At 45.3% G+C, this 230686-nt stretch carries 215 protein-coding genes, 1 tRNA gene and 2 pseudogenes; 88 read left to right on the plus strand and 130 right to left on the minus strand.

Annotated features, from left to right (window positions below; all coding sequences use genetic code 11):
- Positions 1-130 precede the first annotated feature (130 nt).
- The 5 genes from EYB58_RS11995 to EYB58_RS12015 all read right to left on the minus strand — a co-directional run bounded on the left by EYB58_RS11995 (position 131) and on the right by EYB58_RS12015 (position 3998).
- Complete coding sequence (locus EYB58_RS11995) at positions 131-793, minus strand: AAA family ATPase (RefSeq protein WP_131071983.1); 663 nt, start codon at positions 791-793, stop codon at positions 131-133.
- Positions 790-2457 carry an integrase gene (locus EYB58_RS12000; RefSeq protein WP_111953193.1) on the minus strand — a complete coding sequence of 556 codons (1668 nt, stop codon included), beginning with the start codon at positions 2455-2457 and terminating at the stop codon, positions 790-792. Before EYB58_RS12000 ends, EYB58_RS11995 begins: the two co-directional genes overlap by 4 nt.
- On the minus strand, positions 2450-3007 hold the full coding sequence (locus EYB58_RS12005; protein WP_111953191.1) for a DNA methylase: 558 nt from the start codon (positions 3005-3007) through the stop codon (positions 2450-2452). Before EYB58_RS12005 ends, EYB58_RS12000 begins: the two co-directional genes overlap by 8 nt.
- A gap of 2 nt (positions 3008-3009) precedes the next feature.
- Positions 3010-3366, minus strand: a complete 357-nt coding sequence (locus tag EYB58_RS12010; protein ID WP_111953189.1) for a CHC2 zinc finger domain-containing protein — start codon at positions 3364-3366, stop codon at positions 3010-3012.
- A 254-nt stretch (positions 3367-3620) separates the two neighbouring features.
- Positions 3621-3998, minus strand: a complete 378-nt coding sequence (locus EYB58_RS12015) for a hypothetical protein (RefSeq protein ID WP_111953187.1) — start codon at positions 3996-3998, stop codon at positions 3621-3623.
- A 211-nt stretch (positions 3999-4209) separates the two neighbouring features.
- Here EYB58_RS12015 and EYB58_RS12020 point away from each other — a divergent pair, with 211 nt between their 5' ends.
- The 9 genes from EYB58_RS12020 (at position 4210) to EYB58_RS12060 (ending at position 13768) form a co-directional block, all read left to right on the plus strand.
- Positions 4210-6216, plus strand: a complete 2007-nt coding sequence (locus EYB58_RS12020) for a glycosyltransferase family 4 protein (protein WP_278186206.1) — start codon at positions 4210-4212, stop codon at positions 6214-6216.
- Positions 6206-7432, plus strand: a complete 1227-nt coding sequence (locus EYB58_RS12025) for a glycosyltransferase (protein WP_163354459.1) — start codon at positions 6206-6208, stop codon at positions 7430-7432. The genes EYB58_RS12020 and EYB58_RS12025 overlap by 11 nt, the downstream gene beginning before the upstream one ends.
- 21 nt (positions 7433-7453) lie before the next feature.
- The gene (locus EYB58_RS12030; RefSeq protein WP_207309039.1) at positions 7454-8452 is read left to right on the plus strand and encodes a glycoside hydrolase family 130 protein; all 999 of its coding nucleotides are present in this window, start codon (positions 7454-7456) and stop codon (positions 8450-8452) included.
- A gap of 3 nt (positions 8453-8455) precedes the next feature.
- Positions 8456-9832 carry a glycosyltransferase gene (locus EYB58_RS12035; protein WP_111958242.1) on the plus strand — a complete coding sequence of 459 codons (1377 nt, stop codon included), beginning with the start codon at positions 8456-8458 and terminating at the stop codon, positions 9830-9832.
- A complete protein-coding gene (locus tag EYB58_RS12040) occupies positions 9795-10739 on the plus strand; it encodes a glycoside hydrolase family 130 protein (protein ID WP_207309040.1) in 945 nt (314 codons plus the stop codon). Before EYB58_RS12035 ends, EYB58_RS12040 begins: the two co-directional genes overlap by 38 nt.
- A 381-nt stretch (positions 10740-11120) precedes the next feature.
- Positions 11121-11390 (plus strand): co-chaperone GroES, encoded by a 270-nt coding sequence (locus tag EYB58_RS12045; protein ID WP_242637657.1) that lies wholly within the window; start codon positions 11121-11123, stop codon positions 11388-11390.
- A gap of 15 nt (positions 11391-11405) precedes the next feature.
- Positions 11406-11588 carry a hypothetical protein gene (locus EYB58_RS12050; protein ID WP_111958240.1) on the plus strand — a complete coding sequence of 61 codons (183 nt, stop codon included), beginning with the start codon at positions 11406-11408 and terminating at the stop codon, positions 11586-11588.
- 589 nt (positions 11589-12177) lie between these two features.
- On the plus strand, positions 12178-13032 hold the full coding sequence (locus EYB58_RS12055; protein ID WP_111958238.1) for a substrate-binding domain-containing protein: 855 nt from the start codon (positions 12178-12180) through the stop codon (positions 13030-13032).
- Complete coding sequence (locus EYB58_RS12060) at positions 13025-13768, plus strand: 4Fe-4S binding protein (protein ID WP_111958236.1); 744 nt, start codon at positions 13025-13027, stop codon at positions 13766-13768. The genes EYB58_RS12055 and EYB58_RS12060 overlap by 8 nt, the downstream gene beginning before the upstream one ends.
- Before the next feature lie 48 nt (positions 13769-13816).
- Here the strand turns inward: EYB58_RS12060 and EYB58_RS12065 are convergent, their stop codons facing one another.
- On the minus strand, positions 13817-14602 hold the full coding sequence (locus tag EYB58_RS12065; RefSeq protein WP_111958234.1) for an SMP-30/gluconolactonase/LRE family protein: 786 nt from the start codon (positions 14600-14602) through the stop codon (positions 13817-13819).
- A gap of 258 nt (positions 14603-14860) precedes the next feature.
- On the opposite strand from EYB58_RS12065, the gene EYB58_RS12070 reads away from it, so the two are divergent.
- The 6 genes from EYB58_RS12070 to EYB58_RS23960 all read left to right on the plus strand — a co-directional run bounded on the left by EYB58_RS12070 (position 14861) and on the right by EYB58_RS23960 (position 17016).
- A tRNA-Lys gene (locus EYB58_RS12070) sits at positions 14861-14936 on the plus strand.
- 110 nt (positions 14937-15046) lie between these two features.
- A complete protein-coding gene (locus EYB58_RS12075; protein ID WP_111958232.1) occupies positions 15047-15547 on the plus strand; it encodes a hypothetical protein in 501 nt (166 codons plus the stop codon).
- 4 nt (positions 15548-15551) lie between these two features.
- Entirely contained in the window at positions 15552-15734 is a 183-nt protein-coding gene (locus tag EYB58_RS12080; protein ID WP_111958230.1) for a YheU family protein, read from the plus strand.
- Between the two features lie 110 nt (positions 15735-15844).
- On the plus strand, positions 15845-16414 hold the full coding sequence (locus tag EYB58_RS12085; RefSeq protein WP_111958228.1) for a plasmid pRiA4b ORF-3 family protein: 570 nt from the start codon (positions 15845-15847) through the stop codon (positions 16412-16414).
- A gap of 133 nt (positions 16415-16547) precedes the next feature.
- The gene (locus EYB58_RS23955) at positions 16548-16763 is read left to right on the plus strand and encodes a cysteine hydrolase family protein (RefSeq protein WP_242637336.1); all 216 of its coding nucleotides are present in this window, start codon (positions 16548-16550) and stop codon (positions 16761-16763) included.
- Between the two features lie 19 nt (positions 16764-16782).
- The gene (locus EYB58_RS23960; protein WP_242637337.1) at positions 16783-17016 is read left to right on the plus strand and encodes an isochorismatase family protein; all 234 of its coding nucleotides are present in this window, start codon (positions 16783-16785) and stop codon (positions 17014-17016) included.
- On the opposite strand, the gene EYB58_RS12095 is transcribed toward EYB58_RS23960, so the two are convergent.
- The 4 genes from EYB58_RS12095 to EYB58_RS12115 form a co-directional block, all read right to left on the minus strand.
- Positions 17017-17247: a hypothetical protein gene (locus EYB58_RS12095; RefSeq protein ID WP_111958226.1), complete on the minus strand. Its 231-nt coding sequence runs from the start codon at positions 17245-17247 to the stop codon at positions 17017-17019. It lies immediately after the preceding gene.
- On the minus strand, positions 17247-18095 hold the full coding sequence (locus tag EYB58_RS12100; RefSeq protein ID WP_111958224.1) for an SIR2 family NAD-dependent protein deacylase: 849 nt from the start codon (positions 18093-18095) through the stop codon (positions 17247-17249). The genes EYB58_RS12095 and EYB58_RS12100 overlap by 1 nt, the downstream gene beginning before the upstream one ends.
- A gap of 186 nt (positions 18096-18281) precedes the next feature.
- Positions 18282-18773 (minus strand): GFA family protein, encoded by a 492-nt coding sequence (locus EYB58_RS12110; protein WP_111958220.1) that lies wholly within the window; start codon positions 18771-18773, stop codon positions 18282-18284.
- 77 nt (positions 18774-18850) lie between these two features.
- Positions 18851-19633 carry an alpha/beta hydrolase gene (locus EYB58_RS12115; RefSeq protein WP_111958248.1) on the minus strand — a complete coding sequence of 261 codons (783 nt, stop codon included), beginning with the start codon at positions 19631-19633 and terminating at the stop codon, positions 18851-18853.
- Between the two features lie 351 nt (positions 19634-19984).
- Between EYB58_RS12115 and EYB58_RS12120 the strand changes: the two genes are divergently transcribed.
- The 4 genes from EYB58_RS12120 to EYB58_RS12135 all read left to right on the plus strand — a co-directional run bounded on the left by EYB58_RS12120 (position 19985) and on the right by EYB58_RS12135 (position 27091).
- Complete coding sequence (locus EYB58_RS12120) at positions 19985-21694, plus strand: cache domain-containing protein (protein ID WP_111958218.1); 1710 nt, start codon at positions 19985-19987, stop codon at positions 21692-21694.
- A gap of 379 nt (positions 21695-22073) precedes the next feature.
- Positions 22074-22505, plus strand: coding sequence for a YebG family protein (locus EYB58_RS12125; protein ID WP_111958216.1), 432 nt, complete (start codon positions 22074-22076; stop codon positions 22503-22505).
- A 111-nt stretch (positions 22506-22616) separates the two neighbouring features.
- Positions 22617-23894, plus strand: coding sequence for an efflux RND transporter periplasmic adaptor subunit (locus EYB58_RS12130; protein ID WP_111958214.1), 1278 nt, complete (start codon positions 22617-22619; stop codon positions 23892-23894).
- On the plus strand, positions 23891-27091 hold the full coding sequence (locus EYB58_RS12135; RefSeq protein ID WP_111958212.1) for an efflux RND transporter permease subunit: 3201 nt from the start codon (positions 23891-23893) through the stop codon (positions 27089-27091). The genes EYB58_RS12130 and EYB58_RS12135 overlap by 4 nt, the downstream gene beginning before the upstream one ends.
- 143 nt (positions 27092-27234) lie before the next feature.
- On the opposite strand, the gene EYB58_RS12140 is transcribed toward EYB58_RS12135, so the two are convergent.
- Positions 27235-27642, minus strand: a complete 408-nt coding sequence (locus EYB58_RS12140; RefSeq protein WP_111958210.1) for a metal-dependent transcriptional regulator — start codon at positions 27640-27642, stop codon at positions 27235-27237.
- A gap of 220 nt (positions 27643-27862) precedes the next feature.
- On the opposite strand from EYB58_RS12140, the gene lon reads away from it, so the two are divergent.
- Positions 27863-30262 carry an endopeptidase La gene (gene lon, locus EYB58_RS12145; RefSeq protein WP_111958208.1) on the plus strand — a complete coding sequence of 800 codons (2400 nt, stop codon included), beginning with the start codon at positions 27863-27865 and terminating at the stop codon, positions 30260-30262.
- Positions 30263-30355: 93 nt separating this feature from the next.
- Here lon and EYB58_RS12150 read toward each other — a convergent pair whose 3' ends face one another.
- A complete protein-coding gene (locus EYB58_RS12150) occupies positions 30356-31327 on the minus strand; it encodes an adenosine kinase (protein WP_111958206.1) in 972 nt (323 codons plus the stop codon).
- 291 nt (positions 31328-31618) lie between these two features.
- Between EYB58_RS12150 and metK the strand changes: the two genes are divergently transcribed.
- Both metK and ahcY read left to right on the plus strand, forming a co-directional pair.
- Positions 31619-32791, plus strand: coding sequence for a methionine adenosyltransferase (metK, locus tag EYB58_RS12155; RefSeq protein WP_111958204.1), 1173 nt, complete (start codon positions 31619-31621; stop codon positions 32789-32791).
- Between the two features lie 112 nt (positions 32792-32903).
- On the plus strand, positions 32904-34346 hold the full coding sequence (gene ahcY / locus EYB58_RS12160) for an adenosylhomocysteinase (protein ID WP_111958202.1): 1443 nt from the start codon (positions 32904-32906) through the stop codon (positions 34344-34346).
- 498 nt (positions 34347-34844) lie between these two features.
- Here the strand turns inward: ahcY and EYB58_RS12165 are convergent, their stop codons facing one another.
- The 3 genes from EYB58_RS12165 to EYB58_RS12175 all read right to left on the minus strand — a co-directional run bounded on the left by EYB58_RS12165 (position 34845) and on the right by EYB58_RS12175 (position 37901).
- Complete coding sequence (locus tag EYB58_RS12165; protein ID WP_111958200.1) at positions 34845-35777, minus strand: hypothetical protein; 933 nt, start codon at positions 35775-35777, stop codon at positions 34845-34847.
- An 85-nt stretch (positions 35778-35862) separates the two neighbouring features.
- Positions 35863-37128: a radical SAM protein gene (locus EYB58_RS12170; RefSeq protein WP_111958198.1), complete on the minus strand. Its 1266-nt coding sequence runs from the start codon at positions 37126-37128 to the stop codon at positions 35863-35865.
- A 566-nt stretch (positions 37129-37694) separates the two neighbouring features.
- On the minus strand, positions 37695-37901 hold the full coding sequence (locus tag EYB58_RS12175; RefSeq protein WP_111958196.1) for a TOBE domain-containing protein: 207 nt from the start codon (positions 37899-37901) through the stop codon (positions 37695-37697).
- A gap of 398 nt (positions 37902-38299) precedes the next feature.
- Between EYB58_RS12175 and EYB58_RS12180 the strand changes: the two genes are divergently transcribed.
- The 10 genes from EYB58_RS12180 to EYB58_RS12225 all read left to right on the plus strand — a co-directional run bounded on the left by EYB58_RS12180 (position 38300) and on the right by EYB58_RS12225 (position 48170).
- The gene (locus tag EYB58_RS12180; RefSeq protein ID WP_207309041.1) at positions 38300-38620 is read left to right on the plus strand and encodes a hypothetical protein; all 321 of its coding nucleotides are present in this window, start codon (positions 38300-38302) and stop codon (positions 38618-38620) included.
- 44 nt (positions 38621-38664) lie between these two features.
- Positions 38665-38823, plus strand: a complete 159-nt coding sequence (locus EYB58_RS12185) for a TonB-dependent receptor (RefSeq protein ID WP_242637338.1) — start codon at positions 38665-38667, stop codon at positions 38821-38823.
- 639 nt (positions 38824-39462) lie between these two features.
- Positions 39463-40272 (plus strand): phosphatase PAP2 family protein, encoded by an 810-nt coding sequence (locus EYB58_RS12190; protein WP_242637339.1) that lies wholly within the window; start codon positions 39463-39465, stop codon positions 40270-40272.
- 91 nt (positions 40273-40363) lie between these two features.
- Entirely contained in the window at positions 40364-42319 is a 1956-nt protein-coding gene (locus tag EYB58_RS12195) for an LTA synthase family protein (protein WP_242637340.1), read from the plus strand.
- A 101-nt stretch (positions 42320-42420) separates the two neighbouring features.
- On the plus strand, positions 42421-42774 hold the full coding sequence (locus EYB58_RS12200) for a diacylglycerol kinase (RefSeq protein ID WP_111958190.1): 354 nt from the start codon (positions 42421-42423) through the stop codon (positions 42772-42774).
- Between the two features lie 66 nt (positions 42775-42840).
- Positions 42841-43518 carry a response regulator transcription factor gene (locus EYB58_RS12205; RefSeq protein WP_111958188.1) on the plus strand — a complete coding sequence of 226 codons (678 nt, stop codon included), beginning with the start codon at positions 42841-42843 and terminating at the stop codon, positions 43516-43518.
- A complete protein-coding gene (locus tag EYB58_RS12210) occupies positions 43515-44906 on the plus strand; it encodes a sensor histidine kinase (RefSeq protein ID WP_111958186.1) in 1392 nt (463 codons plus the stop codon). Before EYB58_RS12205 ends, EYB58_RS12210 begins: the two co-directional genes overlap by 4 nt.
- A gap of 238 nt (positions 44907-45144) precedes the next feature.
- Positions 45145-46293: an acyl-CoA dehydrogenase family protein gene (locus tag EYB58_RS12215; protein WP_111958184.1), complete on the plus strand. Its 1149-nt coding sequence runs from the start codon at positions 45145-45147 to the stop codon at positions 46291-46293.
- A 15-nt stretch (positions 46294-46308) separates the two neighbouring features.
- Positions 46309-47154, plus strand: a complete 846-nt coding sequence (locus EYB58_RS12220) for an electron transfer flavoprotein subunit beta/FixA family protein (protein WP_111958182.1) — start codon at positions 46309-46311, stop codon at positions 47152-47154.
- Between the two features lie 8 nt (positions 47155-47162).
- Entirely contained in the window at positions 47163-48170 is a 1008-nt protein-coding gene (locus EYB58_RS12225) for an electron transfer flavoprotein subunit alpha/FixB family protein (protein ID WP_242637341.1), read from the plus strand.
- A 141-nt stretch (positions 48171-48311) separates the two neighbouring features.
- Here the strand turns inward: EYB58_RS12225 and EYB58_RS12230 are convergent, their stop codons facing one another.
- Complete coding sequence (locus EYB58_RS12230; RefSeq protein WP_111958178.1) at positions 48312-49313, minus strand: integron integrase; 1002 nt, start codon at positions 49311-49313, stop codon at positions 48312-48314.
- A 213-nt stretch (positions 49314-49526) separates the two neighbouring features.
- Here EYB58_RS12230 and EYB58_RS12235 point away from each other — a divergent pair, with 213 nt between their 5' ends.
- From EYB58_RS12235 to EYB58_RS12290, 11 genes are all read left to right on the plus strand, one after another.
- Positions 49527-49820, plus strand: coding sequence for a type II toxin-antitoxin system RelE/ParE family toxin (locus tag EYB58_RS12235; protein ID WP_111958176.1), 294 nt, complete (start codon positions 49527-49529; stop codon positions 49818-49820).
- Complete coding sequence (locus tag EYB58_RS12240) at positions 49792-50151, plus strand: HigA family addiction module antitoxin (protein WP_111958174.1); 360 nt, start codon at positions 49792-49794, stop codon at positions 50149-50151. The genes EYB58_RS12235 and EYB58_RS12240 overlap by 29 nt, the downstream gene beginning before the upstream one ends.
- 297 nt (positions 50152-50448) lie before the next feature.
- The gene (locus EYB58_RS12245; protein ID WP_111958172.1) at positions 50449-51174 is read left to right on the plus strand and encodes a Cthe_2314 family HEPN domain-containing protein; all 726 of its coding nucleotides are present in this window, start codon (positions 50449-50451) and stop codon (positions 51172-51174) included.
- Positions 51175-51295: 121 nt separating this feature from the next.
- Complete coding sequence (locus tag EYB58_RS12250; protein ID WP_111958170.1) at positions 51296-51700, plus strand: hypothetical protein; 405 nt, start codon at positions 51296-51298, stop codon at positions 51698-51700.
- 1 nt (position 51701) lies between these two features.
- The gene (locus EYB58_RS12255) at positions 51702-52322 is read left to right on the plus strand and encodes a toll/interleukin-1 receptor domain-containing protein (protein WP_111958168.1); all 621 of its coding nucleotides are present in this window, start codon (positions 51702-51704) and stop codon (positions 52320-52322) included.
- Positions 52323-52409: 87 nt separating this feature from the next.
- Positions 52410-52643 (plus strand): addiction module protein, encoded by a 234-nt coding sequence (locus tag EYB58_RS12260; protein ID WP_111958166.1) that lies wholly within the window; start codon positions 52410-52412, stop codon positions 52641-52643.
- Entirely contained in the window at positions 52640-52927 is a 288-nt protein-coding gene (locus EYB58_RS12265; protein ID WP_111958164.1) for a type II toxin-antitoxin system RelE/ParE family toxin, read from the plus strand. The genes EYB58_RS12260 and EYB58_RS12265 overlap by 4 nt, the downstream gene beginning before the upstream one ends.
- Before the next feature lie 146 nt (positions 52928-53073).
- Positions 53074-53583 carry a rod shape-determining protein gene (locus tag EYB58_RS12270; protein WP_111958162.1) on the plus strand — a complete coding sequence of 170 codons (510 nt, stop codon included), beginning with the start codon at positions 53074-53076 and terminating at the stop codon, positions 53581-53583.
- A gap of 602 nt (positions 53584-54185) precedes the next feature.
- Positions 54186-54461 carry a type II toxin-antitoxin system RelE/ParE family toxin gene (locus tag EYB58_RS12280; protein WP_111958160.1) on the plus strand — a complete coding sequence of 92 codons (276 nt, stop codon included), beginning with the start codon at positions 54186-54188 and terminating at the stop codon, positions 54459-54461.
- A 12-nt stretch (positions 54462-54473) separates the two neighbouring features.
- Complete coding sequence (locus EYB58_RS12285; RefSeq protein WP_111958158.1) at positions 54474-54773, plus strand: HigA family addiction module antitoxin; 300 nt, start codon at positions 54474-54476, stop codon at positions 54771-54773.
- A 196-nt stretch (positions 54774-54969) separates the two neighbouring features.
- Positions 54970-55281: an IscA/HesB family protein gene (locus tag EYB58_RS12290; protein WP_111958156.1), complete on the plus strand. Its 312-nt coding sequence runs from the start codon at positions 54970-54972 to the stop codon at positions 55279-55281.
- A 341-nt stretch (positions 55282-55622) separates the two neighbouring features.
- On the opposite strand, the gene EYB58_RS12295 is transcribed toward EYB58_RS12290, so the two are convergent.
- Positions 55623-56189 carry a flavodoxin family protein gene (locus tag EYB58_RS12295; protein WP_111958154.1) on the minus strand — a complete coding sequence of 189 codons (567 nt, stop codon included), beginning with the start codon at positions 56187-56189 and terminating at the stop codon, positions 55623-55625.
- A gap of 249 nt (positions 56190-56438) precedes the next feature.
- Here EYB58_RS12295 and EYB58_RS12300 point away from each other — a divergent pair, with 249 nt between their 5' ends.
- The 3 genes from EYB58_RS12300 to EYB58_RS12310 are packed head-to-tail and all read left to right on the plus strand — an operon-like array spanning position 56439 to position 60171.
- Positions 56439-58139 (plus strand): 2-oxoacid:acceptor oxidoreductase subunit alpha, encoded by a 1701-nt coding sequence (locus EYB58_RS12300; RefSeq protein ID WP_111958152.1) that lies wholly within the window; start codon positions 56439-56441, stop codon positions 58137-58139.
- Positions 58139-58996, plus strand: a complete 858-nt coding sequence (locus EYB58_RS12305) for a thiamine pyrophosphate-dependent enzyme (RefSeq protein ID WP_111958150.1) — start codon at positions 58139-58141, stop codon at positions 58994-58996. Before EYB58_RS12300 ends, EYB58_RS12305 begins: the two co-directional genes overlap by 1 nt.
- Before the next feature lie 23 nt (positions 58997-59019).
- Positions 59020-60171: an alpha-hydroxy-acid oxidizing protein gene (locus EYB58_RS12310; RefSeq protein WP_111958148.1), complete on the plus strand. Its 1152-nt coding sequence runs from the start codon at positions 59020-59022 to the stop codon at positions 60169-60171.
- A gap of 531 nt (positions 60172-60702) precedes the next feature.
- Here EYB58_RS12310 and EYB58_RS12315 read toward each other — a convergent pair.
- The 5 genes from EYB58_RS12315 to EYB58_RS12335 all read right to left on the minus strand — a co-directional run bounded on the left by EYB58_RS12315 (position 60703) and on the right by EYB58_RS12335 (position 68786).
- A complete protein-coding gene (locus tag EYB58_RS12315) occupies positions 60703-62364 on the minus strand; it encodes a methyl-accepting chemotaxis protein (RefSeq protein ID WP_111958146.1) in 1662 nt (553 codons plus the stop codon).
- A 60-nt stretch (positions 62365-62424) separates the two neighbouring features.
- Complete coding sequence (locus EYB58_RS12320) at positions 62425-63648, minus strand: glycosyltransferase family 4 protein (RefSeq protein WP_111958144.1); 1224 nt, start codon at positions 63646-63648, stop codon at positions 62425-62427.
- A gap of 68 nt (positions 63649-63716) precedes the next feature.
- Complete coding sequence (locus tag EYB58_RS12325) at positions 63717-66440, minus strand: cache domain-containing protein (protein ID WP_111958142.1); 2724 nt, start codon at positions 66438-66440, stop codon at positions 63717-63719.
- Positions 66441-66519: 79 nt separating this feature from the next.
- A complete protein-coding gene (locus EYB58_RS12330) occupies positions 66520-68508 on the minus strand; it encodes a lytic transglycosylase domain-containing protein (protein ID WP_242637342.1) in 1989 nt (662 codons plus the stop codon).
- 95 nt (positions 68509-68603) lie between these two features.
- Positions 68604-68786, minus strand: coding sequence for a dual CXXC motif small (seleno)protein (locus tag EYB58_RS12335; RefSeq protein ID WP_111958140.1), 183 nt, complete (start codon positions 68784-68786; stop codon positions 68604-68606).
- Between the two features lie 111 nt (positions 68787-68897).
- Here EYB58_RS12335 and gpt point away from each other — a divergent pair, with 111 nt between their 5' ends.
- From gpt to EYB58_RS12365, 6 genes are all read left to right on the plus strand, one after another.
- Complete coding sequence (gpt, locus tag EYB58_RS12340; RefSeq protein WP_111958138.1) at positions 68898-69380, plus strand: xanthine phosphoribosyltransferase; 483 nt, start codon at positions 68898-68900, stop codon at positions 69378-69380.
- 510 nt (positions 69381-69890) lie between these two features.
- Positions 69891-70982, plus strand: a complete 1092-nt coding sequence (yedE, locus tag EYB58_RS12345; protein ID WP_111958136.1) for a YedE family putative selenium transporter — start codon at positions 69891-69893, stop codon at positions 70980-70982.
- 127 nt (positions 70983-71109) lie between these two features.
- Entirely contained in the window at positions 71110-71328 is a 219-nt protein-coding gene (locus EYB58_RS12350; RefSeq protein WP_111958134.1) for a sulfurtransferase TusA family protein, read from the plus strand.
- A 5-nt stretch (positions 71329-71333) separates the two neighbouring features.
- A complete protein-coding gene (locus tag EYB58_RS12355; protein ID WP_111958132.1) occupies positions 71334-71888 on the plus strand; it encodes a putative Se/S carrier protein in 555 nt (184 codons plus the stop codon).
- Positions 71879-72769 carry an NAD(P)H-hydrate dehydratase gene (locus EYB58_RS12360; RefSeq protein ID WP_111958130.1) on the plus strand — a complete coding sequence of 297 codons (891 nt, stop codon included), beginning with the start codon at positions 71879-71881 and terminating at the stop codon, positions 72767-72769. Before EYB58_RS12355 ends, EYB58_RS12360 begins: the two co-directional genes overlap by 10 nt.
- Positions 72770-72910: 141 nt before the next feature.
- Positions 72911-73168, plus strand: coding sequence for a hypothetical protein (locus EYB58_RS12365; protein WP_111958128.1), 258 nt, complete (start codon positions 72911-72913; stop codon positions 73166-73168).
- Positions 73169-73204: 36 nt separating this feature from the next.
- Here EYB58_RS12365 and EYB58_RS12370 read toward each other — a convergent pair whose 3' ends face one another.
- Entirely contained in the window at positions 73205-73603 is a 399-nt protein-coding gene (locus EYB58_RS12370) for an alpha/beta hydrolase (RefSeq protein WP_242637343.1), read from the minus strand.
- Positions 73604-73803: 200 nt separating this feature from the next.
- Here EYB58_RS12370 and EYB58_RS12375 point away from each other — a divergent pair, with 200 nt between their 5' ends.
- Positions 73804-75234, plus strand: coding sequence for a transposase (locus tag EYB58_RS12375; protein ID WP_170299865.1), 1431 nt, complete (start codon positions 73804-73806; stop codon positions 75232-75234).
- 33 nt (positions 75235-75267) lie between these two features.
- On the opposite strand, the gene EYB58_RS12380 is transcribed toward EYB58_RS12375, so the two are convergent.
- Positions 75268-75696: an alpha/beta hydrolase gene (locus EYB58_RS12380; protein WP_242637344.1), complete on the minus strand. Its 429-nt coding sequence runs from the start codon at positions 75694-75696 to the stop codon at positions 75268-75270.
- A gap of 39 nt (positions 75697-75735) precedes the next feature.
- A complete protein-coding gene (locus EYB58_RS12385; protein WP_111960865.1) occupies positions 75736-76230 on the minus strand; it encodes an asparaginase domain-containing protein in 495 nt (164 codons plus the stop codon).
- Positions 76231-76483: 253 nt separating this feature from the next.
- On the opposite strand from EYB58_RS12385, the gene EYB58_RS12390 reads away from it, so the two are divergent.
- The 8 genes from EYB58_RS12390 to EYB58_RS12425 all read left to right on the plus strand — a co-directional run bounded on the left by EYB58_RS12390 (position 76484) and on the right by EYB58_RS12425 (position 85702).
- Positions 76484-77914: a transposase gene (locus tag EYB58_RS12390; RefSeq protein WP_170299865.1), complete on the plus strand. Its 1431-nt coding sequence runs from the start codon at positions 76484-76486 to the stop codon at positions 77912-77914.
- Positions 77915-78117: 203 nt separating this feature from the next.
- Positions 78118-78585 (plus strand): Cys-tRNA(Pro) deacylase, encoded by a 468-nt coding sequence (ybaK, locus tag EYB58_RS12395; protein ID WP_111956683.1) that lies wholly within the window; start codon positions 78118-78120, stop codon positions 78583-78585.
- Between the two features lie 234 nt (positions 78586-78819).
- Entirely contained in the window at positions 78820-79941 is a 1122-nt protein-coding gene (locus tag EYB58_RS12400; RefSeq protein ID WP_111956820.1) for a chorismate-binding protein, read from the plus strand.
- Entirely contained in the window at positions 79938-81668 is a 1731-nt protein-coding gene (gene menD, locus EYB58_RS12405) for a 2-succinyl-5-enolpyruvyl-6-hydroxy-3-cyclohexene-1-carboxylic-acid synthase (RefSeq protein ID WP_165477766.1), read from the plus strand. The genes EYB58_RS12400 and menD overlap by 4 nt, the downstream gene beginning before the upstream one ends.
- 154 nt (positions 81669-81822) lie before the next feature.
- Positions 81823-82647: a 1,4-dihydroxy-2-naphthoyl-CoA synthase gene (gene menB, locus EYB58_RS12410; RefSeq protein WP_111956685.1), complete on the plus strand. Its 825-nt coding sequence runs from the start codon at positions 81823-81825 to the stop codon at positions 82645-82647.
- Positions 82648-82811: 164 nt separating this feature from the next.
- Positions 82812-83849 carry an o-succinylbenzoate synthase gene (locus tag EYB58_RS12415; protein ID WP_111956687.1) on the plus strand — a complete coding sequence of 346 codons (1038 nt, stop codon included), beginning with the start codon at positions 82812-82814 and terminating at the stop codon, positions 83847-83849.
- Positions 83850-83853: 4 nt separating this feature from the next.
- Positions 83854-84909 carry an AMP-binding protein gene (locus tag EYB58_RS12420; RefSeq protein ID WP_111956824.1) on the plus strand — a complete coding sequence of 352 codons (1056 nt, stop codon included), beginning with the start codon at positions 83854-83856 and terminating at the stop codon, positions 84907-84909.
- A 232-nt stretch (positions 84910-85141) separates the two neighbouring features.
- Positions 85142-85702: a GAF domain-containing protein gene (locus EYB58_RS12425; protein ID WP_111956689.1), complete on the plus strand. Its 561-nt coding sequence runs from the start codon at positions 85142-85144 to the stop codon at positions 85700-85702.
- Between the two features lie 38 nt (positions 85703-85740).
- On the opposite strand, the gene EYB58_RS12430 is transcribed toward EYB58_RS12425, so the two are convergent.
- Both EYB58_RS12430 and EYB58_RS12435 read right to left on the minus strand, forming a co-directional pair.
- On the minus strand, positions 85741-85995 hold the full coding sequence (locus tag EYB58_RS12430) for a hypothetical protein (protein ID WP_131072058.1): 255 nt from the start codon (positions 85993-85995) through the stop codon (positions 85741-85743).
- Positions 85996-86189: 194 nt separating this feature from the next.
- The gene (locus EYB58_RS12435; protein ID WP_111956691.1) at positions 86190-86576 is read right to left on the minus strand and encodes a hypothetical protein; all 387 of its coding nucleotides are present in this window, start codon (positions 86574-86576) and stop codon (positions 86190-86192) included.
- Between the two features lie 670 nt (positions 86577-87246).
- On the opposite strand from EYB58_RS12435, the gene EYB58_RS12440 reads away from it, so the two are divergent.
- From EYB58_RS12440 to EYB58_RS12465, 6 genes are all read left to right on the plus strand, one after another.
- The gene (locus tag EYB58_RS12440) at positions 87247-87558 is read left to right on the plus strand and encodes a hypothetical protein (RefSeq protein WP_111956693.1); all 312 of its coding nucleotides are present in this window, start codon (positions 87247-87249) and stop codon (positions 87556-87558) included.
- 86 nt (positions 87559-87644) lie between these two features.
- Complete coding sequence (iorA, locus tag EYB58_RS12445; protein ID WP_111956695.1) at positions 87645-89492, plus strand: indolepyruvate ferredoxin oxidoreductase subunit alpha; 1848 nt, start codon at positions 87645-87647, stop codon at positions 89490-89492.
- A 19-nt stretch (positions 89493-89511) separates the two neighbouring features.
- On the plus strand, positions 89512-90111 hold the full coding sequence (locus EYB58_RS12450) for an indolepyruvate oxidoreductase subunit beta (protein ID WP_111956697.1): 600 nt from the start codon (positions 89512-89514) through the stop codon (positions 90109-90111).
- A 68-nt stretch (positions 90112-90179) separates the two neighbouring features.
- Positions 90180-90641, plus strand: a complete 462-nt coding sequence (gene aroQ / locus EYB58_RS12455; protein WP_111956699.1) for a type II 3-dehydroquinate dehydratase — start codon at positions 90180-90182, stop codon at positions 90639-90641.
- A gap of 2 nt (positions 90642-90643) precedes the next feature.
- The gene (locus EYB58_RS12460) at positions 90644-91450 is read left to right on the plus strand and encodes a TatD family hydrolase (RefSeq protein ID WP_111956701.1); all 807 of its coding nucleotides are present in this window, start codon (positions 90644-90646) and stop codon (positions 91448-91450) included.
- The gene (locus EYB58_RS12465) at positions 91447-92220 is read left to right on the plus strand and encodes a tRNA threonylcarbamoyladenosine dehydratase (protein ID WP_111956703.1); all 774 of its coding nucleotides are present in this window, start codon (positions 91447-91449) and stop codon (positions 92218-92220) included. The genes EYB58_RS12460 and EYB58_RS12465 overlap by 4 nt, the downstream gene beginning before the upstream one ends.
- 560 nt (positions 92221-92780) lie before the next feature.
- Here the strand turns inward: EYB58_RS12465 and EYB58_RS12470 are convergent.
- Positions 92781-93221, minus strand: a complete 441-nt coding sequence (locus tag EYB58_RS12470) for a VOC family protein (RefSeq protein ID WP_111956705.1) — start codon at positions 93219-93221, stop codon at positions 92781-92783.
- A gap of 199 nt (positions 93222-93420) precedes the next feature.
- Between EYB58_RS12470 and bamJ the strand changes: the two genes are divergently transcribed.
- Together bamJ and EYB58_RS12480 are read left to right on the plus strand one after the other, a co-directional pair.
- The gene (gene bamJ, locus EYB58_RS12475) at positions 93421-94035 is read left to right on the plus strand and encodes a BamJ family beta-barrel-assembly machinery protein (protein ID WP_111956707.1); all 615 of its coding nucleotides are present in this window, start codon (positions 93421-93423) and stop codon (positions 94033-94035) included.
- A 564-nt stretch (positions 94036-94599) separates the two neighbouring features.
- Positions 94600-96111, plus strand: a complete 1512-nt coding sequence (locus tag EYB58_RS12480; protein WP_207309043.1) for an alpha-amylase — start codon at positions 94600-94602, stop codon at positions 96109-96111.
- 99 nt (positions 96112-96210) lie between these two features.
- Here the strand turns inward: EYB58_RS12480 and EYB58_RS12485 are convergent, their stop codons facing one another.
- Both EYB58_RS12485 and EYB58_RS12490 read right to left on the minus strand, forming a co-directional pair.
- Positions 96211-97902: a DEAD/DEAH box helicase gene (locus EYB58_RS12485; RefSeq protein ID WP_111956709.1), complete on the minus strand. Its 1692-nt coding sequence runs from the start codon at positions 97900-97902 to the stop codon at positions 96211-96213.
- Positions 97903-98176: 274 nt separating this feature from the next.
- Positions 98177-99562, minus strand: coding sequence for an aldehyde dehydrogenase family protein (locus EYB58_RS12490; RefSeq protein WP_207309044.1), 1386 nt, complete (start codon positions 99560-99562; stop codon positions 98177-98179).
- A 348-nt stretch (positions 99563-99910) separates the two neighbouring features.
- Between EYB58_RS12490 and dctP the strand changes: the two genes are divergently transcribed.
- The 4 genes from dctP (at position 99911) to EYB58_RS12510 (ending at position 104371) form a co-directional block, all read left to right on the plus strand.
- Complete coding sequence (gene dctP / locus EYB58_RS12495) at positions 99911-100963, plus strand: TRAP transporter substrate-binding protein DctP (RefSeq protein ID WP_111956711.1); 1053 nt, start codon at positions 99911-99913, stop codon at positions 100961-100963.
- Positions 100964-101008: 45 nt separating this feature from the next.
- Positions 101009-101509, plus strand: coding sequence for a TRAP transporter small permease subunit (locus EYB58_RS12500; protein ID WP_111956712.1), 501 nt, complete (start codon positions 101009-101011; stop codon positions 101507-101509).
- 24 nt (positions 101510-101533) lie between these two features.
- The gene (locus EYB58_RS12505) at positions 101534-102835 is read left to right on the plus strand and encodes a TRAP transporter large permease (RefSeq protein WP_111956714.1); all 1302 of its coding nucleotides are present in this window, start codon (positions 101534-101536) and stop codon (positions 102833-102835) included.
- A gap of 147 nt (positions 102836-102982) precedes the next feature.
- Positions 102983-104371, plus strand: coding sequence for an aspartate aminotransferase family protein (locus EYB58_RS12510; protein ID WP_170299830.1), 1389 nt, complete (start codon positions 102983-102985; stop codon positions 104369-104371).
- A 286-nt stretch (positions 104372-104657) separates the two neighbouring features.
- Here EYB58_RS12510 and ftsZ read toward each other — a convergent pair whose 3' ends face one another.
- The 25 genes from ftsZ to EYB58_RS12640 all read right to left on the minus strand — a co-directional run bounded on the left by ftsZ (position 104658) and on the right by EYB58_RS12640 (position 131763).
- Positions 104658-105971: a cell division protein FtsZ gene (ftsZ, locus tag EYB58_RS12515; protein ID WP_111956718.1), complete on the minus strand. Its 1314-nt coding sequence runs from the start codon at positions 105969-105971 to the stop codon at positions 104658-104660.
- Positions 105972-105990: 19 nt separating this feature from the next.
- Positions 105991-107217: a cell division protein FtsA gene (gene ftsA / locus EYB58_RS12520; RefSeq protein ID WP_111956720.1), complete on the minus strand. Its 1227-nt coding sequence runs from the start codon at positions 107215-107217 to the stop codon at positions 105991-105993.
- 1 nt (position 107218) lies between these two features.
- Positions 107219-108118, minus strand: a complete 900-nt coding sequence (locus tag EYB58_RS12525; RefSeq protein ID WP_111956722.1) for a cell division protein FtsQ/DivIB — start codon at positions 108116-108118, stop codon at positions 107219-107221.
- The gene (murB, locus tag EYB58_RS12530; RefSeq protein WP_111956724.1) at positions 108108-109046 is read right to left on the minus strand and encodes a UDP-N-acetylmuramate dehydrogenase; all 939 of its coding nucleotides are present in this window, start codon (positions 109044-109046) and stop codon (positions 108108-108110) included. Before murB ends, EYB58_RS12525 begins: the two co-directional genes overlap by 11 nt.
- A gap of 3 nt (positions 109047-109049) precedes the next feature.
- On the minus strand, positions 109050-110417 hold the full coding sequence (murC, locus tag EYB58_RS12535) for a UDP-N-acetylmuramate--L-alanine ligase (protein ID WP_111956726.1): 1368 nt from the start codon (positions 110415-110417) through the stop codon (positions 109050-109052).
- On the minus strand, positions 110404-111540 hold the full coding sequence (gene murG / locus EYB58_RS12540) for an undecaprenyldiphospho-muramoylpentapeptide beta-N-acetylglucosaminyltransferase (protein ID WP_111956728.1): 1137 nt from the start codon (positions 111538-111540) through the stop codon (positions 110404-110406). Before murG ends, murC begins: the two co-directional genes overlap by 14 nt.
- Positions 111527-112678, minus strand: a complete 1152-nt coding sequence (gene ftsW / locus EYB58_RS12545) for a putative lipid II flippase FtsW (protein WP_111956730.1) — start codon at positions 112676-112678, stop codon at positions 111527-111529. Before ftsW ends, murG begins: the two co-directional genes overlap by 14 nt.
- The gene (gene murD / locus EYB58_RS12550; protein ID WP_111956732.1) at positions 112671-114041 is read right to left on the minus strand and encodes a UDP-N-acetylmuramoyl-L-alanine--D-glutamate ligase; all 1371 of its coding nucleotides are present in this window, start codon (positions 114039-114041) and stop codon (positions 112671-112673) included. The genes ftsW and murD overlap by 8 nt, the downstream gene beginning before the upstream one ends.
- A gap of 1 nt (position 114042) precedes the next feature.
- Positions 114043-115122 carry a phospho-N-acetylmuramoyl-pentapeptide-transferase gene (gene mraY, locus EYB58_RS12555; protein WP_111956734.1) on the minus strand — a complete coding sequence of 360 codons (1080 nt, stop codon included), beginning with the start codon at positions 115120-115122 and terminating at the stop codon, positions 114043-114045.
- A 4-nt stretch (positions 115123-115126) separates the two neighbouring features.
- Positions 115127-118129, minus strand: a complete 3003-nt coding sequence (locus EYB58_RS12560; RefSeq protein ID WP_111956736.1) for a UDP-N-acetylmuramoyl-L-alanyl-D-glutamate--2,6-diaminopimelate ligase — start codon at positions 118127-118129, stop codon at positions 115127-115129.
- Positions 118116-119852, minus strand: a complete 1737-nt coding sequence (locus EYB58_RS12565) for a peptidoglycan D,D-transpeptidase FtsI family protein (RefSeq protein ID WP_111956738.1) — start codon at positions 119850-119852, stop codon at positions 118116-118118. The genes EYB58_RS12560 and EYB58_RS12565 overlap by 14 nt, the downstream gene beginning before the upstream one ends.
- On the minus strand, positions 119853-120164 hold the full coding sequence (locus EYB58_RS12570) for an FtsB/FtsL family cell division protein (RefSeq protein WP_111956740.1): 312 nt from the start codon (positions 120162-120164) through the stop codon (positions 119853-119855).
- Between the two features lie 106 nt (positions 120165-120270).
- Positions 120271-121209, minus strand: coding sequence for a 16S rRNA (cytosine(1402)-N(4))-methyltransferase RsmH (gene rsmH / locus EYB58_RS12575; RefSeq protein WP_111956742.1), 939 nt, complete (start codon positions 121207-121209; stop codon positions 120271-120273).
- A gap of 1 nt (position 121210) precedes the next feature.
- Entirely contained in the window at positions 121211-121651 is a 441-nt protein-coding gene (mraZ, locus tag EYB58_RS12580; protein ID WP_111956744.1) for a division/cell wall cluster transcriptional repressor MraZ, read from the minus strand.
- A gap of 264 nt (positions 121652-121915) precedes the next feature.
- Positions 121916-122635, minus strand: a complete 720-nt coding sequence (locus tag EYB58_RS12585) for a lysophospholipid acyltransferase family protein (RefSeq protein ID WP_111956746.1) — start codon at positions 122633-122635, stop codon at positions 121916-121918.
- Between the two features lie 3 nt (positions 122636-122638).
- On the minus strand, positions 122639-123634 hold the full coding sequence (locus EYB58_RS12590; RefSeq protein ID WP_111956748.1) for a DUF4340 domain-containing protein: 996 nt from the start codon (positions 123632-123634) through the stop codon (positions 122639-122641).
- Between the two features lie 109 nt (positions 123635-123743).
- The gene (locus tag EYB58_RS12595) at positions 123744-125927 is read right to left on the minus strand and encodes a Gldg family protein (protein WP_111956750.1); all 2184 of its coding nucleotides are present in this window, start codon (positions 125925-125927) and stop codon (positions 123744-123746) included.
- Between the two features lie 9 nt (positions 125928-125936).
- On the minus strand, positions 125937-126641 hold the full coding sequence (locus EYB58_RS12600) for an ABC transporter permease (RefSeq protein ID WP_111956752.1): 705 nt from the start codon (positions 126639-126641) through the stop codon (positions 125937-125939).
- Positions 126641-127585 (minus strand): ABC transporter ATP-binding protein, encoded by a 945-nt coding sequence (locus EYB58_RS12605; protein ID WP_111956754.1) that lies wholly within the window; start codon positions 127583-127585, stop codon positions 126641-126643. Before EYB58_RS12605 ends, EYB58_RS12600 begins: the two co-directional genes overlap by 1 nt.
- A 9-nt stretch (positions 127586-127594) precedes the next feature.
- On the minus strand, positions 127595-128170 hold the full coding sequence (locus EYB58_RS12610) for a hypothetical protein (RefSeq protein WP_111956756.1): 576 nt from the start codon (positions 128168-128170) through the stop codon (positions 127595-127597).
- 243 nt (positions 128171-128413) lie between these two features.
- Positions 128414-128734, minus strand: a complete 321-nt coding sequence (locus EYB58_RS12615) for a Txe/YoeB family addiction module toxin (RefSeq protein WP_111956758.1) — start codon at positions 128732-128734, stop codon at positions 128414-128416.
- Positions 128703-129050 (minus strand): type II toxin-antitoxin system Phd/YefM family antitoxin, encoded by a 348-nt coding sequence (locus EYB58_RS12620; protein ID WP_242637345.1) that lies wholly within the window; start codon positions 129048-129050, stop codon positions 128703-128705. The genes EYB58_RS12615 and EYB58_RS12620 overlap by 32 nt, the downstream gene beginning before the upstream one ends.
- 145 nt (positions 129051-129195) lie before the next feature.
- Positions 129196-129591, minus strand: coding sequence for a hypothetical protein (locus EYB58_RS12625; RefSeq protein WP_111956762.1), 396 nt, complete (start codon positions 129589-129591; stop codon positions 129196-129198).
- A 47-nt stretch (positions 129592-129638) separates the two neighbouring features.
- The gene (locus EYB58_RS12630; RefSeq protein WP_111956764.1) at positions 129639-130445 is read right to left on the minus strand and encodes a YdcF family protein; all 807 of its coding nucleotides are present in this window, start codon (positions 130443-130445) and stop codon (positions 129639-129641) included.
- A 577-nt stretch (positions 130446-131022) separates the two neighbouring features.
- Complete coding sequence (locus EYB58_RS12640) at positions 131023-131763, minus strand: PEP-CTERM/exosortase system-associated acyltransferase (RefSeq protein WP_111956766.1); 741 nt, start codon at positions 131761-131763, stop codon at positions 131023-131025.
- A 574-nt stretch (positions 131764-132337) separates the two neighbouring features.
- Here EYB58_RS12640 and EYB58_RS12645 point away from each other — a divergent pair.
- The 5 genes from EYB58_RS12645 (at position 132338) to EYB58_RS12665 (ending at position 137707) form a co-directional block, all read left to right on the plus strand.
- Positions 132338-133255 (plus strand): ThiF family adenylyltransferase, encoded by a 918-nt coding sequence (locus EYB58_RS12645; RefSeq protein WP_111956768.1) that lies wholly within the window; start codon positions 132338-132340, stop codon positions 133253-133255.
- A 132-nt stretch (positions 133256-133387) separates the two neighbouring features.
- Positions 133388-135562 (plus strand): efflux RND transporter permease subunit, encoded by a 2175-nt coding sequence (locus EYB58_RS12650; RefSeq protein ID WP_163354566.1) that lies wholly within the window; start codon positions 133388-133390, stop codon positions 135560-135562.
- A 50-nt stretch (positions 135563-135612) separates the two neighbouring features.
- Positions 135613-135828, plus strand: a complete 216-nt coding sequence (locus EYB58_RS12655) for a hypothetical protein (protein ID WP_111956772.1) — start codon at positions 135613-135615, stop codon at positions 135826-135828.
- Positions 135829-135967: 139 nt separating this feature from the next.
- On the plus strand, positions 135968-136156 hold the full coding sequence (locus EYB58_RS23215) for a hypothetical protein (RefSeq protein ID WP_163354564.1): 189 nt from the start codon (positions 135968-135970) through the stop codon (positions 136154-136156).
- 675 nt (positions 136157-136831) lie between these two features.
- Positions 136832-137707 carry a PEP-CTERM sorting domain-containing protein gene (locus EYB58_RS12665; RefSeq protein WP_111956776.1) on the plus strand — a complete coding sequence of 292 codons (876 nt, stop codon included), beginning with the start codon at positions 136832-136834 and terminating at the stop codon, positions 137705-137707.
- A gap of 160 nt (positions 137708-137867) precedes the next feature.
- Here EYB58_RS12665 and EYB58_RS23965 read toward each other — a convergent pair.
- From EYB58_RS23965 to EYB58_RS12690, 6 genes and pseudogenes are all read right to left on the minus strand, one after another.
- Positions 137868-138131 (minus strand): annotated as a pseudogene (locus tag EYB58_RS23965) (hypothetical protein); the annotation flags it as partial.
- Positions 138132-138551: 420 nt separating this feature from the next.
- Positions 138552-139847, minus strand: coding sequence for a hypothetical protein (locus EYB58_RS23970; RefSeq protein ID WP_211922914.1), 1296 nt, complete (start codon positions 139845-139847; stop codon positions 138552-138554).
- A complete protein-coding gene (locus tag EYB58_RS12675) occupies positions 139819-140049 on the minus strand; it encodes a hypothetical protein (protein WP_111956780.1) in 231 nt (76 codons plus the stop codon). The genes EYB58_RS23970 and EYB58_RS12675 overlap by 29 nt, the downstream gene beginning before the upstream one ends.
- A gap of 504 nt (positions 140050-140553) precedes the next feature.
- Positions 140554-141720: a DUF1302 family protein gene (locus EYB58_RS12680; protein ID WP_146617237.1), complete on the minus strand. Its 1167-nt coding sequence runs from the start codon at positions 141718-141720 to the stop codon at positions 140554-140556.
- A gap of 325 nt (positions 141721-142045) precedes the next feature.
- Positions 142046-142831: an outer membrane lipoprotein-sorting protein gene (locus EYB58_RS12685; RefSeq protein ID WP_111956786.1), complete on the minus strand. Its 786-nt coding sequence runs from the start codon at positions 142829-142831 to the stop codon at positions 142046-142048.
- Positions 142828-145116: a tetratricopeptide repeat protein gene (locus EYB58_RS12690; RefSeq protein WP_111956788.1), complete on the minus strand. Its 2289-nt coding sequence runs from the start codon at positions 145114-145116 to the stop codon at positions 142828-142830. Before EYB58_RS12690 ends, EYB58_RS12685 begins: the two co-directional genes overlap by 4 nt.
- A gap of 337 nt (positions 145117-145453) precedes the next feature.
- Here EYB58_RS12690 and EYB58_RS12695 point away from each other — a divergent pair, with 337 nt between their 5' ends.
- Complete coding sequence (locus EYB58_RS12695) at positions 145454-146101, plus strand: hypothetical protein (protein ID WP_131072059.1); 648 nt, start codon at positions 145454-145456, stop codon at positions 146099-146101.
- Positions 146098-148431 carry a tetratricopeptide repeat protein gene (locus EYB58_RS12700; protein WP_163354562.1) on the plus strand — a complete coding sequence of 778 codons (2334 nt, stop codon included), beginning with the start codon at positions 146098-146100 and terminating at the stop codon, positions 148429-148431. Before EYB58_RS12695 ends, EYB58_RS12700 begins: the two co-directional genes overlap by 4 nt.
- 142 nt (positions 148432-148573) lie before the next feature.
- Here EYB58_RS12700 and EYB58_RS12705 read toward each other — a convergent pair whose 3' ends face one another.
- The 6 genes from EYB58_RS12705 to EYB58_RS12730 all read right to left on the minus strand — a co-directional run bounded on the left by EYB58_RS12705 (position 148574) and on the right by EYB58_RS12730 (position 156151).
- Positions 148574-150559, minus strand: coding sequence for a patatin-like phospholipase family protein (locus EYB58_RS12705; RefSeq protein WP_111956794.1), 1986 nt, complete (start codon positions 150557-150559; stop codon positions 148574-148576).
- Positions 150560-150631: 72 nt separating this feature from the next.
- Positions 150632-150769, minus strand: a complete 138-nt coding sequence (locus EYB58_RS12710; protein WP_207309045.1) for a hypothetical protein — start codon at positions 150767-150769, stop codon at positions 150632-150634.
- 391 nt (positions 150770-151160) lie between these two features.
- Positions 151161-152354, minus strand: coding sequence for a right-handed parallel beta-helix repeat-containing protein (locus tag EYB58_RS12715; protein WP_131072060.1), 1194 nt, complete (start codon positions 152352-152354; stop codon positions 151161-151163).
- Between the two features lie 24 nt (positions 152355-152378).
- On the minus strand, positions 152379-153746 hold the full coding sequence (locus EYB58_RS12720; protein ID WP_111956798.1) for a right-handed parallel beta-helix repeat-containing protein: 1368 nt from the start codon (positions 153744-153746) through the stop codon (positions 152379-152381).
- The gene (locus EYB58_RS12725; protein WP_111956800.1) at positions 153743-154828 is read right to left on the minus strand and encodes a CapA family protein; all 1086 of its coding nucleotides are present in this window, start codon (positions 154826-154828) and stop codon (positions 153743-153745) included. Before EYB58_RS12725 ends, EYB58_RS12720 begins: the two co-directional genes overlap by 4 nt.
- A complete protein-coding gene (locus EYB58_RS12730; RefSeq protein WP_111956802.1) occupies positions 154829-156151 on the minus strand; it encodes a VanZ family protein in 1323 nt (440 codons plus the stop codon).
- 126 nt (positions 156152-156277) lie between these two features.
- Between EYB58_RS12730 and EYB58_RS12735 the strand changes: the two genes are divergently transcribed.
- Complete coding sequence (locus EYB58_RS12735) at positions 156278-157066, plus strand: M55 family metallopeptidase (RefSeq protein ID WP_111956804.1); 789 nt, start codon at positions 156278-156280, stop codon at positions 157064-157066.
- Here EYB58_RS12735 and EYB58_RS12740 read toward each other — a convergent pair.
- The 18 genes and pseudogenes from EYB58_RS12740 to EYB58_RS24735 all read right to left on the minus strand — a co-directional run bounded on the left by EYB58_RS12740 (position 157063) and on the right by EYB58_RS24735 (position 177559).
- Complete coding sequence (locus EYB58_RS12740; RefSeq protein WP_165477767.1) at positions 157063-158439, minus strand: phenylacetate--CoA ligase family protein; 1377 nt, start codon at positions 158437-158439, stop codon at positions 157063-157065. The genes EYB58_RS12735 and EYB58_RS12740 overlap by 4 nt on opposite strands.
- A 111-nt stretch (positions 158440-158550) precedes the next feature.
- Positions 158551-159555, minus strand: coding sequence for a polysaccharide deacetylase family protein (locus EYB58_RS12745; RefSeq protein WP_111956806.1), 1005 nt, complete (start codon positions 159553-159555; stop codon positions 158551-158553).
- A 99-nt stretch (positions 159556-159654) separates the two neighbouring features.
- Positions 159655-160023 (minus strand): GxxExxY protein, encoded by a 369-nt coding sequence (locus EYB58_RS12750; RefSeq protein ID WP_111956808.1) that lies wholly within the window; start codon positions 160021-160023, stop codon positions 159655-159657.
- A gap of 105 nt (positions 160024-160128) precedes the next feature.
- Positions 160129-160671, minus strand: a complete 543-nt coding sequence (locus tag EYB58_RS12755) for a hypothetical protein (RefSeq protein ID WP_111956810.1) — start codon at positions 160669-160671, stop codon at positions 160129-160131.
- Between the two features lie 251 nt (positions 160672-160922).
- Positions 160923-162188: an ATP-grasp domain-containing protein gene (locus EYB58_RS12760; RefSeq protein WP_111956812.1), complete on the minus strand. Its 1266-nt coding sequence runs from the start codon at positions 162186-162188 to the stop codon at positions 160923-160925.
- Between the two features lie 194 nt (positions 162189-162382).
- Positions 162383-163423, minus strand: a complete 1041-nt coding sequence (locus EYB58_RS12765) for a glycosyltransferase (RefSeq protein ID WP_242637346.1) — start codon at positions 163421-163423, stop codon at positions 162383-162385.
- A gap of 98 nt (positions 163424-163521) precedes the next feature.
- Positions 163522-164592: a glycosyltransferase gene (locus tag EYB58_RS12770; RefSeq protein WP_163354560.1), complete on the minus strand. Its 1071-nt coding sequence runs from the start codon at positions 164590-164592 to the stop codon at positions 163522-163524.
- 75 nt (positions 164593-164667) lie between these two features.
- On the minus strand, positions 164668-165624 hold the full coding sequence (locus EYB58_RS12775) for an O-antigen ligase family protein (protein WP_111956818.1): 957 nt from the start codon (positions 165622-165624) through the stop codon (positions 164668-164670).
- A 236-nt stretch (positions 165625-165860) separates the two neighbouring features.
- Complete coding sequence (locus EYB58_RS12780; RefSeq protein WP_111960849.1) at positions 165861-167222, minus strand: IS1380 family transposase; 1362 nt, start codon at positions 167220-167222, stop codon at positions 165861-165863.
- 91 nt (positions 167223-167313) lie between these two features.
- Positions 167314-167733, minus strand: coding sequence for a hypothetical protein (locus tag EYB58_RS12785; protein ID WP_207309046.1), 420 nt, complete (start codon positions 167731-167733; stop codon positions 167314-167316).
- Between the two features lie 121 nt (positions 167734-167854).
- A complete protein-coding gene (locus EYB58_RS12790) occupies positions 167855-168514 on the minus strand; it encodes a methyltransferase domain-containing protein (RefSeq protein ID WP_111960458.1) in 660 nt (219 codons plus the stop codon).
- 885 nt (positions 168515-169399) lie between these two features.
- Complete coding sequence (locus EYB58_RS12795; RefSeq protein ID WP_165477768.1) at positions 169400-170578, minus strand: glycosyltransferase family 4 protein; 1179 nt, start codon at positions 170576-170578, stop codon at positions 169400-169402.
- Positions 170579-170946: 368 nt separating this feature from the next.
- Entirely contained in the window at positions 170947-172095 is a 1149-nt protein-coding gene (locus EYB58_RS12800; protein WP_111960464.1) for a glycosyltransferase family 4 protein, read from the minus strand.
- Between the two features lie 346 nt (positions 172096-172441).
- Positions 172442-173401, minus strand: coding sequence for a hypothetical protein (locus tag EYB58_RS12805; RefSeq protein ID WP_131072061.1), 960 nt, complete (start codon positions 173399-173401; stop codon positions 172442-172444).
- Positions 173402-173417: 16 nt separating this feature from the next.
- A complete protein-coding gene (locus tag EYB58_RS12810; RefSeq protein ID WP_131072062.1) occupies positions 173418-173903 on the minus strand; it encodes a hypothetical protein in 486 nt (161 codons plus the stop codon).
- Between the two features lie 555 nt (positions 173904-174458).
- Positions 174459-174656: pseudogene (locus EYB58_RS23975) on the minus strand (IS4 family transposase); the annotation flags it as partial.
- A 174-nt stretch (positions 174657-174830) separates the two neighbouring features.
- Positions 174831-176360 carry a hypothetical protein gene (locus EYB58_RS12815; RefSeq protein ID WP_131072063.1) on the minus strand — a complete coding sequence of 510 codons (1530 nt, stop codon included), beginning with the start codon at positions 176358-176360 and terminating at the stop codon, positions 174831-174833.
- A 62-nt stretch (positions 176361-176422) separates the two neighbouring features.
- Positions 176423-177559 (minus strand): hypothetical protein, encoded by a 1137-nt coding sequence (locus EYB58_RS24735; protein WP_131072064.1) that lies wholly within the window; start codon positions 177557-177559, stop codon positions 176423-176425.
- Between the two features lie 621 nt (positions 177560-178180).
- On the opposite strand from EYB58_RS24735, the gene EYB58_RS24740 reads away from it, so the two are divergent.
- Positions 178181-178468 (plus strand): transposase, encoded by a 288-nt coding sequence (locus EYB58_RS24740; RefSeq protein WP_111960474.1) that lies wholly within the window; start codon positions 178181-178183, stop codon positions 178466-178468.
- Positions 178469-178913: 445 nt separating this feature from the next.
- Here EYB58_RS24740 and EYB58_RS12830 read toward each other — a convergent pair whose 3' ends face one another.
- Positions 178914-180317: an oligosaccharide flippase family protein gene (locus EYB58_RS12830; protein ID WP_242637347.1), complete on the minus strand. Its 1404-nt coding sequence runs from the start codon at positions 180315-180317 to the stop codon at positions 178914-178916.
- A 142-nt stretch (positions 180318-180459) separates the two neighbouring features.
- Positions 180460-180864 (minus strand): hypothetical protein, encoded by a 405-nt coding sequence (locus EYB58_RS12835; RefSeq protein WP_131072065.1) that lies wholly within the window; start codon positions 180862-180864, stop codon positions 180460-180462.
- A gap of 139 nt (positions 180865-181003) precedes the next feature.
- On the opposite strand from EYB58_RS12835, the gene EYB58_RS12840 reads away from it, so the two are divergent.
- Complete coding sequence (locus EYB58_RS12840) at positions 181004-182380, plus strand: IS4 family transposase (RefSeq protein ID WP_131072014.1); 1377 nt, start codon at positions 181004-181006, stop codon at positions 182378-182380.
- Here the strand turns inward: EYB58_RS12840 and EYB58_RS12845 are convergent.
- The 43 genes from EYB58_RS12845 to msrB all read right to left on the minus strand — a co-directional run bounded on the left by EYB58_RS12845 (position 182366) and on the right by msrB (position 222979).
- Positions 182366-183889 carry an asparagine synthetase B family protein gene (locus EYB58_RS12845; protein ID WP_111956999.1) on the minus strand — a complete coding sequence of 508 codons (1524 nt, stop codon included), beginning with the start codon at positions 183887-183889 and terminating at the stop codon, positions 182366-182368. The two genes, EYB58_RS12840 and EYB58_RS12845, sit on opposite strands and share 15 nt — an antisense overlap.
- 55 nt (positions 183890-183944) lie before the next feature.
- Positions 183945-184238, minus strand: a complete 294-nt coding sequence (locus EYB58_RS12850; protein WP_131072066.1) for a hypothetical protein — start codon at positions 184236-184238, stop codon at positions 183945-183947.
- A 335-nt stretch (positions 184239-184573) separates the two neighbouring features.
- Entirely contained in the window at positions 184574-185200 is a 627-nt protein-coding gene (locus tag EYB58_RS12855) for a tetratricopeptide repeat protein (protein WP_111957003.1), read from the minus strand.
- Positions 185201-186121: 921 nt separating this feature from the next.
- A complete protein-coding gene (locus EYB58_RS12860; protein WP_111957005.1) occupies positions 186122-188164 on the minus strand; it encodes a hypothetical protein in 2043 nt (680 codons plus the stop codon).
- A gap of 126 nt (positions 188165-188290) precedes the next feature.
- The gene (locus tag EYB58_RS12865) at positions 188291-188629 is read right to left on the minus strand and encodes a HEPN domain-containing protein (protein ID WP_163354418.1); all 339 of its coding nucleotides are present in this window, start codon (positions 188627-188629) and stop codon (positions 188291-188293) included.
- A 167-nt stretch (positions 188630-188796) separates the two neighbouring features.
- The gene (gene hepT / locus EYB58_RS12870) at positions 188797-189210 is read right to left on the minus strand and encodes a type VII toxin-antitoxin system HepT family RNase toxin (protein ID WP_111957009.1); all 414 of its coding nucleotides are present in this window, start codon (positions 189208-189210) and stop codon (positions 188797-188799) included.
- Positions 189210-189608 (minus strand): type VII toxin-antitoxin system MntA family adenylyltransferase antitoxin, encoded by a 399-nt coding sequence (gene mntA, locus EYB58_RS12875; RefSeq protein ID WP_111957011.1) that lies wholly within the window; start codon positions 189606-189608, stop codon positions 189210-189212. Before mntA ends, hepT begins: the two co-directional genes overlap by 1 nt.
- 85 nt (positions 189609-189693) lie before the next feature.
- The gene (locus EYB58_RS12880) at positions 189694-190272 is read right to left on the minus strand and encodes a Uma2 family endonuclease (protein ID WP_111957013.1); all 579 of its coding nucleotides are present in this window, start codon (positions 190270-190272) and stop codon (positions 189694-189696) included.
- A 121-nt stretch (positions 190273-190393) separates the two neighbouring features.
- Positions 190394-190777 carry a GxxExxY protein gene (locus tag EYB58_RS12885; protein WP_111957015.1) on the minus strand — a complete coding sequence of 128 codons (384 nt, stop codon included), beginning with the start codon at positions 190775-190777 and terminating at the stop codon, positions 190394-190396.
- Between the two features lie 71 nt (positions 190778-190848).
- Entirely contained in the window at positions 190849-191172 is a 324-nt protein-coding gene (locus EYB58_RS12890) for a nucleotidyltransferase domain-containing protein (protein WP_111957017.1), read from the minus strand.
- Positions 191162-191578: a nucleotidyltransferase substrate binding protein gene (locus EYB58_RS12895; protein ID WP_111957019.1), complete on the minus strand. Its 417-nt coding sequence runs from the start codon at positions 191576-191578 to the stop codon at positions 191162-191164. The genes EYB58_RS12890 and EYB58_RS12895 overlap by 11 nt, the downstream gene beginning before the upstream one ends.
- A 32-nt stretch (positions 191579-191610) precedes the next feature.
- A complete protein-coding gene (locus EYB58_RS12900) occupies positions 191611-191793 on the minus strand; it encodes a hypothetical protein (protein WP_111957021.1) in 183 nt (60 codons plus the stop codon).
- 2 nt (positions 191794-191795) lie between these two features.
- Positions 191796-192026 carry a nucleotidyltransferase substrate binding protein gene (locus EYB58_RS12905; RefSeq protein WP_111957023.1) on the minus strand — a complete coding sequence of 77 codons (231 nt, stop codon included), beginning with the start codon at positions 192024-192026 and terminating at the stop codon, positions 191796-191798.
- 73 nt (positions 192027-192099) lie between these two features.
- Entirely contained in the window at positions 192100-192366 is a 267-nt protein-coding gene (locus tag EYB58_RS24745; RefSeq protein WP_111957025.1) for a nucleotidyltransferase domain-containing protein, read from the minus strand.
- Entirely contained in the window at positions 192275-193441 is a 1167-nt protein-coding gene (locus EYB58_RS12915) for an RNA-binding domain-containing protein (protein ID WP_111957027.1), read from the minus strand. Before EYB58_RS12915 ends, EYB58_RS24745 begins: the two co-directional genes overlap by 92 nt.
- A 104-nt stretch (positions 193442-193545) precedes the next feature.
- The gene (locus tag EYB58_RS12920; protein ID WP_207309047.1) at positions 193546-193866 is read right to left on the minus strand and encodes a type II toxin-antitoxin system VapC family toxin; all 321 of its coding nucleotides are present in this window, start codon (positions 193864-193866) and stop codon (positions 193546-193548) included.
- A 63-nt stretch (positions 193867-193929) separates the two neighbouring features.
- Complete coding sequence (locus EYB58_RS12925; protein ID WP_111957029.1) at positions 193930-194160, minus strand: hypothetical protein; 231 nt, start codon at positions 194158-194160, stop codon at positions 193930-193932.
- Between the two features lie 188 nt (positions 194161-194348).
- Complete coding sequence (locus tag EYB58_RS12930) at positions 194349-195491, minus strand: glycosyltransferase (RefSeq protein WP_111957031.1); 1143 nt, start codon at positions 195489-195491, stop codon at positions 194349-194351.
- 19 nt (positions 195492-195510) lie between these two features.
- Positions 195511-196776 (minus strand): TIGR03087 family PEP-CTERM/XrtA system glycosyltransferase, encoded by a 1266-nt coding sequence (locus EYB58_RS12935; protein WP_111957033.1) that lies wholly within the window; start codon positions 196774-196776, stop codon positions 195511-195513.
- Positions 196773-197870 (minus strand): GNAT family N-acetyltransferase, encoded by a 1098-nt coding sequence (locus tag EYB58_RS12940; RefSeq protein ID WP_163354422.1) that lies wholly within the window; start codon positions 197868-197870, stop codon positions 196773-196775. Before EYB58_RS12940 ends, EYB58_RS12935 begins: the two co-directional genes overlap by 4 nt.
- Positions 197819-198910 (minus strand): non-hydrolyzing UDP-N-acetylglucosamine 2-epimerase, encoded by a 1092-nt coding sequence (gene wecB, locus EYB58_RS12945; RefSeq protein WP_111957037.1) that lies wholly within the window; start codon positions 198908-198910, stop codon positions 197819-197821. The genes EYB58_RS12940 and wecB overlap by 52 nt, the downstream gene beginning before the upstream one ends.
- 9 nt (positions 198911-198919) lie before the next feature.
- Entirely contained in the window at positions 198920-200209 is a 1290-nt protein-coding gene (locus EYB58_RS12950) for a nucleotide sugar dehydrogenase (RefSeq protein WP_111957039.1), read from the minus strand.
- A gap of 53 nt (positions 200210-200262) precedes the next feature.
- Positions 200263-201135, minus strand: coding sequence for an XrtA system polysaccharide deacetylase (locus EYB58_RS12955; protein ID WP_111957041.1), 873 nt, complete (start codon positions 201133-201135; stop codon positions 200263-200265).
- Positions 201101-201946 carry an exosortase/archaeosortase family protein gene (locus EYB58_RS12960; protein WP_111957140.1) on the minus strand — a complete coding sequence of 282 codons (846 nt, stop codon included), beginning with the start codon at positions 201944-201946 and terminating at the stop codon, positions 201101-201103. The genes EYB58_RS12955 and EYB58_RS12960 overlap by 35 nt, the downstream gene beginning before the upstream one ends.
- A gap of 4 nt (positions 201947-201950) precedes the next feature.
- Complete coding sequence (locus EYB58_RS12965) at positions 201951-202586, minus strand: exosortase C-terminal domain/associated protein EpsI (protein ID WP_111957043.1); 636 nt, start codon at positions 202584-202586, stop codon at positions 201951-201953.
- Positions 202587-202754: 168 nt separating this feature from the next.
- Positions 202755-204182 carry a porin family protein gene (locus tag EYB58_RS12970; protein WP_111957045.1) on the minus strand — a complete coding sequence of 476 codons (1428 nt, stop codon included), beginning with the start codon at positions 204180-204182 and terminating at the stop codon, positions 202755-202757.
- A gap of 35 nt (positions 204183-204217) precedes the next feature.
- Positions 204218-204817: a polysaccharide biosynthesis/export family protein gene (locus EYB58_RS12975; protein WP_111957047.1), complete on the minus strand. Its 600-nt coding sequence runs from the start codon at positions 204815-204817 to the stop codon at positions 204218-204220.
- 117 nt (positions 204818-204934) lie between these two features.
- Positions 204935-206326 (minus strand): TIGR03013 family XrtA/PEP-CTERM system glycosyltransferase, encoded by a 1392-nt coding sequence (locus EYB58_RS12980; RefSeq protein ID WP_111957049.1) that lies wholly within the window; start codon positions 206324-206326, stop codon positions 204935-204937.
- A gap of 4 nt (positions 206327-206330) precedes the next feature.
- Complete coding sequence (locus EYB58_RS23225; RefSeq protein ID WP_163354424.1) at positions 206331-206504, minus strand: hypothetical protein; 174 nt, start codon at positions 206502-206504, stop codon at positions 206331-206333.
- An 8-nt stretch (positions 206505-206512) separates the two neighbouring features.
- Positions 206513-207367, minus strand: a complete 855-nt coding sequence (locus tag EYB58_RS12985) for a polysaccharide biosynthesis tyrosine autokinase (protein ID WP_111957051.1) — start codon at positions 207365-207367, stop codon at positions 206513-206515.
- Positions 207368-207516: 149 nt separating this feature from the next.
- The gene (locus EYB58_RS23985) at positions 207517-208146 is read right to left on the minus strand and encodes a GNVR domain-containing protein (RefSeq protein WP_242637348.1); all 630 of its coding nucleotides are present in this window, start codon (positions 208144-208146) and stop codon (positions 207517-207519) included.
- A 43-nt stretch (positions 208147-208189) separates the two neighbouring features.
- Positions 208190-209137, minus strand: a complete 948-nt coding sequence (locus tag EYB58_RS23990) for a GumC family protein (protein ID WP_242637349.1) — start codon at positions 209135-209137, stop codon at positions 208190-208192.
- Between the two features lie 120 nt (positions 209138-209257).
- The gene (locus tag EYB58_RS12995; RefSeq protein WP_170299791.1) at positions 209258-210484 is read right to left on the minus strand and encodes a TIGR03790 family protein; all 1227 of its coding nucleotides are present in this window, start codon (positions 210482-210484) and stop codon (positions 209258-209260) included.
- On the minus strand, positions 210484-211521 hold the full coding sequence (locus tag EYB58_RS13000) for an SDR family oxidoreductase (RefSeq protein ID WP_111957055.1): 1038 nt from the start codon (positions 211519-211521) through the stop codon (positions 210484-210486). The genes EYB58_RS12995 and EYB58_RS13000 overlap by 1 nt, the downstream gene beginning before the upstream one ends.
- A gap of 46 nt (positions 211522-211567) precedes the next feature.
- The gene (locus EYB58_RS13005; RefSeq protein WP_242637350.1) at positions 211568-212287 is read right to left on the minus strand and encodes a CPBP family glutamic-type intramembrane protease; all 720 of its coding nucleotides are present in this window, start codon (positions 212285-212287) and stop codon (positions 211568-211570) included.
- A 112-nt stretch (positions 212288-212399) separates the two neighbouring features.
- Complete coding sequence (locus tag EYB58_RS13010; RefSeq protein ID WP_163354426.1) at positions 212400-213299, minus strand: PEP-CTERM sorting domain-containing protein; 900 nt, start codon at positions 213297-213299, stop codon at positions 212400-212402.
- A 420-nt stretch (positions 213300-213719) separates the two neighbouring features.
- Positions 213720-216080 (minus strand): tetratricopeptide repeat protein, encoded by a 2361-nt coding sequence (locus EYB58_RS13015; protein WP_111957059.1) that lies wholly within the window; start codon positions 216078-216080, stop codon positions 213720-213722.
- A gap of 57 nt (positions 216081-216137) precedes the next feature.
- Positions 216138-217685 carry an AAA family ATPase gene (locus EYB58_RS13020; RefSeq protein WP_111957061.1) on the minus strand — a complete coding sequence of 516 codons (1548 nt, stop codon included), beginning with the start codon at positions 217683-217685 and terminating at the stop codon, positions 216138-216140.
- Complete coding sequence (locus tag EYB58_RS13025) at positions 217686-218843, minus strand: coiled-coil domain-containing protein (RefSeq protein WP_111957063.1); 1158 nt, start codon at positions 218841-218843, stop codon at positions 217686-217688. It abuts the gene before it with no gap.
- 37 nt (positions 218844-218880) lie between these two features.
- Complete coding sequence (locus EYB58_RS13030; protein WP_111957065.1) at positions 218881-219210, minus strand: hypothetical protein; 330 nt, start codon at positions 219208-219210, stop codon at positions 218881-218883.
- A gap of 193 nt (positions 219211-219403) precedes the next feature.
- Complete coding sequence (locus EYB58_RS13035) at positions 219404-220873, minus strand: sensor histidine kinase (RefSeq protein ID WP_111957067.1); 1470 nt, start codon at positions 220871-220873, stop codon at positions 219404-219406.
- A 6-nt stretch (positions 220874-220879) separates the two neighbouring features.
- On the minus strand, positions 220880-221593 hold the full coding sequence (locus EYB58_RS13040; RefSeq protein ID WP_111957069.1) for a response regulator transcription factor: 714 nt from the start codon (positions 221591-221593) through the stop codon (positions 220880-220882).
- A gap of 153 nt (positions 221594-221746) precedes the next feature.
- A complete protein-coding gene (gene msrB / locus EYB58_RS13045) occupies positions 221747-222979 on the minus strand; it encodes a peptide-methionine (R)-S-oxide reductase MsrB (protein ID WP_111957071.1) in 1233 nt (410 codons plus the stop codon).
- 262 nt (positions 222980-223241) lie between these two features.
- Here msrB and EYB58_RS13050 point away from each other — a divergent pair, with 262 nt between their 5' ends.
- From EYB58_RS13050 to EYB58_RS13070, 5 genes are read left to right on the plus strand one after another with little or no spacing between them, the layout of a single operon-like run.
- Positions 223242-225389, plus strand: a complete 2148-nt coding sequence (locus EYB58_RS13050; RefSeq protein WP_111957073.1) for an FAD-dependent oxidoreductase — start codon at positions 223242-223244, stop codon at positions 225387-225389.
- Positions 225390-225442: 53 nt separating this feature from the next.
- The gene (locus tag EYB58_RS13055) at positions 225443-228544 is read left to right on the plus strand and encodes a DUF5714 domain-containing protein (RefSeq protein WP_163354428.1); all 3102 of its coding nucleotides are present in this window, start codon (positions 225443-225445) and stop codon (positions 228542-228544) included.
- 2 nt (positions 228545-228546) lie between these two features.
- On the plus strand, positions 228547-229215 hold the full coding sequence (locus EYB58_RS13060) for a TIGR04282 family arsenosugar biosynthesis glycosyltransferase (protein ID WP_111957076.1): 669 nt from the start codon (positions 228547-228549) through the stop codon (positions 229213-229215).
- Positions 229212-229970, plus strand: coding sequence for a DUF3047 domain-containing protein (locus EYB58_RS13065; RefSeq protein WP_242637351.1), 759 nt, complete (start codon positions 229212-229214; stop codon positions 229968-229970). Before EYB58_RS13060 ends, EYB58_RS13065 begins: the two co-directional genes overlap by 4 nt.
- The gene (locus EYB58_RS13070; RefSeq protein WP_111957078.1) at positions 229967-230665 is read left to right on the plus strand and encodes a TIGR04283 family arsenosugar biosynthesis glycosyltransferase; all 699 of its coding nucleotides are present in this window, start codon (positions 229967-229969) and stop codon (positions 230663-230665) included. The genes EYB58_RS13065 and EYB58_RS13070 overlap by 4 nt, the downstream gene beginning before the upstream one ends.
- Positions 230666-230686 lie beyond the last annotated feature (21 nt).

Below are 230686 nucleotides of genomic sequence, written 5' to 3' on the forward strand. Positions count from 1 at the left end.
GTGGTTTGGCGTTTTTCAAAAATGAATCAAACAGAAATCGGCGTCAAAACATATGAGGATAAAATACAGGCAGGCCAACCTCGGATTATACCAAGGATGGCCTGTTAATGCAGATAAGTTGTGGTAAGGATTATTGAGGAGGGAGATCTGATATAAATTCCAGGGCAAGATTAATATCAACAAATTGGTGGTTTAACTCCTTTGCCCTGTCCCGGCAGTCTGTACAGATTTCTTTAAATTTGCGCATATCGCCCTTAACGGACATATAAATCTGTTCAACGGCTTCCTGCTGGATATCTTTGTATTTTTCAATGAAGTCCTCGACCTCTATGGGATACAAAATCAGGGTTTTCAACCGGCTGAGTATATCAGGATGGTTCCGGCTCAAATAAGTTCTCACATTCGGAAGTCCTGCAAATACGATGGGAACCCCGGCATCAATAATCCGTTTAAGATATGGCCAAACCCGGGTGTCCAAGTCATTGGCCTCATCTATAATGATAAAACAATTGGAGAGATTACAGATCATTTTCAGGTACTGGGGAGTTCGGCGGTAGGTGGCGGTGGCCTCATAATTTAATTCCTTAAGTATCGCGGCCAGGGTTTCATGTATGTTGAACAGAGACTCAACCCATACAGCATGGAGCTTTTTGGGATGCAGCAATTTTAAAAACCGAGTTTTTCCTGCACCAAAATCACCCTCCATGAGCACGCTTTGGCCTCTGTAGATCCGGTTATAAGTGGCAGCCAAGTATGAGACCCTTCGTTTATCACTGATAAAATCCTCTTTCATGTTATGTCTCCATGGGATGCATAAATGGCTACATGGTTCGTATTTAACGATTTTTGGCAATCAAGCATAAATGCATTGAACAGGGCCTGATTTTTACGGTCATCCGGCTGGTTTATCTTTTTTGTGTAATCCGCGTACCTTGATTGATTATGATCAAGCACTTGTTCCGCCCGGGCCAGGGTGAGGCCCTTATGAAAAACGTCGACTAAAACAGGCCGGTCAACGGCCATATTGTGCTTTTCTAAAAGAGCGATAATGGTGTCAAGTTCATCAGGCGGCACAGGCGAAGGTTCTGGTGCCGGCGGTCTGTCAAACGGCTTTTTTGCAATGGCTTCGCCCAACAGTATACCGTCTTCACCCTGCTCAAAAATAAAAAGCTTGTCCTTGTATTTGGATATTTTCACCGGTGTGCTTTTATGTTTGCTGAACTTATCTGCACCACGGGTCACATAATAATCGCGCTTGTCATGGCGGATGGTCCTGGTTTTGGATACGGTGGCTTTGATTTTCCTGTAGCCGTATTTCATATATTCCTGAACCTGGTCCGGGGTAAAATTCAGGGTATCTGCCTGGTTTGATAAAAAATCATCAAATTTCTGTGCCGGCACCCAGGCACTGACCACCCCGTCTTCGGTAAAATAATGTTGTGTATGATTATGTTCGTTACGATATTCGCTGAGCATAGTGCTGCTCCTTAGTTCCTGAAGGCTTATATCAAGAAGGGTTACAGTAATTTTTTCCTTTCTTCCCCGCTTGAAGTCATATTCGGTAACGGTTTTCACAATCCTGTCCTCAAAGGCTTTGATAATACGTATTTCAAAATTGTGCAGGCTCCGGTGTGAAGATTCTAGATGTGCCTTATCTTTGGGTGAATACGCCTTTGAAAAATCCGGTGCCAAATAGAAGCCTTGCGGTGTAGAATGCTTCAGGTTAATGGCATTGATGGGGCGTTTTAGATTTAAAAATCCTTTTGCCTGGTCAGGTCTGATACCAATTTTTTGCAAAGGCAAAGGGGTACTCAACAAAAAACGGGTAAAAAGATCCACAGAGTTCAGGCTGCTTTCGGTAAAATAAAAGTCCAGAATAAACATTTTCCTGGAAGCGGTATCAAATATTTCAATTACCTGTGGTTTTTGCCAGTTACCGTGTTCATCTCTGATCCTTAAATATTGAAATTTACAGCCGTCAACCTGGATCAAAGCAAATACCGGCACCGACTTGAAGGCATGCATTACCGGGACCTGATCCTGCTTATCCTCTTTTTCCAGGTAAAATTTGAGATTTTCCCTTTTGACACATCGCCGAAGTGCCGGAAGACTGATGGTTCTGCCCAGCTCTTGTTCAAGCCAGTGATGATAATTTTTAATGGTTCTGGCTTTCCGGGTGATAAAAATGAATCCCTGGGATGAGGGGTCGCATGACGCCTTGACCATCTCAATAAACCGTCTTTTGGTTTGCTCATCTATTGCTCTGGGCCGTCCGCTGCACTTACGGCCTTCCATAATTCCTTTTTCAACCAGTAAAAGGGGCGCCGGGATAATTCCGGTTTTCTTGTACTGGTCCTTGTAATATTTTTTGGACCGTCTCTTGGTAGATCCGGTTTTATTCATGATTTTTTTGTGCAGCAGTAAATGAAAGCGGTCATCAATAGTCAGGTCATCCATTATCTGCCCCCTTTGATACAATCTTTTCGTATATGACCCGATGCCACAACAATGCTGCCTGGCGGGAGGTCTTCTGCCAATGATCATGCTGAGCCACACGGACCTGTTCAAGCATTGCCTTTACAACAGCCATGTATTCATGGGTAATTCGATCTGTCAGATCCGGTTTACTTACCGGAGCCGTTTTCTGGTCCTCAATAAATTTTTTGATATTTCGTGCGGTCAGTTCCATGCCACTGTTTATAATCGCCCTCCAGATACGGCGTTGTTCTATGGAATCCATTTGAGTAAGGGGGCGGATCTGGGATTCGTTGGCCGGCAGTTTGTCTCCAATTGGAGACAGGTTGTAAATTACTTCATAGGCTCGAATCAGCCGGTAAGCATGGGCTTTGCCCATATCCCACCGTGCCCTGGTATATGCCTCAAATGACTCAAACAGAGCCTGCTTGTACAAACGATTCTCACGAATTTCTTTCAAGGCTTGGCCGATTTTGTAAAAACATTCTTGATTTCGACCAATCAGGGTTTCAAGCTCAAGCAGCCGTTCCATACTCACTGCCCTCCCGGCATAGGCCTGCCGACCATAGCGGCAAGGGCCGTCAATTTTGCGGCCTGAACCTGGGGTACAGTATTTATTTGTTTCAAAAACAAGACACTATCCCTAAATCCATAGCCCTTGATTTTCATGACAAGGTCAATGGTATTAAAATTTTTTTCGCATCTGAAGCACCTGGCCAGGTTCGTGGCTGGATTTACAGCGGTTTGAAATTCATTGCACAAAGGGCATAGAAAACGAAAATAACCATCTCTAATCTTGGATAGAATCTGTAAATGGTCCCTGATCAACACATCTACAGGGATATTGTTTCTCAGTTCAAATAATTGCCGGGATGAAAATCTGTTTTTCACAAGACACCTCCTTATTTTTAAAATTTCAGGTGCTTTTTTATATCACCGGTTAGAGTCGCCTGTCAGTTGCCTCTTAAACTGAGATAGAGATTATTCTGTTGATATCTACTTGTATTATCAGTTGGTTATCCTCATGATGTCTCTTAGAATCAAAACTCGATTAGTCTGTTAATATCCCTTTATATTACAATGAGTTATTCCAATCATGTATCTTAAAATCTATACTCGATTAGTCGTTTATGCCAGAGGGTCTTTTATGGGAATCCCTGTATTTTTTCATTGTTATGGCTGATAACCTGGGTAACCAGATATTGAATGATAATTGCCGGCTTGATCCCGTATTCTGCTATAATGACTTCCATTGGCAAAACAGGTTTTGTCTGTTTTTGATATGAAAGCGAAGGAAGGTTCCCAGATGTTTGTTGCTCCTCAGCTTCTTCAAGTTTTTTTGCCAGATAATTGTTTTTGCAAACAGCTTTGTTTTTCCTGTTCCACTTTTCACATTGCCTTCGATGAAGCTCTTTTTGGCAAGCCGAACGACATGTTTTCTGCCGCCCTTTTTGTCTTACATCAGGGGTGAACCATTTCCGGCAAATAGAGCAAGGTCGTCTTCCACGTGAATTCTTTGCCATTATTTCTTCTCCAAAATTTGAATCAGGGAGATTATATGTACCAAATTTTGAAAGAAGCAGCGGCGAGGTCTATCGGCGGGATAGGCGGGGTATGATTTTTTATTTGATTGGCGGGATATAGCGGCGGGATATCTGCCCGTTACATTATTTCGTCATGAAACTGCGGGGTACGCGTTACACTTTTTGAATCTTACCAGACGGTGTTTATGTATTGGATCTGCTAAGAAATTTGCGTATGCCTGTTGTGACAACTTTGCACACTGTTCTTCAGTCACCTTCGGACGGTCAGTTTTCTGTTGTCAGACGCATCTCCCAGCTTTCCGATAGAGTGGTAGTAATGAGCCAACAGGCAAAACAGATAGTTAATGACGTGTATGATGTGTCAGAAGATAAAATTGCCGTGATACATCATGGTATCCCTGATGTACCCTTTGTTGACCCAAATTTTTATAAGGATCAGTACGGGGTTGAGGGCCGAAAGGTCATTCTGACATTTGGTCTGCTATCCCCTGGGAAGGGAATTGAAACCATGATTGATGCCCTTCCCTCTATCGTTGAACACCACCCCGAGGTTGTTTACATTGTTTTGGGTGCAACTCATCCCCATGTTAAAAAGGACCAGGGCGAGTCTTACCGTCTGTCCCTGCAGCGCCGAGCCAGGGATCTTGGGGTCAGTGAGCACCTGATTTTTTATAATCGATTTGTCGATTTTAAAGAGTTATGTGAATTCCTTGGTGCGGCGGACATTTATGTGACTCCCTACCTGAATAAGGAGCAGGTCGTATCCGGTACACTGGCTTATGCCCTGGGCAGCGGAAAAGCAACCATTTCCACCCCCTATTGGTATGCGGAAGAGATGCTTGCAGACGGTCGGGGAAGGCTGGTGCCTTTTAAAGATCCGGCCGCTATGGCCGAGCAGGTTATTGATCTTTTAAACAATGAAGTGGCGCGGCATGTCATGCGAAAGCGGGCATATACCTTCTGCCGGAAGATGATCTGGAAAGAGGTGGCTCGCAGGTATATCGGGTTGTTCGACGATGTGAAAGTAGAACGGGCACGCTCCCCCAGGCCGATATTTCGGGCCAAGACCATTAATGAAATACCCCGTGAGTTACCCCAGCTGAAGTTGGATCACATCATTCGTCTGTCAGATAATGTCGGTATCCTGCAGCACGCCAAATACATCGTTCCTGACCGATATCACGGTTATTGTACGGACGACAATGCCAGAGCATTGATCGCCGTTCTGATGGCCCAAGAAATGATTGTCAACAGTGATGTTGTCACCAATCTCGCCTGCACCTACATCAGTTTTTTGCACCACGCATTTAACGAGGAGACCGGGAGGTTTAGGAATTTTATGGGATATGACCGCAGCTGGCTGGAAGAGGTTGGTTCTGAAGACAGCCACGGACGGGCTGTCTGGGGATTGGGTGAAGCAGTAAATTTGGTGGAAGAGACAGACATTCGGGATGCGGCCCGAATAATCTTTGAAAAGGCGCTGCCTGCCATAACAACATTTACTTCTCCTAGAACCTGGTCCTTTGCTTTGGCAGGCATTCACGCGTATTTAGTTCGGTACAGTGGCGACACCGAGGTCCGACGCGTTCGGGAGATTTTGGCAGATCGGCTTTTCGATAAATACAGGCAAAATGCTTCTGATGAATGGCCGTGGATTGAGGATCGGCTCACCTACGCCAACGGCAAAATTGCCCAAGCCCTGATTCTTTCCGGCAGATGCTTGAATCGTGATGAAATGCTTCAAGCCGGACTCCGAAGCCTGAATTGGCTTATAAAGGTGCAGACTGACCCTAAAGGCCATTTTGTTCCAATTGGCAATAACGGCTGGTATTCCCGCGATGGGGTCAAGGCACGATTCGACCAGCAGCCCATTGAAGCGCTGGATATGATCGAAGCATGTCGTGAGGCATATGAGACTACCAACGAATTGAGTTGGATCTCACACGCCCAATGCTGCATGGAATGGTTTTTAGGGCGTAACGATTTAAACGCACCTTTGTACAATCATAAAACCGGCGGCTGCTGCGACGGGCTTAATATGGATGGGCCTAACCGTAATCAGGGCGCTGAGTCAACTTTGGTCTGCTTTTTGTCCATGCTCCACCTCAACCGAATGCGCAGCCGCCAGATTTCTGTGGAGAATCAATCAGAGAAAGCATTTATGGAATATGAGGAGACCGTTGCTCATGTCAATTAAGCCCATTGTGATGGTTAGTTCCTATCCGCCACGTTTATGCGGTATTGCCACTTTTTGTGAAGAAGCCAGGGAGTTTATCCAAAAGGCCAATCCGAATCGAGAAGTATTGGTGATCAGTCACACTGACGGCCAAGGAGAGGGTGTATTTCCCCTTATCGATATGACCCGGCGTGATTGGTGGTGGCCCGTGGCCAAAAAAATAGAAAAACTGGACCCGTACGTTGTGCATTTTGAACATGAGTACGGCCTTTATGAATATCACGACCCACGAGGCGTAGGTGATGGTAATGACGGATTTCTTGATCTGCTGGAGGCCATTGGAAATATACCTAACGTGGTTGAACCCCATACGGTTCATGGACGGCTCAGGGATTTTGAAGCGGATTTCATATATAAGCTGACCCAACGCAGCCATTTGGTGTTGTTCAAATGCCATTACCAGAAATGGCGGATAGATTGGAATTTCCAGAGCCGGGAGTGGGTAACCCCGAGGAACATCATGGTAGTGCCGCACGGGGCAAGGTCGGACAAGCGCTGGGGGATGCACGAAATACCTGCGCTGCGCAAGGAATTTGACTTGGATAAGATCGGGTTGGCTGAAAATGTGGTGGGTATGATCGGCTGGATTCAATCCAATAAACGCTGGGACATCCTGTTATCCATGTGGGAAGAAATCCACAATGAGATAAAAAAGCGTACCGGGCAGGAGTGGAGCCTGTTGGCTGCTGGTGCCATGCGAGACTTGAAGCACCGACAGGATTATGAGGATTGGAAATCGGATATCCAGGTATTGTCTGGTAAAGGGCTGGCCAATTACCATGAGTTTGTTCCACGCGGGGACGACTATTATAAAATGATGGCCATCTGTAACTTCATCGTACTGCCATCGACCGATGAAACTCAGTCAGGAACATTGGCGCGTATCATCGCCCTAAACAAACCTTTTATTACCACAGCACCCATGGAGGGCCTGACCGCCCAGACATTGGAAAGTGAAGGCGGATTACTTTTTACAAATAAAGAGATGCTGAAAAATAAGGTTATAAGCCTGGCTTGTGACCAACAACTGCGTTTCCAATTGGGGGAGAACTTGAAGCGATACCTCGATAATGTAGTGTGTTGGGAAGTGGTGGCGCGGCAGTACAATGAAGCCTACAAATTGGCTCGCAAGACGGCTTATACTGGCCAGCCGGTTGTTTTGGATTTGGAATTTTGACTTTTAATAGGGAAACATAAAATGAATCCGTTGGCTAGAGAAGAGGAAGAAATGAGCAGTGTTAAACTCAAGGAACTTTTTATAAGGAACGGTGCCAATCCCATCATCCAGGTAAAGGATCTTCCATACCAGGCCAATGCTGTTTTCAATGCAGCCGCAACGCAATGCGGTAATGACACTTTGCTGCTCATGCGTGTGGAAGACCGCCGAGGGCTATCCCACTTAACGGTTGCTCGCAGTCGGGACGGTATGACCAATTGGCGGATCGATTCCCGGCCGACCTTACTGGCGGACCCGAAAAATCACCCTGAAGAGATTTGGGGCATTGAAGATCCCAGGCTTTCTCGAATAGATGAACTGGATCTCTGGGTGGTGCTTTACACTGCCTATTCAAAAGGTGGTCCATTGGTCTCACTGGCGACTACTCAGGATTTTAAGAATTTTGAACGTAAGGGGGTCGTTATGCCCCCGGAAGATAAAGATGCCGCCCTTTTGCCTATAAAATTCAATGGACGTTGGGCCATGATCCACCGACCTGTACCTGGCATCCCCGGCGTTGGCGCACACATCTGGATATCCTTCAGCCCGGATATGAAGCACTGGGGAGATCATCAAATTATCCTGCCTGCCCGTAAGGGCGGCTGGTGGGACGCCAACAAGGTCGGTCTTTCACCGCCACCGCTTCGAACTGAAAAAGGCTGGCTGGTCCTCTATCACGGTGTCCGCAATACGGCCGGCGGATGTATTTATAGACTGGGCTTGGCGCTTTTGGATTTACAGGACCCGACCCGCCTGATAGCCAGGGGAGACGAATGGGTCTTTTCACCGGAAGATCCTTATGAAATTATTGGCGACGTGGATAAAGTGGTTTTCCCCTGCGGCTGGGTTGCTCAAGGAGATGATATCCGTCTGTATTACGGCTGCGCGGACAAATGCATCGCTCTGGCCACGGCGCGAATTTCGGAACTGCTCGACTGGCTTAAACAACACAAGCAACAGGAAAAAAGACGTTGGGGGTAGATTATGAAAATTGCAATGTTGTCACCCATTGCCTGGCGTACGCCACCGAACCACTACGGTCCGTGGGAGAGCGTGGTTTCACTTCTGACTGAGGGTCTTGTGGCCCGGGGTATTGATGTTACACTGTTCGCTACCGGAGATTCGCGAACCCGGGCCCGACTGCAGAGCGTATGCCCTCAAGGATATGAGGAAAATAATAGAATGCTTCCCAAAGTATGGGAATGTCTCCACATTTCCGAGGTATTTGAAAACGGGAACGCTTTTGACTTGATCCACAACCATTTTGACTACTTGCCGTTGACGTATTCCAGAATGACGTCAACACCGGTGTTGACCACCATCCACGGATTTTCATCGCCCGAAATCCTACCGGTATACAAGAAATACAACGGCAAGTGCTTTTATATTGCCATCAGCGAGGCAGACAAATCACCGGAGCTTGACTACACAGCCACTATCCATCACGGTATCGACTTTGAGAAGTTTTTCTTTAGGTCCGATCATGGGAAGTATTTGCTTTTTTTCGGTCGTATTCATCCGGATAAAGGCACTGCCGAATGCATTGAGGTTGCCCGTCGAACCGGCATGGATCTTGTGATTGCAGGCATTATACAGGATAAGGGCTATTTTGACAAAAAGGTTAAACCCCATTTGGATAACAGCCGCATCATCTATGTGGGCAGTGTTGGCCCTAAAAAGCGTAACATACTTCTGGGAGGTGCTTATGCCCTGCTCCATCCCATTAGGTTTGATGAACCGTTCGGCCTTTCTGTCGCGGAAGCCATGGCGTGCGGCACACCAGTCGTGGCTTTTTCAAGAGGAAGCATGCCTGAACTTGTCGTTCACGGTGAGACGGGATTTCTGACGACCGATATTGATGAGATGATCCGAACCTTAAAAAATGTCAAAGATATTGACCGTCGTAAATGCCGTCAACGTATCAAATCGCATTTCAGTGTAGATCGCATGGTTTCCGATTATATCCGGGTTTATAAAAGTATCGTTGAACAGACCCAGCGTGAAGACCACAGGCCCTGGGGTTTTTATGAGGTTTTAACTGATCAACCCGGTCTCAAGGTCAAACGAATTACTGTGTACCCTGGACAGCGCTTAAGCTATCAGCGTCACTTCAGACGTTCCGAGCATTGGTATATTATCAGCGGTACCGCAACAGTAACAAAAAACGGTAAAAAAATTGAGAGGGTCTCCGGTCAGGCATTTGATCTGCCGGTGGAAACATGGCATCGCGTCGAGAATTCTGGATCGGAGAATCTTGTATTCATTGAGGTACAGACCGGAGACTATTTGGGTGAAGATGATATTGAAAGATCGGAGGATGATTATGGCAGGATCAGACAGTTTGATCATTCAGCGTTATGAAAAAAATCCAATACTTACAAAATATGATGTGCCTTACCCAGTGGAAACCGTTCACAACGCCGGAGTGGTCAAGCACAACAACAATTATATTATGTTATTCAGGTCTCACTTACGCAACGGCCGCTCAATCATCGGAATAGCGGAAAGCAGGGACGGTGTGCGTTTTGTGGTCAGGCCTGAACCGTTCATCACACCGGCCAAAACCGAACCGTTTTCCGTTTACGAGGCCTATGGCGTAGAAGATCCGAGGATCTGTCCCATGGAAGATGGATATTGGATCACCTACTCGGTCTATTCCCAGCATGGAGTGCGGGTGGCTTTGGCCAAAACTGTGGATTTTGAACGCTTGGAACGAATTTCTCTAATCACCCAAGCGGATTACCGCAACGTGGTCATTTTTCCTGAAAAAATAAACGGCCGCTATGCCCGGCTTGATCGGCCCCATTCTGAAATTTCGCCCTGGTCTATTTGGATTTCCTATTCACCGGATTTGGTGCATTGGGGGGATGCCAAGGTTGTCATCAAGCCAATGGCCTATCACTGGGATGAAATGAAAGTTGGACCGGGTGCAACGCCCATCAAGACAAAAAAAGGATGGCTGAACATCTTTCACGGTGTCTTTAAAACCATGGATGGTGCCGTTTATCGGCTTGGCGTTGCGCTCCACGATATTCAGGACCCGTCAAGGGTACTGGGAGTGGCCGATGGTTGGATACTCCAACCCGAAGATTTTTGGGAGATCAGCGGCTATGTTCACAATGTGGTTTTCTGCTGCGGCGCGGTGGCTGAAGAGGATGGAATCGTAAGAATCTATTGGGGTGGTGCAGACTCGGTCATATGTTTGGGTACCGCATTGATTGATGATCTGGTGGAGTTATGTCTCTCCACCCCCCGTCCTGCCATATGAAGATAGGGTAGTAATGTTTACTGAAGCGCTAACGGTTTCTGGGATAAGAATTCCCCCTTGATGGTCGACGTGCGGTGTCAATGGTTTAATATACAATTCATTAATAAATTTTAGGAGGTAAGTTTCATGTTGACAAAAAATTTTATTAATACTCCGGCATGGGACTTTGGCGTTCCAGGGTCTTCTGCCGAGATTGAACGATTTTTGCAGGGGGTGGACCGTATGCTTGACGAATAGATGCCGTCTATGCGGAAAACAGAAATGGCTTCGACAGATGTGCCATTGCTCAACCTTTCTGAGCTCCGTGAACGCTATATTCTAAGAGCTTCAATCCCTGGTGCAAACGCCGAGGATTTGGATATCCGGGCAACGGCGAAAAGCATTTCCATATCAGGCGAGCGTCATATTCCAGAAGAGGAAAAGACAGACGGAGGGATTATTATCCCCGATACCGCCAAGGAAAAACCCCAGGAGGGTCGGGTCGTTGCTGTCGGACCCGGCGAATGGAATAATGACGGCGACCGTATGGCCCTGGAAGTAAAAGAAGGGGATCGCATCTTGTTCGGTAAGTATGCCGGCACCGAAATTAAAATTGATGGCGAAGAACACATTTTTATGCGTGAGGACGATATTTTAGGAATTTTGAAGTAAAAGGAGGAAAACACCATGCCAGCAAAAATAATTACCTACGGATCAACGGCCCGCGAGGCCATGCTTGAGGACATTGCGGTTCTAACCGGCGGGCAGGTGGTTTCCGAGGACATGGTTGGGCCTCATTGCGTTTTCAATGACATTCCCGCTTCCGCCTTGCTTTACCCGTTTGGCTGCCAAATGGGCATACCGCTGTAGCATGGCAAAGGTTTTATGGGCGGTTAGCCTTTGCAGTGTCTATAGATCAATTTCACCGGAACTGATTTTCAAGCTTGAAAAGGGGTGTCGTAAAGAATGTAGGGGCCTGGTTTCCTTTGGCAGCCCGGCGGTTACTTTGATTTTGTTTATGGACTTCTGGGATTAGTCCGTTTTTTACCGTCCCTGCCAGGGAACACATATTCATTGTCCGCTTTTATTTGCCCATACAGAACTGAACCTCCGTGTCTGTCAAATTTTGACAATGCGCTCTTTTTGTTTTTTTATATTAAAGTTCCAATAAGTTACTGAATTATTTTTATGCTTTGTTGTGGATTGAGCCTCGGTATTGATAGACTAAGTCAGCCCGTAGCTGTTATATAAAATTACAATGGCACTGCTGTTGTTGATTGCCATTTAATATTGGAAAAAGTGTCGTTCTTATATTACCCAACAGATCCTGTTGTTAATTGCTATGATTCAGTTTTGCAGTCAAGCTGGTGTACGACTGTTTGGAAAAATGATCTTGCACGGTGCTTGGCAAGCAATACAGGGCCGATGCTCGGGGGATACCCGGAAAGGAGTCGTATAAATGGAAAAGAACGGATTAAGTCGCCGTAGATTTTTAAAAACAGGGGGGCTTGCATTGGGAGCGGGGCTGGCTGCCGCGTCACCGGGGTTTTCGCAAACCTATGCCCAAGAATCCCTTCAAGTCTGGTCCTGCGGCGGCCTTGCCGAGGCCTTTCAACCGGCAAACCATGAATTTGAAAAACTCACCAAAGCCTCCATCGCTTATACCGGCGCCTTTGCCGGTGCTCTGGGAAAATCGCTGTTGACCGGGAGTGCCAGGACCGAGGTTTTTGGCCCGCGGGTTCTGGAACTGGCCAAAAAACTAAAGGCCCAGGGTAAGATGCTCTGGTTTAAGCCCCTGTGCTTTACACAATATGTGGTGGCTACCCCCAAGGGAAATCCTGCCGGAATAGAATCCATTAAGGATATGGGAAAAAGTGGTGTCAAAACCATCCTGGCGCCGGAGGCCTCTCCTCCAGGCGGCAAGGCCAGCATGATCATTTTAAAAAAAGCTGGGGTTGAAGACAAGGCAAGAGCCAATGCCGTGTTCGTGGGAGACTGCGTTCAGACAGCCGTCACCGATCTGGTCACGGGGAAAGCGGATGCCGCCGTAATTGAAAAGCGTATCATCCATCTGCCCCAGTTTAGGGGCAAGTTGGATACCCTGCCCATACCCGAGGCCTTTATCCCTCCGGCACCTGTTCCTTTTACCATTGGTGTAATGAAATGGGCCAAAAACAGGGCGCTTGCAGAAGCCTTTGTGGATTTTATTTTGTCGGACAAGGGACAGGTCTGGTTCCACCGGGCGGGATTTATCCCTGCCCAGACAGAAGAAGGTCAACGACTGACCAGAAAATATGGGGTGATGGATGTATAAGCAGTGGTTTGGCAACTGGAAACGGCGTCTGGTACAATTGGTCTCTTTAGGAATCATTGGTGAATGGTCTTTTTACGGCATTTTTCGCTGCCCCTTTGCCGTGCCTTACATTGGGTGCGGTAACTGCCCGGTGATCCAATGCCCGGGGCGAAATCTGTGGATGTGGGGATGGATACTGATGGGGCTTTCCGCTGTTTTGTTCGGTCGTGTCTTTTGCGGATGGATCTGTCCTGGCGGCCTGGTTTCTGAGATTCTGTCCATGGGCGCATTTTTTAAAAATAAAATCAACAGGATTGCATCGAACCTTTTTAGCGTCGGGAAGTACATCGTCCTGGCCCTTTCCCTGTATCTTTTTTTCGTGGCCAACAATCCCCGCTGGGCCATCCCTATACGGACCGGTGAATTTTTTAAATCCGTAGGCCTGACCTTTGAACATGCCGATCCCATCTGGATTTATAAAACAATGGCCATTTTGATCGCTTTGGGACTCAGTATATTTATTCCTATGTTTTGGTGCCGGTTTTTTTGCCCTACAGGCGGGGCTTTGGAGCTGCTGTCACGATTTTCCCTGTTTCGGTTTATAACGAATGAAAAGTGCACATCCTGCGATCGATGCCTCAAGATGTGTGCCATGGAAACACGACCCTCCGAGAGCAATTGTGTGCAATGCGGTGATTGCTTAGATACCTGTAAATTAGATGCCGTGGAGTGGCGGTCCAGGATCCGTTCAACCTGATGGTCCGCCCTGGTTGCCCGGGCTGTAGTCCTAGGAAACGGGCGATATTTATGCTGTATTATTTTTTTGATCAGAGTTATCCATAAGAACCAACGCCGGGGTATCCTTTTTAATTATTTGTATTTTTCCTTTCCAGTCACTTACAATGTACCGGCCATTACCCAATGGCTTGATGCCGTCGATACCGCCTTGATGGGCAATTTCCAGGGTGGCAGATTTGTTATGAACATCAAAGGTTACGATACCTTGCGCCGTTCCCACCTTAAGAGTGGTTCCCTCAATGAAAAGCCCGTTGGTTTTAGGATAGTCCAGAATCAGGAAGGAATCCAGTCGCCCTTGTTTTATGGAATGAATGGTCTGGGTTACCATGTCGGTTATGAAAACATTGCCATGGGTATCAATTGCAATATCATTTAAAAATTTAGCCCCCTGAACATTCCAGGTTTTGATAATGGTCCCGGTTGGAATCGAAATCTTGTGAACCTGGTCAATATCCGTCACGTAAAGCATGTCACCAAAGATGCCCATGCCTTTGGGAGCGTTCAGTCCCGTCACCCAGTTAAGGGTTTTGATGGATCCATCTATTCCGACTTTGGCAATGAATCCCTTGTTGTTCTTCAGGGTGGATTTGCCGCTGATATTGGAGACATAAACGATCTGGTGATTTTCATCGTAGAGCACTGATTCAGGAACCTCAAGTCCTTTGGGCGTTTCCCATAATTTGGTCAGTCTCGGCTGATTCCCTGTTTGGCTCTCCATCTTGTTCCCCTGGGCGGCACAGGCACAGATCCCAAAAAGCAATATTGTGAGAATTAAGCGTGCAATGCTTTTCATTTGATGGCTCCTTTTTCAATATGTTTTAAGAGATTTTTTTGAGTGATGAATCAGGATGGGTAACTTCAGAGAGAATCTGTATTACAGACTGGATGTCTTGAGTATTGAAATGCCGCCCCTGGGGGATCGCAACGGGACATCCCCCTTCTGGTGAGTCTTTTTTTATGTCATATACGGTTTTATCCCCATTAAGGTACATGATCAAAAAAATCATTGACAATAACGGCAGCCTTGGATAATATCCGGCTTTAATTTGATGGGCCATTAGCTCAATTGGCAGAGCAACTGACTCTTAATCAGTAGGTCCACCGTTCGACCCGGTGATGGCCCACCATCATAACAACTAGGCTTTCAGCGTTTTTCGTTGAAAGCTTTTTTGCGTTTTAAGAGCTTTCTATGTAAAATTACACACAATAATAATCTGATACCAAAGGGGAGTTTGTCATGAACAAAACATCATATGTATTTAAAGATGACGGAACCTATCCCAATAACATTCTCCCCTTGGTCTTGTTGAAACAGGCCATCCAATCGATGGAACCGATCTCCCCCTCCACCATTGAGAAAGTCTTCCATGAAAACAATTGGGTGAGTTCCTGGCGTAACGGTCTGTTTGGTTTTCACCATTATCACAGCACTGCTCATGAAGTACTGGGGATTTATTCTGGATGGGTGAAGGCGCAACTCGGCGGCCCGGACGGTAAAACTGTCATCGTTGAAGTTGGTGATGTTGTTATTATCCCTGCTGGTGTTGCCCATAAGAACATTGACCAGTCCCCGGATTTCAACGTGGTTGGCGCATATCCCATCGGCCAGGTTCCAGACATGAAATACGGCAAGCCCGGAGAACGGCCTAATGCAGACCAGAACATTCAAAATATTGACCGGCCTGAGTATGATCCAGTTTACGGGAAAGCCGGTCCGCTCATGGAACTTTGGAGTTGACCAAATGACCGCAGTAAAAATTCCCTATGAGCAACTGAGCACCGAGGCATTGCATGGCGTCATTGAACAATTTGTAACCAGGGATGGCACGGGCTATGGTGAAGTGGAGATCCCCCTGTATACCATAAATGGACACTTTCGTTTTTCTCGACGTGTTCGAGTTTCATATTTACATCCAGTTGATTGACTGATATTGGGATACTATTCTATATCCCATTTTTATAGCGGGATAACATTACAATCTGGGACTGTAACAGAAAAAAAATTACATAATAACTTGATATGGAGGCCATGGCTATGGTGAGAAAAAATAATAGAGATTCAAAATCATTGTACCAAATCAAAGTTACTTTGGTTGGAAGCAAACCCCCAATATGGAGAAGATTGATCGTTAAAGACAATATCCGTTTAGATCAATTGCATTCTGTCTTGCAGGTAGCAATGGGATGGTTTAATTACCATTTGCATCAATATAGAGTTGGAAGATCATATATTGGAATTCCAGACAAGGATACTGATTTTGATGTAACCGATGAGAGGATGGTTTACTTACAGGACATTATGTCCAATGTAAAAGACAATTTTATTTATGAATATGATTTTGGTGATGGTTGGGAGCATAAAATCGTTCTTGAGAAAATTCTTCCTTTGGATTCTTCTGAATCGCCTGTGGTTATTAAGGGAAAAAAAGCATGTCCTCCAGAGGACTGCGGTGGTATTTGGGGGTACTCCGATTTTTTGGCTGCAATTCAAGATCCGAAACATGAAGAGCATGAGGAAATGATGGAATGGGTTGGAGGGGAATTTGATCCTGATGAATTTAACATGAACTTTATTAACAAAAAACTTAATGATCTTAAATTTTAGCCATTCTTCATTATGGGTAGCCAATCGGAGTAGGACTCCCACCTCCAGGCATACGTGAGCACGTACCAAGGCGGTTCGACTGACCTTAGGAGTCAGTTTCCGGACAAATTTCAGCAGGCGATGCTCAAGGCCATTGATTCGTGGGCGAAAAATTGTCTACAAGGTGCGTCAACTCATTAAGTCCTCCAATGCTCTTGGCATTCCAATTCTGCTGACGGAACAGTACAAAAAAGGGATTGGCAAAACTCTACCTGAACTGCTCCAGGGAATTGATTCACCACAGGTTTTTCAGAAAGAGCACTTCAGTGCCTGCCTGGAAAAAAACTTTATTCCCACGGTTCAATCATAAAAAGATCGTGGTGGTCGGGATGGAAACCCATGAATGTGTCCTGCAAACCTGCTTGGATCTCATGAAGTCCGATTTCCAGGTACATCTGGTGGCAGATGCCGTGGCCTCCCGTGTAAATGAGAACCGAGATATCGCCAATGATCTGCTGAAACAGGCCGGTGCTGTGATCAGTTCCACCGAAATTGTTATTTTTCAATGGGCTTTACGGGCGAATACCGATGATTTTCGGAAAATTCTGCCTATTGTCAATTAGTCAATGAAAACCAGCGGTGGAGAGAGTTTGCTTCATGTCCGGATGGCAGGCCCCGGATGTTAAAAATAGTTTACTTTTAAAAAGTTTATCGAGGAATCGATGACCCACAATCTGTCTATTTATATGTCGTTTAGATTTAGACAGGCCATTCTTATGCAAGAGTACAAAATTATCGGCCTCTTTTTGAAAGCGCCTTTGTAAGTCGGCTTTTAGATAATCATCCTTATTCATCAGCACAAAATCCGGTTTATGCCTTCCCTGGCGCCAAGCGGCAGGCCGATTCCGCCTTGACCGACATGGTAATCCCTTGGGTTGATGCGTATCAAAGTTGAATTTAAGTTCCGGCCGGTTCGTTGGGATTTATATCTTACCGTAGGTACGGCAAGGCCTGCCCCCATTTCAATAATGGCCAACTTTGCATTGAAGCTGTTAAGCTTTTCAAGCCATTTCTGCAAACGTGCCCCTTGTTCACTGGTGCGGTGGGATATCCAGTTCCAGTCTCCAAACATTAAAATATTGGGGCGTGCCAGTCTTCCACAGTTTTTACATTTCGGCAACTCGCCTGTAGCCCTGAACGTTTCCATATCAACATTGACTTTTTCTTCCCCAATCGCCCATATGTCGCTGGAACATGGTCCGTTGCATTGAAGATGGTGGATAGAACCATGGCACTCTTCAATCAATGCATCATCAAAGCCGGCTCTTTGAAACTGCCCGTCAACATTCGAGGTGAATACAAAGTATCCGTACGGCTTGCGTCTTCCTAGATCAAGCAATTTTGAAAAGCCTTCGTGGGGGATTGTTTCACGATAAAGATTCAACCTGTGCCCATAAAACGCCCAGGCAACTTCAGGCTGTTTGTCAAACCAGACAGGGTCTGCCATTTCACTAAACGATTTACCCAGTTTCGCTATGGGCGGATAAGCTTTCCAGAAACCTGCATTTCCCCTGAAATCAGGCAAACCCGAATCGACGCCCATACCGGCACCGGCCGTTATAAAAAGTGCGTCTGCATCTTTAATTGCTTGGCAAGCCTGTTTGATATTTTTGTTTAGGTTGTCCATAAAATATACCGGCATTACCCGGCCTCATTTTCAATTCTAAGATCCGGCATCCGTTGAAAATGCCTTTCATTATTGATTACAAGCACCATATCCCGGCTTCCGGCATGGGCCACAATCATCATATCAAAGGTGCCGATGGTATTACCACAGGTTTTTAAGGCAGTCCCGGGTAATTTTTTATCGTTTCATCAATGAAACAGTTTACAGCAGCTCGGAATGATTTTTGTGCCCGGACCATTTGGGCAAATCATCATGAGGCTCGATAACCCTTGTACCATAGAAAAGATGGCAGGTCGGTTGGAATGACGCCGGCACATTGGCGGGGTGTCCAAAATCAAACAATGATGGAAAAGCGAGCCACATTCTGTGTCCCTCGTCGGCAATGGGGGTGCCACATTTGCCGCAGCGAACTTTACAGGGGAGAATGCGCTCTGGCTGGTTTTGTTCACTATTATAGAAAATTAGATTCTCCAAACCAGCGGTGAATCTTACATGGCGTTTGTGAAAAATTGCTGCCCACTGCATAGGGGCACCGTGTAGCCTCTGGCAAGTCGTGCAATGGCAAATTTTGGCATCCACTGGATCAGCACTCACCTCATATCGAACCGCGCCACAAAAGCATGAGGCTTGGTACTTGGCTACAAATTCTGTGTCTTCCAGGGAGGCGTAATCAGGTCCAAATTTGTTTTCCATTATCAATACCTGTTCTGTTTATCAAATTATCAAATTTATTTAAAACCGACATTCATGTATCGATCACGATTGGGCGTCTATATTCCGTCAGTTTTGGATTGTGTGTCTTTTAACCATTCCCAAACCCCCCCGGCAACATCCTCCCATCCAGGCTCACAAACCACCATGTGGGCGTGTTTATCAAAGCACTTGTAATCCTTTGGAAACGCGCCATATTTTTGAGCTACCTTTTTTACTCCCGCTGCTGGTGTAATGCGGTCTTTCTTACCAGCCACCACAAGGACAGGGCATTTTACCTTGGATTCGTCTACATAGGCTGCCTGCTGCCAAAATGCGATTTCTGTGGCAGCCTTTCCAGATTCGTGCACGCACTGGTCGTAATGCTTGTGCTGGTCATTTTCGCTCATAAGGTGCATCATTCCATACACGGAATTTTTAAACGGCAAGGAATGCGGTTTTTTCCAGAAACCCCATTTAAATAATATCGGCCAAAACGTTTTTATAACCGAAAAATTCAATGAAAAAATACCAGCGGGAGAGGCAGGCGTTAAAAGTACAAGCGCAGAAGCGACTCCCCGGGCGCCAAGTATTTGCGCCAGCAGGCCCCCCATGGAGTGGCCCACTATGATGGGTTTTGTATTGAATCCTTTTTTTTTAATGTAATCTTCAAGATCCTGGGCATAATGGATCAGACTGGTCGTTCCAAGCCGGGGATCAGGTTCGGCTTTTGGATCGACATTGTGGTAACGAAGATAGGGTGTGTGACATTTATATCCTTTTTCAGTGAAAAATTTTTTGTATTTTTCCCAATACCATCCCCCTCCCCACATCCCATGAATCATTACTATATTTTGTCTCATGGATATCCTCCGCTTTGATTTTTTAGAACCAAAATTAAAATAAATTAGAGAATATCCTTGCCCGGCCAAATCATGCAAGAAAAATATGGTGAATGATGAACCCATGAATTAACTTGCCGGCAGCAGATGGCGTGGTTGGTCTATATTCATCAATCTGAAACCTGTTTTCCGGATTTTAAAAACCCGGCCGTTGGAGACAAAAAAACAATCGGAGCCTTATTTCAGGATGTTCAGGAAGCGCTTCGGTTTTTCCTTGGGAACGATTGAGGTTTTTGTAGATTTATGGGAGTATGTTAAATTCTAAATTTAAGTAGTTATTTGGCTTTTAGTTTTTTGGGGAGGGCAGGTCGTATGCTGAAAAATGTAATACAGAATATATTCAAGACCACCTCCCGGCGAATTGCCGTGCCGGCACTTTTGACGATCATTCTTTATGTCATTGCCATGTTTATTCTCTTTCTTCCTCATATTGAACAAAGCTTTATCAGCAGGAAGAAGGAAATGATCCACGAGTTGACCGAAACGGTTTGGAGCCTGCTTGATAACTACCACGAACGCGAGCTGTCCGGCGAACTGACCCGCCCCGAGGCTCAACACCGAGCACTCCTCCGGATCGGTAACCTCCGGTACGGTCCTGAAAAAAAAGATTATTTCTGGATTACCGACATGGCGCCACGGTTTATTCTGCATCCGTATCGCCCGAATATTGTGAACAAAGACCTCAAGGATATTCGAGATCCAAGTATCAAAAGTCTTTATTTAAAATTTAACGAGATGGTTGCAAAGAAAGGCGCCGGGTTTGTTGATTATCAGTGGCAATGGAAAGACGACCCCAACAGAATTTCTCCCAAGCTGTCCTATATCAAAGGCTTTCAACCATGGGGCTGGATTGTGGGTACCGGTATGTATCTTGATGACATTTATGCGGAAATCAACGCCATACGCAATAATTTTATGGCTATTTCCACCGCTATCCTTGGCATCGCCCTGATGCTATCCATATATTCCATTCGCCAGTCCATGAAGGCCGACAATGAATTGATGCGAACCGCCATTGAACGCAAGAGACTGAACGAATCGCTCAAAGAAAGCAAAGAGCGCTTCCGGAGCCTTCTGGAAAACACCAGTGACTGGATATGGGAAAGCGATGAAAAGGGGCGGTATACTTATTCAAGCCCCAGGGTGGAAGAGTTGCTGGGTTTCTCCTCGGATGAAACAATGCACAAAACCATCATGGATTTCGTGCCCATCGATTTAAAAAATCTGTATCAGGAAACCTTCAAAAATCTGCTTGGCAGCCAAAAATCATTTAAAGGGTTTGAGACCACATGCCAGAAAAAAAACGGCCAGCATGTGGTTGTCGAAAACAATGCGGTGCCGGTTTTTTCAAAAAATGACGGGCTTTTGGGATACAGAGGGGTGACGCGGGACATCACAGACCGGAAAATGGCCATGGAAGAGCTTAAAAAGAGTCGAGACATCCTGCATGCAAACCTTGAGGAGACCGTGAAGTCATTGGCCCTTGCCGAAGAAAAACGTGATCCCTACACTGCCGGCCATCAGACACGGGTTGACCGATTGGCCTGTGCCATTGCACGAGAACTTGGACTTTCAGATCATCAGATTGAAGGACTGCACTTTGCTGCACTGCTACATGATATCGGCAAAATTGCCCTGCCGTCCGAATTTCTGTCCAAACCGACGCTTTTGTCCCATCAGGAGCATGAAATAATCAAATGCCATTCCAAAGTTGGGTATGATATTTTGAAAAACATTCATTTCCCATGGCCGGTTGCGGAAATCGTATACCAGCACCACGAATACCTTGACGGTTCGGGCTATCCCAGGAATCTGACCGATAAGGAAATTCTTCTTGAAGCGAAAATACTGACGGTTGCCGATATCGTTGAGGCCATATCATCCCACCGCCCCTACAGGCCGTCTCTTGGTATGGAAGCCGCACTGGAGGAGATACAGAACGGCCGGGGAATTCGATATCATGCACCTAGCGTGGACGCCTGCCTGAAGCTCATTAAAGATGAAAAAATGGATATTTCGTGATTGTTAGATTACCGAAATGCAAAAATTCACAAGCAGTCTGCTGCAACGTTACCCTAAGGACCGCAGATTAAATAACTTGAACGAAATAACGTGCCTTTTGGCCCATCTACTTCGTTGCATCAAAGGTCCAATAGGCCTGCTATTCAACCTTTAATGCGCCTTGTAGATGAACCAAAATTCGGCGTTATTTTTGCCCAACTTATTTAATCTGCGGTCCTAAGAGCTTGTTTATTTACTTTTTTATCATCAGGAACAGACAGCACAATGCTAAAGAACCAAATTGTAAAATAGCTTTACCCGGTGCTGTTTTTTTTATATTAAAGGTAGGTTAAATGAACCGCTTTCCTTTGTTAAAGAATTTTATTCTCAAGGAGAAAAAATGCCCGTAATTGTCCAATATATTGTTGTCAGGGATGGAGATGAAAAAATGACATTCGCGACAAAAAAAGAAGCAGACGCCTATGACAAGATGTTAGATATTGCCGACAATTTGTTCGATTTTCTTCAAAACTCTGATATCGTTCTTGATGAAACCCGCAAAGAAGAAATTTCTCTTTTGTTTGCTGAAAGACGCGATGAGGTGATGCCTATTTTAAGGGGCGTCTCTCCCAAAGCCAAAAATGACCGGAAAAAGAGCGCGTCTACTTCCAAAGTGGCCAAAACCCGGGGTAAGGCAGTTGCAAAACAGGCGGCCTCCAAAGGGGCCGATACATCTGAAAACCAAACAATTTCTGACGTCAAATCTGTTCCCAAACCTACGACCAAAGCGGCTCCCCGCACAAAGGGGGAATCTTCAAAAAAGAGTGAATAGGCGAGATTTTTTTTAAATTCAACTGAAAATCGTTGATCCTATCGGTTGTCGGGCTATTGTGTGAATGCCTTTAAATCCCCGGGGCAGGCTTTTAGCCAGAGGAAAATTTCTATGCCGTCTTTTCTACTTAGACTGATACGTGTGGCTGTGGTTCTGCTGCTTGCAGCAGGCGTGGCTTTGTGGCTGTTTTTTTCCAGGGAAAAACCCCAAAAAAAGGAAATGGCACACACGCCGCCGACGGTGTTATGTGTTCCGGCAGTATCGGGCAGTTCTGATATGACTGTTGAGGCCTTTGGGACGGTTATACCCCGGAACAGTGTGAAACTGGCCATGGAGATTGCGGGGCGCATTGATTATATCCACCCCGATTTCCGGGAAGGCGCACGCATTAATAAAGGCGAAATCCTTTTGCGCATTGATCAGCGTACCCTCGTCCTGGATGAAAAAAGAGCCCGGGTTCAGGTGGACCAGTCCCGGGCTGATATCCGTCTGCTTAAACAGGAGACACTGAATTTAAAGGCAGATGCCGGACTTGCCCACTCTAATCTGAAATTAACGTCCAAGGAACTGGAGCGGTTCCGGGCGTTGGCCAAAAATCAGTTTGCATCCAAAACCAGTTTGGATAAGGTGGAGCAGCAGTATCTGTCTGCGAAAAATCAGTTGCAGAAAATCACCAATGCCCAGGAACTTGTCCCCTCGCGCATGGCTTTGAAAAAATCGGCCTTGGCTTCGGCCCAGGCCGCACTTGCAACGGCTCGTCTGATGCTTGAAAAATCTGAAATTAAAGCCGATTTTTACGGATTTGTGATGACAAAACAGGTCCAGGTAGGGGAATACGTTAATCCGGGTCAGGTGCTTGGGGTTATATATGAAAAAGATGCCCTGGATGTTGATATTCGTATTCCCCTTGAAGAGCTTCAATGGTTGGGTTCTGCTTTTGAAGACGGGGGGCGGCCCCCAGTGCGTTTAACTATAGCCAATCTGGAAGGTGGACGCTCTCCGGTGTGGCCGGGCCATGTGGTCAGAATTAAAGCTGCCGTTGACGAAAAAACCCGGACCATGCCCATGACCGTTGAAATCGGCACCCTTGATGTCAAGGATCCTTTGCTGCTGCTCAGACCCGGTATTTTTGTCAAATGCCGTGTCAAAGGAGAACAAAAGGAGGATGTGTTTAAGGTGTCGCGAACACTTATGCGCTCTCCGGATACCCTGTATCTGGCCCGGGCAGATCATCTTGTGATTAAAAAGGTCAAGGTAATCCGGCGGTTTGAAGAAGATGTTTATATCACCGGGGGGCTGGCCCCGGGTGACCTGATCGTTGAATCACCCTTGCCCGGTGCTTTGGACGGTATGCCCATCACCGTTAAAAAGGGTGGGGACAACCCATGAAAGCCCTTGGCAAATGGTCGGTGGAACACCGGGTTACGGTGAATCTGGTCATGGTGTTTCTGATCGTGGCCGGGATGTTCACGGCCATGAACATGAAACGGGAGATGTTCCCGCAGTTCTCTTTGGATATGATCAGTATTGCCGTGGATTATCCGGGGGCCTCCCCCGAGGATGTGGAAGAGGGCATCTGCATCAAAATTGAAGAACAGCTCAAAAGCCTTGAAAATATCAAAACCATGTATTCCACCGCAATTGAAGGCCATGCGGTGGTCACACTGGAACTTGATGCCGGCACGGACATCACCGACAAGCTCAACGAAGTTAGAACCGAGATTGATCTGATCGACTCTTTCCCCACCCAGGCCGAAGACCCTGTGGTCGTTGAGATCAAAAATAATGAGCCGGCCATTTATGTGGCTGTCTACGGTGATGTGACGGAACGAATCCTTAAACAGACAGCCGACAAAATCAGGGATGATCTGGTGGGGTTTGATGAGATCTCCCTGGCAGAACTCATGGGTGTCCGGGAGTATGAGATTTCAGTGGAAATTTCCGAAGAAAATTTGCGTAAATTTTCCCTCTCCTTTGATGACGTGGTGCGTGCCGTGGGCACGGGAAGCCTTGAGCTGCCCGGCGGACTGATTAAAACCAGCGGCGGCGAGTTTTTAGTTCGGGCCAAGGGTAAACGGTACACCGGTGCTGAATACGAACAGATTCCTCTGGTGACAAGGGCTGACGGCACTGTGGTCCGACTCGGGGATGTGGCCCGGGTGGTTGACGGGTTTGAGGACCAGGATCTTCAATCCCGGTTCAATGGGCAGCCGGCAGCTATGGTGGTGGTGAAGCGCACCAGTTCCCAGGATACCATTGCCATTTCAAACCGGGTGCTTTCCTATATTGATAATGCCCGGGATGATTTGCCCAAAGGAATCCGCCTTGGGCACTGGTACAATATAGCGGATATGGTCCAGGACCGCATTGATCTTTTACTGAAAAACGGAATCCAGGGCATTCTCCTGGTGTTTGTGGTGCTGGCCCTGTTTCTGGATTTAGGCCTTGCTTTCTGGGTGGCCTCGGGTATTCCCATTACATTTATGGGGGCGTTTCTTTTCCTGGAATACATTGGCGCGTCAGTGAATATGCTCTCTTTGTTCGGGTTTATCATGACCCTGGGCATCCTTGTGGATGACGCCATTATTGTGGGGGAGAATGTTTATACCCACTACGCTGCCGGCAAAACACCCAAGCAGGCTGTCATGGCGGCCATGGAACAGGTGGGTGGGCCTGTGGTCATGGCCGTGATCACGACCATCGTGGCGTTTGCGCCTTTAATGTTTATCTCCGGCATCATGGGAAAGTTTATTGCCGTCATGCCCCAGTCCGTGATCTGTATTCTTCTTATATCCCTTCTGGAAGCCTTTTTTATTCTTCCTGCCCACCTGGAAAGTACCCTGTCCCACGCATCTGGGGGGGACGGCAGGCCAAGGATTTACAAGGTGCTTTTTTGGGGGGTCCACTGGATTAAAAAAGATATCACCTATATTCACGGCATTCTGAGAATCCGGATGGAAAAGGGATTGAATCGCATTATCTACGCATATTATCTTCCAATACTGCGTTATTGTATTAAAAATAGATATTTTACCCTGGTGGTGGGGGTGGGATGCCTGATCATAAGTTTAGGACTGATTGCCGGTGGGCATGTACCGTATACCTTTTTTCCGAAAACGGATTCCGACTGGCTGCTTTCGGAAATTGTGTACCCCTTGGGCACCCCCTTTAACACTACCCAGAAAACCATTAAGCAGATTGAGGCAGGTGCCTTTAAACTCAACGATTATTTCAGGGAACGGGTTGAGGATAAAAAAGATATTATTGTAAACACCTTTTCCCTGGTGGGGGGGATACCACGCCGGGACTGGAAAGAGGGGATCTGGGGCGGGCATTGCGGTGAAGCCTGGATCGAGATCTTACCGGCTGCAATGCGTCCGGATATCCTGGCTTCGGAGGTGTCGGCCAAATGGCGGGAATTCACCGGTGATATTCTCGGGGCGGAGCAGTCTACATTCACTATTATCGGTGGCGGTCCCGGGGGAAACCCCATTGAAATTCGCCTGCACGGCAGTGATATTTCCCAGATGGAAGCGGCAGCCCAGGCCCTTAAGGAAGAGATGGCATCCTATCCGGGCACCTTTGACATCACCGATGATTTCAGGCCGGGAAAGATGGAAAAACAGATCTATATCAGACCGGGTGCAGAAGCTTTAGGCGTCACCATGGCTGATATCGCCACCCAGCTTCGCCAAGCCTATTACGGCGATGAGGTTCTTAAAATCCAGCGGGGGAAAGATGATGTCAAGGTCATGGTCCGGTATTCCAAGCAGGAACGGGAGACCGAATCCAGCATAGACCGGCTTCGCATCCGGACAAAGGACAACCGGGAGATTCCCTTGAACCAGGTGGCCCGGATTGAGACCCAAAGGGGATACGCCACAATTAAGCGTGTGGACAGGCACAGGGTGATTACGGTAACTTCCGATCTTGATGAGGATATTGCCAATGCCCAGAATATTGTAACGGACTTAAGTAAAAATTTTCTGCCTGATATGATCAAATCTTTCCCCGGGGTTGACTATGACCTTGAAGGCCAGGCCAAGCGCAGCAAGGAGTCCATGCACAGCCTGATGAACGGGTTTATTGTGGCCGCCATGATTATTTTTTTGCTTTTAGCAAGCCAGTTTCGCTCCTACAGCCAGCCATTGATCATTATGACCGCGATCCCCTTTGGTCTGATCGGGGCTATTGTGGGGCATTTCATAATGGGGCTGGATATTACCATGATTTCGATTTTCGGTATTGTTGCGCTGTCCGGCGTTGTGGTTAACGACGCTTTGATTCTCATTGATTTTATCAATGTTGAAGTCGCTAAAGGGACAGACGTGTTTGATGCTGTGGTCAAGTCCGGAGAAAGCCGGTTTCGTCCTGTTATTTTGACCTCCTTCACCACGGTGGCAGGCCTTGCCCCGCTTTTAACTGAAACAAGTTTTCAGGCTAAATTTCTTATTCCCATGGCCGTCAGTATCAGTTTCGGTCTGGTTGCCGCCACAGTGCTAACCCTGCTTTTTGTACCGGCCCTGTATGTGGTGATTCGTGAAGTGACTTTGTTTTTAACAGGCGGGCAGGATGTACAAAAGTGAGTGGGAAATATGACGGGGATATCCGGCCCGTGATCCATTCATATTTGCAGAACCGGGCAGGAAAAAGGTAGATCAAAAAAAAGCAGAGGGGGCTGACCGCAACTGCTGTTTTTCTGATTGATTCTTTAAGTTAGGGACCCTGACTAATTGCCTTCCCGGTGGGGGCAGTCGTCCATGGTTTGAATAAAGGCCTGGAATTTTTTAAAGGTGGATGTGTCCATGGCATGTTCCATGCGGCACGCGGTTTCGTCAGCCTTTTGTTCCTCCACGCCGATAAAACGGATTAGAAAATCTTTTAACATAATATGGCGCTTTTCAATTTCTTTTGCTATCTTTTCACCTTTGGCTGTCAGGGTCACATAGCCGTAGGGTTCGTAATTAATCAGTTCCTGGGCTGCCAGTTTTTTGAGCATCCCGGTGACGGATCCGCGCTTGATGTCGAGCCGTTCGGCAATATCTTTTGACCGGGCAACCGTATTGGTTGTCTGAAGTTCAAGTATGGTTTCAAGATAGTCTTCCAGGCTTTCGGACAGGTCAAGTGATTTTGTCATTCATCTTCCTCCAGTTGAAATTTAGCATTTCTTATAATGAAGCGTCTTGATAAGTTTATCAATATATTTTTTGAAAGTTTCAAAAAAAATTAGGCATTGTCTTACATTTTGCGAGCCAAGTTTAAAGTGTTGTCAGACCGTAAAATTTGATTATACTATTACAATATGTTGTTGTAGCCTTTACCCGTACTCAATAACTTTTCATGATAGAGGTAAATCCATGAGCGATGATTCCAAACCCATTACGCCAGAGATTGTAACAGAAGATGAAGAGAAAAAGGAAAACAAAAACGAGTTGATTACCCAGAGTACCAAGCCTAAGTTTTTGTATCTTGTTCCCATAACCGGACGTCCCCACCTGCCGGCACAGGTCCAGCCTTTATTTGTCAGTAAGAAGCGCTGGGAAGAAACCTTGGCCAAGTCAAGCAAAGAGAACCAGGGGCTTTTAGGACTGACCTATTTCAGTGAAGTCAAGGGAAAATATGTATATAAAGAAGATTTTCCTAAGATCGGATGCGTTGTACGCATGCTCAACGTCCAGGAAGTAGAAGGTAATCTGCAGTTCATTGCCCAGGGCCTGGAACGGTTTAAAATTAAAAAGTTTCTGTCTGATAAGCCGCCCTTTGTGGCTGAAGTGGAATATTTTCCTGAATCCAAGGAAGATGAGGACAAGGTCAAGGCCTATGCCATTTCCATTATTTCAAATATCAGACAGCTTTTATCCTTGAATCCTTTGTATTCGGAAGAACTCAAACAATACCTGAATCGTTTTTCGCCGGACCAGCCGTCTCCTCTGACCGATTTTGCGGCAGGCATTACAACGGCTTCCGGGGATGATCTACAGGACATTCTTGAAACCGAATCCCTTCTGGATCGGATGAAAAAGGTGATGATGCTTCTGCAAAAGGAGATTGAGATCGCCAAGTTGCAGACAAAAATCCAGAAGGATATCAACACCAAGGTAGATGACAATAAACGCAAATTTTTTCTCAGAGAACAGCTTAAAGCCATCCAGAAAGAGCTTGGCATCCAAAAAGACGATAAAACGTCTGATGTGGATAAGTTCAAGGAACGGTTTGCAGAGCTTGAACCGCCGGAACATGTGGTTAAACGCTTTGACGAGGAAATTGAAAAACTGTCCGTGCTGGAAACCGGGTCTTCGGAGTACGGGGTAACCCGTAACTATCTGGACTGGATCACATCTTTTCCCTGGGGGGTATATTCCGAAGACAATATTGATATCGCGCGGGCCGAAAAAGTACTTGACCGGGATCATGCCGGGCTCTCCGATGTCAAGGAGCGGATCATCGAGTTCTTTGCCGCAGGTGTATATAAAAAGGATATTTCAGGATCTATCATTTTGTTTGTGGGACCGCCCGGTGTGGGAAAAACCTCCATTGGTAAGTCCATTGCCGAAGCCCTGGGTCGAAAGTTTTATCGGTTTTCCCTGGGGGGTATGCGCGACGAGGCCGAGATCAAAGGGCATCGACGCACTTATGTGGGGGCTTTACCCGGCAAAATGGTCCAGGCGTTGAAAGACACGGCCGTGGCCAACCCTGTGATCATGCTTGATGAGGTTGATAAGATAGGTGCCTCCTACCAGGGAGATCCTGCTTCGGCATTGCTGGAAGTGCTGGATCCCGAGCAGAATTCAGCATTTTTGGATCATTATCTGGATCTTCGCATTGATCTGTCCAAGGTGCTGTTCATCTGCACGGCCAATACCCTGGACACCATTCCACCCCCCTTGCTGGACCGTATGGACCGTATTAATTTAAGCGGGTATATCACCTCCGAGAAGATGGAGATCGCAAGAAAGCATTTATGGCCCAAGCTTTTGAAGCGGAATAAGCTCAATGCTTCCATCATCACCATCACCGATCCCACCATCCGGCATCTCATTGAGGGCTATGCCCGGGAAGCCGGGGTTCGTAACCTTGAAAAGTCTTTGAACAAGATCATCCGCAAAAGCATTGTCAAGATTTTAAAGGAGAAAAAAGAAAAGATTCAGATCAACATCAATTCTCTGGAAGATCTGCTGGGACCGCCTATCTTCACCCCGGAAAAGCAGATGACGGGGGTAGGTATTGTGACAGGTCTTGCCTGGACCGCCATGGGCGGTGCCACGTTGTCCATTGAGGCGGTGAAGGTGCATGAAAAAGATTCCGGGTTCAAATTGACCGGAAAGCTTGGTGACGTGATGCAGGAATCGGCCTCCATCGCACTTTCCCATGTGCGCTCGTCATCAACGCTTTACGGTATCGGTGCTGACTATTTTGATGAGGCCTTTATCCATATCCATGTGCCCGAAGGGGCCACACCCAAGGACGGCCCGAGTGCCGGCATCACCATTGCCACAGCCATTGTGTCCCTGGCATCGGGTCGCCAGATTAAAAGACTTTTGGCCATGACCGGCGAGCTTACACTTACAGGAGAGGTTCTTCCCGTGGGTGGAATCAAGGAAAAAATCATTGCCGCCCGACGGGTGGGCATCAAAGAGATCATCCTGCCCGATGGGTGCAGCAGTGAGTTTAAGAAACTGCCCGAACATATTAAAGAGGGCATTGAGTTTCATTTTGTCAAAAAATATAAAGAGGTCTATAATATCGTTTTTGGATAGTAGTTGTATCGTTTACAAGAGTGCTGTTCCGAAGTCCTTTGGACGATTTGGGCGGCACTCTTTTTTGATTTAAACAGGCTTTTGCTGTGGACATTATATCGTTGCTCTGATTTTTTCCCACACCGGACCCGGGATCTGGGCGCCCATGACCTGGCACACCTCGTATCCGCACATCGACCCTAACGCGCCGCTTTTTTCAATGGAAAGGCCGTTGGCAATGCCGTATAAAAAGCCGGCGGCCCACAGATCTCCTGCACCCGTGGTGTCCACCGGGGCATTGCCTTTTACCGGTGCAATGCGGGTGACTGCATTGTCATGGAAGATATAGCTGCCCCGGCTTCCCACTTTTAAAACTGCATAGGTAACATGGGCAGACAGCTTTTCAATGGCGGCATTTTCATCTGATTCCCCGGTATAGGCCTTTGCTTCGTCCTCGTTGGCAATGAGGATATCCACATATTCCTTGACCAAATCCTGCAGAATATCTTTGGAGGCATTGACCACCTCAAAACTTGCCAGATCCAGGGCTACCAAAGCGCCGGCGGCTTTGGCGGCTTTGACCGCCGCCATCATCAGGTCGCGGTTAAACAGCAGATAGCCTTCCACGAGGGCAATGGCCGTGTCTGAAAACACCTGACTGGTAACGCCGGCAGGATCCAGCAGGCTTGAGGCACCAAGATCCGTGAACATGGAGCGCTGGGCATCCGGCGTTACAATGGATAATACCTTGCCGGTGGGGGTATCAAAGGAAGTAAGCATTGGTTCAACCCGGCACCCCCGGACCTCGTTTTCAAAAATATCCCCGTATTCATCTTTGCCCCGGGCCCCGATGAATCTGGCTGCGCCGCCAAGTTTGCCCACACCTAGGATGGTGTTACAGGCAGCCCCTCCGGGTACAATCACCGGTATCTGGGACGATGCAGATATGATGAACTGGTGTTCATCGGCCGTTACATAGGTCATTCCGCCTTTTTCTTTGCTGAGTTTTTGTAGGAATTCATCGGTCTCGTTGATAAGAACATCCACTAAAGCAGAGCCGATTCCGGTGATTGTATTGGAAGGCATAGTATATCTCCATTTGGTTAGATAAGTGTTTTTATAAAATGATGGTTATCATCAAAAAGTCCGGCTCGCTTGTCAAGGGATTTCATAGAATTTATGCAAATATACAGATATCTTGATATATATTTCTGAACCATTGACAACGATTGCGATAAGTGTCATTAATGTATCGATTTTTGCATTTCCCGCATTGGGTTTGGTGGATTTTAAATTTCAATTTTATAGCGCCGGAGCCGGGAAATTTTATATACGAAAACGCATAAATAAATTACCCCATAAGCGTAAGGAGATATTATGTCAGAAGACAAAACTTTTCTGTTTACATCTGAATCTGTGACCGAAGGCCATCCTGACAAGGTGGCAGATGCCATCTCAGACAGCATTCTCGATGCCATCATGGCCGAAGATAAAAAATGTCGCGTGGCCTGTGAGACACTTGTTACTACTGGTCTTGCCATGGTGGCCGGCGAAATTACAACCGACTGCTATGTGGATATTCCCGAAGTGGTCAGAAGCACCATTAGAGATATTGGTTACAACTCCTCCAACATGGGGTTTGACTGGAAAACTTGTTCTGTGGTCACCAGTATTGATCAGCAAAGCGGCGACATTGCCCAGGGGGTAAATGAAGGCGACGGGCTTTACAAGGAGCAAGGTGCCGGCGATCAGGGTCTGATGTTCGGTTATGCCACCAATGAGACCGAAGAATTGATGCCTATGCCTATCGTCTATGCCCATAATCTGACCAAGCGGTTGGCTCAGGTTCGGAAGAACGGAGCCCTTGATTTTCTGCGTCCTGATGGAAAATCACAGGTCAGTATCGAATATGTGAACGGCGTGCCCAAACGGGTTGACACAGTGGTTGTCTCCACCCAGCACTCACCGGATGTCTCCTATGAGGATCTTAAGGCTGCTATAGTCAAGGATGTTATTAGAAAAGTGATTCCTGGCGAGATGATGGACGGTGACACCCGTTTTTTTATCAACCCCACCGGCCGTTTTGTTGTGGGCGGACCCATGGGCGACTGTGGTGTGACCGGTCGTAAAATCATCGTGGACACATATGGCGGCCAGGGCAGCCATGGCGGCGGCTGTTTTTCCGGAAAAGATCCTTCCAAGGTTGACCGTTCTGCTTCTTATATGGGCCGGTATGTGGCGAAAAACCTTGTGGCAGCAGGACTTGCCGATAAATGCGAAGTGCAGATCGCCTATGCCATTGGCGTGGCCGAACCTGTATCCATGATGGTGGATTTCATGGGAACCGGAAAGATTCCAGAATCAAAGGCGTGTGACATTGTCAAAGAGGTGTTTAACCTGCGGCCGGCAGGCATTATCGCCGAGCTGGATTTGCTGCGTCCCATCTATAGAAAAACAGCTGCCTATGGGCACTTTGGACGCAAGGACCCTGATTTCTATTGGGAAAGAACCATTAAGGCCGACCAGATCAGGTCCCTTGCAGGGTTATAATTTAAAATAGATGATCAAGATTTTGTTAATTTGCCCAACTTCGGCGTTGGAAATAATTTTTAATCCTCAACATATGTTGTCAGGGTTATAAATTAAAAGAGAAGGAGTATTTATGAGTCAAAAGGAAGATAATGAATGTATAAAATTAGACCTGTCTTTGCCCTATAAGGTCAAGGATATCGGTCTGGCTGAAGACGGACATAAAGACATGCAGCTGTCTGAAAAGGAAATGCCCGGACTGATGGCGATTCGGGAGAAATACGGCACTGAAAAACCGCTTAAGGGTTTAAAGATCATGGGTAGCCTGCACATGACCATTCAGACAGCGATGCTCATTGATACGCTCTATGAGCTGGGCGCTGATCTGCGCTGGGCTACGTGCAATATTTTTTCCACCCAGGATCATGCGGCTGCCGCTATTGCAGATAAGGGCACGGCTGCCGTCTTTGCATGGAAGGGCGAAACCCTTGACGAATTTTGGTGGTGTACAGAACAGGCGCTTACTTGGCCGGATGGCTCTGGTCCTGACCTGATTGTGGACGACGGTGGTGATGCTACTTTGTTTGTTCACCAAGGGGTTGAGGCTGAGGCTGATCCGTCTATTTTTGACAATGAGGTTAACAGCCTGGACGAGCGTTGCCTCATGGATCGTCTGCAGGTAAGTTATAATCAGGATAAACAGCGCTGGACAAATATTGCCAAAAAGATCCGCGGCGTATCCGAGGAAACCACCACCGGTGTTCATCGGTTGTATCACCTTGCTTCTGCTGGTAAACTGCTGTTCCCGGCTATCAATGTCAATGATTCAGTGACCAAATCCAAATTTGATAACCTTTATGGCTGCCGGGAATCACTGGCCGACGGTATCAAACGGGCTACAGACGTGATGCTTGCAGGCAAAACAGTAGTCGTGGCCGGATACGGTGATGTGGGTAAGGGGTGTGCCGATTCCATGAAAGGTTACGGCGCCATCGTACTGATCACCGAGATTGATCCCATTTGTGCACTTCAAGCCGCCATGGAGGGCTACGAGGTGGTCACCATGGACGAAGCGGTAACCCGGGGCGATATTTTTGTGACTGCCACGGGTAATTACCATGTCATCACAGGTGAGCATATTGCACAGATGAAAGATGAGTCCATTATCTGCAACATTGGCCATTTTGACAGCGAGATCGAAATGAGCTTTCTGGATAACCATCCCAACGCCGAAAAGATTACGATCAAGCCCCAGGTGGACAAGTGGATGCTGCCTTCGGGTCGCTCTGTCATTGTTCTGGCCGAAGGGCGTCTGGTCAATCTTGGCTGTGCCACGGGGCATCCCAGTTTTGTTATGAGCAACAGTTTTTCAAACCAGACCCTGGCCCAGATCAAACTGGCCCATGAAGATCTAGAGAAAAAAGTATATACCCTGCCCAAGGAACTGGATGAGGAAGTGGCAAGACTGCACTTGAAAAATCTGTCCGTTAACTTGACGAAACTGACCCAGGAACAGGCCGATTATATTGGTGTGCCTGTTAATGGGCCGTTCAAACCGGATCATTACCGATACTAGTTCGTTCCCGTCCGGAAATAATATAAAAAAGGCGGTCCTTGCAAAAGGGCCGCCTTTTTGTGTGTCGAAATGAGCTGATTGTTCCGGCGTTCAGAAAAATGGACCAGGCCTAAAAAGATTATTCAAGAAAATAAATCGATGTTTTTATCTATATTATAAGTATGTTATAGTTTTTGAGCTAATGAGATCGTCTATGAGAGTTTAAAAATTTGAATTTTTCCCTGGTGGAAAGCGGTAAAAGGAAGTGCATCTGCCGTGAAAAAATTATATGAAACGTTGTTTTTATTAAAAAGATTAATAAAAACAATATATTGATATTTCTTGAGGAGAAGGCTGGGTCGCTTGGCACACCGCTTGCTGTATAGTATCTGTAATTAAGATAAAAAAATAAATTCATCTTTTTCCTTTTCCGAAGAAGGCTGCCGAAACCCGGCAGCCTTTTTTGGTTTTAGAAGGGTTTTGGGCGCTCAAGCCCTTACAGAGAATACGGTGATGGGGTTAATTACATATATAAAAGGGGTTTGCTGTTTTTTTCTCATAATCGATTACTTCGAATGAGCATTCCGACAAATTATACTCCTCGGAAGTACTATGGTTAAAACGGATTGTTTCACTTGTAAATTCAATTTGAAGCGGAACGGTTACCACTACGTTCTCAGAACAAAGACTTTCTTTTTTAGAAGGGGTATATTTTACCTCTCCACCTGCTTCGTTTCTTAATATTATGGCATTTTGGGTGGTGCTTAGCGCTGTCACTTCCCCTTGGTTGCTAAACTGCAAAGAGTTGATATCCCCCATAATACCTTCGGGATCATTATCATACGCAGATATCGGTCCAATTTTTGTTTCAACAGTATACGGCTCAGCCGGTTCAACCGATTTAACAGAGCCGTCTTCATAAAAGGAGATGCCAACGCGAATAGGCATTGTGCCCAATGGTGTTTTGGCCTCAACCGTCTCCTGGGGCCATAGGGTGATGCTTCTAATATTGCCGTTTTTATAAAAGACCAGATTAATTATCTTGGCCTTAATTGTTCCGCAGGGCAGTTTCAACTCAAGGTTCTTGGCCAGGGCATATTCGTCTTTTTCTCCCCAGTAACCGCTTAATTTGCCATTAAGGGGAAAAATCTTTTTTAAGACTTCATCATCATAAAATATAATAAGTTCCGTGGATATTTTCCCGTAGCTTGTTTCAATGTCAGCTGCCTCCTGGAGCGGCGCTTTTTTAATATTTCCATTATCATAGAAGGTAATCGGTCTTAATATCCGTCTTCCATGATCATCTACTGAATACTGGGGAATAATGGTTCCGACGGGTGTTTTTATTTCAATGCGTTCCGTAAAAATAAGGGAAGCGGGATTGCCGGATGCGTATTTTTCCAGATTCAGATAATCGGTTACTACACCGTATTTTGTCTTCAAGGCTTCCATTTTCAACCCCTTCTTTTATTGGTGAAAAAATTAACTTTTCTTTGTTTTGGATAGAACATTGCCGAAGGCTTTTTGCCATGGGCGATCAAAATCCACACCCCATCCCGGCCATGGGACTTTTTTCGTTGCATGCCTGGACATCCCGTTGGACCATGAAGTCCATACTGTGCCCCTCGAAAACGGCTTCGGCAGCCTCTGCGATTGTTCCGTCCAATTCTAAAATATCGATTTTCTTTTGGCCGAGGATTCGACGCGGGCTGTCACCGAGCCCGGTGACCATCAATGCCCTGCAATCACTGAGCATGTCGCTTAAGTCTTCCCAACGCTGTGCACCACCGCCAGGCTTGGGTGTCTTTCGGGCTTCGACAAGATAAATTTCACCATTATATTCTTGTCCATAGATTAATAATTCTTCTGCTTTTCCAAGGTGTTCATTGACCAGTCGGCCATCAAGGCTGGCAACCGCCACATAAGGTCGCTCATCGCCGTAAATTTCGGGCATCTGGGAGCATTCCTGCAGTTTTTCGGTGATTTCCCGGCTATTGTCTTCACCCAGAATGCCCACGGCATCGGCGCGGCAACGTGTGCAATGATACATCTGGGGAATATGTTTTGCCGCCTTTTTTCGAATATCTTTTATTAGTGATTTAGACGGTTCTTTCAAATGGCCAAAATTAGACCCCTTATTAGGGTAAAAAGGGATGCAGTTGAGGACGTCCACCTTCAGTTCAGCCATCTTTTCAGCGATCGCTTCAATATGGCCGTCATTGATTCCCGGTATAATGACGGTGTTGACTTTGGTAGTGATGTTTTTTTCTTTAAGGCGGGTGATCGCCTCGAGTTGTTTTTCCAGCAAAACCTCGAAGCCAGGTCTGGGGCCTAAAGTTCTCTTACCATGACGAACAAAGGAGTACAGTTGTGATCCAATATCAGACTCAACTGCATTTAAAGTGACAGTGACATGTTTGACATTCATCTCGGCCAGGTCATCAATATACGGGCCGATACCTAAACCGTTGGTGGCCAAGCAAAGAATCATCTCAGGGTATTGCTTTTTTACCAACTGAAGCGTTTCCATGGTTTCATCGGGATTGGCAAACGGGTCGCCTGGTCCTGCGATCCCAACAACGGAAATATTCTTTACTTTTTCAAGCACATAATCGAGATAGATCATCGCCTGGCTCGGTTTCAGGACCGCACTGGTCACCCCGGGCCGACTTTCATTGACACAGTCGTATTTTCGGTCACAGTAATTGCATTGGATATTACAGCGTGGTGCAACCGGAAGGTGAACTCGTCCGTAGATACCTTTCATCTTGGCATTAAAACATGGGTGGTTGGATAGATCCATTTCTTTCTCCTGGGTGTTAAAATGTAAAAATTACGGACAGGCAACGCATCATGCCAGAAAGTAATCATTGTATTGTACGGGACACCGAAATCAGAAAGGATCTCATGAAAACGTCTGTAATCCACCCGGACATTATCCTATGGGAAATACTGATTCACATTGCCTCGCCATTTTGCTTTCAGACTACGGTATTTACCGTCACTCTTACAGCGCCATGAAATCTGTCAACGTAGTTTCATGTTGATAAATGAGACCAATGCAATAGAAATGCCATGGAATAAGAAAAATGAAAAAGGTGATAAAAACCGCCGAAAATACAGTGGAAAAATATTTTATTCCGTGGTGGATTGGGAAAAAGAATGGTGTGCGTTTGATTGTTATAACAATATTGTAGCTAATGGCTAACAATTTCGTTGATAATAAAAATGCCGGCATTTAAGGCGGTATTTTGAATAGATTTCCCTTTTTAACAAAATTGCTTTAGGGACTCGGAAAAAATAAATGCCATAAATTTTACACCGAACTTTTTTTAAGTCCCTAAATTTTGCTAAGAAAAATTATAATGATCAGGCATCTATCATAACGCTGGTTGCTTTAATTACAACAGTCACTTCTTTTCCTGCTGCAATTCCTAATTTTTCCACTGAGTTGGTTGTAATGGCAGACGCAATCTCTACGCCTGGTGCGATTTCAATGGTGGCCTCAGCCATTACCTGGCCTTTTTTAACTTCCTTGACAGTTCCCTTAATAAGATTTCTTGCGCTTAACGCCATAACAAAGTTCTCCTGTTTATCTACTATTATTAAAACCTTACTTTTGCATGATTCAATACATCTGAATATTGCCGACAGTAAGTCCCTTTTATGCGGTGTGGGTATTATATGAGAGCAGGATAGGCTCGTCTCTTTTGTTACAAATTGGGATAATAAATTAAAACTTTTGAAAAATCAACTGGGAATGATTTTAAAGTTTTTGGGGATGCACCTATCGAACACAAGTTTAGGGTCTATTGTTGACTCTTTCAGAAAATGTATAATCTCGATGCTTAATTTTGTAGTTTTTAAACGTCACTTAAAAATTATAGACGACATTGATAACATGAGAAAAAAAGTCCTTGTCTCTAATATTTGTTATTGTAGCCAGCCCGCCATCCTCTGGGAAATCATCCGTGATGATGCGGGTTATCCGCCATCTGCAGCAAGACAGCCTTCAGGTTTCGGCATGCAAGATTGATTGTCTTGAAACTGCGGATGACGCGCGTTACCGTAGTCTGGGCATACCGGTTTGTGTTGGGCTGAGTGACTACATTTGTCCGGATCATTTTTATGTGGCCAATCTGGAAGAAGTGTGGGATTGGGCAGAAAATCAAAAAACAGATGTGCTGATTCTTGAAACGGCAGGGTTGTGCCACAGATGTGCCCCTGCGGTTCAAGGGTGTTTGACCGTATGCGTAGTTGATAATCTGGTGGGTCTTGAATTGACGGAGCCGTGATATTTGACTTTGATTTGACCTATAAGTCCGGTGCTATTCCCAAGATGAAAATCAAAAATCTTGATTTTTCTTTGACGGTCAATAATATTTTTGACAAGGAATATATCAGTATAATCAACACCACTGACTACAAAACACTTGGTTCCACCTATCAAACCGGCGCGCCTTTCACGGTTTATGCGTCTGTTTCTGTTACTTTCTAACCATGGGCTGACCTGGTCCAACACCCCTTACTCAACTTAATTGGGACGTTCATATAAAAGGATTTTGGGATGGACTGGGTTACTGCTGATTCCGCAGATATGGGCAGTGTTAACCGGATTACTGGCGGTTTGTGCAGGCGTTTTCACAATCCATGCCACAGCCGTCGGCCGTCTCAACCAAAAACTGTCCCATAATCAGGCTCGTGCCAATGCACTTTACGTGCTCTCAAATAATTTTCAGCCTTCTGTTGCTGACACAATATGTTGTAGTTGGAAAACTTTGCTAAAAGCCATCAATGATAGACTTATGTTGCAAGTGGTCTTAACTAATTGAATTTATAGAGTATTCAAGTGACGCTTGTGTGAGTTAGTATCGCTTTGTAATTCAATCCGTTACGACGCATTTGAAAAATCCCAAAAAAACTGGTTACATAATTTTTTCCATCTTTTTTACCCTCTGTGCTTAAAATTCCAGTTTATATGACAAGCATAACATAGGACTGATAGACAAAGTCAATGCCCCCATTCTTGAAATAAGATTTATCCTATAATCATTCCGTTCTTCACAGTTTCTTCATAATAGCGGTGCTATTTTGCCTATCTAAAAGACGTATCCATATGAAGAGGGTTTAATAATCAGTGAAGAATTATATTATCAGCCGATATTCAGCAGCAGGTCCCTGTATCGGGACAGCTTGCTGTTCCCCCATAAATCGAAGTGGTCGTTTTCCGAAATGCACCCAGATTCATTCATCCATGGGGCTGTGGATGACGGTTCTTCCACTGTTTATTATTGTTTCGGCCATCGTTTGTGAATACAGCGGGCTGGATATTTGGTGGGAATCATTTTTTTTTAATGAATCAACCCATTCCTGGCCCTTCCGGGATCACTGGCTGTTTGAACAGGTGCTTCACGAAGGTGGACGGCTCTTCAATATCTTTGCCGCAGGGTTGTGGCTTCTGGGCTTTATTACCACTCTTTTGCATAAGCCTTTTAGAAAATATCGGAAGCCCATGCTCTATTTCCTCGTTGCCGCTGCTGCAGGGCCGATCATTGTCGGTGCCCTCAAGCAAGCAACCCATATTTATACCCCATGGGATATCCTTCCATTTTACGGATCGCTTCCCTATATCCGTCTGTTTGATCTTGTGCCCAATGGCCTTCCCATAGGACAGGCCTTCCCGGCAGGGCATGCCTCTGGTGGATATACCTTTTTCAGCCTTTATTTTTTGATGCACCAGTTAGGGGCTTCCGATAAGAAATTGGGTCTTGCTGCCGGATTGTTCCTGGGCGGGGCATACGGATTGGGGCAGCAGGTTCGAGGCGCTCACTTTCCCAGCCACGATCTGTTTTCCATGGTCATCTGCTGGTATGCCGCATTTTATGTTTATTATTTGTTTTATCCCAAACAATGGAGAGGATTATTCAATGGCTCTCAACATTTTTAAGTCGCCTAATAAATTACCTAAGACACGGTTCCTTCTAATACTTCAACTCTCAATAGTCACTCTTATTGGTTTTGCCTTGATGAGGCTCGTATTGCTGATCAGGGCCTGGCCTTTCATTGATGACTTTTCATCTGCCTGGTTTTATATTTTTGGCCAAGGAGTGATATATGACATTGCTTTTACCAGTTATTTTTATATTCCTTTTGTCCTTTTTTTTCTTGTCCTGCCCAATAAATGGCTGAGCAGCAAAATATTCAGGTACCTGACCCAGGCCGGATTATTTCTGGTTCTTTATGGTGTTGGATTTTGCATGGTTGCCGAGTGGTACTTCTGGAGCGAATTTGGCGTGCGGTTCAATTTTATTTCAGTAGATTACCTGGTCTACAGAAGAGAGGTTGCCGACAATATTTTACAATCCTATCCGGTCTTTTATATCCTGCCGCTTCTTTTCGTTCTTACAGCCATTCTATTTTTTTTCATCCGTCCTGTAGTTTTAACGCCCCTTCTCTTAAAGGAGCCTTTTAAAAAACGGGCGGGGATTGCAGGATTGCTGTTGATGCTCCCGCTGTTATCCTTTTTCATGCTTAATCAGTCCCAGCGGCAGCTTTCCGACAACAACTACGTGAACGAACTGGCGTCCAACGGTCCTTATCAGCTCTTTGCCGCCTTCCGGAACAACCAGCTGGATTACCGGCAGTTCTATGCGACAGGGAACGACCATGACCTTTCGATCCGTTTAAAAAGCCTGGTTCAGGACAACAGCACACCCAATGACAAAGCCTATAATATTGACAGGTATATTGAGGCCCAGGGGCATCCCCAAAAGCTGAACGTCATACTGATTACCGTAGAGAGCCTGAGCGCTGAATATTTGACCCGGTTCGGTCAGAACAACAATATCACGCCGTTCATGGACAACTGGTTCAAGCAGGGACTGCTCTTTACCAATTTTTATGCCACAGGGACCAGGACCACCAGGGGGCTTGAGGCGATTACCCTGTCCATTCCCCCCACCCCGGGAAGGTCCATTGTCAAGCGTCCGGACAACAGACGAATGTACAGCCTGGGTAAAGTGTTCAAACACTTGGGTTACGATACGGCCTTCTTGTACGGCGGCCGGGGTTTTTTCGACAACATGAACACCTTTTTTTCAGGGAACGGGTATAGAATTGTAGACCAGCCCCGTTTGAACACCAGCGAGATCACATTTAAGAACGCTTGGGGCGTATGTGACGAAGACCTGTACAACCGGACGATCCGTGAAGCCAACAGATCATACAAAGCCCAAAAACCTTTTTTCTTTCACATCATGACAACCAGTAATCACCAGCCTTTTACCTTTCCTGAGGGCAAGATTGATTTGGCTCCTGGAGAAGGCAAGGGGGGGAGCGGCCGGTTCGGCGGGGTGAAATATACCGATTATGCCCTGTCACAGTTGATGAAACAGGCAAAGAATCAGCCTTGGTTTAAGGATACAGTGTTTGTCGTGGTGGCGGATCATTGCGCCGGCAGCGCCGGAAAAGTCGGTCTTCCGGTTAAAAAATACCATATCCCGATGTTTGTCTATTCGCCAAAATATATCCGGGCCAGACAGGTAGATACGCTATCCAGTCAGATCGATCTGGCCCCCACCCTGCTGGCGTTGTTGAACATCTCCTATGAGAGTTTCTTTTTCGGGAAGGATATACTCTCTTCCGACTTTAAAGACCGCGCCCTGATCGCCAACTACCAGAAACTGGGGTTGCTAAACAAAGAAGAACTGCTTTTTTTGTCTCCGGGAAAGCGAATCAATCGGATGGGCCTGGATCAAGAAAATCCCGTTCTTGAAAAAGTATCAAAAGAGTATCCCGGAATCAAAGATCTTATGGCATATTATCAGGGTGCGGATTATGTGTTTATCCACCGGTTGAATCGATGGGGACGGCCTTTGAAACGGGTAGCACAAATTAAAGTATCTTCTTTGGATCAAAACACTAAAGAAAAGACAGAGATAGAGAGGGCTAAAGGTGTTTTGGGCTATTATATTTTATTCTCTGGTAAAATTTAAGAGCGCCTGAATTTCAAAAAGCCCTTCCGAGAAATATCAGATTATTTACCAGGGGTAGACTATTTACTGGCCCACAACACAATGTCCCGGAGGACCAATATATGAAAAAAGAAACTGGAATAATTCGACTTATCAAGGCCACTGGATATTCTCTGGCAGGGCTTAAAGCAGCCTGGACATCAGAAGCGGCCTTCCGCCAGGAGATGATTGTTGCGATCGCGCTCATCCCTGCCGCAATCTTCCTTGGACAAAGCGGGACGGAGAAGGCGCTGCTGGCATCTTCGCCATTGATCATTTTAGTTGTAGAGCTTTTAAATTCCGGACTGGAGGCCGTAGTGGACCGGACTGGTACAGATGTTCACCCTTTGGCAAAACAGGCTAAAGATATGGGATCAGCAGCGGTTTTTGTCAGTATTATCATCACTGTTATGGTATGGACCCTGATTCTGATATAAAATTTGTTATTTGCCTGTTATCCGGTTATTTTGAAAACCATAGTACCGCTACGGAGAATTCTTGAGATGCATATATTAATAGTCGACGATGATACAGGGCTGTTAGATCAGCTGAAAACTGCCTTAACAAAAAAACAATATGAGGTGGATATTGCTGAAAACGGAGAGCAGGCCTTAGACAAGATATTTGATGTTCCCTATGACCTTGTTCTCCTTGATATCATGCTTCCCCGAATGGATGGTTTAAGTGTACTCAACGAGGTCCGTAAAGCAGGAATCGACATGCCCATTCTCATGCTGACCGCAAGGAGCGATGTCCAGGACAGGGTCAAGGGATTGGATCATGGCGCAGATGATTATCTGGCTAAGCCCTTTTCCATGGCAGAGCTCATGGCTCGGATCAGGGCGATGCTCAGGAGGAAAGGGAACCGGACCCCTATGCTTGAGGCTGGACCGGTCTGCCTGGATACTGCCAAACGACAAGTCTCTTTGAATGGGGAAGAGGTTCATCTGACAGCTAAAGAATTTTCAATTCTTGAATTTCTCTTGCACAATAAGGGCAGTGCCGTATCACGGTTCAATCTGGCAGAGCATATATGGGGCGAGGAGTTCGACCCTTTTTCAATGTCCAATTATGTGGATGTACATATTAAAAATTTGAGGAAAAAACTGACGCCCCATGGAAAGAACCCCATCATTAAAACGATTCGGGGCATCGGATTTATTATTGATGAACAGGTATGAAAATCCGTAAAAAAATAACCCTCTGGATTTCCGGTGCAGCTCTTTTATCTACCATTATATTCTCATCCATTATTTTCTGGGAGCTGACCGAAGAACCTTTTAAACTGATTGACAAAGAAATTGAACATATGGCAACAACCTTGGCCGACAGGCTAAGGGATGCCGGAAGTTTCGTGGAGGATTTGAACTTGAACGGCATGCCCTATGATCCGGACCACTACTGGATCATGGTTAAAGCTGATCAGGAACAGATGCTTTACCAATCTAAACTTACCGAATTTACAGATCTTTCTGCTCCAAATAAGGAATCCAAATACCTGATTGAAAAGCATATTCCAAAATCCAAGATCTGGCTGCAGCAGGACAGCAAAGATGATGTATTGTTCAGGGTGATGGTCGTCAGAGAGCAGATAAGGGGTCGTTCCATAGAGATTCGTATCGCAAAACCCATTGAAGATCTTGAAGAAGAATTGATTGAGCTTGCCATTGATATAGGTATCAGCCTTTGCCTTTGTGCGTTAGGCATCTTTATCTTGAGCTATGTCCTGGCAGGCCGGATATTAAGACCGATTTCAGCAATTATTCACCAATCAAGGGAAATCAGTGAAAAATCCCTGGATAAAAGAATACCTTTAGGTAAAACCCGGGATGAGCTTTATGAACTGTCTGTTGCTTTGAATAAAATGTTTGACAGAATTCAACACTCTTTTAATCGCCAGAAGGAGTTCATTGGAAATGCCTCCCATGAATTAAAGAGTCCTGTTACCCTTCTGATGCTGTCCCAGGAAGATATGTTGATGAATGAAGCGTTGTCACCATCAGCCGAAGAAAGTCTGATGAAACAGCTTGATACAAGCCGCCGCATGAGCCACCTGGTTAAAAATCTGCTGGATCTTTCCAGAATGGAACAACAGGATATTTTACATATGGTTCGGCTGGATCTGGCAGTGACGATTGAGAGAGTCCTTGATGATTATGCCGACGTGCTGACTGAAAAACAGATTCTCGTTCAAAATCAGGTAAATTTTCCTTGTCCAATTATGGGTGATCCGGAAAAACTATTCCGCCTTTTTGTTAATTTAATTGACAACGCCATCCGGTACAACCTGCCTGCAGAGGGCACAATAAGAATCAGGGTCGAGCGATTAAAGACCGAGGTTTGTATTGAAATCTTGAATTCGGGTTTTAAAATACCGGAACAAGACATTTCCCGCTTGTTTGAGCAGTTTTATCGTGTGGAGAAGTCCAGATCCCAATCTCTCGGGGGCTCTGGGTTGGGCTTGGCCATTGCTCAGAAAATCGTCAAGCTTCATAATGGCAGGATAAACATTACAAATGGGCCGAATCAAATGATACAAACAATCGTTTGTTTGCCGGAAAATAGCTGATTGGAATAGGTTTCAAAGCAGCCGTACCGTAACTTCTATTTCTCTCAGGCCTTTTATCCAGACCTGCACTAAATTTATATAAGCAGGCACGCATATATAGCCTTTGATCCTACCGCAGACAGTCTCCATGTTTAATTACTTGAAAATGTGTCCAGATGGGGTATAGTCCTGTCCTGCCTATGTATTTATATTAATTTTATGGGTATTTCCCCTTAAGAAAATAAAAAGGTGTGATTTTATGGATTTTAACCCCTGCATGAAACACCAGGTGGTCAGAAAAACGGTGCGGGAGTTTGCTGAAAACGAGATCGGACCCCATGCCGCAAGCCTGGACAGGGAAGGGCGCTTCCCAACTGAAATTATTGAAAAGATGGGACCTTTGAATTACTTTGGCCTCCAGGTGCCGCCGTCTTTAGGGGGTGCCGGTCTTGACACTATTTCCTATGCCATTGTGATTGAGGAATTGTCCAGGGTGTGCGCTGCTCTCGGGCTTTGTGTGTCTGTTCACAACAGCGTGGGGCTGTATCCCATTTTAAGGTTTGGTACGGATGAGCAAATAGCCCGCTTTGTCCCGGACATGGCCAAAGGATTGCATATCGGTGCATTCTGCCTGACCGAAGCCAATGCCGGTTCCGATGCCGGTGGCGTGGAAACCACGGCAACAAAGACCGAAGAGGGATACACCATCAACGGCACCAAGATTTTTGTGACCAATGGCGGGGTTTGTGATGTGGTTCTGGTATTTGCCGTGGATGCCGGACAACAGGGACCCTCCCGGCCAAATGTTTTTATCGTGGAAAAGACGTGTCCCGGATTCAGTGTGGGCGAAATAGAGGATTTATGCGGCATGCGGGCCAATCCGGTTTCGTCTCTGTTTTTTGAGGATTGCCGGATCCCTGAAACCAATCTGCTGGGCAAACCAGGCCATGGCCTGAAAATCGGTTTGACTGCCCTGGACACCGGCCGCATCGGTATTGCGGCCCAGGCGTTAGGCATTGCCCAGGCCGCATTTGAGGCGGCCTTGAGTTATGCCAAGGAGCGCCGGCAGTTCAACAGCCCTTTGACAAAATTTCAAACTATCCAGAACTATCTGGCAGATATGGCCACGTCCATTGAAGCTTCCCGTTTGCTTTTGTACCGGGCCGCTGCTGCCAAGGATACGGGCGGCGATTTCGGTGCCCAGGCGGCCATGGCCAAACTGTCCTGCAGTGCCACGGCACGCACTGTGACGGATCTGGCCGTCCAGATCCACGGCGGATACGGATACTCCAGAGAATATGATGTGGAACGTTACTTCAGGGAAGCCAAGGTGACCCAGATCTATGAAGGTACCAGTGAAGTGCAGAAGATGGTTATCGCAAGGCATCTGATTACCCGGCCCAGTTAAGGAACAAAAGTAGATATGAATACACACACACTTGATATCATTGTATGCATCAAACAGGTGCCTATGGTGTCTGAACTGCCCTGGAATTCCAAAACCGGCACCTTGAAACGCGAACTTGCCCAGGGCATGATGGACCCTGCCTCACGCCTTGCCCTGGAAGCCGGGCTTCGCCTGCAAAGGGCAGGGCAGTCGGATGATCGCCGGGTTCGGGTGACCGCACTGACCATGGGACCGCCCATGGCCGAGGAGGTGCTTCACCAGGCCGTGTCCCTGGGCGCAGACCACGGGGTCCTGCTCACGGACCGGAAAATGGCCGGAGCCGACACAAATATTACCTCTTTTATCCTTGGCCGGTATATAAGGATGTTTCAGCCTGATACCGGTCTTGTACTGTGCGGATCCCAGACCAGTGACAGCGAGACGGCCCAGGTCGGTCCCCAGTTGGCCTGTGAATTGGATTGGCCGGCAATCGGCTGGGCAACGGATATCCGGCTGACCCACAGAACACTTGTGGTCACCCGGCTGGTGGATGATTTTATGGAAACCCTGGAGATGGATCTGCCGGGCCTTGTGACCATAGACCAGGGCGCATTAGTTCCCCGTTATGCCGGACTTGCCGGCGTGGCCCAGGCGTTTGCTTCTCCCCAAATTGAGGTTGTGGATGCTGATCGCCTGGAACTGGATAGGGATTTTAATGCCCTTAAGGATTCGCCCACCCGTATTCTGGATGTATTTTCGCCTGCTGCCCAAAAGGAGAGCCGGGTGCTCAAGGGCGCGGCTAAAACTGTGGTGGACAAGCTGTTTACAGATTATGGGAAAATTATCAGTTCTGCCATGGGCAAGGATTTAAAAAAGGAATGAGGGCACAAATGTCAAAAAAATCAACCGGCAAAGATATCTGGGTGCTTGGGGACTACCGCAACTATTTTAAAAACCGGGTCACGCTTCAAATTCTGGCAAGGGCCAGGACGCTTGCCGAAAAGACCGGCGGCCGGGTGTGCGGCGTGGTTTTTGGGCATGATGTGGGTGGATATACCAGCGAATATATTTCCCATGGTGCTGACCTGGTTTATGTGATTGATCATCCAAGGCTTAAATCCTATGGCATTGAGACCTTTACCAACCTTTTGATAGGGCTGGCCCGGGACATGAAGCCGGATATCATCCTGATCGGGGCCACCCGGTTCGGCCAGGAGGTGGCGCCCCGGGTGGCAAAACGGCTGGACACAGGGCTTACCGCCGACTGTATTGATCTTGAGGTAGACGATAAACAACGGCTTGTCCAGATTGCCCCATCTTTTGGGGGCAACCTCATTGCACGGATACTCACGCCCAAAGCCCGGCCCCAGATGGCAACGGTACGGCCCGGTACCTTCCATGAACTGCCCCATGATGATACGGCTCAGGGTGAGGTGATCACCCTTGATTTGCCCGAAGATCTGCCCATCGAGCGGATCCGCTGTACCCATTCGGAATACCAGCCTGTCAAAACCATGGGCATTGAAAAGGCGGATATTGTGATCACCGGGGGCAGGGGCATGGGGTCCAAGGGTAAATTTAAAAAACTGTTTGACCTGGCAGGGCTGCTCAATGCCGAGGTTGGGGCCACCCGTCCTGTTGTCCATGCCGGATGGGTAGGCCACGAGGCCCTGGTGGGTCAGGCCGGTAAGCATATTCGTCCCAAGGTGTTATTCTCCTTTGGTATCTCCGGGGCCATCCAGCACACGGCCGCGCTCATGGATGCTGATTTCATTGTGGCTGTGAACAAAAATCCAGATGCCATGATGATGAAGCTTGCGGATGTGGCCATTGTCGCCGATGCCAACCAGGTCTGCTCCGGGATTATCCGGGCTCTGAAAGAGAAGATAAGGGACTGAGGTCTTTTTTAGAAAATAAGAGAATGAAAAATAAGGTTAATCGCCAGTTGTCTTGATCCTTGGCACCAAGGCAGGCACAATAGAAATTCCGGGGGCATGATGCCGTTTTACACAAAAAGTTGTATCATGTCCTCGGACTTTCTATTTTTCATAGAGACGGTCAAGAGGGTTCTGCAGCCGATGAATATCTGTGCGCATGACATGGGTGTATATTTCCGTAGTTTTTACATTCGCGTGCCCGAGAAGCTCTTGCAGGACGCGGATGTTTACACCATGCTCAAGCATATGAGTGGCAAAAGAGTGACGAAGGGTGTGGACGGTGGCTCGTTTATCAATACCGGATTTTGTAACCGCGGTTTTTACTGCTTTTTGCAATCCCGATTCAAGAACATGGTGACGGCGCTCAATCTTACTGCGTGGGTCAATAGAGCGGGAGCGAGCTGGAAATACATACTGCCAAACAATTTCTTTGGCCGCGTTTTTATATTTTTTTGCCAGAGCGTTAGGTAAATACACAGAGCCAAAACCGTCATCAAGGTCTTGCTGGTGGATAATTTTCACACGCTCTATATGCTGTCGAAGATCATCTGCGACTATTTTCGGAAGATAGGAGGTACGGTCTTTCCCTCCCTTGCCGTCTCTGACATAAATTTGACCTTGTCCAAAATCCACATCCTGGATGCGCAGCCTGATACACTCCATGAGCCGGATGCCCGACCCGTAAATCAATCTGGCCATCAGCATGTGTGTGCCACTCATGTGATCAAGCACACTTTTCACCTCTTTTTCCGTCAAAACCGTCGGCGGCCGTTTTTTAGATTTTGAACGAACAGGAGCGATTGAGTTATCAAGAGGTTTTAACAAAACATCACGATAGAGAAATACCAGGGCATTGAGAGCCTGTCTCTGGGTAGAGGCGGCTACCTTTTCATGGGTAGCAAGGTGGGAAAGAAAATGCTCAATTTCTTTTTCCCCCATATCCCTTGGATGCACCTTCTTCTCAAAAAAATGGATATAGCGAATAATCCATTGGCAATATGTCTTTTCCGTGGACCTTGCATAATGATAATAGCGAAGCGTTTCGCGGACTTGATCAAGTAATTTGAGGTTTGGATTTGGCGTAAATTTTTTCTTGATTTCCATAATAGATATGATAATACTTATTCTTATGGAAAATGTAAAGGGTCGCGTGATATCCTGGAATTATTTTTCCATATTGAAGATAATGATATAAAATATTATGGAAAATATTTACAGAGATAAGGTAATCTAATGTAAATTTTCCATATATTAAAACTGTTATGCCTTTAATCCGAAATATTGACATTTATAATGGATGCCGTTATAATATGAGTCATGATAAAGTCTTTTAAGAATGCTAAAACGGAGGATATTTTTGATGGAACTGCATCCAAAGCCGCCAGAAAATGTTGTCCGCAATCAATCTGGCCTATCGCAAGACGCAAACTGGACCAAATTAATCGTGTGCAAGAAATAACTGAACTCCAAATACCACCAGGAAACAGGCTTGAGCAGCTAAAAGGCGATAGAGAAAATCAATATAGCATCCGAATAAATCAGCAATACCGTATTTGTTTTATTTGGGAGGAGGGCCAAGCATATGAGATTGAAATCACCGACTACCACTAATAACGTTTCGAGGAAACTCCCCAAAAACAGGCCGCCAACACATCCAGGTGAGATGCTTCTGGAAGAGTTTATCAAACCGCTTAATATCACACAGACGAAACTGGCTCAAAAATTAGGAGTATCATATCCTCGTCTTAACGAAATCATCAAAGGTCGCCGTTCAGTGACACCAGACACTGCGCTCAGATTGTCTTATGTTTTGGGAATGTCTGCAGATTTCTGGCTTGGTTTGCAACAAGACTGGGATCTATGGCACGCTATGAACGGCCCAAAAGCTATTGAGATTCAAAAGCTGCAACCCCTTTCAATAGTACGAGAAAATTTAGCATAACCCAGCGCTGCACGTGGACCGCAAGGGGCGCCCTTTTTCAAAGACTGTAACAACTTTGAAAAATAGTGCTTTCAGCCAATTTTTCTGCAAACCCTTGCGGCCCGTGAGCTTCACCGTTTGCGTAGCTCCGCTGCGCAAATGGCCGAGTCGACTAAAGTCCAACGCCTGGTGTGCTCCGCTGCGCTACGCAAACCAGTCATTGGACCAGTCAAAATTCCCAAATAACCAGACGCTGCGCGCCCGTTATCCGGGAACCTTGACTGGTCAACTCGGCCATTATATTTCTAAGAGGAATACATGCACGAAATTGAAAACACAATAACTCTTGATGAAGAAAGCCCTATATTCAGATTTAAAATTAAGGATGGGGAACTTGAATTAGAGGCAAAAAATGAACTCGATTCTTACATTCTCTCATGTGGAAAATCTTTAGGTGCAGTGACTTCCTCAATGAATAAAGCAAGGCTTTCACTCGCCCTGCTTGACGCAAAATACTTGGATTCCATAATGGATGCCGAGCAATCGAAAAGTATCTACATAGAAATGCTCATTGAAAATAGCATCATCAGAGTCCAATCAATATATGATCGAACTTTGATTTTTACCAATAAGATTCTAAATCTTGGGATTAGTAACGATTCTATCAACCATACTTTGATTGTCACAAACGACCATGTGAAAAGATTTGATCTGGTAAATAAACTTAAGGCAATAAATAAAACTTGTAATGAATATCGGCAGATCAGGAATACCGTAATACATCATGACAGGTATTCTGAAGATCTTCATGATCAATTGACTATGGTTTTAAACGCAGACCACCTTTCAAAAGAAGCAGGCCGAGAAAGCTTTGTGGATTCTGAAGAATTAGGAGAAATAATTCAAAGTTATCTGGAAGATAAAAAACAAGAACTGGAAAAATATTTAGACAGTATTGAACAAAAATTGTTTAACTTTTTTGACAGCGTTTTACCCATCTATCATTACCAGAAAAAACTATTACGACGGCTCAACAAAATATAACCCATCACTTGACGGGACCGCGAGCCACTAAGCCGCCTTTTTCAAGCTCCATGGCGCGGCCCGTCAGTTCAACCGTTATGCTGATATCATATACAATTATATAGGATAGTAGGGTAGAAATTTGAAATTTTTAGAAAACCCATATTTTCTGCAATTTGGTGTGCCATTGATTACAGTGGGCCTTTCTATTTTTATTAAGTACGTAACGAGAAATGATAGACATTCAGGTTTTAAAAAGGAAGATTTGGCAGTTGGATTAGATTTAGCTGTAACCGCCCTTTTAATATTCATTACGGCCAGTACTCAATTAGCAAGAAGTGCTACACAATCAAAGCAAATTGCAGAGCAATTAGCATCTGTACCGTGGATTTTAATGGCTTTCCTTGTTGGCATTTGGGGTATTTCGACGGTTGTAAGAAAATTAGGATGGGAGAGTGATGATAAACTTAAATGGGGATGGGGCATTATTTTCCCAGGTACGTTTGGCTTGTTCACTCTTCTATTCGTTGTAAATTGGATATCATAAAATGAAAAAACCTATAAAAAAAGAGCTACTAAATACCCTACCGGTTATAGTTGGTGGAATCGCTAGCGTTGTTTCCATTTTAGTTTTTTTAATACAATTTAAATCAGTAGAGTACATAAAGTTTTCTACAGGCATATTAGGGGCTATGTTAGGCGCTATAGTCGCATATTCAATAGCAAGAATTAGAACAGCTCTTAATGCCCCAAAAATATTTATTTCATATTCAAATAATGACTTAGACTTCGTGCAAAAATTATTGCGTGAAATCGAACAATTACCCGTTTATGTGCTGTTTGACAAGCACGAGCTTAATGTTGGTGATCCCATAAGTCAAAAAATATCGGAATTAGTTGATGAAAGCGACTATTTTCTTGTTGTAATTTCAAAAAATAGCTCAGAATCTCAATGGATCGAAAAAGAATTAGAAAATGCCATAAACAAAAAGAAAAAGATATTACCTGTTGTTATTGATGAAACTCCTGTTCCAAAGATAATTAGTGACTTGGTATACGCTGATTTTTTAGAATCATTTGATATTGGTGTAAGCCAAATAACTAAAGCATTGAAAACGTCAAAGCATAACAATTTCTTCCAGCGGAGCGCAAAAAACCGCGCCCGCTGAAGAGTACGTTTTTTTTAATAATATCCGCCTTTGATTATTGAACAATGAAGCTGTCATCTGTATATTCAAATAAAAAGGAGATGACATATGGAATGCATATCAGAAAAAATATATGAACAAGCAATCAATCTTCCGGTAGATGAACGGCTTATACTTATAGATAAGTTGCTGATTAGTACCAATTTACCGATTCAAAAAGATATTGATCAGGCATGGTCAGATGAAGTTGAACGTCGCTGCCAAGCACTTGACCGTGGAGAGGCGAAACTCATTCCCGGTGATGAGGTTTTTAAAAAAATCCGGAAACGATTTTCAAAATGAAATTTAGCTTTCATGAAATTGCTGAAAAAGAATTCATTGATGCAATTGAATATTACGAAGAATGCCAAGCGGGTTTAGGCGAAAGGTTTTCTGAAGAAGTTTACGCCACCATTAAACGAATATGTGAGCATCCATATGCCTGGACAGATCTTGATACAAAAACAAGGCGTTGCCTCACCAACAAATTCCCATACGGAATCCTCTATCGGGAGGTTAACAACCATATCAGAATCATGGCAGTCATGCATCTGCATAGAAAACCAGATTACTGGCAGGGTAGATAAAAACAGAACAAAACGCTGCAGCCGACCCGGGGGGCTATCGGCTTTTTGAAAGGTCTTGGTTTTCGAAAAAACTTGGCTTCGACAACCTGCTCGGCTGTATGCCCCGGTCGGCTGAGCTACCCGTTCTATTTTAAACAAGGACCATCATGATTGATTCAATCATCAATAAATTCTTTAAAAAAACAATTTATATTAAATTCAGTGATGAATGGATTTCCGTCAAACATGTGGAAACCGGTAATACAATTGAAGACAAACCCTTGCTGGCTATAAAGCAAAATCAAAAAGGCGAAAATATTGTTTATGCAATTGGTTCAGAAGTCGAACAGTTGCCAAATGATACAACAATTTCTATTCATAATGGATTCTCTCACCCACGAGTATGTATTAATGATTTTGAAATTGCTCAAACGACTCTAATGCACTTTATACGCAAAGCGGTAAACAAAAAATTAATGATCAGACCAATAATTATAATGCACCCTAAAAAGGACCTTCAAGGAGGACTTTCTCAAATTGAAGGTAAGGCCATAAAAGAACTTGCTACGGTCGTCGGGGCTCAAAAGTGCTATGTATGGGTTGGAAGAGAACTTAAGGATGTTGAGATGATATCCTTAAATTTTCCACCTCAAGATGGCCCAATAAATATTGAATAGAACGAACAAGGATAGATCGTGTGAGGAACGAACCACGATCTTATCCAGTGGTTGAACAAGCCCGGCGGGATTGAACCAGGGCGTTTTATCCTGATATATGGAAATATTTTTTTTAGGGGCAGGGTTCGGGAGTGACTTTGAAGGCTGTGTGTCTAACCCGTTCTCAATGTTTTTGGCTGGGCTTTTGTCTTACTGGAATCATTTTAACCAACAGTATTAACTGGACTGCTTTCGCCCGTATCAGCATGGGACAATACAATAAAAATGCTTTGTCTTGGATGTTTCGGCATTCAAAAATCGCCTGGGAGCATCTATTCCATTTCAGTTTGGATATCATTTTTAAAGCATACAAAATCACCAAAGGGGTCATCGACATCGATGACACGGATAAAAAGCCTGAGGGGGAAGGTCCCTCGGGCTACTTGACCAAAACGCTGGAGAGTATCCGGGCTACCTGCGCGGCGTTTTGGAAAGTATGTGGTTCAGGAAACTTTCCCTTTTATTTCAGCTTTTGGGGTTTAAAAGCCCGGCCCCTCAGCTCCCCGTTCTCTTCCTATGGTATAACGGTTGATATTTAACGAGAGCCGTTATATAATATAATTATGATAAAAAATTTTAAATGCAAGCATACACAAGCCCTTTACGAAGGAAAAAGCCCAAAGCAATTCAGACCGTTTCAGGCGCAAGCAGAACGTAAGCTCCAAATACTTGACAGTGCAGCCGAACTTCTGGATTTACGATCTCCACCCGGTAACAGATTTGAAAAATTAGGAGGAGACAGACAAGGGCAGTACAGCATAAGAATTAATATACAATGGCGTGTGTGCTTTGCATGGTCTGATGAACCATACGATGTAGAGATAACAGACTACCATTAGGAGGAGCAAATTATGAATAATATGCGGGCAATTCATCCTGGAGAAATAATCAAAGAAGAGTATTTAGAACCATTAAATATGAGTGCGAACGCTTTGGCTGTTGCTTTACGCGTACCAGCACCTCGGATCAATGATGTGATAAGACAAAAGAGAGGGATTAGCATTGATACGGCTCTCAGGTTGGCTAGATACTTCAACACCACCCCACAATTCTGGATGAACCTACAAATCAGTTATGACCTTAAAATGGCTAAACAGAATATTACAAAAATCGAGAATGAAATTATCCCTCTACAAGCAATTACTGCTTGAAAACAGAGGGATCACTATTCAAAATATAAAGAGAACAAAACGCTGGAGAATGCAACAAGACCCAAGAAAAATGGGTTAGTGACATTGTTTTGCTTCTATTTATGATTAATTTTATGATTAAGCGTCATGAGTTGGGCTGGATTATCAGTATTCGGCTCGACTCCCAACAAAAAATAAAAAGGAGAGACTTTTAAATATGATAAATGTTACCAAGCCTGCCCAGGAACAGGTTAAACTCTATTTTGAGGGCAAAGAAATTACACCCATCAGAATCCTTCTCAATGGAGACGGATGCAGCGGGCCAAGCCTTGCCATGGCTTTGGACGAGAAAAAAGAGACGGATGCCGTGTTTACCTTTGATGGTGTGGAATTCATCATGGATAAGGATTTGATGGAAAAAGCAAGTCCTGTGGATGTTGATTTTGCAGGTACAGGCTTTCGCCTTGAATCCAGCTTGGAACCGCCTGCCGGATGCAAAGGTTGCGGCAGCGGAACATGCCATAGCTAACGAATAAAAAGTTTGAGTTTTTTCAGACCGGGCCGTAATCCGGTTCTTCGGCTATGGCCTCATTCTGTACGGGGTCAGTTGCAGGCGCATCTATGTGTGTTCCCATGGATTGCGCCTGAACCCACTGGTCGTGCAAGACCCGGATTGTGCCGTCGGCAATTTCCTGCCTGGGACATGGCCTTTTTCACACCGGTCATGTCCTGTGCCGGAAAAGAAGGGGTTGTGGCAGCTTACTTAGAGCCTGTTTATAAATTGACGAATCGGCTGCAATCTCATGAAAATGAGAATCCATTCTCCTAAATCTTAAACAGGCTCTTACAATTGTGGTAGGAAGTTGCGAATTAAATCTGATCCGTAAGTTTACGGGCAAACTCAAACGCCTGGTCTTTGACGGAAGCATCCATCTGATCCGGGGTTGAGCATCCACCCACAAACAATTCTGCGGCGTTGATTGATTTGTGGTATTTTTGCATCCTGCCGAATGCGGTGAATGCTTCTGCCGCATTGTTGTCAAATGGTCCGGCGCCTGTCATCAAAAGCCCCTGGCGCTGGCCTTCCACAAGGGATATATGTTCAGGTATTTTGGTATACAGACTGTAAGTGCGGTCGATGACGGATTTGAGCTGGGCATTCACGCCCCAGAAATATAAGGGGGAGGAAAAGACAACAGCCTGGGCCATAATCATTTTTCCCATGATTTCAGGCATATCATCCTTTTGGATACAGCCTGGGGCATCCATTATCTGTTTGCATTTTCCACAGCCCATACATCCTTTAAGATTTTTTGAATGCAGGTAAACGGTTTCCACATCATGGCCAAGACGGATCAGTTCCACATTTACCCATTCCAGCACCTTTGCTGTGTTTCCATTTTTTTGGGCGCCTCCCTGCAACAGCAGTATGTTCATTCTTTTCTCCTTGTTTCCTGATGGTTTTAAGTATTGTTTTCGTATCACACATTAGATCCATAATAGAACTTGTCAATTCGAATATTGAAAAACAGATCACAAAGCATTATCATGATCAGCAATAATGTGTTTTTTTTTACCTTTCCTGTATAGGGAAAGCCGGCAAGGCGTACAAAAGCTTCTAGCATACCTAAATTACGTCACCGTTCATCATTTTTTTTATGCTATACAACAACACAAGGGGCGTCCATGAAAACTGATGTAACACTAAAAATTGCAGGCGCGGCGGGGCAGGGCATTCAAACCATTGGAGATCTGCTCTCCGAAGTGTGTCACCAAAGCGGTTTGTTTACCTTCTCCGTGGATGATTTTGAATCAAGGGTCAGGGGGGGGCACAATTTTAATCTGCTGCGACTCAGCGACAAGGAACTTACCGCCCCCGGTAACAGGCTTGATATCCTTGTCTGCATTAACACGAATGCCTATGAATTGCATAAAGACGAGTTGCGGTCCAGCGGTATTGCCATTATTAACGCAGATGAACCCGGGATAAAAGACAAAACACGATTTGAAATCCCTTTGAAAAAACTGGCAGAAGAAGCCGGCAATAAAATCACAGCCAATAGCGTGGCCGCAGGTGCTGTGCTTGCCATTCTTGGCGCACCCTTAAGTTTGCTGGCGGATGTGTTAAAAAAACAGTTTGCTGCCAAGGGCGAAAAAATCGTGGCGCTTAATGTTGCAGCGGCAAAAAAAGGGTTTGATGCGGCAAAAGGCTTAAGCCAGGATACCGGGTTTAATTGGGAGGTAAAAAAGAGCAATAACGTTGTTCTCAGTGGGGCCACGGCTGCCGGCCTGGGCGCATTGGCCGCTGACTGCCGGTTTTTTCCCTTTTATCCCATGAGTCCAGCCACAGGTGTCATCTCCAGTGTCATTCCTTATTCTAAAAAACTGCCCGTGGTCGTTGAACAGGCCGAAGATGAGATTGCAGCCGTGATGATGGCCATTGGCGCCTCCTTTGCCGGTGTTCGCGCCATGACCGCAACCTCGGGCGGCGGTTTTTGTCTCATGACCGAAGGGTTAGGGCTTGCCGGGATGACGGAAACGCCGCTAGTGATCGTCAATGCCCAACGTCCGGGTCCTGCCACAGGCCTGCCCACCCGGACCGGCCAGGCGGATTTGCTTTTTTCTGTCCATGCCTCCCAGGATGAATTTCCACGGTTTATTTTTGCACCGGGTACACCTGTTGAAACCTATGAGACCATGAAACGGGCTTTTCATCTGGCTGAAAAATATCAGGTGCCTGCCATTGTGCTACTTGATCAGTTCCTGGCCAACTCCAGGGTGACGGAAGTGAACACGCTTTCGGTTGATCCTGACATTGAACGCTTTTATGAACAAAACAACAGCGGCAGTGAGGATGATCCCTATTTGCGGTATGCGCTGGCACAAGACGGCATTTCTCCACAACGCATACCCTGTTCAGGCCCGGGACTGGTCCGGGTTACGGGCAATGAGCATGATCCCGAAGGGCACATCAGTGAAAATGCTGAAAACAAAATGGCCATGACAAAGAAGCGTGCGGCAAAATTGCCTGCCATGATCAAAGAGATGGAAGCCCCTTTCCTGGTGAACCCAACAGCCCCGGTGTTTCTTGTGGGATGGGGATCAACACGGGGAAGTATTCTGGAAGCGGTTGACAGGCTTGGTGCCCAGGGCATAGAGATAGGGGCCGCCGTGTTTAAAGATCTTTGGCCCATGGATCGTAAAATGATAAGGGAGATGCTGGATGGCAAAAAATTGATTATGGTGGAGCAAAATGAGTCCGGTCAGTTGGCTCGCTTGCTTTCCCAGGAAGTGGGCATCGCCTCATTTGACACCATTTTTAAATATGACGGCAGACCTTTTTTTCCGGATTATATTGTTCAAAAGGCAAAGGAGCTTGTGAAATAATGATTACCTCAAAAGACTTCAACTGCAATTTCGAAAACAAATGGTGCCCGGGATGTGGTAATTTTCAGATCCTTGCTGCGATGAAAAATGCCTTTGCCCAACAGCAGATTCCGCCTGAAAAACTTACACTGATTTCCGGTATCGGTCAGGCCGGGAAAACACCGCATTTTCTTCAATGTAACATGTTCCATGGGCTTCACGGCAGGGCACTTCCCCTGGCAACGGGGACAAAGATCGCCAATAACGATCTTACTGTGGTGGTAAACTGCGGGGACGGCGACTGTTATGGGGAAGGCGGCAATCATTTCCTTGCGGCAATCCGGCGAAATATCGATATTACGCTTTTGGTGCATAACAATCAGATTTACGGGCTGACCAAGGGCCAGGCCTCTCCCACATCAAGCCTGGGTATGAAGACAAAACTGCAGAACAACGGTACCCCTTCATCGCAATTTTCTGCCTTGGGTATTGCATTAGCTGCCGGGGCGGGATTTGTGGCACGGGGGCTTTCCGGAGAACCTGGGCATTTGACGGAATTGATCGTCAAGGCCATGGACTACAAAGGCTTTTCTTTGGTGGATATTTTACAGCCATGTGTATCCTTTAATAAAATAAATACCTTGAGCTGGTATGAAGAGCGGGCTTACAAACTCGAGGATACGGATCATGATCCCCAGGATATTGCAAAGGCATTTAAGCTGGCCCAGGAGTGGGAAAAAAGCCTTCCTTTAGGTGTGTTGTATGAAGTTCCCGGCACACCATTCCACGAACGGGTTCCCAATCTTAAGCTAACAGCCCTTGCCTCACATAATTATGACAGCAAGCTGATGACAGACACGCTTTTACAAAACTTATAGTGAAACAGGAGACATCATTTGATATGACTATCTGGCAATGCACCATGTGCTCTACTACGATGGAACAGGAGGAAGCACCCGAACAGTGCAGCTCTTGCGGGGCTGACAACCGCGTTATTCTTGATAAGGAAACGATTCCCGAAACCCTTGAAGCGGTTCGGGACAGGGCAAGAAAAAATCTTAAAGGGTTTTGTGCGGCTTACCCCGCCTGTGACGGCAATTTTGATAAAATTTGCCAGAAAGAGGCTTATGGCAAACCCATTGGGTTCGGCGGTGCGGGTGCAGGTTTCTCCTTTCGCGCGAATGTTATGGCCCTTGAGGCCGTGCGCTTTAAATTACGGGTGGTGGGGGAACATACCGAACCTGATACCTCCTGCACATTTTTAGGCACAAAACTTGATTTCCCTGTTATGGCAGCTTCCACGGCAGGTGCTGAGCGCTACAACAATGCCATCAGTGAAGACGATTTTTGCCGGGCCGTGATCCGGGGTTGTAAAGATGCCGGTACCATCGGCTGGCGGGGAGATACCTTTTTTTATACCCCGGATGATAACCCGGCGCTCAGAGCTATGAAAAAAGAAGGCGTGCCGGCCGTCCCCATCTTCAAGCCCCGATCCCAGAATGTGCTTAAACGGCTTATCCACATGGCCGAAGAACTGGGAGCTCCTGCTGTGGGTGTGGATCTTGACGGATGTGGGTCCACCATTATGGCCCGGCATAATCAGCCGGTATTCCGTAAGAGCGTAAAGGACCTTAAAGAACTTGTCCAGGCCACGTCCCTGCCTTTTATTGCCAAAGGGATTATGACGGTGGAGGATGCCCTAAGCTGTGCTGAAGCCGGCGTCAAGGTGGTCAGTGTCTCAAATCACGGCGGCCGGGTGCTGGATGCAACGCCGGGAGCGGCAGAGGTGCTTCCGGATATTGCCAAACAACTTAAAGGACAGGTCATCATCACGGCTGACGGTGGGGTCAGGACCGGTTATGACGTGCTGAAGATGCTGGCACTGGGTGCGGACTTTGTGCTTCTGGGCAGGGATGTGATCCGGGCGGCTGTGGGGGCAGGCTCCCTGGGTGTTAGAATACACATGGAACATATTCAAAAGATATTGAAAAAAGCCATGTTTATGACCGGGGTCAGTTCCATTGCCGAGATTGATTCATCAATACTGTGCTGAAAAATATATGGGGTTTCAACGCAAAGGCACCCATTTGCGCCTTGCATCTGGGCAACTTTGCGTCCAAACACGGGTTTTCGTTCAGTGCTCAATGGGTTGGATTGTAAGTTCGAAAGCAGAGAGCACAGATACTGTCGATGGGTAGCCGGCTGTGTTATTCATATATTCAGCCAGTGAAATGGGGTTAGGACCGCAGATGAAATAACTTGAACGAAATAGCTTGCCTTTTAGCCCATCTACGTCGTTGCATTAAAGGCCCAATAGGCCTGCTATTCAACCTTTAATGCGCCTTGTAGATGATCCAAAATTTGGCATTATTTTTGCCCAACTTATTTGATTCGCGGTCCTTAGGCTCGCAATCAAAATAAAACCGCCCATAAGACTTGCCTTTTAAGCCGTCTTCCGCGTTGCGTCACTGGACACATATTTCGAATATGCTCCCAGTAACGCGCCTTGAATACGACTTAAAATCCTAAGTCTTATTTGGACGATTTTAATCTGATCCCAAGCCTTACGCCCATGGGAAATCCATCAAATCGTGAAATGATCCACCATCTCTTTGAGCTTTGCGGCAAGCTCGGAAAGTGTCCCTGCGCTTGTGCTGATCTGATGGGTGGTGTCCGAAACATCTTGAATGGATTGATGCAACTCACCCATATCCCGGTTGATATCGGTTGCAGCGGATGATGTTTTTGCTACATTGGCATTTACTTCCTGGAGGGCATGGGCACCCTGGGAGACGTTTTCATCGATTTCGGCGATGGTTCCGGTCTGTTCCTCCACTGCCATGGCAATGGTTGAAACGATGTCGTTCACTTGGTTGATCACATCGGTGATGTCCTGTATCTCGCTGACGGCCGATGAGGTGGAGTCCTGAATCCATACGATACTTTCTTTGATTTTCTGAGTTGCATCCGTTGTCTGTTGTGCCAGTGCCTTGATCTCGGTGGCGACCACGGCAAATCCCTTGCCGGCTTCTCCGGCTCTTGCGGCCTCAATGGTGGCATTGAGCGCCAGGAGATTTGTTTGCTCGGAGATTTCGCCAATGGTCTCCGATACCTTTTCAATGGTATTGGCTGCCTCTCCAAGTTCCCCGACTTTTTTCGATGCAGCCTCAACCCTCTCCACGGCTTGTTCCGAAATTTTGCGGGCTGCCCCCGTATTTTCACAGATCCCCATTATGGTGGTGTTGATCAGTGAGGTGGATGCCGCAATCTGCTGGGTATTGGTGGTCAGTTCCTCCATTGCGGCTGCAACTGCATTCATATCGGAACTCATTTCATCCGTTACGCCTTTGGTTCCCTCAATCCGCTCGGCAGAGTCTTCCGATTTTTTGGAAAGAAGTTCCGCCACCCGGTTCATGTTGGTGGATGCGCTATCGAGTTCCCCGGTCCCCTTGTTGATATCCTTTACAGCCAAATGAAAGAAATTCACAAATTCGTTGAGGCTTTTGGCAAGGGCTCCGATTTCGTCCGGTTCGGCGCCTTGTTTTTCCCACCTGGCAAATCTTTTTGTCAGGTCCCCGTATTTCAAGGCCCGGGCGATCTCACTGGATCTGTCCAGCCGGCTTACAACCCTGCGAATTACGATGATGCTTAAGATCATCAGGACGACTCCCACACCAATGCCCGCGGCTTGAAAAATGATGAGTTGACGGACCCTTGCTTCGGACTGTTTCTGCATCATCCCCACTGCGGTGTTCATCTCCTTGAGCAGGATCATGTTCTGGGTCTCGATAAATGCCAGGTTCTCTTTTCCGTTAATCGGGTCCTTAAGGTACTCGTCCACATGAAGGGAAAAATCGTCCCAGATATTTTTCACCTTCTTGAGACGGGAATAGGCGGGTTCGGTCGCCTTGGGGCATTGCTGATACGCTGTGTTATCGGGATCAAGTCCAAGGGGCGCTCTGCCTGAATCCGCAAGTGCCGTTAATGTCTCATCGAATATTCTCTCTGTTTTTCTGATCGAAACGAGGGTTTTCGAAATGCCAGATTTCTCGTATTGTATATCCGCGTGATATTTATAAATCTCCTTTGTAATCTTCTGGGAAAGCATCCGCTGTCTTCCGGCAAGGTTGATAACAAAACTGTCGTTCTTCTGTTTATTTGTCGTATACATGGTAACGACAAACATCAGAACGATTAACAATGATAAACCGCCGGCCACAAATCCAAGTTGATATCTGATCTCCATGCATTTCCCCTTCTCTGTTACTCAATTGATTTTATGTGCATTTTCACAGGTTTTTTAAGTCTATGACACTGCCACTTTTTTATAGATTTCTTCCATCTTGGAAAATACGTTTTCCCAGGTGTAGGTCCTGGTTAGCCTACTGACTTGGGTAAGGTCCGGTTGCCGGTTTTGACCTGCCTTTGTGATGCTGATTTTCAGGGCATTGGAAAGGGCCTGTTCCAGGGCCGGCAAATCTTTTTGAAACGGTGTGTCCACGGTTTCAAGGGCAGGCAGTTCCAGAAGATCGACCATGCCGGAGCGGGTCTCTTCAAATATTTCCCGGGTTCCGGGCAGCGCGGTGGTCAGTATCCTGCAGCCCGAAGACAACGCTTCCATGAGCACCAGGGGAAGACCTTCAAAAAACGAGGGCAGAACAAAGAGGTGGGACCGGCGCATCAGCCGGGCAAGGTTTTCGTGGGACAGGGAACCGTGAACCTTTACCCGGCCATCCAGCTCTGCAGCCAGCGCCAGGCATTCTTGTTTTTCCTGACCAGTGCCTGCGCCTGCCAGGTGCAGGCAATAATCCGGGCCCGTCATTTTTTTCAACGCAGCAAGAAGCCAGGGAACACCCTTGGCCCGGCTCAGTTTTCCTGCATACACAATTTCCACTGGGCCCTTTTCAGGCTTTGGCTCACAATAGAATAACTTTTTTTCAAAGCCTGCGCCTACCACATGCAGTTTTTCCGGATCTATTCTGTGAATGTCCATAATCTGCTGTCTCTGGTGTCGGCTCAGGCATAAAACGGCGTCTATATCTGCCATGGCATTTTCAAGACCCAGGTCCATCCCGGGGCACAGAAAATATTGGCGAAGGCATGTGCCGTGGCAGGAGGCTACCATGGGCAGGTCCTGAAAGATTTGTCTGGCTGTTTTCGAAACAATCCAAAGATGGTGGGTATGGATCAGATCCGGTCGAAATTTTTCCCGTACCCTTTGAAAAGCCTGGCTGAATGCGGTTTCATACCGGCAAATCTGATTTTTGTTCATTGAAGAAAAAACCATACTGGGGTAGGGCATGACATCGCTCATGCCCGGAAGCCTGAAATCAAGGCGCCCATGGTTAAATCGGACAAATTGGGTCTGATCCGGGGGTAACAAAGACGGATCTAATTTAAAATCATCCTGAATGCCCGCCACAAGAAAGTTTTCATGCCCCCTGGCACAAGATTGCCTGATAATGGCTTGGACGGTCTTCCCTGAGCCTGTGAAATCAGGCAGTTGGCTTAAAATATGAAGAATTCTCATGAAAAAAATTTAACACGGGATGTACTAAAAAGCCATAACCCATGTCATGCCCCCTGGATATAAAGGGATTAGAAAATCGTTTTATCAGGGATCGGATCGGGTTTGCCATGGTAAAATCCTTGTTGATAAGCGATCCCAAGGGCTTTTGCCTTGGCGCAAAGCGCCTCACTGGAGATGAACTCTGCAATGGGTTTCATCTTAAGCTTGTTTGCATACGAAACAATGGAGTTAACCACATCAACGGCCCGTTCATCTTTGGTGATCAGTTTGATGATGCTGCCGTCAATTTTGATATAGTCTGCTTTGATCTTCAGCAGATAATCAAAATTTGAGTATCCTGTGCCAAAATCGTCAATCGCAATTTTTGCGCCGGCCTTTTTAAACCTGTAAATGATATCTGTTATACCGGCGTAGGAAGACAGACTTTCCGACTCCACAAGTTCAAGTATCATGCGTGACATGATGTTTTTATCAAGTGCATAGTCATAAATAAAAGCCATGGTCTCGCTATTCAGGAGATCCTCCGTCGAAATATTGATACTGAACCTACTGTCATCGTGGACAAATGTGTCTATGGTCTTTTTTACCATGATTTTGGTCAGCGTCGGATAAAATCGGGTCTGCTTGCTGATATCAAGGAACTGTGCCGGAGAGATGATACCGCCATCCGTGTTCTCGATACGCATCAGGCTTTCGTACTTTGGTGTCCCCGCACCTATGATCGGCTGGAAAAACGGCACGACCCGGTCTTCATCAATGGCACTGCTGAGCATTTTTACAACCCGAATATTCTGTTCATATATTTTGCTGTTATCCACTTTTAAAGGATCATAGGCATAATGATCGATATTGTTTGCTTTTGCAAACTGTAACGCCGCATCTGCATGGGCCATAATATTATCCGAGCCATGCGCGTACCCTGTGATGGCACTGATCATCAACTCCTTGTCCCCGATGATGAAGGTCTCTTTAATAATATCCTTAATTGCTGTTTCAACATCGATGATAAAAAGATTCTTATCACTTCGGGTGGAAAATACGGCAAATACATCAGAGTGCAGCCTGTAGATAAAATAGCGGTACAAATATATATGATTAGAAAGCCTTGAAGCAAATAGTTTAAGCAGTTCGTCTCCGCTTTTCATTCCGTATGTTTCATTTATTTTATGAAAGTCGTCTATATCAATGATCGCAAGATCTGCAGATTTGGCTTTTTTTATCTCCATGAGCAGACTGTTTCTGTTGTTCAACTGGGTTAACGTGTCATAATTGAGGTATTTCTGAAGCTGGGATTTATTTTCAAACACTTCGGTGACATCATGGCTGATTGAAATATATTTAATCACTTCGCCATCTTTATCTTTAAACGGCACGATGGTTGATTTTTGAAAAAAATACCCACCGTCTTTTCTGAGATTTTTAAAGATCCCGCGCCAGGTTTTTCCCTTTGTAATGGTCGCCCATAGTTCCTGGTATGTTGAGGCAGGGTTGTCTGGATGGCTGAGTTGGTTGTGGGTCGCATGCAGTAATTCTTCTTTATTAAATCCTGTGACCTCACACATTTCGTCATTCACGTGAATAATATTTCCGTTCAGATCAGTAATACTGACGATTGCGCTTTTGTCTATCACTGTTTGGTACTGTATCAGCTCATTGAGGAATTTTATCTGCTCAGACTCAATTTTTCGGATTCTTTTGTAAACAAAAAGAGACACCACCAGCGTAAAGACAAAAAGAGAGATGATAATCAGGCTGTTTTTTATTATCTCCTGTTTGAGAAGTGAACTGCTTATTCCCTCTACGGTTCCCACAAGTTCATAAAAATTTTCAAAATAAAATCCAGATCCGACAATCCAGTCCCAGTCCGGAATATATACCAGATACGATATTTTTTCAGCCGCCGTGGCCAGTCCGGGAATTTCCCAGTAATAGGTACTGAATCCACTGCCTTTGGAAGTTGCGATGTCAACAAACTCCTTGATGACCAGTTTGTTGTTTGCGCCACGAAATGTTTTCAGATCCGTATGATAGATATTTGGATCAATGTGAAAAATTGTTTTATAATCTGTTGAAAATATCCAGAAGTAGCCATAATTTTGATAGCCGAACCTGTCTCCGGCAATAGATTCCAGGATTTCCTGTTTACCCTGTTCATTTAGACTGTCCATGTAGTATCCAGTGCCGATAATAATATCAAATGCCCTGTTGTATACGGCATACCCGAGCTTTTTGTAACCTTTGTCCCCCTTGCCCGGTTTATAGAACATATACTCTCTCATAACAGATCCGCTGGTTTTTACCTCTTCAAGAAATTTTATGAAATCAGGGAACTTTTTTTCCAGGGAAGAAATATTTTTGTCAACCAGTTCCGGCTTGGCTCCGTGGTGTCTGACAGTACCGTCCCCGGATATAATATAAAAATAGCCCGACTTGTTGGCCCAGCTAAAAGATGTGATTAAATTGTTTATATGCGTTTTATACTGGTCCTCTTTATGGGTCATATATACATTTTGAATAAAATCTTCCGCCGAATGCACCTGGTCTTTAAGATTCTCCCCGGCAGCCTTGATTATGGCGTTTTTTGTGGCGGATATTCGTTTGGTCAGCCGTTCAACTTCGTTTTTGATAAGTTCTTTTTGTTGATCAATATAAAAAGTTCGAAGCCCTTCCTTATTTTTTTGGCTGAATTTTGTGAAGGTGCTCTGCATATTCCACAGAATGATACCGGAAAACACGGATGCGATTGTAAGAGCTGTAAGCAGCGATATGTTGGAAATGTTCGTTTTCATCATGGCAGCCCTTCCATTTATCTGGATATTAACCGTATTTTTATTTTCAGGACAGGCTTAACTAAAAAAAAGTTTTTTGAAGCTATGACAAGTCTTTTGAACCGTCCGGATGCTTAGCCCTTGGTTCGGCCAGGGGATATAATAGAATTCTGCCTTTGGCCACCGAAAGGTTGATTCTGATATCGGGATTGTATTTCTGGAGCAGCCAGAAGGGAATATCTAACTTTTTACGGCAGATCTCCCAGCTCGTATCTTCCGGCGCAACCGTATATGTCTGGGTGCCGGCAATGAAATAGGCGGCGAAAAAATCTTCAATGATCTCCTGTTGAAATTCAAACCTTTTTTCTTCAAAATCTGCGGCGCCGGAGGCCGGCAACGGAATTGTAACTTCATGGCCCGCACTGACACATTGCGTTGATGACATCTTATTTAATTTGCGGATTTCACCTGCATCAATACCCAGCCAGTTGGCATAGTTGGTTATCGTCTCTTCGGGTGTGGCATGGAAAATCGCGTATTTACGGCCTTTTTCGTCGTGGACTGTTTTGAGTTCAAGATCCGACGTGACAACCTCCAGGTTCTGGGGAAGCCTTGGCAGTTTGCTTTGATTCGGAGGAAGTGGGATCTGATTCGGCTGTTTTTCAGAATACGGCTTTGTTTTTAACTGGGTCAAGGCGTCCGGTTTTGGAACCACAGCCGTCCGTTGTGGCTGGCTTTTTTCTTTGAACGGAATTTTCAGGGTCTGGTCAACATGTATAATTGCCTTTTTCCCAAGACTGTTCAGTGAGATCAGGTCTTTAAGGGGCACCTTGTAGGCATCGGCAATGCCGCCGGCGGTATCCCCCCTGACCACCCGGTGAAAGGGGGTGGCTCTCTGGGCCGTGCGGTATAAGGGGCTAAGCGTTTTGTCCAGCAGGTCCGAAGATATGTGCTTGGGCAGATACAGGATTTGCCCTGGCGGGATATATTTTCTGCCGTCAAAGACCGGCTTCCTTAACGCCGGGTTCATAACCTGTAACGTCTCCAAATCTACCGGCAATGTGCGGACAAGATCCCTTGCGGCTAAAAAATTTTTAACTTTGTACCGGGTCTGCTGCCCCGGTTTATCCAGGGTAATATTGCCGTAATATTTAACATAATTTTTCGCTACCTGGCGGGCCGCGATAAATTCCGGATAAAAATTGCGTGAGGCAAATTTAAAGGAGCGGCTGCTGTACTCGGTGTATATGCTGGGATAGGTTTTGTGCTTATTCTTTGCCCGGGACATGCCGTAAAGTCCGTGGTTGTATGCTGTAATGGCCATGGGCCAGTTTTGAAGCTTTTCATAATTTCGTTTCAGAAGCCGGGCCGCCCCATGGGTAGAGACAATGGGGTCTCGACGTTGGTCCACCACATAGTTGATGTCCATGAACAGCTTGCCCGTATAACTGGTGAACTGCCATAAGCCCGCAGCACCGTATTTTGAGTAGATTTGGACATCATAGGCCGATTCCAGGCATGGCAGGTAGACCAGATCTTCGGGCAGGTCATAGGACCTGAATATCATTTTAAACTCATCGATCAGGGCGCCTGAACGGATTACTCCTTCCATGAAATGCTCTTTTAATCCGGTTTGCACCCGAAGCCTGTTGGCGGCCAGCTTGAAGGCCACCGGTTCGGTTTTGTTTGGGAACAGGGCTACCACTTTTTTTTCCAGGGGTGTTTCAGGGATCTTGCCCTTGGAAAGGGCAAGCAATATGGCTCTATATTTTTCAATCGCCTTTTTTTTGATTGCTTTGTTTGCCAGGGCAGCTTCTTGGCTCTTGGCTGGATTGAGTTTGAGCTCTTCATAAATTCTGGACAAGTTGCCCATATCGTGGACCAGGGCCTGGCCCCGGGTGTATTTGGTAAATATGTTGGTCCAGAATGTCACATTGGGTTTGATCAGGTCATACACCGGGAAAAATTCCGATTTTTCAGGGAGGGCTGTGGGCTGTGCTGCTCTGCAGACCGGGCCGGCAGTGGCGTAAACACAGATTATAATGAGGGTGAATATAGATAAACTGACCAATTGTCCTGGGAAACGGGCCATGTTAACTCCAAAAGAAAAATTTTAGGTTGAAGAATTTATTTTAGAAATAATGTTACCATATCAGGGCCTGATTTTAAATGACTTTGATCATGGGCCTAAAGCCTGTTTACCGGTATATTGGCCAGCTTCTCCTCCCAGTAATCATCTATCAGTTCTTTGTATTTATCCTGGGGATAGATTTTACCGCAGGCGTCGCAGCATATGATAACAAGGGGACAGGCGCGTCTGACAACAAGTTTTCCCCGGCATGATGGGCAGTATTGGATGGCTTTTTTCATTTTTGTTCCTTTGTTTTTGTTCGAGCGAGCCTCTTTTCTTTTCCCTCCGGATAACATAAAACAGGCAGACTTGAAATCTTTTCAGCCTATATTTTAAAGGAGGCTCCTGTCATGTCAAATAAAAGCGAGCGGTATAACCGAAATTACCCCATTTCCTGGGAACAGCTGCACCGGGATGCCAAGGTCCTGTCCTGGCGTCTGCATGATCTTAACCGCACATGGAAGGGCATTGTGGCAGTTACCCGGGGCGGACTTGTACCGGCAGCCATCATTGCCCGGGAACTGGATATTCATCTCATCGACACCATCTGCATTACCAGCTATGACTGGCAGAATCAAGATAAATCCACCATCCTGAAATCCATGGACGGTGACGGTGACGGGCTTTTGATTATTGATGATCTTGTGGATACCGGAGGTACGGCCAAAATTGTAAGACAGATGCTGCCCAATGCCTATTTTGCAACCGTTTATGCCAAACCTGCCGGAAAACCCCTGGTGGACGTTCATGTCACGGAAGTCAGTCAGGATACCTGGATTCTTTTTCCCTGGGATTCAGAGTCTCGGTTTGTGGCCCCCATTGCCGGGCAATGAGATTGGATAGGCTTTCACTCCAACGTCGTATAGGGGTTTTAAATGACTTGCCCATTTTGCTATCTCCGGGAGCGCGGGCGTCTCGCCCGCAGTAAAGATGCAGGCGAGACGCCTACGCTCCCAGGTTACGTTTTTTTATATGAAAGTCTGGGTAAGTTACTCAGATCTTTCAACCTTTGTTGTGGGCTGTGCCTGGATATTGATAAACCAGGTCGGCCCATGGCCGTTATATGAAAGTTCCAATAAGTGACTGAATTACTTTCATGGTTTGTTGTGGGTACGCTGATGAACGTTCAAGGTGGCCCATGGTCGTTATTCCGGGCTCATTCCATAATATGTTCATCATGTGCAAAAACTATTTACAATTCAAATGGATATTCAAAATTTCTATTATCATAATCAATTGGATAAAAATTGTCATGAATGACAGAAAAATGTTGAATAAATAATCAATTTTGTTTTGTGTGGAACCTGTTATGAATAATGAAATATATAGGAGGTAGCCGGACCATGGCTAAAAATTTTTTTTCCACCCGCGTCGGCATCATTGTTGTGGGCGCTGTGATTGGAATTCTTGCCGCTGTTTTACAGAAACTTGGGAATCCGGGAAATATGGGAATCTGCGTTGCCTGTTTTGAACGGGATATCGCAGGGGCCATCGGGTTGCACAGGGCTGGTGTTGTTCAGTATATCCGCCCTGAAATTATCGGATTTGTGCTGGGTTCCCTGGTTGCTGCCTACAGCTTCAAGGAGTTTAAGCCAAGGTGCGGATCAGCACCCATCGTTCGTTTTGTCCTGGGTGTTTTTGCCATGATCGGTGCCCTTGTTTTTCTGGGTTGTCCCTGGCGGGCCGTGCTTCGCTTGGCAGGCGGCGACCTGAATGCCATTCTGGGACTTCTGGGTTTAGGCTTTGGGGTCTGGATCGGGGTCATGTTCCTTAAAAACGGGTATAACCTGGGCCGCTCCCAGTCCACCCATACAGGTGCCGGATGGATGCTTCCCCTGGTGATGCTCGGTCTTTTGATTCTCATGTTCATTTATCCCCAGGTGCCGGGGGAAGGAAAAAGCGGTGTGCTGTTTTACAGCCTCAAAGGGCCCGGGGCCATGCATGCGTCCCTGATGACCTCCCTTGTGGTGGGACTGGGTATTGGTTTTTTGGCCCAGCGCAGCCGGTTCTGCACTATGGGTGCCCTTCGTGATTTAATTTTGTTTGGTCAGACCCATCTGCTTTCAGGCTTTTTGTCCCTTTTGATCTGCGCCTGTGTGGCCAATGTTGTTCTCGGCCAGTTTCACGTCGGATTCATAGGCCAGCCCGTGGCCCATACCCTTCATGTCTGGAATTTTCTGGGCATGGCTCTGGCCGGACTGGCCTTTGCCCTGGCAGGCGGGTGCCCCGGACGCCAGCTTTTCCTGGCCGGTGAAGGGGATACCGATGCTTCGGTCTTTGTGCTGGGCATGATCGCCGGTGCAGCCTTTGCCCATAATTTTGGGCTGGCAAGCTCTCCCAAAGGCGTTGGACCCCATGGTATCGTCGCTGTTATCGTCGGTTTCGCCGTTTGCCTGTTCATCGGATTCGCCATGAAAAAAAGAATTGCCATTTAATAATTGTCGATTTGTAATTCAATAGTATGGGAATTTTCTAACAGCTAACAGCTAACAGCTAACAGCTAACAGCTAACAGCTAACAGCTAACAGCTAACAGCTAACAGCTATATATAAGGGAAATACAATGAGTAAAATAGTCGATGCAAGAGGTCTTTCCTGCCCCCAGCCGGTACTGATGACCCTGGATGCCATAAAATCCGGAAGCGATAGTGAGCTTGAAGTTATAGTGGACAACATGGCCTCCAGGGAGAATGTGGTCCGGGCCGCAGAGAGCAAAGGCTGGAACGTTTCTGATATCAAGGACAACGCCGGCGACACCCAGATTTTTATCCGGAAAGGATAATCGTTGTGTTTAAACGCGTATTCCACCTGTTTAACCGGACACAAAAGGATCTATCCAGGAAGGTAAAGGAAGATCTGGGCATTCTGGTGTTTGAAAACACATCCGAAGTGATCCAGGCGGAAAATTTTTTAAAATCCCGGGGGTGGGAGATCAAGGTGATGGGACCTCCCCCCGGGATTCAAAGTGGCTGCGATCTGGTGATCCAGTTTCCCCTCATTGAAAAACTGATGCTGACCAGACAGCTTGAAGAGGCAGGGCTTCCGCCCCTGGAAGTGGTGCCGGTGACCCATCCCCTGCTCAACCCCGTGGACCTTTTTCATACCAAGGATTTTGGCGACTACCTTATGGTCCGGGCCGCCAACATGAAAATTACCATTGAAAAGAAAACAAAATGCATCGTTAATATTTCAGGCGGCGGGTGCCCGGATGTCCCCTACCTTGCGTGTGAAATGGTGGGCAGACACCTGAATGAGGCCCCAAGACCCGGCAAAATAGGGCATACACTTTGCGGGTATGCCCTGGAGCTGGCCCATCAGGAGATGATCCGCCAATGCTCCTGATCGTCGGTACAGTGCCGGATGAGACCTTCCCTTTGACCATTGGGCCACCGGCCCTGGAAGGCGCCGATATGATCATCAACGGCATTCGTGTGCCTGTGAACCGGGGGACCCCGGCCCTGGTCGGTGCAGTACTGGCCGCCTGTCAAGTGCTTGGGCAGATACCGGTTACAACCGCTTTAGTCGGTGACATCGGCACCGGAAAGGGCAGCCGAAAACTTTATGAACACCTGTCCCGGGAGTTGTCGGGTATAGCGCCAACCACCCTGGCGTTTCACTATCTTCAGCCCGACGTAGACTGGCACAACAAAATTCTTTTCGCCGCAGAAGAGATGAAAAAAAGGCCTGTTCTTATCGCGGATGCCGGTTTCATGTACGCCGCCAAGATGAGCGGCCAGGCCCCAAACTATGACCTTTTTACCCCGGATGTGGGGGAACTGTCCTTTCTGGCTGACGAAACTGCTCCCCATCCTTTTTACACCAGAGGCTTTATTCTGCACCAGGACAACCAGGTGCCGGATCTTATTGCCCGGGCCTATGAATACAAAAACGGGGCCCGTCATCTTCTGGTCAAGGGCAGTGTGGATTATGTGGTGGCTGACGGTGAAATTACAGGCCGAATCAGCAATCCTGCGGCCGAAGCCATGGAGGCCATGGGCGGCACCGGAGACACCCTGACCGGGCTTGCCTGCGCTTTGATCGAATCCGGTAAAAGCATCCCGGAAGCCTGCCGCATTGCAGCCCGTGTCAATCGAATGGCCGGGGTCTATGCCAACCCGACACCCGCCTCACAGGTGATGGACATTATTCTGCAGATCCCCAAAGCTTTGGCCCGGGTTCTGGAAGATCCAAACACGGATGTTCGTTTAGATACTAAGGAATGAGTCCGAAAGAACTTAACCTGGGAGCGCGGGCGTCTCGCCGGCATATTTACAATACTTGCGGGCGGGACGCCCGCGCTTCCGGATATAGCAAAATGGGCAAATTATTTAAGGCTCGGGATTAGAATAAAGAGAGTGAAAAAAATGACGGATAAATCAGAAAATAGCTCTTCGACCGGCGCAATTGAGCCCGGCATGACAGTGCTGGATATTGTTTCAACATACAGTGCCACCCAGGAAGTCTTTAAACGCTGGGATGACAAGGCAGGGGAGTGCATCTGCTGCAATGCGCTTTTTGAGCCCCTTGAAACGGTTTCCGAAAAATACAACCTGGATCTGTCTGCCCTGGTTCAAGAGTTAAAAAAGGCAGCCGACAATTGCAGGAATAGAATTAATCCATGAAATCTAAAACAGATTAAATACCAAGACCCTTAAAGGTTATTCAGACTCATTTGGTGGGATGAGAAAAGTTTTCAGACTGTCCATATACTGATCAAACCCCTTGATAAAAATATCATTGTGATTGGCACCAGGGATCATCAAAAGGTCTTTGTCGGCAGAAGGGCAAAGATTGTAAAGCGCTTCGCCTTGTGAAAAGTCAATAATATGGTCAAACTGGGCATGGATAATTAAAAGGGGTTTGTTCCAATGCCTGATTTTATCGGCATTGCCGAATCCTTGTGTTTCCTGAAAACCGATCATGTCAGGATCAAGCCCGAGAGTTTTTAAAAGCGGTGCTGCATGGGCAAATCCGCTTTCGATGATCAGCCTGTCAATGCTATCTTGGCGGGTGGCTGCCAGTTCCAGAGCCGATGCACTGCCAAGGGAGCGGCCCATAACTGTAACTCGATGATCCAGTTTTTTTGAGGGAAGAACAGGTAATCAGTATTGAAAAATGCAAAGGCTGGTCAAGTCGATGCTATAATACCAATTTTCCAAACTGATATCTCACTCATCGGTTGGCCAGCCTTCAATGAGCAGAGTAAAATAAATGTTATTTGAATACAATAGTTCAATTGCAGTATAACACCTCATTTATGAAAATAAGGAATGAGGCGGATGTGTTAATAAATAAGCTGTTGCCGTTTGTTGAAAAGTATACTGATTCACTGAATACTGAATTAACACAGTCATCCCCAGGAATGACCTTAAGCAAATCACAAAAATTCTGGCTGGGTTTCTGCATCACTGGAATCATCTTGACCAGCAGCATCAATTGGGCTGCTTTTTCACGTATCAGTGTGGGATTGTATAAAACTACAGCTCTTTCCTGGATGTTTCGCCATTCTAAAATTGCTTGGGAGCATCTGTTTCATCTCAGCCTTAAAATTATTTTCAAAGTATATGGCATTACCAAAGGTGTTGTCAGTATTGATGATTCCGATAAAAAGCGTAGTAAATGCACAACAAAAATTTTTGGAGTCCACAAAATAAAAGACAAATCAACGGGTGGTTTTTGCATGGGGCAAGGCTTAGTATTTTTGGTGTTGATAACACCAAAACTCAGCTTTCCAATTGGCTACGCCTTTCATATTCCTGATCCAAAAATCAGCGAATGGACCAAGGAGGATAAAAGATTAAAAAAGGCTGGCGTACCAAAATCAGAACGCCCAAAAAAACCGGTGCGCTCAGAAGAATATCCTACCATTCCAATGATTGCCAAGGCTCTTTTAAAAATATTTGTAGAGAAACACCCGGAAATAAAAATAGAAGCGATTGTTGCAGATGCCTTATATGGGAATGCTGAGTTCATGGATGAAGCGTCTAAAATTGCAGGAAACGCCCAAGTTATCAGCCAAATAAGGTACAATCAAAATATTTTACTCAAGAGCGATAAAAAATCAGTTGAAACATATTTTAAAAATATTCAACCAATTCAAAAGACCATACATGTACGTGGAGGTAAAGAGGTTGTTGTACTCATTAAAAGTGCCAGAATACATGTGTGTGCTCATAAGAAAAAAAGATTTGTCATTGCAATAAAATACATTGGAGAAAAGGACTATCGGTATCTTGCCGCTTCGGATCTGACCTGGCGATATCCTGATATCATAGACGCATTTACACTCAGATGGTTAGTAGAGGTTTTTATTCAAGACCATAAGACGAATGAAGGCTGGGGAAATTTGACCAAACAACCTGATGAAGACGGGTCTTACAGAAGTTTGACCCTGAGTCTGTTGGTTGATCATTGTCTCCTGCTTCATCCTGACCAGGTGGCCTCGATAAATAACAAACTGCACGCAAGAACTGTTGGCAGCCTATGTGACACCGTCAAAGTTGACTGCATCTTATCCTTTGTCGAACAAATCATTCATAGTGATGACCCAGAATCCCATTTCAAGCAGATCTCGGTATTTTTAAAAGAGCATTTTGTAAAGGCAAACGATTCTCAAAAGCACATGAATCTAAATTCTTGGGGGAATTATCAATCCGCCCCATCATTAAAATACAAAGCATTCTGTTAACATGGGGATAATAACTGCCAGCGAGGTCTCATGTCAATTTTTAAAAACTGGATCATCGAGTGTAAGGGAGCCTGTGAAATTTTGATTTTTAAGTTCGGTGATGACAAAATCAAGAATTTTATGGCAATCCAGAAGCATTGAGGAGACCGTGGGCGAGCCTGAGGATTTGCCGTATCCCCGGTAGTCGACCACCAGGAAGTTGATGCCCTGACGATTAAAAATGGGGCCAAGATCATCATAGTCTGATACGACCTCGCCATTGCCGTGGAAGAAAAGAATGTTGGAAAATGACGGATCTGCCAGGTGAAAGGCCGCCCCAACTTCAATATCCTGGTCAACCGGAATAAGATATTCCTTGTCGGAAACGGCCTTTCCCGGGTAATCACGCCGTGGGTGAAACAGAAATTGAAGCACCTGGGGTTGATCCAGGGCCGCATATGGATTGGTCTGACTTTTTTTCATTGGATTCTCCTTTTTTGTCTCTTTTGGCGGGTATGGCTCTCAACTTTCTTCAAACCTGCCCAATTTTCTGTTTTTGATTACCTTTTCCCCCATGAATATTTTTCCGTTCATGGCGATATAAACACCGGGGCAAGCCTTTTGAACAGCGCCCAAGGCACAGCCGATATTAAAAATCGCGTCCGTGGCACTGAACATGGCAGGAAGAAGCGCGCCTGTGAGTACAACGATTTTATCCTTTGCGCCGCCATGAGCGATGATGTGTCTGGCTGTTTCCGGCATGGTATCTGTTCCGTGGGTGATAATAATCATCCTGCAGGGGTCAGCCGCAACCGTTTTGGCGATAAGTCCCCTGTCCTCATCTGTTAAATCGAGGCTGTCTTTACGCATAAGTGACGTAATGGTGTAAGGGACTTGCAGATTGAATTGGTTAAGCACCTCCATGGCGTTGGGAGGCCCCACTTCATATTCACTTTTTGCATCAAAATAAATTTTATCAATGGTTCCGCCGGTGGTAATGATTGAAATTGTGTCCATGTGTGTCCCTTTATGATTTGGTTCCGGAGAAGCCCCTTTAAGTCTTACCTGTTTTGTATAACTCGATGATCCAGTTTTTTTGAGGGAAGAACAGGTAATCAGTATTGAAAAATGCAAAGGCTGGTCAAGTCGATGCTATAATACCAATTTTCCAAACTGATATCTCACTCATCGGTTGGCCAGCCTTCAATGAGCAGAGTAAAATAAATGTTATTTGAATACAATAGTTCAATTGCAGTATAACACCTCATTTATGAAAATAAGGAATGAGGCGGATGTGTTAATAAATAAGCTGTTGCCGTTTGTTGAAAAGTATACTGATTCACTGAATACTGAATTAACACAGTCATCCCCAGGAATGACCTTAAGCAAATCACAAAAATTCTGGCTGGGTTTCTGCATCACTGGAATCATCTTGACCAGCAGCATCAATTGGGCTGCTTTTTCACGTATCAGTGTGGGATTGTATAAAACTACAGCTCTTTCCTGGATGTTTCGCCATTCTAAAATTGCTTGGGAGCATCTGTTTCATCTCAGCCTTAAAATTATTTTCAAAGTATATGGCATTACCAAAGGTGTTGTCAGTATTGATGATTCCGATAAAAAGCGTAGTAAATGCACAACAAAAATTTTTGGAGTCCACAAAATAAAAGACAAATCAACGGGTGGTTTTTGCATGGGGCAAGGCTTAGTATTTTTGGTGTTGATAACACCAAAACTCAGCTTTCCAATTGGCTACGCCTTTCATATTCCTGATCCAAAAATCAGCGAATGGACCAAGGAGGATAAAAGATTAAAAAAGGCTGGCGTACCAAAATCAGAACGCCCAAAAAAACCGGTGCGCTCAGAAGAATATCCTACCATTCCAATGATTGCCAAGGCTCTTTTAAAAATATTTGTAGAGAAACACCCGGAAATAAAAATAGAAGCGATTGTTGCAGATGCCTTATATGGGAATGCTGAGTTCATGGATGAAGCGTCTAAAATTGCAGGAAACGCCCAAGTTATCAGCCAAATAAGGTACAATCAAAATATTTTACTCAAGAGCGATAAAAAATCAGTTGAAACATATTTTAAAAATATTCAACCAATTCAAAAGACCATACATGTACGTGGAGGTAAAGAGGTTGTTGTACTCATTAAAAGTGCCAGAATACATGTGTGTGCTCATAAGAAAAAAAGATTTGTCATTGCAATAAAATACATTGGAGAAAAGGACTATCGGTATCTTGCCGCTTCGGATCTGACCTGGCGATATCCTGATATCATAGACGCATTTACACTCAGATGGTTAGTAGAGGTTTTTATTCAAGACCATAAGACGAATGAAGGCTGGGGAAATTTGACCAAACAACCTGATGAAGACGGGTCTTACAGAAGTTTGACCCTGAGTCTGTTGGTTGATCATTGTCTCCTGCTTCATCCTGACCAGGTGGCCTCGATAAATAACAAACTGCACGCAAGAACTGTTGGCAGCCTATGTGACACCGTCAAAGTTGACTGCATCTTATCCTTTGTCGAACAAATCATTCATAGTGATGACCCAGAATCCCATTTCAAGCAGATCTCGGTATTTTTAAAAGAGCATTTTGTAAAGGCAAACGATTCTCAAAAGCACATGAATCTAAATTCTTGGGGGAATTATCAATCCGCCCCATCATTAAAATACAAAGCATTCTGTTAGCATGGGGATAATAACTGCCAGCGAGGTCTCATGTCAATTTTTAAAAACTGGATCATCGAGTATAAATATTTCGATATAAAATCAATCTTGGTATCTTACCCCTTTGCAAAGGGTGCTACTTATTTTTTTCAAGTCCCTTAAAAAAGGGTGATAAATATGATAAACACCGAATCTGAAAAATAACAGATTGGAAAAATAGCCCAATGACACCAGCCATTAACACAGCCCAAAAAGCAAAAATCGATTTTAAGATCCATGAATACAACCACGACCCCAGGGCAGAGTCTTATGGGCAAGAGGCGGCTGAAAAACTTGGGGTCAGCCCTGACCAGCTTTTTAAAACCCTTGTCGTGTCAATGAACAGCAAAGAACTCAGTGTTGCCATCCTGCCTGTGTCCTGCCAATTGAATTTAAAATTGTTTGCCAGGGCCATGGGTGCAAAAAAAGCTGCCATGGCGGATAAAAAGCTGGTGGAAAAGACAACTGGCTATATCCTGGGCGGTGTTAGTCCCATCGGGCAAAAGAAAAAACTGTCAACAGTGGTTCATGACACTGCAAAGAATTTTAAGACGATTTTTGTCAGTGCCGGAAAACGAGGGCTTGACATTGAACTGGCACCGGACGATCTGGTTAAACTGGTCAACGGAAAATTTGAATGCATTTGCGAATAATATGGCACACCAAAAAAAACTATTATTCATGGATCAGGGATGTTAAAGAAACCGCTCAGGTTGAAATACAATAACAAAATAACAGCCATGGGCTGATCTGGTCTAACAACACCCAGACTCAATCCACAACGAAACATGGAAGTAATTTAATATGTTATTTTGATTTTTATATAAAATGTTAAGGTTTTTGTAATGGCCGCGTCCGCCGTCGCTGCCCGTAAGAATAGGGAAAGGATGAACAGCGTTACACCGATTGATTGTCTGATTGATAATCTGATAAAAAAAAATGCCGCATTTGCCTGCTGGTTCCAACCGTCCAGTGACAGCCCACAACTGATTGCAGGGTCGCAGGATGATATTCTATTCCCGGAAAGTATACAGCAGTTAAGCCGGGTCCGCGGGTTTGTGTTTGCCCCGTTTAAAATATCGAATCATGCCCCTGTCATTGCTTTGCAGCCGGCCATACATCTTAAAGGTTACGATCAAATCCAGGCGTTTGACCCAGGAATTTTGACGTCGGCTCCTTTTCGTCAGAAAGCAAAAGCTCCCTGCATTTCAACAAATTTTCAGGATTACCTGGTGTGTGTCAACCATGCCATTGAACAAATCCACGCCGCACAATTTTCCAAGGTCATTGTCTCCCGGCGCATTTGCAAAGAGAAAAAGAATGAATCCATGGGCCGGTTGTTTCTTGGGATGCATGATGTAAACCCGGGCGTGTTTGTCTTTGTGGTAAACCTGCCCAAGGCCGGGCTTTGGATGGGGGCTACCCCTGAACTGTTGTTTCGCTCCGATGGGCGACATGCCCAGACCGTGTCCCTGGCCGCCACCCAGTCCCGGCGCCCCGATGGTCGATACTGCTGGTTTACCAAGGAGATCGAAGAGCAGGCCTTTGTCTCCAGGTACACGCTGGATGTGCTTCACCGGTTTGGTTTTTCGTCCTATCAGACAAAGGGGCCCCAGGACCTTGAAACAGCTACTGTGGCCCATTTGAAAACCTCTTTCTTTTTTTCCGGGGAACAAATCCAGGATCGGCTAGGCGAATTTGTTGAACAGCTTTGCCCGACGCCTGCGGTTTGCGGTTTGCCCAAGGTCGAGGCAGATCAGTTTATCCAGGCCTTTGAACCCCACGACCGACGCTATTATACCGGGTTTCTGGGGCCCTGGCGCCTTGAGCAAAACGGCACCGACGTTTATGTGAACCTGCGCAGCATGGAAATTGAAGATTCCCAGTATGTCCTCTACACCGGCGGGGGAATCACGGCCCGGTCCGACCCGGAACAGGAGTGGGAAGAGACCACGCAAAAGTCCAGAACGCTTTTAAACGCCATAGAGGCATTGCAGGAACAGGCATGATGATTTCAACAAAGCGCCATGTGCAGCAGCTGGCCGCTCTATTACGGAGTAAAAATATTTCAGATGTTGTGCTGTGTCCCGGATCCAGGAATGGTCCCTTAATTCATACTCTGGCAGGTTGCAAAGCGTTTGACTGCCGGGTGGTTGTGGATGAGCGCAGTGCCGGTTATTTTGCCCTGGGGGTAGCCCAGGCAAAGAAAAAACCGGTTGCTATTGTGTGCAGTTCCGGTACGGCTGCTGTTAATTTTGCCCCGGCTGTGGCCGAGGCCTTTTACCAGAATATCCCCTTGATCGTGGTGACTGCGGACCGGCCCGCTTACTGGATTGATCAGCTGGAAAACCAGTGCATCCATCAAACGGCGCTGTATCGAAATTTTATCAAACAATCGTGTTCACTGCCCTTGGCGGAGTCGGACAGTCAGTTGTGGTACGGTGCGCGTTTGATTAACGATATACTGAATACAGCCGTGTCTGATGCGCCGGGACCTGTGCATATCAACATTCCCCTTGAAGAGCCTTTGCACCAGACCGTGGAGGCACAACTGCCTGATGTTAAAGTGATTGAGGCGGATGATACACGGACAAATCCTGACGAAAAAGCCTTGACCGGGGTGGTCGAAGAGATCTCCCGGGCAGATAAAATACTTGTACTGGCAGGCCAGTCCTCCGGCAACGCAGACCTTAGCCGTGCACTGACCCTGTTTGCGCAAAAAACCGGTGCCGTGGTTGCCGCCGAGCACCTGGCCAATTTGCAGATACCTTCTGAGTGCTGCTGTGTCCGTCCGGAATTGGTGCTTGGGTCCATATCCCCTGGTGATGCAGCTGTCTTTCAGCCTGACCTGCTGATTACCTTTGGCAGGCACTTTGTGTCCAAACGTATCCGGCAATTTTTAAGAGATTACAAACCGGATAAACATATTCATGTGGATGCCGGCGGCCGGCATGTGGACACCTACCAGGCATTGACTCGTGTTTGTGCCATGTCCCCGGAACGGTTTTTTAAGCAGTTGGCCGGGATTCAGATCCAAAAGTCATCCGGTGAGTATGCCGGGGCTTGGAAAGACCGGGAACAAGAGGCCTTGCAAATTTATAAACAATATCTGACCCTGGCCCCTTTTAGTGATTTTACGGTATGTGCCGGTGCATTAAAGGCCGTGCCGGAAGATTCAGTCATTCACCTTGGTAACAGCTCCACCGTAAGATATGCTGTGTTAAATCCCGGCATCAAAGGTGTTACCTGGCTTGGTAACCGAGGGACCAGCGGTATTGACGGTTCTATTTCCACAGCAGTGGGGTATGCCTCATGCAACTCCGGGATAAATACGATTATACTGGGAGATCTCTCTTTTTTCTACGATTCCAATGGATTGTGGAATAAATACCTGGGGAAAAATTTAAGGATTGTTCTACTCAATAACGGCGGTGGTAATATTTTCAGTTTTGTGGAAGACCTTGCCGGCCGCACCGGGGAGGACAATCAAGCGGTGTTTAAAAATTATTTTTTTGCGGGTCACAGGACAAAAGCCAAGGGCCTTGCATCAGCCTTCGGCCTTGACTATTTGCAGGCTGACTCAGGTTCCCCGTTGGACAAGGCCCTTGAACAACTTTATAATCCTGATCGGACTGCCCCTACCCTTCTAGAGGTGTTTACGGATGCCCAAACCAACACAAAGGTATTTAAGGGAGTGTTTAAAAAAATTAAAAAAGTACTGATCAATAGTGCTTGAATCAAAACCTGTGTTTGGACCGAAAGTTGCCCAGATGCAAGGCGCAGGAAAATTTGCAACCGGAGCATACCACTGTATGTGAGGATTGCACATTTTTTTGCAACGCCGCAGGTGGGTGACTTTTGCTTCAAACACTATATAGGGAGAGTGAGACATGACAGAAGAACGCCAGTGGGAAACCATCAAAGAGTTTGAAGATATCTTTTTTGAATATTATGAGGGCATCGGCAAGATCACCATTAACCGTGAACGCTACCGCAATGCCTTCCGTCCCACCACCGTCCATGAGATCAGCGAATCCTTGCGCATCTGCCGGGAGGATAAGCGTATCAATGTGATTGTCCTGACCGGGGCAGGGGATACGGCTTTTTGCGCCGGCGGCGACCAGAATGTCAAAGGGGAGGGGGGGTACATTGACAAGGACGGCACACCACGGCTGAATATCCTGGAAGTTCAGAAACAGATTCGGTCTATGCCCAAACCCGTGATTGCCATGGTCAACGGTTTTGCCATTGGCGGCGGCCATGTGCTGCATGTGGTGTGCGATATCACCATAGCCAGTGAAAACGCGATCTTTGGTCAGACCGGGCCCAAGGTGGGCAGTTTTGATGCAGGATTAGGCTCCTCCTATCTGGCCAGCACTATCGGGCAGAAAAAGGCCCGGGAGATCTGGTTCATGTGTCGTCAATATACGGCGGCCGAGGCCCTGGAGATGGGTTTGGTCAATACGGTTGTGCCCCTGGATCAGCTTGAGGATGAGACCGTGGCCTGGGCCATGAAAATGCAGGAACACAGTCCCTTGGCCCTTCGTATGATCAAACTGGGGCTCAATGCCGAGCTTGACGGCCAGTTGGGACTCCAGGAGTTTGCCGGTAACGCCACGCTGTTGTATTACCTGACCCAGGAGGCCCAGGAAGGCAAAAACGCATTTCTTGAAAAGCGGAAACCGGATTTTAGTCAATTTCCAAAGTTCCCTTAAGGAATGAGTCCCGAAATAACTTAGCTTGGGAGCGCGGGCGTCTCGCCTGCATCTTTACAATACTTGCGGACATGCCGGCGAGACGCCCGCGCTCCCGGATATAGCAAAATAAGCAAGTTATTTAAGACCCGTTCCTAACCTATTTTGAATAGGCTCAATAAATAATGAAAGCACGTGTACTTGAACATAAATTACAGTTTAAACGACCGGCAGGGACATCCCGGGGGGTGCTGAACCACCGCCGGGTCTGGTACCTTATTCTGGAAAAAGAGGGCAGGGTTGGGGTGGGGGAATGCGCACCCTTACCGGGGTTGAGCGCTGAGACCATTCCTGAGGTGGAACAGGCCTTTGCAGCACTTACCGCAGATCCGGATGGTTTTTGTGCCCAGGCGGCTCAGCAGAGTATACCCTCTTCGGTACGGTTTGCCGTGGAAACCGCCCTCAGGGATCTGGAACAGACCGGCACGCAGCTTCTGTTTCCTTCCAGCTTCACCCGGGGGGACAAAGGCATCCCCATCAACGGACTGATCTGGATGGGGGCACCCTCGTTCATGAAAGAACAGGTTCGGCAGAAACTGGATTTGGGGTGGCGGTGCATCAAGCTTAAAATCGGGGCGCTTCAGTTTGAAGAAGAACTTGCCATCCTTAAAAGCATCCGGGCGGAATACAGTGCCGATGACATTATTTTACGGGTGGATGCCAATGGCGGTTTCTCCCCGGATAAGGTTCTGGACCGGATGGGGCAGCTGGCAGAACTGGATCTGCATTCCATTGAGCAGCCCATCGCCAAAGGCCAGTGGCCGCAAATGGCCCAAGTGTGCAAACAGTCACCCCTGGACATTGCCTTTGACGAGGAACTCATCGGGATTACAGCACGTGAAGACAAAATTCGTCTCCTGGACACCCTTGCCCCCCATTATCTGGTGCTGAAACCCAGTTTGCACGGCGGGATGAAAGGGTGTGACGAATGGATTGAACTGGCTGATGAAAGGGGGATCGGCTGGTGGGTTACTTCTTATCTTGAATCCAACCTGGGTTTAAGTGCCATTGCCCAGTGGGTCTTTTTAAAGCAGCCCCATATGCACCAGGGCCTTGGTACGGGGCAGTTATTTACCAATAATATGGCCTCCCCCCTGCAAATCCGTGGGGAAAAACTCTTTTTTGATCCGGGTAAACGGTTTATCTTTCCGGGGATTTTCTAAGGCCGTGAATATCTTTCCGGATACCCTATGCCTCAATGGTACCGTGCACCGGGTGAAAAGGCTTCTGCAAGCGGGGCGTCCGGCCTGCTCCCCAGGCATTGAATCCGATGTCATTGATTTTCTGGCCCAATGGTATGGGCCGCAAAACACCATCACCGTCCACACCTCGGGCAGCACAGGTCCGCCCAAAACCATTTTTCTGACGAAAAAGTTTGTGGTCCAAAGCGCCATGCGCACCCTTGATTTTTTTGAACTGAAATCCGGGCAGCGCATCCTGCTGTGCCTGCCCTTAAGGTATATCGCAGGAAAACTTATGGTGGTCAGGGCACTTTTGGGCAGGCTTGATCTGTGCACCGCAGACCCAACCGATGATTTTGCGTTCCTGGCCCGGTGCCGGGATAATTCCTTCCGCTTCGCTGCCATGGTGCTCAACCAGGTGACAAAATTGCTGGGAGAACCAAATCGGTTTGAAGGTCTTGATAGTTTACTTATCGGCGGTTCAGCGTTGCCGTCACGGCTTGAAACCGAACTTGGGAATGTGCCCACGGCCTGTTTTGCAAGTTACGGCATGACAGAAACTGCCACGCATATTGCCCTTCGCCGGATAAACGGTCAAAACGCATCTGACCGTTTTCAATGTCTTAAGGGAATTCAGGTGGGACTGTCCGAAAGGGGATGCCTGACCATTGAAATGCCTGGCCTGGATGCGCCGTGTCTTGTCACCAATGACCTGGCTGAGCTTGATGGTCATAAAACCTTTAGAATCCTGGGACGAGCCGATCATGTAATCATCTCCGGTGGCATAAAGTATTTTCCCGAAATCATAGAAAAAAAATTGGAAGACCTTATTGCATATCCGTTTTTCATCGGGGCTATGCCTGATGAAACCCTTGGGCACAGGATTGTTCTGGCCATCGAAGCCCGGTCGGATGAACAGTTTGGAAAAAAGCTGGAAACCTTTTTTCCCCAAAGATTAGACCGCTACGAGAGACCACGGGATATCGTGTTTAAGGATACATTCAAGCGCACTGAAACAGGAAAAATAATCAGGCAACTTTAACTGCATCCCTTGGGGTCATTAAGCTGTGTTGATATTTATAACCATAGAATCCTGGAATTTGAATGGTTGACATAGGTTTTTATTTTTCAATATGATAACCTGATTAAGTTCATTGTTTTTCGTTTCATGACACAATTAGCCGACAGGCCCGAATCGAGATTTGGATTTTATTGTTCCCAACCGGCCGGTCTTAAAAAGCCGCCCGAATCTTGTTTAAACAGGGAGATTTGAAATGACCAACGCATTGAAACCAAAGTTCAATCTGGAACACTTCAGGTCCATCAGCCATGCAATTTCAACCTACGATGATCCGAAACTTTTGTTAGCGCATATTACAGAAGGAATCGCCAGAACATTTAAAATCAAAGGCTGTTGCACCCTTGTTTTGGATGAAAAGGAAAATCAGCTTTTTGTGGTGAGCAGTTACGGCATCAGCCAGCAATATCTGGAAAAAGGTCCCATCTTTTTTGATGAAGAAGACTCCGCTCTTGCAAAGGGGGAGCCTGTTTTCATTCAAGATATGCAGGCCGATCCCAGGGTCCAGTATCCAAAGCAGGCGGCAAAGGAAAATATCGCATCCATGCTCTCAATACCCATTAAATTCAGGCATACGGTTACCGGGGTCGTGCGCATGTATCATAATGAGGTCATCACCGTCAGCGAACAGGATCTGGAGTCTTTGTCCGTTTTGTTTGAGCATCTGGGAATAGTGATTGAAAACAACGGCCTTACAAATGTGATTGACCAGTTTAAGGCGGCTATGAATAATTTGCCCTATAGGCTCCTTGATTAAATCCGGAGTAAAAAAATGAGGCAAATTATATGGGAAAATCATACATCCAGGATACCAGTGATTTTTATGCCAAGACAGCGGATATATCCTCCATCTGAACGGCCAGATTTATAAGGTGATTGGTCATGCCAAGGAGCAACGCTTCGGTATTGAATATCAAATTTTTTTGCAATATTTTGACATACGCCATTGGCAAGGGGTTTCACACGGTTTACATGATTAAAAACAACACGGAAACGTATGGCAATCTGCGCCAGCGGTTGACTGACACCGATTTTTCCATACTGGATCAAAGAAGGCTGGTGAATTTTAAAAAAGGCTCGTGTTGCGTTTTGGGGTCTTATTTTTATGATTGTTCATAATAGCCTGAGAATATTGGTAATACCCCAACAATAACAGATTGCAAGCCTTTGCTATATTTGGAATAAATTCAAATAGTTGCCGAAAATATGCTTTAAAAGGCCCTGAAATGCGACATGAGCCAATATTAAGTGGGGTCTGGCCCGTTTCCTTTAGGTATAATGCAATATCCAATGTTTGAGCCAATACCTTTTTCTATAAAAACCAAGTCTTTTATCTTGAGATTTTCAATGATTTCATCGACAATCGGTGATAAATTCACGTTGGCCTTTTCCCCGGTTTCTTTTTTTATATGAGCAACGAGCTCGCCTTTCGTAGCTCCATTGTGCTTTTTCAAGTAGACCAATACCATATTTTTAATATGTCTATTTGATGTCGCTTTATAGATAAAAAACAATACCCCTACAAAGCTGCTCTGTAATAAAAAGGAAAGCAGATAGTATCCATAAAGCAACAGAAAAATATTCAGAATTATCATTCCAGTTATAATAAAAAAGAAAAAAAATCTTTTCACAATACATTCCTCTTCTCTAAAAAAGGGTGTTGGAAACGACAGTACTAAATAAACGCAATTATTTTAAATTTCAAGTGATTAGGTGTTGGGATAACCTTTGTTTAAGTGTTTGCTTTTTAAGGTTTAAATCAAAAAAAACAACCCAAAAAAACAAAGTCATTATGCTTTAAGAATTATCAGACGGATGGTCACAAGGCAATTCAAAAAGATATTTTTAAGGCTCATCTTAAATATGGAGTTACATCTTGAGTAGTCAATTAAGGAATGAGACCGAAATAACTTGACCTGGGAGCGCGGGCGTCCCGCCTGCATTTTTACTGCAGGCGGGACGCCCGCGCTCCCGGATATATCAAAATGGGCAAGTTATTTAAAATCCGTTCCTAAGTGTTACATCGGACCTCTATTTTATATTAGGACCTGCATGAAGATTTGATACGCCTTGTATATGACCCAAAGTTCAGCGCAATTTTGTTCACTTTATTTCATCTACGGTCCTAAGTTGACCCGAGCAGTTTTTTTCCCAAAAACCTTTAATTCTAAAATAAATTTCGGTAATATTGAGGGCTTAAACTGTTTTTAGGGCACAAGGTCTGTGGCGTTTGCCGGCAAAAACCTTATGTTTAAAGAGACTTGTGCCCTCAACCTGCAATAATGAAAGGCTTTAAAGATCATGTGCAACCATTGTAGTGATCACAATCACGACCATCACCACCACGAACATCCTGAAATTGTTCAGCTGATGCCTGTCCAAAACAGTCTGTTTGCCGTCTACCAGACCAAAGACCCCCTGGACTTCAGTGTTGAAACCGGCAAAAACGGTCTCAGCCTTGTTCCAGTGCTGTTCATGGGTTTAATCCGCCATGGAGAAAAGACCATGGTGGAAGGTTTTTTTGCCTCCAGTACCATTAACTCCTGCGAGGATACCCAAGGGTTCAAGGGGTATGCCTCATCCCTGGCACATGCTGAAAAACTGTACGCTTGAAATTAATCCCTTTTTTATAATTAAAACTTAGATGACCTGATGGGAGATGCACCTGTCAGCGTTTTTTTGTTTAAGGAGTTGTGCGCATGCATAAACTGTTAAAGGACAGCCCCGGAGAGAAAATCATGCTCCTGGGCAACGAAGCCATTGCAAGGGGCGCTGTTGAAGCCGGTGTCGCCTTTGCCACCACATATCCGGGGACCCCGTCCTCAGAAGTCTCTTTGAATCTGTTTCAGATGTCCAGAGAATCTGATCTGTATTTTGAATACTCCACCAATGAAAAAGTCGCCCTGGAAGTTGCGGCTGCTGCGGCCAATTCAGGACTTCGCACCTTTTGTATGATGAAGCATGTGGGGCTTAACGTGGCGGCTGATCCGTTGATGACCCTTGCCTATATCGGCGTAACTGCCGGCATGGTGATTTTAACAGCAGACGACCCGGCCATGTTCTCCAGCCAGAACGAGCAGGACAACCGCTACTATGCCAAGTTCGGTCATTTTCCCATGTTCGAACCTTCGTGTGTGGCCGAGGCCAAGGATATGATCAAAGAGGCCTTTGAACTGTCTGAAACCCTGAAACAGCCCGTGATCCTGCGCACCACCACCCGGATCAACCACTCCAATGCCTTTGTCACCTTTGGCGACATTAAAGAGCGACAGACAAACGGCCGGTTTGAAAGGAATCCCATGCGCTGCGTCACCGTGCCTGCCGTAGCCCGGAGACTGCATGTTAAGCTTCTGGAACGTATGGACAAGGCCGCCGGTATGTCTGAAGCTTCAGCATTCAATTTTGTTACAGGGCAGGGCGTATGGGGGGTTGTGGCCAACGGAGTGAGCTACCATTATGCCCTGGATGCCGTAAAAGATCTTGGCATCGAATCAAAGGTTAAGATTCTTCGCCCCGGGTTTTCCAACCCCATGCCCAAGGATAAGATTAAAGACTTCCTGTCCGGCTGTGAAAAGGTGCTTGTCATCGAAGAGGGAGAACCCTTCATGGAAGAGGCCATCAAGGCCTTTGCCCAGGAAGCGGGCCTTGTCATTCCCATCCAGGGCAAGACCGATACCCTGTTCACATCGTTAGGGGAATTTCATCCCGCGATGGTCCGGGAGAATATTGCGGCCTTTTTCGGCATAGATTTTACCCCGGCCCCAAAGATTGATACCTCCGATATACCTGAAATAGCCAACCGTCCCCCCAATCTTTGCTCCGGATGCTCCCACAGGGCCACCTTCTACGCCATTAAAAAAGCTGCCCAGGGAATGGATGTTATTCACCCCAGTGATATCGGTTGCTACACGTTAGGCTTTATGCCGCCGTTGTCCATTGGGGATTTTGTGATCTGCATGGGTGGGTCGGTGAGTACCTCCTGCGGTTTCAGCAAGGCCACGGACCAGAAGGTGGTCAGTGTGATCGGCGACTCCACCTTTTTTCATTCAGGCATTACAGGCCTTGTCAATGCCGTGTTCAACCGCCACAACTTCACTTTGGTGATTCTTGAAAACGGCATCACCGCCATGACCGGCCATCAGCCTCATCCGGGCGTGGATATGGAATTGATGGGCATGGACGGGTACGGCCGGGTAAATATTGAAAATCTGGTCAAAGCACTGGGCGTCGAGCATGTTTCCGTGATCAAGCCCTTTAAAGTGAAAAAGAGCATTGAAACCCTTAAAGAAGCCATGGCCTTTGACGGTGTCTCCGTTGTCATCTCCCAGGAGCCCTGTATCCTCTGGGCAAAGAGCATTAAACTTAAAAAACCCAGAGCTTTTGAGGTGACCGATAAATGTACGGACCACAAGGAGTGTATCAACGGGATCGCCTGTCCATCCTTTTACATTGAAGAGGGCCGGGTGAAAATTGATGCGGATACCTGTGTGGGTTGTGCTTTGTGCGCCCAGATCTGTCCTGAAAACGCCATCCGCCCATTGAAATAGACAAGGAGATAAGTTCGATATGAAACCATTAAGAATGATCATCGTTGCAGTTGGCGGACAGGGCAATCTTCTGGCATCCAAGGTCCTGGGCGAAGCCGCCCTCATTGAAGGGGTGGAGGTGAGAATGAGCGAGATCCACGGCATGGCCCAGCGCGGCGGTGTGGTGGAATCCTCCATTATTTTCGGCGATGCCTCATCCTCCATTATTTCCGATGGGGAAGCCGATATTCTGCTGGGATTTGAACCGGCTGAAACCCTTCGCGCCATTGCCCGGTGTTCTGCCAATACAAAAGTGATTACCAACACCGCGACCCTGCCGCCCTTTACCGTGGGCATCGGCAAAGGGACCTACCCCGAGGTGGATGAAATCAAACGGGTGCTCAAGGAGAAGACCGCCGGCCTTGTGGCCATAGACGCCATGGCCTTGGCCCGTGAAGCCGGCTCCCCCATGAGTGTGAATATTGTGCTGTTGGGCGCCTTGATCCAGACCGGTGCCCTGGGCTTTTCAAAGGAAAACGTCAAGGCCGCGATCAAACGCAGGATTAAACCGGCGCTTGTCGAGATGAATCTTAACGCCTTTGATTTGGGATTTGAAGCTGCTGCAGCCGGCACGGTATAACTGAAAACCGCTTTTGTCCCGGCACAGTCTTTTTGTTCCGGGGCACAAAGACGGTTAGAGAGGAAAAGATGAATACTCAAGAGCAGATAACACCGGGCATAATTCATGTCATTAATGGTCCCAATTTAAACATGCTGGGAAAAAGGGAACCCGAAATTTACGGGGCGCTTACCCTTGATCAGATCAACGAAGAACTCAAAAATCGCGCAGATGCATTGGGACTTTCCCTGGATTTTTTCCAGTCCAATCACGAAGGTGAGATCCTGGATTATATCCATGTCGCGTTTGAACAGGGGCCTGCCGGTGTGATTATCAATCCGGGTGCCTTGACCCATACCTCTGTGGCCCTGCGTGATGCCATTTCCATGCTGTCATGCCCCATTGTAGAGGTGCATCTGTCCAATATCCATAAGCGCGAAACTTTTCGCCATACCTCCATGATTGCCGGTATTGCCACCGGCCAGCTTACCGGGTTCGGCCATTATGGCTATTATATGGCCCTTGATTTTCTTCACTCCCTGGCCGGTTGAGCATGACCGGGTTCTTTGACGTCCATACTCATCTCCATGATCCACGGATAATTGAAAACGCCCCGGATATTGTTCAACGAGCCCAAGACGCCGGGGTGGCAAAAATAGCTACCTGCGCCACCATGGAAGACAATTTTGGGAGTACATCCCAATTGTCGGAAAACTTTTCCTGTGTGGTGCCTTTCTTTGGGATTCATCCCTGGTTTCTTGACACCCTTAGCCCGGATTGGGCGAAGAATCTGGGCCAATGGCTGGAAAAAATACCCGCCGGGGTAGGGGAGGTTGGGCTTGATTTCATGGACAAAGGGGCTGACCGGGATCTGCAGGTTCAGGTTTTTAAAACCCACCTGGCCTTGGCCTGTGACTTGAACCGGCCCATTAACATCCATATCCGCAAGGCCTGGGACACAATAGTGAAAATTTTGAAACACCATGGCCCTCTGGCCGCAGGCGGGGTCATCCACTCCTATTCCGGATCTGCCGACCTTGTTCCGGTTCTTGAGAAATACAATCTTCATATCTCCTTTTCCGGATCCGTAACCCGGCCCAATGCCAAAAAGGTGGGCTTGGCCTTAAACGCGGTCAGTCTTGACCGGATTGTTTTTGAGACCGACACCCCGGATATTGTGCCCCAGTTTATTCTGGATGCCCATCCCGGGGAGACCTCGTTAAATGAGCCGGCCAATGTGCCGGAGATTGTCAGGGTGGCGGCAGAGCGAAGGGGCATCTCATTTGAAACCCTGGCACAACATGGATATGAGAATAGCCTGGATCTGTTTGGGTCTATTTTAAAGGAGAAAACCAAATGACCCGGGATTCAAGCCTGATCAATCCCTTTGCCCGACTTGAGCAACTGTTGGGAAAGGCGGCGGTTGATCGGCTTAAGCGTTCCCGGGTGGCCGTCTTCGGCCTGGGGGCTGTGGGCTCTTTTGTGGTGGAGGCCCTGGCACGGTCCGGTATCGGTTATTTGCGGCTTGTGGATTTTGACCGGGTGGACGCTTCCAATATCAACCGGCAGATTTATGCCCTGCACTCTACCCAGGGGCTGGAAAAAGCAGTCGTGGCCCGAGCCCGGGTTCTGGATATCAATCCCGATTGTGAGGTGGATCTGCGCACTTCTTTTGTCAATGCCGACAGCCTGTCCCAGTTTTTAAGCCCGGATCTGGACATGGTGGTGGATGCCATTGACGGGCTCAACGCAAAGGTCAGTCTGATCCTGGAGGCAAAACAGATGGGGCTTAATCTTATATCCTCCATGGGGGCTGCGGGCAGAACCGATGTATCCATGATCCGAACAGGGGATCTTTTTGACACCGAAGTGTGTCCCCTGGCCCGGATGGTGCGACGACGGCTGCGCCGCCGGGGACTTTCCAGCGGCGTGCCCTGCGTTTACTCCATTGAGCCTCCACTGAACAAGGAACCCTTTGAGGATAAAGATGCCGTGGATCCCCTGGAGCAGGACCATGTGGATGGCGGCCATGGCCGGCCAAGGCCGCCGATCGGGTCTGCCACCTGGGTGCCGGGGTGTTTCGGGTTGACCATCGCAGGCCTTGCGGCAAAGACCCTTACCTCTGAATAGCGCATTCCCGCCAGTTTTTTATACGCCTATCAATTGGATTTTAAATTTGATTTGAGGCGGACTTGTGGGTTGGTAACTATCGGGGTTAATCTCCAGTTGGTTTTCTGCTTTTTATTTTAAGCCGGCACTATTTACAGGGTTTAAGAAAAGTTGAAAGGGTAATAGACAGAATCCGCTTATCACTATATTGGCCCATTCTGCCAATTTCACTGTTAGCGTATTGATCAATAAAGGGAATATATGGTTTTCAGGTACTCTATCAAATGCGATACATGTTCGACACCTCATACCTTAAGAATAAGCGTTGGACATAATGACTGGCAAGATCATACATTTATGGGTAATTCTGGGTATTTCTTAACAGGTTATCATCATCATGAACCTTTATTGGAAGAGAAAATCAGAACCGGAAAGCCTTTTGGCCCGAATAGTTTCTATTTTATTATTAAAAATATTATCGGATGGAATCCTCGACCAGGGTTACCGGGCTGCCTAAAAAGAAATAGTATCATCTCCTTGGAATTAATGAGGACCGTATTTCCAATGGGCCTATCCGCCTGTTATGAGCTTAACAGGCATTTTTCATTGTCTTCTTGTGATTCATAATAACGAGCTTCTATCAAGTTTTTTTCTGGATCTCGAAAATACACGGATGTTCCAGTTCCACGAGATCCCCAACGCAACACGGGGCCTTCTTCTATATCTATATTATTCTCCTGAAGTCGTTTCAAAAGGTCCTCCCAGGTTTGTTTTTTCAAAGCTATGCAGAAGTGATTTAAATTGTAGTTTATTTTCCCCGTTTGCGTATTGTGTTGCCACATCTTTTTGGGGAATAGATCAATTATGGTACTGGTATTCATTCGCACCGATGGAAACGGCACTTTCCCAGCATAATATTCCTCGATTCTTTCAGGTTTCAACAACAGTACCTTCGTATAGAAATGAATCATCTCCTCGTCACTCTTCATGTTCAAGACTATGTGGTCCATCAAGCATTCCATGTCCAGGGCCTCCCAAAATGATTGTTGACTCTCTTTATTTATTTTGAATTGGATTTCAATCCACTCATTTCATGTAAACAAGAAAAAATAACTATAGATATATTAAGTAGAACGCTGTTTTTTTAATTAATGCAACCTGGTTCCTTTTTGTGTATATTAATCGAATTTTTATCAAACATATAATATATAAGGAATTAAAATGAAAGTTGATTTAGATAAGGTCAGTTATGTTTTTGGACAAAGTGTAGGTGGTGATTTTAAAAGACAGGGATTTGAAATTGATCCTAAAATTTTTGCGGATTCTTTTATTGCGGCTTTTAACGGGAAAGAATCCGAGATGCCTGTTGGTGAAATGCAGCACATTATGCAAAATTTTCAAAGAGCGATGGAAGACAAAAAGCAGGCAGAGCGAATGCAATCAGGGGAAAAAAATATTGAAGCCGGAAAGAAATTTCTTGAAGAGAATAGTAAAAAAGAGGGGGTTAAAACCACTGAAAGCGGACTTCAGTATAAAGTGATCACTGAAGGAAGCGGAAAAAGGCCTGCTGCTACAGATACCGTTGAAACGCATTATGAAGGCAAGACACTTGATGGTATAATCTTTGACAGCTCATACAAACGTGAACAAACAACAACCTTTCCACTGAATGGCGTAATCAAAGGTTGGACAGAAGCGCTTCAGCTTATGACTGAGGGTTCAAAATATGAGCTGTATATTCCATCTGAGCTTGCATATGGTTCAACCGGCAGTGGGGGAACGATTGAACCATATTCTACATTGATTTTCACTGTTGAACTTATTGCAGTAAAATAGCGGATCATCGTAAACAAACCTTAGCGGCCCATTTTGATACCAAAATGGGCCGCTAAAAGATAAGGTGTGTGGATTGAAGATGAAATGGTATTGCCGTATTAACCTATTGAAACAAAATTAAATATTCTATATTATAGTCCTATCTCATGGCTCTAATTCGTTAAATTTTTACCTGAATTTCTTTGGGGGAAACCTGGCCATCAGCTCCCTGTTAGCTTTTATAAATAGGCTGTCAAAATAAACGGGATATTCAGAGATGGAGATTTTATATGACTAAGTCAATTTCTGCCTCAGTTGGCAAGAATGGGGCTAACAGACCAAATGCCGTAAAAATAAGCCAAGAGCTACTAAGGACCGCAGATTAAATAACTTGAACGAAATAGCTTGCCTTTTGGCCCATCTACTTCGTTGCATCAAAGGCCCAATAGGCATGCTATTCAACCTTTAATACGCCTTGTAGATGAACCAAAATTCGGCGTTATTTCTGCCCAACTGATTTAATCCGCGGTCCTAAGCATATATATCCCGATTAATCTAAATTAAAAAAGAGGAGGGCACGTTATTATGTCTCAGATCAATGGTGTGATGATGCAGTATTTTCATTGGTATATCCCCAATGATGGAACGTTCTGGACCCAGGTGCGTGATTCGGCCCAGACCTTGAAAGATTGCGGATTCAGTGCGGTATGGCTGCCGCCTGCATACAAGGGGCAGGCGGGCGTGGATGATGTTGGGTACGGCGTCTATGACTTGTATGACCTGGGGGAATTTGACCAGAAAGGTTCGGTACGCACAAAGTACGGCACCCGTGATCAGTATCTCGAAACGATTCAGGCACTGCACGACAAAAAACTGCAGGTTTACGCGGATATCGTTTTTAATCACAAGGGCGGCGCTGATCGTACTGAGTGGGTAAAGGCCTTGGAAATGCGAGGAGACGAACGGCACTTTGAAATTGTCAACCCGGAAAAGCCGGACTATTGGATCGAGGCGTGGACTGAATTCACGTTCCCGGGGCGTGCCGGCAAATATTCTAATTTTGTATGGAATTACGACTGTTTCGACGGTACCGATTGGGCTGAGAACTTTTGTATGAATGCGATTTTCAAGTTTACGAATCGCGGCAAAGACTGGGACCAAATGGTTTCCGGGGAGAAGGGAAATTACGATTATCTCATGTTTTCGGACGTGGATATGAATTCTTCGGAGGTTCGCACGGAATACGCCCGCTGGGGGTGTTGGTACCTGGAGACGACCGGAATTGACGGCATTCGGATTGATGCCGTCAAACATATTCAATTCAGTTTCTTTCGTGAGTGGCTGGACTACATGCGCCGTGTCGCCTCTTTGAATACAAAGAACGGGTTCTTTGCAGTGGGAGAGTATTGGTCAAACAATGTAGGAGAACTGCACAATTACATCCGAGCGACCCATGGTAAGATGTCCCTTTTCGATGTGCCGCTTCATAAGAAGTTCCACGATATATCCCGGGCCAATGGACACTACGACCTGAGGACAATCTTAGATGACACACTCACCGGTGAGCAGCCGGCCCTGTCGGTTTCGTTCGTAGAAAACCATGACAGTCAGCCGCTCCAGGCCCTGGAGTCCCCGGTGGGTTGGTGGTTTAAACCGGCAGCCTATGCATTTATCCTGTTGCGGCAAGAAGGATATCCCTGTGTCTTTTACGCGGATTGGTTTGGGGCAAAATACAAAGATAAGGAGCGGGACGGCAAGGCATATGAAATCGACATGGTTCCAGTTCCTCATCTGTCCCGTCTGGTGGAACTGCGACGGTCACACGCCTACGGTCGTCAGCGGGATCAATTCACGCATACTCACATGATCGGTTGGACACGGGAAGGCGACGCGGATCATCCCGGCTCCGGTCTGGCAACCGTCATCACCATCGGTGGCGGCGGCGCGATGTGGCTGGAAGTGGGGACGACCCACGCCAACGGGAAGTATCGCGACGCCCTGGGGAACATGGACGGTACCACAATTGATATAAATGCTGACGGATGGGGGGAGTTCCCCGTCTCCGGGGGAAGTATTTCAGTTTGGATGCCGGCCTAGGCATTCGGCAGACACTGCGGCAACCAGTGCCTGCACAGTCAACGGGACTACTGCAGCGTTTTTTTCGCGTCCCCAATGCCATGGCCGCTCATATATTTTTTAGCAGGCATATTTCGAAATTGACATTTTTTGGGATCTTATCCAGGTGCCTTTCAGCAGATTAAAGACGTTTTTAGGCATGCCAAAGGGCAGATCCACCAGAGAATAATCATAGTCAATATTGATGTTGCCGATAAAGCTGCTTTCCAGACCGGATTCATTTGAAATTGCACCGACGACATCGCCGGGTTTTAGGCCATGCTTGTAACCCACTTCAATGCGATATCGTTCCATCCCTTCTTCAGTAGGCGAAATTTTATTGGGCCTAAGCCGGTCAGGTGTCTGCTTTTGTCTTGGTGCAACGGGTGCTTTGGCCTTCTTTTCAGGTTTTTTAGCGGTCTTTTTAGCAGCAGGTTTTTCAGCCGTCTCCTTCAGTAAAAACGGTGTGTTGCCCTGGAGCATCTTTGCCAGGGCTGCAGCCACCTGGGCAATCGGAACATCCTGTTCCTTTGCGGTGGTCTCCACCAGATCCGTAAACGCGCTTAGATCTTCGGTGCCGATGGTCTGGGTGATTTTATTTTTAAAATCATCCATCCGTTTTTTATTGATTTCCCTGTTGGAGGGCAGGGCTATTTCTTCAACTTTCCGGCGGGTGGCGTTTTCGATCCGTTTTAACATCCACCTTTCTTTTGGCTGGACAAATAAAATGGCTTCACCGCTTCGTCCGGCCCGACCGGTTCGCCCGATCCTGTGAATATAGGGTTCGGTTTTAGGGGGCATATCGTAGTTGATAACGTGGGAAATCCGGTCAACATCAAGTCCCCTTGCCGCCACATCGGTGGCCACGAGAATATCTATATTGCCGTTTTTCAACCGGTTAACCGTCCGTTCCCGGGCCGCCTGGGCAATGTCTCCGTTCAGGGCCTCTGCTTTGAATCCTTTTTCTTCCAGGATTTTTGTCAGGCCCATTGTGTCATTCCGGGTTTTGGTAAATACGATGACGCCATCATGGGAAGACGCTTCAAGTATCCGAACCAAGGCATGACTCTTTTTTACATGCTTTACCAGCCAGAATTTTTGTTGAATGGTGCTGGTGACATCTGAATCATGACGGATAATAACCTTTTCAGGGTTTTTAAGATATTTGCCTGCAATTTTTTGAATGGGGGCCGGCATGGTCGCGGAAAATAGTGCGATCTGAGTGGATTGGGGGATTTGGGATAAAATCCATTCAACATCATCAATAAATCCCATCTGCAACATTTCGTCTGCTTCGTCCAGCACCAGGCCCGTTAGATCGTCAAGACACACGGTTTTACGCCGCATATGGTCCATGAGGCGGCCCGGTGTCCCCACAATTACATGGACGCCTCGTTTTAACTGGCTTAACTGAACACCATAGCTTTGGCCCCCGTATACAGCCAGAACGTTAAGGCCTTTCATTTTTACGCCATAGTCACTGAAAGACTGAGCCACCTGGATGGCAAGCTCCCGGGTCGGGGTGACCACAAGAACCTGGGGGTGCCTGTTTTTAAGATTGATCCGGGAAAGCAGCGGCAGTGCAAAGGCTGCTGTTTTTCCGGTTCCGGTCCTGGCCTGACCCAGCAGGTCTTTACATGCGATCATATGGGGAATGGTTTTGGTCTGGATCGGAGTCGGGGTTTCATAACCAACCGTCTGCAAGGCCGCGAAAACATCCGGGCTCAAGTTCATTTCGTCGAACCCGGCTTGTTCTAAATTTTTATGGGGCATGGTTTTCCTTAAAAGCAAAAAAGGCCAGCACAGCCAGCCCTGTATATCAATATTAACTCAAAACATTTATATCTATACGATTTTTTAAGAAAATACAAGTTGTTTTATTTTATATCTGATTTTGGACGTTGCTATCTGCAGGTATTGGGTAGGACTAATTTTTAGGGCTTCACTACGACAGCAAAGGCCAATCGTGGACTATTGGGCCTTTGCTGTAACGCCGTAGATGGGTGATTCTCGTTCAAATACTATTTAGCTACACTGACCACCTGATTTACGGTATAGGCTTTGAGGCCCTCAAGCCCGAATTCAGATCCAACACCGGAAGATTTGACCCCGCCGAAGGGGGCCATCGGTGGAGTTTTCCATGGGCATTCACCCAGACAGTTCCAGCTTCAAGCCGCATGGCAACCGCTTTGGCTTTTTCCGGATCATTGGACCATGCCGATCCGCCAAGCCCCACGTCAAGGGAATTTGCCCTTTGAACAGCCTCGTCAACCGTGGAATATTTTATGATGGGAAGTGCGGTGCCAAACTGTTCTTCTTTGACCAGGTCCATATCATCGGTTACATCTGCCACCAAAGTCAGGGGATAAAAGTATCCCGGGCCGGAAGAAGGTGCGCCGCCACACAGAACCCTGGCCCCTTTTTTCCTGGCATCATCTACATATTGTTTGACGGTTTCGAGCTGGGGTGCATTCCCCAGCGGTCCGATGAGATTTTTTTCATCCATACCGTCCCCCACGGGAATTTTAGTCACATAATCCGTAAACTTTTGGCAGACATCTTCATAATCATCTTCATGGACAAAAAGGCGTTTCAGCGCCGCGCAAGTCTGACCGGCATTAATGAAACATCCCCAGAATAAAGGCTCTAAAAAGGGTGTAATATCGGTTCCCGGCAGAATAATTCCAGCGTCATTGCCTCCCAGTTCCAGGGTTAGACTTTTCAAATTGGACACGGCCCGGCCCATGATGGTCTGGCCTACGGGAATGGAACCTGTGAACACAATTTTGTCAATGTCTTTGTGGGCTGACATGGCGTTGCCTATATCGGAGCTTCCGGAGACCACATTGAGAACCCCGGGGGGCAGGACTTCATTGATCAGTTCAACCAGCCGAAGGGTGGCCAGGGGCGTATAGGATGCAGGTTTCATAACAACGGTGCATCCGACTCTAAGGGCCGGCATGATATGCCATATAGCGATGAGCAAAGGCCAGTTCCATGGCGTAATGGAACCGACGACGCCAATGGGCTTTTTGTACAGTTCAATGGTATCCTCCGGGGTATCATCCACCAGCTCGGGTTCAAGTTTCATGGATGCTGTAACCTGGGTCCAGGCCATACAGCCGCCGACCTCAAATATGGACCCCGGTCCGGACAATGGTTTGCCCTGCTCCCGGGTGATCAGTTCTGCAAGTTCCGTCTGGTTCTGTTCGATAATGCCGGCAATTCGGTTCATGATTGCCACCCGCTGGTCATCGGCCAGGGCAGACCATTCCGGAAAAGCCTTTCGGGCTGCGGCAACTGCTTCATCCAGTTGTGCGATCGTGGCTTTGGGGCACTTTGCAAAAACTTCTCCCGTTGCCGGATTAACCACATCAAATGTGCTGTCGGATAACACTTTTTCACCATTGATTATCATTGCATAATCCGCCATCCTCTTCCTCCTTTTGCCTTTTGCTTCCTGAAAATTTCAGGCGTAAGGCTTTTCCAAAAAAAATTCAAAATGGTTGACTTGCCCAAATCCCTTGCATGTTTTTAGGGTAACACATCTTAAGGCCGATACCGGCAAAGAGAACTGGACAATGTTAAATGCAGGGTTAAATGCGGGCACCCTGGCAGGGAAATAACTTATATACATAACTACCCTGCTTGGTAAACAATAAATGACATTACCCTATATGGTCCGCTGCGGTCATTGACAGAAAGGTGGAAGGCATATATTTACGAGTGGTAAAATGAAGAGGACATTTTGGCCTTAAAAAAATGATTAAAGGAGAAACGCATGAAATTGCCGGCAGTATTTAGACAAGTATCATTGGTTTTTATAACCATCTTTTTGTGTACCATTTTTTCCGTTGGATCTTCTTTTGCCAAAGATAAAGTGTATAGATGGAAACTGCAGTCTGGATATCCACATGGAGACATTTCTTTTGAACTGCTTAAAGGATTTGCCCAAGATGTGAAAGCGTTCAGTGACGGCAAGCTTATCATTTCCGTTTTTGCGGATTCCGAAATTGTTCCGATAGAGCAGTTATTTGAATCCACACAAAAAGGGCTTTTGGACATCCTTCACTGCATGGGCGCATTCTGGGGCGGTATTGTTCCGGTTGGAGAAATTGAATTCGGTATTCCGTTTGCTTACACCATTGATGAAGTCGATGAATTTGATGCCAAGGCTCAGGTTATAAGAGATTTTTATTACAATAAGGGATTCGTCAATATATTGCGCAAAGAGTATGACAAGCAAGGTCTTTACTGGCTTGACATGCATACTTACGGCGGGCCATTTGTATTGTCCACAAAATATTTGGAAACCTTTGATGACTGGAAAGGTCTAAAAATCAGAGATGAGGGTATCTATACACAGTTTCATAATATGATCGGTGCCCGGGGGACTTATGTTTCCGGTGGTGAAGCCTATATGGCGTTAAAACTTGGAACGCTTGATGCCAGCCAGTGGGATATCAGTGCCATATCCGGATTAAAATGGCACGAAGTCGCCCCTTACTGGGTGCAGGGTGGGGATAATGATCATGTTATCGGGCATATGCTGATAAACAACGCCTCATGGAGGCAACTTCCGGATAATTTAAAACAAGCGCTTCAGAAAGCTGCTGAAAATTACTGGACCGCGACCGTGGAAGCTTACGGTAAAGAATTTAAAAACGCCGAGGATATGGTAAAAGCCGGCACGTTAAAAGAAAGCAAGGTGAGTGCACAAGCAATACAAAAACAAAAAGAAATTGCTTATAAACTCTGGGATGACGTTGCAAAGCGCGATGAAGCGTCAGCTGCGGCTATCAAGATGATAAAAGAATGGAGAGGGGTTAAATAGTGCCGATTACTTCGTTGGGCGCCAATTGCACCTAAGGATACATGAATGAAAAAAAGCCTGAAAGCAGTATTCAAATTTGTCGACACGGTCAGCTGTCGAGCCGGAGATATGATGAGCATTGTAATTGTGATCATCATGTTGTGTACAACCATTGAGGTAATATCAAGATACGTTTTTAACAGTCCAACGATATGGGTCTGGCCTGTCAACCGACAGATTTTTGGTGTGTATATCCTTTTTGCCGGGATTTATGCCATGGCTAAGAATGCCCATATACGAATAGACGTTGTGTATAACCGGTTTACAAAAAAAGTAAGAAAAATAGCAAAACTGTTTGCATTGCTGTCATTTGTCTGTTTCATCGCAGTTTTGATCTGGCAGAGCGCCTGGATGGGGCAAAATTCTTTCATGATGAAAGAGACCGCACATGGGGCATTTCGGATACCCCTGTATCCCCTGAAACTTTTAATTCCTATTACCGCTGTATTGTTCCTTCTGGAAGGAATTTATATTTTATTGAAGAAAAAAACGCATAATTTAGAATAATTCAGGATGGATAGGGCATAGTTTATGAGTATTGAAGTTGTTACCATATTGTTGTTCGGAGGGCTGATGACCCTCCTTGTACTCGGCGTTCCGGTTGCATTTGCCTTGGGTGGTATTACAGTCGTCCTGACTTATTTGCTGGAAGGTTCAACATCTCTGTTTATTGTTGCGACAACGACATATAAGCAGATTACGGATCCAAATTTAATTACGATCCCACTGTTCCTGCTCATGGGAAACTTTCTTTTACACTCCGGTATTTCGGATCGAATGTTCAAAGCCTTGGGATTCTGGCTTACCGGCATTAAAGGCGGGCTTGCCATTGTCTCCATCGGTGTCTGCGTGTCCCTTGCCATGTGCGGAGGATTTGGCCCGGGTATCCTGACCATGGGCCTGATCGCAGTTCCGGCAATGCTCAAGCAGTCTTATAATAAATCGCTTGCACTTGGTTCCGTTATGGCAGGGGGGGTTTTAGGCGAAATAATTCCCCCCAGTATTATCATGATTCTTTTTGCATATATCGCCCGGGTATCAATTGGAAAGCTTTTTTTGGCCGGTGTGGTTCCCGGCTTGATCACCGCATTCGGCTATATTTTATATGTCAGTATTCGGTGTCGCCTCCAGCCGGAATTTGCACCGCCTGTTAAGGAAACTGTCACCTGGACGTTGCGACTATCTTCCCTGAAAGATATTTTGCTCCCGGCGTTTTTGATCGTCCTGGTCTTAGGTTCAATTTTTTTCGGGATTGCAACACCAACTGAAGCTGCCGGCGTAGGAGCCACCGGCGCTTTTGTTATTTGTGCCCTTCTGAAAAAAATGTCATGGAAAGTGCTTTGGGACTCCTGCAAGCAGACCATGACCATCAGTGGGATGGTTTTCTGGATTTTAATTGGCGCTACGTTGTTTAGTGTATTTTATACCAGCCAGGGCGCACAGTCTCTGGTTACAGAACTTGTGAGCAGCCTTGAAATAAACCGTTGGATTGTATTGGGGGCGATGCAGTTGATCCTTCTGGTTTTGGGCATGTTTATGGATGATTATGCCGTTGTTACTATTTGTGCACCTATTTTTGTTCCCATTGCTAAAATTCTCGGTTTTGATCCCATATGGTTCTCAATCATTTTTATTTTGAACATGCAAGTGGCATATCTGACGCCACCTTTTGGGTGGGCACTGATTATGATGAAAGGGGTTGCGCCATCCGAGATTACGACCCGGGATATCTGGAAGTCCATTCCCCCGTTTGTGGGCATTCAGCTGATTGTTCTTATAATGGTTATGATTTTCCCGCAACTGGCTTTATGGCTCACGTATAAAATGATGTAGGTTTTAAAGATATAACAGCCATGGGCTGACCTGGTCTATCAACACCCAGACTCAACCCACAATAAAGCATGAAAGTAATTCAGTAACTTATTGGAACTTTCATAGAAAAAATACAAAATTTAAAAAAGTTTAAAAGGAAGAAAACACATGATTAAAGAATCCGATCTTGAAAAATTATCCTATCCTGATGCCCCCAAAATAATTACTGAATCCGTGCCGGGTCCTGAGAGCCTTAAGCAGCTGGGTGAAGCACCTGAATTCGAGTCCATGGCACGGGGCGCCGGAAGATTTCCAGTGGTTTATGATGAAGGATTCGGGGCCACAGTCAAAGATCCGGATGGAAACTTGTATATTGATATCACAGCCGGTGTTGCTGTCAATTCAGTGGGAAGGCTTCACCCAAGGGTCGTTGAGGCAATTCACAAACAGACTGGGAAACTGATGCACAGCAGTGATTGCAGCAGTTCCCTGCGCCTGGATCTGGCTAAAAAAATATCCGGCATTATGCCGGCAGGGTTAAAAGATAATTGCATTACTTTTTTTACCCAGTCCGGTTCCAGTGCCCTTGAATCTGCAATTAAGTTTGTCCGGAAGATTACAGGCCGTTCACAGATCGTTGCATTTCATGGCGCCTATCACGGTGTTCACTGCGGGTGTGGGTCTTTGACAACCGGTGACCAGTACAGGAAAGATTTTGGTCCGTTTATCCCTGGTGTTATCCATGCTCCGTACCCTTATGCATACCGGTGCTGCTTCGGGACCAAAAGCCAGGAACAATGTGAAGACATGTGCGCAAACTATTTGGAATACCTTCTGAATACACCTTATACCGGGGTCGATGATGTGGGCGCAGTTATTATTGAGGCACAACAGGGTGAAGGTGGATATCTTGCACCGAACCCTGAGTTTTTGCAGCGTGTTAAAGCATCGTGTGAAAAGCACGGAGCCCTTTTTATCGCCGATGAGGTTCAATCCGGTGCCGGTCGTTCTGGAAAAATGTGGGCAATTGAACATAGCGGCGTTGAACCGGATATCTTGACCTTTGGAAAAGGCATTGGTGGCGATGTCCCCATGGCCGGCGTTACGCTGCGCAAAGATCTTGCAGAAAAAATCGAAGATGGGTCCCAGCCCAATACGTTTGCCGCTAACGGCATCTCTGCTGCTGTCAGCATGACCAATATCGATATTCTTACCGAAAATGATAATGCACTGATCAAAAGAGTGGCCGAATTAGGTGAACTGATAAAGGACAGACTTAAAGAAGGTGCCCAGAAAATAAAATGTATTGGAGATGTCCGGGGAAGAGGGTTCATGATCGGTATTGAATTGGTCAAAGACCGGGAAACAAAAGAGCCTTTTGACGCAGACCTCATGGGGCAGGTCATCATGGGTATGTTGAATAAGGGCGTTATTCTGGTTCCCTGTGGCAGATACGGAAATGTCATAAGGTTTATGCCCTCTTTGACAACTCCCAAGAAATATTTAGATAAAGCTTCGGATCTCCTGCTTGAAGTTTTGGAGAGTTTAGATATTTAGCACTTGAACAAAAGCCCGTGTTTGGGCGGCTGCTCTATTAATTCGGGGGGCAAGATATTCAATTATCTGCCCCCAAAAAATTGCTGCAACAGGTTCCGGATTGAGGGGCAGGCGCTTCTCCTGCAGTTGCAAGGAGGTGGATGTTGTGTCGGTCAGATGACCGCAGGGGGAAGGCCTGCTGCCCACAACATATGAACAAGAATTAAAAAATTATTCTCAAATGAAAATAGCTCCTTGGGCCTTTATATGAATAAAGACCCGGGTCGGATGCGTTTTGTTTCATTAGCTAATCGGCTTTCCGTCTTAAAAAAGTGGGAATCTCCAGATCGTCATTATCATAGTTCATGCCGTAATCCTGGGTCTGGTTGTCATCTCCCACCACGCGTTTGTGGCGAACAACACGCACCGGTTCTTCCCAGTTGGCCATATCTTCTTCTGTGGCGTCTCTTACAACCCCCCTGGCAATGGGATCCTGACGGCAGGCAGAGGGAGATTGTCCCATGTTCGATGTGTTTTGACCATAAGACTGGGTCCGGTAGGCCCCGTAGGTGCCGTTGGCCGCTCTTGTCTGCTGGGGCTGCTGTCCATAGGCCTGGGCTGTTTGGGGGTCAAATCTGCGCATATTCTCAGCAAACGCCGGTTCTTCCATACCGATACCCGTGGCAATGACGGTGATACGGATTTCATCCCCGAGTTCTTCGTCAAAGGTCTGGCCCCAGATGATTTCTGCATCATCACCCACTTCCTGATAAATGCGGTCGCAGGCTTCGGTCATTTCGTCAAGGGTCAGGTCAGAACTTGATGTGATATTCATCAGTACGCCCTTGGCACCGGAAACGGAGATATCTTCCAACAGCGGATGGGAGATGGCCCGTTCCGCGGCTTCCGTGGCCCGGTTTTCCCCAGAGGCAATACCAATGCCCATTAACGCCTTGCCGGCTTTCTGCATGGTGGTTTTCACGTCGGCAAAGTCCAGATTGACGTGGCCGGGCATCATGATCAAATCGGTGATGCCTTTAACCGAGTGATGCAAAATTTCATCCGCTTTAATGAACATGTCCTTCATGCGTGCCCCTTTGCCGGCAATGCCGCGCAGCCGGTCATTGGGGATGGTAATGACGGTGTCTGTAATTTCCTGCAGTTTTTCCAGGCCGTCCAGGGCTGCTCTTTCCCGTTTTTTGCCTTCAAAGGAAAAGGGTTTGGATGCAACCGCTACGGTGAGAATGCCAAGGTCCTTGCATATTTCTGCAATCACAGGAGCGGCCCCTGTGCCGGTACCGCCGCCGAATCCGGCGGTGATGAAAACCATGTGGCTGTCTGCAAGTGATTCACGCAGCTCATCCATGCTTTCCAGGGCAGCATCTCTACCCACACTTGGATCTGCGCCGGCCCCAAGGCCTTCGGTAAGCTGAACGCCCATTTGGATTTTAGTTTCTGCCCTGGAATGTTCTAAAGCCTGGGCATCGGTGTTGGCCACAATAAATTTAACACCTTGAAGCTTGGCGTCGATCATATTGTTGACCGCGTTGCCGCCGGCCCCGCCGACCCCGATGACCTTAATTTTAGCCGTGTTGTTGTTTTCCACATAAGAAAAAGTCATATCCACCTCCTTTAAGGATTTAAATAATATTTTTAAACCATTGTTTCATTTTATTTAAAATTGTCTGCAGCCCGTTGGCATCTGACTTAACATCCTGGATACGGCAGCTTGTTTTTGATCCGAAAATGACAAGTCCAACGCCTGTGGCGTATGCGGGGTTTTTAACAATATCTTTGAGTCCACCGATACGATTGGCTTCACCGATACGAACGGGAACGCTGAATACGGATTCGGCCATTTCTGCAATGCCGTCCATGACAACGCTGCCGCCGGTGAGTATAAATCCGGCAGGAAAATTGTTTTCAAGTCCATTGGAAAACAACTCCTGTTTCAGCAGAGAAAAGATCTCCTCCACCCGGGGTTCCAGGATTTCAGCAAGAATACCCTTGGGCAGACGCTTGGGGGCTCTGCCCCCCACTGCCGGCACCTCAATGACATCATGGGCCTTGACGTTTTGCGGTATGCAGGTGCCGTGTGTTTTCTTGATTTTTTCCGCTTCGGGCAAGGGGGTACGAAGCCCTACGGAAATATCGTTGGTCAGGTTATGGCCGCCCACGGTGAGTTCGTAAATGAATTTTAGATTATTGTCTTTGAACAGGGCCAGGTCTGTGGTCCCGCCGCCCATATCGACCAGGATGCAGCCAAGCTCCTTTTCTTCATTGGTGAGAACGGCATAGCCCGAGGCCAGGGATTCAAGAGCAATGTCGCAGACCTCGAGCCCTGCCTTGTGGCAGCACTTGATAATGTTACGTGCTGCAGAGACCGCCCCTGTGATGATATGTATTTTGGCTTCCAGGCGTATGGCAGTCATGCCCACGGGGTTCTGAATGGACGTCATTTCATCCACAATAAACTCCTGGGAAATGACATGCAGAATCTCCCTGTCCGGGGGGATAGCAACCGCCTTGGCCGCGTCAATGACCCGTTCCACATCCATTTCGGTGATTTCCCGGCCTTTGATGGCAATGATGCCATGGCTGTTGAAGCCTTTGATGTGGTTGCCTGCAATGCCCACATAAACGGAAGATATATTGCAGTCCGCCATGAGTTCGGCTTCCTCCACAGCTTTTTTAATGGAATCCACCGTGGACTCGATATTGACCACGGATCCTTTGCGAAGCCCTGTGGAGGGGTGAGAGCCCACACCGATGATGTTGATCTCATCATCAAGCATCTCACCGACGACTGCGCAGATTTTGGTGGTACCGATGTCAAGTCCCACCAGTAAGTTTTCGTTCCCCGGCAAGTTAAACCCCCTTTTCTATTGTATGTTGGGCAGCATCTTCAGTTGTAACAAACACCTTTTCCAGGCTGAAAAGATCTATGGCGGATATGGTTTTGCCCGGATAGTTGGTCTCAATATAGCGCTGAATCTGCCTGGCCCTTGCAAGTTTTTCTTCAAATCCGTCAAACCCGAGTTTAACCGGAATAATAGTTTTGTTTTCAGATTCTGTGTCGTTTAAATTTTTTGTGAAATTTGTATCTGGATATGTGTTTAATATATTTATGAGTATGCCTGTATTTTCGTCTCCCAAAATTGTCTTTATTTGTCCAAACCCTTTGATTCTTAATATTTCCATTACGGCATTGAACAGATCCCCTTCAAACAGATACGTGCTGTTGGACAGACTTAAATCTACCCCGGATATAACCGGCAATGCCTTTAGATCATCCTTGGCCGGTTCGTACTCTTTAAAGGGAGCACCCTGGGCATTGATAACGATGTCTGCCAGGTTTTCAATGGTCACTATGGCTAATGGTTCCTGTTCTTCAATTTTAATGGAAATGGTTGATAAAAGCTGACGTTTCACCGTGGCCATGCGAATCCATGGATGGGTGTTCAACTTTTTTTCGAGCAGATCCGGCTGCAGTTCAAAAATATTGCTCGGCTTGTCAAGTCCTATCCGGGCCAGGAGTTCGTCTCTGGTTACCCGGTCAAGACCGTCAATCATAATGGTTTTAACATCAAATAGAGGGCTTTGGAGAACCGCATCGTGTATGTAGATGCAACCAAAACTCATTGCACCGACAAAAAGAATCAAAAAAAATTTTCCCCAAAGGGCTTTGCCACCAAAAAAAGTTTTAAGTTTCCTGGTCTTTTTTCCCTGCGCCTTGTACTTGTTCTGAGTAATTTTCTTAGTCGCCAATGGTTTTCACCTCTTTTTTAAGGTTAATCCCGAATTTTTCGTATACGCGTTTCCTTACCTGGCCGGCCAGGTTCAGGATATCTTTTGCGCAGGCGTTGCCGTGGTTGACAATGAAATTGGCGTGCAGATCAGATACCATGGCCCCGTTGCACCGGGCACGTTTCATTCCGGCCTGCTCAATGAGAAAGCCTGCCGATTTATCGCCCGGGGGGTTTTTGAAAAAACACCCGGCAGATGCCTGGGACACCGGCTGGGTGGATTGTTTTGTCTTAAGGTTGCGGTAAAATTCATCTCTGACGGTTCCGGTGTCAGCCTTGGTTAACCCAAGCCGAACTTTGAGCACAATGCTGTTTTCAAGGGCAAGTTTCCGGTAGGAAAATTGCAAGTCGTTTACCGGCAGCACCATAGTTTCCAGGGTGGCAAGGTCCAATATTTCGATTTGTTTTACGATTTGGCTCATGTCCCAGCCAAAGGCCCCAGCATTCATCATGACGGCACCGCCAATGGTGCCCGGAATCCCGGCTGCCCATGCCAGGCCGGTTAGGCCTGCGTCCGCCGCGTATCTGCATAGACGACCAAGAGACTCTCCGGCAAGAGCCGTCAAGTAAATTTGGTCCGGTGATTCGTCATCCGTGTTTATGGAAGGCTTTGTCTGCTCAATTTTTTGTTTCAGCCGGGTAAGCACCATCACAAGCCCCCGAATGCCGTTGTCCGATATAAGAATATTGGTGCCGCCGCCGATAATTGTAACCGGCAGTTCGGCTTTGTGTGCGATTTTGACAAGAGCGATCACCTGTTCTACGGTTTGCGGCAACATCAGAAGGTCTGCAGAGCCGCCCACCCTGAAACTGGTGTACCGGTCCATGGCCCTTTGCGTTTCCGGCGCAAAGGAAGCGAACATGTTTTTTATGTTATCGCTTAGAACCATGTATTACAAAATCTCCACCAGTTTTTCTCCAAGGGTGTATACATCGCCGGCCCCTAACGTGAGTATCACATCCCCCGGCTTTGCCTTATGGGTGATGATGGATAATGCCTGGATAAAATCCGGAGCAAAGCAGGCATCCTTGTGTCCATGGGCCTTTATACCTGCCACAAGTTTTTCCGAATCCACTTCGTCAATGGGGTCTTCCGACGCCGCGTAGATGGGCAACACCAGGAGCACGTCAGACTGGTAAAAGGCCCGGGTGAACTTATGGAATAATGCCTGTGTTCTTGTGTATCTGTGCGGCTGGAATACCACAATAAGCCGTTTATCCGGACAGCTTTCCCTGATCGCCGTCAAAGTCGCCTTGATCTCAGTGGGGTGATGGCCGTAATCATCCATCACTGTGATGCCCTTGGCTTCGCCTTTTATTTCCAAGCGGCGTTTGACGCCTTTGATTTCTTCCAATGCTTTTTTAATGGTGTCGAAGGGGATGTTGAGCTCCAGGCCCGTGGCAATGCCGGCCATGGCATTGAGGATATTGTGTCGGCCTCCGATGTTTAAAAGAATATGACCCAGGTCCTGTTCTCCCTTGAATACGTTAAACAGGGATTTCCCGTTTTCAAACCGGATGTATCGTGCCTGCAGTTCTGATTGGGCCGTCATGCCGTAGGTGGTGTGTCGCACTGTAATCCTGGGCAAAATGTCCTGGATATGGGGGTTGTCCAGGCAGAGGATGGCAAGGCCGTAAAAGGGCACGGAATTGATAAACTGGACAAACTTGTCTTTTATATCTTCAATATCCTTGTAAAAATCCAGATGCTCCAGGTCAATGTTGGTCACCGCTGCAATGGACGGGGCGTATTTAAGAAATGATCCGTCGCTTTCATCTGCCTCGGCCACAATGAATTCTCCGGACCCATGCAGGGCATTGGTGTCCAGACCCTGGAGCAGGCCGCCGATGATTACCGTGGGATCAAGTCCTGCCGTGTTCAGGATCTGGGAGATCATGGCAGTGGTGGAGGTTTTGCCATGGGCGCCTGCCACGGCAATGGCGTACTTGATGCGCATGAGTTCGGCCAACATTTCAGCCCGGGGAATAATGGGACATCCCAGTTCTTTTGCCCGGATCACTTCCGGGTTCTGGGCGGAAATGGCCGAAGAGGTTACCACCACATTGACATCTGTGAGGTTGTCCTTGGCATGGCCCTTGTAAATTACCGCGCCTTTTTCTTTGAGACGGTCGGTGATGTGGGACAGTTTGAGATCAGACCCCGATATGGTGTAGCCAAGGTTCAACAGCAACTCGGCAATGCCGCTCATGCCGATGCCGCCGATGCCTACAAAGTATATGTGATAATCATGCTGGTACATTGTCTTCCTTTTTTAAAGTATTCGCCCCTATAATACGATCGGCAATGAGGTCTGCGCCATGGGGCATGGCAAGCGTCTTCATGGCGTTTGCCATGTCGGATCTTTTTTTTGTATTGTGCTGCAGGTCTCCAATGGCTGCCAATAAGGTTTGCCCTGTCAGGTCCTTGTCCGCAATCATGATGCAGGCGCCCTGGTCGGCCAGAAATTGTGCGTTGGCGGTCTGGTGGTCGTCTGCCGCATGGGGGTAGGGGACCAGGATGGCGGGTTTCCCCTTGATGCATAGCTCTGACACCGTGCCGGCGCCTGCCCGGCTGATGACCAGGTCTGCCCGGTCCTGGATGGCCGGCATATCGTAGAAAAAGGCTGCGGCTTTGTGCCGGATATCCCCGGCAGCATAAAATTGTTGTATCTGTGTCTCGGCATTTTTTCCGGTCTGGTGGATGATGAAAAGCCGACTGGTCTCTTTCATCATCGCCACAGCATCGGTGAATGCCCCATTGATGGAGGCTGCACCCTGGCTGCCGCCGGTGACAAGAATAAGAAAATCATCTGCGTTTATCCGGTTCAGGACACTATCATCCGTCTTGATGTTTTCCAGTGGCGTATTTAAAGGGCGGCGTACCGGGTTGCCCACCAGAAAGGTGGTATCATTTTCCGGCATGCCTTTTGTCTCCTTAAAGGATATAAACCGGGTCCGGGCAATTTTGGACAGCATACGGTTGGTCATGCCGGGGAATGCATTCTGTTCATGGATGGCTGTTTCCCTGAAAAGGATACGCCCGGCCAGAACCAGGGCAAAGGATGAAAATCCGCCCACGCCCAGGATGAAATTGGCTCTGAACCCAATGATGATCACCAGGGCCTGGATCAGGCTGATGCCCACAAGACCGGCTGACCAGGCCTTTGCAAAAAGGTTTTTTCCCTTTATGGGTCTGGAGATAATTGATTTATGGGCAAATCCGTACCGGGCAAGGGTATCTGTTTCAAAGGGTGCATTGGTGCCCACAAAAAGGATTTTTGTGGACGGGTCTTTTTCCATCAGGGCCTGGGCCACGGCAATGCCCGGGAACAGATGCCCCCCTGTTTTTCCGCCGGCAATGATGACATGTTTATTTTTTGACATGGTTTGCCGACGCTCCTATGTTCATTAAAATACCCATGGCTGCCATATTGATGATCAGCGATGTCCCGCCGTAGGAAATAAAGGGCAGGGTCAGACCTTTGGTGGGCAATACACCTAAGGTCACGCCTGTGTTGATGATGACCTGAAGCCCTAAATACAGGGTGATCCCCGTGGCGGTTATCGCCCCGAAAAAGGTATCTGCCTGCTGGGCAATGCGGGTACCGGTGTGCAGGATAAGCCCGTAAAGCACCAGAATTACCGTCACGCCGATAAGGCCGAGTTCCTCGCCAATGATGGAAAAAATAAAATCCGTATGGGGTTCTGGCAGAAAGTGCATTTTCTGCATGGACAGTCCGACTCCTTTGCCGAACAGACCGCCCGATCCAAAGGCCTTCAGGGAGTTGGTGAGCTGGAATCCGATGCCAAGGGGATCTTCCCAGGGGTTCAGAAATCCGATGATTCGCTCGAGTCGGTAACTGACCTTGAAGACCAGAAAGTATACCACAGGAATGATCAGTGGCAACGGGCTGAGCAGGTAAAGCAGAGGCACGCCTGCGGCGAACATCATTCCCCAGCAGATCATGCCCAGTACCACAATGGTGCCGAAATCGGGCTGGCACAGGATGAGTACGGCCATGAGGCCAAATACTATGGCATGGGGCACAACACCAATGGAAAATTCCTTTAACTTTCCTATTTCCTGTTTTTTGGACAGGGAGTAGGCCATGAAAAGGATCATCGCAAGTTTGGCAAATTCTGCGGGCTGGAATGCGAACAGCCCTAAATCAATCCAGCGTCGGGCATTGTTGGCCTTAATGCCGAAAGTCGGGATAAGGACGGCTACCAGAAGGCCGATGGCTGCTACCAGAATAATATACGCCATGCTTTTGTATAATTTATAAGGCAAAGAGGCGGTGATATACATAATACATAAGCTGATAAACAGGAATATGGATTGGCGTTTCAGGTAATAAAACAGGGTGTCATGTTCATCCATGGAGATGGTGCAAGAGGCAGAATAGACCATGACCAGGCCAATGCCGGTGAGAATGAGCACCGGAAAAAGAATGGTCTTTTCTTTGAAAAAGGGATGGAGACGACCTGGGATGTATTCCCGGGCGTCCAGGGTCTTAGCCATGGCAGACCTCCTGAACCGGAACCAGTCGGTTGACAATGCGGGCAAAATCCTTTCCCCGTGCCTGATAATTGGCATAGAGATCAAAACTTGCGCAGGCCGGGGATAAAAGTACCACATTGCCTTTGTCTGCCACGGACACAGCCTTGTTAACGGCGCAGTTCATGTCTTGGCAGGCGTATGCGGGACAGATGCCTTCAAATGTCTCCATGATATGACCGGTCGCTTCGCCCATGCCGATAACCGCCTTGGCCCGAGCTTTTACTTCGGGCACCAGGGGGGAAAAATCAAGGCCCTTTTCCCTGCCTCCGAGAATAAGAATGATACCGGATTCAAAGGATTCCAGGGCGCGAAGCACGGCATCGACGTTGGTAGCCTTGGAATCGTTGTAAAAACGGATGCCGTCAACTTCCCGGACAAAGGCGATGCGATGGTCTGACAGGGTAAATTCGTTTAAGGCCTGCCTGATGCCTGCCATGGTAGCACCGCAACTCAGCGCCGCAAGGGCGGCTGCCGCAACATTTTCCCTGTTATGGATGCCGGGAAGCCTGGCTATTGTGTCTGCAGCAAGGGTGTCACAGATGTCGTGGGTTTGGATATCGATTCCCATCTTGTGAATGTTTGCACCCCGGGTCACATGATCCGTGGATGAGAATCCAAGGATGTCAGCACAAATGGTTTTAGTCCGGGTTGAAAAATTGTCGATGCGACCGTTAATCACGGCAATATCCCGGGCGGTCATATTTTTAAAAATAGACCATTTTGAATTAACATAGGCGTCAAAATTCGGATACCGGTCCAGGTGATCTTCGGCAATATTGAGAAGCGCTGCCGTATGGGGCCTGAAGGTCTGGGCAAGATCAAGCTGGAAGGACGAGACTTCGGCTACCACAACATCCCTGGGGCTCTTCTGCATAAGATATTCCATAAGCGGGGTGCCAATGTTTCCGCCCATAAAGCAGGAAATGCCAGAGGCTTCAAGCATGGCTGTCGTCAGTTCCGTGGTGGTGGTTTTTCCGTTGGTGGCGGTTATTGCGATGACCGGCGTGGTGTTGTATTGGGCAAAAATATCCAGCTCGCCTTTGACGGACACGCCCTTGTTCCGGGCGGATCGGATAAAAGGCATGTTTAAGGGAATACCGGGGCTGGGGATGATGACGGATGCCTTGTCGAACATCTGTTGGTCATGGCTGCCGATCATTACCGGGATACCCATTTTTTTTAAGGCCGCGGCTTCATCGGTCTTTGTCCCGTCAATATCCGTAGCAGCCACGCAGTGCCCCCGGGATTTTAAAAACCGGGCCATGGAAAGCCCACAGGCCCCTAAACCCACAACTAATTCATATGTTTCAGAAAAATTGGACATGTTATCTTATTTTCAATGTACTCAGGGATAGGGCAGCCAGGGTAATGGAAATAATCCAGAACCGGACAATAACCTTGGATTCATGCCAGCCTTTTAATTCAAAATGGTGGTGTAATGGTGCCATTCTGAAAATTCTCTTGCCGTGGGTGATTTTAAAATAGGCGACTTGGATAATCACGGAAGTCGCTTCCATGACAAAAAGCCCGCCCACCAGCACCAGCATGATCTCCTGTTTGGTGACCACGGCAATGGTGCCAAGGATGGCACCAAGGGGGATGGAGCCTGTATCGCCCATGAAAATTTGGGCCGGATGGGCATTGAACCATAAAAATCCCATGCCTGCGCCTGCCAGGATGCCGCATATGACGGAGACTTCTCCGGCTGCGGGAATGTGCCGGACATGCAGATATTCGGCAAACTGGGCATGACCGGCCACATAGGCAAACAGCATATAGGTCATGGATGCCACGATAATGGGGCCGATGGCCAGTCCGTCCAAGCCGTCGGTGAGGTTCACGGCATTGGATGTGCCCACAATAACCAGGCAGGCAAAGGGGATATAAAGTATACCTAAATTAATGGCCACATTTTTGAAAAATGGTACTGTGAGAACGGCATTGAAGTCCGGGCTGCTGTAAATCAGAAAGCCAATGAACAGGCCTGAAAGGACCTGGAGAAGGAACTTTGCCTTTGCCGTGAATCCCATATTTCTTTTTCTTACCAGCGACATGTAGTCATCAATAAAGCCGATGGCACCGAAAAGCAGGGTGACCAGCAACAATATCCCCACATAGTGGTTGGTGAAGTTTCCCCATATAAAGGTGGAAACAAAAATGGAAAACAGGATCATGATGCCGCCCATGGTCGGGGTGCCCTGTTTTTTTAAGTGGGACTTGGGGCCGTCGGTCTGGATGATCTGGCCAAAATGCATGATCTGCAGCTGCCGGATTACAACAGGGCCGAGGATAAAGCAGATGAGAAAGGCGGTCAGTCCTCCGTATATGGTGCGGAAGGTAATATATCGGAAAATATTGAAAATGGTATAGTGTTCGTGTAACGGATATAAAAACTGGTAAAACATTAGATCAGTTCGCCCTTTCAGCAGGGATTTTTTTAAGTACCGGAATCAGCGTTTCCATGGCCATTCCTCTGGAACCTTTGATCAGTACCCACGTTTCGTATTTTGTTAATTTTTTAAGGGTATCCCCTATTTCCTGTTTTGATCCCATGACGATACGTGCCTCCGGATATCCTTTTTCAAGAGCACCCTCCCGGATCTGGGCGACCTGGGTGCCGAACAGCAAAAGCTTTGCCGGTGACAGCGCTGCCACCAGATGCCCCACCTGCCGGTGATGTTCTTGGGTTTGATCTCCTAATTCCAGCATATCCCCGAGCACGGCAATGCCCCGGTTGGTGCCGGCCATCCGATTTAAAACTTTCAGGGCCTGGTCCATGGAACAGGGGTTGGCATTGTAAGTGTCGTCAATGAGGTGAAGGCCGTTGGCAAGGTGTCTTACATGCATCCTGCCTTGAACCGGGACAAAGGCTTCAAGCCCCTGGGCAATATCTGTTTCATCAATGCCGGCCGCCTTTGCCAGCGCAGCGGCAGCGGCTGCATTAAAGGCCATGAAATCAGCAGGGGAGGGGACCGTGTATTGGCGGGTATGCCCATCCATGGTCAGGGAAAAGGCAATGCCATGGTCTGTGGGATTGATTTGCGACAAAAGCACATCGCTGTTGCGTTGGGTTCCAAAACGCATCACTTTGGTTGTGTCGGCGGTTTTTTTTGCTCCCCGGGCAAGGATTTCAATTCTTGGATCATCAGCAAAAATGATGGCTGTACCGCCGGGATTCAGACTGTCAAAAATTTCAGCTTTGGCCCGGGCCACATTATCCAGTGAGCCCACACCTTCCATATGCGACCCATGGGTGTTGGTGACCAGTGCAATATCGGGCCGGGCAATGGCACAAAGCCGGGATATTTCACCCGGGTTGCTCATACCCATTTCCACCACGGCCCATTCATGGATATCTGCCAACCTGAGCAGGGTCAGGGGCAAGCCGATTTCATTGTTCAGATTCCCTCGTGTGGCCAGGGTGTCATGGTGTAGGCTAAAGATATCTTCGGCCATTTTCCGGGTGGATGTTTTTCCGTTCGATCCTGTCAGGGCGGCGATTTTTACATTTGAACGCATTCTGTGATACCGGGCCAGGTGTCCTAACGCGGCCAGGGTATCCGGCACTTCAAAAAAGCAGGCGTTTGTTTTGTCCATCAGGCGTTTCTGATTTAAATCAAGGGTGTTTGGGTAGCCCTGGGTGACAACAAAAGCTGAAACGCCTTTTTCGGCCAGGTCCGGAATAAAGCTGTGTCCGTCAAAACGATCTCCTGCCAACGCCAGAAATACCATATCAGAGGAGATGTCTCTTGAATCGGTGCCGATGCCTTTGAAAACCGTTGCCTTGGCATCTGCAACAGTTTTTTGGCCTGACACGGTTACTGCGTCACACCCAAGGGCCTTGGAAAGATCCGTAAGATGCCATGGTTTTGGCGTTAATGCGTTGGTGCAGGCATGGGTTAAGTGTTCCTTGTCATCAAAGTGAATGGTGCCGGCATTAGTGATCTGGTATGTTTCATGACCCTTGCCTGCCGCCACGATAATGTCCTGGGGGGTAGAAATTTGAACAGCTAAGGCCAGGGCTTTGGCCCTGTCGGTCATCCGGATATATCCTTTTTCACAGGCATTTGATTCGCAAAGATCAATCTGTTTGAACCCCTGGGCACGGATACCGTCTATAATTTCGTCAATAATGGCGTCCGGGTTTTCGGTTCGCGGATTGTCCGAGGTGACAATGGCAATGTCCGAGTATTTGCAGGCAATGACACCCATGGGGCCCCGCTTGGTGCGATCCCTGTCTCCGCCGCACCCAAACACCGTGATCAGTCGGGCAGGAGCGCGACCGGCAAGGGTTTTCAGGATGGATTCAAGGGCATCGGGTGTGTGGGCATAATCCACAAAGATATGCCGGTTCAGTTCCGTGGACAGTTTTTCAAGCCGGCCCGGCACCCGTTCAAGAACAGCAATGCCCCGGGCAATGGATTCAGGACAGATGCCTGTTGCTAACGCCGCACCTGCCGCGCATAAGATGTTTTCCAGGTTGAAGCGACCCGTGAGCCTTGAGTGCATGGGGGCTTGTACACCACTGAAATCCAGGGAGCCTTGCAACCCATGGATGTCGTCTGATATGTTAATGGCCCGGATATCGGCTTCATGATCTGCACTGACCCGAATTACGGGCAGGTCAAGGCTGTCTGCCAGCCGGGTGCCGTATGCATTGTCGATGTTGATAACCGCTTTGCCCCGGGTCCCGTCCCTAAAGGGGCCTAAGTACTCGGTGAACAAGGTTTTCTTGCAGGCAAAATAATTTTCGAATCCGTCATGGTAATCCAGATGGTCCTGGGTGAGATTGGTGAACACCGCCGCATTAAATTCGCATTCATCCACCCGGTGCTGGTCCAGGCTGTGGGAAGACACCTCCATGATGACATGGGTGACGCCGGCAAGTTTCATGTCATGCATGATTTTTTGCAGGCACACCGCATCCGGGGTGGTGATGGGATTGTCAATGGTGATACCCGGATATCTGATATTTATCGTGCCGATGACACCGCAGGTGATGCCGCAGGTTTGATAAATCTGTTCCAAAAGCCAGGTAATGCTGGTTTTACCATTGGTTCCGGTGATGCCCACAAGCACCAGATCCTTTGAGGGATGACCGAAAAAATTTGCAGCAGCAATGGCTGTATCTTTGCGGGTGTTCTTTGACAGAACAATATGCAGGGACTGTTCCCGGGACAGTCCCTGGGGGATTTTTTGGGCCAGAACCGCCGTGGCCCCTTTGTCAAAGGCCTGGGAAATATAGTCATGGCCGTCTGCGGTGTGGCCGTCCACGGCGATGAATAAGGCGCCCTGTGCCACCTGCCTGGAATCGCAGGTAATATTGGAGATGGAGGTGTCGCCGATACCTGCCTGTTCCTGATCAGGCGTGAGCACGACTTCAGTTGTGTTCAGGATTTCAGTCAGCTGCATGGGACACCTCCCGGGGTACTGCCGCTATCATATCTATGTTGGGCGCAATGTTCAGATAGTTAAAGGACCGGGCCATGATATCCTTAAAAGCCGGTGCCGCCACAATGCCGCCGTAATGATTTTGTTTGGGCTCATCCACCACCACTAGGATGGCTAAGGCCGGGTTGTCAAAGGGCGCAAAGCCTGCAAATGCCGCAGTGTATCTGGAATTGGAATATCCTTTTTTACCCCTGGCTGCTTTCTGGGCTGTGCTGGTTTTCCCACATATCCGGTAGCCGGGGATGGCTGCCTTGGTCCCTGTTCCGTCTTCCTGGACCACTCTGGCCATCATCTTTTTTACAATCCCTGCGGTTTTGGCAGAAATAACCTGACGGACCACGCAGGGTTTATTTTCCTGGAGAATCTCACCGGAGTTGGAACGGACCTTTTTAACCAGCAGGGGTTTCATCAATTTGCCGCCGTTGGCTATGGCTGATACGGCGCTTACAAGCTGGAGCGCCGTAACCGACATGCCTTGGCCAAAGGACATGGCCACTGCATCAATGCTTGTCCAGCGGTTCAGGGGCAGAATGACGCCCGAGCTTTCTGCCGGGCAGTTGATGCCGGTTTTTGTGCCGAATCCAAAGGCCTTCAGGTAATAGTGCATGGCTTTTGGACCTATGTCCTGGGCGATTTTTGCAGCCCCGATGTTGGAGGAAAATTTTACAATCTGCCCCGGGGTCAGGTAAGTATGGGGGTGCGTATCATGGATCACGGATCCGCCCACGCGGTAATTGCCTTTTTCACAATTGATAATGGTTGTGGCAGACATGCCCCGTTCAATGGCCGAGGCCACGGTGATCACTTTCATGATGGAACCGGGCTCAAATGCGTCGGTCATCGCTCTGTTTCTGTAGCGGCTTCGGCTGAAATCACCATAGTTGTTGGGATTGAATTCCGGGTAGTGGGCCACGGCAAGAAGTTCACCGGTGGCCGGCTGCATGACAAGGGCCATGCCCGATTTGCCCCGGTGTTCTTTCACGGCCTGTTCAAGGGCCTGTTCGCTGAAAAACTGAATTCTCTTATCCAGGGATAAAACAATGGTGCATCCCTTAAGTCCGTTTCGCTTATTTTTTCCCGTATCAAGGATTGTACCCTGGCCATCCCTGTATTCTTGGGTCTTCAGGATCCGGCCTTCCAGAAAGTCATTATAAGAGAATTCCAGTCCCTCAAGGCCGTGATCATCTTTGCCTGTGAACCCGATGACCTGGGCTGCCAGGCGTCGGTTGGGGTAAAACCGTTTGGAGTTATCCGGCGTATAGATACCGACGATGTTCAGCTTTTTAACCGCGTCTGCCTTGGCGGGTGACACCCTGCTTGCCAGAAGCGCAAATCGGCGTTTTTGGGAAAGTTTTTTTTCCATTTCAGCCTGGCTGCCGCCAAGGATTTTCACCAGTTGACCTGCCGCCTGCCGGACATTCTTAATCTGGGTGGGGTCTGCGGTAATATTGGGTGCATCAATGCTGGCTCCCAGTTTGTTTAAATGGCGGTCAAGGATCAGTCCACGGTCACCCTGGATGGTAATCCCTCTGACATAGGTGTTTTCAGCTTTTTTCTTAAGCGCCTCACCCTGGAGAATCTGGATGTCAAAGGAACGGATGACAATGCCCACCAGGCACAGCAGTAGAAAAAAACGGATGAAAAGAATGCGTAGACCGATTTTTTCATAAGGGGTTGCCGCCATTTAGTTCGTTCCTTTGGGCAGGTAAATGGTTTGATTAAAGATGTCCGGTGCCAGTCCTAACCGGGTGCGGGCAATACGGGTGATTCGTGCTTCGGATTTAAGGCGCTCTATTTCCACGCCTAGAGCCTGGCGGTAATCTGCCATATCCCGGATATTGCTTTCAGTTTTTGCAATCATAATCATGGCCTGGTTGGATTCGCTTCTGATCCAGGCGTTGCAGATGAGTTCGGCTGCCAGCACCATGATAAGAAAAAACCACAGCAACCCTTTTTGGTTCTGCATGGCATTTATTTGTCTTTCTGGTATGTTCACAGCCGGATTGCCCTTTTTTATAAAAATCCCAATAAGCTGTTAAATTATTTCATATTTTGTTGTGGGGTCATCCCGGGTGTTGATGGACCCGGTCATCCCATGGCTGCTATATCCTTTGTGCCACCCGTAGTTTGGCGCTTCTTGCCATGGGGTTTGCTTTAATTTCGTCTGAATCCGCTGTCACAGGTTTTCGGGTAACGGATTCCATTTGTTTCACAAATCCGCATATACATTGGGGAAATTGTCTTGGGCAGGTGCATCCGTTCTCAAAAGCGCGCAGCCGCTGTTTGACAATACGGTCTTCCAGAGAGTGAAAGGAGATGATGCTGATACGCCCACCCTTGACCAGCATGGAGGGCACCGCCTGTATGAATGTTTCCAAGCGTTCAAGCTCCCGGTTGACCACAATACGCAGGGCCTGAAACACCCGGGTGGCCGGGTGAATTTTTTGCTTTGCCTTTGCACGGGCAGGCATGGCGTTCTCAAGGACCCCGGCTAGTTCAAGGCTGGTGGCAATGGGGGTACAAGCTCTTTTTTCAATGATTGCCTTTGCCATCCGTCTTGAAAAGCGTTCTTCCCCGTATGTGAAAAAAATATCAATCAATTGCTTTTCCGAATATGTATTTACCACCTGATGTGCGGTTAAAGAATTGCGGACATCCATCCGCATATCCAATGGTTCATCTTTTTTAAAACTGAACCCCCGTTTGCTTTGGGTCAGCTGGTTGAGTGAAAAACCCAAGTCAAGAAGGATGCTGTTAACCCCGTTAATGCCGGCATCTTTGAGAATGTCGGGGAGATCACTGAAGTTGTTATGGTACAGCCGGACATTGTCCTGGAAAGGATGAAGTACATTTCGGGCGTTGGCAATGGCATCCATGTCCTGGTCAATGCCGATGAGCAACCCGTCGGAACCTATGGCTTTGAGTGTTGCCATCGCGTGTCCGCATCCACCGAGGGTGCAGTCCACACATATGTCTCCGGGTTTAAGGTTTTGATACGCATGCACCTGATTCGGCATGACAGAGGTATGTTCGAAAACCATATTATAACCCTATGGAAGCAATCTCTTCTCTGACGTCCTCCCGCTCAAGCTCCTGTTCCATTTTTTTCTGCTCCTGCTCCCATTTATCTTTGGCCCAGATTTCAAACCGGTCCAGAACACCTACAAGAACGACCTCTTTGTCTATCCCTGCATAGGTTCTCAGATTCTGGGGAATTAAAACCCTGTCCTGCTTGTCGCATGTCAGCGGACAGGCATTACCCAGGAAAAATCGTTTAAACCTCTGCATGGCTGCGGTCTTGACCGTTTTTAAGCGGTCCTCAATAGCCTTCCATTCGCTGAAGGTAAAGGCGAAGATGCAGCCATCCTTACTTGAGACCACAATCCCGTAATCATCTTCCGCTTTGAGCACTTTTCTGAATCGTGCCGGGATAATGAGTCTTCCTTTGTCATCAATTGTATGACAGGAACTGGATCGGAACACTTGAGCGGCCTTTTTTATAGAATACTACATCCACTTTGCACCCACCTTGCTGCCACTTTTACGAAAAATATAAAATAAGTCAAGTTAAAAAAATATAATTTGTCAGGAAAATAAAGGGTTCAGTTGGCAGATATTCGGTGTATTTGCTTTAAAATACGTTAGTTATGTTGAATGTTTGATTTGGGCGTGGCCGAGTGGGGGATTGTGGTTGGATTAGGTGGTGCGATGTCTGTATTGGGAGCTGGCGAATTCCGGTAAATTAGGTTAAAGAGCACCGGCTACGGTTCTATGAATTTGATCAATTTTTTTATTCAGTTCTTCCTTGCTGCAGTTTGGAATATGCACTGGGGGGTGGATGATAAGATCTACCGTGCCCGGCATGAGATCCAGCGTATCAGAGGGGAGAATATGTTCTGAATTTTTAATCGTTATCGGCAAAACAGGCAGCCCTGAAGTCATGGCAAAGACAAATGCGCCTTTTTTAAAAGGCAGGAGGTGGCCCCTGGATCTTGTGCCTTCGGCAAAGAAAAGTACGCTGGCTTTGTCTGATAACCTTTTTTGGGCCGCTTTTATAGATTCCACGGCAGCTTGCCCATTGGATCTGTTTACATATATACAGCCAAGGAGAGTGCAGGCTGTACCAAAAACCGGAATATTTTTAAGCTCCATTTTCATCACCCATTTGATGATGAGCCCTGTAAACCCTTGCAGTACAGGGATGTCCACCATACTTTTATGGTTGGCCACCACAACGTAAGAGGATAATGGATCATAATTCTGCCTGCCCTGGATTCTGACTCGTATGGACGCAATGGCACAGAATATTCTGGCCCAGGTCACGGCCAGCACATCAGCCTTGTCCGGGCCAAAAGCAGCCCCCACAACGATACAACTCAGTGCCATGACCAGGGTGTTTAAGATCAATGCCGGGATCACAATGATCCATTTATGGGGCTGATAAGCTATTTTGAATAAAACGTTCACTCCTTATTCGGATTCAGTGCTTTCCTGTTGTTCAATACCCAAAAGTCGATCCGTATAGGAAACAATATCTTCGGCTTTATAGCTGGTGAGGGTGAAGGCATAAGGTGTATATGAACACGACCCTTCCACGTCCCGATCGTTATTTTTCTCGAACAGATTTAAAACAAAAACTTTATCGTTTTCAAGGGAAATTTGACATGAGGGTTGTCTTTCCTTTAACCGGGCAGTTTGGTCATCATCCATAAAGGCCTGGCATTCAAGTTTTGACAAAGACGACAGAAGATCGGACACTGTTTTTTGGTCCACAACAGAACCATCTTCATTTTCCCATATCGTTTTTTCAGGGGCCGGTTTTTCTGCGGTTAAAGCCTCTTTGGTTTTGTCTTTTTCCTGATCCGGTTTTTCAGATACTATCGCTTTTACCAGGGTGACGGTTTTTCCCTGCTTATCCAATGTGACTTTTTTCACGCTCTCCAGCTCAAACCCCAGTACTGTTTTGTCCCTGAAATCAGCAGCTGCTTTGTCAAACTGATTTTTGAAATTGCCGTTGGCCTGGTATACGGTGCGATCCTGGTCATCCAGATAGATAAATGTATGGTTGTAGCTGGGCGCTGTTTTGCCGATGACAAAGCTGCGCAATACCTTTTTGTCGGCCAGGGCCTTAACCTTCACGGCATGGTTATCATCCAGTTCATACCTTGCAAGGTCCTTTGCCTCGGATACAAGGGCGGACAGCTTTATCTGTTTTAACGTGCCAAGTATCTGTCTTATTTCATCCGGGTTGGCCGGGAATTTTTCATCGGTAACGGTCCAGCCCTTTTCGCCTTTATCAAGAACCACTATTCGGTCTGACTTTGAGATTTCCATTCGATCAATGCGGGTGGTATCCACCTGGGGGATTGTTGGCAGTTCATAATGGACCTGGTCGTTTTTTTTAAGACCAAGATACGCGCTTAAGCCAATGATCAGTATGATCAGGATGATATATTCTTTTTTCATGATTATTCCTTTATTCGTGTTTAAACGAAAAGTCACCCACCTGTGCCTTACATCTGGGCAACTTTTCGTCCAAACGCAGGGTTAACATTCAGGCACTTAGGACCGCAAATCAACCGAACATATTTGCAATTTTTTTCTTTTTCATGCGTCTAAAAAACAAGACGCCCAGGCCGAATAGAAAAACCAGGACACAAAGCCCAATGGTATTGAATCCCTTGATGATGCTTTTTGTCAGAGGATCGGTTTCTGAAATGGGGTTCAGGGTCTGTTGTTTGCTTCTTAAAAGGGCTGTGCCGTCATCGCCGTTGAGGTGGTCTATGGCGTTGAGCAGGAAGGTGGCATTGGTGGTGCGGCCCTGTTCGTCGAGCATATTGTCGTGGAGCATCTGGGCGCACCCGAGTACAAATATTTTTGCCGGCGCGGATGTTTCAATCACGCGGTTGCCTGCTTTGAGTCCTTCAATGTTTTTGGTCGACGCTTCAGATGGTTGGGGGCCTTCCTCGTTGTCTTCGTCTTGGGTGTCTGTCTCTCCGGCTTCCTTTTCGGGGACGGGTTTTCCTTTAAAATAAGATGTAAACTGCCCTTCCAGAAGATATGCCAGATCATAGGTGGACAGATCGTTCTCTGTGGCGGGCGGGCTTAAAAACATGGGATTCAGGTTAATGTTGTCTTCCATGAGCCATGCCTGGTCGGATGAGGATAAAAGACGCACGGCATTGACTTTAGCCTCGTCCTGGCCGCCTTTGACCTGTTTGACCGGGGAGATCTGCATGGCCACAAGGCCTTTGATGTTTTTCATGAACACAGGCTCATTGTTGATGGCATCGTCCTTGATCACCGGTGCAAAGTAGATGGTCTGCTCTCCGCCGCCCTGGGACTGGGGCAATTGCTGCTTATACGCATTTTTGTCCAGCACATAGGCTTTTTGGATTTCCACGCCATAGTGGGCTAACAGTTTTTCAAGGCCGGTGTCGATGGGGGCGAATGAGGGCATGCCCATCATGCCACCCTGGCTTTGTTGCTCTTCAAATGCATCGGCGAAAACAGCAATATTGGTGCCCTTCATCAGGGCCTGGTCAATCTGGAACAGTTCATAATCGGAAAAGTGTTGGGTGGGTTTGGCAATCACCAGGCAGTTGAGTCCTTCGGGAATGCCTTCATCTTTAAGGGGAATCTGTTTGATATTGTACCTTGAGCCCACAAGCTGGTCAAAAACGGTAAGGGCATTGCCGGCCTGGCCCTGCATCATGGACATGCGGTCCGGCCCAAGGGTGGGGCAGCCATGATCGGACAGATACCCGATGTCTTTGTTGATGCCGATCAGTTTCTCCATGACTGCTGTAATCTGTTCACCAAGCCCCTGGGTATCTGCCATTTGATAGGTGGTGCCGATGATGGGGATCTCTACTGCCGAGATCAGGGGCAACGTCTGGATTTTGCCTTTATATGCCACCACAAGGCCGGCTGTGCCTGCGCCTGCCTGGATATTTTTTTCAGGCACGTCAGGCCAGTGCATGGCCATGAGATCATATTTTTTTGCGACCTTTTCAAGTTCATCCGGATCTGAGATATCTTTGCGTTCAAACTGGAAAATACCCAGGTTCTTGCTGTTCAGTTTTTCCACAGCCGCAGCCACCTCATCACCAAGGTTCGGGAGCGCGTCCAACCCGATCAACGGCGCGATGGCATTAAGCCCGGAAGACATATACATGGTGATATTAATTTTGTCTGTTTGACGTAAAAGTGCGGACACCTTGTTGTTCAGCTTGCGGATGGCGCCGGTCAATTGATATTCAAGGCCGTCTGTGGCGGTGATGGCCGGGATCTTTTCTATGAGGTCCCCATGGAGGATAACCAGGCCCATGTAGGCATTTTTAAATTTCAGCTCATCGTTTTCCATCACTCTGATTTGGACCGGTGATATTCCATAATCCCGGGCCATTTCACGGTTCTGGTTCGCCTTGTCCCCCATGTCTGTTTCCTGGGATACATTATAAAAGTTGAAGTTGAAGTACCGTCCGGCCTGGGCTGCATATTCCGTGAGCAGATCCCTTAAGTACCGTTCCGTATTATTGTGGGGGGCGGGCAGGTTTTTTGAGAAAAACACTTTGATGTTCAAGGGTTCGGACAGGGTGGCTACGGCCTGTTTGCTGGCATCGGACAGGGAATAGATCCGGTTGGCTGTGAGATCAAATCTGAAAAACAGGCTTAATCCCGCTACATTCAAGAGAACGATAACCACCGCATACAGGATAAATTTCAGATAATATTCTTTAAGGAAAGGCTTACCCATGGTGACTCCTTAATTTTTTTCTTTCATGGCAATTTCGGTTGAGAAAATGAAAATAAAGATCACGGATGCAAAGTAAATCAGGTCCCTTGAATCAATGATGCCCTTGGAAATATTTGTAAAATGGGCATTGGCGCCAAGGTATTCCACAACCGGCACAAGACGTTCGGGAACAAAGAACAGCATCCGGTCAATAATGGTCAGGGTGAAACATATGGCACACCCGATAATAAATGCGATGATCTGGTTGCGGGTCAGCGCCGAGGCAAACAGCCCGACGCTGCAGTATGCGCCGCCCAGCAGAACCGCCCCAATATATCCGCCGGCCACAGGCCCTATGTCCACATTACCGATAAAGGAGATGAACAGGGGGTAGGAGAGGGTGGGGAGCAGCATGGCTGCGGCAAAGGCGCTTGCCGCAAAAAATTTGCCCAGGGCAATATGGGTAAAGGAGACCGGCATGGTCAAAAGGCTTTCATAGGAGCCCACGTTTTTCTCCTCGGCAAACATGCGCATGGTCACGGCCGGAATAAAAAAGGAAAAGGTTATGGGCAAAAGGGCGAAAAAGTCCCGTAGGTCGGCACGCCCGTAAATGAAAAAGGTGGAAAAGAAAAACCACCCCGTCACAATGAGAAACAGGGAAATTACAATATAGGCAATGGGTGAAATGAAATAGTCCTTAAATTCCTTTAAGGCGATGGTTCTGATCGGTGTCATTAAGCGCTCTCCCGTGTCAGTTCGTGGAAGATTTCTTCAAGGGCTAAAGATTGTCCTGCAAGCTCGGTGATAATCCAGTCGGTTTTTTTAATGGAGAGGTAAAGGTCCTGGCGGATGTCTTTATCTTCCTTGCAGCACAGTTCAAAGCTTATGCCGTCACTTGCCGGGGTGTCCGTCACAGTGATGTCAAGGCTTGCATCAAAGGCTTTAAGGTGGTCAAGGGCTGCGGTTATCTCCGCATTCTGCAACGTTAGCCGCACTACGCTGCGATGCCGGGCATTCTGTTTTAACTGCTCGGTGCCGGCGTCGGCCACTTTTTTCCCCTTGTTGATGATGGCGATTCGATCGCAGGTGGCTTCGGCCTCGGAAAGGATATGGGTGGAAAAAATAATGGTCTTTTCCTTGCCAATGCCTTTGATGATATCACGGATCTCTGCGATCTGGTTGGGGTCAAGGCCCGAGGTGGGTTCGTCAAGGATCAGGATATCCGGGTCGGACATCATGGCATGGGCCAATCCCACCCGCTGGCGAAGGCCTTTGGACAGATTGCCGATGGGCTTGTCCATGATACCGGATAACCCGCACAGCCTGCCTAATGCCCTGAACCGGGACAGTCTGCGATTCGGGTCATCCATCCCTTTAAGCCGTGCCACATAATCCAGGTAATCATATACCAGCATGCTGTGGTACAACGGCGCGGATTCGGGTAGATATCCGATCATGGATTTTATTTTCAGGGTGTCTTCCGGCATTTTAAGGTCATTGATCCTGATTGTGCCGGATGTGGGGGTAAAAAACCCTGTGAGCATCCTCAATGTGGTTGTCTTGCCTGCCCCGTTGGGGCCGAGGAGGCCAAGTATCCGGCCGGGTTCAATGGTGAGGCTGAGGTCGTCAACCGCACAGAAATCACCGTAATACTTGGTCAGGTTCTGAACATCAATCAACGTTTTCTCCTAAAAGTCTTCAAGTATTTTGCTTTTTTCAAGGAACGCATCAACGTCCTCTGCTGTTCGTTTCATGTGGTCTATCAGTTTTTCAAGATGCCGACAAAAAGGGTCGTCTTCGCCTAAAGTCAGTGTCGATTTTTGGTAAAGTGAAAGCAACTCGTTGAAACGGCTCTCCAAATTTCCGGCCAGTTTTTTTCGTTCTTCGTGCCTGATTTTTTCAGACTGGATAACCGATTCCAGTTTTTTGATGGAATACTCAACAAGCGCATCCCGGGGCATACTATAGGTTTCGGATATGGCCGTCAATGCCTCAATGGTTTTGCGGCTGAGCACAAAGGTTTTCTGTTTTCTGTCCAGCTGTTTGAACTTGCGTATCCGGATGGTCTGGGCCAGCTGATCCAATGCCGCATGGTCTTCAATGATGTGATCAAACAAGGATTTTTGCTTGATGCCCATGTGGCCGGCCACAAGGCCGATGGCATCAATGGCTTTCTGGGAAAGTTTGAATGTTGCCCTGACCGATTGTTTACCCCTTAAATCAAACATGGATAGTTCGGCAAAGGGGGTATTGTATTTCGCCATGTGTTCTCCTTTTCAGGACACGGTATTATTGCAGATTAATAGTCCAAAAAAGTAATGCGCATTTATTATGTTCACGTATGTTAGCTTAAACGGTCAACCGGATCAATGATTAATGCCTGGATAACCAAAATGTAATTTAATAGTATAGCTCACAGCTCACAGCTCGCAGCTCGTCCAAAGGACAATCATTTAATAGTATAGGAATTTCCATGCCCTATCAGCTATGGGCGAATAGCTTTCTATTCAGTAATGATAACGGGCTTGTACAAAATCTATTCTGTCATGAGCAACAACGTAAACAAGACGATGTTCCTGTGTTATTCGACGAGACCAAACACCAGATCCAAGGAATTTTAATGGTTGAGGTTTGCCGATACCCTGAAAAGGGTCGCGCATTATTGATTCTATCAATTGAAGAATACGAAGCGTTGTTTTTCGATCAGTTTCAACCCAATACTTAAGATCCCCTTTGAATTCAGGTTGGAATACCGAATCCCTTTGTATTTTTGCTTTGGATCGTTTTTTAGTGTTTTTACTCAAAACCGACTTCGTTTCGAAGGTCATCAATTGTTTGTGAAACACCAGAGCCTTTTTTAACCCGATTAAGTGCCGTTAAAAGTCGCTTTGCATTTTTAGGTGAACGAAGAAGATGCGCGGTTTCAAGCACAGCGGTAAGCTCATCGGTACTTATCATAGCAACATCTTCGCATCCACGACGCTGAATAATAACGATCTCCCTGTTTTTAGTGACCTCATCCATTAAAGAGGCCAAGCTGGCACGAGCTTGGGTGTAGGTCGTTTGTATTGTCATATTTTTTCCTTTTTTTATGTACATTAAAGGTGTACATGTTCCCACAGGGATTGTCAATACATCTATCATTGCCGGGCCCTCCCATCCCAAGTGAAGTGAAGTGGTTCCTAAGGCGTCTCTCAATGCTTCGTGGATAAGAGGATACTCATTTTTTATCGATTATTATTTTTCGCGCTGCGAAGAAAAATCTTGCCGGGTAGGGGGCAACAGCCTGTCAAAGGAGTCTGCCGGTATTGCGCTCCACACGTATGGCCCGGTCATCATATAAACGTTCCATGTAATAGTCCTTCACATTGGTGATTTCAAGATCCGGCAGGCCGTTCTGGGTCATCCAGGCCCGGATTTTTGGAATCTGGGCAGGGTCACAGGCCCGGGCCGTAAAAATTTTAACCCGGATACCGTTGTCCACCATGCTGCGGACCATATCGACTATGGCCGGTATGGGGGCACCGATGCGGTCAAGGGTTGATGTCTCGTTCCAGACCGCCAGGGTGCCGTCCAGATCTACGCCGTACCAGGGGCCGGGGGGGGGGGGATCTGATCCGGCGTCCGTATTTTCGGCCGGATTTTGAACGATGTCTGTTAAAATTTTTTTTATGGCGGACAGCATGACGCCTTCTCCATTGTTGAAAAACTCACTTTTCCGGGATACCGTTTTTACTGACTGGATGGAAACAGGGTGTTGGTTTTGCCGGTGATATAATAGGCTGCAAGTCCTGTCCATTCAGTTGCTGCCATGACAAGCCTTCCAAGGTTTCCGGAAAAATTAAGGCCTGGCTTTATTTTCCTGTCAGGCCGGGTAAAATGATCCACGGGATAAGGGATTACGGGCCAGTCAAGACGGTTAAACACCCCGACAGACCGGGGAATGTGTGCGGCTGTGGTCACAAGCACCCAGATTTGTCCAGTTTCAGGATGAACCAGGGTCTTTGCAAACAATCCGTTTTCATAAGTATTTCGAGATTGGTTTTCAAATACTATGCTTGAGGTATCCAGGCCCATATCCATAAAAACCTGCCGGGCCGTATTTGCATCGCTCCATTCCTGGTGCGTGGGGGTTCCGGATCCGCCGGTAAAAATATGCACCGCATCCGGATATGCTCTGACAAGACGGGCAAACCCGATATACCGGTCAGCGGCATCATTTAATTCGGGTTGATGCCACATCTTGGTCAGAAGATTTTTTTCCGCCCCGCCAAGCATGATAATACCGTCCACTTTTTCCGGCAGGATCGGGTTTGTGGGAAATCTGTGCTCAAGAGGAGCTAAAAGAATGGTTCCTAAAGGAAAAACAGTAATAACAATCATCGCCAGAACCACACACGCAAGCACCCATTTTGCCTTTTTCACTGCCCCTGAAAACCAGAATATCATTCCCATTACGGCAAAAGCAACCAAAAGAAAATCCGGGCGGATGATCATCCATATCAGCTTGGACAGCCAGAAAAATAATGAGTCTGTCATACACAAACACTCCAGAGAAATTAAAATAAATATTCAAATTTTAGGTTCTGTTGACATTTTAATGTAGACATATCAAAGCGGCAGCAAAGCGAATAAAATGCAGATAATTTTTTGCCCATTTTTTAAACTGTGCGAAAATCCGACGACATTGTTTCAGCTTGCCAATAAAGCGCTCGATAAGATAGCGTTCTTTAAGGACTGCTTAAACAAACATTCGGCAGGACTTTTCCATTCCAATATATATCGTTTTTCGGGTTTTAAGAAATACCAAAATTTTGTGCTAAACAGCATTCGAAAAATTTGCGTTTCTCACATGTCATTCCTCCAGATAGCTGATATTGAGGCGGAAAAATTATGGACGGTCGTCAGATGTCAACAGAACCTAGGACCGCAGATTAAATAAGTTGGGCAGAAATAACGCCGAACCTTGGTTCATCTACAAGGCGTATTAAAGGTTGAACAGCAGTCCTACTGGGTCTTTGATGCAACGAAGTAGATGAGCCCAAAGGCAAGCTGTTTCGTTTAAGTTATTTAATCTGTTGTCCTTACAGGTGTTATTCTTTGTTTGGTCCAAAAATCAAATATTCGGCCAATATTCGTCTTCCAGTCCGGCAAGCATAAGGTCATACATTCCTGCATCGGTCTGCTTCAGATCGACCAGCAGTTCATGGATATTTGCAAAATAGGGGATCCGTTCACCATGATATTGTACAGGCACCCCTATTTGTTGGAATAGAAATCCATATTTTTTTAAGGCATAAAATATTTTTTTTTCGGTGATCATGTACCAGTGGGTCAACCCCTGTCGCAAACTTTCATGGAGCATGACCTGGTAAAGCCCCAGGACAATGATCGGGTTTTTTCGGCCCTCCATTTCTTTTGGGATGGTCCCATCGTCGGGCAGTACGCCGCCTTCTTTTTTCTTTAAATAAGACTCTACGCCATACATTCCGTCCTCTTTACGACGTCTGAGGTCTTTGGTTACCGTAAGTCTGGAAATTTCGCCGGTTTTATTCGGCTCCGGTTTTTCCCCTGTAAAATTTAATTTTGTGGCATGTTCAATGGGAAATCCTTTGTCTGAATTAAGCACCAGCCGTATGGTACCGACCACGGAATCTGTTTCGTTCAGGCAGGCAAAATGGATGGATTCTTTTTCATACTCATCTTTTTCCAGTCCGTCCGGATGGTCATGTTTATTTTCAAACCCGAACTCATCCACATAGACTTCATACCTCATTCTAAAGGTATCTTTTAAGATATCATCATCTATGACCTGACCAAACTTGAATCTGTCGTAGGTAAGAGTTTTGCTGATCATCTTTAAATTCACCTGTATTAATTTTTTTGTATGATAATTTTACCGAAAATCACTGTATCATCTTGTAATTTTTAGGATTGTTTGTCAAGTGCTTTCCCCGGAGGACATCCGGATTTCTTTTTAATAATGTCTGCCGGTTTTGTAAAAGAAATATAGCTGTTTATGTATTGAGTATTGAGAAAAAACCATTTTGTTTGCATTTTTTATAAAAAAACTTGTCTTGAGAATAGCGAATAAGTAGACTGAATATTACGCAAACACTTTTGAGTTATGCCAGGGATAAAATTCATCATGGTGTGACGTTATAACTGCTTGAGTTTGCAGCCTGAAATAATTTGTTTATGAAATTATTATGACTCTCACAAAGTCGCAAAGACACCAAGAGGAGATGAGTTCTTTGTGCCGTGGTGGCCTTGTGAGAGAATAAAGACAAGAGGTATAAGGTGTTTCCCATGGATTTTATTACCCGATATAAATGGGTTTTAAGGACAAGGGCATCTTTCCCCATGTGAACTTAGAGCTTCTATCTCGAATAAATTAAATCAAGGGCATTTCTAAATTTGAGGAAAATACTATGAAATTAGATGCCATGTTCGAAAAGCTTCAAACCCTTGGCATTGGAAACCGGCGGGAGTATATGAACCAGGCCTTCTCAAGAAATATCGGCCTTCTGACAGAAGATGAACAGAAGAAATTAGAAAAGGTCCGTATTGCCATACCGGGTATGGGAGGGGTGGGAGGAGCACATTTGATAACCCTCGTCAGATCCGGGATCGGAAATTTCAATATTGCCGATTTTGATTCTTTTGAGCCGGTTAATATTAACCGCCAATATGGGGCTGCTGTGCAGGATTTCGGCAGGCCGAAACTGGAGGTTATGAAAGAAAGAGCCTTATCCATAAATCCATACCTTCAAATAAATACCTTTGATAAGGGTATAAATGAAGACAACATGGATGAATTTCTTGACGGGGTAGATGTCGTCATTGATGGGCTTGATTTTTTTGTTTTTGAGATACGAAGAAAGTTGTTTAAACGAGCGGCACAAAAAGGCATTTATGTAATTACAGCCGCTCCTTTAGGGTTCAGTTCGGCTGTATTGGTCTTTTCTCCGGACGGTATGGGTTTTGACGAATATTTTAACATTACCAAAGGCATGACAGCCGATGACAAGTACTTGTCATTTGCCATGGGGCTGGCTCCGAAGCCCACCCACATTAAATACATGAATCTTTCAAGGGTGGATTTTAGTTCCAAGGCCGGCCCGTCCATGAATATTGCCTGTCAGTTATGTTCGGGAATGGCGGCGGCAGAAGCGTTGAAAATTATCCTGAAGCGGGGGCGTATCAAATCTGTACCATATTATTGGCAGTTTGATCCTTATCAGAATAAATTGAAAACTGGAAAATTGTACTTTGGCAATAAAAATCCGGTGCAGCAATTGAAAAAAGTTTTTGTTAAAGTGTTTTTGATGAAAAAAAGGATAAGATAAATGGGCAGAAAATATGTCGATCTGCTGTTGAAATTTCCAAAATGGTTTTCTTTTTTACTTGTAGCGGTAACCTGTATATCAGCTTGGTTATTATCTCTCCTCCCGGTTGAAACTTCCGTGGAATCATTAATCATGGAAAATGATCCTGATCTTGTTTTTTACGAGACCTATAAAAAAGAATTTGGAGAGGACGAATTTATCATTGTTGCATTTTCATCAGACAATATTTTTACTCCGGAAATGCTCAAAGAAATTCACGGCCTGACCCTGAAACTTGAAGCTGTTAAAGAGGTTAAGGAAATTATCAGCATAACTAATGTTGAGAGCATCTTGGGCACGGAATATGATTTTATAGTCCAGCCCTTGTGCCAGGACATGCCTGAAACCATGGCCGATGCCCAAAAGATTAAACGCTTGGCCTTCAATCTGAAATCGGTTAAAAACAATATCGTTTCAGATGACGGGAAATCCTCTTTGTTCCTTGTCCGGACCCTGCCCCACGAGGGCGATGAGACTTATGATGCCCGGCTGCTCAAAAAGATAGAACAGATTTTTAGCGACAATAAAGGACAAGAATCTCTTCTGCAAAGGGATAAAATTCATGTTGCCGGCTGGCTGGTCACCGATGTTAATATGAGTTCCCATATCAACCGGGATAACCAGGTATTTATGCCGCTTCTATATATAATTCTTGGTTCGTTCCTGTTTTTTGCCCTGAAAAGCGTTATATCCGTTGCCATCGGCATGGTTAATATTACCCTCTGCCTGGTCTGGACCATGGCGGCTCTGTTCTTATCCGGCGGCGCCATCAGTCCCATGACAGCTATTTTAACCCCCCTGATGCTGGCCTTGGCTGTGTCCGATAGCGTCCACGTTCTGCCCCATTTTTTTAAACAAAAACGGACCCGGGAGAATACGCTGAATCTCCTCAAACAGACCATAAATGATCTGTGGCGGCCTTGCTTTCTAACCAGTCTGACCACAGCCATTGGTTTTTTGTCCCTGCTGGTAAGTGATATACCACCCATCAGGCATTTTGGATTGGCTGCTGCTTTAGGCATGATGGCTGAGTTCGCTTTGACCATGACCCTGATCCCCCTATCCATTTATTTTTTTCGCCATACGGAATTTATCGTCAAGGATTTCAAAATTCGGGAAAACATTTTATCAAAAGTTTCAACGAAACTTTCTTTATTTATCATACAAAAAAAGCACTGGATTCTATTGGTCTCTGTTTTATTGGTTGCAGGATCTGTTATAGGCGTCTCTAAGGTGGAAGTTGAAACAAATCTAATCGAATATTTTAAAAAAAGCAGCACGGTTTACCGGGATTTTAATTTTATCGATACCCGGCTGAACGGTGTCAATACAATAGAAATTTCCATTAAACATAAAAATGGTGAAAGCCTTATAACGCCTGAAACCCTTAGGATAATAGACCGTGTTGAAACCTATTTGGCGAGTTTGCCCATTGTGGGAACCACCACATCAGTCAACACCTTTATCAAGCAGATGAATAAATCCTTTCATGCTGAAGATCCTCAATTTTATACCATTCCTGAATCCGGAGAAATGATTGCCCAATATATGCTGATTTACGGAGGCGATGAGATTTATAATTTTTTAAACGACTCCTATTCATGGACCCGGATTTCAGCCAGGATTTCCGAGCACAGTTCCAAAAAACTTGAAGCGTATATCAGCGGGATCCAGAATTTCATCGAAAATAAGATAGACGATCAGGATCTTGAGATCAGAATGACAGGGAAGACATTTCTGGTTAACAAACTGGTAAAAAATATTGTTGACAGCCAGGTAAACAGCCTGCTGCTGGCCTTTATCATTATTTTCGGCATTCTTTTTATTGTGTTTAAATCATTTAAGCTTGGGCTTCTTTCTTTGATCCCCAATTTATTGCCGATTCTGTTCAATTTGGGGCTTATGGGGCTTATGGGGATTCCATTGAACACGGCGACTGCCATCATATCTGCCGTCGCCATCGGCATTGCCGTAGATGACACCATACATTTTTTGTCTGTATATCAGTCTGCCCGGAATCAGGACATGAACATGGGTGAAGCAGCCATGAATGCAGTGAGGCTCAAAGGCGAACCCATTATGCTGACTTCATTTATACTCTGTTGCGGTTTTGGGGTGATGGTATTCTCAAGTTTTGTTCCCACTATTCAGTTTGGTTTTTTAAGTGCTGTGATTATGATATCAGCTATGGTGTGTGATCTTATTATTCTGCCGGCCCTGATGCTTTTATACACAAAAAAAAAGCTGGTACAGAGACCTTCAGAGTAGTACTTTTGTCTTCCAGTAATATCAGCGAATCCAAAAAAAGGGAGAGGGTATTGGAGCGATCTAAGCATAGTCTGAAGAACCCTTTCTTGAAGATTCTCCATGGTTACAGGATACCGTGCGCGGGTGTGGGTAGCGCCGGAACCACTTACAGCACCAATAGATGGAAAGAATTTGCTTTTGTTATCAGGGTCCTCACGGCCATAAAACAACTTGCCGGATCGGAACGGGAACAACTCTTAGACGACGGATGGGTGCTGGCAAAATGACTGGAGCAGATTCCGGAGTGTGATTCCCCGCAGTTTCGCCACATGATGAGCTTCCTCCTCTTTCCTGACGAGTTTAAAAGGATTATTCGGCGAGACGGACCGGCGCAGAATTATTTCTTCGTTTACCGGTAAATCAGCAGTGCAGATTAATAATCTGTCTGCTTTGGAGATTGATAGAGCACTGTCCGCCATCAGAAAGCAGCAGGAAGAAATATACGGCATGACGGATATTGATTTCCTGTCCGGTTCTACCAGCGGCCAGTTTCATGGAGTCGGGTATTGTCTTTCGGTCCGCATCATGTGCTACAAGCAGATGAATGTGGTTTGACGTGATTGTATAATTGAGTATTACCAGGCCGTACCGCTTCCTGACTTCAAAAAGCCACAGCAGTCACCGTCGTCGGTCTCTAGCGAACTTGAGTAGATATTCCCGTTTATGACATCGGTGCGTAATGTCCCACATTTGACCCGGAATGTAATGTCGTTTTTAAAGAAGTGGCAATCGTGAGGTGGATATTGATTATGATCACTGGCCCTCAGGGGTATGATTTTTACTAAGATGTCCGCTGCATTTTTCAAACCAAGTCTTATTATGGTAAAAAAATTCTATTTTTATAGAAAATTTTATACAAAAGCATAACCTTTTTGACCTATTCAGCTAAAAATAGTTTTGAGATTAAAACACTCTCTCAATTTATAAAGTTAACCTATATCGAATCAGGAAATAGAAATAATCTTAGAACGCTCTTTCCTAACTTGCAATCCACCTTATGTAGAACCGCCAGCAATTAAGTATCATGTCTCTTTAATTATGCTAATTAAAAAATACTTAATCCTTGGCACCTTAATTGCAGTCCAAATATGTCAGATATCAGGAAGTTACTTGGTACAATTAGAGATTAAAGAAGGAGGTGATAGAATTTTTAGTGAGTATTGATTAAAAAAACAATTAACCCAAAATTAAATTTTTGTCAAAAACAACTTAGATGATTGAGGTGAATAAATGAAGAAGAATTTTTTGTCGGTTTTATTGGTGGTTATATTTAGTTGCTTTTTAGCAAATACAGCTTTCGCACTTAATAGTTATCTAGATATAGGGACGGACTGGATTGGCGATACGGATGGTGATAGCTTAACGTACGATTTTAATGAACTGCAGTATCTTGCGAATACAACATCTACACAATACGATACAAATGAAGATGGCACTTTAACAGTAGGAGATAAGTTTAACGATGAGGGTAACGCTTATATAACGACCTTACTTCCCGTTGAAGCTCCATTAGATACTGAGGGGTTGAACTTCACATATCAATTCACTTTTACCTGGGAGGATTTTGTAGGTGAAGTTGTGGAGATCAATGAAGGAATCACAACCGATAGCATTACTACTAAGTACACGGAAGGAACGATTAACTTTTACTTAGATGATGGCTATACGACAGCAACGCATGGAAGTGGACTTGGCACAAGCGATGATGCAAATTTCGGTGACGGTGAATTGGTTGCTACAGTTGAAATCAGTAGTGGCGTAGGGCATTCTAACTTTGAAGCAGGTACTCTTACATTCACGGGTGGTGACTATAGTTTGCATGGTGAGTTTACATTTCTGAAAAATGATTTTTGGTATGAAGCTATAACCGGTGACGATCTCAAAGAAAAATATGTGGATATTGGATGGTTGCTTGGATACACTGCAGGAGATACCGATAACGAAGCATTCGATCAAAATCCAGGGACAACAGACGACGTGCTTTATACGATTGATGCCAGGCATGATGCCAGTTTCAGTATTTCAGCTGTTCCAGAACCAACGACTATAATGTTGTTGGGTTTTGGTCTGCTGGGTATAGCAGGTGTTGCTCGAAAAAACAGATAGTGGATTTCAATTGAATAAACAATTTAGTTGATTTTTAAAACAGGTAGGTGTTGATTGTTCAACATCTACCTGTTGTTATTTTAATTGGGTGTGGCTCTTTTGTATTTTTAAGTTACCGGCACTTTGGGTTGTTCTTCTTTGTCTCATTTTTCCGCTGAGTTTATTTAATAACCCGCAGCTTTGGCTTTCTTTGCGTTGGCCTTGAGTTTGTAGTGGCAGGAAAGACACCATCCGCATAATGATCCTGATGATTTCGCTTGAATTCATACTCCTCATGGAACAGCCAGTATTTATCAAAATCCTTGCTCGCCCGTAAGGCTCGCAGGCGCAATACGGCTTCAGTGCCTTGAAGACCCTATTTGGCACCAGTGATCCCCATACGATCTTTTACAAGATGCCGGCAAGCGCCCTCGATTACCCGTGTCCCTTCGGCAAGCATGCGTATAGCTTTTTTAGCAGACAAAATTTGTCAAAGGATGGGGATAAAATTTCACCGCTCCTTTCCTATTTGTCAATTTATTGAAGCGGTTTTATAGTTCCAGGGCAGCCAGAGGGAAGGGTTATGTCTCAGTTTAGCAGCATTCTTTAACAGTGTAAGCGCTCTATGAACCCCATCTTTTTCTAAGGCAAAATCCATGAGATATTAGGTCCATCTTTCAACGAATTGAGGAGGCCGATTAAAAGATGGCAGAATTTTATTTACCGGAGAAAGGTGTCCCATGCACACCGAGTAAAATGTCTTCTTCTCTTCACCTTACAGTCGATTCCCGACTAAGCCTTGAGATTCAGGATCGGTTTTCTCCTGAAACCTTGCGACCTGTGCGGACGCAAGTGGGTTGAAATATCATGCAGCTAATTTAAAATCGACTTCCTTGTCTTGGAACCATTTTTTGAATTTATCGTTAATTTTCAAGGACGTTATTATTGCCAAGTTGAGTGAGCCCTTTTTAACCCAACTCATTCCATTCTTTTTTTGACGATTTGAAACGATAAGATCGTTTATTTTTTTTCCTACATTGCTTGAGTTTCTGAGCTTTAGCCTTTTGCGCAAATCATAATTTGGGATGTTGGACTTATTGCGATTCAAATAATCCACCAGTTTCCGAATATACTCGTAATTCTTGATTTCAGAAGACGGTATGTTTTCAAGATATGATATGGCCTCATTTGTAAGGCCATGCCACAACAACGGCATAATCTTTCCAAGGGTTGTATTACGGAGAACCCTCCCTTTCATCGTCAGACTCAGTTGTTCCTTGAATTTCTTGTGCAGGTGAAACCAATCAAGAATAATTTGCATATTCTCGTACCATGCAAAATGCTTCAAAATACCGGCATTTAATGCTTTGTGGCCGTCAGTAAATATCTGCAAGCGTTTACCGAATAAAGAATTATATGAGAGAAAAGCATTCAGCAGCCATAAGCAGGTTTTGGTACAATCACCGGTTAATACATATTTTTTATCCCCGAATTCAATATGGGTTACGGTGTCATGCACGTATTTTCGGCTATGTTCAGTAACTTTTGGACTTTCACGATTATTTTTTTGTCTTTTGGGTGTTACATCGTCAATGCTTATATTTACCGTTTGGCTTGATTCTTCATAGATTACTGGATTGCTCAGAGGGTCCGTGGAATTATAATTGAATGATGATTCCAAAAGGGCTTCCTGGATTTTTTCCATGGGTATCGATATCGGTTCGCCACCTCGGAGAATCGTCGGATTAATACAAACACCATCGAGATTAAAATTGCCCTGGTTTAAATCATCCGCTTTTTGCTTTAAATGATCTATCAATTCAGTCCCTTCTTTCTGGGTCTGGTCATACAGAGTGCGAGATGGGGTGCCATTTTTTTGCTGGTAACGAATATGATTGATCAACTTCGATGTTTTCCGAAAGGATTCTTCCGTATCTCCCATAATCATGGCCACTTCCTTAAACCCCGTGGTCAAATAAAATTGCTTCGGTTTTAACGGAGTGAATACCGACTGGCTACTGTCAAACAAAGCGCCCTTGCTGTTAACGGCGTAATGGGTTTTGAATTTAAACCGCCCGACCGCGCCATCCACACGGTATGGACGTTTGTTTGCCCCAAATGGCTCAATTGTTCTATTGGCTATAGTTTTTTTTTGATACACTTTCCATGTGAAGCGCTAATGCCTTTCTTATTGCGGGAAAAGCGGTTTTGAGAACGGCTGTTTCACAGCCGTCTATACTTTCACCTGCATGTTCGTTGATTGTAAACTGATAGCTCCCATCTTCCAACTCAATGGGGTTATCATCAGTTTCCACATCACACTCGACAAGATTCACCGTCACATTAATTTTGTATTTGCTCATTGGTAGCCTCCATCTTAAGGGTTTAAGATAGCTATCTACCAATACATCGCATATGTTATTAACGATGTCCAGTGATTTATATTGTGCTCACCGTCAAGGGTCCGCACAGGTCGAAATTATTACAATCATAGGTCCGCGCAAGACTGGAAAAACAGGGTATCTTTTTCAACGTATACCAAGTTTAGAAGAGGTTGGTATAAAAAAAGAACAAATTCTAATTAAAAAACTCGCACAAAGACACCAAAACACAAAGATTTTTATTCGACTTTGTATCCGGGGACACCATGAATTTCGAGAATTCCAAAACTAATTTCTCCATCAAAATTCCGGCCTGAGTGTATATCAGGAAGCCCTGATTGTTTGCTGTTTGATTTGCCTGGCCTGTAGCAGGTTACCAGTTTTATAAAAAAGCTGTTTTTATATAGGCCGAGTCAGTTTAGAAACCTCCTCGGCAAATGCAACAATAAAGGCTGTCCTTGAAAGGTTCATGGACTTTCCGAGTCCCTAAAATAAATATATTATATTGAAAAAAAGATAATCATAAGCTTTATAACGTCCAAACCAAGTATTCTCGCTTCCTAAGAAAAATCCGGCCCCAACTTTACACTCAAGGTTTGTAACATAAGTGTATTTTAAATATGGGGAGATGTAATGGGAATTATTATTGAGAGACACATTGTAAATTATCGCTCCTTGAAGCCAGTCCGATACCAGGTCCAGCTTTATTTCTCCCAACAATGAAAAAGAGTCCTGGTCAAAATAAAGGATGTCGTCTGAATAGTTTCCGATATGTGAATACAGCGCCTGGAAATTAAAATAAACGTTTCCGGCGGTGGTATGGTCTACACCCATAACGGCTGTAACTGTGGGATGGCTGGACGAAGTAAGGGACGAGGTTAAGAAGGACTGATTTTCCATCCATAAAGCTTCTCCCCTGATGCCGTATTTCTCCCAGGTAGTTTCAAATTCAAATCCTGCGGCTTTTGTCTTGCGGTACTCCACCTCAACATCCTCATCTGTAAGTACTGCCGCGCCAAGGGTGGAGGAAATGGCACTTCCTGAAAAAGAGCCATTTACACTGATGTTTTTGATTGGGAAATTTTTGTAATAGGGATTATCTTCCGTCATCCAGTGAAATGTAAAACCCAGGTCTATATTTTTTATGGTTGTGTGAAGCCGGACAGCGAACTCTGCCTCGTCGTCAGGATCAGTCTCATGGACAGACAAATCGTTGATGTACGACTTAAGTGCCGGATCAGATACAGCGCCCTGAAGTTCATTTTTTACATGGCCGAAAACAGACCAGTTGGTACCGAAATAATCCCATTTTGATTCCTCAAAAAAGGGAATCAACACCCCTTCAAGTGTAAAATATTCTGAAAACCATTTGGCATTTGCCATCCATACTGGAATTTTGCGTTCTTCGTAATCCGGGATGATAAATTCACGGAAATCCTGGGGATTCAGGGTATCAACCGGGCTGACCTGGTCGGTCTTACCCCATCTGACGATTTGCTTGCCCAGGGAAAGTCCGTACTTTTTGCCTGTATATTCCCATTTTGCTTCATAAAGATCTATATCGTAATCATCTGTTTCATTTTCCTCGGCAAAATAGAGATAATCAGAGAACGCAGAAACCGTAACACTGTTTTTATATTTTCCTTCAAGCAATACCCGGTTCCTGACACTCTGGTTATTTTCAACAGCATCATCCTCTTTTATTTGAAATGTTCCTCTGGCACGAATTTCACCTGATATTGAAACCTCGGATTTTTTTTCCTGTGGCCCTGTATCTTCAAAAATATCATCAGGCAGAGTATCTTCTAATAATGGAACAATTCCTTCCGAATTTTGTGATTCAGAATAGGCCGGATAAGTAAAAAAAAGACAACAAACTGAAAATAAAAGAATAATATATAAATTACAAACAGTTTTATTTACCATCGCCCTCTTTGAACTTGGATGTATTATCAAGAAAAGCAATTATGATACCGGATCAATAATTTTTAAGGTTTTTGCGTGAGATATCGTCTGTTTTGATATTGGTATTATACGTAATTTTATCTTGCTTGATATAGGTTTTGTGATTTTTTATATGGTCTTCCATGCTATTTATAGTTTCCGTCCAGATACCCTGAACTTGTTCCAGATTTAAGACATTATACGTTTTGATATGCTTATTTTTTTTATCATAAAATTTTACATGGACCGGTACAAGTGCATTCTTTGAGATCATGCTGATAGTTAAGCCATATTGGGATTCAACCCCTTGTTTTGGGCGGGATTCAAGAATATGGCATTCTATATTGCCGACTTTGGTTGAACCGGTGATTTTATATATATAATCAGAAACAGGGTGCCGTTCCATATCTTCATACGTAAAATCGCTGTTAACAAACCGCTGATTTTTCTGGGAACTGACGATTCGCCGGGTTCGCTTTAAAGCAGGAAGGTATAAAAACTGCTCGGTTTCCCAGCCCGGTTTTTCAATATTTAAGAATCCTGTGCCTTCAATGTCGGCTGGAGCGGTAAATCGCGTGATCTGTTTTTCCAACCCGTTTTCTTCAATCCGCTTGGTTGTAAAATGACGGATTCTTTTTTTACCGCTTTTACTGACCAATACCATTTGTGCCGTTGAAACAGAATTTTTTCCCCGGTCCCGGTCAAAAACCTTCTGGGCCAGTTGCCTTCCGGTTATCTCTTCTGCGCCGGAGATAGAAAAAACACATATGGCAGATAAAATCAGTATCCCCTGAATAATATTGACAGAAACTTTTGTCATCCTTTATTTATCTCCTTCAGCAGGGTTCTGGCATGCTCTGCACCTGAAAAATTATCCTTCAGTTCAAGGGCGTTGGCCAGTTCTTTGCCGGCAAGGGCCTTTTCACCTTTGCCATAGTAGGCCAGGCCCAGGTGATATCTGACAACCGGGTTGTCCGGGATTTTTTCCAGGCAGTCCAGAAACTGGACAACAGCATTTCCGTAAAGCCCTTTTTTATAATAGGCAAATCCCAACGTATCCATTATGCTGGGATCTTCCGGATAAAGGGTTTTGGCTTTCCGGGCCAGGGCCAGGGCTTCATCCAATTTATCCGTCCGGGCGGCGAGATGGTAGGACAAGTTGTTGGCAGCTGCTGCATAATTGGGGTTTATATCAAGAGCTTTCCGGTAGTGCTCTTCTGCAGTATCAAAGTTTTTTTCCACTTCATACAGTACGGCCAGCAGCATATGGGCAGAAGCACTTTTTTTGTTTTTGGAAATTATTGTTTTATATTGTTTTTTTGCAAGTTCAATATTTTTTCGGGCCAGGTAGATCTTTGCCAATTCATTATAGGGCGCTAAATAATCCGGGGAAATATCAATCGCTTTTTTAAATTCGGATTCGGCATTGTCCATATTTTTTTCAACCAGATATATTTTAGCCCTGGTATTATGAATAACCGCAAGGAGCTTATCATTGTCTTTAAACGTTTCCATCTGCTGGGTGCAAAGGTTATGTGCTTTTTCAAAAGAGTTTTGTACCAACGCATTTCTGACCCTCAGATTAAACACATCAAGCAGCTTGTTGTTCAGTGAATAGGCCTTTTCAAGCAAAGGCTCGGCTTGGTCAAATTGTCTCATACCTGATTTCAGGTAAGCTATGCGGTAATATCCGGTTGGGTTATCCGGATTAAGTTTAATCATATATCTGTAATCATTTTCAGCATCCTGGAATTTTTTTAAGGCCATGTATGCATTTGCCCGGATCAGAAGGGCCCGGTAAAGGTTTGGGTTGAGCCTGAGAGCCCCCGTGGTCTGTTCCACGGTAAGTTCATAAGAATGCTGCCGGAAGTATATTTCCGACAACAGCATTTTGGCTTGTATATAATCCGGTTTCAGTTCAACGGCCTTATATACAGATGCGGCGGCTTGATTTGGGTCTCCAAGACCTATGTAGCATAACCCTTTGAAATATTGGACTCTGTGGGAATTAGGTTCATCTTTCTCAAGCGCGGAAAGAAGTTGCAATGCAGGCTGATACTCTTTTTGGGAAATCAGAATTTCGCTTTTCAATCTCCTGGCTGAGGCAAGCCCAGGGCGTTTATTCATGATTTCTTTAAGTTCTTTTTCTGCCTCATCTTTTTTTTCATCCCTGTAAAGGAACCGGGCCAGAACCATGCGCGTATTCATATCGTCAGGATCAATGGCGCAAGCCTTACGGTAAAGTTCAAGGGCTTGTTCCTTTTTCCCGGTAAGGTTGTAGAATCCGGCAAGGATAACCAGTGGACGATTTTTATCCGGCTGGATTTCAACCGCTTTTTTGTAAGCGGCTTCAGCTTTTTCCATGTTCCTTGTTTTTAAATAAAAATTGCCTAGCAGTATTTGGTGTCCGGCATTTTCCGGATGTTCGGCGGCAGAAAGATTAAGCTGCTCTTCTGCTTTGTCCAGCTGTTTTCGGGCAATATAAAACTGTGCAAGGACAATTCGGGTTTGGGTGGTATCCTCTGCAGAAGCCACTGCCTTCTGCAGAAGGGCTTCAGCTTCGTCAAACTTTTGTTCTTTTGCTTTTATGCCTGCTATCGCATGAAGGCTTCCCACATGATCATCTTTTATTTCAAGAATTTTTTCAAAGATGGCCCGGGCCTCATCAACCTGGTTTCTTCGGGCCAAAACCCTTCCTTTGAGAAACAATGCACCTATGTTTGAGGGATCTTTTTCCAGAATTTTATCTATACGCATTTGGGTTTCTGCAAGTTTTTTATCCAGGAAATAAAATTTAGCCAGGGTCCCCAATGCTTCAATATTGTCAGGGTCTTTTTTTTCCACTGACGAAAAAACGGAAAATGCTTCTTTCACCTGGCCGAGCTTCATAAAGGTGTTACCCAGTTTCATCAGGGTCTGGATGTCCGTACCATCTATTTGAAGGGCATTTTTAAATTCTATTTCCGCCTTTTTATATTGCTTGGCTTCAAAATAATCACTCCCTTTCTGGATATGAGCAGCTTTTTTGTCCTCTTTGCTTGAACATCCACAAAGGGGAATCAGCATGATGAGTGAAATCAGGATAATTTTGGAACAGGTTTTCATGAAACAGCCTCCGGCATTATTGGAAAAGTTGAATATGGCTTTTTAAATTGTATTGTGATAACGCTTGAGTTTAATTACCTTTAATATTATGGGATACAGTTACTTGTCAATTGAAAGTTTTTTTTTAAAAATAAGGCGTTTTTTTGTTTTTCCGCTTCTTGTATCTGTTTTTGTCCTGTGTCTGATACCTGTCAAAGGATATGGTTGGTTTCATCATCCAGAAGTGTTGGGTTTAGAACAAAATAGTAACGGATTGCCGGTATTTAAAGACAATCGCAATACACCCAATATGACTAAAGCCTATAGTATTTTGCAGAATCGGGAAAAAGAAGAAAAAATGTCCACACTTTATCCCGGTTCGACGGGAATAGGGGTTACAGCCGGGACTGTCAACATTGACATCCCTTTTGATATTTTGTCAAAAACCGCTATTTTTCCTGAAACCTCCCTTGACCGGCAAATAGCTGCCGATTTAAGGCTTAAAAATATTATCGATGAATACCTTTCCCTGAAAAAAAGAAACGCGGAGGTGCTCAAAGGCTTGAGTATTCCCTACCTTGAAAAAAACGAGCCCCCCAAAAAAAGGTTGGACCCTGTACCTGAAAAAATCAAGGCCGAAAAGGAGGCAAAGAAAAACATGGAAGACGTAATTGTTTTTTCAGGGGGGAGGCGGGCCGTCCCGATAGAGCAGCCGGAAGTTGTATCCCAGTTAACCGGAATCCTTAAAAAAGACAACCAAGAAAGAATACCTGCAAGGGAGACTTCCAGGTTACGTCTACGCCCGGAATATCCAGAAAAAAAAGCAGAAACGATGGGAAGAAGTTCTTATCAAACCGATTATGGCCGCAACACTGATCTTCCCTGGTTTTTCTCTTTTACGCTGAAACTGATTAGGTTTGCCGTTGATCATAAACTTGAAATTTTTTTATGGGCCGCCGTTCTAATAATGTCCGGGCTGATCGGTACCATCGTGGTAAAAAAATGAAGAAAAAAATAATTGGCTTTGGCGGGGTATTTTTCATTTCCGTTATTATTGCCGGAATGGCTCTGGCGGGCATTGTTTTTTATTCGTTTTTAGACCACTTAGATGGAAAGGTAGGTTGTTTTGAACAGAACGGGGACGATGCATATACGGACAGTGCTTATTCCCAAGCTTTGCAATGCTGGTTAAATATTCCTGAAGAAGATAGGACCGCTGTTCTTTGCGGCAAAATAGGCAATGCCTATCTAAAACTTTCCAATCTGGATCAGGCAATCTTGTTTTTTGAAATGGCGTTGAAGAAAAATCCTCTGAATATGGAGATCCAAAAACAAATCATAAGGATTTTGTTGCTTAAGGGGAATATGGCCAAGGCGGAAAAAATGCTATCTAAACTTAAAAGCAGAGCTGCAAGTGAGCCGGACGTACTGTTGCTTTCAGGGGATCTATTTTTACTTAAAGGGGATATTGAAAGGGCCAAGATGGATTATACCTTGGCCATGGATTTTTCGCCTGGGAAGATTCGTCCAAAAATAAAGCTGGCCATTTGCCTTGTACAACAGCAAAAAAAGATTCAAGCGGAAAAAATAATAACTAATGTAGTGTTTAATCAGTTGGAAAAAACTTCTGATATTCTGCTTGTTGCCGATTATCATATCCTTGCAAATGATACTTCAAAGGCTGAAGAGTTTATCCAAAAAGCCGCTCTAACCGATCCCGGGAACCTGGATATCAAAATCCGACTCTACCGATTTTACAGGTCGAACGGAATGTTGGTCAAGGCAACTCAGTATTTAAAGATACTGGTCGCCCAATACCCGGATAACGCCGGGTTCAAACTGATGTCAGCCGACATCTGCCTGTCCAATTTGGACGTGGACGGGGCTCAAAAATGGCTGGACAAGGCAAATGAACTGAAAGGAGACGATACCGGGTATCAGTTGCTCATGGGAAAATTCTGGATGTTTCAGGGGGGATATTCTCATGCGGTGTCTTATCTTAAAACTGCTCTGGAAAGAAATTACGGACTTGTGTCAGCCCATTATCTATTGGGGATTGCGTATCTCGCCGGCGGCCAGAGTAAATTTGCCGAAACCTCTTTGGTCCGGGCATTGATGATAGACCCGAATCATGTGGATGCCCTTTTGGCCATGGCTGGGCTCCATTACAAAAATAAAGACTATGCATTGGCACTTCAATATATTGATTGGGTGTTATCCCTGGACTCATCTGAATCAACCGCCTGGCAGGTAAGAGGACTCTGTCTGATGGAAAAAGGTGAATATAAAACGGCTTCCCAGGCTTTTTCCCGAGCCTGGCATCTGGGCGGCGGTGCCTCCGCTCTGTTTTTTCTGGCTTGCAGTTTTGAAGGGCAAAAACTTTACCAGGCAGCACTGGACACATATGAATCCGTTTTTGAAAAAAAACCGGATATGGTTGAAGCCTTGTACTACTATGCGTGGCTTATGGCAGATACGGGAAAGGGCGGGCAGGCTCTTGAAAGAATAGATCTGTGGCTTAAGAAAGGGAACGCTTTTCCAGGCGTGTATTATGCCGGGGCAAAAATCAGTCTGGCACTTAAAAATTATTCCAAATGCAAAACATACATAAACAAGGCTATGGCGGATAAGCCGGTCTCAGGAAAATTTTATCTTCTGCAGGCAGACCTGCTCCGGGCAAAACAAGAATATACCGCTATGGAAGACACTCTCTTGGAATGTACACGGGAACAACCCTTGTTTCTGGAAGGATGGCGGTTCTTGGCAGCATATTATATGGAAAAGCACGAAATCGGATCCGCAAAAGAAGTACTTGAAAAGGCCCTTAAACATTTTCCGGACGAGCCGGAAATCATGGGTAACCTGGCATGGCTTCTCCTCGAAGAAGGAACTGATTCGGACCGGGCTCTGGAATATGCCAGGAATGCCTATGAACAGATACCAAATCAAGCCTGGCTCATGGATACCCTAGGGTGGGCTTATTACCATAAAAACGCTTTTAGCCAGGCTGAATGGATGCTGTCACAGGCTGAAGAAAAAGCTCCTGACAATGGGAGTATTCAATATCACCTGGGTATGACTTTTTATAAACAGGGAAAGCTTCTAAAAGCAAAAGAGAAATTTGAATCCGCCTTTGTGAATAACGATATAAACGAATCTGAAAAAGAAAAAATAAATACCATCCTTTTGGGATTAAACGGTCATAAAAAAGAAAAAAATAACTCTGATATCATTATTTTGGATACTGATGAATATCCCGCCTTGGAATTCCCCGAAGATCCGGACCAGAAAGAGGATACCCTGAAACCCGACTGGGGTAATATGAGGCGGTCTTAGAGTCGCTGATTATATACAGGAAGTAATTCGTAAAGTCTCGTTAGTCGCAACGATATTCATAAAAAAGGTTGTGATAATTGCATGATTATTAGTGAATTACAGAAGAAGCGCTTGAATTTGTAAAGACACTTCCCGGCGACCTTCAAGTACGCTTTATTCCAAGCTCTGTGTCTCGGCCCTGTTTTTCAGTGATCATTTTTTTAATATCCGGCAGCCGTTCAGAGCATTCCTTTATACCGCAGCGCATCAGGGCAATGCCCTGGTGGAAATCATCCCAGGCATAGGCGCCCACATCCGGGTAAAGTACAAGGTCTGCATTTTTTACAAAATCACTGGTGGCCCTGCCGTGGACAATGCTGATGGTCTGGGAAATAATCTGTTTAATGCTGGGACTTTTCTTTGGTATTTTAGTCTCAGAGGGCTTTGATTCAATGCACACGGCAATAACCATATCTGCACCCTTTCGAAGCAGGACATCCACAGGCACGGGGTTCAGAAGTCCGCCATCCACCATCCATCTGCCCTGGTGTTTAAAGGGAGAAAATACGGCAGGAATTGCAATACTGGATCGGACCGCATCCGTCACATCACCGGTTTCAAAAATCACTTCCTCTTCGTTCAAAATATCTACGCCCACCAGGTATGTCGGGATCATTAAATCCATGAAATCGGCATTGTTTATCGCTTCTCGTACAAGTTGGGCCGCCTTTTTACCCTTGAGCAGGCCTTGTCTGGGCAGGGTGTAATCAAAAATTTTTTTGCGGGTATCAGTCCGGGTTAAAAATTGGTCAATGGTGGACTGCTTTAATTTTTCAACAGAGGCTGTGGCCGCATAAATTCCACCCACAAGCGCTCCCATGCTGGTTCCTGAAATCATATCAATGTGGATGCCGGCTTCCTCCAATACTTTGAGTACTCCGATATGGGCCCACCCCCTTGCACCGCCGGCACCCAGCGCCAGTCCCAGTCGGATACCGGCAATTTCCCGGGCAACAGCCCTCGGCCCCCGGACGGGAAAACATTTCTCCGTATCAATCCGGTCGTTGATCGCCAACTCCGAGCGATCTACCCAAATGCCGGGCGTCTCGGATAGCCCCAGGCGCTGCTTTAGTTCCTGCCGGGCCACCCCTTTTTCCCCATATAAATGGCTTACCCCCACCCGAATTCTTCCTAAAAATGCACTGGTCCCGTAAATTACTTCAAGCTCTGAAAGCCGGGACCGAACGTGTCCGAGTTTTCCCTCCGTATTATGAATAAGTAAAAGTGTCCGGTCACACAACCGGATAAACAGCCGTTCCATATCATTAAGGCGATGGGTCAGATTGAAAAATACCACATCATAGGATTCTTTCAGGCTGGCCATCAGAATCGGCATGATATCAGACAGCCTGTCAGAGAAACCTGTTCGCAACTGCAAAACATGAAATCCTGACAAATGTTGATACCAATCAATATCTTCAAATTTATAACTATCCGGGGGGAGGAGTCTTAACAGTCCCTGGTCTGGGCATTCGGTCCGGGCCAGGTCATATCGCTCCATGATTCTGTCGGCTTCAAGGTGAGGCTCAATCACCACCACCCGTTTATGTGATTCATCAGAAATGTGAAAGGAAACGGAATATAAAAAATGGGATACGCCCAACTCCGGCCCCGTGGCAGACACCGCATAAAATGTCGGTACCATGGCCTGGGGGCTGCCGCCTTTTGCCTCAATGCTCATGCGTTTGGCGTAAAAACGGCTTAGATACAATCCAATGCTTCTATTGGTTTTGATCAGGACGTCAAAATTTTCACGGGTCAGGCAAAACACAGTCACATCCAGCGAGGCCTCAGCCGTTGAGTTCCTATGCGCCCCGGAAAGCAGGGACATTTCACCAAAAAAATTCCCCCGTTTTAATTCGCTTACAAAAAAAATTTGTCCATCCGTTTTTTTGAAAACCGATACCGTACCCGAATGAATCACATACATGGAATTCCCAGGCTCACCCTGGCGGCAGATAACATCGCCTTTATGATAAAATTCCTTTGTAAATAATCCGGCAATCTCTCGAATGTGATCCGCCGAGACGGATGAAAATAATGGCACCCGCGAAAGAAAGTCATGAAGGTCTTGTAACTTAGTCATCATAGAATTAAATTTTTAAAATTGTTCCTGCGCCCAGATCTCTCGTCTCGGTGCAAACTACCCACAGGCATTAAACTATTTCTTTTTGAAGAATTTTTCAACATCCTTTGACAACGGCCTAAGCCTGTTCAGTTCCACAGCCTGGGTTAACTGCGCCGATGCCTTTTGATAATTGCTGAAACGCTGTTTCCAGCGGATGTCATTTTCTTCCATTCATCTCATCCAATGCTGTATAAAAATTTTTTCGGCCCAAGATCTTGTATCTCAACCTAATAAGTTGCACTTTCTTTATTGCGCGGTCAATTAAATTCAACATTGCTTATCGGGTAAATGGATTTTATCAGCATAGAATTCAGAAAGTAGGATCGCAACATCACCCGCTTTGAATGAGAAAAACGAAAACCTGATTCTATCAGAAGATAACAGCATGTTACTCCCAAACATCAAGGAGAAGGTCTGCTTTCTGGCGCAATTCTTTGGTGTTATGGATTAGCAGCACTGCTTCATTGGCACGCGCAACTGCTGCAATTAACAATTTTTTATGGATAGCCAGCCTGAAAATGCTGTTTAACAGATGGAGATCAGGAGAAAACTAACTCCCCCCTCATTTTTTATGTTTATACCAATTGGGGCCTTTGCCTGCGAGTCGGGGATCGTTACCAAGAAAAAAAACTTTACCCTTTTCAAATTTCACCCCTGGATTTACCTGATAAACCGGGGCGTTCTCCATAAAAGGTAACCGAGGTATTCTACCTAAAGCCGGATCATACCAGACATTCGCCCTAAATCTAAATGATTGTGGAAAGGTGCCGGGTCCGATATTTATAAAATCTTTCATTTTTTCATTTACAACAATAATATTTTTCATAAAAAGGCTATTGCCGCACGGCTTAAACCTGGGATCCATATCTTCTTGGAGAATTCTCAAAACCCAACCTGTGGGATACAATATGGCATTGTGGTGAACATAGCCTTGCTGGGATGTAACAAAGGCGATCGCTGTCCCTCCGATGAAAATGTTCCCGGCGACCTCTATTTTTTTTGCTTCATAATCGGTTACCCCGGGCCTGAACCATTTAAACCCTGTACTCCCCCCAAGATTGATGCCCCGTCGGCCTGGGTGATAAAAATAGCATTTTTCAACCAGAATATTATGGGAACCCCCTTTTATTTGAACCCCGTTCGCCTGGGAAAAGCCTCTCTTGCCCTGGAATAAACACTGGGAAATTTTCCCATTGGCACATCCGACACAATCAATACCGCTGCCTCCCCAGCCGGATATTTTGTTTTGTTTGATGACAAAAGAATTTACCCCACTCATCTTAATGGCATCAAAGTTACCAACAGGACCGATATCTTCTACGATGATTCCTTTCAAAACAATGCCCACAGATGGCGGTGGATTACCCTTGCCGGTATTGCCGTCATGCACATGAATTCCATTGTTCCCGGCCCGTCGAACGATGACGTCAGCGAGGCAAATATAATTGCATTGGCTGAAATTCAATGCGGTCTTACCGCCGATAAAAATCGGCGGATTGCTGGAATCTTTACCTTTTATGGTAACAGGTAAACCTTTTTTGCCGTTTAATCCATGAATGAGAATTCCGCCTTTATATGTTCCGGGCTCTATTTCCAGGGTGTCTCCTGGTTTTAAGAGTGATAACACCTCACGAATTTTATATCCGGTTTCCGCTTCATATACCCTGGCATACACAGGCTGATTAAGCACATGGAAAAAAAGTATCAGAAACAGCAATAATCTCAATGTTTTCAAAAAATTCATCATTGTTTTCAAAAGACAGGTGAACTGCTCCTCACTTTATTTCTTTTTTACATGCCGGGCTATCACAACTATAAAACTAAGAACAAAAAGGCCGCCCAGCAATTTCGTCTGCATGGGAAAACGGCCTGATTTTGGGGACGGTTCAATCCATTCTACTTCAGGAAGGCTTATATCATCAAATTCAGTACCATGGCCCCATGGGGTGTATGCCCCGGGTCCGACGTTCTTCAATTTATCTGACTTTGATCCGATCCTCATTTCAGCCGTTCCAAAATCAAGCAAGTCCGGATATACATCATATATTCCGCCAACTTCCATCGTAGGCAGATCAGGTTTTTTTTCTGATTGAAACCGATACCAGGCATTTCCTGAAAAAGAAAAAGTTTCCGGCAGGGTATTGGGCCCGATGTTAAAAAAAGTCCGGACGCGTTCATCGGTAACCACCATGTTGGCCTCAAAAAAACCTTTTTGACATGAGATAAATTGACTATTCTTTGCCTCCTGAAGAATACGGCCGACATATTTTTCCGGTAGGTAAAAAATATTATGATGCACATGAGAATTCCGGCTGGTTACCCATGCAATATGAGTCTCTCCGCCAATGAACCTGTTTCCTGCTACAATTATGTTCTCAGCTTCATAATCTGCATCTTGTGGCCTAAAATAAGGGTTTCCGGTACTTCCACCCAGATTAATGGTCCGCTCTCCACAATTTAGAAACGCATTATTTTCAACCAGGACACGGCTGGAGCCTCCTTTAATCTGCATGGCGTTTTTGGTACGATATCCGGGTGCCCCTTCAAATGTGCAGTCCTGTACGACCCCGTTATGACAGCCTACAAAGTCAATGCCTGAACCGCCCCATCCCTGTATTCTGCAATTTTTGACAACAAAATGATCAACGCCTGACATTTTGATAGCATCTATATTACCTTTTTTTCCTATCTCACTTATTTGGACATTTTCCAGAATGATATGATGAGACGGTTGTCCTGGATCACCTCCGTCGTCAATATTGATTCCATTGCCGGACCGTTTCTCGATTCTGATATTTTTTATCTTTACATATCCTATCCGGCTCATCTTCACAGCTTCGCCCCGGCCTTGAAACACGGGAGGAAATTCAGGATCGTCTCCGGCAATTACAATGGGTCGCTCTTTTGTCCCCTGGGTGTTCCCAAGCCTAAAAGCACCATCATAAATCCCCTGGGTAATCAAAATTTGGTCACCGGGCCCTGCTTTAGAAAGGGCAGACTTAAGAGACGTTAAATCAGACACCTGGATTATTTGGGCCCCGTTTTTAGAATTTTGATCATTACCATCAGATTCATTAGCAGACACAACCGAAACCGCCCCTAAAAATAAGAGAAAAACTATCCCTCCCCAAAAAAATAAGGCTTTCATAGGATCTCCTTGGTTTTCGATACCAGTTTTTTATAGGCTTTGATAAAATGTCTGAGCCTGATTTTTTTCAAACCTTGCCAGCTTAAATGGGAAAGCACCGGCTTAACCCTGTTCACCCGGAATGCCTCACGATCATAGGTTTTCTGTGTCACCCCCGAAGCCAGAAGACGGTTGACTTTAGTAATACATTTTTCTCCCCAGCCGGTTTTGTCAATCTCAATACAAACTCCGTCATCATACACGGGAATCTGTTCTACGCCGAGCAGGCTGTCTTTGCTGAACTCACACATAAAGATACAACCAACCCGCTCAAATCTGTTCCAGTTCAGATAATCCCCGCTGTCCCAGTAGACATGGCTGGACATAAAATTCCCTAAAGAGTACGCCACCGGCACCTTTCCGATCATTTCCATGCCCTGAACCACATGGGGATGATGTCCAAGCACCAATGATGCGCCTGCATCGGCAAAAGCCCTGGCCTGATCCATCTGGCCCGGCGAAGGAATCCGGAATCGTTCCATGCCCCAATGGGGAGAAACAATGACATGATCCATCGTCTGTTTCAATTGCCTTATCCGGCTGCAAACCCTTTCGGTCTCAAGTGGTGTCACACCACTATTGCTTTCCCCGGCAAATCGGGATATCCCACTGGATTGGTCCACAACGCCCAAAATGGCCAGTCGTATCCCGTGAATATCATACAGAATCGGTTTAATTGCCTCCTGAAAGTTCAACCCTGCCCCGCACCACCTGATACCAATGCCGGACAGCATTTCCCTTAAACGTATGAAACCCTGATCATAACAGTCAAAGGTATGATTGTTTCCCAGGGAGACACAGTCAATCCCGGACTGTTCAAGAGAGAGAATTTGAGTTTCCGTTGTCAGTACCCGGGGTTCTGTGGGAACTTTTTCATCCCCTTCAAGGGTGCACTCCAGATTGGCAAAAATCAGGTCACGCGATTTAAAAAGGGATTGAATTTCATCAGATAACGCTTCAAGCCCCCGGCCGGGCCGGTCACTGGCCCGGGCCGTCAACAAAAGATCCCCAACTGCGGCAAATTGTATTGTTTTATTTCCCATCTATCCTCGCATCTCAATATTTCCCGGACAAAGTCCGGGCACAGCGCCCAGGCAGCCCCCTGCTGCAAAGCAATATATATCTGTAAAAGAAGGATGTCTCGATGCCAAAAACAGCTGACCACCTTCCTGAAGTATGCCAAGCACAGCACAAAAAAAAGCTGCCATCCACATACCGTAACCGCCCTGTTTAAACCATCCGAATCGTATCTTTAACAGATATACCAGCATGGCCGGCAAAAATATATTTTGAACAAACAACCTGGCATGGTTCAAACTTGCTCCCATAGCATAGTCGTACAGGGGAAGGAGTTTTAAAACAGATGGCAGCCTTACCGGTATCAGTTCCATGCGCCAGTTAAAATCAAAAGGAAACCATGCAAGATAAAAAATATATAACAGTATCAGGGCAATACCCCAATTTAATTTTTCAATATTTTTTAGTTTCCCGAATAAAAGTCCTATTCCCAACCCACCAATACACCCCAGCCATCCTGAAACTACATTGGCGGCATTAAAGAAGCGGGACACAATAAACAGTTTCCCCACTTCAAGAGATAAACAAAACAAACCCACAACAAAAACCGCCTGTGCTAATCTTAAAAATCGAAATTTATTTTCCAGGCAAGAACTGAAAAGCAGTGTCAAACACCCATAAACCAACCCGACTTTAAGCATCCACCAGTGCCAGGGATGAGCTGCAAATCCCAAATCCAGAGAAAAAATAGACCTTTTGAAATTTCGACCCACCTGTTTCAGCAGAATCGTGGGCATAAACGGAGATAGTGCATCTGCCGCGGTCAATCCGGCAAATATCAGAGTGGCGATGACCACAGGTTTTTTCTGCCAACGGCTTTTCAACCAGTCAATGCCTGAAATCCACATCTTTTTTCCTGCAACCAGTCCCAAAAAACTTCCCGCTGTCCCACTAATGGTATTCAACAGCCAGTCAGAAGCGCTCGCCACCCTTGAAACTGTAGCTATCTGGAGCATCTCGACAAAAAAACTTATTAAAGAACAGAGAATGCCCGACGCCGCCAGAGAAAGAACTGCATTAAAATTCGACAATCTAAGGCGAACTGTTATCATCCACCCCAAAGGAGTATATAATATCAGATTACTGAGCACATCGGAGCCGCTGATCCTGGCACCCAGATTGAAAGGCCAATAACTCCAGAAAAATTTATATTGACCACTCCAGCCATTTCCAAACGAAAAATCAAAGGGCATAAGGCTGGCATAAATTAGCAGGACAGCATATCCTGCACCAAGCCCGAACAGCAGATTCCTATGAATCTTACAACTACTTTGAATTAAACGTCCCATAAAGACCTTTACCAGAACAAATACAAAATAAATATTTTACAAGCATATAAAAATTTTCTAATACTTATCAAGGGAATCCATGAACAAACTTAAAATACGACCATCAATAAGTCATAAGGATAAAAAATGAAATTCATCATAGCTGTTGACTGCGAAGGTCCGGCCTGCGTTGTCGGCAGCCCTGGCAAAGCCCTTAGCGTTTCCCGGGATTACACGTTTGCCTGCCGGGAAGCCACCCTTGAAGTCAATGCAGCCGCCCGGGGGCTATTTGATTCCGGCGCAGAGGAGGTCTGGGTATGGGACAGTCACGGCCAGGGCCTTAACCTTTGTATTGATCAGCTTGACAAAAGGTGCAGGCTTATTCTGGGAAAAGGGTTTACCCGCCGGTTTCCCGGGCTGGACAACCGGTTTTCAGGGGTCGTAATGATCGGTTACCACGCTATGGAAGGGACAAAAAATGCCATACTGGCACATACATATAGCTCAGACGCCTATAAAAATATACGCGCCAATGGACAGACTGTCGGGGAGATTGCACTGGATAGTGCTGTGGCAGGGGAATTTGATGTGCCGCTAATTTTTATTTCCAGCGACGATAAAGGATGCCGGGAGGCCTCAGTCTTCATGCCGTGGATAGAAACAGTCATCACCAAACAGGGGATGGGAAGAAACTGCGCCCTGAGCAAACACCCCCATATGGTTCAGGAAGAAATATATTCGGGTATCTGCCGGGCAGTAAAGGATATAGAGCAGATGAAACCACTTAAATTTCAGCCGCCGGTCCGCCTGGAAATTGACTTTAAAGCCATTCTCCAGACTGTTAAAGCGTTGGTATACAGGCGTCGGGGATGGCGACCCACCGGCCCAAAAACAATAGCCAAAGAACTTGGCAGCATGCTGGAATGGAATTGTTAGGAGAAAGACCGTTCTTTATAAAGCTGTTCAGCCACTTTACTGATGACCGGCCGGTATTTTCCAGAAGGCGCCGGTTCAATATCGTCGACTATTTCCACAAGGATATTGTCGTCACTGTTTAAGCGGGTTCGGGCTAGTTCCTTGACCTGGTCTTTACCGTTTTCAGGGAATTGAGTATCTACAGCAAGCCGGATTCGAATCTCACCAAGTTCTTCCTGAACGACCTGGAATTTAACGATGCCTTTTACCATTCTGGCGATATAGATAAAAGAATAGCCAACCACCCATTTTCCCGTTTTAGTTACAATAAATTCCACGGCCCTGCCGCCACTGATCTTAATTGAAGACAATTTTATGCCACAGGCGCACTCTTTTTGTGAAAGCGTAACAATATCACCCGTTCTGTAACGGATAATGGGAAAAGCTTTGCCCACGATATTGGTGATTACCAGTTCACCTTCTCCGTTGGTCGGTTCAAGAGATTCAGGATCAATGGTTTCAAGAATGACCTGCTCATCCATGCAGTGCATAGTCCCCTGTTCGCATTCGTGCCCTATCAGTCCGCCCTCTCGTAATCCAAAAGAGTCAAATACGGGCACTCCGAATGCCTGGCTGATCAAATCACGGTCTATATCCGAAAGCATTTCAGATGTGGTAATAATTGCATGAAGGCCACGATCTTTTAAACTGCTAAGATTAATCCCCATGTCCAGGCACATGGAAACCGTCAAGACAAAAGTGGAAGGATAGCCAAACAGACATTTGGGCTTCCATGCCATCCATTGGGAAACATACTGCCGGACCCGCTCCTTATTCAATTCAAATCCGTTGGAGAGCCCGTCATTGACAAGAAAATCTCTGAACCGTTTGATTTTATCCTGCTTGCTCAGTTCCACTGGGGATCCCCAGTAATACATTTCCTTTTCTCCCCTGCGTACCCCCACCCACTCATGCCCTCGCATTCGAGCCGCATTGATATGGGCTTCCCGGCTGGAAGACGTATAGAATTCCAAGGCCTCATTAGTAGAACCGCTGGTCCGAACCAACTGCACTCGCTTTCCTTCTTCTCTCCAGACCATCTGCTCACGCTTTTTGCGCAGCGTATCTTTTTCCAGTAAAGGGAATTGCTGCAGATCTTTTAACGTCCGGATATCGCCAGGCTTGATCTGCCTGGAATCCATGAGTTCTTTCCAATAGGGTGTCCGGGTATATGCCACATCAATCAACGCATTTAATCGATCCTGTCTTAATTTTTCCAGTCGGTCTTTTGACCACCACTGACTCTGATTCAATTCATTGAGGATCTGAAAACTGGGGCGACCCAGTAAAAGCTCCTGGAAACGAAATATATTTCTGGCAATAACGGGTATCATTATTCAAATTCTTTCATCCGCAATCCGCAGATTACGCAGATTTCCGCAGATAAAAAGCTTTTTATCTGCTAAACACATATCTGCGGGAATCTGCGTAATCTGCTGATATTATTAAAAAAAATAAAAATTATTTAAGCCCTGGACAACCTTCCGGGTCAAGGCCCGGATCGGCTTGTTGATCAAGCAGGGCTCGACTGATTTAGGTGTATACCCATCTTCCTTGATCATTTTTCCCAATTGGGAAAAAGTCCGGTCCGGATACTTGTCCCTGTTATCAGCCAGCCATTTGCAGAACTTTTCAAACCGCCGGGTGACAATCCGGTTCAATTTGCCGTCGTTATACTGTATGTCCTTTACCTTAAACAGACTGAAACTGTGCAGAATCAAAACAGCATCCGCCCCGGCATCACAGATCATTCTCACGGCATCCCGGCACTCTTCAAAGGAGGATCCCATCAGGTCCACAGGCTTACTGGGATAAAGCCCGGGCCAGTCCGGCTGACGAAATCCGGACAGGGCCACCTCAAGAACATCTCCATACCATTTTGAACCGTTATATCTTTCTTTATCTTTAAACAGGCACTGTCCCCCCACATAGGGAAAAGTATAACTGCTGTCCATCCATATTCCGGTTTCCGGCAGGATTTTGAGTGTGTCGTCAGACGCCCCCATATTTCCGGCTCTGAATGCAATGGGTTTCTGCCCTGTCCATGCGGTAAGCCTGTCAGCCCCATCTGAAATAATTTGCTGCTGAAGTTCCAAGGGCAGTTCTGCAATCTGATCCGTCATCTTAAAGTGCTTTCCCCGCCGTTGGAGGCCGTAATGATAGTGGCCTGGATGCACATGGAGCTGCACGTCCTGGCCATGTTCCATCAAATATTGACAAACTGGCTCTGTCTCTCCCGGATATCCAAGTTCTTCATTAAATGGCTCCAGAAAAAACGTGGCCTTAACATCATATCGATTTAAAATTTTACAAATCAGCGGGATACCAAGCTGCCTGGTGCCGTATTGCCCCATCATACCCCGGGACGGAGGGATTGGCTCGAGATCTGTTCCCCAGGCCCCGCCCATGCTGCATTCCACATCAAATGTAAATAATATACCCGGTTTCATTATTCAACTTCTTTCATCCGCAATCCGCAGATCACGCAGATTGCCGCAGATAAAAAGCTTTTTATCTGCGAAACACGTATCTGCGCTAATCTGCGGATACTAAAAATTATAAACCAGTCTTTTGTACTGAAGCTGCCTGGCACCAAAATTAATCAAAAGACTTTTCTTTATACCAGAGGCCTTCATGTAATTGATAACCTGTGCTTCCTCAACGCCAGAAATCTGCTGCAAAGCTTTCAACTCGACGATCACTGATTCGAAACAGAGAAAGTCTGCTTTATAGTGAGCTGTCAACCGGTTTCCCCGATAGTAGACAGGCAATGTTTTTTCCCTCTCATACGGTATCTTCCCGAATTGAAACTCATGCTCCAGCGCCTCCTGATAAACCGCTTCCAGAAACCCATTACCAAGTTCATTATGAACGGTCATGGCCGCGCCAATAATGGAATACGTTTCTTTATCACGCATTAAAATTCTTTTGTCCGCAGATTACGCAGATTTCCGCAGATCTTTTTTACACATATCTTTATCTGCGTTCATCTGCGTAATCTGCGGATTTTAATAAAAAAAGGTTTAGAGCAATGAGTAGGTCTTCAGAATGGCGGCGACTTTTTCATCAGTTTCGGCAAGTTTTCGGAACGAAGCCAGTATCCTTGCAACCACAGGACCCGATGGATTTTGAATTTCAAGCAGGGTGTTTACCTCATGATAGTTTTCCTCAAGTTTGAGCATTTTCGATCGCAGGGGTTGTTGGGCCGTTTTCCGGTCCCATACCATATAGCCCATCAAGGCAATCACAAGGGCCATAACCGAACAAAAGAGAGTAAGAATCATATTGTGCATGGCCTCGAAGCGCTTATCCACGGTCTCAAAGCGTTTGTCTATGGAATCGAAACGTTTATCCATGGCCTCAAAACGTTTGTCCATATTATATATCAGATCATCAATTCGCTGGTTCAGATTCTTTTGTCCCTGTTTCAATTCCGTAAGGGACTCAACAATTTCCCGGTCGCTGATTCTAGGGGCCGTCTCAACGGCATGGACTGCGGAGCAAAAAAAGAGTCCCGGCAACAAACCCAATGCAATGATGACTTTGTATTTTATCAGTTCAAACATCGAAAGGCTCCCTCTATTTCAGGCCGCAACAATTTTTCGTACGGCTTCTTTATCCAAAACTACGACTCTACAGCCATTGTGTCAATACGGCTCTAAAATTAATACCACGGCAAATCATCTCGTCTCCAAAAAAACACCAGTTCTTTCAAACCCGCAGCATTCCGTGAAAGAACTTATGACTGACGAGATATATCTTTGTATATCACATTTTATTTATCTGCGTTCATCTGCGTAATCTGCGGATACTGCAATCAATGCGCACGATCCTGAGATTCCGGGTTACCAATAATATCATGCCCCTGAGCACCCAGCTTTTTAACCATCTGCATAAAATCAACCATAAAAGGTTTAGGGTCTCTAAGCATAAAAGCATCATCCTTTGTCCAGGGAAAGCAATTCCACAAAAATCGCAGAACGGTCTCTATTTTACCAAGACGCGCTTGTCCCGGAGGCAATTGATCCCCCCGGATCATACCGATCATCCAGTTAGCATCCCCGCCAAGAATCCTGGATCTTAATCCCAGACGATACTTTGTCTTTTTCATTTTCTCAGGCTCAAAATGGCTCTGCCAGAAAAGAAAAGAGGTATTAAAGCCCGCCATAATCAAAGTAGGTGTTCCCCCGATAAATCTGGGGTTAATTTCAAGAAAAATATATTTGTCGGTTTCAGGGTCATAATGGTATTGAACCCCACCCAATCCTTCGTAGCCTATTGCCTTAAACAGCTTGACAGCATCATCAATCAAAGGCTGATGACAGCAGCTGATTCGCTGGGTGGTCACCCCCCCGGCCAGGGGCATATGATGTTCACCAATATAATCCCCAACCATTAACGGCTCGCCCTTATACATCATCACCTGAACATGATCCTCTGCCCCGGGGCAGTATTCCTGAACAATGATGTTATCTGCAAAATCACGGACCTGATCATAAACTTTCTGGAGCTGGACATCATCTTCTGCATAGGCGGCTTTCCAAGGCGCCTGCCCCCCTTGAATGTTCTGTCGCCTGGTCCTGAAGACCAAAGGGAATTTCAATGCTTTTTTATCGGACATGAATTGGTCCAGGCACATACCTTTGGCCACAGGGACACCCAATTTCTGACATAACTCCTGCATATAATCCTTGTCAGTTGCCTTATCAAAAGCTTCCCGGGCAGGAGAAAACAGATGAACATCCGGCTCAAACTGATCTCGCACATCTATGAGAACATTATGATAGCCTTCTGCAACAGGCATAATGGAACCCACATCCAGCAGATTGACCAGTTCCGTAATTTCATCAATAAAGCCTGGACTGTAAGCCGGTGATTCCATGACCCATGCGCTGCTGGAGTACCGACTGTGGGCCGGCTGCCCATACTTTGATTTAACAATGCAATGAACCGTCAGGCCGTTCATGGCCAGGTTCCTGACCACCCAGAGCCCCACCTGGGTATCCCCAACAATGGCAAGAACTCTTCGTCTTCTGTCCTTTTCCTTGATTTTTTCTTGAATAAACGGCTTTACCGCATACATGTTGAAATTCCTTAACTTAGATGAGTATATAAGCGCCGCTTCAAAGATTATATCTTTTAAATTTTTTCATCCGCAGATAACGCATATTTTAACAGATGATTTTTATCACACATATATCTATCTGCGTTTATCTGCGTAATCTGCGGATAGTTTTCATCTGTTTTTATTTGCTGCCTGAATTAATTTATTATAAATTATATCTGTTGAAACACCGTCGCCACTTCAATTGCCACCTGCTCCCATGACTTGACCTTACTTGCCTCAAGCACAGATTCAGAATTCCATTTCGTTGACAAAACCTTTTTAATACCTTCCTTCAATGGCTCAACCTGTTTCCTGGGCACGATGCAACCGGCACCGGGAACAGGCAAAATATCGCGCACAGCGCCCACATCTGTTGCGACCACAGGTGTTCCGCAGGCAAGGCTCTCAAGTACGGCATTAGGACAGCCTTCCCTGTAGGAAGCCAAGACACTGGCATCGGCCGTACTAAAATACCGGGCCACCTGGTCATATGGTTGAGGGCCTGCAAGGATGACCCGCTTTTCGACACCTGATTTTTTTGCTTCTGCCATGATGGTCTCATGGGTTCCCCCCTGAGCCGGACCGCCCACAAGTATCAGGCAAACATCTTCGGGTAAACCGGCAAGCGCCCTGATCACTTCATGGTGTCCTTTTCGATGACCCAGATGAGCCACCGTAACCAATATTTTTTTGTCCTCCGGCAGCCCAAGGTCTTTTCTGCAGGTATTCTTATCTTTGATATTAAAATTTTCAGCGTCTACGCCGTTGGGAATGACACTTACCCTGGCAGGATCTGCGCCCAATTCTATGGCCGCCTCGGCAAGGCCGCTGGAAACACTTATCACCGCAGCTGCACCCTTCAGGGCCTCAGCACATTGCCTGACCTGGGAAGGTTCTTTCATGCATTCAAACAGCTTACCACGCAACGTAATCACATAAGGGATCCCAAGATTTTTTGCTATAAGAGAAACACCGACACCGTCCGGCCAGACAAAATGTGCGTCTAATACATCCGGTTGCCAGTCACGGCATATATTTTTAACCCAAGGCAAAATTCCCCTGGCGTAAAATCGCGCATCATTATTTTTAAAAATTTTGGGGGTATAAAAAAACCGGGGCCTTGAGACGCCAAGACCCTTCCAGTTTTCATTGGTGATTTTTGCCCCGGATGCCAAAAAGGGAAACCACGGAACCGGTGAACAAACCTGCAAATCAACAAATCCTGACAGGGCTTTAATCCGTTGAAATACAAAAATCCCCCAGTTGGAATTGGTTTCATTTGGAAAACAATATGAAAACGAAAGGACTTTCACTTTATCTTTACCAAGTCTTCATAGGCCTGGATATAAGCGTCCACCATCTTTTCCATGCTGTATTTTTCCCGGACCAGCGCCTGTCCCTTCCTGGCTAAAGTGTTTCTTTTATCAGGATTTGCCATCAGCTCATGCATGGCAACCGCCAGCACACAAGGATCTTGAGGATCAACAAGCAAGGCTGCCTGTCCAACGGCATCCGGGATTCCCCCCACCCCGGTTGCAATAACAGGAAGTTGCGCGGTCATGGCTTCCAGGATCACCATGGGCAGTCCCTCACTTCTGCTTGAAAGGACAAAGATATCCGCAGCGTTGTAGAGTGCTGCAGTATCACGTCGAAACCCCAAAAACATAAAACAGTCCTTGAGATTTTCAGCGTTAATAGAGGCCAAAAGCATCCTGCAATATTCACTGTCGAAAAGTTTACCTGCCACGGCAATTTTGAATCTAAATCGTCCAGTTGTCATTGATTTAAGCGCTACAGCCGCCTGGATAAGATCTTCAAACCCTTTTTCCGGTCTGGGATTTCCCACAGCCAAAAAAAGGATGTCATGGGCATCCATCCCCAATTCATTTCGGACCTGACCTCTGAGCGAATCGTCTTTTTTGATTTCAGGGACACCATTGGGAATTACCTGGATCTCTTTTCCCCAATCAAGATAATTCCGATGACGATTTGCAACCGCATTAGATACGGCAGAAAAGCCTGATAAAAATCTTGAGAAAAACCGGTATCTCTTCTGCAGCTTTTCGAAACCTTCGTACAGCAGACCATGGGCTGTAAACATTAACGGAACGTTAAAAAAAAACAGGTTTGCCAGAGCAGCGTAAGGCAGACTTGAATAGTCATGAATGTTTATTATAGCAGGCTTGAAGTCTTTAAATAATTTCCTTAATGCCCAGACAGCTTTTATATCTTTGCTGCCATGGCTTCCTATAGCACGAACAAACTTTTTGGATTCTATAATTTCTTCGGCTAATTCTCCTTTGTCCTGGAGACAAACGACCATCATAGACACATTTTTTTTCTGCAACCCATTGGCCAGGTGAGTAATGAGGCGCTCCATCCCACCAGGCCTGAGTTCAGATAACAACAGAAGTATACAATTTTTTTTAAAATTTTTAAGCATCAATATTTCATATCAAGATAGACTACCAACCCCATTATTCTTTTTTTCAAGGATTTGATAATCAATCACTTGGTTTTCAAAAGCTCGTCTTAAGCACACCGGCAACATCAGTAAAATCCACACTGTCTCCGTATATATCATAGTTATTGTAAGCCCACAGGTTAGTATGATAACGATGGATAAAAACAAACCAAAACTTAAAATAGAAAAATCATTCTGAACATCCGGAGGAAACTGCCTGGACAAAGACTTGATTTTCCGGGTTTCATTTAATGCAAAAAGAATGGCCAGGATAAATAATGAAAATCCTTGAATACCCATTTCTGCAATACATTTGACAAATGTGTTGTGGGAATCTTTTCCGGCATATTCAGGAATGTAACTTCCTATGGTCTGATACCAGTTACCGATACCGATTCCCAAAGGGTGGTCTGAAACCATTTGCATACCTGCAACCCACAGACGAAAGCGGCTTCCAGCAGACTCATCCCTTTGTTCTTCGTCAGAAACAATTATTGTTGTCATACGATTTAAAAACTGCTGATCTGTCACATACAGCCCGCCAATGGCCCCGAGAACAAGACCAATGGCTATTTTTTTCCGAAATTTTCGTGGGGCCATGAACACTGCGGCCATGCATCCCATAACGATGCCAACCAATGCGCCCCTGCTTCTGCAAAGGACAACTGTGTTCGCTGTAAAGGCTGCAGCTGCAAGACATAAAAAACGCTGAGGCCAGGTTTTGCTCCGCATAAGTTGGATGCTAATTAGCGGTAACATGGCCGCCATGTACGCTGCGAAAAAATTGGCTTCGGCAAAATCAGATCCTCCGATGCCCTCAAGGCGGCCGCTCACATATGCCCTTTTAGGAAGGTCATAGGCCTGTAACCCCAGAAGCAATGCACAAGCAACAAAAACCCATAAAAGCCCATTTAATTTTTTTCTGTCTGTAACCTGAATTCCCGGCATAAAATTTGCCTAATCAGCCTTTGCCCTCTGATACATAAAAATCTGCTGAGGTTTGGCCTCTGCAAACCCTGACCTAAGATCATATTTGATGGTTTATTGGCTGGCAATCCTAGCTAATCCGTTTTTTTACTGAACTATACTCAATTCCCATGCTCAAATCACGCCAGATAGGAATAGTTCACCATTAGCGCTCTGCGCATAACTTTTCCAGCCCAAGTTTTCACCCAATAATGCGCTTATCCGGGAGAACAACGTAATCGGTGCAATACGTTCTCAGCCAATTGGGCGAATGGGTTAATCTTACCAAATGAAATGCTCCACCGCCTGCCACTATAAATTAAACGGCCGGCCATATACATTAAGTCCTGCATGACTGTTCTTAACCTCCTTCGTGAGACTGTTTTTCTACGGTTGACCGGAAGATTGTTCTCATCCTGTTCCTCAAGACTAATTTGGCCTATGATTCTAAGGGTGTTGTACGCCAAAAGAGCGAGATGGAGAATCAGGCTGTTGCTGCTAAAATGGCAGCTGGGGAACCGTTCTAACCCAATATCACTTTTAATTTCTGAGTGAAATTGTTCACTGGTTCCATGATCATGGTATAAATTAATGACCTCTTGGGGGCTCAGCCCGGTTATGGTAATCCAATAGGTCTCTACTTCGATTTTGGGAAAAAGCAGGGGTTCTCCTTTTTCTTCATATCGTTCAGTCACTTTGAAGACAATCGGACGTGGCAATGCATGCCCTTTGGGGTCAACAGTTGTTTGCCCGACCCACACACTTTTGTGTTTACAGCGAATCAATTTAACGTTTTCAGTATTCTGAGCCAGGATAAACCAGCCATCCAAAGATTCTTTACGTAAATTGCGCTTAACCAAGACATCAACACCTTCGTATTTTTTTATTATTTCAAAATTATCCTGACTGTCATTTCCTGAATCAAGACGCATAAGAAGAGGTTCTTGGGTGATCTGCCTGGTTAATTTCAATATTTCTTGAATGAATGCCGGGGTGTTTTTTTGACAATGCTGACTGCCTTTTCTAAGCTCCACATTGATTAAATATCCTTCAGTTCCCAGATATCCGAACATCGGTGCATATCCATCACAACCTTTGTATGTCCTGGAAACCCCCTCTTTTTTCGTTTTTGAATTGTCAAAGGGGCTGACATCCAGGTCTAAGGGAATATAATTGCCGACACTCGTCTGAACTGGTGAAATGGCGGGTGCTTTGCCTCGAATCATTTCAACTGAAGCTTCCTTGATAAGTTCATTGGCAGATTCCCCGATCAGGTCAATACGTTCACGCAAGGTTGATTGGGAAGGACAATTGCTGATTCCCATAGCTTGGGTAAAAAAAAATGGATCCTGCCTGAAAATTTCAATAGCGATGTAGTCTGGCTTACCAACACAAATAAGTCCTAACATGGACGAAAGGATCTCTCCATGAGAAATATTAGGATCAACACAATGTACATCCGGTAAATTTTTGAAGCGCTCAGCAAAATTAATGGACTTAAGCAATGCACCTACAGGGAGCAATCCGCTTTGACTGACAAGGTTTTCATTTCCATGTTTTACATTGATAGTGGTCGGCATCGGTCTTCACCTCCGAAGTGAATGTTTTTTTAATGCCATTATATTAATTTTATATTAAAATTTCAATGTGTTATATTCAAAAAAGCAATCTTTATGCCGCTAACTCAGGTGTAATAGTATGAGTCATAAGAAAAATAAAAATAACCACTTTCGTAAACTTTACGGCTGGGTGATCAACTGTTGAATATTTGCCCACAGTTGATCCGGTCATAACATACGAGAACCAGATCGCCAATAAGAAAAATAATAATAAAATTTCCTGAATAGTTAGTGCCGAGAATCCGAATCTGAGCTTGTGGCGCTGCAAAAAAAAACCTGCGATAGTGGCTAAGGCCAGACTGAAAGAGTAACGCAAGCCGAGATTTGAAAAAGGCGCTTCCCACCATTGATTTGTTGGACCGATACTATAATCTGCCAAATATCCATAAACACCTAAATGGGGCATAAAAAGGGCACCGGTTGTACAAAAAAAGAAAAGCCCGATGAATACAATTGATTTTACTGGTAGCATTGCTTGATTCTATTAATTGCTATACATTAGTCTTCATTTTATCATTTTATCATTTTATCATTTTATCATTTTATCATTTTATCATTTTATCATTTTATCATTTTATCATTTTATCATTTTTTCATTTTTTCTCAAGAATGAATATGTAATGATATGGCGAAAGTTCGACTCTAAAATCATCTAAAATTTTGAAACATTCATTTATCACATTTTTTACTTTTATTAGCGGAAACTCTTTGTATCCGATTTCCCAGTAATGTTCTCCATCAAACTTAAAATGCCTATGCGTCTGTGGCAAACCCAAATAAATATTTGCTGGAAAAATTCGTTTTAGAAATCTATTTAGCTGGCCTCTAAACCTAAGGTATTTATTAATTTTCAGATCAATTCTAAAACTTAAAAAATGCTGATTATATGGCACCGAAATTATGACATACTTTTTAGAACAATCCCGTAGTTCTACTAAAGATTTCTTAAAATCACCAAAAGGTATGTGCTCTAAAACTTGACTAGCAATTATCATGTCAAAAGAATCATTTTTAAATGGAAGTTGCCTTATGTCCATAGAGACATCGGGATTTAAATTCAAATCAAAATCTGCACAGTACATTTTTTTGCCGACGAATTTTAAAGTATGACTAACAATCCCCTGACCAATACCGATTTCTAGTATTTCATTACACTCATATTTTAAACAGGCCTGAACAATAGAATTATATAATTGAAATCGGTCTGCGGTGATATAATTTTTTTGGTAATGTTCTGATTTTACTTGTACCATATGAGACCTTTGATAAACTTCATTATGGATAAATTGGCCTTTATCATCCTTTGGGCCAATTTTGATTGTCGAATCATGAATATTTACCCAAATACCTTTAACGACAGGGTGTTCTGAATTGGAACAATGCCCCAAATACTCAAATGGCCGAAACGATGATAAAGGCCGATAAATTCCTAAAAACCCTTGATTAATTCAACGGCTTTTGGGGCTACCAATTTAAGCCGGGACACCCTTTAAAACAAGGCTTCTCCGGAACCCCCGGTTCATGAGGCTTAGGTACTTCAAAATTCTCATCACCGGGTCAAACTGTCCCGCGTTATGTCGGTAGCCCCTTATTCCAATACCTGAAAAAGGCGCTTCCCACCACTGTTGCGATGGACCGATGCAATAATCTGCGATATATCCATATACACCCAAATAAGGCAAAAAGACGGCTCCACAGGTACATATAGAAAATAAGGGCGCACTCCCATTTTCCCGGTTAGCGTAGGCATATTATCCGTAAAGGCTGGGGATGTAGTTATTGCATTAATAATGCATATAAAAATAATTAGTTATGTCGTAAAAGGAACCATCCAATCCCATTTTCCCGGTGCGTAGAACCAAGGAAAATCAAGGATCTCGGGCAATTTATGTTAAAATTTTACCTGGTTAGGGCATAGCGGAAGACTTTCGTTAAAAACATACAATGCTAAGCTTGCTTTAATTGCTTGATTTTTAAGTATTTAATTTCTGCTTAAAGAGTTATCCAGTCGACCCGGAAAATGGGAATGCGCCCGAAAATAAACTTATAAAAAGTATTGGTTTGAGAGAAAACATAGGGTAGTCTCCTGACTATTTAAAATTACCGTTAATAGTAGCTACTATTTTTCCATAAATTATTTAGAAATTATGAATTAACTTATTAATATAATTATTAATTTTGTTCGTTGAATGAGTCCATGTCAACTCTCTACACACACGTTCTCTACCTGCTTTTCCTAATGCTTTGGCCAACTCTGGATTAGTGAGTAATTTAATAAGTGCATCGGACACATCTTCTTTCGAGTGCCCTTGAATCAAGAGGCCAGTCACGTCATCATTGATCGCATCTGGCACACCTCCTGATTTTCCACCAATAACTGGCACTTCGCATGCGTTGGCTTCAAGAAAAACAATCCCGAACCCTTCGATGTCATTAGAACCATGCATAATACGATTCGCCATAATAAAAACATCGGCTATATTGTAAACATGAGGTAATAATTCATCTGTCACCTCTCCTATAAAACGCACAGAAGATCTGACACCCATGGCGACTGCAAGTGACTTCAATTCAGAAAGATAACTACCAGTACCACCAATGACATATACAGCGTTAGGAATACATTTAAGAATTTTTGGTAAAGCACGAATTACAGTATCTTGACCCTTTCTCGGTGTTAATCGACCAACGCTCAGGATGACCTTCTTCTTAGAAAGGTCAAGTTGAGAAATTAAATCATCGTTTCGGGGCAGAGGTCGAAAACGATCAGGGTCTGTTCCAGGATGGACTACTGCGATTTTTCCAGGATTGATACCACCTTCTAATAAAAGATTCTTAGTAAAATGGCTATTAGCAATTATCAGATCAGCCCATTTGTATGCTGTCCAGAGGAACTTACGTTTCAGCATGGCAGTCCTACGCCTACGAATAGGTAACGGTGTCCCTATACGTTGCCTATTTATCTCCTCTCCGTGTGCGAAGACTACACTGTGAATTCCAAATAAACGTCCTATTATATTGCCAACAACGCCTTCTGGTATAATTCGTGCTGAAAGTATTGTTTTGGGCCTATCTTTTATTGATTTAAGAAATCCCTGCACTAATAAATTACCATAGAGGAACAATGACTCTGGACGAAGAAGTATGCTCCTGTTCAGATGTATGCGATGAACAATAATGTCATCCAGAAGTTCATTCGTCGATGTTCCACGAACCTTGTTCGTCAATAATTGTACATTTGACATTCGTTTACACACTTCATGCAACCACATTACATGTCCGCCCTTTACCGGCAGATAAAGTTCAGATAATACCAAACATTTCATCATATTCTCCAATTGAATATCTCTGGTTTAAGCTTAAAAAACATGTATATAACTAATACCTTCGCCAAATTTCATTTTTTATGGTTTTGATTCAAAATATAATTTTTTCGATCAAATAAAATCAATAGGTTATATTTTGAGATTTAAGTAATTTTAATCTATTTTTGAAATTGGCGAAGGTATTGTATAACAATGGTTCGGACAGTTTTTAGCTCAACAAATTCAATAAAATCAGGCGGAGCAGCAATTATTTACATCTGATAACTATCTGAAATTATCGTATTGGGTCATATGGAAACTGTCCGAACTATTGGTATAACACCATTCATTTAATTTTTTCACACTTTTTTTTGTGAAGCTCAATCCAGTAGACTATCGTACAAATCTTCCATGTGTTTTACATGATTGTTTGTAGAAAACATTAACTTTGCTCTCACTCTTCCAGCTTGCCCCATACGATTTCGTAATCCTGTGTCCAGAATAAGCTTTTCGAGAACTTCTGTCATTTTTGATTGGTTGTTTAAAGGAACAAGGAAACCGGTATTTCCTGGTAAAACCTGTTCTACATATCCACCATGATCTGTTGCCACTACGGGTTTACCGAGCATCATCGCTTCCGCACAAGTACGACCGAAAGCTTCATTTTGTGATGCACAAACTGCAATATCTGATGCAAGGACCACTGTTCGTACATCACGACGAAATCCGAGGAATCTGATACGATCTTCACGTATACTTTTCCTACAAATTGTTTTTAGCTGAGATTCGAATCCTTCATGTCCACGAACATCCTTTCCTGCAAATAACAACCTCACATCATGTCCTTTTCTAAGTAAGGTCTTCACTGCTTCAATGACAGTCATATGCCCCTTGTTAGGTTGAAAATTCCCAACCATTGAAATAATCTTTGTATCTTTAGTTACGATTTGTTTCTCATGTTCTTGGCGGGCAAGAATCTTCAAATCTGGAGACAGATCATCATCAATTGGGTTATATATTGTTACGAGACGGCAACTATCAGATACAAATGAACTAAGAGATCCAACGCATTGTTCTCGAATATAGTTACTGATAAAAACTATTGCATCAGGAGGAGGACAATGGCGAAATAACCAACGAAAATCTTCGTCTGATGTCAAACACCTAACATGCATAACCGATGGCATTTCTAATTGCCTTGCTACTAATCCAGCTGATAAGTAGACAGATGTTGCATTTGCATGTATTAGCCTTGCATCAATACTACGAACAAGTTTTTTTATAGACTCAATTCTTTTCCAAAATGGAAACGGCCACACTCTGCTCGGCTTTGCTCCCGGAATAACCATATATGAAAGATGCTTCTCCTTGCACAGATCACACATAGGTCCTTCTCTAGGACAAACTATAGTCGGCCTATATCGACTATTAAGGCAAAGCCCTGTAGCTAAACTCAGCAAGCTGAAATTTGCACCGCCCAACTCACTTGAATTTTCCACTGACAGGATATTTCTTATATTTTCATCCATTTTTTTTTCTTTTCTACTCTAAATCAGTAGTGTCAGGTTATATTTTTGCTTGTTGGCCTAAAAATTTTGGCTCTTGTCGCGTTTTGGGATCTTATTTTTATGATTGTTCATAATAGCTTGAAATTATTGGTAACCCGCCCAATATCACAGACTGCAAGCCCTTGTGATATTCCAAATAAATTCAAACAGTTGGATTAAATACGCTTTAAAAGACCATCAAACGCAACATGAGCCAAAATTTTTAGTCTTTGACAATGCGTGAGTTTTTTAAACTCTCAGAGATTCGATGTTCATTTTGAATTTGGATCCGTAGTCCTCGAAACCTTTTTAGGCAATACCGTAAAACTCACTCAGATAGCTCATCTGCTGGAATTTCAAGCCATCGTTCTCGGAGTTTTTTTAGCTGATTGTTTGCCTGATCAGCCGATCGGGTATGGAGTCTAAAACGTTCCCGATGACTTCTTACTCGCTGACGTTCTTTACAAAATTCTCCAAAGTCAGTTTGAGAAATAGCAGAAACAATTTCAGAGATAGAGTTCGGAGTTGGAATAAGCTCCCAAGCCCCAGATCGTTGAATGAGTCTCAAAGTTGCTCCCTTTTGCCCTGTGATTTTCAAGAAGCGCCTTTTGAACTCCCGAAATTCACTTTCCCGTTCGTTATTTGTACGGGGGATATCCAGGTTGTCATAAGAGTGAAAAAGCCCACTCGCATAATTGCTGGTTGTCTTACAAATTTTTGGGGCAAAGTCGGTTAAAATCGGATTCCCTTCCCCCTGTTTTTTTATAGATGCCAGGTAAACGAAGAGTTCCATTCGTACATTTTTTGAGGTACGAGGATTTTTTTCATCTACCTCAAGCAAATCGGAGATATCTTGTAACCATCCGGCCGCATTCTTGATATCCGCATATTCATTTGAGGCATTCTTGAGGGCGATACAAATGCCTTGCTGTAATTCCAGCAAACGGCTGTCAGGAATGTGGCAGATAAACTCATCAAGTTCTAAAATCAACCCTGTAAGCCGTTCAAACATTTCAATTCCGGCCAGACGGAAAGGCGGACGGCCTTTCAGGGTCAACAAATAGCGCGAGCGGCGTATCAAGGCGTTGACAATATCTTCTTGTTCCTCCCGGATCTTTTTTGGAGGGGTGTTACTCTCAGGGTCATCTATTGGGGAAGGAAGTATACCGGTAACTGTCAGCACACGGCCTTGTGCTTCCCCATGATGTTCTGAGCGGATAAGGTCTCCAATTTCACTTCGAACATTCTTGCGTAGAGACACTTTCAGACTTTCATCAACATCTGCCACAGGTTCAGCAATGTTCTTAAGGTAGTGAGCCTGGCAAAAGGCGTGAGCGGTATTGGGAAAAATAGTTTTGATTGCCCGGCAGAAGCCCTCTTTGTTTGTCACTTATCATTGAGGCAACATTGAGGTCGAGCGCTGCAATTGGCTCCAGAAAAGTCTCAAATGTCGCTTGGTCTTGCCCCCCAAGCCACCCGCTTCTTAGAGTTAAATTTGTGTAAAGTTCACGCACTACCCATAGTCGAGGCTCTCCACCTTCGGGGGCCAAGCCGTCAAGTGTATAGATCAGGCCGGATTCTTCCGATGCTTGTTGCAATTGATCAAAAAGTTTCCTTTCACTACAGACTAAAAGTGGAAGATAACGCTCATTGTAAAGATGACGGACATGAGATGCTGATATCTGCACTTTTGACGATAAATTTTCATGAACCTCATTAAATGTCCGGAGACCAACTTGACGTTGCCACCCAATAGATGCGATCACATCGTAACCATAAGTGCAGTACATTGGGGCAGCCTGCAGCCATTCAGCAGATTTCAACCCGACTGTATGATTTGGACACATCGGATTTTCACAATGCTTAGGCCAATAACAAACTTTGGAGACTCTCGAAAGAGTTTGGATAGTTTTATTCCCACTTCTGTAGTTACTCAGTATGAGATCGGATTGACAGATCGAGCACTGTTCCAATTCACATACAAAGGGCTCTACCGTTTCGGGAACTAAGTTTTTTTGATTTTCATAAGTGACTCTTTCATATCAATGTTTTTCTGAATAATTTTATAACCATTTGAAATAAAAGTCAATTATGTTTTGAGTGAGTTTTGCGGTACTGCCTTTTTAGATTAAACACTTCACCATTATTTTTATAACACTCGATGATCAAGGTTTTTTTAAAATGCTGATATTATTGGTTTTAATTAAATATATCATATTTGTAGCATAATTTTTTAAATCAAATAATATCAATAGGTTATGGCTTTTTATAAAAAAAGCTTGTAAAAACACATCATTTACACCCCAGTAGTTACAAGGGGTGAGAAAAAACTTGATCATCGAGTAACAGTGAATGGCAAGCAACAGATAGGTAATAAGGGGTACCAAGATCTGAACCATAAGCCGATACTCGCTTCTTACGATTAAATCGAATAAACTCGTAAGTAGCTTTTTTACATGCAAAAAAACTCTTATTTGCCATCTGAGCTTATAAACTTCAGCAATTTGTTTGGCTGATAGATCCCTGCGAGCGGTTGCAATCCAGTTTCCGGTCATGCAGATCATAAAAAAAGCTAACGGGACATAACTGAAAGCAAATGGTATTCAGGCTACCGACTTAAAGCGGGACAGTTTGAACTGGTTGATGAGAGTTTTTCCAGCACATAAGCTTCAAAATAAGGTCTCCCGGAAGATGCTTATTCTACGGGGTGTCCCGGCTTAAATCGGTAGCCGGTATTCATATCTTTTTTTTGCTTTTTTTTTATTTTCGCCAGTATTTATATCATGTGATGTGAGGGAATCAGATAACCTATCACGAAGTACTGAGTTGGCCCATTGGAACAAAATGTTTTGATCGTTCAATCTGCTCCAGGGCCATTTAATTTCCGGCATTCCTAAACGCTCGGTAATGTTTTTATAAACGAGACGATCCAATTGGGCCAAAGGTCTCCAAAGCTTAACTATAAAGGATGATGGTGCAAAAAAATGATTTTTTTGAGCATACGAATATGCACTATTTTGAGCGATTCTGCTATAAGGCCATAGTAGATATGGCGGAATTTGAGTGTTTTTTTTAATTTGACCGAACAATTGACGTGGGACACCTGCCTCTTCTACAATTCGCCTTGGTATCGGGCGGTCATAACTGCCGCCAATGCTCCAAGGTTCCATTTCTGAAGATTTACTTATCTTTTGAATTGCAGGAAAATGTCGTATTCCCCAATAAGGCACCGGGCAATGAAAAATACCACGAATAAGTCTGTACTCAGAAATCCCCATACCCGCAACACTTGGAGATAGAAATGGATTTGATATATACCGACTATCCGTCCCCCATACCGTGTCACCATGAAAACCTGTCAAAAAAAGACATAATGGTTCAGGATAATCAAATTGAGCCATATTCAGTTCCATTGCTCGGCCAGCCACTGCCCAAAAAAAGACCTCATCACTGACAAATCCTATTTTTCTCTTATATTCAACACATTCAATCCCCAGGCATTCTGCTATCTTTTTTCCTGAATCAGATCCCCGCCATAAACTGCTTGATTCTTTAATGGTGACAGTCTGCCGACACCCCATGTGATTTTTTGCCAAAACAGTAGATAGCAACGAATCATAACCTTGTGAAACAGTTGAAAGAACCGAGACATTAATTTTTCTTTTTTTTGAAGCGGCATTTTTTTTCAAAGCCCTTGCATTTTCATTCAAATAAGACTCATAATCTTCAAATGATAAAAACTCATCGCTTGAATAGGGCTTGGGTTGTTCTTTCAAAATCAGACCATCCCAAATCAAATTGTGATAATACAGTACATTGATATCTCCATCTGACAGTGGTAGTACCCGTTGGTAATGATCAAGTCCCAACCTTATTGAGCCAACGGCAGCGCTGTAGTTATAATCATTTAGGAAATCAAGCCGGGATAGGCAAAGGAACGCTGGCAATGAATTTGAAATAATCGCTTCATTTTTATCCTGTTTCCACCAAAGTCTGTCTAATGTTGAACCGGAGCTGACAAAAACGACTTTTTCATTACGAATACGGATACCGGATCCAAAAATTAAATCTGTCTGATCAAACCCACCATCCTCAAATACTCCAGTCCAGCAGCCCTCAACTACCCAGTCTTCATGGTCTTCAACGCTTGGACCGTGAATAATTTCAATGACGTTGCTGTTTGCTAAAATTTTTGCACCCCATGTAAGTTTGGGCCAGGAGTCAATTCTTTTACAAATTAATTTCATTCCCATCTCTTTGGTTAAAAACCTCCTTTTCTTTGTCGGGTGCTCTCCCGCTGTTACTTTGATTATAAATCAGTAATATGTTTATACGTTAAAAGCTCCCGAAACTCCCAGACATAGTCAGTTATCCCAGCTGCCATTCCTGGTGTTTTGGGGCGCCATCTTTTTTGAAATCGGTCGGTGGAATCTGATATCTCTTCCCGGAGACTCATATGAGAACGCGCAAAATTATAAAAAACTTGAAAGAAAATAGTCTGCTTTTTGAGATTCTCTCTTTTTTTGCTGAAGCTGAGGGTTTTGCGTCCCAAGGGTGCCAGTGATTGCCTGATAGTAAGGTTCAATCTTTCCAGAAAGCTGGTACCTATATTAAATCCCAATTTGGCAAGCCGCTCAGCTCCGCATCTGATGCGATGAGTGATACCAATCAGTCTGCCTTCCTCCTTCTCTTTTATTACCTGAGCATAGACGAGATCAGGATGAGGTTCTTTTACAGGGTCTTTTGGACGTCCTTGTTTTCCGGTTTTTGGAAAAACTTTGAGTTGATGGTAGTACTCAAGCAATGCATTGTAATAACAACTGAAGCCATCACTGAAATAACAAGGAACTCCCATAACAATACCGGCTGTCAATGCAATCAGCGAAAGGGCTGTTTTGAAGGTCCGTGGTCCCACAATAATCCCCAAAATAAGCCTATAATCCGGTGCAAAACTGATCCAAGTCCATTGCTGCCCCTCTTTGGGTTCTGAACTGCCGTCTTCAGTAGAATCAAAGTTTTCTGCTTCACCATTGTTCGTTTTTCGCCGGACAAAGCTCCACATCTCATCCAATTCCACTCTGGTTACAGGTAGTTCATTGAGAAGTAGTAAGTTTATTTCATTAGCTTTTTTGTACGCTCGATCCAACCAGAATAAAACAGTATCTTCTTTGACAGCAAGTGCGAAGGCGATTCTAGTGATATTTACTTTTACAAGTATCATCTTCAAGGCCATCATGACCTTTTCTTCTTTTGTTTTCAAATTAAAGAATACTGTATCACGTGTTTCGGAAAAGGATGCATTGCATGTTTTACATTGAAAAATATGCCTTTTCCCACTTTGGGTCATATAAGTGCTTATCGATATTATATTTTTTTGATTTACTTGTCCGTAGTGCACGCACTTTTTATTCGGACAAGGCTGATTCCAGTCTGATGCTTGTTTCATAAAGTCCCACCCTCTTATATCTTTTATAAACAATATAAAATACGCCTCAAAATGGTCAATTTATAATCAAAGTAACAGCGGGAGAGCACCCAATTTTTAATTGACTGCAAAATAACGTTGGGATTACAGATGGTTGATAGTACCCTATATATAATCGCAATATAGGTGGCCCATCTTATGATCAAGCCCAAAATGGAGCTTTTTTATGAATTAGTTCTCTAACTTCCGGATGATAATTCAATTTTGAATTATCAGGATAACTGCTGGTCATCAATCTTCTGCGGTTTCGACCATGGGGCCATGAAAAACTCTATCCATTTCTGAATTTTGCTCGACAGGCTGTTACCCAATAAAGAAACGTAATTTTGAACTATGTCCGACACATGCGAAATTTTCAATAATCCTTTCCCTCTATCCACATAATTTGGATTCAGTATGTAACTGAAATTGAAACATTCGTTTAGAAAGCCAAATTGGACACTGAATAGAAGGAAGTAAGACGCAGGAAGTGAAGTTTTTTTGCCGTAAACGGAGTATCTGCTTATTTATACGAGACAGGCATCAAGGTTAATAGTGTTTTTTTCACAATAGGTTGCTATTTTTTTTATATTGTGAGAGTTCATCCGAAAACTAATCCGGCATATTCCACCGCATTATTTCAATGTCATCCGCCATTACGGCATTTTGGCAAGTCGAGTGAAAACCAAATTCAAACAAATTACAGATAGGCTACTTCCAGCCTCTCCCACTATGGAAAATGCTGAAAACTGGCGAGAAAGGCAAATTAAGTTTCAAAAAGAGGATCCACTACTTTGTAAGATCTGCAAAACGGCTATGGAATTTGTCTCAGCCTACCGCCCCAACATCCTTGGTTCAATTAGGGAATCTTTCCAAACACTTCTCGCCTGACTTTACGCTATCATCTGCCACGGCACAGGTGCGTCTTCTGTCTAAGAGCAGGCGATTCTTGTCACTTTTGATCAAATTCCGACTATAATTTCAAAATTAAAGGCATAAATTGCTGTTTTTCACATCGTATCCGCGACATAATGGGAAATCATTCCCATGTGTTACGGATCGGGTAAAGCTAGTGCCCCCAAACAAAAACTTTGTTTTTCCGATACATTAAAAAATTGGAAGAATTATAGCATATCCAAACACAAAACACAATATATATTTAATATTAATTCAATTAGTTATGGCTACTTTTCGTTCCGTAACAGCCTGTCGACAACACACATATATGGGCGCTTGGGTCAGGATGGTTTTTTATAGAATTCTATTTTCATCACGGTTTTACACAGCCCATTATTGATACATATTTCACAACAATCACAAATTTAATTACTCGTTTTTACTTGAGAGTTTTTTTAAAAAAAACTTTCTTAAACTCCAGGCGCATATCTATAGTCAAAAGCAGGTAAAACGAAATAACACACCACGCTGCTATTGCCGAAAAAACTTGAAAAGCAAAATCCATCCAAGTGCTTATGGACCAAGTGTTAGTCAAAACAAAGCAGATTGATGAAAACAGTCCAGCCGACAGAAATCCGGGAACGATTACTGAAGTTATAAAATATTTAAAAGAAATATTTGCCTTCAAACAAAGAAAAACTGGCACTGAAACACTAGCAATTAGCAAACGGGCAACCAGTGTTCCAGCTGCAACGCCCGCAAGTCCCCACCCCCAGAACATTACGAAAAACAACGAAAAGAAAATGTTCACAATGGCCTCAGAAATGGCACGAATAGCATTAAATCGTGCATACCCCATGGCATTCAAAACACCCTGGCAAGGGATGAGATATAATGAAGGTAATTTGGATATGCTCAGAATACTCATAACCGAAGCTGCTTCAACTACAGCACCCATATCAAATCCATCTTGGAACATCCACAAACGGATAAATGACTGCGCGTAAAACGTCAGTCCTATATAGGCTACTAAACCGAAACACATGGAAATTTTCAATTGCTTGTATAAGAGTTGTTGTACGTTATCCATCGAATCGGAAGCTACCTTTCGCTGAACGGAGGGGAAAAACGTCGCACTTATCATACTAACGAATGGCGTTGAATAATAAACCAGCATTGCCCCGACACTGTACTCCCGCACTGCCGCAACGCTTAACACTGCCCCGACGATGAGCAGATCGCTTTGTCCAATCACCCTAAATGCTACACTTGAGATGAAAGAATAAACTCCGTACCCGAAAAGTTCCTTCATCCTTGATCGAGAGAAAAGAAATGGAAAACTCCTTAATCTCGAATGAATTTTTCCGCCAAAAATACGGTTGGCAATAAGTGCAAAGAAGTTCCCCAAGATGATCGCGCCAACGAGGCCCCATAATCCCCAGCCTTTGTGCAAGGCATAAACCGTTGCAACTGTTCGCACCAGCAACACGAAGAAATCAATGGTGCGAGCGATATCGAAACGGTCATAGGCGGTAAGCACACTAGCATAAATTGCAGCAATGGCTGAAAGCCAGATATTGACCACCATTAAAGGCAACAAGAAGCGAACAGTGCTGTAATGTTCCGGATCAATTCCTTTGAATAAAAACGGAAACAACCAACCCAACAAAATACCAACCGCCAGAATTAGACCACCGGTAAGGGTGAAAATTCCGAAGCCAGCCCGGATGGTTTCATCCACCCCTACTCTGTCCTTCTTTCCTAAATATAAGGCGACATGCCGGCCTACACTGCTACGCACGCCAATATCAAACACTCCCATATAACCAGCAAGTACGCTCAACAGACTCCAAATCCCGTATTCTATCGCATTAAGCTTGCTAACCACATAAGGCGACAAAAAAAACATAACTACCAGGGCCAAAAGATGCCCCCCCCAATTGATTGCGAGATTGACAATATGTTTACGCGTTCTAACCATTATTTTAGTCAGTCACATGAAGCACAGGGTGAGGATTTTCACAAAGTCTCTGATTTTCAGCAAGCCATTTAGGGCAATTATTGACCTTAATCTCGCCTGCCATGACGAGGTGCCACAAGCCCCAATAAAAAAGTAAGTTTAGAGATTTGCGTTGCGCTTGGGTTAAAACATCCGCTGCTAAGAGTGAATTTATTTTTGAATCGTCAATACAATTACCCGTTGATTCTATATGTCTGGCTTGATTGAGCACTTCTTCGTAAAATGTTTTGTTAGTTGATTTTTTCTTCGTAAGTTTTTTGCCAAGAAGCGGTCCGATATAGGGTATTTTATGCCTGCGCTCCCATTTATAGGAAATATCATAAAAAATATTCTTCAGCACCATGGGCACATTTAACTTATCATTAACCACTCAACTTTCGGTGATTAAAAATGATAGTGAATAAAAACACAACAAACTGATTTTATTATTTAAATTGACGAATTTCACTTTATATGATACGCTTTGTTTACCACTAAACAAACATTTCATACAAAGGAAATTCGCCAAAATGAATACTACCCTTACCAACGTAGAAAATCAAATGACAAATTCAGAACAAATCGGCGTACTCAATGATTATTTTACAAAATTCAAAATTGGTAAGTTATTGAATCAATCAGGAATCGTTAAAACCAAAGGAGCCTCACCGCTTGCCATTTTCACAGCCCTATTTAACTTGGCATTTCACAACAAGAATTTATACCAGGGCATTGTGAAAAATAAAAAAGTTGATGTCGATAAGGACGCCGCTTACAATTTTTTGAACTCTCCAACATATAACTGGCGGCGGTTTACCCTTCAGCTCTGCCGCCGAATTTATTTTATCATCAGAAAGCTCCTTGATGATTCTTCTGAAGAAGTTCTTATCTTCGACGATTCTACCTATAGCAGAAACCGTTCTAAAAAAGTCGAGCTTTTATCCCGGGTGTTTGATCATACAGATATGAAGTACATCAAAGGATTCCGGATGCTGACTCTTGGCTGGTCTGACGGTAACAGTTTTCTTGGACTTGATTTTGCCCTTTTATCATCTGTAGACAAAAAGAATCGATACAATGAAATAAATCCTGATATTGATAAAAGGACCTGCGGATATCATCGCCGCCAGGAAGCGGTTACAAAAACCACAGCCCATCTCGTACCGATGGTAAAAAGAGCCCTTGATATGGGTGTCCGGGCTAAGTATATTTTAATGGACAGTTGGTTTTCGATGCCGTCAGCAATCGCAAATTTGCGGGAATACATACACGTCATATGCATGCTGAAAGATCATCCAAAATGGCTTTATGAATATCAAGGCAAAAAGCTTAGGCTGTCCGAACTCTATGGAAAATTGAAGAAAAAACGAGGAAGAGCAAAAGTCAAAGCCCAAGCTATTGTTACTCTTTCCAACGGCAAGCAGGCAAAAATCATTTTTGTTCCCTGTGATAAAAAACGTGGCTGGCTTGCACTCCTGTCGACAGATTTGGCCCTTCCTAATGAAGAAATCATTCGTCTGTACGGCAAACGTTGGGATATAGAGGTCTTTTTCAAAATGTGCAAACAGCACTTAAAATTGGTGAAGGAAATACAAATTCGAAATTACGATGGCCTTGTGGGCCATACATCTCTGGTTATTGCCAGGTATAATATTCTCAGCCTTTATCAGCGGCAATGTATGGATCAGAGATCATTCGGGGAGCTCTTCAGGGCCTGTAACGATGAGATGACCAATTTGTCTTTTATGGTTTCTTTGGAGCGGATCATGCGTTTAGCTTTGGTAAATATTCGGCAATTATTTAATTTTACCGAGCGTATGGTTCAAGTGATGCTTGATCAGGTAATGGGCCAAGCTCTCAAGTATTTCGGTTTTTCAAGTAGGCCTGAGGAATTATTGGGGGTGTAAATTTACTCCTCCGAAAGTTGAGTTAACCATATACAAACCTTGTTCATTACAAAAAGGTAACTCCATAGCCTTTGGGTAAACATCTTTGAAAATTCTCAGTGAAAGTGTTTTCTGTCTACTTAATTGGTAAGGTGGCAGCCTCAATGAGTTATTCCAAATTTCCTTTGACAGACCGGGCATAAAAGGGATTACCGTATTTGAATATACTTTAAGCGGATTTGGTGTTGTTCTATTTAATGCTCTATTTTTTAAAAAAAACCTCTTTATTCCAAAATCATCATTTCCACACAAACCAATCTCAGCCTGTAGTCTTTCATCTATACTTCTTTGCATTTGTTTTAGAAAATCAAGCGTAAAAATATTTTCCGCTCCACCCCATATGCGTTCACTACGTTTCCATTTTGATCTAAGATAATCATCTATACTTTTACAGGTGAATTGAGTTGCGATATTTCCAGGAGCCCAGCCTTCCCATATTGATCCTGTAAGCGTAAAGATATGACCTGCCACTTTACTGATAAAAAGTGACAACCCTGGAGAAGCAACATCATTCATTATCAGATACTGCATTGATGCAAGTTCTTCTTCAAAGCCAGTAAACGGCAAAGATAGCTTAGCATCGTTGATGCCAAACTGTTTTGCAACTTTCTGCCCCAATTTCCCTTCTGCCCCAAAAAAATGTGCTGGCTGTTGTACTGAAAAGCTTTTGATAGGAATTTTTTTTTCATCTAAAATGCAAAGAAGAAGCCTGGAATCTAAACCTGAACTCATCAAAAGGGTGGAATTTTCAACCCCATATTCTTTGTATGCATCTATATCTGACCTCAAACAGTTGACGATGGGTTCAATTGGTACGTTATCATAAGTTATGTTTACCTGCTTTTGTGGCCAATTCCAATAGCGCTCTTTCGTCAAATTATTGTTTTCGGGATCATAAAAGATACGCTCTCCTCTTAGCCTGGAAACCCCTGCCAGTTGGGTATGTTCTCCAACCGTATGGCCAAAAACAACAAAGGCTCCCCAGCCAGCCGGATCTGGCTTTACGGGGACAATTCCCGCAACGGAAAAAGCTTTAATTTCTGAAGCGTAAGCAACACCTTTATGGGCTCGGTGGTAATAGACTGGTTGAAACCCCATAAAATCAGGCACCAGAAGAGCCGTTTTCTCTTTTTCGTGCCAGAAAACCGCAGCATAGGCACCATCTATTTCAGTCAGTGCTTGAAATGCCTCAGCAGTGTTCATCTCAACTATTTGGTATAAAAACGCTTTTAATTGTCCCAACTTGGTCGGCACACCTGAAATAGCCAGTAAGTTGCCGTCCCTGCTTTTAAAAAACATCGGGATGGCTCCATAGCGTTCTGATGTTCGGACAATTCCAATAGCGCCGCCTGAAACTTTGAAAACTTCAACCGAATGCCATTGATGAACAACTTGTGCCTGACACATCCGCTCTACATATTCTTTTGGCAAATACGGGCCTACAGAGCCAAAAACTGCGGCGATTTTCATACAGACTCTCTTCCTTTTCCTATCCGTTAAGACTTTCCGGTTTCGATATGAAAGTCTATGGTGTCCCTTCACAATCAGCCAACATTCTTTGCGTATGTTTCCGCCCAAACGGATCCCTCACCGTCAGTGTCCATTCCTCCCCACAAACAGACTTATCTCCCAGATAAAGAGTCGGTCGTGCATCAACGGTTGGACTGATCACCTTCGTTTCACCCTGGGATACAGCCTGAAATTGTGCCACCTGTGGGTGGGTCACAGTGGCGTGTAAATCCACCTGAAACCAGACATCTTTGTCTACATCAATATGCAAAAATATTCGGGAAACAGCCGGTGTTTCAACCAACGGCATGAGAGGCCCCCCCCCCCCATAAACGTGGTAACCCAGCCCAAATTCATCTGATTCATAAACCATTCTTCCTCAAGGGTTTTACCGCATAACAACACGGCATAAAAAACCGCATCGCCACACCAGTTTTTGTTGTGGATATGTGGCGCTTAGCCGTAGACTCCGGGACAATTGGATAAGAACCTGCTTTTTGTCAAGAACATAAAGTAAAACTTATAGGGCTGGGTACAGGGGTATTTAGGGTAAAAATAAAGATTGCTTTTGAAAAGTAAAAAATATGAAACTCCGCTTATTGTAATGTTTAGACGGGAGTTTCTTACAAACCAGCATCATGTGGACTAATTTGAAAGTGGTTTATGAGGGATAATTTTTTTACCTGTTAAAATTTTTTTTTGTAATAGTTTCATTTTTGCACACCAATGAGATCCTGTTGCGCAGCCATTTTCTATTGCTTGTAGACTCAATTTTTTTTTATTCATAAGCGATAACGCTTCTGCCATATAAAACCATATTTTCCCTGACTTATCGCTTTTGTGACTTCGCTTCAACATGGCTGAATAATCATCAACTGCATTTTGCATATATCCCAAGCCCATAAAACAATCTCCCCTAAATTTTCTAGCCGAAGGATATTTTAATTTTGGATTTTTTTCATCTTTTTTTATAACCAAGGAAAAGTTTTTAATAGCGTTGAAATAATCCCCCATACGACCCAACACAAATGCACGCCTATAGTAACCTTCTGAATTAGAAGGTTGGAGTTTTATGGCTTTATTACAAATCATTAAAGCAAGATCATGCCTGCCTTTATTTTTACTGTAATCCTCGGCCTTAGTTAAAAGAAAGTGAACCTTTTGTGATACTGTAACAGCCGAGCTTATTTGTAAATCAATTGCAGTCAAAAAAGCAGACACAAGAACCATGAAAAGGACTAAATGCAAACATCTTTTCAAAAACAATACCATTTTTTATACTGTATTCTCCTCTAAATACCTATAATTAAAACAACCGATAACAAATTCGATCCATTTTTTTAAACTATATCTCTTCAGACATTGCAGAGATCCTTGAATTACGATTTTCTTTGGAATCTAATACTCGCTGATCCAGTTTTTTTCCAAACCCTGTAAATACTGGGGTTGGGATGACGTGTCTTTACAAGAATCTTTTGGCTCTAAATAACTTCTCAATAAGTCCGGGTAAACATTATTTTATTTTAGCATGTTAGACTCTGTCAAAAAAGCTTATTATAGGTACTTTGGGTTGATGACAACTTGGCATAAAACAATATCTATTTGAATTTATTAAATAAAAAATTGGTATAGATTTTGCCTCATATTGAATGTTGCATGCCTTCTAATATATTAATTTAACTATGATTTTTTATTTACCCGGACTTATTGAGAAGTTACATAAAAGAAACCATCAAATCCCATTGTCCCGGTGCGCAGAACCAAGGGTCTCGGGCAATTTATGTCGAAATTTTTATCTGGTTAGGGCATATTGGAATCCCTTTTTTAAAAACATACAATGTTAAGCTTATTTTAACCAGTTGACTTTTTACTCGATCATCAAGTTTTTAGGGAATTTGTTCAAATTCAAGGCGGAACTGATTTTTAACCGGATGAATATACTACATATTTTGAGACTTAAAAATTATTTCCAACGCCGAAGTTGGGCAAATTAACAAAAACTTGATCATCGAGTTTTAGTATTAAATTCCTGCTAAAAAATATTGATCGGTCGACCGGGAAAATGGGAATGCGCCATTCAATATGTTCAGATAAACGCTTTAAAAACATGCCTCACCTCAATTATTCTTCATAATCCGGTCATCCGAATTTACATTTTTTTTTAAATACGATCAATTCCCAAGACACCCTTCCTCAGGGCAAGTCTATATTTGTCACATAGTTATTTCCGTAAGGATCTTTCACTTTCAATTTCCATTTTTGGTTAAACACCTCTTTTTTGTTCCCTAACAGAACATATGGAGCCCCCTCAAATGACTCACATAAAGCCACTTTGCCACCGGAAGAAGTTGCTTTAAACTGAGCGGTTTCAGGTGACGCGGAAGATGAATGAAGTTTCACTCTAAGCCAGACTTCTTGAGTCTTGTTTATCCCTGTTAGGGTTACTATCTCAATATCCTTATTTTGTTTAAATTCAGGTATAGTCGTGTCTTTAGAGCCAGACAAAGGCCAGTGATATAAAGGATCTCCTACAAAAGTTGTGATCCATCCCAGATGGGCTTGATTCATGAGAAGAACTTCTCCAACTGAGTTCCCTTTAAGAAGGAAAGGATATAAAATTTCATCATCCCACCAGCTTTTGTTGTGAATGTGAGGAGCTCCGTTATATACTCGAGCAGCACCGGTTGTTACTGTGACCCCCATGGCTATATCCCTGATCATTTCCCCTTTTTTCCAGCCATTATGGGAAATAACCGTTCCAGCTATCCCTCCTGGCAGATAAACCGGCCCACGGTTAAAGAATCCTTTCGTCGGCGAAAAACGAAGAAACGCCAATCGGTCTCTGGCCGCGCCACCGTAGTAGAGATGATGAATCCCCTTTTCCCAGAGCCATTGTCCGGCACTTGTCCACTCTATTCTTCCAACTCTGTCCTTAGTTTTTTTGTTAGCCATTCTATCCATCTCACCCATGGCCAGACCGCCATATCTTGAAGCGTAGACTGCCCGGTCTATGAGCCCGCGCGCTGCCATGGGCGTCGGTGCGTCAATTCGCATCACAAAAAATAACTGTCTATTTTTAAAGCGGTTTCGTTCTTTTGAAATAAAAGGAACCGGCGGTTGAAGCTTATCAAGGGTGTTCTTTTTTTTCCCATAGACCAATGGATGCATAAATGGGTTGGCTTTTATGCCAAAAAGGGGCTTTGCCTGGGGCGTACGAAAATAATATGCAGTAAAAGGGATGTTGTCTCGAAACCGCAGGGGCTGGGGCCTGGACCCCATGATTGCTTCAAGGTCGTAATACATAAGCTGGAGCCGTTGTTCAAGACTGATGATACTGCCATAGTTGTTTATATGCTCTGTAATTCCACGGGCAATGCCATAGGGAGCAACGACGGTCCTCGGCAGTCCATAACAGACCACCATGAACAGGATGTGATCTTTCAGCAGCGTTCCATCAGCCCTGGCATTTTCAGGCGCCTCCAGAAATTTTTTAACCTGATTTTCGATATATAAAAGATACATCCGGTCATCGCGTTTACCGTCCGGACCGGTTTCACTGAATTCAACATCTTGGAAATCCGTATACTTTGTTTCCCATTTATGCAACTCTCCAGAGGCCTCCTTGCAACTGGCATGAGCGGAAAAAGAGCCGGTAAGAAAGATGCGGGCATTGGCCCGAACATTCCACGGCCCATCAGTCTGGACTTTCACGCGATTGCCATGCTGGCTTTTCCCATTATCTACCAGCAGTACCACATTTTTAAGATCCTTTTTAAGCTGGATCTTCAGGGAGTCAAGCAACCATTTCGTACCTTTTTTCTGGGGAAGAGTGAATTCAAGCAACCGGCTGTCACGCATATCATCTTTGGCAAATTTTAATATTTTTTCATTTTTTTTTAAAACAACACCGGATGCATTGTCGTGGCTCCTTTCGGAAAGATGGTGCTCATTGAGAGAACTACCTTTTAAGTGCTTTGGCGTATTTGAACAACTGAGCCCTAAAACATAAGGTTTTTCACCTGTTTTGGGGTCCGTGTGCATAGAAATATAATGATCTGCAATCTCTTTGGAATCCTGCCCGGGATCAGTAAGGGGATCATCCACTTTCCAATCTGCGTTGTAAAGAACCAGTACCTGGGATGGCGTCACAGCATGTGCGATGCCAATCAGTTGATTGAGGAAGACCACGACCACGCAGGAGAATAAAAATATTTGTATGGGTTTAAGTTTTTGCATCACGCCTTTTAGGACTGCACCACCGGTTGTTGTCGACTTTTTACGATTTTTTTGATTGAGATATACCACTTCCTGGATTGATTTGGTTAATTTTCGGGTTTAACGCCCAATAAGGTGTACACAAATTTAATTACATTTCTTGCTATGGTTATCGCTTCTATACAAAATGCTTTCATCAGGATTAAAGTCTGGTATTACACTGCCCAACGGATACTTTGACGGCAAATATATGGAATTCAAAAAATCGCAATTTTCATCTGAAATATCGACTTGTATGTTCAGCATTTCCAGATTCTTTTTAAGCTCAAGAATCTCATGAGTTTTTTTCAGTCGCGCTCCTTTTTCGATTAGTAACGTTTTTAGTGCTTTTTCAACTGACTGCTGCACATTTTGAAGACATGGATTAAAAAGGCTGTTTTTCAAAAGCACATTAGCGGAATCAAAATTCTCTTTAGAATATGTCAACCATATCTTTGTTTCACCTCTCAAAAATGACATCCCCATCTTACAATATATTTTGAGGATTAAAAATTATTTCCAACGCCGAAGTTGGGCAAATTAACAAAAACTTGATCATCGAGTATTTGGTTTTTATTATCGCACAAAGAGACGAAGACACAAAGATGATCTTATCATTTCAGATCGCAGCTTTTTTGAATTTGCCGGATATAGCTATGTATATCGGTCAGGCTGGCAAGTATTTTGGTACAGATAATACCGGAATCAATGGTCTCATAATCATGGGCAAGAAAATTACGGAATCCGGCAATTTTTGCAAAAGAATATGCAAACTCAGAGTCAAGCACCCCGCTTTCTCCGAGTATATCAAAGGCCTCTGCATATGATTGGGGGATTCTCAAGTTCTTTTTTTTTATCACCATTTCAGCAAGTGCTATGCAGGTGTCTGTCAATAAATACAAATAATGAAGCATTGCTCCCCTGTAAATTGGGTCCTTATCAAATTTTACGTCACGCTCATATTTAAGCATGTCGATGATCTTCATATATTCATTGATCCGCCCAATTTTTTGAATAACCCTTTCCACTATACCCCCATCACCCTCTTTCTTTGATGTTTGAAATCAATAGCATTGTGGGAAATTTTTTGTTCGTACTCTATTCTTGCGGATTGATCTTTTTCGTAAATTAATTGTCCATGGGTGATGATATTGTTCAGGAGCATAAGGTTCTGACATTGGTTCATGACAACTATATCGATACGGTTTATTTTCAATGCTCTGCTCAGTTGAAGGTAAAGCTCTGACTTTATATCGAAATAATCCTGTTTTATGTTTTCTTCTACATAAACGGCGATATCAAGATCACTTGATTCGGTATGGTCTTTCCGGGCAAGGGATCCAAAAAGATAAACAAATATGAAATAATGTTGCAGTTCATGAAATATCTTTTTTAAGTTTTCTATCATTTTTTTATCTTCAGTCATCTACATCACTTAAAGCTCGCACAAAGGTACTAAGACAAAGTTTCTTATGCTTTACGGCTTTGTGACTTTGTGTGAAAAAAATTAATTATTCGAATTTGACCCGATGATAAATCTCGGAAAGTAATAACCGGCAATCAATAGATTCAAGTTTGATTTCTGTGTCAATCTTTGTATACGGATCAAATATACGCCATATACCATCATCTCCACGAATGAATTTTTCAACCTTACAATGGTATTGAGATATTAGGATATATTCCTGAAGTGAAGGGATGAGCCGATAATGTGCAAATTTCTCCCCTCTATCATATAATTCAGTGGAATTTGAAAGGATCTCAATGATAACATCTGGATTCAATAAGGTATCAAATTGATCATCTTCCAACTCAAGATCACCACAAACAACCACCACATCAGGATAAGTATATTTATCAACCCCCTGAATCTTGACTCTCATGTCGCTTAAGAAAACATCACAAGATCTGTCTGCCAACTGGTTTCCAAGAAATCGATTAATATTACTGCCAATCCGTTTGTGATTTACCTTTGCACCCGTCATGGCGAAAATTTCACCATCATAATACTCATGCCTGATTTCGGAAACTCTTTCAAACTTGAGGTATTCCTCAGCCGTCATCTTGAGTTTTTCTTGTGATTGATTCATATAGCTGCCCTTTTTTTCGGGGATCCGCTCTTTCTTTGTTTATTTATGGCACTGATAAATGATCGCACAGAGACACGGAGACACAAAGAATTTTTAATCTTCCACTAAGGTACAAAGGGGTTTATTGGATGGTTCCGTTGATTAGGCGGGTAATGCCGTCTTTCATTAGTGCCTCACCGAAGTTGAGGAGAAAACCAAGTTTTTTATCAGTCAGTTTCAGGTATGTGAGTACCTGTTTTTTGTGTGCTTTTGATATGGTTTCCACGGATTTCAGTTCTATGATGACTTTATCCTCAACAATGAGATCCGCCTTGAAGCCCTGCTGGAATTTAATTCCTTTATAATTTATGGGAATGGAAATTTGGCGGTCCACTTTTAGGCCCCTTGATTCGAGTTCGTGTTTCAGCAAGACTTCGTATACTGTTTCGAGCAGACCCGGGCCTGTTTCTTTATGAACTTGTATTGATGCGTCTACGATTAATTTCGCTATTTCGTTTTCTGTCATTTGTTTGTCTCACACAAAGGCACTAAGGGTAATTTTTTTTTGCGGCTTTGTGTCTTTGTGCGAGGCTAAATTTAGATAAATTTGGTATAAAAAAGAATACCGACCCGGTTAATGTGATCAATAAGATCCTGGTTTTGAATTTTCCGGAATACTGTAAGATCCAGTTTATAGGGCAGTAGAAGATCATCAAGATCTATCTCCAGTTTATTCAATCGGGAATTCTTTATAAGGTCGTCCATGATAACCAGATCAATATCAGAACCGGGATGATAATTGCCTTTGGCACGGGAACCGTAAATACAAACCTGTTCAATTTCAGGATAGGATTTAAACACACCATGAATTTTTTGAATGGTCTCTGAAGGTAATCCGAAGCAGGAAAGTTTATTTTCCATTGGCTAATTTTTCCATGACCTTTTCAAAATCGATAAAAAGGTTGTAATAGACGTCTGCAACGTTCAATATGATACGGTCAACCATGGCATCATCGTATGTGTGTACCGCCCTGTTCCGTGTGTTGATCATACCCATCCAGCTTTCACCATCTGTAATCAGCTGATTTTGAAAAGATTCCCTGGTCGCATCTCTTGATCCCGTGATAAGGGTATTTCCCTGGTATTGAAAATAGTCCTTCATCACTTTCCAGGCCAGTTCATGGGTGAATTCAAAGGCTTTAACAAAGCCCTGGCGCTCTATATTGGATAAAGGCCGCTGCCTGTGAAGCAAGACGGCTTCCCTGAGTTGATCCAACGCCTTTTTATAATTTTGGAACCGCTGCTTCCAGCGGATATCTTCCTTCATTTTTACTCCTGTTCTCGTACACCATCAAATCTTCAAGAAATATTTTTCAAGCGCTTCCGGTAAAGCCAATCCCAGTTTGTTTTATGGTTCAGAACACCGATATCCGCTGATACAAATCTTTTATCTCTGACAAATATAAAGGACATTTTTTTATAAATCTGTTCTGCCTGTTCTTCATTGTAGGTGTGTGACAGTAAGTTTCCGGATTGAATCATTTTTAAAAAATATCCTCCTGTTCGATAATTGAAAGGGCATAGGCTTCCTTGAAAACGAGTCTCGGGGAGACCGCTCGAATTCCATGGATATCCTCTAAGAAAATTTTCAGTGTTTTCCACATCAATTCATATGTGAATTCAAACCGCTGGATGGTGGCATCCATAACAATGGAGGATTCCGGTTCCTGAAGCGCTTCTGCGAAATGATCGGTCGCCTTTTTTAAACCCTTCATCCACTGAATTGAAATCGACAAGATCTATTTTTAATAGTGTAGGGATTTGCTCTAATTTTTCCTGGATGCTCAGCTAATTTTTTCCTGAAATCTGTGAATCAGTAAGTATCCCGATATCGATATCGGATTTTTCATCGTGTATTTCTCTTGCGCGGGACCCGAATAGAAACAGTTGATAGTTCCCCTCTATTTTACTGCTGATTATTTTTGCTACTTGTTTCAGGATTTTTTCAATTTTCATTTTGCTATCACGCAAAGGCTTTTCGCAGTGGAAGAATGGCCTGAAACTCTTCACCGGTTTCCTGGAAAATCGGTTCAAACCCGAGCCGTCTGGCTTCATGACAAACCATGGGAATCCCCCTGCCAAGTTTATCAATATACCTTAAATTTTCCATAAATTTTACAATTACCGGGTTAACCGCATAGCTTACCCCATTTTTCAATTTTTCAATGGTAACCGTATTGGGCAGGCGGCCGGGGCTGATAAACTCAATCCGGTCATCAAACTGTAGAATTCTGATTCTGGAACCATGGATTGCATAATTGCGATGGACACAGGCATTTACCAGAAGTTCCCTGAATACTTTGTCCGGGTATCGCGTCGTTTTGACAACCCGCTTTGCTTTTTCTATTTTCGAAGCTTCCATGATATTGTGTTTGACAACAGACAAAGCTGTATCGACCTGGAAAGATAGAGTTCCCTCAATGACCTGGCGGTCAATCAATTCGTCATTCAATCCTGTTCCGGCAAAATGAGCATAACTGATACTTGAATTCTTTAAAAACTTCTGGGGGTACGTACCAAAAATCAAAAGCCCGGCAACTGTCACATTCTTTTTGTCTGTCAGCACGTCAGTATTGATTAATAATGAAGTCACATCCTTTTCATCATCAATATCAATTTCATATCTTTGAAAATACGACGAAATCGCCGTCATGTTTAAATGCTTTAAAGAGGTATTTTCAACCCCTGTCAAGTCATACTGAAACATCCCTGCATGCTGAAACATGCGCATCAGTTCAGCCTGTGACGCCACCCGGCTGGTAGATCCGATTCGGATATGATATAAGTTTTTGTTGGTCTGGTAAGGTTTATCGCTTCCTTTGGGAATATCGATAACAACGATCTTTTTGCCGTCAATCACAACAATGAGGCAATCTGCCTGGATAGCGGGAATAATATTATACCTGTATATATTGGCTACCCATTCTTCCCAGTTTTTTGAATCATCCACCCCACAGATCCCTGCCTGATCACTGACACCGATTAGAATCGTTCCGCCCTGGGTATTGGCAAAAGCAGCCATTTCTTTGGCAATGGAATCCGGATGAACTTTCTGCTCTTTAAATTCAATGAACTGATTCTCCCCTTGCTCAATCAGTGCTTTGACTTTGTTGACTGCCGCATGAGTCATCTATTCAAAAACTCCATCCGGCTTATTTTTTTGATCTGATTTCATCCTTGAATTTTTTTCGATTTTTATTTCAACCTCATGCAAAGGCGCAAAGAGGATAATGGTTATATTAGGACGTCTTTCAGTTCGTCGTATTTTTTAAACTTTTGGTCTCGAGACATGAGCCTTGCTTGTAAGACAATAGCTGTTGCTATGATAATTCTATCTTGCGGATCGCTATGATGCTCCGGTAGTTGTACGGCTTGTGTGGCAATTCCCGGGGTAATGGGTATCAATTCAATTCCCGATCCGGCAAGCGCCTTGTCAAACCAGTCATGAATTTTACAATGAAGATTAATACGTTTATGTTGAAAAAGCCAAGCTACCTCGAAGCAACTTATCGCTGATACGGATACGGTATCTTCGTTATTGATGATGACATTCATCCGGCTTTAGTCGTTTTAGGTCATAGTTAATCTACCATAACCATATGTGGGTATCCAATACAATCATGTGGGTAAATCCCACATATCTTCCGGGATGGTATTGACTACATCGCCTAAAATCTGCATTCTTCTTTTCAAATCAGGGTGGGGCGCTCTCTTATTTATTTGTCCGTTTGTTTTAGTTTCATCAAGATCTAACACAATAATCTCAAACCTTTTATTGGGAGGAAGCGGAGGCATATTCTTCACTTTTCCTGAGTGATCCGTTTCGGTAATTATTTTTTTTGCAAACATTTTATTTCCTTTATTTATGGGTGGCTTTTTCCGGAGGTTTGGTTTGCCACTCTTCGTATGTTCTTTCTAATGCTTGATTCATTATTGCATAACACCAATAAAAGTCGCAAAAAATTTTTAAGTTTGTTTTTTAATTTCACTATGCCGCAAGAAATTTCCGGCTTCTGAAATGCTTCTGTTTTAGTCTGTTAAAGAGACTGATTAATCAAATCCAGCTTTGCCTGCCACGTTTCTTTTGACATGGCCGATATACGTGCATCCCGTTTTTCATCGGAATTTTCGAAATCAAGCAAATCGGAGATGGCCTTTTCCATTGCCATGGGCGTGTCTGCAATCTTTACCAAATGTTCATATTTTTTAACCTCCGGCATAGGGGTTGAAACCACCGGCAAGCCGGCCGACAGGTACTCGCGCAGTTTTATGGGATTCACAGCATGGGTTAATTCATTGATCTTGAATGGAATAAGGCCAAGGTCGAGATGACAGCAGAAGTGCGGCAGATCCTGGTATGGTTTCCGACCGAGAAAGTGCATGTTGGTGGTTTCTTTGTATTTGCCGAGATTTATACTGGAGTCGGCATCTCCGATCAGCACGAAATGCCACGCCGGTCTTTTTTTCGCTATCTGCCAAAGCAGATCTACATCTACCCAGTCTCGGATCAGGCCGAAGAATCCCAGGCGGGGGTGTGGTATATTTTGCAGTTCTTGGGGGCAGGGTAGGTTTTCCGTTACCGCACGGTTGAAATGGTGGAAATCCACGCCGTGGGTAACAAGGACGGTATTGGGGTTCCACCCTTTTTTCTTTTCCTGCAACACCATGGAAGTGGTGATAACCAGGTCTGATTTTCGGCAGAGTTCTTCCTCATCTTTTAAAACTTGAACAGTATCGTATCCGGAAAAGGCGGCATGGTCATCCACGCAATAATAAACCACTTTTTCTTCATCGAACAGACCCAGAGCATAAGCAATGTCAGGGGTAAAGGACCAGACCTGAACCGACCCTTTCCGAATCTTTTTAAGAGCCAGCCTGATCTGAGAAATCAGTAAAAATCGGTTAAGTTTCCTGGCCAAACCGGAATTGGGCAATGGGATGACCAGAGGAGTTAAAACAAAAAGATTTTTCCTGGGATTTTTCAGGCCTTTGAGGATCTCTATCAGCTTTTTTAGCATATACAGAAGGTCGGAAGAGCTGGTTGTAGGCGTTCGGGAGGCATGGTAGTTTATCCAAAGCACAATATTTTGTTCAGCCAGCAGGTGCATGACATGGTGCTTGCTGGTGGGCGGGGCATCATATCCAGAAGCAAAGCAAAGAATGGTTTTTCCAGTTAACATGGCAATCGTAGTCCTTTGATCAATTGGCCGCAGGTTCCAATGGGAGTAGACGTTCCAGAGCCGTTATATTAGTCTGCCAGTTATAATTTTCAAGAATAAAATCCCGGGCATTACCGGCTAAAACCGTTCCTTTTTCTTTACTGTTCAGCAATTGAACAACTTTATCGGCAAAATGTTTTGGATCATCTTCGATCAGGACATGTACGTCAGGTTTTCCCTTGATCCCTTCAAGCGCTTTCCCAGTAGTGACAACCGGGCGGGCCATGGCAATGGCTTCCAAAACCTTGTTCTGGACACCTGCAGCAATACGCAAAGGGATGACGCAGACATCTGCCCCCCGGTAATAGGGCCGGATGTCGTCCACAAACCCGGTTACCCGGACCCCTTGCTGATTTTCCAGGGCTTTAACCTCCGGACCCGGATTGCTGCCTACGATATAAAACAGAACATCCGGATGTTCTGATCTTATTCTGGGAAAAATTTTTCGGCAAAACCAGGAAACGCCTTCCACGTTTGCGTAATAATCCATGGCCCCGGTAAAAACCAGAACCTTCTGCCCCTCTGTTTCCCTGAGCGGAACAGATTCAAACCGGGCATCCAGAGAGAAATAATCATGATCCACCCCATTAGGAATGGCTGTCAGGTTTTGGGCCTTTTTATTCAGGTTGATGAATACATCAACCTCATGGGTTGAGACAAAGACAGAATGATGGAATAAACGATTGATTTTTTTTTCGTATTCTAAAAGACGCCGACTTTCAACACCATAAACCAGATTCAGTGGGAAACGGCTGTTTGCAGCATATTGATGCCACTTTTGGGAGTCCACATCACAAAAATCCATGATAAGGACCGGCCGTGAGCCGTTTGACAGAGGCTTGCACGGGTTAAGCGTTTCTTTGAGCACTGGGCAACGAAACAGATATTCCGCCATGGGGGATGAAAAGCAGAGAATGGCATCGTAAGTCTTCTCGGTCATCCATTGATCCAGGCAGGTCTGAAGCTTTTTGTTATAAAAATACGAGACAGACAACGGCCTGGACGGGATTGCCAGGCCGATCAAGCTGAATATCTTGGATTTCCAGATATTCAGACCAAATAGCTTAACTCTGTTGCAATAGTTTTCCAGGTTTTTTTTATGGGGTAGATCGTTTGGATCATCTGCCAATGCAAGCAAATCAATATCATGGTTTTGGCCCAGGCTCTTGATTTCATTAAATGTCCGAATTTTATCTCCTTTATTCGGAGGATAGGGAACCCTGTGGGCCAGATAGAGAATCTTCATAAAGGGATATATTTTCTGACCGCTGTTCCCAAGGCTGTCGCGGCACAGACGGGCAGGTGCATGATAAAAGATTCAGCAAGTCTTCTATTTCTTGAAATAGAAGAACCGGGAACCGATAGTTGGCGGGCCTGTTTAAAATCGGCCCAATGAAGATATTCCGGATAGGCACCCCATTGTCTTTTAAAACGAAAGGTACCCTCATCAGGCGTGGATCTGCCAAAATCAAAGGCCGGATAACCATTGTCTGCAGCAAACTTTAAAAAAGTCCAGTAAAGCATCATGTTGGGATTAAGTTTGTTGAACCGACGCAGGGAAGAAGCCCATGGGATGGACACGACCCTGGGATGGCACAGGATCATTCCGGCAGCGGCCGGCTCCCCGGACGAGGTGTAAACAACGGCAACATGTGCCCGGTTTCCGTAACATTTGAGAATGGCATGTATCCATTTTCTGCTGTGGACCGGAGACCCCAGATCCCTCATATTTTCGGAAAAAACCGAATAAAAATCAGACAGTAAATCCAAAAATCCCAGGGTTGATGTCAGGCCGTTTTTGTGTGCTTTTTTTACCTGGCTGCGAACTTTTGCCTTTAACCCGGCAAGAAGTAGATCTGAACCATCAGGAAGGTTAAGAAGCATTCTTGCCTTTTGCTGATTGATCGTCGTTTCCGAAGGGAGACCTGAAAATGGCCTGGTGGATCTTATGGACACCTTAGCGGACTGAGCTATCTCTAATGATTTTTGAAATAATGCGCTTTCAATTAAGGTGTCATCTGCCAAAGGTCCTCCTGCATCACAGTAGGGCAGGGATATCAGTTTCTTTTTAGAAAAAGGCAATTTGAAAATTATCAGCGGTAAAACGCCTTTTATCCGGCGGTTGTCCCGCGCCATAAGGTAACAGGTCTCGAATTTATAGGCTTTTTCAACGGCTTCTTTCCATGCGAAAAGCTGGTAGGCAATACCGTTTGAATGGGAAAGAACATAATTATCCCAAGCCTCTTTATCTGAAACCGTCGCTGCCTTTATTGTTAAATGAAACCTCATCAGGGAGCCAGGATGATATCCGTAATCCTTTCGGCGGCCCGGCCATCCCACAAATCGGGTTTCCTACCGGTTTTCCAGTTGCCTGCCATGATTTTTTCAAAATTAACCATCAATTTTTTTTTTGAGGTTCCAACCAGTTCGTTGGTGCCTTGGGTAACCGTAATGGGTCTTTCCGTATTTTTTCTTAAGGTGAGGCAGGGAACCCCAAGAGCGGTTGTCTCTTCCTGAAGCCCGCCGGAATCCGTCAACGCAACTACGGAATCTTTCCAGAGATTTAGAAATTCCATATAGGACAACGGATCTGTAAGGGTGATGTTTTCTGCCGGTTTGATACCAAACGTTTCAAGGTTTTTCCGTGTTCTTGGATGAATCGGGAAAATTAAAGGAAGCGTCCTGGAGATGCTGGACAGGGAATCAATCACCGCTTCCAGGGTATTTTTATCATCGACATTTGAAGGCCGGTGAAGCGTTACTACACCATATCTGGTATGCTGCTGTTTATATTCAGTTGTTTTAAATGTTTCCGAAGGCATTTTTTCCAGTTTTGAGAGTTGATAATACAAATTATCAATCATTACATGCCCGACAAAGTGAACTGCTGAATCAGGTTTGCCCTCTTTCTTGAGATTGACCATCCCCTGTTCTTCAGTGACAAAAAAAAGATCGGAAATTGAATCTGTGACCATGCGATTGATTTCCTCAGGCATGGTAAGATCAAAACTGCGCAGACCGGCTTCAACATGGGCCACTTTAATATGCATCTTCTTGGCAACAATGGAGCAGGCCAGGGTTGAATTCACATCCCCGACGACCACAACTAAATCGGGGCGGTCCTTTTCACATATGGCTTCAAACTCCACCATAATTTTAGCCGTCTGCTGCGCATGGGTCCCACCACCGGAACCCAGATGATAATCCGGGTTTCTGATACCAAGCTCTTCAAAAAAGATATCACTCATGTTCTGGTCATAATGTTGACCTGTATGCAGAATCTTATATTCAATTTCATTGGTTTTATCAAAAGATCGGGCAATGGGCGCAATTTTCATAAAATTGGGACGGGCCCCGGCAATCAGCATAATTTTAATCATTGGCTCTCCTTACAAGCGCCAGAATGGAACACCGGCTTTTTTGACTTCTTTGACGTCCAGAATACTTTTTACATCTATAAGGCCGCCCATGGGATTCAATTTATCAGTGAGTGCTTTCAACGGCTGCTCTCTATACCAGGCATGGGGGACAGCCAGAATTAATGCCCCTAAATCCGTCAACGCATCCCAGGGTTTAAGCTCGACATTATAATATTGGCTGGATGCCTCTGGATCAGCCATGGGATCATGAACCAAAACTTCACAGCCGTAGGATTCAAGTTCCCTGACGATGTCAATGACGCGGGTGTTTCTCAAATCCGGGCAATCTTCTTTGAAGGTAAGCCCAAGAACACCAACTTTGGTCCCTTTGACAGACTGAGAGGAGGCAATCATCATTTTAACAGCTTTTTCCACGACAAATTTACCCATTCCATCGTTGATTCTGCGGCCAGCCAGAATAACTTCAGGATGATATCCTTCGCTTTCTGCTTTAAATGTCAGATAGTAGGGATCAACCCCGATACAATGACCGCCCACAAGGCCGGGGAAGAACTTCAGGAAATTCCATTTAGATCCTGCCGCCTCAAGAACATTTTTTGTATCAATACCAAGCCGGTCAAATATCAGGGCCAGTTCATTCATTAGTGCTATATTTAAATCACGCTGGGTATTTTCAATAACTTTGGCGGCCTCCGCTTCTTTAATGGTACAGGTCCGGTGTACGCCCGCTTCCACGATGGATTCATAGAGAGTCGCTACAGTTTCAAGGGTCTCTTCATCGTCGCCAGACACCACTTTAACTATTTTAGTAAGCGTATGTTCCTTATCCCCGGGATTGATTCTTTCCGGAGAGTATCCAACATGGAAATCTTTTTTCCAGGTCATGCCGGACTCTTTTTCCAGAATCGGCACGCAAATGTCTTCTGTGACGCCGGGATATACTGTGGATTCAAATATAACAATGCACCCTTTTTTCATCACCTTTCCCACTGTCATAGAGGCGCTTTCCACCGGATAAAGGTCTGGTCGTCTTGCTTTATCTATGGGTGTTGGGACCGCCACCACAATAATATCAGCATCAGAAATGAGCTTGGGATCAGTGGTTGGGGTAAAATATATGGCGCTTTCAAACTCTGCTTTTGAGACTTCCCCGGTGGGATCTTTGTGGGCTATACTGTTGTCCACAATGGACTGTTTTAAATCAAATCCAATGGTTGGATATTTTGTGCCAAAATGCACGGCCAAAGGCAGGCCGACATAACCAAGACCGACAACAGCTATTTTCGTATCTTTTCCCAATCTGATTTATCCTTAAATTATCGCCCTTCAGGCGGGCTGTTAGCCGTTAGCTATTAGAAAGTGGAAATTCCTATACTATCAAGATAGCGTTGGCATGTAATAAAATCGCAGTTAGTAAATGCGTTAATTATTTTTTGTAATTTGCCCTGTGTTTTGCTCAGGTTGATATAATGCCTGAACTTGAACCCCCGTGATGCTTGGTGGACTTTTGGTTGGTCCGGATCAAATTCCCATGGATGGGCATAAAAAACAAAGGTGTTATTTTTTTTCAAAACAACTTTTATGCCCTGCTTGAAAAAAGAGGTTGGATACAACCTAAAATACCCGCCGCCGCCTAAAGGGATGGTTTTGTTGCATAGGCGCAGGTTGCTGACCGGCAGTTCAAAAAAATGGTTATCCAGTTGGTAGCTTCCGCCGTTTTTTATCGCTTTTGACAGATCTATGCTGCCGTATCTGCCATGGGCTGAAAAAGAGTTATAACTGGAATCGTACAGGAACCCTGCCTGCTTGATCATCTCCAGAACCTGGTCGTTAATGGCGAAGCTTGGAGCTCTATATCCATAAATGGCCTGGCCTGTTATATCTTCAAGCCGTTTTTTGCTGGTCAAAAGGTCCCGGGCCAACTGATTTCTATCCAGAGCCGTACACAGGTGGTGGTTGCCTCCGTGGGACGCGACTTCATGGCCGCGATGCCTAATTTGCCTGACTAAATTAGGTAGCCTTTCTGCAATCCAACCAAGAATAAAAAAGGTGGCTTTAGGTTTGAAAGAAAAGGCATCCAGCATATCCAGGATCAGATGGGTATTCTTTTCCACCCGGAGTTCAAAAGAATTCCAGGTTGAAAAGTCAATATATGACTTGAAATTTTCAACCTGAAACCAGTCTTCTACATCAATTGTCAGAAGTATTGCGGGTTTTTTTGCCAATTTTAACCAATAAAATAAATAAAAGATAAACCAGAACAAGAGCTGTGCCAAAGATGATTAAGCCGGACATGTCATGAAGAAATCCATGGGCGGCTTCCGGGCCGACCCAGGCCGCCAGCATGCCGGTAATGGTCAGCCGGAGAACATTCGTGGCCACAGCAATGGGAATGGCGGATAAAAATATCACCCATTTTTTCCACTGACTGACATGGGATAAAAAAGCGAACGCCCCGGTCAGGGCCAGCAGGGAGGTCAATGAACGGATACCCGAACAGGCATCTACCACTTCCAGGGAGGTATTGGCCAGGTGAAGGATATTGCCCTCCCTGAACACCGGGATGCCGATCATGCTGATTGTTTCCGAGGAAATCCCGGCAGCAAAAAGCTGAAGAGGAAAAGCGATTTTGTTCCAGATAATGGCTGGAATGGGAATCATCATGATCAGATAGCACAGCGGCACAGCAACTGCTTTGAGCATGGGCGTCCCAAAGCTGAACGCTATGATTCCGGCCAGAGTAATAATCATGGATGTCCGCATTAAAAACAATTCTGCGCCAAGGTTACCCGCCATATATACCATCATACCGAAAATAATGATGAAAATACCTGATATTGACGATTTACATGGAACCTGGCGCAGATAATTCTGGCGGTACCAGACCATATAGCCGGCAACAAAGGGAATAAGAAAGCCGTGGGAAAAATTAGGATCATTAAACCAATCCCCTATGAGGTCCTTTAAGGTCGACCAGTACAGCAAGACAAATGCGGCAGCAATCAAAAAGGTCTGGATAATTTGCTTTGATTTCATAAAGTTAATTTGGGATAAATTGATTGAGGGTCGGAAAAATATCATCTGCAAATTGCGTTAAAAGAATTTCGGCCGCAGTTTCATCTTTTATGACCGGCGCAATCAAGCGGACAAAGGAGCCGTCCGTACGTTTTTTTGTGATTGAATCCACCACCAGCCAGATTTTCTGCATGTATTCTGAATTGATAATTCTGCCCCGAGACTGGAACCAGTAATAAACCACCTGCTTTTGTCCCCCTTTGGCTAACAAAAGTTTTGCAATTTTTATTGTTTTGCCACTCTTGGGCAAGTTAATGGGAATGGCAGAACTTTGGACGATATTCCACCCTGCACCGGGCATGCAATTTTTGGGTGAGTGAATCAGGTCGCCTTTGCTCTGGCTTTGATAAAATCCCACATAAAGATTTACAGCCTGGCCCGGGTCTTTGCTGAAGTCCGCCATAATATAGTCTTCAACACCCAGAATATTATACACTTTTTCATCCATTTGATTGGCTACACCCCGCCAGGGGCCAATTTCAAGGGGAAATTGACTGAATGGGCGGTTCGGTTTGATACGTTCTGAGTGTGCAAATAGCGTTGTCAGACCGGCGGCCGAAATAAGAATGATTACGATAATGGCAGTGTGTTTTAGTGACAATTTTTCAAAGCTCTTTCTGGATAAGCGGCGATTCTAATTTATTCTCACACAAAGTTTCAAAGGCACAAAGGGCTATAAAACCAAGCAAACTCTTTGTATCTTTGTGTGAGTTTTTAAACTAAAATGTTTTATTGAAACGCCGCAGATAGATGACTGTTCGTTCAAACACTAATCAAAAAGTTCTGTTTCAAGGCTTTTTCTGGATAGTATCTTATCCGGCCGGATAGGCTTTTCCGGGACAAAACGAACAGAAACGGTAATGGTATTGTTTTTGTAATTATCTCGTGAGGCAGCATCAGTTTTATAATTTGTATGGGTGGCATTGGCACTTACCTGGAGCCATTTCAATGGATTCCATGTTAAACCGCCGCCGATTTCGTAGGTGTCGTCCTGGCGGTTTACTAGGGTCTCCTCGAACTGCTGAAGCTCGTAAGAACCAAACAGCTGGGAGGACAAACGTCTTGCCAACATATAACTCAAATAAAACCCCGCCTGGTAGTTCGTGTTGTAACCCAAACTTGCGGCCTCCTCATCAGATTCGTCATATGAACTGCTGGCGGTGATATATAACGATCCTTTGGGGCTGAAATTAAACACCTTGTAGATGTTGAAATCCACAAACGGGTCTGCCGAATCCTCATTGTCATTGTCCCATTCATTGAAAAGGATGCCAACGCCTATTGAAACACCGGAGTCTTCTGTTATATCCCAGTCAAAACCTACAGACGGATGATAAATGACATGATCCCCATCTTCCCTGTCAGAAGTATAATGACGGTACTTGACATATCCGTCAAAATGTCGGGTGAACATCCGGATGTACCGAATATCCCCGGCAATGGTTTCGTAATCATTCCCGGCAGCCGTGTCGAATTTTTTGCCCTCATATTCCAGATTGGTTTCAACGCCGTTCCTCCGGGTAAACCAATAAGTTAGAAAGGCGCTGGGTTCATAGCTTTCGTATTCATCGGCGTCTGAATTTTGATAGTTATCTGTTTCGTAAGAAAAATTTGCTCCCATATTGTTTCGGGGCCCAAATGCCTTACGGATGGAGGTAATGACGTTATTCGTCTGGTGCTCCTTGTACTCTCCAGTTCTGACCTGCTGGTCAAAGCTGTTTGAATAGTCATAGATAAGAGACGTTTTAACCGTTTTTGTTAATTGGCTGTCAACAGATGCACTTGCAGAATGCTCCCAGGACTCTCCGGTATTGTTTCCGTCATGCCCGTCATAGCTTATATCTGCCTTGGCAGAGGTATGTTTTGTGACCTGATAGTCGGCAGAAAAACTAGCGTTATGGTCCAGGCTGTCCCTTTCATTCAAATTTTTATAGTCCGTATACTCCGGATTGTACTCCAGATAAATTTTACTTCTTTTGCTTAAAAATCCTAATGAAAATTCAAGTTCATAGGACGTGGTCCACTCTTCAAACGGGTCGGTCTCGGTTTGAAAAAAGTTATCCTGATACTCCTCAGTAACTGTCAGGGTCGGCACAAGCTGGGTAACCATCCTGGCCTGAACAAATGAGACCGGCAGCAGAAGACAGGTCGCAGCAGCCAAAAAAAATGCATGGGGAGTAATCATGGACAATTTCATGAGATACCTTTTGATTTGCTGAAAAGATCGCAAGTTCAAGGAACAATGATGATATCGTCGGCCTTAAGCTGGACATCATTTCCAAGCTCGCCGTCCGTAATATCGTCATAATCAATTTTGATCATCTGTTCCTTTCCGTTTTCCTTGCGGTACAGGAGAATCTCATCCTTGGATGCCCATTCACTAAATCCTTTGGCCAAAGCAAACGCCTGTACAACAGTCAATTTTTTAATTAAAGGGTATTCTCCCACGCCCACGACTTCACCAAGAATGTAATATTTCTGGCTTCCCGGGTTTGCCAGGACGACAGTGACAGTTGGTGCCTCCACAAAGTCAGCCAGTCCGGTTTCAATGATTTTTTTCAACTGCATTGTAGTGCGGCCTTCGGCCTGGATATCATCCAGCAGAGGGATGGTTATTTTACCGTCATTTCGGACAAACACGTTCTCAAATGTCAGATCTTCTTCTTTCCATGTTGTCACTTGCAGAACATCTCCGACGCCGATTTTATAATCCCCATCGGTAGATGACTCAGTGCTGTTTGCCGCAACAACATTTTCTGCCAGATAAAAATAGACGGCCAACAATATGAAAAAGGAACAAAAAAAACATTTTATTGAATTAATTTTAAACATGGCTCCGCCCCCTCGATTACATCGATTAATACCTTTTTGAAATCTGTCTACACTACAGATTTCCTAATTTTTATGACCGATTAAAACTAAAAACCTTGTCTGCCGGTTTCTATAGTCTTACCTTGCGCCTTTGCCGAATAGAACTGTTTTAACAGTTTTTAAAAGAATGACTACATCCAGAACAAGAGACATATTTTTAATATAAAAAAGTTCATAATTGAGCTTTTCCACGGCATCTTCCACGGTTGCCCCGTAATCGTAACAGACTTGGGCCCAACCCGTAAGCCCTGGTTTTACATTGAATCGCTGGGTATAAAAAGGAATTTCTTTTTCCAGTTGATCCGTAAAATATTTGCGTTCAGGACGGGGACCCACAAGGCTCATGGAGCCCATGAGGACCTCCCACAACTGGGGCAGTTCATCTATCCTGTATTTCCTTATGACGCGTCCCACCCGTGTGATCCGATTATCGTTATCACCGGCCCATACCGGCCCAGTTAATTCTTCAGCATCCTGCACCATGGAACGGAATTTATGCATCATATATTCTTTTTTACCACCGCCAACCCGGTCCTGGGAAAAAAGAACCGGACCTTTTGAATCCAGCTTGATCAGAATGGCAACCAATATAAGCAAAGGCGACAGAAGTGTCAGGAGAATTAAAGACAAAATAATATCCTGCATCCGCTTCATACTCGCCTTAAACCATGATTTCTGGAACCCTTTGGAAAAAATCAGCCATGACGGTTCTATCTCCCGAACCAAGACCTTTCCGGTCAGCAGTTCATAAAAAGAGCTGCCTGAAATTATATCAATGCCTTCAGTCCTGCATTGAATAAGCTCCTGGGTTGGAAACCGCCCCCTTTTCTCCTTAAGCGCCACAATTATTTTGTTTATATTGTGTGCCTTAGAAATCTCACAAAGCGTTTCGTTTTTTTGATCCACCACCAAATTTTCAGGCAGTTTATCCGTCTCTTTGTCAAGGTCATCAGGAATAACAGCATATACTGTATAGCCGCAGTCTATGGTATTCGTAATTTTTTTATAGATATCCTTGGCCAGCTTGCTGGAGCCAAGAATGATAATACGCTGGTTAAATATCCCTTTGTTAAGAATATGAAGATAACCGACCCGCCAGAAAATAATGAAAAAAATTAGAATAAATATGCTTAAAATATAAATTTTCTGGTCCAGAATAACTATAGGAAAAAGAAAGTAGACACAGGCCAGGAGGATGGAAGCAACCCCCAGGGACTGAAGCAGGCGGATTATAATCTCTGGGATCTGTGACGCAATATCAAAATCATAAAGGTCATTATAATACAAACAGGTTTGTAGGATAGCGGTAATAAGAAGTATTCTTAGAATCAGAATCAGATCAAACCAGTATGAATTAGAAAAGGTTAAAAGGGCTGTTGATAAAAGAAAACAGCTGAAAATAACGCACCCTTCCAGAAAAAAAAATAACATGTTTCTGACAGGGAAATATTGGCGTAAAATGCTAAGCATTTTTTCAGGAAGCCCCCATTTTAAGCGCCACGGAAAGTTTAAAATCCACGAATAGGGCAAGGGCTTTTTTTTCGTATCCAAGGCGCATCAATGAGAGATTCTTGAAATATTCACCCATTGATGCAACGAAGACGACGGGTAAAAAGACAAACCATATGTTGGGGTTTATTTTTTCCATGGCCCTAATTATTGCTGCTGATGATATCCGTATCCATGACCGATTTTATTATAGCCATATCCATATCCAAGTTTTTTCTTTGAAAAATTCGTAACAACCCCCAAGATCTTTTCACGGCCGTAAATATCCAGAATGTCCGTAACCTCCTTAGTCCGTGTTTTTCCCTGGCGGATAATCAGAATAATGCCATCTACGAACCGGGCCATTACATTGGCTTTGGACGTCATATATGGGGGGGGCGTATCAATAATGATATACCTGTCATTGTAACGAAGTTTGACCTCATGGAGCAGGCGACGCATCTGATCAGAAGACAAAAGCTCTGATGGATTAGACGGAATCTGCCCTGCCGTTAAAATAGTTAATTTATTTATAGATGTTTTTTTAAGAACCGAAGATAATGGTATCTTATTTGATAGGTAATCGCTCAAACCCTGCTCTTTACCTTCATAACCAAAAAACGTATGGATCGTAGGAGATCTCAGATCGCAATCCATGAGAAGAACATACTCATCAATACTCTGAGCTATACTTACGGCAAGATTGGCCGCCACAAAGGATTTACCTTCATTGGGAGAGGCGCTTGTCACCATGATGGTTTTGGGCGGATTCCCTTTTTCAGGAAACAAAATATTGTTTTTTAATAGCCTAAATTGCTCCGAAACCGGCGAATGGGGGGTGGCGGCTGTGACAAGATCTGGGTTTGCGTGTATAGAGAAGGGTTGAACTGTCGTCTCTGATAATTCAGAAACCTGGGTGTCTGAATCATCAGAGACCATAGCGGTATCATCACTCGATGCCGATTTTTCCCCCGGTGTTAACTTATTTCCTGCTTTTTCAAGCGCCCTAAATATTTTTCCCAAAACTTATATCCCCGGCATTATAACAGCAATTCTAAACATGAATCTTTAGTCGAAAAACTCGCATAAAGACACCAAAAATTTTTTATTCAATTGTGTGGTCACTTGCCCCTTTGAGACTTTGTGCGAGAATAAAATTAAAATTGCTGGCATCATAAATTGAGTGTTGTTTTTATGAAAGTGATTGTTCGGTCCAGACCTTTCTGATTCAATGTTGCAAAAAATGCCAGGAACACAGCACTATAGCTGCAACAACAAATGAACACTACCCATTCAACTTTTTGTTTCGTCCTGTCACCCGGTTTTTCCAGGGGGGGGATTGATGCCAGAATCGGCAGTCCTAACTGGGTTTCGACCTGATCATCCCGCCGAATGACAGAGAAGTTAAGCAACTCTTTCAAAAAAAGGACACCTCCGCCCAATCCAAGTCCCCCGGCGATAGATAACAAAAACATCATTTTTACATTGGGAGAAATTGGCTTTTCCGGCAGGCGGGCATGATCTAGAATCCGGAACTGCTCCCCTTTTTGTTTTTTTTCCATGTTGACGGACAATTCGGCTTCCAGTTTTCTATCCAAGAGAGAGCTGTATACTCCCTGAATATTGCTGTAGTCCCGCTGAAGTGATTGAAGTTCCAGTTCTCGTTTGGGGGTATCTTCAACGCGCTGCTGATAAATCTTCATTTTTTCCTGAAGCGCTGAGACTTCAGCTTTAATATTATTCGCCTCAGCGACGAGTTGATCTCGCTGCGACCGCAAAGGTGCCACAGGATCCCAGCCCATATCAGGCAGGGTATCTTCCTCTGACTCGGCTGAGGAATGATCCTCATTCTCTTTTGCAGCTTCGATATTTTTCTATAGTTCTTTTTACTCTTTTGACATCCGGATGCTTTTCAGTATATCGAAGCAAAAGCGCTTCATATTTTGCTTGAGCAGCCTGGAGGGCAGAATTACCCTCTTCCCCGGACTCATCAAAATCAAAACCTTGGAAATCATCACCACCAAAGCCGGAATCACCACTTCTATCAGCCATGGATGAAATCTGGGAATCAAGTTGGCTCATGGCGTTGTTGACTTCTCTCAAAAGCATTGCTTTATCAGTGACTTGTTTTTGTATGCGATCCAAAGTACGCAAGTTGGTTTCCAACTCATCAGGTAAACCGCCAAGATACTTTGCTCTGAACGCCGCAAGTTTCTGCTCTTTTTCCTCAAGCCGTTTTTGGGTTTTATCCAACTCTGAGTCAAGGAACTCACTGGTGCCTATGGCCTGGGCCTCCCGGACTTTGAGGTTCTCATCCATAAAATATGACGCCAGGGTATTGGCAATTCGCATTACCCGCTGAGGCTCACTGCCGGTGAAAAAAATGGAAAAGGCTTCTGAACTTCCTCTGGCGCGTTCAATTTTAACCTTGATCCGTTTTCTCAAGCTCTCTATTTTATCTTCCTGGTACATACCGCTACTATCTTCGAACAGACCAAATTGCTCAATGATCTGCTCAAGATTACTGCGGCTCAGCACCTGCTGAGAGATGGTACTGATCCGCTCGCCGATACTGGAAGAGACAACAGATCTTATATAGGATGTGGGAACCCGCTGGGGCTGAACAAGGATCATTGTGCCAGCCTCGTATGTTTTATTCGCTGTCAGTGTCATCCCAAGCCCCAATGTCAATGAAATGCACAACGGAACAATCAAAAACCAGCGCCCTCGGATAAGGACGTCAATGATATAGTCGGGTTTGATTTGAGCTTGAGATTGGAACGGGTCTGTCATATTCATTCCTGAGTGAAACTGAAATAATTTTTATCGTAAAACATGAATTTATCAGATTTTGTTTTTTTTGTCAATGTTTTATTGCACGTAAAAAGGCATTTGTATTTAGGCTATTTCCCATTACAATGAATTGTTTATTTTTATTCGATACAACGGATCCCCCACAAGCACCTGTTTCCAGGACAGGTACGGCAGACTGACCAAATAGGATTCGGCTAAGGTCAGTTTTCCCTGGGTCAGAAAATTAAAAAAAACCTCCGGCAGCGGGAAAGACTGGACATAGGGTTCTCCCACAGGCCCGATGGTGGCGGCAATGCCGTTATCCAGCATTTTTTTGCACCAGACATGACTGTTTTTACCTTTTAGAGTAGCGCATTCCGAGCTTGCAATATGAAATCCCACAGCGCCTTTTTCCCAGGTAAAGGAATCCACATACTTGGCCAGGCTGTACCACCCGCAGTAAAGGGCAGCATTGGGGCAGTCTCCGGGCTGAAACAAACTCTGCTTGTCGTCCAGCACCACGGTAACCCCCTCTTTTTTCAAACGTCCCGCTGCATTATGAATGGATTTATCATAAAGCCCATATCCGGAAACTTTTTTTTGACCAGGGTCTTTCCATCTGGCATCAAAGTAGGCCGTACCGGACAAACCCTTTGTTTCAGCTTCAATGCTGTCATTTACAATCCGTTTGACAATGCTCGCGTCAGCACCGTCCAAACGGCTGACCATGATAACGTCTGATTTATCAATGGCCGTTTTCTGGGACCGCCATGGCAGAAAGAAAGGATTGGGCAGCCAGAAATTAAGCTTGTAGTGCTCTTTTTTAATAAGCATTAATTCAGAATCAAGGGATGCCGCTTTATCCGTGGAAGTTTTGAGCTGTTTAATTTTTTTATTTACCTGGTTCAGTGTCTTTTTTTGCTCTTCAGTTAACGGCTCGTTTTTTTCTTTCAGCGCATCAAACCTTTTCTTTTGCACTGTCAATCGGTCCATCCGGGCCTGTTCTTTTTTTGTCATCCCAGGCGAAGAAATTTTTAGCGGAAGTCCATACATGGTGACAATGGCACTGATTTTTCGATTCTTGTCCAGGGCGCGGCGAACCGGCGGAACGATTTTTTTCAAATAAGTTTCGCGTGAACAGGTTTCTTTGTCCGTGACAAATACCAGCAGCAGGTTTTCCTTGGGAATTTGCCGTTTCTGCATGTACCAGGAGGCAAGGCCCTTGCTTTTAGAGGCATTGCGATTGGCAATAACAAGCACTTCATCTGGAACCAAAGCCAACGCCGGCATGACGTAAACGCTTAATAAAAAAAGGAAGGCTGCAAAAATGCCAATAGAAACGCGCATTATGCCTTTTCCGGTTTAATTAAGTGGTTCATGTACCAGGCTGCGGCCATATCAAGGCCGGCCTCAACCGAGTACTGCGGGCTGTATTCCAGAAGCTCCCGGGCCTTGGATATATCTGCCAGGGAATGACGAACATCTCCCGGTCTGAAGTCCCTGTATTCCGGAGTTACGCCGACGCGGTCCGGCAGTATTTCGGTCACCCGGTCACGGATCAATGAAAACAGCTGATTTAACGTGGTGTGCTGCCCAAACGCAACATTATATACCTGGTCGGCGGCGTTTTCCCCGGCCGTTGCTGCCAGCAGATTGGCCTGAACGCAATTATCGATGAAACAAAAATCCCGGCTGGTTTCACCGTCGCCATTTATATAAACCGTGTTTTTACGGATTAAAGCTCCAAACCATAAAGGAATTACTGCGGCATAAGCCCCATTAGGATCCTGGCGGCGGCCAAACACATTAAAATACCGCAACCCGATGCTTTTAAACCCGTAGGTGGAAGCAAACACCCGGGCGTATAACTCATTGACCAGCTTTGTCACGGCATAGGGGGAAAGAGGGTTGCCGATATTCTCTTCTTTTTTGGGAAGTGTTGGATGATCCCCATAGGTGGAACTTGACGCAGCATATACAAACCGTTTTACGTCCGCGTCACGGGCTGCGGTCAGCATATTTAAAAAGCCTGTAATATTGTTTTCATTGGTGGTCAAGGGATCAGCAACAGACCGGGGGACGGAACCTAAGGCGGCCTGGTGAAGTACATAGTCCTGCCCTTTGCAAGCAGCCGCGCAGGTGCCGGCATTGGTGATATCCCCTTCAATAAAAGAAAATTTCTGCCATGCATTAGGACCCACGGCCTCTTTGACCTGGTCCAGATTATGCTGAAATCCTGTGGAAAAATTATCCAAGCCGGTCACTGTCTGCCCAAGATTAAGCAGGGTTTCCAGAAGATTTGAGCCAATGAACCCGGCGCATCCGGTGATCAGCCAAGCTTTTGGATTCTCTTTCAAATTTTGCTGAATTAATGTAAAACGCATATGTGTGTCCTTGATGTTTGATGTATGTCGATCACAACCTTCTGTTTTACCACAGTTCCCAGTGCCCGAAGTAATAGACATAAAGGGCCAGTCCGATATTGGTTACCCCGTGGGCAACAATGCAGGAAATCAGATCTTTTCTAAATATCCACAAAAGGGCCATGAGTACGCCGTAGGCAATGGCTGCGGGCCATTCGGCAACTATATGGCCCGCGGCAAAAATAATAGTTGAAATTACAATGGCGTAAACGGTCCACTGCCCTGGTGCCACATCAAAAATACTGGCCTTGTCCAGGGCTGCAGAAAAGGCTTTTGGCGTTTTTTGCCTGCGCAGCAGATCCCATTGCAGGGCTACCCGGAAGACGAATCCGCGCATGAACAACTCTTCAAAAACAGGCACCACAAAACCGGCCGTCAAAAGCCTTAGGATAAATCCGAGATCAGACCACGGTGCCCCATCCTCAGGGTTGGTAAACGGGGTATATGAACCGCACCACACCACCAGTCCAATGATTCCGAAAACGATTCCCCACAAACAGGAAATCCATTTATTTTTGGGGCCAGTTAAAGGAATGTACCATTTCCAGGCCCAGATTAAAAGTCCGGGTACAATCACCAGCTTTATTGTATATATGATTTCTTCGGGCAGCTTATCATGCAGAACAGAAGAAAAAAATACATAAGCGAAATACGGTGCTGCATAGGGAATCAGCAGATCCATATTTTTCCATTTTTCCCGGGAAGAGGCGGTGTCGGATGTACTCACAGAAATTCCTTTTTATGATCCAATTGAAAACAAATCACCTTCACAAAAAAATAGGCGGCATTTCCAACTTTAATGCCGCCTATTTGAATCGTTTATGTATCAGCTAATTTTTTCAGTTTTTCAAGCGCTTTCTACGTCCCAGCGCGCCGGCGAATAGCAGTCCCATGCCAAAGAGCATCATGGTGGCGGGTTCGGGGACGGGATCGCCACCGCCAGAAGGCATTCCAGGAATGGCAGTCTGGGCAGCCAGGAAGTCGTTGCCGCAGGAGGGTTGCCAGTACATAACCATGGAATCGTTTTGCTTGAACAGGGTCAATAATTGGTTCACGGCATCATTATTATATTTAGCAAGATCAATCATGACTTCCATTGTAGAAATGTAGTCTCCCACGTAGTAGTCTCTATAGCGGGTGTAAGCAACTTCATATTTCCCATCCAAGGGAGTATCAAATTTAAATTTCTTGGTGTCATCTGTGTCACTGACCTGGTAGTCTGTGCGAAAATTATCAATATCTGTTTTATTGGCTGATTCGTTCGCAAATCCGCCCACAAGCAGTGTTAGATCCACATCGTAACCATTCGACTGGTCCCAAGTAATGTCAAAGTCAAAGCCAAAATCCGCCAGCCCCCAGTCGTTTTGAATGATCTTACCGTCACTGTTGGCTGCACCAAAGTCAAAAAGGAAATCTCCTGGAGAGGTATTATCTTCTCCCTTTTTTAAATTGTATTCCGTCTGAATGGCAAAATGCAATTTATTATCCTTAATATATACCCCCAACTCCTGAAGGTCGTAGTCACTCGGACCGGATTGGTTCCCATATTCAACCATGACATTTTTTAACGTGGTGGCGCTGTCAAATTTACTAATTACATTTACTCCCGTTCCAACGTTCGCCCAGTCATTCGAATCGGTGTAAATTAGATACCCGTCAATGTTCGGGGCAGCCAACGAAGCAGATGTCCAGATAAGGCCTGCGGTAAGGAGCGTTGCGATAAAAAGGCATTTTTTCATAATCATTTCCTAAGCTCTTAATTGTTTTTGGAAAATAATAATTTATTTTAAGTGCCTTTTTGTTATGCAAACAAAATGCCGAACATCTTATATATATCCTTTTTAGTCAGTTTTATGTTTCATATCGGCAATCCTAAACATGAAATGTTTTAGTTTGAAATCTCGCACAAAGACACAAAATACAAGCATTTTCTCTGTTTTTACGGACCGTTGTGACTTTGTGCAAGAATAACATCAGAATTGCAGGTTCCACATATTTTTACTAAGCTGTCTCACGATTTTTTTTTGAATGATTCAGTTAAAATGATGATAGCTTGCACAATTATAAAAAATTATGAAATATTCTATTTATTATTATGAAATAAATGTAATACATTATAGAAAAATATACATTTTTAATTATCGTCCTTCGTTCAAGCATTAATTATTTTCATTAAGCATCGTTCTGGCCGTTGCGGCGTTCCTGAACCCCGGGTCGATCTTCAGGGCCTTTCTAAAGTATTGCCGTGCTTTTTCAAACTCCTGATCCCGGTAAAGGGCCATGCCGTAGTGGAAACAGGTCAGGGCAGAATCCGGATTCAGCTTCAGGCTTTCCTCCAATTCAGACAGGGCATTGAGGTTATTGCCTTTCTGGTAATACACCCATCCCATGGTATCAAGTACATTGGCGTTTTTCGGAGCTTTTTTCCTGGCAATGCCTGCATATTTTAATGCTTCATCAGTGCCGTCCTTTTTTTCGGAGAGAATAAAGGCAAGATTGTTCGCCGCATCTATATGTTGTGGGGCTCGTTCCAATACTTTTCTATAGTAGGTCTCAGCCTGGATAAGATTGCCGGACAGGTCATAAATGAACCCCATGGCAATGAGAGCCGGTACAAAATCCGGATTACGCTCTTCCACTTCTTTATATATGGCAAGGGCCTTGTGCTGCTTTTTTTGTGCCATCAGGAGTTTTGCCATATGCATTTTAGGGGAAATAAAATCAGGGGCTTCCTGGGCTGCCTTTGAAAATTGGTCAAAGGCAATTTTAGGTTGCCCGGCGGTCAGGTAGATCTCCCCTGCCAGGTTGTCGAAAAAAGGCGCATCGCGTTTTTCAGAGGTGGCTGCCATGGTCTTTACCAGGTCAAGAGCCTGGGTATATTTTTTCTGGGACAAGTAGACATTAACCATCATTTTTACGATGCCTGTTTGCCTGGAGTTCATATCATATGCTTTTTGAAAGTATTCCAAAGCCTGTTCCGGCTGGGCGGTAGATGCGTATAAAAGGCCCAGGCGGATATAAGCCGGTATATACCGGGGTCTGTTTGCGATAATCGTCAGGAGAATGTCTTCGGCTCTTTTTTTATCCCCTTCCAAAAGACGCAACCCGGATAAAAGGGTCATGATCTTTGTATTGGGTTTGGACAATTTAAAAATATGCCCCATCTGCTCTTTTGCTTTGGTGAGATTCTTTTCAAGAATATAGATTTCCAGCAGTTTGATCCGGGCCTCCAGAAATTCGGGATCCAGGGTGACCGCGGCCATAAGATTGCTCTTGATCTGGTCCTGCTCAAACTCTTCGGGATTGTCCAGCATACCTTGGGCAGCCCTGAAGATTTTCTGCTCGGGCCTGTCTGTAGCACCTCGTTCGGCAATACATAAGGCTCTGTAGTAATAGGCCTTGGCATTGAGCTGGTTCAGGGAAACGACTTTGTCAAAGTTGTCCAGGGCGGCCTTGAAATTGTCCTGGGCCATAAATACCCGGCCCTGCTGAAACAGTGCGTCCGTATTATCGTTATCCATGGACAATACTTTTTCAACAAGTGATTGGGCCTCGTCCACCATGTCGAACTGAAGGTAGATTTGGGCCAATCCGGTCAGGATCAGAGGATTTTCAGGCTGTTTGTCCAGGGCGTTCTGCATGATGGCAATCGCCTTTTCCTTTTCTCCTTTGCGGGTATAAAACTGCGCCAGGTTCATCCGGGGCTCCACCCTATCTTCTGCATGACGTACAGCTTCCTGGAAATAGTTCTCCGCAAGGTCAAACTGCCTGCGACTTTGATAAAACTGCGCCAGGTCCGTATATTTGTGAATTTTGATCCCCGGGGTGTCCAGCATCTGTTTTAAAAGGGCTTCCGCCTTGTCCCATTTATTTTGAAGGCTGTAAAGGCGGGCCAGGCCTGTGTAGGCCTGGCGAGATGAGGGGTCATGCTTTATGGCGGACAAGTAGGCCTGTTCGGCCTTATCAAAGGCATTGGTTCTCAAATAGAGAGCGGCCAAAGAAACGTAGGTTTTGGTGTTTTTATCATCAAAAGATACGGCCTTGTTCAAGGTCTCAATAGCGGACTGCACATCGCGTTCCTTCAATTGAAGCCCGGAAAGAAGGTGAAGGGCTTCAACTGATGTAGGAGATGCTTCCAGGACTTTTGCAATATAGTTCCGAGCCTCAAGAAGACTGCCGGTCTGGATATAGATCTGGGCAAGCCGTAACAGTGGAAGCGTGCTGGCCGGATTGGCTTTGGCAGCCAGGTTATAATACCGAATTGCGTTGTTGATCTGCCTGTTGAGGATATATGCTTCAGCCAGTTCAAAAAGCGCGATATCGTTTTTTTGATCTAAATTGACGGCATTCCTGTATTCAATGATGGCCGTCTGGATTTTGTTTTGGGCAATGAATTTTCTTGCATTCTCAATGTGCGATCTGGCCTGGGCGGCATTTTTGTCTGCCTCACTAGTGCATCCTGCCGTAAGGACCAGAATACAGGCGCACAGTATAAAAATAATGCGACGGTATCGGATCATAATTATTCCTTTGTGTAATGGGCTAATATTTATCAGTTCTCATAAAATTAGTGCGTCCTATTCAATCACCTCTATTTCAACCCTGCGGTTCATCATCCGGCCCCATGCCGTATCATTTTTTTCAACGGGGTCCTGTCCGCCTCTGCCCTGGATTTTCATCTGATAGCTTTTGACACCCTGTCCTAGAAGAAAGCTTTTGACGATAGTCGCCCTGAATTCGGATAATTTTACATTATACGTACCATTCTCACTAGCATCCGTATATCCGGTAATGAGAATTTTTGAGTTTGGATGAACAATCAGGGATTTTGAAACAGCATTAAGCTTTCTAAGGTCTTCTTCAATAATTGCATCTCCGTTAGATTTAAACCTGATTGTAATTTTATCCTTTGGAAGTAGGCGAGGGGGATTATTTAGTTTTGGTGATGGATTTGTTTCCGGGTGTTCAATATTCCGGACAACGGGTTTATTTTCCGGCTGTAGCGTTTGATCTGGCTTTTGTTCTTCTACTAGTTCCTGTCTTTGATCAAACGGCTGTGTTCCCTGGGAACGCATGGAGAAAAAATGGTCCGGGAACATAAAGTACCAGGCAAAAATAAAAAACAAGATTAAAGTTACCAGCTTGTCCCATGAAAATAGATTGTTTTGCGGTTGTGGAGCTGGGGAGACTGGGGGGACCGGATGCTGCACCGGCGGATAAGGATCAAAAGCACGGTTAGACAGGTCCCCCGGGGATTCATTTTTATTTTTAGGGCGTGTACCGGACTCAAAGGGATCATTGATGTCACGGTTGTGAACATGAGCCGGGATTTTAAGCTCTTTTGCGCATTCCTTTACAATGCCTGCATCAATGACCCGCTGTTCCCTGACAAATCCGGACAACAGGGAATGATCGCATAAAATATTAATGCGTCTTGGAAAGCCACCTGAATATAGAAAAATTTCCTGAACCGCATCCCAATCAAACAGCCGCTCCTGTGTGCCTGCAACCTTAAGCCGGTGGCGGATATATGCATCCACCTCCTCCGGGGTCAAGGGGTCCAGGTTGAAGTTGAGGGTCATCCGCTGGAGGACCGCCCTGTTCTGGGGCCTGTTTAAAATTTCATTGAATTCGTTTTGTCCGATGAAAAAAATATTGATCAGTTTTGCATTCGGTTTTTCAATATTTGACAGCAGGCGGATCTCTTCAAGCATTTCCTGGGTGAGCAGTTGGGCTTCGTCAATGATGAGAAGCACCTTTTTATTTTTTTCACTCGCGCGGAGCAGAAAATTTTTAAAATGGGCAAGAAATGCGCCCTTGGATGTAAATTCCCTGTCTATGCCGAAGGACGCGGCAATATAATTAAAAAAATCAAGTTTAATCAGGCTGGGATCCGGCACAGCGGTGTAGATGATATCCTGTCCAAGGCTCTGGATTAATGCGTTGATCAGGGAGGTTTTGCCTGTTCCCACATCCCCGGTTAAAAGCAGGAACCCCTTGTTATCCAAGATGCCGTATTTAAGTGTGGCAAGGGCTTCCTGGTGCTTTTCCCCGAACCACATAAATGCGGGATCACAGCTGATCTGAAAGGGGGGTAACTTGAGATTGTAGAATTCATTGTACATTTATAAATTATGGAGATATTCCATATCCTTGGTTTGAGTCTGTTTTGTTCCGATTACCACCACCTGGGTTTTGTTGGGATGATTCATGAAATAAAGCCTGCCGTTATATGCAAACAGTACTTCAAAGCAGGTGGCTTTATGCTTCTTGCCTGAAAATACCTTTCGTTTTACGATTACCGATCCCGGGTCCCGGTCCAGCTGGTGAATGGTTTCTTCTGCCTTGATCTGCTGGTCTTCGGTCAGGTTTATAAATCCGTTTAAGGCTTTTCTGCTCATTTCAACGTGCTTGTATAGGGTTTTGAACCGTTTGGATATAAAATTAAACTCTCCCCGTTTGGATTGTCCCGCGCTTTTTTTCCGTTCATACTTTTCAAGGTTTGACTTGAGTTCATTTATCTCAACGTCCCGCCGCTCCTTTAATTCAATATATGTGTTGAGCTGGTCTTCAAGGCCGATGATCTCGTTGAACATTTCATCTTCATTTATTTTTGCTTTTTTTTGTTCCGATTGGTATTTTTTATCTAATTGTTTGATATTTTTGAATAGTTCCGCCCGTTCCCGCGTTAGGTCTTCCTCCAGCTTTTCATGGCGCAGCTCATTTTTTTTTAAATCATGGATCAAGGCGTTTCTCGCTTCTCTTTCCTGCTCAGCCCTTTTGCTGCCCCGCCGATAAAATATAAAAAAGATCAAAAGTGAAATACCGGAGTAAAGGGCAAAGATAAAATTCGCAAGAAACGATCCATGATCCATATGCAGGACGGCATGAACCTTGAGCCCGGAATTAAGAATTGAAAAGTTTTTATCTGCAACTGCCTGGGCATCGTAATAACCCGGTGAATCCTCCTTAAATCCGTCAGTTCCCACGTAGATGGGATAAATAATTTTCCCCCGGCCTTGTATTACTTGTACTTCCAGATCAAGTTTGGCCATTCGGATCAGGGCGTCCCGGTTTAAAATGGCCTGGATATTTTTTGCTATCTGGTCTTCAATGTGGACTGATCCGTTTAAAAGGTCACTGGAATTTCCGATAAACTCGTTTTCTATTTTTAAAAGATATTTTTTTTCCAGATAGTCACGGCAACCGGCGAGGGTAATCATATACAAAACCGGGGTGACGAGCAGACAGAAGACAACAACTTTAAATGGAAAATGTTTCATAATGTCAAAATGAACAGCCCTGATGCATCAGACAGGATCAACGATCGGCCGAAGGAATGGTTATATCGTAGTCGCCTTTTTGTTTCTCTGCCTTGTTAAACTCTACGCTGGCGCTTAAGCGGTTTTTTACCAGAAAAAAATCAGGTCCTAAATCAGACGGGTTTGAAACCGATTCAGAATCCCGGTTTTCACCATAAAGGGCCTCAATCATATCTGATTCCAAAGTCTGGAGCTTGGCCCTTAATTCATCCGGTACAACCATAATATCCGCATTCTTTTCATCCAGAGAGCCCACAGTTAAAACACCCTGCTGCTCTATTATCCAGATTCCTTTTTTGAATATTTTGGTTTCTTTTTTAGAGCCCATATTTTTCTCCGTCCATTTCTTGATGAGGTTATGTAAGGATTCAAATTTTGGAAACCATAGACTAAAGAGTACCTTCTAAAGCGCAAAACTGCAAGATATTTTAGGGCCTTGCTTAAGCCACCCATATGTAAAATTAATGTGCTTTAAAATTTTAAGAAGTTTAATTTTCCTGGATTATGCGATTGTCGGCAGGTTAGTCGGCTGCGGGCAGGCGAAAATAAAACCGGGTTCCCTTCCCGGAGGCTGTGTCCACCTTGAGTTTTTTCCCGTGAAGTTCAACGATTTTTCGTGTAATGGCAAGGCCTAAGCCGACATGGGTAGCGCCGGTCCGATCGCAGGACCGGTAAAATCGGTCAAAAATTTGGCCCAGCTCCCTTTCCGGGATACCGGGGCCGGAATCAGCTACTGAGATTTCAATATCCTCTTCTGCAAAAATTTCAACGGTTACCGTTCCCTTTTCGGGCGTGTGGCCAAGGGCGTTTTCAATTAAGTTTTCCAACGCCCTTTCAACCAGGGCGATATCCGCCAGGGCAAATCGGCTGGTATCGTGGAACAGGGGCTGAAATGTGACCTTTCGCTCGTCGGCCCGTAATCTGAATTTCTGGAGGATATCCCCGGCCAGCTCTGCCGGGTTAAAGGGCTCGGGACGGATCTGGTATCCGACGGATTCCACCTGGGCCAGCGCCAAAAGATCGTTGACCAGAGCATTGAGACGCAGGCAGTGCTTGATGGCTATTTCTAAATATTCCCGGCGTTGTTCCGGTGTCTGCCGGTTATCATCCATAAGCAGGGTTTCAATATACCCCTGGAGGGTAGCCAGAGGGGTTTTGAAATCGTGGGAGACGTTGGCCACAAGTTCCCGCCGCATCTGGTCCGAGGCGTTCAGGGTTTGCATTTGCTGGTGGATGCGGTCGGCCATATTTCGAAACGTCAGGGTCAACCGGTCAATTTCATCTGCGGTTTTTCCGGCGGAAATTTTTGGAAGCACAAGCGTTTCCCCAAAGCTGTCCGCCCGGAAGGCGTCCATGATTCGGGCCAGACGTTTCAACCGCCCGGTAAGCAACGCAAAAATTACAAGGCCGCTTGTAAAGGTAAACAAAAGGCTTGCCAGGATCATCCAGGTGGAAAGTCTGAAAATATAAGAGCCTTTGAGCTTATCGGCCACTGAGTCATACTGCGCTCCGCCAAGGATCACGTAAATATATCCTCCCAGTGCCTCTCCATCCATGATGGGGGCTGCGGAAAATACTTTTTGTCTGGAAGGATGTTTGGGATCATCGCCCAGGACAGGGGAGGAAGCTCCTTTGCTGCCAAGCCATTCCAGAACAGGCGTAAGGGAGACGGTTTCGCGTTTGACACTGCCCTTGGGTGCCGAATAGGTTAAAATTTTGCCTGACCGGTCCAGCAAATAGATCTCAATACCCGGGTTAACCACCATGAGCATGTGAAAAACCTCTTTCAGGGCAGATGTATTGATTCTGCCATTGTCCATGAGCAACCATTCCCGGGCAATCTGATCTGCCAGATGCCGGTTGAGTTTCTGGTTTACCTCCTGCTGATACATGTCCGTTGAAAACACCGTGACTCCGATAAAAATCAGGCCCAGGAGCAGGAAAAGGGCGGCCAGTCCCATGGCGATTTTGGAGTACAGGGACGATAACATTCGGGGTTAGCCCTCTTCCTCGTCCCGGAATTTATAGCCCACGCCCCACACCGTCAGGATGTATTCGGGCCGGGCCGGGTCGGTTTCTATTTTGCCCCTGAGGCGGTTAATATTGGAGTTGACCACATGGTCATAACCGTCATGGCCGTATCCCCATACCTGATCCAGCAGCTGGGAGCGGCTGAACACCTTTCCGGGATGTCTGGCAAAATGCAATAAAAGATCATATTCCTTGGCCGTGAGCGCCACAGGCATTCCCCCTTTGAGCACCCTGCGTTTGTCCTGAATGACCCGGAGTTCGCCGGTGGCAATGTCGGCCAGGTCCTTGGGACCTTGGGATTCTCGCACCGTCTCAATGCGCCGGAAAATGGCCTTGGCCCTGGCCACAAGCTCCCGGATGGAAAAGGGCTTGGTGACATAATCGTCCGCCCCAATCTCCAGCCCCAGGATCCGGTCTATTTCCGATGATTTGGCGGTTAAAAGGATGACAGGGGTGGATACCTTTTGTGTCTTAAGGGATTTGAGCACTTCCAAGCCATCCATTTCAGGCAACATGATATCCAGGATGACCAGATGGTAGCGGCCTGTCCCGGCTTTGCGCAACCCTGCCGGGCCGTCGGCCGCTATGTCCACCTGCCATCCCTCGTTGCCAAAGTGCAGCGCCACAAGATTTGCCATATCCGGGTTGTCTTCCACCACAAGAATCTGTTGAATGGTCACAGGGTCTCCATTTTGTTCTACCCTGGGAGCGCGGGCGTCTCGCCCGCATGTCCGCAAGTATTGTAAAGATGCAGGCGAGACGCCCGCGCTCCCAGGGTAAGTTATTTCGAACTCATTTCTAAACTGCTTAAAGCTTCGTGCTGGTAAGATCGGTTAGAATAAAGACGCATACTGCCCGTATCCTTCAGCCTCAATATTTGCCTTGGGGATAAACCTGAGGGCGGCGGAATTGATGCAGTACCGCAGCCCTGTGGGGGCAGGCCCGTCGTCAAACACATGGCCCAGGTGGGAGTCGGCATGCCGACTGCGCACTTCGGTGCGGACCGTGAACAGGCTTACATCCTTTTTTTCAATGATGTTGTTCGGTTCCAGGGGACGGGTGAAACTGGGCCATCCCGTACCGGACTTGAATTTATCATTGGAGCTGAACAAGGGCTCACCAGATACGACGTCGACATAGATGCCCTGGGCTTTATTATCCCAGTATTTATTCCGAAAAGGCGGTTCGGTTCCGTCTTTCTGGGTGATCTTGTACTGAAGGGGCGTCAGCTTTGACCGGATCTCATTGTCATGGGGCCGTTTCCAGGATGTTTTTTCCATGGCACCGCCCATATCATTTATACGGCCTTCTTTTTTCATCATGTCCATCTGCTTTTCCGGGGCCATTTTACCGCCGTCAATTATGTCCGAACCCTTGCCCATTTCTTTGTCCATGGGGGGATGGTCCTCCCAGGCCTTTTCGAGGAACTGGTCCCGGCCGGATCTCCACCGGTAATACTTGTAACGGGTGGAATTGCGCTTGTGGTAATCCTGGTGATATTTTTCAGCCGGATAAAATTTGACGAGCCGGGTGATGGAGGTCACAATGGGCCTGTCAAAAACCATTGATTTTTCCAGCGTCTCTTTGGACGCCTGGGCCAGGCGCTTCTGGGTGTCGTTGTGAAAGAAAATTTCCGACCGGTACTGGTTACCCCTGTCCACGAACTGTCCGCCTGGGTCCGTGGGGTTGATGTGGCGCCAGAATACATCCAGTAAATGCTCATAAGAAACTACTTTGGGATCAAAATAGACCTGGACCGCTTCGGCATGACCGGTGGTGCCGCCAGAAACTTGCGAGTAGGACGGATGGGGGGCATGGCCGCCGGTGTATCCGGACACCGCTTCTTTAACGCCCGCCACCTTTTCAAAGTCAGACTCCGTGCACCAAAAACAGCCCCCTGCAAAAGTCGCCTTTTCCAGCCCATCTTCCATACTGTTTTCCAGGGCCATGTCTTTGGACATATCCTTTGGATCCATTTTGTTACCGGCATAGGCAAAGACGCTTGCCACCAGGCCTATAACGGCCAGTACACTGATAAAAATTTTTACGATATGTTTGGGATTCATCATCGGTCTCCTTTCATGTTTCAATTACAACCTTACCTGAACTGAAAGATGGGCACTTGAAATCACGAAACTTTTGAAAAAAAGTCACAAAAGTATCACAATTGCAAGGCAGCATTTACAGCTTAGAGGGTAAATGCTATCGTTTCAACAAAAAATTAACAGACAATAGCTTAACTGGCTGTTACAGAACGTTCACTGTAGTCCAGTATTTAATTTGCCTGAAGACAAGCTTGTTTACTTTTTCCGGGGAGAAGGATTTTAAATGAATCACAGGATCATTAAAGTATTCATTCTTGGGATATTTATCCTGGGTTTTATTTTGTTTTTCGCATTTGATCTCCACCATCAGGTTTCTTTTGAGAATCTTAAAGCCCAGCAAGCCACCCTGGAAAAATTTTATGCAGCAAACACCCTTCTGACCATTTTTATTTATGCTGGGACATATATCCTTATAACGGGGCTGTCACTTCCGGGGGCCGCCGTGATGACCCTGGCAGGCGGTGCCTTGTTCGGTCTGTCCGCGGGCACTGTAATTGTTTCCTTTGCCAGCACCATCGGTGCCACCCTGGCATTTCTTGCGGCGCGGTTCCTGTTAAAGGATTATATCCAGAATCGATTTGCCGATCGGCTGCGCAAAATTAATGAAGGGGTTGAAAATGACGGGCCGTTCTATCTTTTCACCCTGCGCCTGGTGCCGGTGTTTCCCTTTTTTGTTATTAACCTGGTCATGGGGCTTACCCCCATTAAGGCTGGGATGTTTTATATTATCAGTCAGGTGGGCATGCTTCCCGGAACTCTTGCCTACATCAATGCCGGCACCCAGTTAGCCCGGGTAGAAACCCCGTCTGGGATTCTTTCCCCCGCTTTGATCGCCTCCTTTGTCCTTTTGGGGATTTTTCCCTGGATCGCAAGGGCGTTTACCAAATTTTTAAAAAACCGGCGGGTCATGGCAAAATTTCATAAACCGTCTCGATTTGACTATAACCTGGTGGTCATCGGTGCCGGTTCCGCAGGTCTTGTGACCTCGTATATCGCAGCCGCTGTGAAGGCCGGTGTGGCATTGATTGAAAAGGACAAAATGGGGGGAGACTGCCTGAATACGGGGTGCGTACCCAGCAAATCATTGATCCGCAGCGCAAAAATGCTTTCCTATGCCAAACGGGCAAAGGAATTTGGTTTTGAACGTACCCGGATTGACTTTGAATTTAGTGACGTGATGGAGCGGGTGGAAAACATCATAAAAAAAATAGCGCCCCATGATTCTGTGGAACGGTATACCCAACTGGGGGTTGACTGCATTTCAGGAGAGGCCCAAATTATCTCCCCATACGAAATTAAAGTAAACGGGGAAACCATAACCACCCGCAGCATTGTGGTGGCTACGGGGGCTGGACCCCGAATCCCTTCCATCCCCGGTCTGGATCAGGTGGCGTATCTGACCTCTGACACGGTCTGGTCCTTGCGGCAACTGCCCCGGCGTCTGGTGGTGGTGGGCGGCGGCCCCATTGGGTGCGAGCTCAGTCAGGCCTTTGCCCGTCTGGGCGCCCAGGTTACCCAGGTGGGCCGGGCTCCCCGACTCATGGGCCGGGAGGATGAGGATGTAGCGGATTTTATCAAAGACATCTTCACCAAAGAGGGCATTCGGGTCCTCACCGGGCATAAGACAAAGGAAATACGGGTGGACGGGGACCACAAAACCCTGATCTGCACACGGAATTTAGACAAACAGGACGTAGCTGTTGAGTTTGACGCGATCCTGCTTGCCGTCGGCCGCGTGGCCAATACCAAGGGCTTTGGGCTGAAAAAACTGGGGGTGGCACTGAACCCCAACGGCACCATTAAAACCAATGACTGGCTGCAGACCACTATTCCCAATATTTATGCAGCCGGTGATGTGGCAGGTCCTTATCAATTCACCCATGTGGCCTCCCACCAGGCTTGGTACGCTTGTGTAAACGCCTTGTTCGGCGGTTTTAAAAAATTCAAGGCAGATTACCGGGTGATCCCCTGGTCCACCTTTACCGATCCCGAAGTGGCCCGGGTGGGGATGAATGAAACCGATTGCCTTGCTGCCAATATTCCGCATGAGGTTACCTGCTATGGCATTGACGACCTGGACCGGGCCATTGCCGACTCCGAAGCCCATGGGTTTGTTAAAGTTTTAACCGTCCCCAAAAAAGACAGGATTCTGGGGGTAACGATTGTGGGCGCTCATGCCGGTGATTTGATCCATGAATTTATTCTGGCCATGAAATACAATATTGGCTTGAATAAAATTCTTGGTACCATCCATATTTATCCGACATTGGCAGAGTCCGCCCGGTCTACGGCTGGGGTCTGGAAAAGAGCCAGGGTGCCTGAAACCGTTCTGGGATTTGTGGAGCGATATCTGGCCCGGCAGCGTAAATAGTTTCTAAATCAGGGCCGTGGGCAGATATGGCCTTTTTCAAATGGGGATACACCTTGAGCTCAAATAGATATGACGACTGGATCAGGCTTGAACTGGACAAAATAGCGGTATATGTCAAACCCGAATCTCCGGACTGGATTGTACCCAGTGCTTCCGGGGACCGGCTGCTTCAAAACATCATTGCATCCGGGGGGCGGAACACGACAGATGAAAGACAGGGCCGACCTTCAATATACGGGGATGCTGATTTTTCTTCCATCGTCCGTGAATCCCAGTTTTTGTCACTGTTAAAATCTCCGGACATCGCCGATTACAAGGGCAGGGGCCAGGCATTGAGCCTGACCGCATTAAAGGAGTGCTGGCTGCATATCACAAATAAATGTAATCTTGCCTGCCGCCACTGTCTTTTTTCCTGTTCATCCAGAACAAGTGAGACCATGGATTTTGACATGATATCCTCCATTGTCTCCCAGGCTTATACCCTGGGCACCCGGATTTTTTATTTAACCGGAGGTGAGCCCATGGTTCACCCCGATTTTCAGGACATATGCCGCCTGATTTTAGATGAACACGCCGACACTATGCTTGTGATTTTAACCAACGGCATATTGATTCCGGAGTACCGGGCTTTTTTAAAGTCTTTGCCGGGCGACCGCCTGTTTCTCCAGGTCAGTCTGGATGGTCTTGAAGACGCCAATGACGCATTAAGAGGAACGGGGTCTTTTGCCAAAACAACCGCGGGCCTTGCTGTTCTTGAGCAATTGAATATCATAACCACTCTGTCCATGGTTGTTCACCCGGATAATTTCTTTCAGATGGCGGAAATGGTCAGGCTCGGGGCCAAATTTTCTGTGGATAGTATCCACTATATGTGGCTTTTGACCACTGGCCGGGCGTCATCCCAGCCAGCGGTGCCGATGGATGAATTGTTCAACAACCTGGTGCAATGCCACGGTCTTGCCGCCGCACACAATCTTACCATTGATAATATCACCAATCTGTCCACCCGGGTGTTTTCCACCCCCGGCACCAAATATGACCTGGGTAATGCCGGGTGGGAATCGTTGGCTTTAGATCCCGGGGGCAAGATTTATCCCACCCCGGCCCTCATCGGCCGGGAAAAGACCGTATGCGGCCATATTTCCCAGGGGCTGGAGATGGTCTGGAAAAACAGTGACGCCCTGTCTTCCCTACGACGTTTATCGATCAAGGATGATGCTGTCTATGAGGCCAATCCTTTAAAATATATTGTGGGGGGTGGCGACATTGATCACAGCTTTTTGACCGGTGGCGCATATATGGGCCATGACCCTTATGTACCCTTGTATAACCGGCTGGCCTTGTGGTTGATGATTGAATCGGCCCGGATCACCGAAGAACAGCCCTGGCCCCAGATCCGGCGTAAGATGGGGGAAAGATTGCTGCATTGTGTCCAAAACGGAGAAGGTGTGGCTTTTACCCATTCCAATTGTGTGCTCACCTTTGCCGATACCCACGGCGTTGTGGGACAATTTTACTCAGCCGCGGCCGAAGACGAGAACACGGATATTACGAATCCGGTTTGTTATCCCGATCCGGAAATATCCCATATCCCCAAAGCCGCCAGGATTCGTTCCTATGGGTGTGGTAGCCCGGTGCTTGACGCAGGCGTTTCCCCTGGTGAAATCGTTGTGGACCTCGGTTCCGGGGCCGGGGTGGAGTGCTATATTGCCGCTCGTAAAGCAGGTTCCCGGGGACGGGTTATCGGTATTGATATGCTTGATAACATGCTGGCTCTGGCCCGCCAATCACTTGATGATGTGGCCGACCGCCTGGGGTACCGGAATGTAGATTTTAAAAAGGGGTTTCTGGAACAGCTGCCCCTGGATGACAATACCGCAGATGTGGTCATTTCCAATTGCGTCATAAACCTCTCTGAGGACAAGCGACAGACTTTTTCGGAAATATTGCGCATACTTAAACCCGGCGGGCGGATTTTTATTTCCGACGTGGTTACGGATGACCCCTGTCCCCCCGAAATCCAGAATGACGCCAAACTTCGGGGGGAGTGTCTTTCAGGGGCCCTTGTACAGCCCCATCTGATAAGCATCCTTGAATCTGCCGGGTTCAGCCGAATCAGGATTGTGAAACGCTTTTTTTACAAAGAGGTTCTGGGTCATAAATTTTATTCCATCACCTATACGGCCTTTCGATCCCTGCCGCCTGAAAAATCCAGAATTTTGTACCCCGGACCCTATGCGGCGGTTATGACCGACGATGGAGACCTGCTTTTACGCGGACAGTCATCGGAAGCCAACTGGCCCTATGATGCCTGGGGGGATACGTCTATTTTCAAGTTGGATCCCATGGGTAATGTGGCCAATATCGAGGCCGTAAACGCCTGCAGCTGCGAAGTGGCTCCCACGCCTGTCCGGAAAGACACCTCCGGTACCCAGGCAGCCCCGGCCCATGAAACAGATCAGAGATTCCAACACGACTGCATGCTGTGCGGCAAGCCCCTGGTCTATTTAAAGGAAGACCGGCTGGAAGTTTGTGTATTTTGCAAAAATGAATACCTGGCCAACGCCGTGTGCGAAGACGGACATTTTGTTTGCGACCACTGCCATGGCGAGGATATGGTGGATGTGGTCAAACATATCTGCGCCCATACCGATGCAACGGACATGATTGATTTGATGAATCAGCTCCGGAGTCATCAATCATTTCCCCTCCATGGCCCGGAACATCATTTTGCGGTGCCCGGCGTCATCACGGCCGTTTACAGAAACCTGGGCGGCGATATCACGGATAAGGATATCACCACGGCCATTGACCGGGGCTGTAGTGTTCCCGGCGGCGTGTGCGCCTTCTGGGGCACCTGTGGAGCCGCAGTGGGTGCGGGGATCGCTTTTGGGGTCATTTTGAAAAGCACCCCCCTGGTGCCCGGTGCCAGGCAGATTGTCCAGAAGGTCTCCGAAGCCATTATCCATGACCTGAACCAGGCATCGGCGGCCCGCTGCTGCCAGAGGGAAGTATGGACGACCTTTAAAGCAGTGGCCCGGTTGTCAAAAATTCACCTGCCTTTGACCCTGAAGGCCCAGGGAGACGTTCAATGTCGACAGCAGGGAAAAAACAGGGAGTGCATCCGGGAGGAGTGCCCCTATTTCAAGGTATAAAAATGACAAAAAATAATGCGGTCATTCTTTTTATCAAATCCCCGGAAAAGGGCCGGGTCAAGACCCGACTGGCAAAGGGCGTGGGGGAAAAAGCCGCTTTGGCGCTGTATCAATGTTTTGTGATGGATGTTCTGGATATGGTTCGATCAACACCCTGGGCGTTAAGAGTTTACTATTATCCTGAAAAGGGTTGCCGTCGCATCCGGTCATGGCTGGGGAACGATTGGGACCTTTTCCCCCAGGTCGGTACCACACTGGGCGATAAAATGAAAAATGCCCTGGCAGATACTTTTGCCGCTGGGTATGAGAGAGCTGTTCTTATTGGGTCTGATTTACCCGACATTCCGTCTGACATCATTAATACTGCCTTTAACGCATTGAACAGCACAGATGGGGTATTAGGACCAAGTTCGGACGGCGGGTATTATCTGATCGGATTCACGGCCAAGGGTTTTGTTCCCCGGATTTTTAATAATATTCCCTGGGGAACCAACCGTGTATTTGAGTTGACCCTGAATAATTTCCAGGACCATGCTGTTTCACCCTTTTGCCTCCCGGTCTGGCAGGATATCGACACCAAAGAGGATTTGCAGGCCCTGGGCCTTGATCCAGCAACCGGTCCTGCCATGCACACCACCCGTTACCTACAAAAAAAAGGACTGACGTTTTGAGCACGCAAAAGCAAAATCGGATTTTGGCCGGTATCATCATGGTTTTAAGTTTTGCAGGCGTTCTCCACGCCGGACAGGTGTTGACCGTGGCGGACTTTTCCCGGGCGGATGTGGGGAAAACGCCGCCGCAATACTGGGAGGCGTTGACATTTAAAAAGATAACGGCTCACACAATATATGAGATGGTCAAAGATCAGGGCCGAACCGTTATCAAAGCCCAGAGCCACGCATCAGCTTCCGGGCTAATCCGCAAAATCCGCATTGATCTGAAAAAATATCCTGTGATCCAATGGCAATGGAAAATTACCGGCATATATAAAAAAGGCGATGTTACTATAAAAAGCGGGGATGATTACCCGGCAAGGATTTATGTGGCTTTTGAATATGACCCCGGCAGGGTGGGGTTCTGGGAAAAAGCCAAATTTGAGACCATCCGTTTGGTATATGGCCAATATCCGCCTGTAAGTTCCGTAACCTATATCTGGGCCAACCACGCACCCATCGGAACCCGGATACCCAATCCCTATACCAAACGTGTGATGATGATTGCTGTCCAAAGTGGTGTAAACAAGGTCGGCACCTGGGTGACCGAAGAACGCAATATTTATCAAGATTATGTGGACAGTTTCGGCCACTCGCCTCCCATGACTTCCGGTGTGGCAATCATGACGGACTCGGACAATACTGGTGAGACCGCAACGGCCTTTTACGGTGATATTATTTTTAAATCAAGCCCGGGAGCCGCAACGCCTTGAGTCCCCTGATATCTGTCATCATACCGGTATATTGCGAAGGCAATCGCATAAACCTGGCCATTGACCGCGTAAAATTATCGGTGTCAGGAATGATGTCGGCGGCAGAAATCATTGTGGTGGACGGAGATCCGGGAAAAAGCACTCTGAAGGTCATCAATGACCCGGATATTATAAAAAAAGCATCTGTGGCGGGTCGGGGCGTGCAGATGAACCATGGCGCCCGGGCCGCAACCGCAGATGTGCTGTTGTTTCTTCACGCAGATACCATTCTGCCTGCCAATGCGTTTAGCAAGGTTCTGGATGTCTGCCGGGACAAGGAGATTGTTGCCGGTGCTTTTGATCTGGTGATTGACGCACCGCATCCGGGTTTTCGACTCATCGAAAAAAGCGCAACCCTTCGTTCCAGGATCACCCGTATTCCCTTTGGGGACCAGGCCATATTCATTAAGGCGGACTGCTTCCGTAAATTGGGGGGATATAAACCTATTGCACTGATGGAAGATGTCGACATCATGCTTAGAATCAGACAAAGGGGGTACCGGATCCGGTTCATTTCCGATCCGGTGCTCACTTCGGCCCGGCGCTGGAAAAAAGAGGGCATGATATACACAACCATCCGCAACTGGATACTCCAACTACTGTTTTATATCGGGGTCAGCCCTGAAAAATTGAAAAACTACTATCACTCTTTATAACAGTCATGGGCTGGCATAGGC

The organism is Desulfobacter hydrogenophilus, assembly GCF_004319545.1.
GTDB lineage: Bacteria > Desulfobacterota > Desulfobacteria > Desulfobacterales > Desulfobacteraceae > Desulfobacter > Desulfobacter hydrogenophilus.

Excerpts from the sequence above, each read along its gene's own strand:
- EYB58_RS11995 (WP_131071983.1), bottom strand. The coding sequence starts at position 793 with ATGAAAGAGGATTTTATCAGTGATAAACGAAGGGTCTCATACTTGGCT.
- EYB58_RS12000 (WP_111953193.1), bottom strand. The coding sequence starts at position 2,457 with ATGGATGACCTGACTATTGATGACCGCTTTCATTTACTGCTGCACAAA.
- EYB58_RS12005 (WP_111953191.1), bottom strand. The coding sequence starts at position 3,007 with ATGGAACGGCTGCTTGAGCTTGAAACCCTGATTGGTCGAAATCAAGAA.
- EYB58_RS12015 (WP_111953187.1), bottom strand. The coding sequence starts at position 3,998 with ATGGCAAAGAATTCACGTGGAAGACGACCTTGCTCTATTTGCCGGAAA.
- EYB58_RS12025 (WP_163354459.1), top strand. The coding sequence starts at position 6,206 with ATGTCAATTAAGCCCATTGTGATGGTTAGTTCCTATCCGCCACGTTTA.
- EYB58_RS12030 (WP_207309039.1), top strand. The coding sequence starts at position 7,454 with ATGAATCCGTTGGCTAGAGAAGAGGAAGAAATGAGCAGTGTTAAACTC.
- EYB58_RS12035 (WP_111958242.1), top strand. The coding sequence starts at position 8,456 with ATGAAAATTGCAATGTTGTCACCCATTGCCTGGCGTACGCCACCGAAC.
- EYB58_RS12040 (WP_207309040.1), top strand. The coding sequence starts at position 9,795 with ATGGCAGGATCAGACAGTTTGATCATTCAGCGTTATGAAAAAAATCCA.
- EYB58_RS12050 (WP_111958240.1), top strand. The coding sequence starts at position 11,406 with ATGCCAGCAAAAATAATTACCTACGGATCAACGGCCCGCGAGGCCATG.
- EYB58_RS12055 (WP_111958238.1), top strand. The coding sequence starts at position 12,178 with ATGGAAAAGAACGGATTAAGTCGCCGTAGATTTTTAAAAACAGGGGGG.
- EYB58_RS12060 (WP_111958236.1), top strand. The coding sequence starts at position 13,025 with ATGTATAAGCAGTGGTTTGGCAACTGGAAACGGCGTCTGGTACAATTG.
- EYB58_RS12065 (WP_111958234.1), bottom strand. The coding sequence starts at position 14,602 with ATGAAAAGCATTGCACGCTTAATTCTCACAATATTGCTTTTTGGGATC.
- EYB58_RS12075 (WP_111958232.1), top strand. The coding sequence starts at position 15,047 with ATGAACAAAACATCATATGTATTTAAAGATGACGGAACCTATCCCAAT.
- EYB58_RS12080 (WP_111958230.1), top strand. The coding sequence starts at position 15,552 with ATGACCGCAGTAAAAATTCCCTATGAGCAACTGAGCACCGAGGCATTG.
- EYB58_RS12085 (WP_111958228.1), top strand. The coding sequence starts at position 15,845 with ATGGTGAGAAAAAATAATAGAGATTCAAAATCATTGTACCAAATCAAA.
- EYB58_RS23960 (WP_242637337.1), top strand. The coding sequence starts at position 16,783 with ATGGAAACCCATGAATGTGTCCTGCAAACCTGCTTGGATCTCATGAAG.
- EYB58_RS12095 (WP_111958226.1), bottom strand. The coding sequence starts at position 17,247 with ATGAATAAGGATGATTATCTAAAAGCCGACTTACAAAGGCGCTTTCAA.
- EYB58_RS12100 (WP_111958224.1), bottom strand. The coding sequence starts at position 18,095 with ATGCCGGTATATTTTATGGACAACCTAAACAAAAATATCAAACAGGCT.
- EYB58_RS12110 (WP_111958220.1), bottom strand. The coding sequence starts at position 18,773 with ATGGAAAACAAATTTGGACCTGATTACGCCTCCCTGGAAGACACAGAA.
- EYB58_RS12115 (WP_111958248.1), bottom strand. The coding sequence starts at position 19,633 with ATGAGACAAAATATAGTAATGATTCATGGGATGTGGGGAGGGGGATGG.
- EYB58_RS12120 (WP_111958218.1), top strand. The coding sequence starts at position 19,985 with ATGCTGAAAAATGTAATACAGAATATATTCAAGACCACCTCCCGGCGA.
- EYB58_RS12125 (WP_111958216.1), top strand. The coding sequence starts at position 22,074 with ATGCCCGTAATTGTCCAATATATTGTTGTCAGGGATGGAGATGAAAAA.
- EYB58_RS12130 (WP_111958214.1), top strand. The coding sequence starts at position 22,617 with ATGCCGTCTTTTCTACTTAGACTGATACGTGTGGCTGTGGTTCTGCTG.
- EYB58_RS12135 (WP_111958212.1), top strand. The coding sequence starts at position 23,891 with ATGAAAGCCCTTGGCAAATGGTCGGTGGAACACCGGGTTACGGTGAAT.
- EYB58_RS12140 (WP_111958210.1), bottom strand. The coding sequence starts at position 27,642 with ATGACAAAATCACTTGACCTGTCCGAAAGCCTGGAAGACTATCTTGAA.
- lon (WP_111958208.1), top strand. The coding sequence starts at position 27,863 with ATGAGCGATGATTCCAAACCCATTACGCCAGAGATTGTAACAGAAGAT.
- EYB58_RS12150 (WP_111958206.1), bottom strand. The coding sequence starts at position 31,327 with ATGCCTTCCAATACAATCACCGGAATCGGCTCTGCTTTAGTGGATGTT.
- metK (WP_111958204.1), top strand. The coding sequence starts at position 31,619 with ATGTCAGAAGACAAAACTTTTCTGTTTACATCTGAATCTGTGACCGAA.
- ahcY (WP_111958202.1), top strand. The coding sequence starts at position 32,904 with ATGAGTCAAAAGGAAGATAATGAATGTATAAAATTAGACCTGTCTTTG.
- EYB58_RS12165 (WP_111958200.1), bottom strand. The coding sequence starts at position 35,777 with ATGGAAGCCTTGAAGACAAAATACGGTGTAGTAACCGATTATCTGAAT.
- EYB58_RS12170 (WP_111958198.1), bottom strand. The coding sequence starts at position 37,128 with ATGGATCTATCCAACCACCCATGTTTTAATGCCAAGATGAAAGGTATC.
- EYB58_RS12175 (WP_111958196.1), bottom strand. The coding sequence starts at position 37,901 with ATGGCGTTAAGCGCAAGAAATCTTATTAAGGGAACTGTCAAGGAAGTT.
- EYB58_RS12180 (WP_207309041.1), top strand. The coding sequence starts at position 38,300 with ATGATGCGGGTTATCCGCCATCTGCAGCAAGACAGCCTTCAGGTTTCG.
- EYB58_RS12185 (WP_242637338.1), top strand. The coding sequence starts at position 38,665 with ATGAAAATCAAAAATCTTGATTTTTCTTTGACGGTCAATAATATTTTT.
- EYB58_RS12200 (WP_111958190.1), top strand. The coding sequence starts at position 42,421 with ATGAAAAAAGAAACTGGAATAATTCGACTTATCAAGGCCACTGGATAT.
- EYB58_RS12205 (WP_111958188.1), top strand. The coding sequence starts at position 42,841 with ATGCATATATTAATAGTCGACGATGATACAGGGCTGTTAGATCAGCTG.
- EYB58_RS12210 (WP_111958186.1), top strand. The coding sequence starts at position 43,515 with ATGAAAATCCGTAAAAAAATAACCCTCTGGATTTCCGGTGCAGCTCTT.
- EYB58_RS12215 (WP_111958184.1), top strand. The coding sequence starts at position 45,145 with ATGGATTTTAACCCCTGCATGAAACACCAGGTGGTCAGAAAAACGGTG.
- EYB58_RS12220 (WP_111958182.1), top strand. The coding sequence starts at position 46,309 with ATGAATACACACACACTTGATATCATTGTATGCATCAAACAGGTGCCT.
- EYB58_RS12225 (WP_242637341.1), top strand. The coding sequence starts at position 47,163 with ATGTCAAAAAAATCAACCGGCAAAGATATCTGGGTGCTTGGGGACTAC.
- EYB58_RS12230 (WP_111958178.1), bottom strand. The coding sequence starts at position 49,313 with ATGGAAATCAAGAAAAAATTTACGCCAAATCCAAACCTCAAATTACTT.
- EYB58_RS12235 (WP_111958176.1), top strand. The coding sequence starts at position 49,527 with ATGATAAAGTCTTTTAAGAATGCTAAAACGGAGGATATTTTTGATGGA.
- EYB58_RS12240 (WP_111958174.1), top strand. The coding sequence starts at position 49,792 with ATGAGATTGAAATCACCGACTACCACTAATAACGTTTCGAGGAAACTC.
- EYB58_RS12245 (WP_111958172.1), top strand. The coding sequence starts at position 50,449 with ATGCACGAAATTGAAAACACAATAACTCTTGATGAAGAAAGCCCTATA.
- EYB58_RS12255 (WP_111958168.1), top strand. The coding sequence starts at position 51,702 with ATGAAAAAACCTATAAAAAAAGAGCTACTAAATACCCTACCGGTTATA.
- EYB58_RS12260 (WP_111958166.1), top strand. The coding sequence starts at position 52,410 with ATGGAATGCATATCAGAAAAAATATATGAACAAGCAATCAATCTTCCG.
- EYB58_RS12265 (WP_111958164.1), top strand. The coding sequence starts at position 52,640 with ATGAAATTTAGCTTTCATGAAATTGCTGAAAAAGAATTCATTGATGCA.
- EYB58_RS12270 (WP_111958162.1), top strand. The coding sequence starts at position 53,074 with ATGATTGATTCAATCATCAATAAATTCTTTAAAAAAACAATTTATATT.
- EYB58_RS12280 (WP_111958160.1), top strand. The coding sequence starts at position 54,186 with ATGATAAAAAATTTTAAATGCAAGCATACACAAGCCCTTTACGAAGGA.
- EYB58_RS12285 (WP_111958158.1), top strand. The coding sequence starts at position 54,474 with ATGAATAATATGCGGGCAATTCATCCTGGAGAAATAATCAAAGAAGAG.
- EYB58_RS12290 (WP_111958156.1), top strand. The coding sequence starts at position 54,970 with ATGATAAATGTTACCAAGCCTGCCCAGGAACAGGTTAAACTCTATTTT.
- EYB58_RS12295 (WP_111958154.1), bottom strand. The coding sequence starts at position 56,189 with ATGAACATACTGCTGTTGCAGGGAGGCGCCCAAAAAAATGGAAACACA.
- EYB58_RS12300 (WP_111958152.1), top strand. The coding sequence starts at position 56,439 with ATGAAAACTGATGTAACACTAAAAATTGCAGGCGCGGCGGGGCAGGGC.
- EYB58_RS12305 (WP_111958150.1), top strand. The coding sequence starts at position 58,139 with ATGATTACCTCAAAAGACTTCAACTGCAATTTCGAAAACAAATGGTGC.
- EYB58_RS12310 (WP_111958148.1), top strand. The coding sequence starts at position 59,020 with ATGACTATCTGGCAATGCACCATGTGCTCTACTACGATGGAACAGGAG.
- EYB58_RS12315 (WP_111958146.1), bottom strand. The coding sequence starts at position 62,364 with ATGGAGATCAGATATCAACTTGGATTTGTGGCCGGCGGTTTATCATTG.
- EYB58_RS12320 (WP_111958144.1), bottom strand. The coding sequence starts at position 63,648 with ATGAGAATTCTTCATATTTTAAGCCAACTGCCTGATTTCACAGGCTCA.
- EYB58_RS12325 (WP_111958142.1), bottom strand. The coding sequence starts at position 66,440 with ATGATGAAAACGAACATTTCCAACATATCGCTGCTTACAGCTCTTACA.
- EYB58_RS12330 (WP_242637342.1), bottom strand. The coding sequence starts at position 68,508 with ATGGCCCGTTTCCCAGGACAATTGGTCAGTTTATCTATATTCACCCTC.
- EYB58_RS12335 (WP_111958140.1), bottom strand. The coding sequence starts at position 68,786 with ATGAAAAAAGCCATCCAATACTGCCCATCATGCCGGGGAAAACTTGTT.
- gpt (WP_111958138.1), top strand. The coding sequence starts at position 68,898 with ATGTCAAATAAAAGCGAGCGGTATAACCGAAATTACCCCATTTCCTGG.
- yedE (WP_111958136.1), top strand. The coding sequence starts at position 69,891 with ATGGCTAAAAATTTTTTTTCCACCCGCGTCGGCATCATTGTTGTGGGC.
- EYB58_RS12350 (WP_111958134.1), top strand. The coding sequence starts at position 71,110 with ATGAGTAAAATAGTCGATGCAAGAGGTCTTTCCTGCCCCCAGCCGGTA.
- EYB58_RS12360 (WP_111958130.1), top strand. The coding sequence starts at position 71,879 with ATGCTCCTGATCGTCGGTACAGTGCCGGATGAGACCTTCCCTTTGACC.
- EYB58_RS12365 (WP_111958128.1), top strand. The coding sequence starts at position 72,911 with ATGACGGATAAATCAGAAAATAGCTCTTCGACCGGCGCAATTGAGCCC.
- EYB58_RS12370 (WP_242637343.1), bottom strand. The coding sequence starts at position 73,603 with ATGGGCCGCTCCCTTGGCAGTGCATCGGCTCTGGAACTGGCAGCCACC.
- EYB58_RS12375 (WP_170299865.1), top strand. The coding sequence starts at position 73,804 with ATGAAAATAAGGAATGAGGCGGATGTGTTAATAAATAAGCTGTTGCCG.
- EYB58_RS12380 (WP_242637344.1), bottom strand. The coding sequence starts at position 75,696 with ATGAAAAAAAGTCAGACCAATCCATATGCGGCCCTGGATCAACCCCAG.
- EYB58_RS12385 (WP_111960865.1), bottom strand. The coding sequence starts at position 76,230 with ATGGACACAATTTCAATCATTACCACCGGCGGAACCATTGATAAAATT.
- EYB58_RS12390 (WP_170299865.1), top strand. The coding sequence starts at position 76,484 with ATGAAAATAAGGAATGAGGCGGATGTGTTAATAAATAAGCTGTTGCCG.
- ybaK (WP_111956683.1), top strand. The coding sequence starts at position 78,118 with ATGACACCAGCCATTAACACAGCCCAAAAAGCAAAAATCGATTTTAAG.
- EYB58_RS12400 (WP_111956820.1), top strand. The coding sequence starts at position 78,820 with ATGAACAGCGTTACACCGATTGATTGTCTGATTGATAATCTGATAAAA.
- menD (WP_165477766.1), top strand. The coding sequence starts at position 79,938 with ATGATGATTTCAACAAAGCGCCATGTGCAGCAGCTGGCCGCTCTATTA.
- menB (WP_111956685.1), top strand. The coding sequence starts at position 81,823 with ATGACAGAAGAACGCCAGTGGGAAACCATCAAAGAGTTTGAAGATATC.
- EYB58_RS12415 (WP_111956687.1), top strand. The coding sequence starts at position 82,812 with ATGAAAGCACGTGTACTTGAACATAAATTACAGTTTAAACGACCGGCA.
- EYB58_RS12425 (WP_111956689.1), top strand. The coding sequence starts at position 85,142 with ATGACCAACGCATTGAAACCAAAGTTCAATCTGGAACACTTCAGGTCC.
- EYB58_RS12440 (WP_111956693.1), top strand. The coding sequence starts at position 87,247 with ATGTGCAACCATTGTAGTGATCACAATCACGACCATCACCACCACGAA.
- iorA (WP_111956695.1), top strand. The coding sequence starts at position 87,645 with ATGCATAAACTGTTAAAGGACAGCCCCGGAGAGAAAATCATGCTCCTG.
- EYB58_RS12450 (WP_111956697.1), top strand. The coding sequence starts at position 89,512 with ATGAAACCATTAAGAATGATCATCGTTGCAGTTGGCGGACAGGGCAAT.
- aroQ (WP_111956699.1), top strand. The coding sequence starts at position 90,180 with ATGAATACTCAAGAGCAGATAACACCGGGCATAATTCATGTCATTAAT.
- EYB58_RS12460 (WP_111956701.1), top strand. The coding sequence starts at position 90,644 with ATGACCGGGTTCTTTGACGTCCATACTCATCTCCATGATCCACGGATA.
- EYB58_RS12465 (WP_111956703.1), top strand. The coding sequence starts at position 91,447 with ATGACCCGGGATTCAAGCCTGATCAATCCCTTTGCCCGACTTGAGCAA.
- EYB58_RS12470 (WP_111956705.1), bottom strand. The coding sequence starts at position 93,221 with ATGGAATGCTTGATGGACCACATAGTCTTGAACATGAAGAGTGACGAG.
- bamJ (WP_111956707.1), top strand. The coding sequence starts at position 93,421 with ATGAAAGTTGATTTAGATAAGGTCAGTTATGTTTTTGGACAAAGTGTA.
- EYB58_RS12480 (WP_207309043.1), top strand. The coding sequence starts at position 94,600 with ATGTCTCAGATCAATGGTGTGATGATGCAGTATTTTCATTGGTATATC.
- EYB58_RS12485 (WP_111956709.1), bottom strand. The coding sequence starts at position 97,902 with ATGCCCCATAAAAATTTAGAACAAGCCGGGTTCGACGAAATGAACTTG.
- EYB58_RS12490 (WP_207309044.1), bottom strand. The coding sequence starts at position 99,562 with ATGGCGGATTATGCAATGATAATCAATGGTGAAAAAGTGTTATCCGAC.
- dctP (WP_111956711.1), top strand. The coding sequence starts at position 99,911 with ATGAAATTGCCGGCAGTATTTAGACAAGTATCATTGGTTTTTATAACC.
- EYB58_RS12500 (WP_111956712.1), top strand. The coding sequence starts at position 101,009 with ATGAAAAAAAGCCTGAAAGCAGTATTCAAATTTGTCGACACGGTCAGC.
- EYB58_RS12505 (WP_111956714.1), top strand. The coding sequence starts at position 101,534 with ATGAGTATTGAAGTTGTTACCATATTGTTGTTCGGAGGGCTGATGACC.
- EYB58_RS12510 (WP_170299830.1), top strand. The coding sequence starts at position 102,983 with ATGATTAAAGAATCCGATCTTGAAAAATTATCCTATCCTGATGCCCCC.
- ftsZ (WP_111956718.1), bottom strand. The coding sequence starts at position 105,971 with ATGACTTTTTCTTATGTGGAAAACAACAACACGGCTAAAATTAAGGTC.
- murB (WP_111956724.1), bottom strand. The coding sequence starts at position 109,046 with ATGGTTCTAAGCGATAACATAAAAAACATGTTCGCTTCCTTTGCGCCG.
- murC (WP_111956726.1), bottom strand. The coding sequence starts at position 110,417 with ATGTACCAGCATGATTATCACATATACTTTGTAGGCATCGGCGGCATC.
- murG (WP_111956728.1), bottom strand. The coding sequence starts at position 111,540 with ATGTCAAAAAATAAACATGTCATCATTGCCGGCGGAAAAACAGGGGGG.
- ftsW (WP_111956730.1), bottom strand. The coding sequence starts at position 112,678 with ATGGCTAAGACCCTGGACGCCCGGGAATACATCCCAGGTCGTCTCCAT.
- murD (WP_111956732.1), bottom strand. The coding sequence starts at position 114,041 with ATGTCCAATTTTTCTGAAACATATGAATTAGTTGTGGGTTTAGGGGCC.
- mraY (WP_111956734.1), bottom strand. The coding sequence starts at position 115,122 with ATGTTTTACCAGTTTTTATATCCGTTACACGAACACTATACCATTTTC.
- EYB58_RS12560 (WP_111956736.1), bottom strand. The coding sequence starts at position 118,129 with ATGCAGCTGACTGAAATCCTGAACACAACTGAAGTCGTGCTCACGCCT.
- EYB58_RS12565 (WP_111956738.1), bottom strand. The coding sequence starts at position 119,852 with ATGGCGGCAACCCCTTATGAAAAAATCGGTCTACGCATTCTTTTCATC.
- rsmH (WP_111956742.1), bottom strand. The coding sequence starts at position 121,209 with ATGGTTTTCGAACATACCTCTGTCATGCCGAATCAGGTGCATGCGTAT.
- EYB58_RS12590 (WP_111956748.1), bottom strand. The coding sequence starts at position 123,634 with ATGAAAAAAGAATATATCATCCTGATCATACTGATCATTGGCTTAAGC.
- EYB58_RS12595 (WP_111956750.1), bottom strand. The coding sequence starts at position 125,927 with ATGGGTAAGCCTTTCCTTAAAGAATATTATCTGAAATTTATCCTGTAT.
- EYB58_RS12600 (WP_111956752.1), bottom strand. The coding sequence starts at position 126,641 with ATGACACCGATCAGAACCATCGCCTTAAAGGAATTTAAGGACTATTTC.
- EYB58_RS12610 (WP_111956756.1), bottom strand. The coding sequence starts at position 128,170 with ATGGCGAAATACAATACCCCCTTTGCCGAACTATCCATGTTTGATTTA.
- EYB58_RS12615 (WP_111956758.1), bottom strand. The coding sequence starts at position 128,734 with ATGACCTTCGAAACGAAGTCGGTTTTGAGTAAAAACACTAAAAAACGA.
- EYB58_RS12620 (WP_242637345.1), bottom strand. The coding sequence starts at position 129,050 with ATGATAGATGTATTGACAATCCCTGTGGGAACATGTACACCTTTAATG.
- EYB58_RS12625 (WP_111956762.1), bottom strand. The coding sequence starts at position 129,591 with ATGCTGTCCGCCATAAAAAAAATTTTAACAGACATCGTTCAAAATCCG.
- EYB58_RS12630 (WP_111956764.1), bottom strand. The coding sequence starts at position 130,445 with ATGACAGACTCATTATTTTTCTGGCTGTCCAAGCTGATATGGATGATC.
- EYB58_RS12640 (WP_111956766.1), bottom strand. The coding sequence starts at position 131,763 with ATGATCAGCAAAACTCTTACCTACGACAGATTCAAGTTTGGTCAGGTC.
- EYB58_RS12645 (WP_111956768.1), top strand. The coding sequence starts at position 132,338 with ATGAAATTAGATGCCATGTTCGAAAAGCTTCAAACCCTTGGCATTGGA.
- EYB58_RS12650 (WP_163354566.1), top strand. The coding sequence starts at position 133,388 with ATGGAAAATGATCCTGATCTTGTTTTTTACGAGACCTATAAAAAAGAA.
- EYB58_RS12665 (WP_111956776.1), top strand. The coding sequence starts at position 136,832 with ATGAAGAAGAATTTTTTGTCGGTTTTATTGGTGGTTATATTTAGTTGC.
- EYB58_RS12675 (WP_111956780.1), bottom strand. The coding sequence starts at position 140,049 with ATGAGCAAATACAAAATTAATGTGACGGTGAATCTTGTCGAGTGTGAT.
- EYB58_RS12685 (WP_111956786.1), bottom strand. The coding sequence starts at position 142,831 with ATGACAAAAGTTTCTGTCAATATTATTCAGGGGATACTGATTTTATCT.
- EYB58_RS12690 (WP_111956788.1), bottom strand. The coding sequence starts at position 145,116 with ATGAAAACCTGTTCCAAAATTATCCTGATTTCACTCATCATGCTGATT.
- EYB58_RS12695 (WP_131072059.1), top strand. The coding sequence starts at position 145,454 with ATGTCCACACTTTATCCCGGTTCGACGGGAATAGGGGTTACAGCCGGG.
- EYB58_RS12700 (WP_163354562.1), top strand. The coding sequence starts at position 146,098 with ATGAAGAAAAAAATAATTGGCTTTGGCGGGGTATTTTTCATTTCCGTT.
- EYB58_RS12705 (WP_111956794.1), bottom strand. The coding sequence starts at position 150,559 with ATGATGACTAAGTTACAAGACCTTCATGACTTTCTTTCGCGGGTGCCA.
- EYB58_RS12710 (WP_207309045.1), bottom strand. The coding sequence starts at position 150,769 with ATGGAAGAAAATGACATCCGCTGGAAACAGCGTTTCAGCAATTATCAA.
- EYB58_RS12720 (WP_111956798.1), bottom strand. The coding sequence starts at position 153,746 with ATGAAAGCCTTATTTTTTTGGGGAGGGATAGTTTTTCTCTTATTTTTA.
- EYB58_RS12725 (WP_111956800.1), bottom strand. The coding sequence starts at position 154,828 with ATGGGAAATAAAACAATACAATTTGCCGCAGTTGGGGATCTTTTGTTG.
- EYB58_RS12730 (WP_111956802.1), bottom strand. The coding sequence starts at position 156,151 with ATGGGACGTTTAATTCAAAGTAGTTGTAAGATTCATAGGAATCTGCTG.
- EYB58_RS12735 (WP_111956804.1), top strand. The coding sequence starts at position 156,278 with ATGAAATTCATCATAGCTGTTGACTGCGAAGGTCCGGCCTGCGTTGTC.
- EYB58_RS12740 (WP_165477767.1), bottom strand. The coding sequence starts at position 158,439 with ATGATACCCGTTATTGCCAGAAATATATTTCGTTTCCAGGAGCTTTTA.
- EYB58_RS12745 (WP_111956806.1), bottom strand. The coding sequence starts at position 159,555 with ATGAAACCGGGTATATTATTTACATTTGATGTGGAATGCAGCATGGGC.
- EYB58_RS12750 (WP_111956808.1), bottom strand. The coding sequence starts at position 160,023 with ATGCGTGATAAAGAAACGTATTCCATTATTGGCGCGGCCATGACCGTT.
- EYB58_RS12755 (WP_111956810.1), bottom strand. The coding sequence starts at position 160,671 with ATGTTTGAACTGATAAAATACAAAGTCATCATTGCATTGGGTTTGTTG.
- EYB58_RS12760 (WP_111956812.1), bottom strand. The coding sequence starts at position 162,188 with ATGTATGCGGTAAAGCCGTTTATTCAAGAAAAAATCAAGGAAAAGGAC.
- EYB58_RS12770 (WP_163354560.1), bottom strand. The coding sequence starts at position 164,592 with ATGGAGCGCCTCATTACTCACCTGGCCAATGGGTTGCAGAAAAAAAAT.
- EYB58_RS12775 (WP_111956818.1), bottom strand. The coding sequence starts at position 165,624 with ATGCCGGGAATTCAGGTTACAGACAGAAAAAAATTAAATGGGCTTTTA.
- EYB58_RS12780 (WP_111960849.1), bottom strand. The coding sequence starts at position 167,222 with ATGCCGACCACTATCAATGTAAAACATGGAAATGAAAACCTTGTCAGT.
- EYB58_RS12785 (WP_207309046.1), bottom strand. The coding sequence starts at position 167,733 with ATGCTACCAGTAAAATCAATTGTATTCATCGGGCTTTTCTTTTTTTGT.
- EYB58_RS12790 (WP_111960458.1), bottom strand. The coding sequence starts at position 168,514 with ATGGTACAAGTAAAATCAGAACATTACCAAAAAAATTATATCACCGCA.
- EYB58_RS12800 (WP_111960464.1), bottom strand. The coding sequence starts at position 172,095 with ATGGATGAAAATATAAGAAATATCCTGTCAGTGGAAAATTCAAGTGAG.
- EYB58_RS12810 (WP_131072062.1), bottom strand. The coding sequence starts at position 173,903 with ATGTACTGCACTTATGGTTACGATGTGATCGCATCTATTGGGTGGCAA.
- EYB58_RS12815 (WP_131072063.1), bottom strand. The coding sequence starts at position 176,360 with ATGAAATTAATTTGTAAAAGAATTGACTCCTGGCCCAAACTTACATGG.
- EYB58_RS24735 (WP_131072064.1), bottom strand. The coding sequence starts at position 177,559 with ATGAAACAAGCATCAGACTGGAATCAGCCTTGTCCGAATAAAAAGTGC.
- EYB58_RS12840 (WP_131072014.1), top strand. The coding sequence starts at position 181,004 with ATGAATACTACCCTTACCAACGTAGAAAATCAAATGACAAATTCAGAA.
- EYB58_RS12845 (WP_111956999.1), bottom strand. The coding sequence starts at position 183,889 with ATGAAAATCGCCGCAGTTTTTGGCTCTGTAGGCCCGTATTTGCCAAAA.
- EYB58_RS12850 (WP_131072066.1), bottom strand. The coding sequence starts at position 184,238 with ATGCCGTTGGTTGAAACACCGGCTGTTTCCCGAATATTTTTGCATATT.
- EYB58_RS12855 (WP_111957003.1), bottom strand. The coding sequence starts at position 185,200 with ATGGTATTGTTTTTGAAAAGATGTTTGCATTTAGTCCTTTTCATGGTT.
- EYB58_RS12860 (WP_111957005.1), bottom strand. The coding sequence starts at position 188,164 with ATGCAAAAACTTAAACCCATACAAATATTTTTATTCTCCTGCGTGGTC.
- mntA (WP_111957011.1), bottom strand. The coding sequence starts at position 189,608 with ATGACTGAAGATAAAAAAATGATAGAAAACTTAAAAAAGATATTTCAT.
- EYB58_RS12880 (WP_111957013.1), bottom strand. The coding sequence starts at position 190,272 with ATGAATCAATCACAAGAAAAACTCAAGATGACGGCTGAGGAATACCTC.
- EYB58_RS12885 (WP_111957015.1), bottom strand. The coding sequence starts at position 190,777 with ATGACAGAAAACGAAATAGCGAAATTAATCGTAGACGCATCAATACAA.
- EYB58_RS12890 (WP_111957017.1), bottom strand. The coding sequence starts at position 191,172 with ATGGAAAATAAACTTTCCTGCTTCGGATTACCTTCAGAGACCATTCAA.
- EYB58_RS12895 (WP_111957019.1), bottom strand. The coding sequence starts at position 191,578 with ATGAAGGAAGATATCCGCTGGAAGCAGCGGTTCCAAAATTATAAAAAG.
- EYB58_RS12900 (WP_111957021.1), bottom strand. The coding sequence starts at position 191,793 with ATGATTCAATCCGGAAACTTACTGTCACACACCTACAATGAAGAACAG.
- EYB58_RS12905 (WP_111957023.1), bottom strand. The coding sequence starts at position 192,026 with ATGAAGGGTTTAAAAAAGGCGACCGATCATTTCGCAGAAGCGCTTCAG.
- EYB58_RS24745 (WP_111957025.1), bottom strand. The coding sequence starts at position 192,366 with ATGAAGCCAGACGGCTCGGGTTTGAACCGATTTTCCAGGAAACCGGTG.
- EYB58_RS12915 (WP_111957027.1), bottom strand. The coding sequence starts at position 193,441 with ATGACTCATGCGGCAGTCAACAAAGTCAAAGCACTGATTGAGCAAGGG.
- EYB58_RS12920 (WP_207309047.1), bottom strand. The coding sequence starts at position 193,866 with ATGAATGTCATCATCAATAACGAAGATACCGTATCCGTATCAGCGATA.
- EYB58_RS12925 (WP_111957029.1), bottom strand. The coding sequence starts at position 194,160 with ATGTTTGCAAAAAAAATAATTACCGAAACGGATCACTCAGGAAAAGTG.
- EYB58_RS12930 (WP_111957031.1), bottom strand. The coding sequence starts at position 195,491 with ATGTTAACTGGAAAAACCATTCTTTGCTTTGCTTCTGGATATGATGCC.
- EYB58_RS12935 (WP_111957033.1), bottom strand. The coding sequence starts at position 196,776 with ATGAAGATTCTCTATCTGGCCCACAGGGTTCCCTATCCTCCGAATAAA.
- wecB (WP_111957037.1), bottom strand. The coding sequence starts at position 198,910 with ATGATTAAAATTATGCTGATTGCCGGGGCCCGTCCCAATTTTATGAAA.
- EYB58_RS12960 (WP_111957140.1), bottom strand. The coding sequence starts at position 201,946 with ATGAAATCAAAGCAAATTATCCAGACCTTTTTGATTGCTGCCGCATTT.
- EYB58_RS12970 (WP_111957045.1), bottom strand. The coding sequence starts at position 204,182 with ATGAAATTGTCCATGATTACTCCCCATGCATTTTTTTTGGCTGCTGCG.
- EYB58_RS12975 (WP_111957047.1), bottom strand. The coding sequence starts at position 204,817 with ATGTTTAAAATTAATTCAATAAAATGTTTTTTTTGTTCCTTTTTCATA.
- EYB58_RS12980 (WP_111957049.1), bottom strand. The coding sequence starts at position 206,326 with ATGCTTAGCATTTTACGCCAATATTTCCCTGTCAGAAACATGTTATTT.
- EYB58_RS23225 (WP_163354424.1), bottom strand. The coding sequence starts at position 206,504 with ATGGAAAAAATAAACCCCAACATATGGTTTGTCTTTTTACCCGTCGTC.
- EYB58_RS23985 (WP_242637348.1), bottom strand. The coding sequence starts at position 208,146 with ATGGGCTGGGATCCTGTGGCACCTTTGCGGTCGCAGCGAGATCAACTC.
- EYB58_RS23990 (WP_242637349.1), bottom strand. The coding sequence starts at position 209,137 with ATGACAGACCCGTTCCAATCTCAAGCTCAAATCAAACCCGACTATATC.
- EYB58_RS12995 (WP_170299791.1), bottom strand. The coding sequence starts at position 210,484 with ATGCGCGTTTCTATTGGCATTTTTGCAGCCTTCCTTTTTTTATTAAGC.
- EYB58_RS13000 (WP_111957055.1), bottom strand. The coding sequence starts at position 211,521 with ATGCGTTTTACATTAATTCAGCAAAATTTGAAAGAGAATCCAAAAGCT.
- EYB58_RS13010 (WP_163354426.1), bottom strand. The coding sequence starts at position 213,299 with ATGAAAAAATGCCTTTTTATCGCAACGCTCCTTACCGCAGGCCTTATC.
- EYB58_RS13015 (WP_111957059.1), bottom strand. The coding sequence starts at position 216,080 with ATGATCCGATACCGTCGCATTATTTTTATACTGTGCGCCTGTATTCTG.
- EYB58_RS13020 (WP_111957061.1), bottom strand. The coding sequence starts at position 217,685 with ATGTACAATGAATTCTACAATCTCAAGTTACCCCCCTTTCAGATCAGC.
- EYB58_RS13025 (WP_111957063.1), bottom strand. The coding sequence starts at position 218,843 with ATGAAACATTTTCCATTTAAAGTTGTTGTCTTCTGTCTGCTCGTCACC.
- EYB58_RS13030 (WP_111957065.1), bottom strand. The coding sequence starts at position 219,210 with ATGGGCTCTAAAAAAGAAACCAAAATATTCAAAAAAGGAATCTGGATA.
- EYB58_RS13035 (WP_111957067.1), bottom strand. The coding sequence starts at position 220,873 with ATGTTATCGTCCCTGTACTCCAAAATCGCCATGGGACTGGCCGCCCTT.
- msrB (WP_111957071.1), bottom strand. The coding sequence starts at position 222,979 with ATGAATCCCAAACATATCGTAAAAATTTTTATCAGTGTACTGGCCGTT.
- EYB58_RS13050 (WP_111957073.1), top strand. The coding sequence starts at position 223,242 with ATGAATCACAGGATCATTAAAGTATTCATTCTTGGGATATTTATCCTG.
- EYB58_RS13060 (WP_111957076.1), top strand. The coding sequence starts at position 228,547 with ATGACAAAAAATAATGCGGTCATTCTTTTTATCAAATCCCCGGAAAAG.